The organism is Bradyrhizobium sp. 1, assembly GCF_023073315.1.
Lineage (GTDB): Bacteria > Pseudomonadota > Alphaproteobacteria > Rhizobiales > Xanthobacteraceae > Bradyrhizobium.
The window spans coordinates 480,891-653,124 of sequence record NZ_JADPJH010000033.1; the positions used below are offsets into that span (position 1 = coordinate 480,891).

Sequence of the window (172,234 nt, forward strand, 5' to 3'; positions counted from 1 at the left end):
ACCGGAGGCGAGCACGTTGCGGCGGAACACGTAGGAATAGCCCGCGAGCGCCGCCACGCCCTCCTGGATGCGCGCGCCGCCCGCGTCATAGAGGCCGATGATGGGCGCCCGCGCCTTCATCGCCATGTCCTGGAGTTTTGTAATTTTCAGCGCGTGCGTTTCCGAGAGCGAACCGCCGAACACCGTGAAGTCCTTGGCAAAGACAAAGGTCTTGCGGCCGTTGATGGTGCCCCAGCCGGTGACGACGCCGTCGCCGGGCACCTTGTTCTTCTCCATGCCGAACTCGGTGGAGCGGTGCTCGACGAACATGTCGAATTCCTCGAACGATCCCTTGTCGAGCAAGAGCTCGATGCGCTCGCGGGCGGTCAGCTTGCCGCGGGCGTGCTGCGCCTCGATGCGCTTCTCGCCGCCGCCGAGCTTTGCGCCGGCGCGACGGTCTTCAAGTTGGACGAGTACACCCAATATGATCTTGCCCCTTGCGACACCTGGTGCTGGAAGCGACCTTTGCAAACTCCCGGCCTCAGGGTAAACTTAGCTAACTGTCATTCAAAACTGCAGGGTCCAAATTGCTCATTTTCGCGTATGATTCCCCGACTTCTGCTAATTCTGCAAATGCCTCGCGGTAACATTTTTGCCGGCGATCGAGTTCGCAGACTCCGCGAGGCGCGCGGTTTAAGCCAGGTGAAACTGGCCAAAGCCGTCGGGATTTCGCCGGGCTACCTATGTCAAATTGAAGCCGATGTGCGCCCTCTCACGGGCGACGTTCTGCTTCGGCTCAGCCGACATTTCGCGCTAGATATCTCCTATTTCGGCAACAACGACGACATGCGGGTTGCGAGCGAGCTCCGCGAAACGGCCAGCGATCCTCTCTTTGGAGGCGGAGTGACAGGTGAGGAAGCCAGCGCTGCGGTTCGCTCCGCGCCCAGCATTGCCAACCGATTTCTTCATCTCTACAGAGCCTATCTGGCACTAGAGGAAGAACATCGAACCTTGCAAACGACCATCGCGCAGGATGATGCCGGCAGTGCGAGCCGGTTTCCTTACGATGAGGTCCGCGATTGGGTGCAGGCTAATCGCAATCATTTTGCACCGCTAGATCGAGCGGCCGAGCTCCTTGCATCAGATCAACAGTTTCGCTCGGGAAGTCACGGTGAAGACTTCCTACGATATCTCCGCGATGTTCGGGGCATTAGAGTTATTCACTCGCAACAGCCCCTCGATGCCGGCATGATTTGGCGGCTTGATCGTAATGCGAAGACTTTACACTTATCCGAGGGTGCACCGCTGGAAAGCCGCATCTTTTGGATTGCCCATGTGATCGGCTTGATTGAGCAAGGAGAAACAATCGAGCGCCTTGTCCGACGCGCCAAATTGAGCAACCCGGAGGCCTGCGCCCTCGCGCGCGTCGCTTTGGCAAACTATTTCGCCGGAGCCCTGGTGATGCCGTATGAGACGTTTCTGCAAGCTGCTCGAGATACCCAATACGACATTGAACGCCTTCAGCTGCGATTCAAGGCGAGCTTCGAGCAAGTTTGCCATCGACTAAGCACCCTGCAGCGACGTCAATCTCCCGGCATTCCATTCTACTTTTTGAAGATCGATATCGCCGGAAACGTCTTGAAACGTAGTAGCGCCACGCGCTTTCAATTTGCTCGCTTCGGCGGCCCCTGTCCACTATGGAATGTCCATCAATCGTTTTCGCAGCCAGGCCGAACACTCGTTCAACTTGCATCCACGCCGGACGGAACCACCTATCTTTGCATCGCGCGGACTGTCAGCCTCTCCAGCAATTCCTATCTCGATCGGCCGCGGGCCGTGGCGGTCGGACTTGGATGCGAGATCACTTATGCGGCTCAAACCGTCTACGCGAAGGGTATAAACCTAGACGACAAACAAGCCGTTGATCAAATAGGGCCAGGATGCCGCGCATGCGAGCGCGTCGACTGCCGCCATCGCGCGTTGCCACCCATTGGCCACGCACTCGACGTCGGCACGGCAGAGCGCGGCGTAGTTCCGTACAAGATTGACCTGCGTCGAGACTGACAAAGTTCATCAACCTGATCAATCTACCACTGAGGCCACCTCTTATACTTGACTAAACGCGCGAGCAGGCCTCCGCAGACGCCTCTTCCTTGGTTCCCCGTCAAACCACCACCAGCTGGCGATCACCGTCTCTGCGTCAACGCAGATCAGCTTGAGCGACGCTTCCAATATGCTTTCGTTCTCGAAGACTTGCTATCAAGCCAGTTCCAGCAAAGGCCAACGCTGAGATCACGATCAAGCCGAAGGTGTAAGCTCCCGTCCAGTCCTTCGTGTGCCCCATGATGGTTGGCGTCAGAAAGCCTGATAGGTTTCCAAATGCGTTCACGGCAGCAATGCCTCCCGCGGCCCCGGCGCCACTGAGAAGTCGTGACGGCAGCGTCCAGAAAACTGGAACGAATGCAAAGACCCCCAGGCCAGCCAAAGTGAACGCTGCGATGTTGAGGGCAGGATCCTGAACAAGAACTGACGCCAGCAATGATGTGGCGGACAGCGTCAACGGTGCAACGGCGAACCACACTCGCTCTCCAGCGAAATCTGACAGACGCGCCCAGCCAAGCTGCGCCACCATCCCGAAGAGATACGGCAGGGCCGAAAGAACTCCGGTTTGCACATTTGTCATCCCCATTCCTTTAATGATCGTCGGAACGAAGAACCCAACTGTGTAATTGATGCCGAGCGCTCCAAAGTAGATGAGACCAAACGCCCACACCCGCGGAGTTCGTAGCGCCGCTACCGTGCTTGGAATGTCATTCGACGGCTCTCGTGTTGCGTCGATCGACCCGAGCAACACTCGCTTCTCGTCTGCGGTCAGCCACCGAGCCTCCGACGGGCTGTCCGGCAAATAGAGATACATTACGACCGCAAGCACGAGTGCCGGGAACCCTTCAATCAGGAATAGCCACTGCCAGCCGGCTAAGCCGAACACACCATTTAGATCGAGCAGATAGCCAGACACGAGTCCGCCAACAGTTCCGGCGATTGATCCAGACACCAAGAAGTAGCTGAGGACGCGACCTCGCACGCTTTCTGGAAACCAGCCGGATAGATAGAACAATACCCCTGGAACCAACCCAGCCTCAGCTGCTCCCAGAAGGAGCCGAATTGCATAGAGCGAGGTTTCGTTCCAAACGAAGGCAGTCGCCATCGAGGCGAGCCCCCACGTCACCATGATCCGTGCGAACCACTTCCCAGCGCCGAACCTCTTCAGTGCAGCATTCGAAGGGACTTCGAAAAGAAAATAAGTCAGGAAGAACAAACCGGCAGCCAAACCATAACTCGAGGTGCTCAACCCGAGATCGTGGCTCATATTGGGTGCCGCATAACCGATATTTACTCGGTCGAGATATGCGACGACGAAGCTCGCCATCAGGATAGGCAACAGCCTGATCGTCGCCTTCCTAATAATCTGATCTTCCCTGATCATTATTCCGTCCCTTGGCCATTATTTATCTGATTGTCTGAATCTTACAAACGACCGTTTCTTATTGCAAGAGCGGCGACGGTGCACGGACGGTCTTGACTTCGTAAAATAACGGTTGTTTGTTAAATTGCCCTTGGTTCGAGGTGGCGCATGCCGCGGACCGGTCAACGTCGGAGTTTGTTATGAAATCGGGTGATCCGCTGTTCTCTCCGTTTCGGCTAGGAGATCGTGAACTAGCGAATCGAATTGTGCTCGCGCCGCTTACCCGTTCGCGAGCAGTCGGCGAAGGTCTTCCAGTTGACCTGCATGCGGAGTATTACGCTCAGCGGGCGAGCGCGGGCCTTCTTATCGCGGAGGCAACGCAAATCAGCTCGGAGGGCCAAGGCTACCCGAGCACGCCTGGAATCTATACCAACGAGCAAATCTCTGCCTGGCGAGTGGTTACGGATCGGGTCCACTCCACCGGCGGAACAATTTTTCTTCAACTGTGGCACGTCGGGCGAGCTGGCCATCCGGCAAATCGACCAGGCGCCGAGCGGTCGGTGGCACCATCCGCTCTGGCAGCGCCTGGCAACGTATACACGAAGGGCGGCCTACAGCCATTTCCCATTCCGCGGGAGCTCTCGACTAGCGACATTCCAAGGATCGTCGAAGACTACGTTTCCGCCGCGAACAAGGCGATGGCTGCGGGGTTCGACGGCGTCGAAATCCACGGGGCTAACGGCTATCTGGTAGACCAGTTCTTGCAGTCGAGCTCAAATCATCGCTCCGATCAATACGGCGGCTCCATTGAGAACCGGGTCCGATTTCTACATCTTGTAACAGAAGCCGTCAGCAGGGCCATCGGGCGTTCCAGGACGGGTGTCCGCTTGTCGCCCTTCGGCATATTCAACGGCGCCTCCGATCCAGATCCGTCCAAGCTTTTCGACGTGGCGATCCGAGGCCTGTCAGAGATCAAAATCGGCTATCTTCACGTCATCAACCCGGAAGTTTCCGGTGACAGCTCAGCTGCCGGGGTTGGCGTCGACGTCGCGGGTTTCGCGCGCCAGCGATTTGCTGGCCCGCTGATCGTCGCGGGCGGCTACGATCGTGACCGAGCGATTGAGGCCGTCTCGTCTGGAGCTGCAGATCTGGTGGCCTTTGGACGCTTGTTCATTTCGAACCCCGACCTTCCGAGGCGACTACGACTTGGCGCGCCTCTAGTCGAGCCGGACAGAAGCACATTCTATACGAGCGGCCCCAGGGGGTACGTCGATTATCCACCCATGGCCACAGATCAAGCCCGTTGATCAAGCGCTTGCTGGATCATTCGTTTGTCGGTTCAGAACGTTCGAGCAGATTATCTGAAATGATCCGCTGCCGGCTTCGAACAATTTCGTGAGTCGCGCATCGCGCCAAATGGCGCTCAACAGCATGTAGTTTCGTGTCTCCGGCACCGCCATGCATCTGTAGCGTTCCCGAGGTGACCTCTTCGGCCATATCTCCGGCCCACGAGCGCCGAATTAGCCCGTCTGCCAAACTTCTCACGAAGCTCAATCGGGATCAGCCCCTAAACGGGAGTCCAGCTGATTGGCGGCAGGAAACATCCCCTTCACGAATTCGCGCGCCCCTCCCCGATCAACCGTCGCTCTTCCGCTTCACGTTCTCCGGCGTGCCCATGCTCGAATCTCGCCCTGCCTGTACAGGCACCTGCCTCCTCAGCAGGACGTTCAAACTTCAGAGACTTGAGGTGACAGAGCGCTTGCGATTAACGTCCAGACCTGCGCAGCCAGGCACTCGAAGCAATAAATATGTGATGGTCCGGGACGGTCCAATTGTGGATCTCATGTTGACAGGGCCCGCTTTAACTTTCATACGTTAGTTAAGCGTCGGGCTCGCTTCCTATTGGACGACCGAGGCCGGCGTTTCCTCCCTCTTTGAACTTGGCGCCGCCGTCGCAAGACGGCGGCTTTTTCTTTGGTCACGCGGGTCAACGCAGTTTGATTGCCAGACAGTCGTCTGTTAGCAATCACTTATCTGTCCGCGATTTGCTTGACGCTTTACTCGCGGGAGAATGTTTGGGAGCCTTAGAAGGATCGTCTTATGGGACCACTATCTGGCGTCAAGATCCTTGAGATCGCTGCTATCGGGCCCGCGCCGATGGCGTCAATGCTGCTCGCGGAGCTCGGAGCGACCGTGCTGCGCCTCGATCGTCCGACAGCCTCGGATCTCGGCCTGGCTATCCCCGTGGAAAAGGAGCTTTTGCTGCGGAGCAGACCAGCTATCTCCGTGGATCTCAAATCGGATGCTGGCATTAAGTTCGCTCTCGATCTCGTCGCCAGCGCCGATATGCTTATCGAAGGATTTCGGCCCGGTGTGATGGAACGGCTTGGGCTTGGTCCTGAGATCTGTCTGAAGCGAAATTCAAAGCTCATATACGGCCGCATGACGGGATGGGGACAAACCGGGCCGTTGGCCCATACCGCCGGCCACGATCTCAACTACATCGCACTTTCGGGCGCGTTAGACAGCATCGGTCGCACTGGGGCGCCTCCGACCCCACCGCTAAATCTGGTCGGCGACTTTGGCGGAGGCGCGCTCTACTTAACTCTCGGACTGCTTGCGGCACTGACTTTCGCAAGATCGACTGGCCAAGGCCAAGTTGTGGACGCTGCGATGGTCGACGGTGCGGCATCTTTGATGACGCTCTTCTACGGATTGAGAGCTGCCAACCTATTCAACTTCCCTAGAGGGAAGAACATCCTCGATTCCGGCGCGCCCTACTATGACGTCTACCAATGTGCAGATGGTGGTTACATAGCGGTGGCAGCGATCGAGATGAAATTTCGACGGGAGTTACTTGAAAAACTAGGGCTCTACGGATCGGTTCCTGACGGCGAGGATCCTGACACGTGGCCGGCGTTGCGTGCTGCGATCGAGAAAGTCGTGCGATCGAAGAGCCGAGAGGAGTGGTCGACGATTTTCGACGGCAGCGACGCTTGTGTTTCGCCAGTTCTGTCAATGGCGGAGGTCCATCGCCACCCACACAATCTTCATCGTAAGACGTTCGTTGACGTTGAGGGAATCGTGCAACCTGCTCCCGCCCCAAGGTTCAGCGTTACCGCCCTGGGCCTGCCAACTCGACCGACCCCGGTCGACTCCGACGTGGCCGCGGCTTTGGCGCCCTGGGGTCTCTCTGACGCTGCGGTGGATAGGCTTATGGCAAGTCGCGTCATAGGGTTGACGACCCGATAGCTCAAGAGCGTGCGGCTACAACGATGCTTTCACATGTGTCCCGGTCAGGAGCAACGCTACTGGAACGGCGTTGAAATGGTAGAAATCGTTCGCCTTGAGATCGTTGGGTCGTCGCGCTGTCGCGCTATCCATGGTGATCCCAATCATGGCCGGGCATACGGCGGCCAAGCCCTCTGACATTCGCTAATGGCAGCGTCAAACATTGTTCCACTGAAGGCCGCCGTCTATGGTGCAGCTTCTTTTCCTGGGCGGAATTGATCCGGCACCACCGGCGACATTGACTTCCCCATGCTGCAGGAGGGCGGCGCTTTTCATCGCGGCCCATTCAGGTACCCAGCGAGCCGGACGCAATGTCTTTTCGGCCAAATCTCATTTGCCGTCCCACTGGTTTCGCGCCAGGACGCAGAGAAACACAAAATCGCGAAACACGCCGGCGGATGCGGCTTCTCTCCAGAAGACCCGTCAGGTGACGTATCGCGTAAACGCGACGGTCGTCGCACGGGCTCGCCAATCGGTGACGACGTTGACTAGAGCTGGCTTGCCCGCAGCGACCGCCGCCTTTGCGCGTTCGAGCGCCGGCCTGATCTCCTCGGGAGACTCAACCCACTCTCCGTGTCCACCTAGCGCCTCGGCCATACGATCGAACCTGGTATAACCCAACTCCCGTCCGGGCCTCTCTCGTTCAGGGTCACCGGTCCAGCCACCGTTCAAACTGACCACCACGATCAGGGGGAGCTTGTGTCGTACTGCCGTGTCGAACTCCATTGCGTTGAGTCCGAACGATCCATCGCCGTGAAGCACGACAACTTGAGCCTCGGGACGAGCCACTTTGGCACCCACCCCAAACGGCATTCCTACGCCCATCGTGCCGAAAGTGCCGGAGTTCAGACGATGCCCAGGTCGATACGAAGGGATCGCCTGCCGGCCAAAATTGAGGATCTCTTGTCCATCGACAACAAGGACGGCGTCCCTGTCTAGAAAATCACGCACTTCCCGGCACAGTCTGAGGGGATGTATGGGTGTATCTGGATTCGACAGCGCCTTTTCTTGTGCCGCGCTCTTCGTTTCGTTGACCGACCGCAGATGATCGTTCCACTCCTTGATGGCCGCGGCATTGGGCCGGTCTTTGATGACGCCGAGCAGTTGTTCTAGAGCAACCTTGAGATCCGCACAGGCACCGACCTCCAGATTTGGGCTATCAGCGATCTCCTGGGCATCGACGTCAATTCGCACGACGCGAACATCCGGCCTGAAACGCGGCGGCGACACATGGCCTGACATATAGTTCATGCGAGTGCCGAGGACCAACACCAGGTCGGCTTCGCGAAACGCGGTGGCGCGTGCAGACAGAAAGCAGAGTGGGTGGTCGTCGGGAACCAGTCCGCGTGCTTGCGGCGTCGTGAAAAAGGGGATCTCCGTCTTGTCAATGAACTTCGTCAAGACGTCGCCTGCGTCTGCCCAAAGCGCACCGCCCCCGAAAATGATGATTGGACGCTTGGCCGACGCAATCGCGGAGGAAATTCTCGACAGATCGTGGCTCGACACAGCTGGACGAGGCCGCTCGAACGCATTGAACGGACTGGGCCACACGATCTTGCTTTCATCGACCGGCGCCGTCAGCACATCCGCCGGAAAGTCCAGATAGACGGGTCCTGGCTTTCCCGAAACACAAATCCGCAGAGCGCGATCGACAAGCTCGGGAATCCTTGCAGCCTGATGAACCCGCTCGGCCCATTTGGTGCAGGGTTCCATCATGGTCACCTGATCGAGTTCTTGGAATACACCTTTGCCCGATTGATCGGTTGGGCTCGAGCCGCCAAGAACGAGAACCGGCACGCAGTCGGCCCACGCGTGCGCGACGCCCGTCACCATATTCGTTGTCCCAGGACCGGATGCAGCCATGCAAGCTGCAGGCTTACCACGAAGCCGCGCGTAGGCATGGGCAGCCATGACGCCGGCCTGTTCGTGCCGAACGTCGATTCCCCTCAGCCCCAGACGGATAGCTTCCGCCTCCGCCTGAAGCATTGGCGCCCCCATGATGAAGAAGAACGTATCGATGCCGGAGCGCTGCAGGGCTTTCGCAAGGATCGTCCCGCCGGTCGCCGTCGAATCTGTCATTTGAACACTCCCTAGATTGTTCCGGCCTTTTGCAAGGCATCGATCTTCGGCTCATCGAATCCCAGGAGACCGCCGAGGATTTCCCGCGTATGCGCGCTCAGAATTGGCGCAGCTTCAACCTGAACCGGCGACTCCGACATGTGCACGGGCCATCCCGGCATCTGATATTGCCCGCGGCTCGGATGCTCGACATTCACAAAAATCCCGCGCTCGTGCATGCTGGGATCGTCGGAGATTTCCATTGTGTCGAGCACTGCGCCCGCGGGCACGCCCGCTTCGGCAAGCAGCCGCATCGCTTCGTGCTTGTCGTGCTTCCGCATCCAAGGCGCGACGATCTCGTTTACGGCAGCCGCATGATCCGCCCGGAACTGCGGAGATGAAAATCGCTCGTCCCCGACGAGATCTTCACGGCCGACGACACGAAGCAAAGCTTCCCACTGATGATTGTTCGCGCGGCTGCTGTAGACGTAGCAATAGTCGTTCGGACCATCACCGGCGCACCGAAATGCCTCGCTTGGCGCCGTCGTTCCCAAAACGACCTGATTTCCCGCCCTGTTGCAGGCAAAGCCGTCGCGCTCCTGCGCGGCGTACGCGATGCGACAGAAGTTCACCATCGCGTCCTGCATGGCTACAGCCACGTGTTGACCGCGGCCCGTACGATGACGCTGCATTAGTGCGGCCAAAATGCCGATCGTGGCGTGTAAACCCGTTCCCGTGTCGCCTAGAGTCGGCCCCGGCTTGATGGGGCGCCCGTCGCGATCGCCGGTAATGCTCATGACGCCTCCGGTCGCCTGAGCAATCATGTCGAAACTTCGGTACTTCTCGTACGGGCTGCCTTTCCCAAAGCCCTTGATTTGGGCAAACACGATGCGCTCGTTGATGCGCTGCACCTCCGGCCAGCCAAAGCCCATGCTTTCGATGAGACCCGGCGTGAAGTTCTCGATCATGACATCGCAGCGGCGTATCAGTTCCCGCAAAATCTCCTTTCCAGCCTGGTCCTTCAAGTTCAGCGTTACGCTCTTCTTGTTGGCATTGAGGAAGAGGAAATAGTGGGAATCAAGCCCCTTGACGTTCGTGGACGCGTATCGTCCCTGCTCGCCGCCTTTCGGATTCTCGATCTTGATGACCTCGGCGCCCATCCACGCCAGCGATTGCGTCACGGAGGTGCCCGCCTCGAATTGAGTTAGATCGAGCACGCGGACGCCAGCCAGCGCCAAATCATTACCCATGGGTCTCCTCGCGCCTTCTGTCTTGAAACTAACAGTTGTCTGTTTTCGTATCACGGGCCACTGCTGAGTCAAGGCAATTATGTAATGATGCTCAGCTTGAAAACGGTCATTTGTTAGTCTTAACTTGTTTTAGAGGAGGAACCACAAGGTGGACTACGACGTCGTGATCGTCGGCGCTGGCGCCGCCGGCAGCGTGCTCGCTGCCAGATTGACTGAGAACCGGAGTGTCCGCGTTCTCCTTCTCGAGGCCGGAGGGTCAGATAACAATCCGCTGGTGCACATTCCGGCGGGGTTCATTCATCTACTTGGCAGCTCCCGCCTCGGATGGGATTACGAGACCGTCCCTGAGCCTGGCGCGGCTCTTCGCCGCATTCGGATGCCACGTGGAAAGCTGCTTGGGGGAAGCAGCTCCATCAACGGCATGTGGCAGGCGTGGGGCTTGCCTGGTGACTACGACGCATGGGAGCAAGTCGGCTGCAGCGGGTGGGGCTATGCGACCATGCGGCAATATCTGCGCCGACAGGAAACCTATGTACGCGATGAGTCCGGGCTCAGGGGGACGAATGGACCAATCATTGTCTCGGATTTCACCGGGCATCATCCCCTTACGGAGGCCTTCCTAAAGGCCGGGAGCGAACTCCAACTTCCCTTCGTCAAAGATCTGAATGCTCAGCCGCAGGAAGGCGTAAGCCTCGTTCAGCAGACCCGCCGAGGGCGGCGCCGCATGAGCGCCTACCGCGCATATTTGCATCCCGCGAAATCACGGCCCAATCTGCGGATCATAACCAACGCGCACGCGCTCCATCTCAACATGGAAGGAACTCGCGTAACAGGGGTTAGCTACCGGAAGAACGGCGAAATCCACTCCGTGCGCGCCGCCCGCGAGGTTATATTGGCCGCAGGCGCGCTAAATACGCCCCAACTGCTGATGTTGTCCGGCCTCGGACCGGCTGAACATCTTCAGCGCATGGGAATCCCGGTCCGCTGCGATATACCTGGTGTCGGCAGCAATCTTCACGATCACTATATCGCACGCGTTGTTGGTGCGGTTCACCGGGGCACCTCACTCAATGAAGAGACCCGAGGCTTCCGACTGCTTCGCGCCGGTATTGAGTATCTCATCCGAGGTCGTGGTATCCTCACCTTTTCGCCCGCGAACGGGACTGGATTTCTCCGTAGCAAGCCCGAGCTTGCGGAGCCGGATCTGCAGCTTGCATTCTCGCCAGCCAGCTACTCGCCGCTCAAACCAGGGCAGCTCGACACGGTGCCAGGCATAACCTGCGGCGTTTGGCAGATGCGACCGGCGAGCCGTGGGTCAGTCAGATTGCAGTCCGCCGATCCGCAGGCGAGGCCTGCAATAAGCATGGGCTATCTCAATTCAGTCGACGATCAAGCGGCAATCGTCGCCGGCTTACGGGCGTGCCGCCGCATTCTGCGCGCTCCAGCACTCGCTCACTTTGCGAACTCGGAGCGTCTACCTGGCGATGACATCGAGACGGACGACGAACTGCTGGACTATGCCAGAAACACCGGATCAACCGTCTTCCACCCGGTCGGCACTTGCCGAATGGGGTCTGACAAAGCTGCAGTCGTGTCACCCGAGCTGCGGGTTCACAATGTCGGTGGCCTTCGCGTGGCGGACGCTTCAGTCATGCCAAGTATCACATCCAGCAATACGCATGCTCCGACGGTGGCAATAGCTGAGCGGGCGGCCGAACTGATTGCAGGGTCCTTGTCCGTCGAAGCACAAAAGTGATACTAATTATCTAACGGTCGGCCGTTTTACCTGACTGATAGGGTGGAAGAAACGGAGCTCAAACAGAGTCTTCCGGGCTTTTAAAGGAGAGAACTTTGCATCTTAAGCATTTTTTCGTCACCGCCGCCGTTCTCAGCACCGTGTTGATCTCCCACACAGCGGGCGCTCAGGAACCCCTCAAGATCGGGGCCGTCTATGCACTGACCGGTCCGGTAGCTCCCTACGGCGTTGCACAGCAGAAAGCCCTGCAACTGCGTACCGACGCACTCAACGCAAAAGGCGGACTCAAGGGACGAAAACTCCAAGTCTTCTTCTACGACACGGAGGGCAATGGAAATAAAGCCGTGCAGTTCACTAGAAAGGCAATCGAATCGGACAAGGTAGACATAATCTTGGGTCCTTCGACCTCTGGAGAGGCGTTACTCGCTGCGCCAATCGCAAACGAAGCCAAGGTGCCGCTCATATCTCATTCGGCGGCGCAAACTGTCGTGGATCCCGCCAGGCCTTATGTCTTCCAAACGGCCCAGTATGACAGAATTGCAGTGCCGGTCGCTCTCCAGGAATTCAAGCGGCTTGGATATACCAAAGTGGCGCTGCTGAGTTCGACCGATGGATACGGCCAATCCGGGACCGCGGTTCTGCAAGAACTCGCTCCGAAATACGGCATCTCGATCATCCTCGAGCAATTCGATCGACAAGACACGGACATGACTGCGCAAGTCCTCAGAGCCCGCCAAAGCAGCGCCGATGTCATGCTGATTTGGAGTACATTCCCGGCGCCGGCCATCATTCTGCGAAACGCTAAAGCAGCTGGATTTGCGAAGCCGATCTACAATAGTTTCGCCATGGCGGCACCCGATTTCCTCAATCAGGCCGGACCAAACGCCGAGAACACATTTGTGATGTCCGCCGCTCTGTTGCTTCCGGAAGCGCTGTCCGACAGCCATCCATCCAAGAAGGCTGTTATGGAAGAGTATCAGGAATTCCTTGCTCGATACAAGGAAGCTCCGACCCCGTCGGCTCAGCACGCGCTCGATGCAATGAGCATCATCGAGGACTCAGTGAAACGAATCGATGGCGATGTGAACCGCCAGTCTCTACGCGACGCGATCGAGCGGACCGACATATTTGGCGCGAACGGCCATTTCAAATTCTCACCGACAGATCATGGCGTGAGCACTGAAAACGCTCCGATCGTCTTCCTTCTGGTGAAGGGCGGCAAATTCACGGCAGCCCGCTAGGTGGTCTGGCGCGACTAAGGAGCGGGCCATGAACAGCCTTAGCGTTGTTATCGAACTTGCCGTGTCGGGTCTCGTGATCGGTTGCGTATATGCGTTAGTCGCGTGGGGCTTCACGATCGTATTCAATGCTACCGGCCTAGTCAATTTTGCGGCGGGTGAGTTGGTGATGATGGGTGGCGTGATCTCGGCGACGCTTCACACGCGATTCGCGTTGCAGCCCATCGTTACCGTGCCATTGACCGTGATAGTCGTCGCCGCAGTGTCGGCAGCGACGGACCGCTATTTTCTTCAGAAGGCACGTCGCCAAGTTCACATGACGCTTGTGATGATTACTATCGGATTGGCAATCGGCCTGAGGGGGGCGATGCTCTTCCTGACGGGCAAAGACTTTCAATTTCCGCCTCCATTTTCGGAGTTCGAATTTCCTCCGATTCTCGGAATCAATTTGTCTACCCAGGGTGTCTGGGTCATTTGCGCCGTTGCGGTGATGACTGGCGTTCTTTGGTGGTTGTTCGCGAAAACTTGGCTAGGCTATTCGATGCGCGCCAGCGGCGAAAACCCGAGGGCCGCGCAGTTGATGGGGGTTTCGCCTCGATGGGTCTCAAACCTGTCCTTCGCGCTCGCCGGCGCGATGGGAGCGCTCGCCGGAACGCTTATCGCACCATTGGCTTCCGCGAACTACGCGAGTGGGCTCTACTTCGGCGTAAAAGGCTTCTCGGCTGCGGTGCTAGGGGGCCTGGGGAGCCCGGTGGGGGCAGTCGTCGGCGGTCTATTGCTTGGTTTGATTGAAAGCTTTGCTGCTGGCTATGTGTCTTCCGGTTGGAAGGACGCCATCGCTTTGGGATTGCTGATTCTCGTTCTCCTCCTCATGCCATCCGGCCTCTTCGGCCGTCGCGCAACCCGGGTATAACCATGTCGTCACTACGAAGGAGCTACCGCCAGAACCTCCTGGGGCTGGGTATCGCCGCACTGCTGCTGGTTGGCGTTGGTCTGATCGTCTCCAACTCATTCTATCTCACCACTCTGATCTTTGCCTTGATCTCCGCGATATCTGCCATCGGACTAACACTCGTTTTTGGTTTCGCTGGTTTGGCGTCGTTGGGCCAGGCAGCTTTCTTTGGTATAGGTGCCTACACGGCCGCCTGCCTGACGGAATTCTACCATCTGCCGCCGCTCTTATCGCTAATGTGTGCCGTCGCCTCGGCGTCACTGTCGGCGTGGGCGATTGGCCGTCCGTTGCTCCGGCTGTCCGGCGTCTATCTCACAATGGCATCTCTGGCTTTTGGCCTCATCGCGTACCTCACATTCAGCCAAATGAGACGCATCACCGGGGGCCTCGATCCAGGCTTTATGCTCACTCATGAGTTCTCGATCGGACCTTTTCGGTTGGGGGACACTCACTCGATGTACTGGGTCTGCAGCTGTTTCACGATCGCCACGCTCCTTGTCGCGCTCAATCTCATTCACTCAAAATTCGGACGAGCCCTACGTGCCCTAAAGAGCTCAGCCCCCGCATCGGAAGGCGTCGGAATTTCAACTGCGTCTTACAAGTCCACTGTGTTTGCAATTGCAGCGGGAATGACCGGCCTTTCCGGAGGGCTGTATGCCTTCTTTATGCGCTCGTTCAATGCCACCGCATTTAATTTCAATCTCTCTATCGAGCTGCTCGTCGTCGTGATGATCGGTTCACTTCGATCGGTGTGGGGCGCACTATTTGGGGCAGCTTTCGTCACGTTACTTCCGACACTTCTGGAGAACCTCGAAGACTTCAAACTGTTCGTCTACGGTGCCATAATCGTTGCAATCATGATGTTTATGCCTGACGGCCTGTTCGACGGGCTACTTCGACTGGTGATTCGCTCCCCGCGCAAGGCTGACGTCTGATGTTGGCCGTAAGCAATCTGACAAAGCGGTTCGCTGGCTTGTTGGCGGTTGACAATCTTTCTTTCACTGTGCCGGCCGGAAAAGTGACTGCACTCATCGGCCCGAACGGCGCAGGCAAAACCACCGTCCTGAGCATGGCCAGCGGACTTCTCCAGCCGAGCAACGGATCAGTGACCTTCGACGGCAGAAGTATCATCGGATCGCCCGGTCATACGATTGCTCGGCTCGGAATCAGCCGCACGTACCAAAACCTCCAAATGTTCGAAGACATGAGCGTCCTCGAGGTAGCAATGACGGGCGCACACCGCTGCGGAACGTCGAACATCTGGAGCACGCTATTTGGTCTTCCCTCCATCATCCGAGAGGAGCGTTTAATCGAGACAGCGGCACGCGATGCGCTTGCAGAGGCGGGTGTTCCATCAACGCTCTTCGGCCAAGATGCCGAGACCCTTCCCTACGGCCTCCAACGAAGAGTCGAGTTGGCGCGCGCCTTGGCCGCGAAACCTCGACTGCTCCTGCTTGATGAGCCAGCCGCAGGGCTCAATCCGGTCGAGACACGCGATCTCTCCGCTTTGCTCTCCACGCTCCGCGCCGGAGGCTTGACCGTTCTTTTGGTTGAGCACGACATGGATCTCGTGATGAAACTGAGTGACTACGTCGTCGTCATGAACTTCGGCCGAGCCATTGCCGCCGGAACGCCGCGGCAGGTCCAGTCCGATCCGCAAGTAGTCGAAGCCTATCTCGGCGCAGAGGATTGATCTCATGTTGCAGGTCACGGGGCTCCACGTAAGCTACGGAATGATCGCGGCCGTCCGCGATGTAGCGATCGAAGTCGGGGCGGGCGAGATCGTGTCGCTGATTGGCGCGAATGGAGCAGGGAAATCCACCCTGATCAACGCGATTTCGGGTCTCGTGCATGCAGACCGAGGCGAGCTGCGGTTTGACGGCCACTCTCTGGCTCACATGGACGCTGAACAGGTCGTCAAGTTAGGTGTGGTGCAGGTACCCGAGGGACGCCAGGTCTTTGCCCAAATGAGCGTGCTCGAAAATCTGCAGATGGGAAGTAACGTGCATCGACGCACCTATTCACCGAACGACCTACAGAGCGTGTTTGACCTATTTCCCCGCCTGGCCGAGCGGCGCGAGCAACAAGCGGGATTGCTTTCTGGCGGTGAGCAACAGATGCTGGCCATTGGCCGCGCATTGATGACGCGCCCAAAACTGTTGCTGTTGGATGAACCCTCGATGGGCCTCGCTCCGCTCGTCGTCAAGATGATCTTTGGCATTCTGGCGTTCCTCAATGAGCGAGGCATCGCGATTTTGCTCGTGGAACAGAACGCTCGCGCCGCCCTGAAGCTTTCTCGCCGAGCCTATGTTCTCACCAACGGCCGGGTCACTCATTCTGGCTTGTCGGCCGAGCTCCTCAATAGCCCAGACATCCAAGAGGCCTTTCTCGGGGGACATCAAGTTCACAATGAGCACCCCATGGGAAGCCAAGTCTAAGGCTTCGCCCGATCTCTTGTTTTCCGAAGCTCCGCTACGACATCAAAAACCGTCGATGCCGCCGCTACTACTCCTAATAGGAGCGCGGCAGGCCGAGCCAACGCTCGCTGACGAAGTTCAACACCATGTCGTTGTTCAAGGGAGCGAACACATGGAGCCGGCAGTCGCGATAGTAGCGTTGCATCGGAGACGCCTGATCGAAGCCGGCCGACGCCATCGCCTCCATGCCAATGTCTGCGGCTGAGACGGCTGCCTTCGAAGCCGCGTACTTTGCCATGCTGCTCAAGACCTCAGCGGAGCCGCCTGCGGCATGTCGCCTGGCCGCTTCCAATGTGAGGGACCACGCCGCCTCCAAGGCGATGCCAACGGCGGAGAGACGATGTTGCAGGGCTTGAAACTGACCAATCGGCCGCCCAAATGCCTGCCTCTCCTTCGCGTATGTCACTGCCGTCTCCAGAGCACCACGACCGATCCCGGTTACCGCCGCCGCAGCATTTAGACGCTCGTTGTTGAGCGCCGTCAGGACCTGCATAAATCCCATGTCGATCTGGCCAAGCACAGCGGACGCGGGCACACGCACGTTATCGAAATGAACCTCGCAAGTCGGATAGCCGTTGATCGCGAAAGTTGCCAGCCGGCTTGCTTCGATGCCCGGAGTCTCTCGCGGGAGCAAAAACATGGTGATTCCTCTGGCACGATTCTCACCTGTGCGCGCGAGAACGACCATGAAGTTGCAGAACGTCGCCCCGCTGATCCACATCTTCGATCCAGACAGGATCCAGTCGTTGCCATCCCGCCGCGCCTTCGTCTTCATCGCGGTAAGAATGTCTGTTCCCCCACCCGCCTCGGTGAGACAGAATGACCCGAAGCTCTCTCCTTTCATCAACGGCTCCAAGTACTGCTTACGCTGTGCGTCGGTCGCATAATCGCGAAGCAGGCCGGTTACCAGAAAGTGGACGACCATATAGACTGCCGACGACGTCGCCATGCGGCCGAGGATCTCCAAGACCAAGGCCTGAGCCTCGGCGCTTCCTCCGCTGCCTTCCATTTCTTCGGGAACACCGACACCAAGGACACCAATTTCGGCGAGCGCCTGGTGGAGCTCGCGATCGAAGGTCTTCTCGGCGTCCAGCTTCTGCACCTTCTGCAGCGGTGACACACGTTCGACGGTCTTCTCGACGGATTCGGCCAGCATCGCCAGTTCGTCCGACAGTGACAGCATGCGCTCAATCATGGCTTCTTTGCTCGCGTTCTTTGGTGTTCTATTTTCGAGATTTTAGGACAGGAGCTAGTGCACGCCCGGACGCTGCGGCTTTGCCCAGGAAGGCTTCGCGTACGTGCTCGTTCTTGGCTATTTCCGCGGCTGGCCCTTCTAGTTCGACTCGGCCGTGGGTCAGCACATAGGCCCTGTCCGAGAACCGTAGGGCCGCTCTCGCGTTCTGTTCGACCAGCAGGATTGAGATACCCTGCTCCCGCAGCTGGCGCAGCGTCGCGAAGATTTCCTCGACGATCAGTGGCGCCAGCCCCATGGACGGCTCATCTAAGAGCAAGACCCTTGGCCGCGCCATCAGCGCTCTTCCGATTGCCAGCATCTGCTGCTCACCGCCAGACAAAAGTCCGGCATATTGCGTCCGCCGCTCCAGAAGTCGCGGGAAAAGAGAGTAGACCCTGTCGATATCTTGGCCGAGCTCTTCGTTCCGTCGGACATACGCCCCTAGAAGCAAGTTCTCCTCGACCGACATCCGGACAAAGATTTGTCGACCTTCTGGGACCTGAACGATCCGACGGCGTACCACTCTCTCTGGCCGGAGACCGCCTATGGATTCGCCGTCGAACAGGATATGTCCGGACGCCACTGGGACGACCCCGGAGATCGCATTCAGGAGTGTGGATTTGCCGGCCCCGTTCGCACCGATAAGGCAGACGAGTTCACGATCGTTCAACCTGAGCGAACCATCCTCAAGCCCGACTACGGCGCCGTAGCAAACGCGAACGGCCTCAAGCAACAGCATCGGCTGCCTCCGCGCCTTTTCCGAGATAGGCCTCAACAACTGCGGGATCGTTCTGAACCTGATCTGGCGTCCCTTGCGATAGGAGCTGCCCGAAATTCATCACGATCACTTGGTCCGAAATGCCCATGACGAGATTCATGTCATGCTCCACGAGCAGAACCGTCGTGCCTCCTTCGCGCAGTTCGCAAATCAGCTGCGCCATCGTTTCGGACTCTTGATTATTTAGGCCTGCCGCCGGCTCATCCAAAAGAAGCATGTCAACGCCGGAAGCGATGGCGCGAGCAATTTCGACACGGCGTTGCCATCCGTAAGGAAGCTCCGCGGCCACGCGACCACTATACGATGCCGGCACGCCAGCGCGGTCGAGGGCCGCCATTGCTCTGTTCCGAAGATCTTTCTCTTCAGCCACCACCGATGGCGCCCGCAACAAAGCGGCAAGCCAAGTGCTCCGACCGACCCGATGCGCTCCTACCATCACCGTTTCAAGGACCGTCATGCCTTCGAACATCTGCAAATTCTGATAAGTCCGGGTCATGCCATTTGAGGCAATCGAATGAGGACTCCGACCGGTAATGTCTGCTCCCTTGAGCAAAACACGTCCAGCCGTCGGCCGCAAAACCCCGGTGATCAGGTTCAACGCAGTTGTCTTGCCCGCTCCATTTGGGCCGATTAGCGCGGTGATCGAATTCCGCCGGACCTGGATGGAGAGCGCATTGACCGCGACCAGGCCCGCGAAATTCTTTGTCAGTGCTTCCACTGAGAGAATCATGTCGGCTTCCGCCGCGAAATGAGCTTCTGAGATGCTTCGATCATTGCTTGAAACAGCCCCTCAGGCATGATCATCACGATGATCACCATGGCGACCCCATAAGCAAATAGTTTGTAGTCCTCGAACCTATCGAGGAGGCTCGGAAGCACGGTCACTAGGGTCGCGCCAAGGAGGGCTCCCCACACTGATCGAACAGACCCCACAATAACCATGACAAGAAGTTCGATCGAAAGATTGAACCCAAATGCGCTTGAATTGAATGAACGCAGGAAGAAGGCAAACAGCCCTCCTGCCACGCCTGTGATGCCAGCTGAAATAGCCAGCGCCATCGCCTTGTAGGCGACCACCGAAATTCCGAGCCCATCGGCCGCAATTTCGGAACTACCAAGAGCTTTAAGCGCTCGGCCAAAGCGAGAGTGGACGAGGTTGAGAACGAACAGGGCGACGATAGCGAGCGAAGTGGCACAGACCCAGTACATGGATCTGGTGTCACCAAGACGCCAGCCAAGCACGCTAAAGGGCGCCGACGAGAACCCGGGATCGAGACCGCCTGTAATGCCGCGCATCTGCCCGAAAAGAATGTAGGCAATGATCCCGAAGGCGAGCGATGCCATCGCAAAATAAAGATCTGAAAGACGTAGGAGAGGACGCGCAATCAACCAGCCAATCACGCCTGCGGCCATCGCTCCGATCATCAGCGCGAGGACAGGTTCGACGTTCAGGTTCGTCGCCAGATTGGCCGAGACATATGCGCCAATGCCAAAGAAGGCCGACTGACCGAGGGAGATGAGGCCGGCATAGCCCATCAAAACTGTCAATCCGACCGAGGCGATGCCAAAGATCATGCAAAGGTTGATGACGGTGAGGTAGTACGAGTTTTGGACAAGCGAGCCAATAGCGATCTCTAGTACGATCAGAATTCCGAGACCGATCAGATTGCAGTGATAGGAGTCCAAGCGCTGCAACATCTTTAGACTCTCTTTAGCTGGGGAGAGCCGAAGATGCCCGACGGCCGGAGCAACAACATGATGATGAGGAGAGCGAGCGCAATGGCGTCTTTGTACGCGGACGCAACGTAGCCCGCTGACAAAGATTCGATAGTGCCGATCAGTACTCCTCCAACGATGGCACCGATCGGATTTCCTAGCCCCCCGAGAATGGCAGCGGCAAATCCTTTGATCCCAAAGAACAAGCCGATGTCGTAACTCGCTGAAGCTAGGGGCGCGATCAATGCGCCCGCCATAGCCCCGAGGGCGCCAGCCATCAAAAACGCGACCATTGAGATCAGGCGAGGCGAAATTCCCATCAAAGTCGCGGCTCTAGGGTTCTCAGCGGTGGCACGCATTGCCCTGCCCAGCCAAGTTATATTCAATAGGTACCAGAGGCCGACTGACACCGTGATAAGAGCGAGCCCAATCCAGACGCCCTGCCCCGCCAGGTGCGCACCGAAGACGTTCACGGGAGAAATGCCCCCCAAGCCGTCGGGAAAGTACACATCTTTGCCTATCGTGAACTCGACAGCTCCACGGAGGACAATTCCCGCGCCGATGGTCAGCATAACCAGTGTGATGTGCGATCGGCGTCGAGCTCTTTGGAGGATGAGACTATCGACCAGCACCGCTACGCAACCCACGAGCATCATCGACGCGGGTAGCGCGAGGATCGGTGGGAAGCCGGACTTCAAAATCAGCGCCGCGGAAATGACGCCGCCCATCATAATGAACTCGCCATGAGCGAAGTTCACTATGCCGGCCGAATTGTAGACAATGGTAAAGCCAAGCGCCACGAGTGCGTAGATACATCCCGTGGTAAGGCCAGCTACTACAATCTGAACAGCCATTCACCGGGTCCTCTACAGCTTGTGCATCGTCGAACGTTTGCGTCGGTATAATTGCGTCTTCCTCGAAGCCTCCAACTCGGCGGCAGGGTACTTTCAATTGCGCGGCTTGCGCCCTGAGGTTGGACGGCGAAATCACCCCTGCAGAACCGGCGATCCAGCATGGCGGTCACGCATTGATTGCGCGGGAGCGAGCTTGGCGCTCCGGTAGTGCACGCCGACTACAAGCGCCGCTCGATCTGGATTAGCTCTTCTTTCCACGGCGAGCGGCCGCAGCCGCGATTTCCGAGAAGCCGGCGAGCGATTCATTCGGAACGTCCGGAAGATTGATGACGATGTTCTCTGGCGTCCGGGTCGTCAGCCACACAAGATCGTCATCGTGGCTCAGATTGACTTCCACGTGCGGCATGTGAGGCGGCACGAAGACAAAATCGCCCTCCTCCATGTCGACCCATTCCGAATAGTTCTCGCCGAAGTAAATTCGACCGCGACCATGAAGGACATAACCACCCGTCTCAGCCTCGCCGTGGTGATGGGGCAAAGATCGGAAGCCAGGCTCATTGCTAACTTTACCGAACCAGATCTTGGTAGCGGGCGTATGTTGCCGGCTCACACCGGACACGCGTACGGCTCCGCCGGACTGGCCCGTCTGCTCACTGAGCTCATTTTTGCGGGTAACAACCGGTACAGCGCTCATCCCAGCCTCGTCTGCAATAACTAACAAACAACCGTTTACACACCGCGCACGCGGGCTGTCAAGCATTCTTGGTTGCGCCCTCTGCGCGGAATAGCCGTCGGAGGTGCCGAAGGTTCTCAGATTATTCTGTATTTTAGAATACGGTCTCCACCACCAATGAAAGGCTTCGACCTGGGACTTCCCGAATAACGGCAAGGGGACTACGCGGCCGCCATTAGGTACCCGGCAATCTTAATTTGATTGAAGCGAATTGGCAGGGGCCCGAAGGGAGCTTTTTGACAAGACTTCCGAACGTCCGCGCCAGCCTGACTATAACGGAACGCTTGAAACGGCAGTGATCACAAGCCGCACCAAACCCGTCGGGAGGGATCTCAACAAAGCTCCCAATCTTGACGGTATGCTAGACGGCTTCGCTCTTGGCTCGCGCAGCTCTTGGAGGGCCGGGGTGCGGGCGATCTTGAGGCACCTCGTCAACACCGAGAAGCCGGAAAGTCATTCGCATATGGAGGTCAACGATGTTTGCCTGACTAAGCCGCCCGTCATCGTTGTACCAGCTAGCGACGCCGGACAACATCGACAATATGGCAAAAGTTGCGACTCGCGGATCCTCCGCTTTGAAAAGCTTCTTCTTGACCCCCTCTTTGATCAGATCGGTCAAGATGGAAGAATAGCGGTCGCGGAGATCCGTGATGATCTTGCGATGTTTGGCAGACAAGCTTCGCAGCTCGAGATTGCCAATAATCACTTCCTCTTTTTGTTCGGTATGAAAGCGGATGTGAAGCTCGATCAGCTTCTTCAGCCGTTCCACCACGCCGGAGGTCTTCGAACTCGCTCGTTCAAGATCTCCGAGCATGAGCTCAAGATGCTCTCTGAGCAGATTAAAAAGGAAGTCGTCCTTGCTCTTGATATAGTTGTAGAGCGATCCTGCCTGAATGCCCACCTCGTCTGCGACTTTGCGTAAGCTCGCGGCGCGAAAACCATGCTGAGCGATCATTTGAACCGCAGCGCGACGGATCAGCTTTTCCGTAGTCTCTCGCTTAAATCCAGCGCGACGCATTCGGCATTTCTCCTTAGACTGCCAGATATCCACCGTCGACGGGGAGAGTTACCCCAGTAATGTAGCTCGCAGCCGACGAGGCGAGAAAAACGACCGCTCCCTGCAGTTCCTCAGGACGTCCGATGCGTCGCATGGGAACGTGGGACAGAATACCTTTGAGAGCCTTCTCGCTCTTCTGGACGGCGTCGGTCATGGGCGTATTGATCAATCCAGGCGCGATTGCATTGACGCGGATACCGTAGATTGCGAGCTCAACCGCGAGCGCCTTGGTCAGCTGCAAGATCGCTCCCTTCGAGGTAACGTAACTTACAGCAGCTGATCCGCCGACAAACGACTGAATGGACCCGACGTTGACGATACACCCCTTCGAAGCTTTCAAAGCTTCCAGAAAGGCCGCAACGAGGTTGTAAGGTCCATCGATGTTGATCGACCTCGTCCGTTCCCAACGATCCCGCGCACCAGGCTCGTCCATCCGCCCCGCGAGCAGAACGCCCGCGTTATTGACCAAGATATCGATGTTGCCGACTTCCTTGGCAACTCGCGTCGCCAACAGCTCACAGGCCGACGGACTGGCAACGTCAAGTTGAAAGGACCAACTTCGTCCGCCAAGATCCTTGATGAGAGCGGTAGACTCCGAAGCGCTCCCCTCGTCTACGTCTGTCACGATCACTGCAGCGCCCGCAGACGCCAGTCCTACCGCGATAGCCCTACCATTCCCTCGGCCGGCCCCGGTAACCAGAGCTGTGCGTCCGTCAAGACTTACCAAGCTAACCAAGAGATGTTCCGATTTGATTTTCCCAGAGAATCTCAAGAGATACTTTAGGCAATATAGCCCTTCAGTTCCGGGCTGTAAAACGGCCGATCTCTGAGCTAGACGCGAATCTCAGTAGATTCAAGGGGAAAGCAGAGCAATGACGTACGAACGCCCGTTTGGAAGGGCGCCCAAGCTGGCCGGAGCAGTGCCGCCTCGAATCACCGTTTTCGGGATGCCAAAGCATCCTTGCCTGCACGCATCACCTTTCCAGGTAGGGGATGGCCGACTATCCGTTCCGCCATTCGAGCACATTCAACGAGCCGACCGAGGTCCACCCCAGTCTCAATGCCCATCTCATGACACATATAGACGAGGTCCTCGGTACAGATGTTGCCGGCGGCTCCCTTGTGACCGGCAAAAGGACACCCACCAAGACCGGCGCAAGAGCTATCAAATTGGTCCACGCCGAGCCGCAAAGCGGCATAAGCATTAGCAATTCCCGTTCCCCGGGTGTCATGGAGATGGAGGCCTATCCTCAGATCTGGCCATTTGTCGCGCAGGGCGCCAATCCGCTGCTCCATGGAAAGTGGCGTGCCGTGTCCCACCGTATCAGCCAGGTACACGCCCCTTAAGGTTACCCCGTTTTCCGCAGCGAGCGAAAGCAGCGTTTCCGTCATCTTGACGACCTGGTCGATCGGAACCTCGCCTTCGAAGTTGCAGCCGAAAGCAGTCATGACGTAACCCCACTCTACGGGTACATTGTGCTCCCGGTAGATGGCCAGCCAATCCCGCTGTTCCTCGATTGTCCGTTCGATGGTCATTCCCGTGTTTTTGACGCTGAATGTGTTCGACGCCGTGATCCGAATTGCTCCAACTACATCCAATGGCAACTGGAGGGCACGGAGCAGCCCTTTCTTGTTCAACCAAAGGCCCGTGTATCTGACGTTCGGAACCCGTTTGATTGACCGGGCGACTTCATCTGCGTCTTTCATCCCCGGCACACGTTCCGGATTGACATAAGAGACGCAATCGATTTGACGCAGCCCCGTTTCCGCAAGCGCTTCGATGAATTCGACCTTCAGACGCGTATCGATCTGCGCCTTCTCAATTTGAAATCCCTCTCGTGGGCCTTCTTCGTGAATGTGAATAACGCGAGGCAGATCGGACATTGAAGGTGCCTGTACTTTGAGCGGTAACGGTCTTTCGGCGTAGTGACGTTTCTAGCGGACCTAGGCCTTGGCCATTTCCGACGACGAAGTCGCCTGAGCGATCAACTCATCATGGTGCGCATCTAAGAACGACGTGCTTAGCTCTGCCGACTCAAACTTCGGGTGCGTGATGATCGCCCTCAGATAGTCTTTGTTCGTCGCAATTCCCCCGATCTCAATTTGACTCAGCGCCGAGGAAAGCAACCCGATCGCGTCCGATCGCGTCTGTCCTAATGCCATCACCTTCATCACCATCGGGTCATAAAACGGTGGAACGGTCGCTCCGGACACGAGTCCGGTATCGACACGGACCCCCGCCATGTGCGGGACACTGAGGTGCGTGATCTTGCCCGGCGAGGGAAAGAACTTGCGGGATGGATTCTCGGCGTAGATTCGTGCCTCGACCGCGTGTCCGCTCGCTTTGATCGCGGATTGTGACAAGGCAGATGCTACATCTCGTCCCAACGCGTGTTCAATTTGAGCGGCCACAAGGTCCACGCCGGTCACCAACTCGGTTACACCGTGCTCGACTTGAATACGCGTGTTCATTTCGAGGAAGTAGAACTCTTGCCGCTCCGCGTCATAGAGAAACTCGATCGTCCCGGCTCCATCATACCGGCATGAGGCCGCCAGATTGACGGAAACGCGAGCCATTTCCTCGCGAGTACATTCGCTCAGTCCAGGGGCCAGCGCCTCCTCGATGACTTTCTGATGCCTCCTCTGAACGGAGCAGTCTCGATCGAAGAGGTGGACAGCCTCTCCGTTTCCAAAGCCGAACACCTGGACTTCCACGTGGCGGGCGGTCCGCACGTACCGTTCACAATAGACAGCCCCATCGCCGAACGCCCGCACGGCGAGACCACTGGTTGCGGTGACGGCGGCAATCAAGTCTTCCGATCGTTCCACCAAGCGCATGCCAATACCACCGCCACCGGCAGTTGCCTTAACGAGCAGCGGAAAACCGATCTTCGCACCAGCGGCGATGATTTCCTCTTGGTCGTCTGACAGCTTGTCTGACCCAGGCAGCACGGGCACGCCAGCCGCAACGGCCATTTGTCTCGCGCGATGCTTGTCGCCCATGGCCAGGATCGTCTCCGGTTTGGGCCCGACAAAAACAATTCCAGCTCGAGCGCAACGGTCAGCGAATTCTGCATTCTCAGCCAAAAAGCCATAGCCAGGGTGTATTAGATTGGCTCCGACCTCGCGCGCTGCAAAAAGTACAGCCTCCTGATTGAGATAGGACTCCTTGGCCTGGGGACCACCAACAAATCTCGCCTCGTCAGCCAGCTTGACGTGCAACGCGTCCTCGTCCGCTTTAGAATAGACGGCGACGGTCGGAATTCCGATGGATTGCGCAGCGCGAATAATGCGGCAGGCGATTTCACCTCGATTGGCGATCAGCAGCTTGTTCATGGCGACTCTTCTACCTCCGAACGGCGTCTACACACTGCTTCGCGAACCGATCATAGTTCGCAGCTCGCGTTTCATGATCTTGCCCGAATAATTGATCGGCATCTCTTCATACGGAACGAAAACGACGCGCTTCGGCGCCTTGTAGCTTGCAAGGTTTGCCTTTGCGAACGAGATCAGCTCTTCTTCCGAAGCCAGCATTCCGTCACGAAGCACGACGACGGCGGTCACTTCCTCCCCCCATCGTTCGCTTGGTAAGCCGATGATACCGACTTCCCGAATCTTCTCGTGCCGTTGCATTACGCGCTCGACTTCCTGGGAGAAGACATTCAACCCCCCGGTCTTGACCATGTCCTTGATCCGATCACGGAAGTAGACAAACCCCGCCTCATCCATAGTTCCGGCATCGCCGGTCCGAAGCCATCCCTTGTGGAACGCCTCCTTCGTTGCGTCGGGCCTCTTGAAATAGCCTTCCATCACAGAAGGACCGCGAACCAATATCTCACCTTGCGTGCCAATAGCGGCATCGGACAGATCAGGATTGGCGATCTTGACCTCAAAGTTCAGAAATGGTCGCCCGATCGAGTCAGGGGCGCGCTCGTAATCCTCTTCCTTGAGCACGGTTACGATTACGCCGGCCTCCGTTAAGCCGTACTGATAATAGATCTTCATTTTGGGAATCAATCGGTGCATGTCGTCCCGATCTTTCCCGCTCAGTATGCCCCCGCCGACATACCAGTGACGAAACGACCTGATCTTGCTTGGCGAGGACGATGCCGCAAGGCACAGCTCACGCGCCATGGACGGCGGGGTGAAACCGTTGTCGCAGCTGTGACGATCGATCAGATCGACCATTCGATCGGCAGAATAGCTCTTCATGATGGTGGAAGTCGCTCCCAAGTAAAGGTGCGGAAGCAGCCAGCAATTCAATGCTGCCCCATGATGGAGAGGGGTCGCCAAAATGGTATGACCGAACTCCGACATCCCGGTGTCGAGCGCCTCATGGATCGTGTTCCAGAACACCTGCCGGTTCCGAAGAACGACGCCCTTGGATCGCCCCGTCGTTCCGCCGGTGAACATGATGAGTTGAACATCGTCGTCGCTATACTCGATGTCCGGCGCAACGGCTGACGACTTGGTCACGATCCAGTCGTACGAATTGTCTGCCTTTTCGGCATCTAGCGGCACGCATGGAAGATCGATGCCTCTGAGATGCTGCTCGATCAAGTCTTGGTCGGCGAAAACCAAGCGGCATTCTCCATCCTGGAGGTTAGCCAGGATCTCAGCCGTCGTCAGACGATAGTTGATAGGTACGCAGCACGCTCGAACAGCCGAGATCGCCGCCATCGCCACGACCCACCTCAAGCCGGATGAGCCCAGGATAGCGACCTTATCACCCGGCCCTATCCCAACACCAATGAGATAGTTTGCCACCCGATTCGTTGCGTCGTTTAGCGCGCCGTATGTCATCGACATCTGGCCGTCTCGCAACGCGATCCGATCCGGGAATTTGCGGGCGTTTCGGGCAATATGCTGGGAAACCACCGCCGTCATCGACCTACTTCCTTCCTGCCACACTCACTCGAAACAATCTCTCGCACTCAGGACAGCTCAATGAGCACAGTGTCCTGGTCGACGACGTCGCCTTCTTGCGCCACAACCTTGGTCACCACACCCTGGCTTGTCGCATCTACCGGGATCTCCATTTTCATCGATTCGAGGATCACCACGGCATCGCCATATTCGACTGGATCGCCGACAGACTTCAGAATCTTCCAGACTGTGCCCGCCATCGGGCTCACGATCTTCTTCATCGAACTCTCCTATACCGGATGGACGGCGTTTCGCCGCCGGATCGTCTGCGAGCTCTTCATGGAATAGATGGCGAAGCGCCGGATGAGTTCATCTCTGAGCTCGTTCGGATGGACGACCGCCTCCGCGGCGAACGGGTCTGCAGCAGCAGAATAGACATTGATGTCCTTTGCATACTCCTGCCGCTTCTCGTTGATGAAGGCTGCACGCTCTGCGGGAGGCAATTCGGCAATTTGATTGAAATACAACGCATTGATGGCAGCCTCCGGCCCTACCAGCGCCGGCTTCGCCGTCGGGAGCGCTAGCATCGCATCGGGCTTGGTCGGAGCCCCCGACATTGCGAGATAGCCGCCGCCGTAAGCCTTACGCACCATGACAGCAATGCGCGGCACGGTCGCTTCGCAGACCGCCGAAAGAAGTTTCGCTCCGTGCCTGATGATTCCGGCTTTCTCAACGGAGCTTCCGATCATGTAGCCGCTGATGTCCTGAAGGAAAAGCAGGGGTATGTTGAACGCATTGCACAGCCAGATGAAGCGGGCCGCCTTATCGCAGGAGTCGTTGAACAGAACACCTCCCTTGAACTTCGAGTTGTTTGCGATCACACCGACCCCGCGACCGCCAAGCCTGATGAACGCGGTCGTCATCTCCTTGGCGAAAAGCTCTTTGCTCTCGAGGAACGAGCCGTCGTCCGCCAAACCTTGAATAAGCGCCTTGATGTCGAACGGGACATTTTGGTCCGGCGGGATGACCTTCGTCAGATCCACAGATGCGCCGTTCGCGACCGCTTCAACGACCGACGGCTTCTGTTCGAAGGAGGCCGGGAAGTAGCCAAGATAAGTCTTTGCGACAGCGATCGCCTCTTCATCCGTTTTGACGAGAATGTCTCCGAGCCCGCTGAGCGTGCAGTGCATTCTTGCACCGCCCAGATCTTCCTCGCTGATATCCTCGCCGATGGCCATGCGCGCCATTCGCGGCGAGCCGACATAGGCGGTCGCCTTCTTGTCCACCATGATTACCGTATCACACAGGCCCGGAATGTACGCAGCACCCGCCGGCGACGGTCCGAAGAGAACGCAAAGCTGCGGCACAACGCCCGACAGTTGAACCAGATTGTGGAAGATATTTCCCCAAGCGGTTCTTCCGAGATAGGATTGCTTCTGTTCGTCAATTCGCGCGCCCGCCGAGTCGACGAAGTACACGAGCGGAATCTTTAGATTGAGCGCCAACTCCTGCATGCGCGTGATCTTAAGGAGGGTCTGATACCCCCAGGTGCCGGCTTTCACGGAAATGTCGTTGGCAATGACCGCAACCTTGCGGCCCCCGACCGAGCCTATGCCGGTTACGACCGCGTCCGCCGGCACCTTCTTCTCGGCCCCGGCCAGCAGACCATCCTCCATGTCCAAACCGCCGTCGAAAAAGAGGCTCAGACGATCGCGAACGAACAGCTTTCCTTCGAGCAACTGCGCGGATTTCGGATTATTCCTACCGCCGTCCATTGCCCACTTTATGCGCTGGTCAAGGTCGTCATACAGATCCATGTGAGCTCCAAGTAGCGTCAGCCTTATCTCGTATCGGCGGCTTGAGCCGCTCGGGCATCCGACGCCACGAGATCAGCAGAGCGAATTAATCGGACGGTTGTTAGTTAAATGCAGCGCCGTTGTCAACGCGAGACTTCGCCGGCGAGACGCATTAGCTGACCCAAGCCGGCTTTCGCTTTTCAAGAAAGCTCTTGATCCCCTCTTCCGCCTCGTCCCAGGCCCACATCTCGGCGACACGATCGACCGTGTAGACGAAATTGTCCGCTGAACCGTGGGTCGACACGTATTCGATGAGACGCTTGTTCGCAGCAAGGGATCCCGGCGCACATTTCAGCACCATATCGACTTCCTCTTGGACGGCAGCATCGAGACGGTCGGCCGGCACGCTGACTGACAGAAGCCCCATCGTCACCGCTTCTGCAGCCGTAATTCGGCGCCCCGTCAGGAATAACCGCCTGGCGAACGGTTCGCCGATCCGCCGAACAAGGTAAGGGGAGATCATGCCGGGCAGAAGCCCCAGCCGCGCCTCGGTGACCGCGAACTGCGCATCGTCACAACCAATCGCGATATCGCACACCGAAACCAGCCCAAGACCGCCTGCGTATGCCGGCCCATTGATCCTGCCAATTACAGGCTTGGAGAGGGTGTCCAATTCACGAAGCCAACAGGCGAGCTTACTCGCCTCCTTGATGCGCTCACTCTGGGGCCGCGACGCCTGCTCTTGTTGGTACTTGAGATCTCCTCCCGAGCAGAAACTCGCTCCAGCTGCAGTCAAAACCAGAACTCTGATTGAAGAATCGGATTCGCATCTGCTGACGACGCTGCGCGCCTCGTCGTACATGACGCCGTTCATTGCATTGTGCACCGCGGGTCGGTTGAGCCGCAGGGTGGCCACCCCCCGCGTGTCGACAGAAAATTCGATTGTCGTGAATGCGCCCATGATCTATCCTGCTCTTAACTAACAGATGTCCGTTTACCCTGAATTGCGGGCGGATTCAACTGGCCCGATCGGGTTCCATCAGGTGGCATTTGGCGTGCAGATCTGAGGCTACCGGCGCAGTACACGGATACGGTTCGAGAGAAGGAGCATTGATATGGGCATTTCGTTCTCCCTGACGGGAAGGCTCGCCGTGGTTACCGGAGCTGGCCAGGGAAATGGCCTTGCTATCGCTCGCGGCCTCGCTGATGCCGGCGCGAAGGTGCTTGTGGCCGATCGCAACGGAGACACCGCTGAAGCTGGCGCGCGTCTCATCAAAGATGGCGGAGGCGACGCAATGCCGGCTAAGCTTGATGTCACGGATCGAACTGCCTGCCAGGCATTTGCCCGGAACGTGGCAGGAGAGCACGGCGACGTTTCAATACTGGTCAACAATGCCGGTATTCTGCTGCGCGGATCGGTGGATCGAGACGCCGCGGATGACGAGTGGGACCGCACACTCCAAGTGAATGTCACCGGGACATATAACATGGTTCGCGCCTTCTTGCCGGCATTGAAGCAAACCAGGGGCGCGATCGTTAACTTGGGATCCATCCAGTCCTTCGTTTCGACGCCAAATTCCGCGGCATACACAGCCTCGAAGGGCGCCGTGCTTCAATTGACGAAAGCGTTGGCCGTGGAGCTTGCCGCGTTGGGCATCCGGGTGAATGCAATTGCTCCCGGTTTTATCGAAACTCCGATGACGGAAGCAACACGATCAGATCCCGATCGCCTCAAGGCGCTCCTCGCGCACACGCCCATGCGGCGGGTTGGACAACCAGACGAGCTCGCTGGCGCGGTCATATTCCTGGCTTCGCCTGCGTCAAGCTATGTCACGGGCGTTATGCTGCCAGTCGACGGCGGCTATCTGGCGTTGTAGCGGATGAGCACCCCCGAGCGGATTTTCATCGTAAGGTCGCTGCTGCTTCCCACGAGCGACGTAGCGGCCTGGCAGGTGATCGGACAATTCGGTCAACCCCAACTCTGGCTGCCCGGTATTACTGCGACGGACACAGTTCGTACGGTCAACGGCACCTATCAGCGGCGATGCGATACAGTCCTGGGTGAATTCCATGAATCGCTGATCGAAGCGGGCACCCACTGGCACGTCTACACCATCGATTCCGGACCATTGCCCGTTGAAGAGTACCGAGCACTGATCGGGGTAAAGAACCTTGCGGCACGTCGCTCGGGCCTGTTATGGGCTGTCAGCTTTAAACCCTTGGTCGATAGCACGCACGCTCAGAGACTTGTCGCTGCTGTCCTCGATGCCGGCATATCTCGACTTCAAACAATGTTCAACGCCGCTCCAGACCTAAAGACAGAGTGGTCTGGCTGGCAACTGCCCATTGACAAACTCGGCATCAAAGTCCCGCCGTTGCCGTAGTCAAGGAGCGCGACTGCAGAAAGCGAAACCCGCTACAGTTGTCTGTAGCGGGTTTTCTGGGACCTTCCTTGCTGGGGTCTACTGCGCCAGAACCCAATTACCATCCTTCGCCTGGAGCAGAACCATAGAGAGCGAGTTCCGATCCAAACCACCGTGATTCTCGGGCGTGAATTTGAATACTCCGTTCGCGCCGATCACAGACGTTTTCTCTATCGCATCCCTGAGCGTCTCGCGGTTTATATCGCCCTTAATCGACTCCGCGGCCGCTTTGATGATTAGCACGGCGTCGTAACTGTGTGCGGCAAATGTCGGCGGCGCCTCACCATACTTCTGCTTATAGTCGTCATAGACCTTCTGAACGACCGGCCGCACAGGATCGTCGTCCTTCAACGATCCGGGCGCTAAAAGCCGCATTGACGTTAGGAAGGTGCCATTTGCGGCCGGTCCAGCCTGAGTAAGGAGATCGCGGCTGGCTGCTGCATAGCTATTGTAAATGGGCTTGTCGAAGCCGAGATTGACGGCATTCTTCAAGATGATGCTAGGTCCAGGTAGCGCGCTCCAGATAATCACGGCGTCGGCAGACGACGCCTTAACCCGAAGCAACTGGGCAGTCATATCCGTATCTTGGCGGTTGAATTCCTCGTGATCTACCAGCACGACGTCAAAGTTCTTGCATATTTCCTTTAGCACGTTCGCGCCGGATTGCCCAAAGCCATCCGCCGAAGACATCACCGCAATTCGCTTGACCCCTTTTTTCTGCAAAACGGAGAGCAGATCCGTAGCGACGAGGCGGTCCGACGGCGGTGTGTTGAAACCGTATGGCGTCGGTGGGGTGAATACTTTTTCGGTGCCGGCATGCATAATAATGGGGATGCGCGCCTCGTTTGCGACAGGCAATGCGAGCAGACTTTCGCCGGACGTCGATGGTCCGACCACAACATCGACCTTATCATTCTCGATCAGGCGACGCAGCTGCTGGACCGCCTTGGTTCCGTTTCCTTCAGTATCGTACACCACAGCTTCGATCTTGCGGCCATTGATCCCGCCCGCTCGATTCAACTCATCTACCTTGAGGCGTAGTGCTCGCTCCTCGGGGATGCCAAGGAATGACGCGGATCCGGACGTCGCATAGATCGCGCCGATCTTGATTGTGTCCCCTGCCTGCGCGACACCCAAGCCGACTGGCGCGGTCACTACCAGCAAAGCGCATGCTGCCAGCAAGGACATTCTGCAGAAGCTCTTGGACAAATTTACCTCCCCGATGCAATTTGTTCTTTAATTAAACGGACGCCTGTTTGTTACTATAATAGGATTTGCCTTGCAAGAGAGGCGCCTGGCAAGCCCCATACCCGCGTGGCTGTCCAGCAATCCATCATGACGTCGCTGTGCTTTGTCGTTGAAGGTCGCCTCATTCGCAATCGCAAATGGAGGAAACATCGTTGATCTAGGCGTTCCTCCCGGGCAGCGAATATGACTTTTCTCTTTACTCATCGGGGAGACAGCACGTCGTATTAGCCGGGCCAGTGCTTTCGCAATCCGGGCCCTTCGTAAGATCGGAAACCGGGCCAACCAACCTGTTATGTTCCAACGGACGCAGTCTTTCGTCGGAATCCGTGCAATCAGACGACACGCCCGGATTGGGTCATCGAACGAGAACCTGATGGGCAGAAGAGGCGGCGCGACACCTTTCCATCAATGCTATCCGGCATAAAGCAACACGTGAACCAGGTGGACGACGGATGGACCGATATGGCCGCGCGGCCCAATCGCTCGGTCATGCAAAATCGAAGCGCGCTTGGGCCGCATGCTGAGGAGCCTTGTTGACTCTTCCTAGCCCATTCAGCGTTGGATCGAGATTCCCGAGTCGGTTATGATAGTCCGATATTTCGCCCGCTCCTTGTCAATGAACCGAGAGAATTCCTCGGCATCGAGGTAGAATGCCGGAACGCCCGCTCTGTCTAACTGTTCAGCAATCGCGGGGTCTGTCACAATCTCTCGCAGTTGCGATGCGAGCTTGTCGATCACCGATCGCGGCGTCTTGGCGGGAGCCATCAATCCGTTCCAGATCAGCTGGTCGAATGCCGCTGCCCCGCCCTCAGCAAGCGTCGGAATCGCCGTGAACCTCGGATCGGGCGTACGCGTCGTTATTCCAAGCGCACGAAGCTGCCCACTCTCGACCAGAGGCCATGCAGTAATCGGCGGGTCGATGAGAAAATCAATGTCCCCAGCAAGAAGAGACGGCAAGGACTGCGAGCTTCCTCTGAAGGGTACGTGAACGGCCTTCATCCCGGTGAGCTTGAGAAGCCACTCGACGCCCAGATGCATCGACGATCCAGGACCAGAACTTCCGTATGAGAGATCCTTCTGCTTGGCGGCTGCAATGAGATCCGAAAGGCTCTTGTAGGAGGTATTCGCGTTTACGACGAGCAGCATTGGAGCTGCCGACAGCATCGCGATTGGCATCAAATCTCTCGAGACGTCGTATTGAACGCTCGGGTTCAGCAGAGGCTGGGTGATCACGGTGCTCGGCCCGGCGATGACGATGGTGTAGCCATCTGCTGCCGCCTTTACGACGCTTTCGGTGCCGATCACTCCGCCTGCTCCGGCCCGGTTATCAACAACGACCGGCTGTCCAAGCCTGCGTTGCAGACCTTCGCCGACGATGCGGGCCAGACTATCGGTTTGGCCACCCGCGGCAAAGGGCACGACGAGCCTGATAGCGTGGTCCGGATAGTCGGCTGCACGAACCCGCGGCGCGACGATCAGCAGACACGCGATAGCGATCCCGATGCGGGCAAGCTTCACCTCATTCCTCCCATGGCAATCTTTAACTAACGTCAGTTAGCCTAAAGGTTTAGAATTGCCTGTCAATGGGCGGCAACGCTCCCGCTAATCGCGATTCTTCCAGCGCCGCTGGATTCCGACCGAAATCGTGTCAGGTCTCGCTCGGGCCACCAAGGTCCATTCCGGCGCATCGAACACGCCGCCGCAAGTCGGTCAGCAAACCTCGGAGCGCGGCTCTCGAGAAAGCTCGCAACTCCTTCACGCGCATCCGGTGAGTTTGCTCGACCTTTTAAATGTGCGCTCGACAATATGCGAAGTTATAGGATGATCCAGGCGAAGTAGGATGATCCAGACCAACATGTCTCCGCAGCATGCGACGGACCAGCGCCACCGAAACGGGAGACGTGTGCGCAACCAGCCGACGTGCATAAGCGATAGCAGCTGCCAGAACCCCGCCGGCCGGATGCAGCTGGCGCAAATAGTCCCGCCGCCGACGCCTCGTTGGCCGGGTCCATTTGGTCCGACAGATACCCGTCAGATGTCTTTTCCGACGATATGATTCATGTCAGGAACCAGGTCGATGCGACCTCTGGCACCGTACCACGACATGTGAATGGAAATGAGAACTTCGCCTTACCGGCGGCGAACCGTGCATCATCGCCAGACGCTTGGTAGCACCGAATCCGACCTGGTTCTCTGGACGCCCGCTGACCGGCTTCGGGATATTGAAACCGACTGCGTTGAGGCGATCCGGTCGGGTTCAGCGTAGCGACGGCAACACCTTGATCGACCCGACAGCCGATGTAGGGGGATGAAGCGCCTTCTGGGCCGGTCATGAATAGACGAAGATCACGTCGGCGATCATCGCGGGCTTCTCCGCCCCCTCGATTTCGATCGATATTGCGTTGGTAACTCGCCAACCGGACGCCCCCTTCTCAGCCGCTTTGATGGTTTGTCGCAAACGAATTCGCGATCCGACAGGGACTGCTGCCAGGAAACGAAGCTTGTCGAGGCCATAGTTGAGGATACGCATCGCCTCAACCTGAAAAATCATTGGCATCAGGGTCCCGAGCAATGATAGCAGCAGATATCCATGAGCTATCGTCTTGCCGCCCGGGGCCTCACGCGCCGCGCGCTCTGTGTCGACATGAATCCATTGTCGATCGCCCGTGGCCGCTGCAAACGCATCGACCATCGCCTGCGTCACCTCTACCCAATCGCTCGGTCCCAGCTTCTCGCCAACTGCGCCAGCCACTTCATCTGCTGAGCTAAATGCTCTCACGAGGTCCTCTCCATATTTCACTAGTTGACTTGGCGCGCTCTGCCATCCCAGTAGGGAGCGCGGATCAGCCGCTTCAGAAGCTTCCCACTCGAATTGCGCGGCAGCTCGTCCACGAAGTCGACACTCTTCGGTACTTTGTAGCCGGCCAACCGCGTTCGTGCGAAAGCTATAACGTCTGCCTGATCGGCCAGAATGCCCGTCCTGGTAACAACGACCGCCTTCACAGCTTCACCCCACTTCTCGTCCGGGACGCCTATGACGGCCACGTCCTTGACGGCAGGATGATCCGATAGAACATTCTCTATTTCCGCCGGATACACGTTTTCACCGCCCGAAATAATCATGTCTTTGATGCGATCATGGATATAGAGATACCCAGCTTCATCGGTATATCCCGCATCACCGGTATGAAACCATCCATCCCGAATTGCCTGCGCCGATGCTTCAGCGAGCTTCCAATAACCTGAAAACACGCATGGACCTTTGACCACGATCTCGCCTACCTCGCGCGGCGCAGTCTCAGATCCGTCTGGCTTGACGACTCTTACCTGCATTGATGCTGCGGCTCTTCCAATGGACCGTTGGCGCTCCTCGGGTCCCTGCTCATATTCCTGGGGCAGCAACACCGTGCCGATAGCGGTCGTTTCCGTCATCGCAAACATATGGATCAATTCGCAGCCGAGCGTCTGCTTTGCTCTCCGAAACAGGTTCTCGGAGATTGGTGATCCGCCGTAGGTCACGGTCTTCAGTGATGAAAAGTCCGTCGTTTTACAGAGTTCATGATCCAAGCAAAATTGCAGAACCGCTGGCACAAGTCCCGTTCGAGTGACAGGCCATTTGCCAAACGCCATGAGGATGCTCTCCGCGTTCGCGTCTCGGATTACAACCATATGGCCGCCCTGATGAAGGATATGAAGCCCGATCTGAGCCCCTCCGACATGGAAGAATGGTAACGCCACGAGCATGACATCGTCATACCCCCACGCCCCCAGCGCGCCCTGATCGCCGGCGTGCAGAGACGCGACAACGTTGGCATTCGACAGCAGTGCACCCTTTGGGCGCCCGGTCGTTCCTGACGTGTACATCTGCACCACGGCTATATCCGGGACGACGTCAAGCTTTGGGTCGACATCCGCGGGCTCGCCCAGCCATTTTTCGAGCCCCACTACGCCGCGCGCCCCCTCTATTCCGATGACGTCCACTACCCCGGGAATCTTCTCCTTCAACGCAAAGGCAGTGGCTTCAAATTCGTCCGAAACAAAAATGAGGCGGGCTTCACTATCCGCAAGGATGTATTCTACCTCGACCGAGGCCAGACGCCAGTTTATCGGCACCAGCGTGACGTGGGACTTTGCGCAAGCGAGGTATAGCTCGACAAATGTGTCGGAATTCTTTGCAAAATAGGCGATACGGTCTCCCGCCCCCAATCCCTTGCTTAGAAGCGCTTCGGCAATCAAATTCGCTCTCTTGTCGAGCTGTTCATATGTCTGCGTTCGTCCCTCGAAAGTGATTGCAGGAGCATCCGGCTTAATGCGGCGATACTGTCGCGTAATATCCGCCACTTCCTCAATCTTATACTCGGAAGGTCGGCCCATCTCGGTCATTGCGACACCTCAATCGGTTGAAAGCACGGTACGGGTCCGTCCTTGCCATCTCGAAACACGACCTCGACAGGCATTCCGATCTTAAGTTTGTCGAGCTCACAACCGACGATATTCGTGAGGATCCGCGGACCTTCTGAGAGTGCAACGTATGCGATCGCATATGGCTCGGGTACCCCGCGCCGCGTGACGCTGCAGGCATATATCTCGCCACGCCCCGACGCCTCACGCCATTTAAGCCTTTGCCCAAAGCAATCAGGACAATGGGGACGAGGATACCAAATGGACTTGTTGCAGTCTTCGCACGCCTGAATCAGCAGACGCCCGCCTTTAGATCGCCAAAACGGCGCCACGTCACGGTCAGGCAACGGACTGCTGCCTCCTGCTGCGTCGGTCATCTTAGGCTCTCTCCAGGATCAGGGTGGCGCTGCCGTGCCTCGTGCCCAGGTAACCTCCGGTCCCATGGGCGACGGCAAGATCGCAATTCTCAACTTGCACGTTTGGATGGGCCTCTCCGCGCAGCTGGCGAACTGCCTCCAGTATCTTGATCATGCCTCCGCGGTTAGCCGGGTGATTGTTACACAAACCACCGCCATCGGTATTGACGGGCAATTTGCCGATCCCCGAAATGAGACCGCCATCAGCGACAAACCTCCCGCCCTCGCCCTTTCTACAAAATCCAAGATCCTCTAGCGTCATGAGAACCGTAATCGTGAAACTGTCATAGATCGATGCGTACTTGATGTCTGACGGTCTCACTCCCGCTTGTTCAAACGCGGCTGGGCCGGACCACACTGCACCTGAATATGTCAGGTCAATGCGACCGTTGTCCGGATGCTTGATAGCTTCACCGCTGCCCTTGATGCGTACCATCGGGCGCGACAGGCTCTTGGCCACCTCCGAGGCGGCAATAATCACGGCTCCTCCGCCGTCGCTCACGACGCAGCAATCAAGCCGGTGCAACGGGTCAGCAATCATCGGGGAGTTCATCACTTCCTCGACAGTAACAACGTTGCGCAGCATGGCATGTGGATTGTGCTGAGCGTGGTGAGACGCTGCCACCTTGACCCAAGCCAATTGTTCACCGGTCGTACCGAATTCATGCATGTGCCGATTGGCGCACATTCCATACAAATTTACGATACTGGGACGGAAGGGCAGCTCATAGGGTACATCCGGCGTCTCCGGGTCGGTCGCAAATCGGCCCTCGGCTGCTGGCGCGCTACCGGTACGAGGCCGGCCGGCCTGCGTAATGAGTCCAATCGAGCAACGCCCCGCCACGATCGCTCGAGCCATGTGGGCGACACCGATGAGATAGGACGAACCGCCTGTTTCGGTCGTTTCGACGTATCTTGGCCTCAAGCCAAGGTACTCGACCATTGACATTGGACCCAATCCAGGTGCGTCGCCGGCGCAGAAGTACCCGTCTACGTCGCGCATGGAGAGCCCCGCGTCTGCGAGCGCGCCACGCGCCGCCTCCGCATGTAACTGAGCGACGGTCTTCCCTTCAGCCTTGCGGGTTGGATGCTCGTAGGCGCCGACCACGAACGCTGCGTTATCCCCAGTCAATTTCACTCTCCTTCAGCGCCATTTCTCGAAAACATGGCTTTCGCTTATCCTTGAATGCTGCGACGCCCTCCATAAACTCAGGAGCGCCCATCGCCTTTCGCTGGAACGTATTCTCGAGATCCAACTGATCTTCGAGACTGTTTACATCGCTCCGCCAATAGAGCGCTCGAGTGAGCGCCAGTGCATATGTCGGTCCGTCCGCGAGGCGTTGCGCGTACCTCGCCGCGGCCTCTCGCAAATCGCCATCTTCGACGACCTCGCTGACGAGTCCCCATTGCATCGCGGTGTCACTCGGCAGTTTCTCAGCCAGCAATGACAACCGCATCGCCCTTGGCCTCCCCACAATTCGCGGCAGCAGCCACGTCGCGCCTCCATCGGGGACTAGTCCCACATTCCGAAACGCTTGTAGAAAGTACGCCGACTTCGCGCAAAGAATGAAGTCGCCCATCAGGGCAAGCGACATTCCCACACCTGCGGCAAGCCCATTGACCACCGTCATGAACGGCACGGGCAAATCGCGCAACCTCCTAACCAGCGGATGGTAGAGCGATTCAAGGGGAGATATTGCACTAGTGGTATCGATGTGCCCGAGATCTGCGCCTGCACAAAATGCGCGGCCCTCGCCAGTGAGCACGACGCAACGGATTTGCCGGCTCCGCTCGGCCACCTTGGCCAGGGCTTCTTGCATCGCGACCAGCATTTCCGTAGACACCGCGTTGAGGACCGCTGGAGCATTCAACGTGATAGTCGCCACATTATCTCTCACATCGAAGAGAACTTGATCTGTCATTGTGCCACCTGGCCGAGCATGACGAAGCGCCTCTCATGAAAATCAGCGTTACCTAACGTCGCGTCGATGGCCATCAATCGCTTCAGATAATGGCCCACACAAAGCTCATCGGTCATTCCCATGCCGCCATGGAGTTGAATGGCTTGTTGGGCGACAAATCGCCCTGCTTTTCCGACCATTGCCTTCGCAGAGGTCGCTGCGATTAGATGGTTCGAATTGGCCTCTACCGCCCGGGCAGCCGCCGCTACCAACGACCGGCACAATTCAATTTCCACTCGCATGTCCACCACGCGATGACGCAGAACCTGGAAGTCGCTCAAGCGCTGAGAGAACTGTTTGCGTGTCTGCAAGTAGTCGACGGTCTGATCGTAAGTCGCCTGCATCGCGCCCACCGCCTGCGCGCACAGAAACACCAGAGCTCGAGCCAGCACATCATCTATGCTCGAGATTTTATCCGCAGCCGCACCAAGCCTAGCAAGAACCGGAGCTCCCTCAAGCACTACAGCCGAAATCTGACGTCCGTCGACAGATCCGACGGTATCAACGCGAACGCCCTCGCCCCAGCGGTCGACGATGAAGAGGCCCCTCGTGCCCTTCGGATCGCTCGCAAGTATGATGATGCGGTCGGCGATCGCCGCTCCCTCGACCGCGCTCTTGGTTCCGCTCAGGATCGTTCTCCCGGCAGCTTCTGATGCGATCACCGCCGGTTCCCCGTACCTGTATTGGGTGCCGGGTTCATAGAGGCCAAATGCCCACGTGCGATCGCCTGCCGCAATCTCGGCCAACCATGTCGTACGCTGCTCATCGCTACCGCAGGCTTCGATCAATCCTGCGCAGAGCACCGCTGTCGCCAAATACGGCTCATCTACCAGATAGCGCCCGAAAGCTTCGGCCAGCAATGCTAAATCGACCGCGCTTCCGCCGAGTCCGGAGCAACTTGACGGGATGGCGAGCGCAAGCCAGCCCAACTCGGCGAACTGCTTCCAATTAGCCGGGCCGTGCTGACGCGCAGCGGGAAGTGGATAGTTCGCTCTCAGCCAACTATCGATACTCGCAGACAGAATCCGCCGTTCTTCACTCAGTTCCTGAAACATTTATGTCCACCGCTCCGATCGCTAGCCGAAAATCGCTTTCGCGATAATATTGTGTTGAACCTCGCTGGAGCCGCCGTAGATTGTCGCCGCGCGTCGGTAGAGATACTCTTCCACTCTCCCCGCAGCATAGGTTGGGAATGCTGCATTTCCCTTCGGCAATACACGATGCTCGTATGCCAGTGCGTCCGGGCCCAGCACGTCGCATGTTAGCTCGAGGATACGCTGTAGAACTTCCGATCCCCGCAACTTGAGTATGCTCGGCTCGACGGCCAACGCCTCACCGCGCTCGTCCTTCAAGAGCGTATCTATAGTTAGACTCTCCAGTGCCATAACCTCAATCTCAAGTGCTGCTATGCGCTTGGCAACACACGGAGCCTCGGTCAGCAGCCAGCCTGTGGCAAAGGACGATGCGATTTCCTTGAGACGGGCCAGGCGGCGCTTGGATCGAGCTGCATCGGCTGTCAAAATCCGTTCGTAGGACAAGAGAAACTTTGCATAGGTCCATCCACGGTTTTCTTCACCTATGCGGTTTCCTTTGGGAACGCGGACATCCTCGAAAAACACTTGGTTGAGGCTGTGCCCGCCATCGATAGAGATGATCGGGCGCACACTGATTCCTGGGGTCCTGAGGTCGATCAGCAAGAACGTGATTCCGGACTGGGGCTTTGCTCCTTGGTCAGTACGCACGAGGCAGAAGATCCAATCGGAATAGTGGGCTTCGCTGGTCCATATCTTGGTCCCGTTGACAACGTAATCATCACCGTCCGACACCGCTCGCGTGCTGAGAGACGCAAGGTCGGAGCCCGAACCAGGCTCGGAAAAGCCCTGACACCAGACGTGATCCATGGACACGATCTTCGGAAGAAATGCCTGCTTCTGAGCCGGCGTTCCAAAGGTGTAGATGACCGGACCGACCATCGTGATTCCGAACGGCGACAGGACCGGCGCGTCCGCCGCCGCGCATTCCTCCTCAAAGATATATCGCTGGGCTCCGGACCAACCAGGACCGCCGAATTCCTTCGGCCAACTCGGCGCCGACCATCCCCGCCTATACAGAATCTTGTGCCAAGCAACGATGTCTTCTCTCGACAGATGAGCGTGGCAACTTGCCCGGTCGGACAATTCCGCGGGAAGGTTCTCGGAGAGAAACCCGCGCACTTCCGCTCGGAATTCGAGCAGCTCCGGCTTTGACAGAAGATTCATTCAGCACCTCGATGGCTCGCAGCACGCGGATCGACGTACCTCCTTCGACGAAGGTCGCTGAGGCCGCGGATCGTAAGGGTCACAATCAGTTCTGGACTACTTCTCGCTCGCATAACCGATTGGACCGCTAACCTTTTCGAACTTTCCGCCCTTTACCTCGCAAAGAAAGGATACGCGAGAACCTTGGTGTACGTCAGGCCCGTAATTCTGAATCGGCGTATCCCAAATGGTCGAATAGTTCTTGATACCTTCAAGGGCCTTGACGAATCTTTCGACCGTCAAGTCTGGACCCGCTCGCTCGAGCGCCAAAGCTGTGAGATCCAAGGCTACAAGCGCGTTGATCGCAGTGGCATTCAACTCGATGCCAAAGCGCGACTTGAATTTGTCCATCTCCGCCTTTGCTTCCGGGGGCGCCTTCTCCGGATCCGGCACAATCGTAGGTACTGCGGCATACAGACCGGACATACCGGGGGCCGCCGAGATTGTCGGGTCGTAACTCGCCGATCCGCCGACGATGGGTGCGTCGATCCCATTCTGCCGCGCTGCGGTGTAGATCAGAATTGTATCGCGAGCCAGTGACCCCAGCGCGATGACACCGCAGTTGGCTTCTTTGAGTTCGAGGATCTGCGTAGTGAAATCAGTATCGCGGGGCTTGTAGGTCAGCGATTTTGTAAGCTTGACGCCGTCGGCCTGCGCCTGGTCGATGATGCCCTCGACGAACTCCTTTCCAAATTCCGTGTTCTGCGTGAGAGCGCATACGGACGTCGCTTTCGAGTGCGTAATGACGTACTTCAGCCCGGATCGAATTTGATCGTAGTAGCTCGATGTCGCAGCGAACTTCAGCGGATGAAACGGCTCCCACATGGCCCGCGCCTGGCCGGTCGGAAACAGATTCGGAATGTTTTCCTTCAACTGAAGCGGCAACACGGCGTTGTTCATCGCCGTTCCCAATCCACCGATCATCGCGAAGATGCCGTCGTGGTTAATCAGCTTATTCGCCGCCTGCACGGCACGCGGCACTTGATATTGGGAATCTTCGATGATGACCTTGATCTTTCGCCCGTGAATGCCGCCCTTATTGTTGATTTCGTCCGCCTTCATACGGAAGGCGTCCGCCGCTGCCACACCGAAATTCGCTGCGGGACCGCTTAGGTCCAGATGCGAACCGAGGCGGATCTCGTCCTTCGTCACTCCATTAACTTCGGAAGCAAATCCGCCCGACATACCGAGCGCACCAATTCCCAACACCAACGTTGCTGTCTTCATTTCTACCCCTCCAAATCCTTTGAAATATTTGCGGCGGCGTCACTCAGCTGCTACGCAACAACTTCAGCCTATCTTCCAGCCGCCCCGCCGGCCCGGGCGTCGTCGGCGTCGCGGTCTTCAGATCAGAGATCTGCCCATACTTCTCGGCGAACATGTCCGCGCTGATTTGCTTGGAAGGATTGAACTGCACGCCCTCTGTTTCAAAGAAGTGGATGCGACCAAATCCTCCGGCCCCCGCGGTGATGATGTGACCACTGTCCTGACACAGCTCGCTCGAGAGATACGCTACGGCAGGAGATACCTGCTGCGGACCCATGTGCTCCACGATCGATTCCGCGACAAGCCCAACCGTCATTCGAGTGTTCGCGCCAGGAGATACGGCATTGATCAGGACATTCTTGCGTCTCCCCTCGATGGCGAGACAATTCATGAGGCCCAGCATGCCCATCTTTGCCGTCCCGTAGTTCGCTTGGCCGAAATTTCCGCTCGTGCCCGCTATCGACGTCGTTACGACGATCCTGCCGTACTCCTGCTCGAGCATGACCGGCCATGCAGCCTTCGTGCAGTAGGTCGTGCCCAGGAGATGCACCTGAAGGACAGCGTTGAAGTCCTCCATCGACATTTTCGCAAAGCTCTTGTCTCGGAGAATTCCCGCATTGTTGACCAGCACATGAAGACCTCCGAACCTTTCCTGGGCCGTCTTCACGATCCTTTCAGCGCCCTCGGCGCTCGCTACGCTGTCGTAGTTCGCGGCGGCCTCGCCTCCGGCTTCCTTGATTTCCTCCACGACCTTGTCGGCGGCTGCGTTGCCATTGCCCGTACCGTCCACGCCGCCGCCAAGATCGTTCACCACGACCTTTGCTCCGAGCCTGGCGAGTAGAAGTGCATGCTCGCGTCCAAGTCCCGCGCCCGCTCCCGTGACAATGGCCACACGTCCGTCCAATCGAACTGTCATCTCTGTTCTCCGTAGATCTGGGCGTTAACGCCCTTCGGCGTACATTTCTTCAATCGCGCTCTGATATCGTCGCTCGACCGCTTTGCGCTTCAGCTTCATGGTCGGCGTCAATTCCTCGTCTTCCGTGGTCAACAGTTCCTCGATCAGGTGGAACTTACGGATGGCCTCCACTCGCGAGAACCGTTGATTGACGATCTCGACCTGATCGCCCATCAACCGACGTATCTCTGGCGCTCGGCACAGCGATTGATAGTCGGTAAAGGGAATCGCTCGGTCCTGTGCGAACTGGGCGACGTTCTCGTGGTCGATCATTATGAGACAAGACAGAAACTTCCTCTTGTCGCCCAGAACGACGGCGTCAGCGATATAGGGAGAGAATTTGAGCTGGTTCTCGATTTCGGACGGAGTGATGTTCTTTCCTCCGGCCGTGATGAGGATATCCTTCAGCCTGTCTGTGACGTACACCCACCCGTCCGCATCGACACGCCCGACATCACCCGTCTTGAGCCAGCCATCGACAAACGTCTCCGCCATCTTCTCCGGCAGGTTGCGATAGCCCTCGAAAATGTTCGCTCCTTTGAGCTGGATTTCTTCGCCGTCCCCTAGGCGGAACTCCATCCCCGGAACAGGCTTGCCGACACTGCCAAGCCTGTATTCGTCACATGGGGGCGCAGTTGCGATACCTGACGTTTCGGTCATGCCATAGAGCTCGAGCATCGGGACGCCCAGCGCGAAGTACCATCGTATGAGCTCGGGAGCGATCGGAGCGGCCCCGGTAACGAGGAATCGGCTACGATTGATGCCGATCATGCGCTTGATGTTGCTGAGCACGAGATGGTTGGCGCAGAAGAACGCCGCTGTCAGTGGAAGTGGCGGCTGGCTTCCTCTCAGCTTCGCATCGGCGATCCGGTAGCCTATGCCGATGGCGCGCTCGTAGCACCACCTGTTGAAAGGTGTCGCTTCTTTTATCTTGACTTGCACGTTCGAATAGAACTTCTCCCAAAAGCGCGGCACCGCGAAGAGAGCCGTGGGCTGCACTTCCTGAATGTTGTCGGCGGTCGTTTCTACGCTCTCGACGAAATTGACAACCTGCCCAACCTTCAGCGGAAACAGTGAGGTCCAGGACCGCTCCGCTACGTGGCACAGCGGAAGAAAACTCACTTGCTCATCGTCTGCCCTGAACTTCAATGCCTGAGTGCCGTTCTCGATGAGCTTGGCGAGATTGCGGTTGGTCAGCATCACCCCCTTCGACATACCTGTCGTGCCGGAGGTATAGATGAGGACTGCCAGATCTTCGGGCCGCCCGTTGGCTACGGCCGTCTCCCACTCGTCCGGCTTTTCAGACTCCCTCTGCTGGCCGAGCTCCAGCAATCTGTCGAAACTGAAGACCATAGGGTCGTCCAGGCCCCGCAGCCCCTCCATGTCGCAAACGATGATCCACCTAAGCTTGGTACACAGATGCCGCACCTCAAGCACCTTATCCAATTGCTCTTGGTTCTCCACGACGCAAAGAACTGTGCCGCTGTCTTCGAGGATGTACTGAACTTGTCTCGGGCTGTCCGTGGTGTAGATGCCGTTCGAAACCGCGCCGAGTCCCAGCGCTCCATGGTCTGAATATACCCACTCCAGAACCGGGTCCGCGATGATCGAGATGGTATCCCCGCGACCGACACCCAAAGCTGCCATCCCGAGCCCGGCTTGGCGAGCGAAGCTGCCATACTGCGTCCACGTCACCTCGCGCCAAATCCCTCGCTCCTTTTTTCGAAGCGCGACAGCCTCTCCGCGCTCCCTACAAGCACGAGCGAATAATTGGGCGACTGTGGACGATCCCATATCCATGACCTGCCGCTGTTTCACCGCCACGTCTTCTTCTTCCAACGCCGGTTCGGTCCCGCGTCGTCGGCTCTCATTCCGAGATAGAATTCCTGGATATCGGCTTTGGTCCGAAGCTGATCGCACGTGTCTGCCATCACAACCCGGCCAAGTTCCATCACATAGCCGTAGTGCGCTATCTGCAGCGCTTGCGCTACGTTCTGCTCGACGAGTAGAACCGACAGTTTATCGTCTCGATTGATGCGGACGATGACGTCAAGCACCTCCTTCACCAGTCGCGGGGAAAGGCCGAGCGACGGCTCGTCCAGCAGCAGGACGCGAGGCCGGCTCATCAAGGCCCGGCCAATCGCTACCATCTGCTGCTCACCCCCCGAAAGTGTCCCTGCAGCCCTGGTCCTCAATTCGACAAGTCTCGGGAAATAGGACAGAACGCGGTCGAGGTCTGCGGCCATCGCCGACCTATCCGAGCGGGCGTACGCTCCCATCATCAGGTTTTGACCCACCGACAGAAACGGAAAGATCTCTCGCCCCTCGGGAACGTGAGCAATCCCCTTGCGGGCGATCGCATCAGGCGCCATTCCCTGGATCTCTTGGCCTTGCAGCCGCACTTGGCCACGGGTGGGATCGAGAGCACCGGCTATCGTCTTGAGCACAGTAGTCTTTCCCGCACCATTTGAGCCCAGGATGGTGGTGATCTTCCCCTCTTCGACCGCCAGGCTAATGCCGCGAAGCGCCGCAATAGGTCCGTAGTGCGTTTCAATGTTCGCCACATCGAGGATAGCGGACGTCATGAGGGAATTCCGAGATAGGCCGACAACACCTGCGGGTTTTGACGCACTTCGTCAGGTCGACCGACGGCTACCATTTGCCCTTGATCGATCGCCATCACGCGATCCGACACGCGACCGACAAGTCCCATGTCATGTTCCACCAACGCTATCGTAATCCCGAGATCGTCGCGGATATCCCGGATCCAGAAGCCAATATCGTGCGTCTCTTCCGGATTGAGCCCTGAAGACGGCTCGTCGAGCAGCAGCAGCTTTGGCTGCGTGCAGAGTGCGCGAGCGATTTCTACGATCTTCCGTACCCCGTAAGGAAGATTGGCAATCAGTTCATCGCGCGCGTGCTCCAGCCGAAGAAGCTCAATGACCCGCTCGGCAACATCGCGATGCTCCAACTCCCGCTTTCGAACCGAAGGGAGGAACAGCATCTCCTGCAACACATTCGTCTCGACATGTGCTTGCCGTCCCACGAGCAGGTTGTGCAGCACCGACGCATGCTCGAAGAGCTCGATATTCTGAAATGTCCGCGCAATGCCCAGTTTTGCGATCCGATGGGCGGCCACGTTCGTAATATTCATTCCATCGAACGTGATCTCGCCGCCGGTCGGTCGGTAGATCCGGCTCAGGAGATTGAACAGCGTTGTCTTGCCGGCACCGTTCGGTCCGATGATCGTAAAGATCTCCCCGGCCTGGATGTCAAAGCTAATCGCATTGACGGCCTTAACTCCACCGAAGCTAAGCGTCAGATCGCGCACGTTGAGGAGCGTCATCGGAACCGCTCCGATTTCGTAAAGTTCTTCTGCCGGCGGAATGTCGCCTTTCTGTGCATCGGGAAGTGCGCGAAATAGGCCTTCACCTTCTGCCAACGGCCATTGATCCCGGCCGGCTCGAACAGAACGAATGCGACCAGAATTGCGCCAAACAGGCCCGGCTCCAGGCCGGGCTGCTGCGCCAACGAATCTGGGAGGGTATCGCGAAACACCGCAATGATTTGTGGAAGCATCGATACGAAAATCGCTCCGAAAATCGCACCGTGGAGCGATCCGAGTCCGCCGACGACGACCATCAGAAGCAGCTGGATCGACAGAAGTACACCGAACGCGTCCGGCGCTAAGCTCCCTATCCGATGGGCCAGCAGGGCTCCCGAAAGCCCGGCGAAGCCGGCCGACAACGCAAATGCCGTCGTCTTCTTCGAAGCTAGGTTGACTCCCATCGATTGCGCGGCAACTTCGCTGTCGCGGATCGACACGAACGCCCTTCCCGTTGGCGATCGAAGAATATTGCGAGCCAGCAAAAGCGCCCCTACCGCGGACAACAAGCATAGATAGTAGAAGGAGACACCTTCCATTATCGAATAATTGAGAATGACCCCAGCAGGCACACTCATGCCGCCGAATCCACCGGTCATGCTCTCCCAATGAACGAACACGTGTTCGACGATGAAGGTAAAAGCGAGCGTCGCCATCGCAAGGTACAGACCGGACAGCCGTAGCGCCGGATAACCCAAAAGCGCTCCCACAAGGGTCGAGATCACTACCGCCCCGATGATCGACAGTGGAAGCGGCAAACCGGACGTCAGAAGAACCGCATTTGCGTAGGCCCCAATTCCGACGAACGCCCCATGCCCGATGGAGACTTGCCCGGCAAATCCCGTCAGCAACATCAGCCCGACGCTCGTGATGCTCAAAATAAGGGCGTACGAGATCTCGCCGAGCCAAAAACTGCCAACGCTGAGCGGCAAGAGAAGGAGAATTACGAGCAGGCCGCAGTAGATATTCCGATCAATCCCATCGCGGAAGAGATCGATGTCCTGATTGTAATGTGTTTTGAATATCCTCCGCATATCAGACCTTCTTTCGACCTACGCTGCCGAGGAGGCCTTGCGGTCGGACGAAGAGCACGGCCAGCAACGCGACATATGCGGCGATGTCCTTCATGTCGGCGGTCACGTACCAGCTCGACAACTGCTCAAGTAAGCCGATCAGAACCCCGCCTACCAACGCTCCCGGAACGGAGCCGAATCCGCCAAGAACCGCGGCGGCAAACGCCTTCAGGCCTAAAAACCCGAGATTGGAGTCAACCAAGGTCACCGGCGCAATCAGCACGCCGGCAATAGCTGCAATGCCGCCCGAGATCGCCCACACCAGTGAAAATAGAAGCTTTACCGGTACCCCCATGTAGTACGCGGCCAACTGGTTCTGAGAGGCCGCCTGCATGGCGACGCCGACGCGGGTCAACCCGAAGAACATGCCAACGGCCCCACACAGGAAAACCGCGCCGACCATCATCGACAAAGTCGTACTGGAGACGACAACACCACCGACATTGATCGCACCCGCAAATGGAGTCGGCAGAACCAAGGAGGATGTGCCCCAAATCATCGTTCCAACAGCCCGAAGAACGAATCCCAATCCGATCGTCAGCATCACCACCGAAAACTGGGGCTGCCCGATAATCCGCCGAAGGATCACGGCGTCGATCAAGAACCCGATGACGGCTACAACAATCATTGTTGCGGCGATCGCCGCCCAATACCCCCACCCCCAAAGCACGATGAACGAGTAAGCAACAAAGGCGCCGATCATCAGCAACTCGCCTTGCGCGAAGTTTACAACCTCGGTTGCCTTGTAGATGAGCGTGAAGCCCAGCGCGATCAACGCATAGACGCATCCAACCGCCACGCCGCTGACGATAACTGAGATCAGGCTGTGCAATTGCGATCCCCCACGGCAGGGAACAAAGAAGCCTCACCCCCCTGGCTTTGGAAGAACGTCAGGACGCGTAATCGCCCGCTCCCTGCGGGCTTATCGCTGCGTTCGCTTTCCACCCCAGCACTCCTTGCTTAAAAGCAACGGCCGCCTGTTAGTTTATGATCTTACCAAGCAGACCAGCGAGCTACTTGTCAAGAAGGAAGGGAGTTGAGGCAATTCGGCACAGTTGAGCGCGATCTAGTTGACTAGTGCAGTCCCCTCGCAGTTCACCCACGAATGACCAGCTTGCCTCGGCGGCGCTAGCCTGCGGCATGCCAGGTTGGAGTGTCGCCAAGCCTATCCAAGTGAAGCAGGCGAGATAACTACAGCTCTGTTCCGTAGAATCTGGCGTGTTCCGAAGTCCATCCGTGCAGGCCGGCGATATATTGACGTCTCTGCCGAATATATACTAACATCTGTTTGATTTGCCCCGATAGCATCGGTGGTCTCGTGCAGTAGCGACCGAAACGCGTGCGGATAAACAATAGTCGACATCAGGAAGGAACGGCTCGAAACGCTGTGCCTATCGCCGGCTTGCGTCCATTGCGGTTGAGCGATTCAAGCGGTCGCAACGCCGCGTCCTCATGCGCCGGATAAGGCGTCCGCTTCGTCAACATTGTTGAAGTTCTCACTCCCATGGTCTGAGGTAGAACAGCTTATGCTCGACATTCCCCAAAATGCGCTGCCCGATATCTGGTCCCGACATGCGCGGCTCGCGCCCAACAAGCCCGCGATCCGATGCGGAAACGAGTGCCTGACGTGGGGAGAATTTGGCAGTCGCATGAACCGCATTGCGAACGCTCTCCTGAACCTCGGTGTTCAGAAAGGTGATCGTCTGGCATTCGTGATGTCGAACTCGATCGAACATCTCGTGTTGCTATGCGGAGCCATGAAGTCAGGGGCGTGCGTCGTGCCCGTCAGCACGCTTCTTTCTTCAGAACAGATCGCCGGGCTGATCAATGATTCGGGCAGTTCGCTGCTATTTACAGATAGCAAACATCTGGACACCATTGCAGAAGTAAGGGGTGGATTGAAATCCCTCCGGCCGAACGGAATTTTCGCCGACGCGAACAAGTCTTGGTGCCGATCCATTCGCGAGTTGTGGGCTGGGGCGCCGGATGCCGAACCGAACGTCGCGCTCGAGCTCGATGACCTGGTGAATATTAGCTACAGCTCCGGCACGACCGGGCTGCCGAAAGGCGTCGCCTACTCTCATCGAGCCCGTCAGAATATGGGCATGACTTACGCCATTGGCATGAAGTACGGCGCCACGGCACGAACTCTTCTCACCACGCCAATCTACTCCAATGGCAGCTGGATCACGCTGTGGCCCGCCCTGATGACGGGCGGCGAGATCGTGATCATGCCATCTTTCTCAACGAAGGAGTGCCTCGACCTGATCCAGGAGCGTAGGATCACCCACGTTTTTATGGTACCCACCCAATACATTCGCTTGCTGGATGAACCTGCGCTGCCACGGACGGACCTCAGCAGTCTCGAAATGTGTCTAACGGCGGGGTCGACGATGACTGTAGATGTCAAGCGCAAGATAACAGCTGCCTTCGGACTCCGGCTTTATGAGCTATATGGTTTCTCGGAAGGCGGAGCGACGATTATTTCGCCGGAAGAAATGGTTGATCGGCCGTCATCGGTCGGGCGACCAAATCCAGGCTATGAAGTTCGAATCCTTGGCGACAACGATCGAGAAGTCGCGCGAGATCAGACTGGAGAGGTCGCGTTCTACGGCGGGTGGATGATGCGCGGATACTACAATAATGACGCGCAGACAGAGTCCATAGTCTGGCGCGATGAAAAGGGACGATCGTTCATTCGCTCCGGCGACGTGGGCAAGCTCGACGACGAGGGTTATCTCTATATCGTCGGACGCAAGAAGGATATGATCATCTCGGGCGGGTTCAATATATACCCGGCCGATATCGAAGCGGCGCTGAGCGCGCACCCCGATGTTCTGGAAGCGACCGTCATCGGAGTGTCCCACCCGGTCTGGGGAGAAACTCCCATTGGCTTCGCTATCGTAAAGCGCGAGAGCAAACTCGAGGTTGGCTCACTTAAAGAATGGGCGAACGAACGCCTGGCAAAAACGCAGAGGCTCTCGGCAGTCATATTTCTAGACGAGTTTCCGCGAAACGCGCTCGGTAAGGTGGTCAAGCGCGATCTCCAGAGCCATCCATCCCTGCCGGACTTCAAACGTTCATAGAGTCCGAGCTGAACCATGCCGAGGAGTCTTTACTCGTGCAAAGGCTCGCTGCAACGTGCTACGTGGCGCACGCGGCACGTTCTCGGCAGGCTGGGACGCGTGTCGTGCCCCGCGGCCTGCGACAGCGGCCCGTCTTGGCTCCAGCCGTTCATTCATCCGTAGATCAGTCGCGGGTTTCGGGTAGTGAGCGGCTCAGGACAAGCCCGAGCCGCTCCATGACCGCCTTGCCGGACCCTTCGATCAGGAGGTCGCAGGATGCCGCCAGCTCCCCGACCGCTTCGATGTCGCGCGCATTCTTTCGGTCGAGCTCGACAATGCGTCGCCTTCAATTAACGAAATCTCCCTCTTTGCGTTCACCTCGCCCTGGCCGGGCGACTGTCACCCCCTTTGGCCCCATATCCGACGGCAGCATGGCCGCAAACGGACCGGGACCGATGCCGGCGAATTCCAACGCTCGGATGTTCCTCAGCGGTGCCGTCTGCCAATCGGCGATAAATATTGCAGGCCGAATGACACTCTCGCCAAAAGCGGTGAAAGCGAGCCGCGATGCGTCCGTCCACTATAAGGTCTGAGCGAACCTGGCGAAGAAGTCGTCAGCCATCTTCTTGGCCGTCCCGTTGATGAGCCGCTGTCCCAACTGAGCCAGCTTACCCCCGATCTGTGCATCGACCTGGTAGCTCAAAAGAGTTCCCCCATCGCGTTCGGCGAGGTCTACCTTTGCGCCGCCTTTTGCAAAGCCTGCCACACCGCCTTCGCCTTGTCCGGAGATCCTATAGCCGTGCGGGGGGTCGAGATCGCTCAGGGAGACTTTGCCTCGGAATCGAGCGGATACAGGGCCAACTTTCATCTTAGCGACGGCGCGGAAGCCCTGATCGTCGGTCTTCTCCAATTCCTCGCAACCGGGAATGCACGCCTTCAGGACTTCCGGGTCGTTCAGCTTTTCCCAGACCCGTTCCTTCGGTGCGGCAAGTTGGATCTCGCCTGTCATGGTCATCGCCATAACGCTCTCCGGATTTGGTGAGAAGTTGTTTGGATGTCAATTGCGGATGGGTGCGAACACCCGAGCCATATACGTGGAGACATCATGGGAAATACGCTGGCGCGAAGTGTCGCCCACGCCAGCAAGAACCTTCGCCAGTTCCTTCTTGAAGTCGAGTTGCATCGAGCGGGCAATCTGGATCCGCTGCGCCTGGGGCGATCCCGCGCCATGCATAGATTCGGTCAGATAGCCGACTGCGTTCCGGCCAAGTGTCATGTTCTCTACCAGCCGCAGGATTCGAATCCTGTCCTCAGTCGAGACCTCGGGGCGCCCCTTCAGATATTTCTCGATCAGGGGCCCCACCGTTTCGTGGCGCAGTTCGCGCTCGGACGGCAGAGTAACCATCAGTCCACCCGCGATATCCTGCGCAAGCCGGCCGATTTCGTAAGGAAAGCGCGTGACGTGGTGCTTGCATACGTTGGCAAGCATTTCGTCTGGAACGTAGGCCCCGGATTTCATCGCCATGCCCTGATGGCTCGCCGCGATTCCCGTGCCGTAGATCGTCTCGTTCAGATGGGTCATCTCGACGAGCTTGTCACGAATATGCGAGGCACGTTCGACGCCGTTGTAGTCGGCGATCGTCGCCGCAGCGCCGATCAGTACATCGCCGACACCTGTCTTGCAGACGTAGCTTCGGCGATGGTAGCAGGTGAATCGTTCGACTAGCGTAGACGCGAATTCGAACTCGCCGTCGAGAAAGACGTGCTCGGTTGGAATGAACACATCCTCGAAGATGATCATCGCTTCCTGGCCGGAGAACTGTGCGTTGCCGGCATCGACGTCCCCGCCCTCCGCACTACGACTGTCGCAGGATTGCCTCCCGTAGATGTAAGTGATGCCCTCGGCGTCCACGGGAATGGCGCCGACGATCGCATAGTCCTTGTCGGCGGCCTCCAACCGCATTGTCGGCATGATGATCAGCCAGTGCGAATTCAGGCAACCCGTTTGATGGGCCTTGGCGCCGCTGACATAGACGCCCTCGGCCGTACGCCGCGTGACGTGAACGAACAGGTCTGGATCTGCCTGCTGAGACGGGGAGCGGCTCCGGTCTCCCTTCACGTCCGTCATGGCTCCGCCGACGACGAAATTCGCGCTCTGCATCCGCGCGAGAAAGGCCGTGAAGCGAGCGTGATAGCCGGTGCCGTACTTGCCATCCAGATCGTAGGTTATGGAGTGCAGCGAGTTGAGCGCGTCCATGCCGACACATCGTTGGAAGCAGGTGCCCGTCAGTTGGCCCAGGCGGCGCTGCATCTTGTTCTGCATCACAAGATCGCGCTGGCTCTTGGAGATGTGAAGAAACCGGTTAATCCGTTCGCCGGTGGAGGGAGAGACCTCGGACGCCAATTCCGGATCTTCGTTCGCGAGATCGTAGGTCTGCGCGACCGCGTTGATCGAGGGCCGTATGATCGGATGATCGACGGGCTCTGCGACAGGGTCGCCCATCAGGTAGACCTTCAGTCTACGCCCCCTCAGGCTTTCGATATATTGTGCCCCGGAGCTAATTTTCATTGGGGACCGTGCCGTATCCAGGGCGACGAGTTCCTGATCCATCTCGATACCTCCGTTGGAGCGGCCCGTCATGCTTGCGCGTACGGGCCGCGATAAAGGTCCGCGTCAACCCTTCTTGACCAGCGGACAGGCACTGTCTTTCAGCGGGCGAAACGCCTCGTCGCCGGGGATCACTTCACGTAGCTTGTAGAAGTCCCATTCGCCCTTCGACTCCCACGGCTTCTTGACTTCGTACACGTACATGTCGTGCACCATCCGACCGTCTTCGCGAATACGACCGTTCTTGGCAAAGAAGTCATTGATAGGTATTTCGCGCATCTTCTTCATCACTGCTTGCGCCTCGTCGGTACCGGCCGCTTCGACCGCCCGGAGGTAGTGCATGGTCGACGAATAGTCGCCGGCATCGCCCATGTGAGGCATCACTTTCATCTTTTCGAAGAACCTCTTCGACCAGGCGCGCGTCTCGTCATCACGGTCCCAGTAGAAGGCATTGGTCAACACCAAGCCTTGTCCGACCGAAAGACCGAGAGCCTTGATGTCCGTCTCCCAGACCAGAAGGCCGGCCAGCGTCTGCTTTGGTTGAATTCCGAACTCCTGCGCCGATTTGATCGAGTTGACCAGCACATTGCCGGACCCGGCCAACGCGACCACCTGGGCTTTCGAGGACTGGGCCTGCAAAAGGAAGGAGGATTGATCGAATGAGTCAGGTGGATATCTGGTCGATCCGACGACTTCGCCACCCATCGCCTTGACCACAGCCGAAGTGTCGGCTTCGAGAGCATGTCCGAAGGCGTAGTCCGCAGTTAGGAAGTACCAGGACTTTTTGCCTTCTTTCGCTAACGCGGCTCCGGTTCCACGTGCGAGCGCATAAGTGTCGTAGGCATAGTGAACACTGTTCGGCGTGCACGCGTCGCCCGTAAGACGGGACGAGCCGGAACCATTGATGATCGCTATCCGGTTCTTGTCCTTCGCAAGCCCGGAGACCGTGAGCGCGATCGACGAATTGATGAGATTGGCGATCATGTCGACTTTCTCAACGTCGAACCATTTACGCGCCAGCGCTGAAGCGGTGTCGGGCTTGTTTTGGTGATCGGCGACCACGACCTCGATCGGCCTCCCGAGGACCTTGCCGCCGAAATCGTCGACGGCCATCTTGATCGCAGTGACCGACCCTGGGCCGGATTCGTGCGAGAATTGTCCGGACATATCGGTCAAGACGCCGATCTTCACGACATCGTCCGACACTCCCTGCGCGCGAGCACCGGTGGCGATCATCAATGCCGCCGACGCGACCACCAAGCTTCCGATTTTCCGCCTCATGTTCGTCTCCCCAGACGCTGGAATTGCAGTCAAATGCTGATTTTTATTACTAGCATAACTAGACTTTCTATACATGCATAACTAGACTGATATTTTCTGTGAGTCAATGACAGCATGTGCTAAATGTGACCAGCTTTCGAAGGCCTTCCGCAAGACGGCCGCCCCCGACTGGACCGTCCGCAATGCCCGCCGCCGCCAAGATCTTCCCTCCGAAAACCAAAACCAGCGCGAAGCCTCCCGCGGCATCGAGCGGCGGAAAGGCGGTCAAGACCGAACGCAATTGCTCGGTCGCGCGTACGCTCGATATCGTCTCGGACGCTTGGGCCTTCCTCATCATCCGCGAAGCCTTCTTCGGCACACAGACCTTCGAGGCCTTCCGCTCGGCGCTCGGGATACCGCGGGCAACCCTGACCGACAGATTGAGGAAGCTCACGCAGCTTGCGATATTCCGTCAAGTCGCGACCCGATCGTCTCAACGCAAGGAATATCGTCTGACCAAGATGGGCTTCGACCTTTACCCGAGCTTCATCGCGTTGATGCAGTTCGGCGACCGCTGGCTCTCCAACGGAAAGCCGCCGCCGCTCACGCTGGTGCATACACTTTGCGGCTGCGACAGCCATCCGATCGTCAGCTGCTCGCGATGCGGAAAAAGCGTCGGCGCGCGCGACGCCGAATACCGAGATGGTCCCGGCGCAGGGAGAAGCGCCGCCAAAGAAGGTCGTAACACGCGGCGGGCGTCCGACAACAACCGGTTCCTGACGGGGCGACCGAGCTCGGTCTCCCGAGCGCTCGAGATCATCGGCGACAAATGGAGCTTCATGGTCGTCCGTGAAGGATTTTTCGGCAACCGCCGCTACGACAAGATCCTCAACGAACTCGCGATCGCGCCGAATATCCTCACGGATCGGCTGAATCGTCTGGTCGGCAGCGGAGTGTTCCGGCGCAGGCAATACCAGAGCTCGCCCGAGCGGTTCGAATACCTGCTCACCGACATGGGTCTGGAGCTCTACGGTCCTTTCATCGCCATGCTGCGATGGGGGGATCGTTGGCTTTCGAAGGGGAAGCCGCCGCTTATACTCACTCACATCAAGTGCGGCCAGGACTTCGAGCCCGTCGTCGACTGCAACCGGTGCAACAGCCCGATCACCGCCGCCGACATGCGGTATCGTCTCGCCTACGACCCCAAATCCTTCGGGGCGCTCGGCCCGCGATCCGTTGAGTGACCGCGCGGGCACCTCTCAGGCCTGATGTCCGAGCGCTTCGACGAGCTTGAACCGCATGATTTTGCCGGATCCCGTGCGCGGAATCTCGTCGACGAGATGCGTAGCTTCCGGGATTTTGTATGCGGAAAGATGCGACCTGCAATGGTCCAGAAGCGCGGCAATATCGAGGGCGCCGTCCTTCGCGACCACGAAGAGGCACGGTACTTCGCCGAGGGTCGCGTGCTTGAGACTCACAACAGCGCAGTCTTTGACTTGCGGATACTTAACGACGACTTCCTCGATCTCGGCTGGCGCAATGTTCTGACCGCCGCGGATGATGAGCTCCTTGATGCGGCCCGTGATCGTCAGGTAGCCCGAGGGATCGGATTTCGCGAGATCGCCCGTATGATACCAACCCTTGCGCAGTGCCGACGCCGTTTCCGCAGGCTTATTGTGGTAACCGTGCATGAGGTTCGGGCCGCGGACGATCAGTTCGCCCTCCTCGCCGATCGGGACGTCCTCCAGCGAGGACGGATCGACGATACGGACCGCGAGTCCCGGCACCGGGAGCCCGCAAGATCCCATCGGCCTGCCGCCGCGCAGCCAGTTCATGGTCACCATCGTTGACGTTTCGGTGATCCCGTATCCGTCGAGGAGTCGCGTCTTGAAACGATCCTCGAACGCCTTGTTCAGCGTCGCCGGCATGATGGCGCCTGCCGAGATGCAAAGGCGGACGGTCCCAAGCTGCTCGACACCGGCCTCCTGCGCGCGCAGCAAGAGATAGTGAAACATCGTGGGCACGCCCGGCATAACCGAATATTTGCCGGTTTGTAGCAGATCAATCGCTTGCTGCGGCGAGAACCGCTCCATGATGTGCTCGCTGGCGCCAACCGCAAGGACGCCCAGTACCGATAGGTTGAGACCGTAGGAATGGAAAAGTGGAAGCGGCGAGAGGATGACGTCTTCGCTCGTCAATTCGGCGATTGGTGCCCAGCATGCTGCCGAGATCCAAAGCATGCCGCGGATCGACAGCAACACGCCTTTCGCCCGTCCCGTAGTACCTGAAGTGTAGATGATGAACGAGGACCGATCGATGTCGTCCGGATCGAGCGCCGTCGCGCCGGAGGTCTCTGCCAGCTTGTCCAACGATAATCCGGTCGCTTCGCCCCCCTCGCCGGCGAAAATGACCCTTGGAGAGATGGAAGCCTCAAGGCTGATCCTCCCCAGGAGCTCCCTTCGTGCGCACGTGGTGAAGACGACGCCGCAGTCGGCGTCGGCAAGACGGTAACTGACCTCGCCCTCGGCGGCGTCGAAGCTGATCGGCACCACGATCGCGCCCGCGCGCAGCGCGCCGAAACAGGCTTCGATCCAATCAACCCCGTTCGGCAGATATATCGCAAGCCTATCACCTTCTTTCAGGCCGGCATCGGTCAGGTTCGCCGCGATCGACGCGGTGCGATCGGCGAGCTGCGCATAGGTGACTGATCGGGCCGCATCCCAATACGCCACCTGATCCGGTCGATTCTTCGCATGACGCTCGAGAAGCGCCGCTATCGGCGCGATCAGATCAACGTGCAGCATCTCCCCCTCCCATCAAACCATCGAATATCCGCCGTTTACGCTGATCACCTGGCCGGTGATCCAGCTGCCGGCTTCAGAGGCGAGCAACGCGACCAAGGGAGCGACGTCCGACGGCAGACCCAGCCGTCGGATGGCGTAGGCCTTTACCAGCTTGTCGCGATTGGCATCCACCCAGGTCTTGTCGTGCGCGGTTTCGATCAGGCCGAGCGAAATCGAATTCGCGGTGACGCCCGAACGGCCCCACTCGCGCGCGAGCGACTTCATGAGGGCGATGGTGCCGGCGCGCGCGGCAGCGGCGAGCGCGAGACCGGACTCACCGACCCGCGAGGAGTCACCCATGATCGAAATGATTCGACCGTGGCCCGAGACCTCCAATAGCGGCCCTGCGCTGTGGGAACAGTTGAGAGCGCCGTACAGGCAGGTGTCGATCTGCTTCTTCCATTCCTCCGGCGTGCTTTCGCTGAACTTCTTTCGGAACACTAGACCAGCGTTATTGACGAGAATATCGAGTCCGCCGAAATCGGTCTTGATGTCCGCGACCATCTTCTTGACTACGTCTGCGTTCGCGATATCGGCCTGGTAGGCTTTTGCCTTGCCAGCAGCCTTCTGTATCTCTGCGACGACGCCTTCGGCCTCGGCCTTCGAACTGTGATAGTTGACCGCGACCGCCGCGCCGCGCTCCGCCAGCATCCTGCAGATCGCGGCGCCGACGTCGCGGCCGCCTCCCGTCACCAGCGCAGTACGTCCTCTGAGATCGGTCATGATTTTTCCTTTGCTTTGAGCTTCGCGTTCTGAATGAGCCTGAAGATGCGTTCCGGCGTCATCGGAAGGATCGAGACGTCGATGTCGAAGGGCGATAGCGCGTCGGCGATGGCGTTGGCGATCGCCGCCGGTGCTCCGATGGTGCCGCCTTCGCCCATGCCACGAAATCCGCCGGCCACCGCTGATTCGCTTTCCACATGGACGACATCCATCAACGGCACTTCGGGTGCGGATGGAATCACGTAGTCGACGAGGCTGGCGCTGAGGAGTTGACCGTCGTCGTCGTAGATCAGTTCCTCGAAGAGTGCCGCCCCGATGCCTTGCGCCACGCCACCATGCACCTGGCCGTCGACGATCATGGGGTTGATGATACGGCCGCAGTCCTCGGCAACAACGAACTTGTGGATCTTCACGAAACACGTTGCGGGATCGATCTCGACTGCGGCGATATGTGTCGCCGCCGCCGTAGTTCCGTTGATCGGATCGTAAGTATAGGTCGCGGTCAATTCTTCCCGGGCGTCGACCGGCAGTGTCTTCATGTCTGAATAAACGGCCTTGGCGATCTGCTTGAAAGTCACCGATCTGTCGGTACCGAGTACGGCTACCTTTCCGTCAGTCACCTCGAGGTCTTCCGTGCTGGCTTCGAGGAGATGCGATGCGACCCGCCGAAGCTTCGCCTGCAGTATGGCGGATGCGTGCTTCGCAGCGCCACCGCCAAGCACCGCGCTGCGGCTCGCGTAGGTACCCGTGGACATCGGCACCTCGTCGCTGTCGCCCTGAACGACGCGGATGTCCTCGAAGCGTGCACCGAGATCGTCGGCGATGATCTGCCCCAAGGTCGTCTCAAGCCCTTGACCGTGGGAGGCGACGCCGAACGCCGCTGTAATGGCGCCCGTGGAATCTATCGTGATCTTCGCGGTTTCCGAGCCAGTGTTGATCGGCATACCGGGCGCTACCGCTATCCGCGACCCGATGCCGGTCAATTCCGCGTAGGAGGCGATACCGATCCCGAATAGCCGCCCGCTTTCACGGGCGTGGGCTTGGTGCTTGCGAAGCTGCACATAGCCCGCCGCTTCGGCGGCGGCATCGAGGCATTCGATGAACCCGGTCTTGTCCCAGATTATCCCGGAAGCGATGCGGTACGGAAATTCTTCAGCCCGCACCAAGTTGCGGCGTCTGATCTCGAGCGGATCGATGCCGAGCGCCTTCGCGCCCATATCCATCAATCGTTCGCAGACGAAGGTCGAAACGGGTCGACCGACGCCTCGATAAGGGCCGGTTGGTGGCTTGCACGTCGCGACTCCACGAACCGCACCGCGATAGGACTGTATCTTGTAGGGGCCAGGCAGGAAGCTGACGACCTGAACCGGCTCCAGCCCACATGTCCATGGATAGATCGAAAAGGCGCCTACGTCCCCGATCACGTCGGCCTGGAGCGTCGTGGCCGTGCCGTTCGCGTCGAACCCCATTTCGGCGTCGACGATCTCCGAAAAGGCCTGGCTGCTGCTGCTGATGTCCTCAAGCCGGTCGGCCGTCCATTTGATCGATCGGCGCAGCCTGCGCGCGGCAATGCAGATCAGGAGTTCTTCCGGGTACAGGGAGCCCTTGGAGCCGAAGCTGCCGCCGACGTCCGGCGCGACCACCCGCAGGCGGTGTCCTGGAAGGGAAAGCGATTCCGAAATTGCGTCGCGTATGATACCGGGAATGTTGGACGACGTGTAAAGAGTGAGTGCGTCCCTTCGCTTTTCGTATTCCGCGGTATAGCTGCGCGGCTCCATCGCAAGCGGCGCCTTGCGCGTCATTTCGAAGCGTCCGCCGACTCTCACCGCCGCGGCCGCCATGTCCTTTCCGACGTCCCCCTTCTTGAATTCGCGGGCAATCAGAACGTTGGTCCCCGCCTCTTCGTGAAGCAGCGGCGCGTCTTCGGCAACCGCTAGTTCAGCGCGCGCGATCGGCTTCAGTGGCTCGTAGTCTACTTCGATCAATTCGAGCGCGTCCTCCGCGAGGTAGCGGGAGGTGGCGACAATGGCGGCAATGGCCTCCCCGACATAGCGTACCTTCCCGGAGGCGAGAGGAAGAATGGGGGTCGCGTAGTAATTCGCCATCCGCGAAAACGGAATGACCGGCTTGAAGTCATCGACGATCTCTTCCGCGGTGAGCACCGCGACGACACCTGCAGCTTCCGAGGCGGCCGTCGTATCAATCCGGGTGATCTTGGCGTGCGGCTGTCCGCTGCGCAGAAATGCGAGATGCAGCGGCCGGTCTGGCATTCGGTCGGCGGTGTATTCGCCGCTACCGGTGAGCAGGCGCGGATCCTCGGTACGCCGGATCGGTGCACCGACGTTCTTCGGCCGCAGCACGTCGGATCGGTTCGCCGGGCGATCGCTATTCATAGCCATCTCCACCCTTGCGGAGTCTCTGCCATTGCTCGTCGTCGTGCCCGCATATGACGGTGGCGCCTGACTTCTCGATTCGGCGGACCTCAGCGAAGGTCTTCAACTGCTGCTCGACGTTCCAGGTATTGCGGGGCGCGGAATCCGCGTCGAGGTTCTGGCGCAGACTGACGGCATCGGATGCGAGGAGAAATTGGCCGTCCCGATCGAGACTGACGAGCGCGCCCATCGTCCCCGGCGTGTGACCAGGCAGCGGGACCAGCATCACGCGGCCGTCGCCGAACAGATCCTTTTCCCCGTTCACCGGCTCGATCGGATTTCCGCAATCCCAATCGGCCTTGAAGTATCCCGCGGTATCTGCGCCGGGCGCTTTGGCCGCTTCGATTTCCTTTGCGTGGGCCAAGATGGTGGCGTTGCGGAAGAACTGATTGCAGCCGCAATGGTCCGGATGGAAGTGCGAATTCACGACGATATCGACGTCGTCGGGCCCGAGCCCCGTGCACGCCAGATTCGGAAGCAACGTCTCTCCCGCGCCCATCATCGGCTTCATGACCTTTGCCAGCGGACCCCAGCGCCCTTCCGCGTCTTCGGCCACGGACGGATGACAGCCGGTGTCGAACAGCACATTTCCCTGCTTGTGGCGCATCAGCGCGCTGCTGACCGGAAGGTCGATGGTCTCCCCTCGCTCGGCCCCGGGGACGTAGATGCTCTTCTTCATGCGGAGCCGGCCGGCGGCAATAAAATTCAGCTTCATGACTTTCTCTCCGAGCGCAACGCAGCGGCGCTGCGGATCGCGGCTACGATGTTCTGGTAGCCGGTGCAGCGACAAAGGTTGCCCGACAGCCCCTCCCGGATGTCTTCATCGGTCGCCAGTGGGTACTTCCGCAGCATGTCCTCGCCCGTCATCAACATGCCTGGCGTGCAGTAGCCGCACTGGAGCCCGTGATGCTCACGAAATTGCGATTGGAGCACGTTGAGATCTTCGGGCGAGCCCAATCCTTCGACGGTCAATATATCGGCGCCATCGACTTGGACGGCCAGCATGAGACAGGACCGGACGCTATCGCCGTTGACGAGGATCGTGCAGGCGCCGCACACTCCGTGCTCGCATCCGACGTGCGTACCCGTCAGTCCGAGCCGGTCGCGTAGGAGATCGGAAAGAAGCATGCGTGGCTCGACATCCGGAACGTCGTGACGCTGTCCATTGACTTTCAACGATATGGCGATCATGCCGTTCTCTCCCCCGCTTCGAGGGCCGTGCGCAATGCGCGCTTGGACAACTGCTTGAGGAGATGCGTGCGATACTCTCCCGAGGCATGGAGATCGTCGTTCGGCGAGACCTTGGAGGCGACGATCTCGGAGAAGCGTTCGGGCAGCTGCGCGTCCAGCGGCAACGCGACGAGTTCCTGCTCCGCCTCCCGGAGACGCAGCGGAGTGTCCGCCACTCCCATGACCGCAATACGCGCGCCCTCCAATTTAGTTTCTGTTCGGCGGACGGACAGCGCGATGCTCGCGAGTGCGAAATCGCCGAAACGTCGCGCGACCTCCTCGAACGCCCAACCATCGTGGTCCAAGACCGGAAATTCGACCTCGACGACGATCTCGTCCGGCTCTAGGCAGTTCGTCAGGGCGTCGACGAAGAAGTCCTCTGCAGCAATCGTCCGGAGCCCTTTTGGGCCACGAACGGCGATGCTGGCGTCGTAGAACATCGCCAACATAGGCAATTCGGCGGCAGGGTCCGCGTGGGACAGGCTGCCGCCGATCGTGCCGCGGTTACGGATTGCCAGATGCGCAACATGGCGCATCGCTGCCGACATGACCGGCAGCCTCGCAGCGACGAGCGGGGAATGTTCGAGATCACGATGTCGCGTCAACGCTCCGATCGCGATCCGGTCCTCCCGGTCCTCGATGTAGGAAAGGCCCTCGATGCGGTTGAGGTCGACCAGAATTGACGGCCGAGCCATTCTGAAGTTCAGTAGCGGAAGCAGGCTCTGACCACCGGCGAGCACCTTTCCTTCCCCGTTCGAGGCGACCAGCGCCTCGATCGCGAGGTCCACCGTTGACGGCGCTATGTAGTCAAACTTGGCCGGCTTCATGGGCCTTCTCCAAATCCCGATTTTTCTCCATCCGGTCATTCGCCGCGAAAGCGCGGCGACCTCTTCTGCGCGAATGCATCACGACCCTCCCTGAAGTCCCGGCTGTCGGACGCTTCGTCGATGAGCCGCTGCGCCGTGGCCAGATCGAGTGCTCCCGTCCCCATGGTCATACCGTTCAACATGTACTTGGCACCGGAGATCGACAGCGGCGCGTTGGCGGAAAGGCGTTGCAGGAAACTATCGGCCGCGGCGACGGCGTCATCGTCGTAAAGCTCATCGATTAACCCCATCCGGAAAGCACGTTCTGCGTCAAAGCGGTCGGCCGAATAGAGAATCCGCTTGGCGTTAGACACCCCGGTAAGTGCAAGAAGGCGCTGCACGCTGTTCACGCCGTAGACGATTGAAAGCTTCGCCGCTGGGATCCCGATTTTCGCGCTGCGATCGGCGAATCGGAAATCGCATGCGAGTGCAAGGTGGCAGCCGCCTCCCAAACAGTAGCCGGCAATCGCCGCGACGACGGGCTTTCCCAACGACGCGATTGCTCCCGAACAGGCATCGACCGCGAGTTCGTACGCCGCGGCTTGATGGCGATCTTCTCTTATCCGCTCGAATTCAGATATGTCGGCACCGACAGAGAAATCCGCTCCCGAGCCGCGTAGAACGACGCCGCGAATATCATGATCGCCGCGGAATCCCGAGAAGATGTCGGCGAGTTCTCGCCACATCGCCAGGGTTACAGCATTTTTTACCGAGGGACGATTGAGGACGACGTGCACGACGCCCTCTCGCCGCTCGATTCGGATTTCCTCCACCATTTGCCTCTCTGGAGTCTAGCCTAAGGGGCTCGGACAATCGACCAGCAGCCGGGTCTCGTTACTTGCATAAGTAGACTGATCGTATTGACTGCGTCAAGCCCTAGATCCAACTGACGGAGGGGATCTGACTGAGGTGTTTGACATACTGCTGCCAAGTGGACGCACGCGTTCAACACCAACGCCGCACCATGGGGCCGCTGCGTAATGTCTCGTTCGAAATCGGCATGGATGCCAACACCGAAAAATAACTTCCTGGAACCCGCCAAGCGCGACGTGATCGCCGGCCTGCAGTCCGCCTTTGACCTGCCCTACAAGGGCTATGCCAACCTCGCCCCGCTGATGTCATGGGAATATTCCAGCCACAACGCGTTCACCCGGTGCGGCCCGTTCGGTGCTGGCATTGCCGGAACGATCTGCAACTCCGATGGTAATGTCTCGTACCGGCCGACATGGGCGGTCGAAGTCAATTGCCACATGGATCTCGGCTTCCTGCCGCCCTCGCTGCAGTTCTTTTCGATCAGCGGCCGCCCGGGCTGGTATGGACCGAAGGGCGATTCTAACGGATTGCCTGCACTCTCGGGCCGGCCGCTTCTCAACGGCCTCAAAGTCCGAGCTCAACAGCGAGCTGATCCGTCTGACATTCGATGCCAGCAAGGTCTTCAGGGGTCCGAACTATTCCCACTTCGTCGACCTATGGTCGCCTATCGCTATTGGCAGAACGAGTTCGGACTCGATCACAATGTGATGGCCGGCATCTGCACGCTCGCCGCCAACGGCCAAAGCACCAACTCCCGCCTCGAATCGACCGACTATGGCGCCGTGACCGTGAAGTTCTGACCGGCTGAGCGCTTCCAAGTGATAAGCGACGGCGCCGCGATGCCCCGCGACGCCGTCACCGCCAACCTAGGAGCCCATCACCGACAGTATCTCGCCATCCCAGTCTGCTCGACCAGGAATTGCTGTCGCGGCCGATCGAAATCGAGATTCTCAACTTTTTCCCGAACGACAAACGCATTACTCGATGCAGTTTCGTCGTTGTCGCACTTGAGGCGGAAGACGATAACCTGACACGCGCCAACGCCAGCGAGGAAGGACGACCGCCGATGCTGGCCTTCAATAGATTTATCTTAATCCCCCGATGCACACATCGTGCACACGCGGCCCCTCTAACCTCTCGAAGTCTTGAACTCCTGCTCCAATGCATCGTGGGGCACTTTGAGCTTGCTCCAGCCGGCTGGAGACAGTCAAATCCAAAACGATCGCTTGGCGCCTCAACAGCAGGCAGTCTATCAAAGTGGGCTTGTGGAGCTCGCCCCAGCGGATCAACACGATGCATTCAGCACACAGCTTGACCGAATTTGCGACTGTAATCGAGTTCACCTCTATTTCGTGCTGCCGCCAGGCGGGACGATCATAGGGCAGCCACCTTGATCGATAGGACGGAACGCCTGCTCTGCGGGAATGGTGCTGACGAGATCGTAGAGATCGTAAGGTCCCTTAGAATTTGCAGGTGCCTTTACCCTGAAGAGATACATCGGATGAACCGCTCGACCGTCTGCACGGATTTCAGTGCGACCGAACAGTGGGTCATCGATAGGTGCCGTTTTCATTTGGGCGACTATCGCCTTGCCGGAGAGGCCGCCGATTGACACCGCTGCGTGCAGGAAGGCGAGCGTCTCAGAATAGACGCCAGCATGGTTCATGGTGGGCATCCTGCCACCGTTTCGGTCGGCGAAGCGCCGGCTCCAGGCGCGAGTGTTGTCGTTGAGGTCCCAATAGAAAGCCTCGGTGAGCAGCAAACCCTGCGCGGCTTCCAGGCCTATCCCCTTCACGTCCGTCAGGAACACCAGTAGCCCGGCAAATCGCTGCTTCCCGTCTCGTGCCACCCCGAACTCTGATGCCTGCTTGACGGTGTTGATCAAGTCGTCACCACCGTTGGCGGTGCCGATGACGTCGGCACCGGAGGACTGGGCTTGAAGCAGATACGACGAGAGGTCAGGCGCGCCGAGGGGGGCACGGACATCGCCGAGTACCGTCCCTCCATTGGCTTTGATGACGGCCGTCGCATCGCGTACCAGAGCAGCACCGAGGGCATAATTTGCCCCGATGAAGAACCACCTCAGGCCGCCTTGCTGGACCACTGCTCGAGCGGTCCCGTTCGCCAGCGCCCAGGTGTCGAATGTCCACTGTACGGTCGTCGGCGCGCATTGAGAGCCGGTCAGATCGGATGTCGCGGTGCTCGATGCGAGGAATGCCCTGTCCTTCTCGCGCATGATTTGGTTGATGGCGAGTGCCACGGCTGAGTTCGGTACGTCCACAATGGCCGCAACTCCATCGCGATCGATCCAGGAGCGGGCAATCAGCGCCCCGATATCCGGCTTGTTCTGGTGGTCTCCAGAGAGGATTTCAACCTTTGGAGCGCGGTCCCCGGCCTCCTTCGCGAAGTCCTCGGCCGCCATCTGGGCGGCGATCACTGATCCTTTTCCCGACAGATCCGCGTACGGCCCGGAGAGGTCATTCAATACCCCGATCCGAATTGTGCTCTCGGCTTGAACCTGATGAAATCCACTCAGTGCAGTCGAGACAAGAACGACTGCTACGATACGCGCCCGCATGTTCATCTCGAGTCCTCCCTATTTGTGCAATTGCGGCCTGAGGCTCGCACTTTATTCTTAGGTTATCCCGGGTACTGCGACGCGTCGGCACTTCCGAGCGTACGCCGTACCAGCCATTCCACAACTCCACGGTTCGATGTGTGCTCCGGTGCCAGTGGATCGTGACCATAGAGCCAGTCGAAATAGCTATAGTCCTCGGGATCGCGCTGCCGGAACGCCGCATTGCGGAACATGGCGGATAACCCAGCCGCGTGTGCAACTTCACCGAAGAAGCGCGCAGTCAATTGCACCCGCGCGGTGTGGGCCAACCTCAACGACTGATACGCGTGCAGTCCTGCCTCGCGCTGTTTGGACCGCTCGAGCATCTCCGCCAAGCAAACCGCGTCTTCAAGAGCCTGACACGCGCCTTGGGCGAGGTATTGAAGCATCGGATGCGCCGCATCGCCTACCAGCACGATCGAACCTCGAACCCAACTTTCCAACGGCGGCCTATCATACATCGTCCAACGGCGCTCGCGACCGATCGTCTGCAACGAGGCGCGCACAAAACGATGCATCGGGGCAAACTTTGCGTCGAGCTCCTCGACTGTCCCCCAGTCGTCGCAGCCAGGCTTGTACTTCGTCGAGCGAAACACAGCGACCTGATTGAAGAGCTCGCTGCGTCGAACCGGATATTGGATTAAATGCATTTCCGGCCCAACCCAGCCGACCATGCTGTCCGTGCCTGCACTTTCAGTAATGCGATCAATGGATACCGTCCCGCGATAGGCTACGTACTCCTCACAAACCGGTGCGGCTGTGTCCCCCAGCGCCCGTCGAACCTCGGAGTGCAACCCATCTGCGCCTATCAGAATATCCGTGAGATAGATCGTGCCGTCCGCGCATCGGACCTTCACCGTCTCACCAAGATCGACTACCTCAACTACACGGCGACTTGTTTCCAATGTGACGAGGCTGCTCTGCCGGCAGGATTGCAGCAGATGCATGTGGAGATCGGACCGATGCATCACGGCGTAGGCGTAACCGTATCGGCTCTTAAATCGATCCCCCAACGGAACGGAGGTTATGCGCTCACCGCTGATGGCATCCATCATCAGCAACTGGCGAGGAAACACCGCATCACGGCTTACAGCTTCCAGCACTTGCAGCCGATCCAACGCCCGGAGAGCGTTAGGAGCGAGCTGAAGCCCAGCTCCGATCTCCGCGAACTCGGTGGCCTGTTCCAGCACGTGCACCCGGTGCCCTTTGAGCGATAGCGCGCGGGCAGCGGCCAACCCGCCAATACCGCCGCCAACAACAAGTATCGGAACGCGCCGTTCAGTCGTCATGGCTCCATCCTTACCCAAAATTGGAAACCGGGCGTCACCCTCAAGGCGAGCGAATCGTGACCTCAACCGTCGCAACGCGCTCTACGGACGCGCGCAGGACATCGCCAGCGTGTACAGGTCCGACCCCCTCTGGCGTCCCCGTCATCAGGATGTCTCCCGGCTCTAGCGTGTAGAAGCTGGACGCGAACGCAATCAGCTGAGGAACCGAAAGAATGAGGTCTTTGGTCCGCGCCTTCTGCCGGACCTCGCCGTTGACTGCGAGGGAGATGCCGATGTCGGAAGGATCACCGAACTCGTCGGCCGTAACTAGCCAAGGTCCAAGGACGGTATAACTGTCTATGGACTTTCGGAAGCTCCGTTCCTCCGGACCGCGCAACGTCATGTCGAGTCCGAGCGTGTAGCCGGCGACGTGCTCTAGGGCGCCGGCCTCCGTTATGTCCGAGCCAGACTTGCCTATGACGACGACCAGCTCGATCTCGTGATCATTGCGGCGGTCCGGAAAGCGAAGTGCCACGCCGTCCGAGACACCGACAATTGAGCTGGTCGCCTTCAGAAACAGACCGCTCTCCTGGATCCGAATGACATGCGCCCGCGAGAACGTCTTTGGATCGGCGATCGTCTCGTCCAAATGGGCGAGGTAGTTGACCGGCGCCGCGACGACTTTTCCGGGATTGGCTACGGGCGAAAGAAACTTGACGTCTTCAATCGCTCTGCCGGTGGCGGTGGCCGCCGCTTCGCGCATCGTCGTCAGCAGTTTCGGCAGCGCCGCGATCAGCGGGTCGAAGCGTGGCAACGGGGGCCGATAGGCAGGCATGCCATACAGGACGTCAGTAATGTCTTTGACGACCCCATTTTCAACCACCCCTAACCTGCTGTCGTCGAAATAGCAGATCTTCATGGTTTCTCCTTTGCCCGTGCTTTGCGATGCTCAATGGGCGCGCGAGCGGCTCGCTTTGGCGAGGACAGCTCTGCGGTCACGATCTTTGCTCGGCGCACCAAGCGGCGCAGCAAGTCGAGCAGCAATGAACGTTCGTCGTCCGACAGGTCGACCAGCAGCTCAGCCTCCCTGTCCGGGACGAACTCTTTCACGCGGGCAACCATCCGGCGACCAGCGCTGGTCAGATGTAAAGCGTAAGAACGCCTGTCGCCAACTCGTCGTATCCGCGATACAAGCCCTTTTTCCTCGAGCTTGGTGAGGGCTTCGATCAGCGTCGGCCCCTCGACATCCATAATCTGCGCTAGCGTAGTCTGCATTAAGCCTGGCTGGCTTTCGATCACCAACAGCATGCCACCTTGCATGGGCGTGACGCGGGCCTTCTGATCGCTGAAACTGAGATGCCAATGGAGCGCAAACAGAGTGTGCGCCCTTCGAAGTTGAAAGCCGAGAAGACTACGGATCAACTCTCCCGCCTCGTCCGGGCACGAATTTTTCCGCTCGACATCGTCTGGCTCGTTCGCTTCGCGCGTCATGCGTGCTCCTATCAGGCCGCCTTGCGCTCCTCGCGCCATAGGCCCAATTTCTCCTGAGCGGCTCGATCGGAGCAGCAGAATAGAAAGCAGTCCGTTTCGGCTTGAAACGCTCGCTCGGTCCAGTTTGGAATCGCGAGGATATCTCGCGGTCCAAATGCGATACGCGTGTCGCCGACGCGTGCGACGCCTCGTCCTTCGGCAATCGCGATGACGATCCCGTCGGTGGAGCGGATGGCTTGCGTTGCGGTTCCGGCCGGGAGGTGCGTCATCCAAGATGCGATAGTTGGCATCGCCCAACCGCCATCGACCGGATTGCTATACCGCAACGTGGCCGCCCAATGCGGATCAAGCTTGCCAGCCGCTGCCACAGCCGCAAGAGCCCTACTTGTCCGATCATACGGATAGTTGAAGATGGGCGATGTCTTGCCGAATGGCCCCTTACTCTCCAGCGGTAGCAAGCCGGCACCATAGCGCGCCAACGAGTCACCCTCCGGCCGAACAATGGTTTGGGATATATCGTTGTAGTTCTCGGAAAATCCACCCTCGAAAAAATTCACCATCGGAAGGTCGAGAACGTCCATCCAAATGATGGGATCCTGCGACTCGTTGCCGTGATCGTGCCAAGCCCAGGAAGGCGTGATCACGAAATCTCCGGCCCGCATTGTCGTTCGCTCTCCACCTACCGCGGTGAATCCGCCGCTGCTCTCGAGCACAAACCTTAGGGCCGAAGCCGTATGGCGATGAGCCGGCGCCACCTCTCCTGGAAGAACTATCTGGATGCCTGCATACAGAGTTGCGGTGGCGCGCGATTTTCCGGCGAAAGCCGGATTTTCGAGCACCAGCACTCGTCGCTCTGCCTCCTCGGCAGTCACCAGCGCTCCGGCCTCCAGGAGGAATGGCCGCAACGCGTCGTAGCACCAAATATGTGCTTTTGGGGTGGGGTTCGGCTCCAAAGGCACAAGCCCCCTCAGCACCTCCCAAAGGGGAGCCATATGGCCGCCGTTGATCCGGCGGTAAAACTCTTGGCGCGTTGCCAATATTTCCGGGCTCAATGCAATCGGTTCAGCTGCGGGCGCTTCACTCATTGTTTGTTCCTCCTGTCCCATCCGGCCAGCAGAATCGGCCTCAAGGCGCCGTCGACGCCGCGGGTTCGCGTTAGGCTGCCACGTCGATACATAGGCACCCTATCTAAATTAGTTAGGGACCCTATACATCATCCCGGCAGGTTCGGAAAGTGTCTCGATTAGGGCCCGACAGATTTTATCGGACTTCCAGTGAGCAGCTCGGCGGGAGTAGGATCGACAATCACCTCTCGACTTACGGGCGCAACTCCCCACGCGCACGGAGCGGATCTGCGCGGCGCCGACGCGAGTACGGTAACGTCGACGTACCCACGGCGAGGATCGAGAGCGAGAAGGGATCCGGCAATTGGGCGGTTGGGCCCAAACCCTCACTGACCAACAAGTACGTACTTTCGATCTTCGCTCGCCGTCGCGCGTCGATCGGTCCGACCAACGCAGCGCGGAATTCACGGTGAGCGCAAATGTCACTTGCGCGTATCAGTCGCGCGAGACTGCTGACTGGTCTGAATGATACAATCCGACGTGAGACCGCTCTGAACGTGCTCTACAACCGAGAGCTTGCGCTCCGCCTCGCGATCAATAAAGCACCTCATGCCCCTGCTCGCTTACGAGATTGACGACACCGTTCGGACTCTGATCGACCTCGGTCAGGCACTTGATGATTTCGGCCGTGATGAGCGCCGTCTGGTGTGCCGGCTTGATGACCGCAGGGCCAGGGTCATCGCACTGTATTGTCGGAGCGAGCGACATCGCGTGTCGTGGAGACGCTCACCGCTGGCGACAAGATCGGTTCCTCGAACAAGGTCATTAGCTGATCCTCGGTGATCGCTTCGTGAGCGAAAGCGGGCCGCACCAACGCTCGAGAAACAGTGGTTCGATGCCGCGACCGGCGACGCGAGAATTGATGCTAATCGTCATGGGGATTCCTTGGAGGCTTGCCTTGATAGTACGTTCGATCTCAGCGGGGCAGGCACGGACAGAGGTCTCGAGTGCCCCGTGCGGTTGGTCCCGACGGCAGTCCAGCGGGGCAATGCCCGCCAGCCCAAGAGCTCTGCACATAGCCGGCGAAAAGATAATGTGGACAAATCGTCTGAAATCAGACATACTGGTTCAATCGCGAACTCATTCTTCCCCTTTCGGTCAACATCGCGAAACCCATTTCGCCGGGCGGACGCTGTACGCATCTCGTCCAGCAGGCGTGGAGAGATCTTCGTCAGCATTTCAAGATCGAGTGGTTCAATCCGAGCGCTAAGTTCAAGGATCGGGGCTGCGCGGTGATGGTGCCTCCCAGGCAGATCGGCGTCGATGCCAACATGGTGGACACGGGGGATGGTCCATGGCCGATTTGGGGCCGGCGGGATGCGACTGAAATATCCTAGCTCCGGCGTCCACGTGCCGGCGGAGATCGCCCAGGTGCGCGCCTACGGAGCCGATATCCAACTCCCCGACAGCCCGCGTGAGGAGCCGGAGGCGAAAGACATCCGCCATTCAAACGAGAGACGCCAACGATAACTGGGAGCGACGCGATGAGCCGCAAGAAGTCCGCCACCACTCCTCCGCCGAAACCCGCAGACAGGGCGATCCTGTTCGATCAGCTGAAGCAGATCGCGCAAGGGCTCGGCGAGACCTTCGCTCCCTTCTGCGAAGTCGTGCTGCACGACCTTACGGATCCGAAGAAGGCGATCGTGGCGATCCACAATAACCTCTCGGGGCGCAAGATCGGCCAGCCAGCCACCGAGCTCGGCCTAGCCCGCATCGCGGATCCGGACTACGTGCAGGTGGTCTCCAACTACTCCAACTCGTTCGCGGACGGCAGGCAGGCCAAATCCACGTCCGTCGGCATCAAGGACGCGAGCGGAGAATACGTTGCCGCGCTCTGCCTTAATGTCGATCTGACGCTGTTTCAGGGTCTGCAGAGCGCCATCGGTCAGTTCGTCAGCGTCGACGCCAAGAACGCTCGGCGCGAGTCCCTGAATCCCGCCGGCGCGAACGCCATCCGCGCGCGCATCGATCAGTTCGCGGCTCGGCGGGCGACGACGCCGCGCGCATTAAGCGCCGAGAACCGCCGCGCGCTGCTGAAGGAACTGAAGGACGCAGGTTGCATGGAGGTCCGCCGATCCTCCGAAATCATCGCCGCCCATCTCGGCATCTCTCGCGCGACTGTTTATGCCGATGCAAAATAACCATCAGATGCTGGAGAAGCTGCAGACGCCTTGTCTGCTTCTTGACGAGTCTCGCCTTCGGGCCAACATCGCCCGAATGAAGGAACGCATTGCTGGTCTCGGCGTGGCCTTCCGTCCGCATCTTAAGACGGCGAAATCTCTCGACGTCGCCCACATCGCAATGGCGAGCCCGAAGGGACCGGCGATGGTCTCGACGCTGCGCGAAGCGGAATACTTCGCGGACGGCGGCGTGCGCGACATGATCTACGGCGTGGGCATCGCCCCGGCCAAGCTCGCCCGGATTTCCGCCATCCGAGCGCGCGGTGTCGATCTCGCCATCATCCTCGACAGCGCCGAACAGACGGAAGCCGTGGCGGCTCACATCCGCGCCACCGGCGACCCCATACCCGTCCTGATCGAGGTCGATGCCGACGGTCACCGGTCCGGCATCGCGCCTTCCGACGCCGCTACGCTCCTCGGCATCGGCCGGCGCCTGACGGATGGCGGAGCCACGCTGCGGGGCGTTCTGCTGCACGCCGGCGACAGTTATTCATTGAACGATCCTTCGGCTCTCGCGGCGGCCGCGGAAAACGAGCGCGCATCGGCGGTGATGGCTGCGGAGAACCTGCGTTCGGCCGGTCTGCCTTGCCCGGTCGTCAGCGTCGGATCGACCCCGACCGCGCGGTTCGCCCGCGACCTGACGGGCGTGACCGAAGTCCGCGCTGGCGTCTTCATGTTCGGCGACCTCTTCCAGGCGGGTGTCGGATCGGTCGCGATGGAGGATATCGCCCTGACGGTGCTGGCCACTGTCATCGGCCATCAGCGAGCCAAGCGCTGGATCATCGTGGACGCCGGTTGGATGGCGCTTTCGCGGGACCGCAGCACGGCGAAGCAGGCCGTCGACCAAGGATACGGCGTCGTCTGCGATCCATCGGGCCGGCCCTACCCGGACCTGATCGTCGCCGACGCAAACCAAGAACACGGCATCCTCGCAATAAGAGGAGGCTCGTCTGCGACGTTGCCGAATCTACCGGTTGGCTCACGCGTGCGGATTTTGCCAAACCATGCCTGCGCGACCGGCGCGCAGCACGACCGTTATCACATACTCGACGGCGGCGGCTCCGTCAGCGCGGTCTGGCCCCGCATCAACGGCTGGTAGGAGAAAGGAACTTTCGAGGAAATCGAGCGGATCACCTGCGACGGAGTATCGGCGCTCGCGGGATCTATTCGCGCCGACCGCTTGGAACGGCCTGGTCTTCGCTTCTGCCCAACTGGCCGGGCGCGGCGACGGTACTCAACTCACAAACGCCGACCAGCCGTTCGAGACCGGTGCGCCGGGCGCTCAAGAAATACCGACCATTGTCTACAGAGCGAGTTGCGGCGCGGGCGCGTTCGCCGCCGCAAACCAGCATGCGACCACTGTGGCGTCAATCACCGGCCGGCGAGCGACAGCGGCACGGATGACGCCCGTTCGGGGTTAGGCTGGCCCCTACTCCAGGAATCCATTTGCCTTCATCCAGCTCGCAGCGGGTTGTGGCCAGCTGGTGACCGGCAACTGGCGCGCATCGTGGATGCCAAAGCCATGGCAGCCCCCGCGAACGTGTGGAGCTCACTCGATACACCGAGTTTTTTCAGCGCCTCATGATATTGGATACTGTTCTCCGGCGGCACCGCGGGATCGTCCTTCGCCACCACGACGAATGTCATGGGTGAGTCCTTGGTGACCTGCTGATCCGCGGAATATTCCTTGATCAGTTCGGATGAGGGATCCTTGCCGAGCAGATTGGTGCGCGATTCCAGATGAGTGACTTTGTCTTCCATCGACACGACGGGATACAGCAGCAGCAGGAAATCCGGACGGGCTGACAGACTGTCGGCTGCATCCACCGGAGCATAGACCTTCTTGGCAAACTTGGCGCCGAGGCTTGCGCCCATGTGGCCCGCCGCGCAGGCGCCGAGGAAGCCGATCTTGTTCGGCTGCAAACCCCATTCCGTCGCGTTCTGGCGCACCACAAAGATGGTTTGCCTTCGCGCAGGAGCCGCCTTTCCTGCCGCATCGCATTTGCTTCAACGCGCAATTAGCAGCGATGAAAGGGTTCGAGCTGCAATTCAGTGCAACACGTCGGCTACGTTTCTCAGACCGAATATCATCGGCATCGGTTACGCGCTAGTGGGTCCAAACCCCCCGCCGCCAGGTGTTTCTAGCGTCAGCCGCGAACCCGGCGCCGCCACGAGCGTTTCCCGCGGGTCGATCGGTGCCCCGTTGAGCAACACACGGCCGGTGGCGCCTGGTCCGCCGCCAAGCATGCCCGGCGCGGCCGTGCGCAAGCGATCAGCCATGAACGACATCGCCACCGGCTCGTCGGCCAGCAAATCGAGCTCGAAGACCTGTCCATCACCGCCCCTCGTCTTGCCCGCTCCGCCGGTGCCGCGCCGCAACGCACGGCGCACGATCCGGATCGGCGCCTGGGATTCAATGACCTCGATCGGCGTGTTGGCAAGGTTGCTGGGAAAGCTCAGGGCGGACAAGCCATCCCCTTTCGCACCGGCCCCCTGGCCGCCATTGAGGAATAGCGTCGAGGCGAACCGCCGGCCCTCATGCGCGCCAGCAAGCTGCACGCACCACAAGGGCGATCCCGCCGCAGCACGAACGCGATCCGGGATCACTTTTGCAAGCGCGCCCATCACGGCGGTCGGCAGCAGATGGCCGGTCATGGCGCGCGCGCTCACGGCCGCAGGGAATTTCGGATTGAGGATCGAACCCAGTGGCGCCGTGGTGGTGATGGGCCGAAACGAACCGTCATTGTTCGGGACGGTCGGCGCCAGCACGCATTTGAGCGCATAGGCCGTATAGGCAAAGGTGTAGATCGGCACAACGTTGATGGCGCGCGGCAATTGCGGGGACGAGCCGGCGTAATCGACGGCCAGCGCATCGCCCTTGACCGTGATCCGGCATCGGATCGTGACAGGCTCGATGAAGCCGTCCACCCTGGCCTCATACTCGTAGTCACCCTCCGGCAGCGCCTGGATGGCGCTGCGCATCGCGAATTCGGATCGCGCATGCATCTCCTTGCCGACCGCCACGAGATCGCATTCGGTCTCGTCGAGCATCTCGAGCAAGCGCTGTCCCAGCATGCGGTTTGCGGACACCTGCGCCCACAAATCTCCCAGAACCTGATCGGGAATGCGCACGTTGCTCTGGATCATCTCGATCAGCGTTTCGTTAACGGTGCCGGCGGCGATCAGCTTCATCGGCGGGATACGCAATCCCTCCTCATAGAGATCGCGATTGCCCGGGGAACGAAGGCGGCCGCCGATATCGGGCGAATGCGCGACACTGCCGGCAAATCCCACCAGTATTCCGTCCCGAAACACCGGCATCGCGATGCTGATGTCGGGAAGGTGACCTGTGCCGAGCCACGGGTCGTTCGTGATCATGATGTCCCCGGGCTTCAGCGTGTCGCGCGGAAACTGCCTGAGAAAATGCCGGACTGTCTCGGGCAGCGTGCAGATGAACGAGGGAATGCTCTGGCTCGATTGCGCCAGCAACTGGGCGTCGCGGTCGAGCAGAACGACCGCGTAGTCGTTCGATTCGCGCACGATCGTCGAGAAAGACGTACGCACCAGTGTCGCGGCGGCCTCGTCGACGAGGCTGACCAGCCTGGTCCAGAGGATCTCGAGCGAAATGGGATCAATCATCATTCGCCTCCCAGATGGATCAGCACGCTGAGGTCGCCAAGCACTTCGACATCGGCCTCAACCGGCACGACGACGGTGGATTCCGACTCTTCGAGGATCAAGGGGCCGCGCAACCGCGTCCCGCTGCCAAGCGCATAGCGATCGTAAATCGGCACGTCACTCATGCTGTCTGCTTGCGTGCAGAAGATCGCGCGGTGGGCCTTTGGCCTCGCCGCAGAAGCCGCCTCCCCCGTGGGCCAGACGAAGCGCTTGATGTCCTGCCGCGTCGCACCGACGATCCGCCAGGTCACGACCTCCAGCGATCCCGCCGGCAGCACGCCGCCGTAATTGGCTTCATAGGCCTTGCGGAAAGCGGCATCGAGTTCGGCCGCAAAGGCCGGGCTGATGCTCCGCCAGGGGAAGGACACCGTGAGGTTCGCTCCCTGCCCGACATAGCGCATCTCGACCGAGATCTGCCAGACGACGTCGGCAGGACTGGTCAGCGCGGAGTTGATCTCTTGCTCGGCTTCACGCTTGAGGTCCGCCAGCGTCGTCGCGATCACCTGCCAGTCGACCGTTTCCAGACCTTGTGGTTTGGACCAGGAGCGGTCAACGCGGAACGGCGCTGCGAGAAATCCCAGGCACGAGCCGGCTCCGGCCGCGATCGGAAACAGGACGCGGGGGATGCGCAGCTTGTGTGCGATTTCGACCGCGTGAACCGGCCCTGCACCGCCTGTCGCAACCATGGTGAAGCGGCGGGGATCCTGCGCTTTTTCCGCGATATGCACGCGGGCCGCAGCGGCCATCGCCTCGTTGACGACATTGAAAATACCCTTGGCTACCTCCAGCGGAGTCAAAGACAGACGATCGCCAAGTCGCTGTAGCGCGGCCTCGCTGGCAGAGGTATCGAGCCTCATCCGGCCACCGAGGAAGAAATCCGCGTTGAGATAGCCGAGCATCAGGTCGGCGTCGGTCACCGTAGCGCCCTTGCCGCCTCGTCCATAGCAGGCAGGCCCGGGATCGGCGGCTGCGCTGTCGGGCCCGACTGTCAGCAGACCGAGATCGCTGATGCGCGCGATGCTGCCGCCGCCGGCTCCGATCTCGATGAGGTCGATGCTGGCGATCAGAAGCGGCAGCCCGCTGCCCTTCTTGAAGCGGCGGACCCTGGCGGCCTCGAACGTGTGCACGACCGAAGGCGCGCCGGCCACCACTGTGCAGATCTTCGCCGTGGTGCCGCCCATGTCGAAGGCAAGGACATCGTCGAACCCTGCGGCACGGCCAGCATTGGCCGCGCTCAAGACGCCGCCGGCCGGCCCCGACTCCAGTGTCGTGATGGGCACCTCGGCCGCGATGCCGGCCGAGGTCGAGCCGCCACTCGACACCATGATGCGCAACGGTGCATCGATATCCGCCTGCCGGAGCCGCGCCGACAGCTCGTTCAAATATTTTGCGACGATCGGCTGAACGAACGCATTGGCCGTAGCGGTCGTCGTCCGCTCGTACTCGCGGATCTCGCGGGCGATCCGGGACGACAGCGAGATTGCGATATCAGGCATAGCCACCTTGAGCGCTTCACCTACGCGGATCTCGTTCTCGGGATTAACGCAGGAATGCAGGAACGCGACCGCGACGGACTGGGCACCGGATCGCCTGATCTCCTCGACGACGGCATCGATCGCTGCCTGCCCCGGCGCAGCAATGACGGCGCCATTAGCGGCGATCCGTTCGGCGAGCTCGAAACGGTGCTCACGCGCGACCAGCGGCTTTGGCATCTGGATGTCGAGATCGTAAAGATCGTAGCGCACCTCGCGGCCGATATCGATGATGTCAGCGGTACCCGCGGTTGCGATCAGGGCGGTGCTCGCGCCCTTGCGCTCGATCAGCGCATTGGTCACGAGCGTGCTGCCGTGGACGACTTCGGTGACGGCGCCCGACGGGCTGCCGCTTCCGTTGACGTGACGCACCGCGGCCAGCAGGTCGTCGACCACATCGGCAAGCGCCTCCCCCGGATCGGCTTGGGTCGTCAGGCGCTTGGCCAGCCGTATTTCGCCTGTGGCCGCATTTTCAATGACGCCGTCGGTGAACGTGCCGCCAATATCGATCGCAATCCGGTAGCTCATGGCTGTCGCCCGCAAATTCCTTGGTTCGTCACAGGTCGCGCGATATGCATCAACGTCCCTCAAATTTCGGCTTGCGCTTGGCCGCGAAAGCGGCCCGGCCTTCGACGTAGTCATGGCTGGCATAGACGTCGTCCGCCAGCCTCTGGCAAAGCGCGAGGTCTGCGGGCGCGTCGCGTCGCATCGCCTCGTTGATGGTCATCTTCGCTGCGGCGAGGCTGAGCGGCGCCGCCATGGCAAGCTCACCTGCGAGCTCGGCGACGTCGCGGAGAAGCGCCTCACGCGAGGGCGCAAGCCGATGCACCAGCCCGATATCCACGGCTCCTGCGCCGTCGATCTGGCGTCCGCCCAGGACCATCTCGCGCGTGCGCGCCGGCCCGATCACGTCGAGCACCTTGACGACATCCTCGTAGCGATATGGCAGTCCCAACTTGACGGCCGGCACCGCGAACCGGGACGCCGGCGTGCAATAGCGGAAGTCGCACAGCAGCGCGAACTCCAGTCCGGCACCAAGGCAATAGCCGTCGATCATGGCGAGGGTCGGCTTCGACAGTTTCGCAAGGCGCTCGCAGACGCTTCGTTGCAGCTGGTTATAATGCTCGATCTGCGCCGGCGTATTGCGAACCCGATCGAACTCGGACACGTCATTGCCGGAGCAAAAGGCGCGCCCGCCGGCACCGGTCAGAATGAGAACGCGCGCGGCCTGATCCGCCGCAACCTTCTGCAACAGGTCTGGCAGCGCCTGCCACATCGCGAAATTCATCGCGTTGTGCTTCGCCGGATTGTTCAGGGTCAGCGTCGACACCCCGTCGTTTGTCGTGAGCTGCAAAGACTGCAAGGTCATTCTATCGGTCCAGGAAGCCTAGATGACATTTTGCGCGCGCAAGGCGGCGATCTGTTCGGATGCCACGCCGAACTCCTTCAACACGGCATCAGTGTGCTCTCCACGCTCCGGCGTCGGTTCGGCCCGTCGCGTCCCGCGGCTGAGCGAAAAGGGACTGCGAAGCAGATCGAGAGCGCCGAGCCGCTTGTGCTGCACCCGCAGACGCATATCGAGCGCTTCGACCTGGGGATCGGAGAACATCTCGTCGACCCCATAGACCGGACCACAGGGCACCCCGGCCTTGTTGAGGAGGTCGACCCAATGGCCGACCGGCGCCTTAATGAAGCGCTCCTGGAGAATCCCGTTCAACGCGTCACGATTTTTCGACCGCAACGCCTCCGACGAGAATTCCGGCCGGTTCACGACGTCGCCGAGTTCCAACGCGGCGCATATCCGGCGCCACATGGATTCGCCGCCACCTGCGAGGTTCAGAACGCCGTCGCGCGCCCGAAACAGGCCGGTTGGAATGCTGGTGGGATGGTTGTTGCCGGCCTGTCCCGGACGCTCCCTGTCGATCAGCCATCGCGTCGCCTGGAAGTCCATCATCGCGATCTGCGCCTCCAGGAGGGAGGTGTGCACCCATTGACCTTCGCCGGACGCCTCGCGTTCCAGCAGCGCGATCAGAATGCCGATGGCGGCGTAAAGCCCCGTCGACAGGTCCGCGACCGGAATGCCGGTCCGCACCGGCCCCTGCCCCGGCACCCCCGTCACGGACATCAGCCCGCCCATCCCTTGCGCGATCTGATCGAAGCCGGGTCGGCGCGCATAGGGTCCAAACTGACCGAAGCCCGATATGCTGGCGAGCACGATGCGCTTGTTCACGGCTCTGAGGCTCTCGTAATCGATGCCAAGACGCTCTTTCACGTCTGGGCGATAATTCTCGACCACCACGTCAGCCTGTGCGACGAGCGAATAGAACAGCTCACGCCCCTCCGGCCGCTTGAGATTGAGGGTGATGCTGCGCTTGTTCCGGTGCGTATTCTGGAAATCGGAGCCGTCGCGTTCGCCGCCCATCCCTTTCGAGCTGTCGACGGCTTCGGGTGCCTCGATCTTGATGACGTTGGCACCCCAGTCGGCGAGCTGACGGACGGCGAGCGGGCCTGAACGAACCCGCGTGAGATCGAGGACAGTAAAGCGCTGGAGAGGCATGGACACGGCGTTTTCCTGGTAGTGCGCGCTTAATCGATCCTGATCTGCGCGGCTTCGATGACGTTATTCCACTTCGCTGTCTCGCTAGCGACGAACTCTTTGGCATCCGCCACGCGGTTGCCGACGATAGCCGCGCCGAGCTTCTTGAAGCGCTCGATAACCTCGGGCTCGGCGAGGATCTTGCGAATATCAGCGTTGAGCTTCTCGATCGTCGCGGGCGGAACACCGCCGGCAACGGCGATGGTGAACCAGGCCGTTGCGTCGTATCCGGGAACGCCGGCTTCGGCGATCGTCGGCAGGGACGGCAGGCTCGGCGACCGGGTCGCACTGGTGACGCCGAGCGCCCTGACGGTGCCGCTCTCGATGAACGGCAGCGCCGTCGGCAGGTTCTCGACCATGAGCTGGATCTGACCGGCGACGAGGTCATTCAGCGCTGGAGCGCTTCCCCGGTACGGGACGTGGGTCAAATCCACCTTCGCCTTCAGCTTGAACAATTCCGCTATCATGTGGGTCGACGAGCCATTGCCGGCCGATCCGAAATTGAGCGCGCCGGGCTTCTCTCTGGCCAGCGCCAGGAACTCTTTGACATCCTTCGCCGCGACGGACGGATGCACGATGAGCACGTTCGGCACCTCGGCAAGGATCGTCACCGGCCGCAGATCTTTGTTCGGATCATACGGCAGGCTCTTGTAGATCTTGCTCGCGGCATGAATCCCAATCGTGCCGAGCAACAGGACCGACCCGTCGGCCGGTCCGCGCGCCACCGCATCCGCACCGATATTGCCGCCGCTGCCCGGGCGGTTTTCGACAATGATCTGGTTGCCGGTAAGCGTGCCGAGTTCCTGCGCGACGATCCGTCCGAGAACGTCGGCGGTGCCACCGGCTGCAAACGGGACGATCATGCGCATCTGATTGGCGTGAGCCAACGAGAGTGAGAGGGGACTGCACAGGACGAAGGATATGACGACCGAAATCAACCTCACCGTTGAGGCTCCTTTTTGAAAGAGTGGCATCTATCCCGGCAAAGCCCGCACACAGCTTGCGGGCCGGAAGCAATACTAGACAGAGCGTTGCTATCTCGGCCAATCGATTTGAAAGCCTGCGCTATGCAGAAATGATATACAGGCCCCCGGTGAACGTGGACATCGCAAGCCGGGCGGCACGGGGGCAACGCTCAGCGTTTTCCGCTTCGAGACGGCCGCGCGTCGTTCCTGAAATGATCGGTGACCTGCGCGATGAACTCGGAGGCAAGAGCCGACATCGAGACGTGCCGGGGAGAGGCTACGAATATCTTGACGCCGATCGTCGGCTTGACGGGAACCACGCGCAGCCGGTCCGCGAACACGGACGCGATGTATGGATTCACCACGCCGATGCCGGCGCCGACCTCGGCGAGACGGCAGATGGTGGCCGAGTAGGTCGTTTCGATCACCGAGCTCGGCACCACCTTGGCCTGTGCAAGCGCCCGGCGCCACTCGTCGCCCAGATCGTCCTGCCGGTCCAGCGTCAACAACGTCTCGGACTGGAAATGGCGTGGCCCGACATGCGCGTTCGCCGCAAGCCGATGCAAACGGCTCATCACGCAGACCGCGGCCACTTGATCGACGACCTTGGTCTGGAGCTGCGCGCCCTCGAGCTGGAGCGAGTTGGTCGTGACGCCGAGGTCGTACAGCCCGTTCAACAACCCCTCGCGGACGTCGTAGGAGCTGATCGTCCGGAGCGTAATGTGAACGTCAGGGTGGCGAACCTTGAACCTCGCCATGACGGCAGGCATGACGCTCATACCCAGCGCCGGCGTACAAGCCACGCGCAGGCGCCCGATACCCGAGCGTCGCAACAGCACCAGCGTTTCCTCGATGGCCTCCAGACCGAGGAAATTCCGCTGCACGGCCTCGAACAGCATGACCGCTTCCGGCGTCGGACGCAAACGGCCGCGGTCGAGTTCGAACAGCTTGAGTTTCGCCGCCGACTGAATCTGCGCCAGCGATCGGCTGATCGAGGGCTGCGTTGTATTGAGCATGTTGGCAGCCGCGATCGTCGTGCCGGTCAGCATGACCGCGCGGAAAGCCTCGATCTGACGAAAATTCAGGCGCGCCGACACACCCCGAGCCCCAGTTATGACGATGCGTCATATATCCACAGCACGGGACGGCATGGCAACCGGGCGTGGGAAGGCCGCCAGCCGGCCGTCGAGGTTCGCCTCTAGCGGGGAACGTCCGTCATGCGCTCCAGCTTCTGCAGGCAACGCGAGGTGAGGACCACGGCCGGCATGTCCTCGTCGGGAAAGTTTGTCTTCCAGTCGGTGACGCCGACCTCGCCGACATACATGTCGCCTCTGGAGTCCAGTGCGATCCCATGCGGCGCGAGGAACTTGCCGCTGGCAAGACCGGGGCCATCCTCGCCGCCGAGCCGCGCGATGCGCTTGCCCTTGGCGTCCACGATCGACAGCCGCGGGCCGAGATTGGGCACCTTGCGGTTGACCGGCATAGCGGGGCCGAGCTCGCCAATGACGAAGGTGGGATTCCTGCCACCGCCGCAACAGCACAATGCGCACGGCCGGTGCAGATTGTTCCACTGGGTCTCGTACTTGCCGTTGGGGTCGAACACCTGCACGCGATGGTTCTCGCGATCGGCGACATAGACCCAGCCATCGGCATCGGCGACGATATTGTGCACGATGTTGAATTGGCCAGGATCGGTGCCGGGCGCACCCCAGCTCTTGATCAGCTTGCCGTCCGGCGTGAATTTGTGGATGCGGGCGTTGCCATAGCCGTCGGAGACGTAGATCTCGCCCTGCGGCGACAAGGCCGTGTGGGTGCAGCGATGGAAGGGATCGCCACTCATGAACGGCGCGGGCTCTTGGGGGACGCCGATCGTCAGCAGCACCTTGCCGTCCGTCGTGCATTTTCGCACGGTGTGGTCGCCGTCGTCGGTGCAATAGAGATTGTCGTCGGTATCGATATGCAGGCCGTGGGCGCGGAAGAATACCCCCTCGCCCCAGCTGCGCAGGAAATTGCCGTGGCGGTCGAGCACCACCATCGGATGGGCGCCGCGATTGAAGACGTAGATTCGATCCTTGCTGTCGACCGCGACGGAGGCGACGTCGGTGAGCTGCCAGCCATCCGGTAGCTTCGCCCAATTGTCGACGACGCGGTAGCGGTGCTCGCCCGAGCCGAGAATGGCTGCCACCTGATCCCCATCATTGCAAGTGTGAGACGCAGGACGGCCTAGCCGAACGTGCAGCCCTTGGATTCCAGCACCTTGCCGATACCGGAGAGTTCGAGGATGTCACCGCCGGCCTTGAGCGCCTTCATCACGCCGGCTTCCTTGTCCTCACGCGCCGCCGACTTGACGCAGACGTCGGCGATGTTTTCCTTCGGCACAATCACGACGCCGTCGTCGTCGGCACTGACGATATCGCCGGGACGGACGGCAATGCCGCCGATGACGATCGGCTGATTGATATAGCCGAGAGTCTCCTTGACGGTGCCTTTCATGCAGAGGCCGTAGGAGAAGACGTTGAAGCCGGTGTCACGCACCGCAAGGCCGTCGCGAACACCGGCATCCGTGACGAGGCCAACGATGCCCTTGGCAACGCAGGCCGTCGCCAGCACCTCGCCGAAGCCGCCCTGCTCGGGATGATCGCCCGCGCTCACCACGAGCACGTCGCCGGGCTTGGCCAGCGAAATCGCCGTGATCAGCATCATGTTGTCGGCTGGATGGCAGCTCACCGTCAGCGCCGGTCCGCAGGCGCGCATCCCCGAATAGATCGGCTTGATGCGGGAGGTCAGCGCGCCCAATCGCCCCTGCGCCTCGTGAAGGGTGGACGGAGGAAACTTCTTGATGCGCTCGACAAGCTCGGCGGCGGGCCGATCGAATGTCCTGATCACATGCACCATGATAACCTCCTTGCGGTCGCGATTTCTGTTACACCTCCATAACCAACCGCCCTGGAACGGCAAATTCAGATTTTAGGATTGCCGCATCGTGTTTCGTTATGGCTCGTCCTTCGGCCCGTCCAGAGGCGACGCTAGGCCGTCCGTGACGATGGCACCCGAGCCGAGGGGAAGACCGAACGGCCCCCACGTCTTGACGATGATCTCGAGCAATATCTTGTAGACAGCGAATGCCGCATCGGACAACGCAGCGTTATCGGAAATGCAAAGCGACATCTGCTGCGAGGCCGACGGCGCGTTGATCCGTCGAATGCAGAGTTCGTCGAGGTTGGGCAACTCCCTTGCGATCGACATGGGCAGCACTGCCGCCCCCACGCCGGCTGCAATCGCCGCAGAGAGGGTCGATTGGGAATGGATCTCGGCGACGATGCGCGGACGGAGCCCCACCTCGGCGCAGACCCGCTCGACCGTCTGCCGCAGGAAGGACTCCCGATACGGAAGCAGCAGGTCGAATTGCGCGACCTCCGCCGCCGAAACTTCCTCCGGAGGCACCTGGTCCGGAAACGCGCTGCGCGGCGCGACGAGATAAAAGTACTCGCGCATCAGCGGCTTGTAATCGAGACCGGTCACTGGGCGATCGCCGTAGAGGACAGCCATGTCCATGCTGCCCTTCAGCATCATCTCGCTGAGCATGACCCCGGAGCTATCGTAAATGTGCGGCACGATGCCGGGATAGCGTTGGCGTACCTGCATCAGCAGCGGGGTCGCCAGCAATGCCGCCGAGCTGAGCGGCGCCAGACCGATCGTGACGTTGCCGGTCAGCTCCGGCTTGTTGTCCAGAATGGTGCGCCTGGCCTCTTCGATCTGCCGCTGGATCGACTTGGCATAGCGGTAGAGGATCCGTCCGGCCTCGGTGGGCTTGACCCCGCGGGCGCTGCGGTCGAGCAGCTTGCACTTGAAGTCCGCCTCCAGGCTCGCAATGTGCTGGCTCAGTGCCGGCTGGGCGACATTCAGCACCTTCGCCGCGCTCGTCATGCTGCCGAGATCCACGACCTTGATGAAGGCCTCCAAGCGTTTCGTATCCAATACGGCGTCTCCGGATATTCAGTCAGGAAGCAGTGCAGCAGCAATAGGCTGAAGCTATGGGATCAGAAGGAATTGTTCTTACCACTGGGAACTTGAGGGGCCTATAGCTAGTGCTGACCCGTCCGCCGCTCGCGTCGCAGCCGGTGCCACCAGCGGGTTGGACGGTAGCAGAGGAGCCCTCGCGGATGGGATTTTCGGACTATCGGACGGCCTTGGTGACGGGCGCATCCTCCGGAATAGGGGCTGCGACAGTTCGCCGCCTGCGTGCGGAAGGGCTCGAAGTCTACGCCGTGGCCCGCGACGCCACCCGCCTGAGCGCCCTGTCCGCGGAGACCGGATGCCGCCCCTGCGCCGTCGACATCAGCGACCTCGACGCGCTTGCGGCACTGGCGAAGTCGGTCGAGTTCGACGTCCTGGTCAACAACGCCGGCCAGTCCCGGCGCGGCAATATCCTGGATACGACAGCTGAAGACGTCGACGCGCTGATCGACGTCAACCTGCGCGCAGTCCTGCATCTGACGCGACTGATCGTGCCCGGCATGGCGCACCGTGATCGAGGCCACGTCGTCAACATCTCCTCCATCGCCGGCCACTACGCATTTGGCGGCGGAAACACCGTGTATCACGCCACCAAAGCGGGCATTCACTCGCTGTCGCAGCAGTTGCGCGTCGATCTCTACGGGACCAGGGTTCGCGTTACCGAGATATCGCCGGCCCGGGTCGAGACCGAGGTTTTCGGCCGGCTGCTCGGTGATCTGGCCGAAGCCAAGCGTCGCTTCTTCGACGACTATGATGCACTCCAGCCCGAGGACATCGCCAATTCAATCGCATTCGCGGTCGGATCGCCGGCGCGCATGAATGTCGCATTCATGGAAGTCCTGCCGACCCAGCAGGTCGTCGGCGGCCTCAATTTTGCACAGAAGAGCCGGCCGCCGGCCGAGTGACGAATGAACGCCCCGAACTCGACAGGTCGTCAACGCGGAGCGTGACTGTGGACCTCGCCAAAATCGAACAACTCGTCGATCTCGTGACGCGCTCCTCCATCGCGGAGCTGGACCTCACGCAGGACGGCACCCGCATTCGCATCCTCAAGCGCGCGTCTTCAGGGGCGCCTGCGGCCCCGGCACAGCCTGCAAACGGGATCACGATCGACGCCCCCGCTCTCGATCACCACGAAAGCCCTGCTGTCGAGGTGACTGCCGACATCGTCGTGCCAGCACCGATGCACGGCGTCTTCTACCGGGCTGCTGCGCCCAACGAGCCGCCGCTGATCGAGGTCGGCGCGCTGATCGAGACCGGGCAGAAGATCTGCATCATCGAAGCGATGAAGACCTTCATCGACATCGCCGCCGAGGCGCCCGGTGTCGTGCTTGCGATCCTCGCGGAGGACGGTGACGAGATCGAAGCGGGGCAAGCCCTGTTCCGGATCGGTCCTGCGGGTTCGTCCTGATGTTCGACAAGGTCCTGATCGCCAATCGCGGCGAGATCGCGCTTCGCATCCAGCGCGCCTGTCGGGCGATGGGTCTCAAGACGGTCGTCATTCACTCGGAGGCGGACCGCGCCGCACGCTATGTCGCACTCGCCGATGAGGCGCTCTGCATCGGGCCAGCGCCGGCGAGCAGCACCTATCTCAACGTTGCAGCAATCCTGCTCGCAGCCGAGGTCAGCGGCGCCCAGGCGATCCACCCGGGTTACGGCTTCCTCTCGGAGAGTGCGGAGTTCGCCGATCGGGTCGCGCGCGCCGGCCTCACCTTCATCGGCCCTCCGGCGGATTGTATCCGGACCATGGGCGACAAGGTCGCGGCCAAGCGCGCGATGCGACTGGCGGGCGTGCCTTGCGTGCCGGGGCCGGACAGCGCCCTGCCGGATGATCCGGCCGAGGTTCGTGCCATCGCACGGGACATCGGGTATCCCATCATCATCAAGGCCGCCGGTGGCGGCGGCGGGCGTGGCATGCGGATCGTGCGCAGCGAAGGCGCGCTGGACGAGGCGCTGGCGCTGACACGCGCGGAAGCCGGCAAGGCCTTCAAGAACGCTGCGGTGTACATCGAGAAATTCCTCGAAAAGCCCCGCCATATCGAGATTCAGGTGCTGTGCGACCAGCACGACAATCATCTCTGGCTCGGCGACCGCGACTGCTCGCTCCAGCGCAGGAACCAGAAGGTGGTCGAGGAAGCCCCCGCGCCCGGCATCGATCGCGCGCTGATCGAGCGGGTGGGCGCAAGCTGCGTCGAGGCCTGCCGGCGGATCGGCTATCGCGGCGCCGGCACGTTCGAATTCCTCTACGAGGACCAGCAATTCTTCTTCATCGAGATGAACACGCGTGTCCAGGTGGAGCATCCGGTCACGGAGATGACGACGGGAATCGACATCGTCAAGGCGCAGATTCGCATCGCGCAAGGCGAGTCGCTGGGCATTGCGCAAGGCGACATTGCCCGTGTCGGCCATGCCGTGGAATTCCGCATCAATGCCGAGGACCCTGCCACCTTCGCGCCCTCGCCCGGCACGGTGACGCGCTGGGACGTTCCCGGCGGCATCGGCATCCGCGTCGATTCTCATATCACCGCCGGCGCCATTGTTCCCCGTCACTATGATTCGCTGATCGGCAAACTGATCGCTCATGGCGGCACCCGTGAGGAAGCTCTGGCACGTGCCCGGGTCGCCTTATCCGAGCTGCGCACCGAAGGCATCCGAACCAACGTGCCGTTGCACCAGGCGATCCTCGCCGATCCGACGTTCTGTCGCGGCGGCTACGACATCCATCATCTCGAGCATTGGATGAATGCACGGGTCGCCGCGCCATGACGACGCCGGACCGGCCGCGCATCAGCCTGCTCGGGACATCGGCTCTGCTGTTCGAGGCCCCCGGCGCATTCGACCTGCCGCACCAGCGGCGCATCTGGGCGCTGGCGGCGACCGCGTCGAAATGGCCAGGAATCCGTGAGGCGATTCCCGGCATCACCAACTTGATGCTGACCTTCGAAATGCCTCCCCGCGAGCTCGACACCTTGATTGCCGCGCTCAACGACGCCTGGGACGCAGCGGAAGGCCTTGCGATCGGTGGCCGCGAGATCAGGCTGCCCGTGACCTATGGCGGCGAGATCGGATCGCAGCTTCGTTCCGTCGCCGACCATTGCGGCCTGTCCGTCGACGACGTGGTCGCGATCCATGCAGCGCCGCTCTACACGGTGTTCGCGCTCGGCAGCCATCCCGGCTATTGCTATCTCGGCGGCATGGACCCGCGTATCACCATGCCGCGCCGGCAGACACCACTGCAACGCTCCGCAGGTGGTTCGGTCTCGATCGGCGGATCGCAGACCGGTGTCTCCGCCTCGCCCGGCCCGAGCGGCTGGCACGCCATCGGGCATACGAACTGGACCTTCTTTGATCCGTCCTGGCCGACGCCGGCCGCCCTGGCACCGGGCGATACGATCCGTTTCGAGATCGAACGGGTGATCCGGTGATCGAGATCCTGTCAGTCACAGGGCCCGCCAGCGTCCAGGACCTCGGGCGCTTCGACCAGTATCGCTTCGGGGTCGGCACGTCGGGTGCGATGGACGATGTGGCCCTGCGCGCCGGCAACATCGTTCTCGGCAACGACGAGAACGCTGCCGGCATCGAAATCCCGATGCTGCCGTTCAAGCTTCGTTTCGACCGGGACATGGCCTTTGCGCTCACGGGGGCCGATGTCGAGGCAGAGATCGCAGGACGCGCGATCCCGCCATGGTGGCGGTCGCACGCCCGTACCGGCGATATTCTGACTGTTAAGGCGATGCCCCGCGGCGCACGACTCTATCTGACATTCGGCGGTGGCATCGATGTGCCCATGGTGCTGGGCTCGCGCAGCACGCAGTTTCGCGGCGAGTTCGGCGGCTGGCACGGACGGCCGCTCCAGCCCGGCGATATCCTCCCCTGCGCTGCGTCGATCGCGACCATTGGGGATCTCGGGGTCGAGCCGGCCGAGATCACGCTTGCAAGGCCGAACGCCGCCGCAGACGAGACCATCGTCAGGGTTGTGATTGCCGGTGAACATGACCGGTTCGACGCCACCACGCAGGCGCTGTTCTGGTCCAGCAGCTGGAAGATCACGCCGCAGAGCAACCGTTATGGCTACCGCCTGCAAGGCCCCGCCGTGAAGCCGAAAGCGCCGATCGAGAAGCGCTCGCACGGCATCGTCCCCGGCGTGATCCAGATCCCGCCGAACGGGCAACCGATCATCCAGATGCGCGACGCCCAGACGTCCGGCGGCTATCCGAAGATCGCAACCGTGATCCGGGCTGACCTGTGGCGCGTCGGTCAGGCGCGGCTCGGACGCAAGCTGCGGTTCGAGCAGACGGCCTATGCCGAAGCGCTGGCGGCCGAAGCCGAGATGTCAGCCTATCTCGACCGGCTCAGGACCAACGTGCGCCTTATCGCGGAGATCAGAACATGCCGATAGAGCTGACCGATATCGCGCGTCTGGCGCAAATCCTAGAAAGGTCCGGCGTCGACAAGATCGAAATCGAGGAGCCCGGCCTGTCCCTGAAGCTCGTCGTCGACACGGGCCCGCGAATGGCTGCGTCATCGACGCTTGCCGCCCCGGCTCCAGACCATTCCGTCATCGCCAAAACCGACGTCGCAGGGCAATTCCTCGCGGCCCATCCCTGGCGGGACAAGCCGTTCGTCGCACCGGGCCAGCGGATCGAGACCGGCGCGATCGTCGGTCTCGTCAGGATCGGCTTGTTGTATGCCCCCATCGTGGCACCAGCCGCCGGCACCGTCGATGCCGTGATCGCGGAGCCTGGCGCAACCGTCGGCTACGGCACACCGATCGTGCGGATCCGCCCGCTCGACGCGAGCAGCCCGATCAATTGAGCAGGACAGTTGCGGGCGTGACTTCGCCGCCCCCTTGCTCGATCACGCGGCGCACCGTGCCGGCGAGGTTGACGGATCCGGGCGTGTCGCTGTGGATCAGGATCGAGCGCGCCTCGACCTTGATCGACTTACCCTCGATCGTCTGCACGGTGCCACTATCGAGGAAGCGCTTGACCCGTTCGGCCACCGCATCAGTCGAGGTGATGACGGAGTTGGGAAGCTTGCGGGACACCAGATGGCCGTTCTCGTCGTAGGCGCGGTCAGCGAGGAACAGAGGGAGGATGCGTAAGCCTACCTTGCGCGCGGCGTGCACGATCGCGGCGTCAGGCTGCGAGAACACAATGAAGTCGCGATTGATGGTCGCAATCGCACGGGCAACCACGTCGGCCATATCAGGGTCGGCATTGACCATGTTGCCCATCGCGGCGTGGAAACTGACATGGGTCACGCGGTGGCCGGCATTGGCTGCGATCGCCTGCAAGGCGCCGATCTGATAGACCATGTGCTTCTCGAGCTCGGCGGCATCCATCTGGATGACGCGGCGGCCAAATCCGAGCAGATCGGGCAGGCCCGGATGGGCACCGACCTCGACCCCCTTCTGCTTCGCCAGGCGCACCATGCGATCCATGATGATGGGATCGCCGGCATGGAAGCCGCACGCCACGTTGGCGGACGAGACGATGCCCATCAGCGCCTCGTCGTCGCAGATGCGATAATTACCAAAACCTTCGCCCATGTCGGAATTGATGCCGATTTTCATGTTCGTACCCTGCTCTTGTTATTGTTGACGTCCACTTTTGCTTGACCATGATCTTTTCGGAAAACCGCTTCACGCTTTTTCGGATCATGCTCTAAAGCGCTCGATATAGATCCGCAGTTGCTCGCAGCTTCGCGAGATAGTCGTCGACCGGAGCCATGGCCGCGACCGCGTCCTGGTAGCTCACCTCGCTGAATGCGATGAACGATCCCGGTGCCGCCTGGCCGAGGCGCCAGAGATCGGCCTCGATCACGGCCGCGATCTTCGGATAGCCACCGGCCGTATTGGCGTCGCTCATCTGGATGATCGGCTCGCCGCCCGGCGGCACCTGCACGACGCCAGCCACCACGCCATGCGAGCGCATCTCGACGGGTGCGTCCAATGTCAGCTTGCCGCCAGTGAGGCGGTAGCCGCCCCGGTCGCTGCGGGCACTGATCTTCCATGTCGTGGACCAGAACGCCGCCTGCATCGCCTCCGAAAACAGGTCGTACTCGCCGGCTCGCATGACGCGAATCCGCAGCACACGGTCATCCGCTGGAGCAGCGCCCATGATCGCGACATCCGGCGGCGCGACGCCGAAGTCGAAGCGGCCGTCGCCCCTGTGCGGCGAACGCCCGATCGGCACGACGTCACCGGCCTCTAAGGTACGGCCCTCGAGCCCGCCGAAGCCTCCGCGCAAATGCGTGCTGCGCGAGCCCAGCACGCGCGGAACATCGATGCCACCGCCGAACGTCGCATAGACCCGCGCGCCACGCCGCGGCGCGGTGATCGCGAGAACGTCGGCCGCCTTGGCCTGCGTGCACCACCACGGCCGGACGGTTGATCCCGCCAGTGTCGAGTCGTGATCGGCGCCGGTGAGCGCAAACGTAGTATCCGTCTGAAAGCGCAGACGGAACGGAAAGGTCTGGATCTCGATGCCGGCCGCATTGTCATCATTGCCGAGCAACGCATTGCCGACGGCGAGTGCGACGGGATCCATGGCGCCCGACGTGCTCACGCCGAAACGACGCACGCCGCGGCGGCCGAGGTCCTGGATGGTGTTGAAGGCGGGGCTGTTCAATATCTCGATCACAGCTCGACCCGATCGATTCTGAATCGGACGCGGTCGCCCGGAAGCATCAGGGACGGTTGCTCACGCTCTGGATCGAACATGGCGACCGACGCCCATCCGATCGCATTCCATCCGTTCGGGCTCGTCAGCACCGCCACGCCGGTCTGCATTCCGCCGATCGTCACCGAGCCTGCGCGCATGTTGAGCGACGGCACGGACTTGCGCGGCATGTAGATACGCGGATCGAGGCCGTGGAGGTAGCCAAATCCCGGCGAGCTCGCGACGGCGCAGACCGTGTATACGCCTTCGCTGTGAATCCTGATGACGTCGCGCTCGGACAATCCGGCACGGCTCGCGACCGCCGACAAGTCGAAGCCGAGCTCCCCGCCATAGACGACAGGGATCTCGATGAGCTTGCCGTCGGCCTTGCGGCTCGGCACGCGATGCCACAGTTCGACGATCGAAGCGCCGAGCATATCGATATCCGCCGGCGGCTGTTCGAATACGAGCATCACATTGGTGACGCCAATGACGGCCTCCTGGACGTTGGGCCAGGTGGAAACCGCATCTGCAAGGGCCCATATGCGTCCCTGCTGCACCAGGTCGAAGTCGCCCGGCGCCTCGACCAGCATCGCAAGCGTGCCGATCAGGCTGATCTTCGGGCTTTTCTCGATCGTGCCGACAAAGGGAGCGTTGGGCTGATTAATCGACAAGAGGGCCTCGCTGGTCGAACGCCCGTGGCGCTGCCACAATCAAATCTAGCCAAGCGGCACAAGCCGATCCAAGACGATGTTCGTCTGCGGGTATAAGGGATGTCGATTGCCCGCAGGACGCCGCGCTCTTCTCCGGCTTCAGTGACGCGCGATGACGTGATTGCTGGGCGACTCCCACCGCGCCACGACCTCCTCGCCCACCGCGTACCGAAGTCCGGCCTGCTGTGACTGGTTCTGCTCGAATACGATGATCTGCCCGCCACTCGGTGTCTTGAGATAATAGTGACTGACGAATCCGCGATAGATGGCCTGATCGACACGCGCTGTCACGCTGTTGACGCGTTGTGCCGCCGGGCTCTGGCCAACGCGCTCGACCACGATTGCCTCGGGCCTGATCGAGACCATCACCTCGCTTGCCGATTGCGGGATCTGGTCGACCTGGAGGCTCAATTCGGGCGAGACACGAATGAGCGCCCCGCTCCCGTTGCGCTGCTCGATGGGCCCCTCGAACAGATTCGACGCGCCGATGAACTGCGCAACGAATTTCGAGGTCGGACGCTGGTAGATTTCTGTCGCCGAGCCGACCTGCTCGAGCTTACCATCGCGCATTACCACGATCTTATCGGCCATCGTCAGGGCTTCGTCCTGGTCGTGGGTCACCATGACGGTGGTCAGACCGAGTCTGCGCTGAAGGGCGCGCAGCTCGACCTGCATGCTCTCGCGAAGCCCCTTGTCGAGCGCCCCGAGCGGCTCGTCGAGCAGCAGCATGGCCGGCTCGATCACGAGGGCCCGCCCCAATGCGATGCGCTGCTGCTGGCCGCCCGAGAGTTGCGCCGGATAGCGCTTCCCGAAGCTGGACAACTGCACCAGATTGAGCGCTTCGCCCACCTTCCTTGCGGCATCGGCCTTGGATATCCCGCGCATCTCGAGGCCGAAGGCGATGTTCTCCTCGACGGTCAGATGAGGAAACAGCGCGTAGTTCTGGAACAGCATCCCGACATTGCGGCGATGCACGGGAACGCCGGTCATCTTCTTGTCGTTGACGAAGACGTCGCCGGAAGTCGGACGGATCAGCCCGGCGATCATGCGCAGACAGGTCGTCTTGCCGCATCCGCTCGGACCGAGTAGCGCGACCATATGGCCGGGCTCGATCGTGAGCGAGACGTCGTCGACCGCAACGGTGCGGTTATATTCCTTGACGAGGCGGTCAAGCCTGACTTCGGAAGACTTCATGGCAGCCTGTCCTAGCTCGTGAACACCTGATTATAGCGCTCCAGCCACGGACCGCGGCGCGGGACGATAAACTTCCAGTCCGGCGTGAACAGTCCGAGATCGGTCGCCTTGGTGTCGGGATAGGCCAGGAACTTGGCCGTCTCCGGCTTGAAGTCGATGCCGCCCACCGAGGGCGCGCTGAGCGTCTGCTCGGACAGCATCTTGGCGACCGAGGGCTCGAGAATGCGGTTGATCAGGGCACAGGCGAGCTCGGGCTCGGGTGCATTCTTGACCAGCGTCATGCTGTTGATGCCGGTGAAGGCGCCTTCCTTGGGGAACGTCATGTCGAGCGGCATGCCCTTGGCCGTGTGCGGATAGATTGCCTTCGAATATTCGATGCCGCCGATGGTCGCCTGGCCCTGGGCCACCTGGAGCACCTGCGCCTCGCTGTCGTAAATCGTCAGGACGTTGGGCTTGAGGGTCGCGAGCTTGTCCCAGCCGCTATCGACCAGGTATTGCGCTTCCTTCAGCGGCTTGCCCGTCGTCAGCGCCGTCGCCACGATCAGCATCAGCACGCTCTGGGTGTTCTTGGGCGTGTTCAGCAGGATCTGCTTGCGATATTTGGCGTCGAAGATCTGCTCGTAGCTCTCGAGCGGCTTTGTCACCTGCGGATTGATGAACATGGCCGCGCTCGAGATCGAGAAGCCGACACCATAATCCTCTTCGAAGAGATACCGCGGATAGACCTTGGCAAGATTCGGAATCTTGGCCGCATCGAGCTTGTCAATCAGCCCTTCCTGCTTGGCCTGGGGGATGCCGACATCGTCCATCATCATCATGCTAAAGCGCGGCGTATCACGGGTGGCGCGGAGAGCGGCGATGTTGGAGAGCGTCGCGCCTTCGATCGTGAAGACGCGGCACTTGAACTCGGCCTCGAATTTCGGAATGACTTCTTTCTGAATCAGCTTGCCCAGCGCGGAGTTGTAGACGCCGACATGCAGTTGCTTGGCGTCCTGCGCCCACGATCGGCTGATGATCGTCGGGAAGGCAACCGCGGATGCGCCGGCTTTAATGAGAGTCCTACGTGTCAGCTTCATGGGTCCAATCTCCATCTACCAATGCACATCAGGCAGCCAGCGCGCGGCGAAGGCCGACCAGTTTCTCCAGCAGCAACACCCCGACCATCGCCATCAGAATGATGATCGTCGACATCGCCGGCACGGAAGGATCAAAGACGTTGACCAGTTGCCGCATCAGGACGAGCGGCACGGGCGAGTATTCCGAGTTCGCCAGCCACATCGTGACCGGATAATTGTCAAAAGACACCATAAAGGCGAACAGCCCACCGGCGGCGACGCCCGAGGCAATCTGCGGCAGGGTCACGCGCCAGAAGGTCGTCAGCCGGTTTGCGCCGAGGGTGCGCGCGGCATCCTCCAGATTCTCATCCACGAGCTGGAGGCTGGTGACGACGGTACGGATGACGTAGGGCGAGGTCACCACCACGTGCCCGATCAGGAGGTTGAGCCGCGCATCCTGCGAGCCGAGCTTGGTCAGGATCTGAAGCAGCGCCAGGCCCGTGACCAGCGCCGGGAAAATCAGCGGCGACAGCAAGAACCCCTTGATCGCTGCCAGTCCAAAGAACTCGCCACGGACCAGCGCAAAGGCGGCGGGCACGCCGAACAGGAGCGAGCCCGCCGTCGTGCCGAGCGCGAGCAGAATGCTCAGCCGCATCGCCTCGAGGAAGTCTCGGTCCTGGAGAACCTTGGCATACCATTTCAGCGTGAAGCCCTGCGGCGGGAACGTCACGAAATAGGAATCGGAAACCGACACCGCCATGACGAGGAGCAGCGGCGCCAGGATGAACAGCATCATGCAGCCGGTAATGGTGTAGAGGATGAAGGCGCCGAAGCCGGAAAACCGCTCGTCCATCAGTCGGGCCTCCTGAGACGTCGTCCTTCCAGAAGCCACATCGAAACGCCGTTCACCGCGAGGACCAGGCCGACGAGAACGGCGGCAATCGCGGCGCCGAACGGCCAGTCGTAGACGACGAAGATCTGCTGCTCGATCAGATTGCCGAGCATGATCGCCGAAGCGCCGCCCAGGATCGCAGGAATGACGAAGGAGCCGGCGGTGAGCGAGAATACCAGGGTGAATCCGGCCACGAAACCGGGCATGCTCAACGGCAGCGTCACGCGGAGGAACACCTTCCACCATGGCGCGCCCAGCATCCGCGCTGCATCTTCGAGGTTGGGATCGATCTTGCCGAGCGCGGAGGCCAGCGGCAGAACCATCATGGGGAAGAACACGTGCAGCGACCCGATGACGACGGCGACCTCGGTGTAGAGGACCGATATCGGGGCACCGACGATGTGCAGCGTCATCAGGATCCAGTTCAGCATCCCCTTCGGCCCGTTCTGGAGCACGAGCTGCCAGCCGTATCCACGAACGACCACGCTGACGATCAGGGGCGCGATGACGATCAAGGTGATGATGCGCGTGACCATCGGTCGGCTCTTGACCATCACCAGCGCGACCGGATAGGCAAGCACTGTCGCAAGCACCGAGGTGATGATGCTGATCCGCAGCGTCGTCCAGAGCACGCGTGCGTAGAGCTCGACGTTGATCAGACGGGCGTAGTGCGCAAGCGTGAACGGACGGCCGATGATGCCGCGGCTGTCCTGTGTCTGGATGCTCGAGAACAGCAGCCCCAGTGCCGGATAGAAGAAGAAGTACGTCAGGAATGCCAGCATCGGGACGGCGAGAAGCCCGACCGGGAGGGCCAGACGCCACCGCGACGCCCGCAGGGTTGCCGGTGGAGCTTGAACACCTAAAACCGCCACCGCATCGTCGCTGGTGGTCATCGCTGGCCGTCCTCGACTGCGCGATACCAAGGCAATACCCCTCTTTGCACAAAGCTTATGCGCCGGCATCCTACAGGACCAAGAACATCTTCGTTTAGGGGCATTAGGAAGGATTATGACAATTGGTTCGGCATACTGCTCCGATCTTGGTCGACAAATGCCGCTGGCTGCATCTTTCGTTCTCCGCTGAGGGCCAAGCCCCCTGACATATCGACGCCGGTCAGCGCAGGGTTTCGCAGAAGCTCGCGATACGCCGGCAGCCTTCCTTCAGCGATTCGGTATCGGTCGCATAGGAAATGCGGAAATACGGGCTCATGCCATACGCGCCCCCGGGTACCGCGGCGACATGCTGCTCCTCCAGTAGCGCCGAGATGAAGTCGGCATCGGTTTCCAGCCGTCGCCCGCCCTTGGTGGTCTTGCCGATGCAGCCGGCGATGTTGGGGAACACGTAGAAGGCTCCTTCCGGCTTGTGGCAGGTAATCCCGGGAATCTGATTGAGGAGCTTGACCACCAGATCGCGCCGGTCGCGATAGATGTCAGCGCGCTCCTTCAGGTAGTCCTGCGCTCCGTCCAGGACCGCGACGGCCGCTGCCTGGCTCACTGTGCAGATTCCGCCGGTCGCCTGACCGTGGACATTGTTCATCGCCGCGATCAGGTCCTTGGGACCGCCGCAATAGCCAACCCGCCAGCCCGTCATGGCGTAGGCCTTGGACGCGCCGTTCACGGTCACGACGCGATTCTTCAGCTTCGGCTCGACCTCCGCGATGGTGCAGAACTCGAAACCGTCATAGGTGAGATGTTCATAGATGTCGTCGGTGAGAATCCAGACCTCGGGGTGCTTCAGCATGACGTCGGCGATCGCGCGCATCTCGTCGCGGGTGCATGCAGCGCCGGTCGGATTGTTGGGAAAATTCAGGATCAGCCACTTCGTCCTGGGCGTGATCGCCGCCTCCAGGTCTGCCGGGCGGAGCTTGAACCGGTTGTTCTCCGGGCACGGCACCGCGATGGGCGTCGCCTCCGCCAGAAGAACGATGTCCGCATAGGTAATCCAGCCTGGCGCCGGAATGACGACCTCGTCGCCGGGATTGCAGGTCGCAAACAGCGCGTTGAAGATGATCTGCTTGCCGCCATTGGCGATCAGGATCTCGTCGAGGGCGTAGTCGAGATTGTTCTCGCGCTTGAACTTGCGCTGGACAGCGGTCCGCAGCGCGACGGTCCCCGGCTGGGCCGGATATTTGGTATCGCCGGCAAGGGCGGCCCGATGTGCGGCTTCGATCGCATGCGGCGGCGTCGGAAAATCGGGCTCGCCGGACGACAGGCCCACGATCTTCACGCCCGCGTCGCGGAGCTCGCGCGCCTTGTCCGTCATCGCCGCCGAAGCCGACACCTTCACGGTCTTGAGGCGATTTGCGAGTTCAGGCATTGTCGGCTCCACTTCTCATGTCTTTCAAACGTGCGGCCTCGGATCGGCTCGCAAATCGTAGTTCGCCAACGACCTGGAACGTGGGTACGACCTCGATCGTCGCGACATTCATCCGTGCCGGCGATCCCACCGCGAACGCAACGGCATCCGCGATGTCTTCGGACTGCAGCGTCTCGAAGGCCCCGACGAAGCGGGCATCCGGGTCGTCGGCGGCGTTCTGGTTCTGGAAGATGCTCGTCGCCACCCGCCCGGGCGAGACTTCGGTGACGCGAACGCAGGTGCCGTAGAGATCGACGCGCAATTGCTGTGACAGCGAGTGAATGCCCGCCTTGGTCGCGTGATAAGCCACGGAGGAATTGAATGTCGTCGCGTTCTCGCCAAAGGCATAGTGCCCGGCGATCGACGAGACATTGACCACGTGGCCGCGGTTGCGCGTCGCCATACCCGGCACAATTAGCCTCGTCAGGTGCAGGACCGCGCGCAGATTGACGTCGACCAGGGTGTCGACATCATCGGGCGCTGTATCCTGGATATTACCGCGCCGCGACTGGCCGGCATTGTTAACGAGAACATCGAATTCGGCCGAGCTTGCAAGGCGCTTCAAGCCGTCGAGATCATTCAGATCAACCGCGCAGGCGTGGCATCCGGTCTCGGCCGACAGGCTGGCCAGCCGGCGAACGTCGCGCGCCAGTGCATGAACCTCGAGCCCCTCGGCACGAAGGCGCCGAACCGTCGCAGCCCCAATACCTGAGGACGCGCCCGTCACCAACGCCGTTCGGTAGTCCGAAAATCCCATCCGCAAGGCTCTCTTGCCGTCAGCCGGAGCGGCGAAAAGTTACGTGCGGAGGCCAACGCACGCATACAGCGGATTTGTTCTGCCCTCATAAGGACATCCAATATCCCGGCCGAAACTCGGGCACGCGAGCCATAAGCCCACCCGATACAGGCAGAGTGAATTTCTCTTACTCGTCGCCGCGCTTATCCCCATACATTTTGCCATGCTCTTCGCTCGCCCATGGGAGACGGACCAGGATGTTGGAAGTCGGCAATCGGATCGTCATGGTCTCGGGAGCTTCGCGCGGCATCGGACGCGCCGTCGTCGAACGGCTCTTGGCCTCGGGCTTCCGGGTATCGGCCGGGCTTCGCGACCCGAGCCGTCTCGCCGAGAGCGAAAGGCTCCTGACGCACCGCTATGATGCCGAAGACGCCCAGAGCCCAGTCTCCTGGGTCAACGCAACGGTCGCGCGGTGGGGCGGCGTCGACGCCATCGTCAACACGGCCGGTATCAATCCGAAGGTCCGTGTCTCCGACGACGGCGAGAACGAGCTGGATGAAATGTGGCGTGTAAACGTCAAGGGGCCCCTGCGCCTCGTCAGAGCCAGCCTGCCTCATCTGGCGGTCTGCGGTCATGGGCGGGTCATCAACCTCGGGTCCCTCGCCGGAAAGCGCGTAGGGAGCAACGTCGGCTACGCGATGACCAAGTTCGCCGTGGTTGCGCTCACCCACGGCATTCGCCGGGAAGGTCGCGCGGCCGGTATTCGGGCGACGGTGGTCTGCCCCGGCTACGTTGCCACTCACATGACGCTGAACGACGACGAGATCCCCCGCCACGAGATGAGCCAGCCGGACGACATCGCCCGACTGGCCGAAACCGCACTCATGCTGCCGAACAACGCCTCGATCTCCGAAATGCTCGTGCACTGCCAATTCGAGCCAATGCTTTAAGGCGCGGCCGGGACCGCTGCCTCACAGCAGAGATTGAAGCTATTTCCACGGTGATCCTCGTGACCAAACAGCTGCATTCGAGGTCGCGGATGAGAGCAAGCTCCAGACCGCCGCAGCAACGCTCGAATCCCTTGGTCACATCCTGCACGCTGGCACCGCCGCCGAGTGCGCGCAGCGGAAGGTGAAGGAATTCATCAGCTTCAATGATCCGATCGGCGACTGGATCAAGCTTATGGTGCGCCCCCAGCGGTTCGGAAAGCGCTACTTTGCCACCCGTGATGCCGGAATCACCGGCTTCAGCCACGTCGGCCTCTTCACGACGGATCCCGTCCGGGACGAGTTGTTTTGGACCGAGGTCTGCAATGCCAGCGTTAGCGATCGGATCGGCGACATCGCCTTGATGCGGTTCAATGCGATTCACCACACCATGGCCCTGGCGCCAGGCCGCGGCGTTCGCCACATCAACCATCAAGTCGAGAGTAACGACGATGTGCTTCGTTCCTGCTATCATCTGTCCGGCCAGAAAGCGCCCATCGTCTTCGGCCTCTGCCGCCATCCCACCTTCTGGCACGCGCTTCCTGCATTTTCAGGGTCCGAACGCGATGGTGTTCGAGTAGTCGGTAGGCGTCGACGAGATCGAGGACGAGGAAACGCACCGGCCCCCGGCAATTCGGCTTCGAGCCATCGAGTCTCTGTATGTGGGGTGCCAAGGCTGTACGCCCGCGATAGTTTAACTCCTCCCGGGCGCTGGGTGTCGCGTACCACGCGATATTGATTATTATCTGGCTGAAGCAAGGATTTGGCGAGAAGAGAATCGTCAGACGGAGACGCTCGATAGGTCTCGACCACTATCGGATCCTCGAAGTGGAGCTCCGACGGCCCGCGCCCGGTGAGGTAGTGATCAGGATCGCGGCGTGCGGTTAGGCTATGTCGATTCGTTGGTCGCCCTTGATCGTTACCAAGTGAAGCCCAAGCTACCTCATGTTCCCTGTCAGGAGGTTGCCAGTTGGATCGAAGCGGCAGGCGACGGAGTTAGTGGCCACCAAGTCGGAGATCGAGCGGCCCTTCCCGGCACCGTCCAGTCATCCGGCCAGACAAGTCGGGAGTTCGCCGTCAACAATTGGACCTAGGCCGAACTTCTCCGTCACCGGGGCCTGAAGCCTTCGACAAGAATATCGGATGAGGACTAACGCGGGAACTATACGCCGTCCGAGGTCCTGTTGAGCATTAGTGAGCCTTGCGACCGCCAGGTCCTCCTTACTCTTGAGGTCGGGTTGCGAGGTCCGACGTCCACGAGCGATAAAGTTGGCTGGATGACTAAGGGCGTGGCTAGGCCGCTCAATTATCAACACGTCAGCGCCCATCGGGCACCAACATGCAGGCGAACGGTACAGGTCCCCAAAATTCCAGAATACGCACACCCGTAAGCGGCCCGACGATTGGCTCATGTTGATGGCTTTGCGGCATCGCAACCTCGGCGGTGGAGCACCCACGGCAGCGTTTCGCTCGATCATGTCCTCGCGAAAAGACTGCAAAGCTCCGATGTTATGCCCACAAGTCACAGTAGCGGGAGGCCCTTGCGCAGTAACGCTGAACTATTTTTCCGGAATGAGCGGACATCCGCCCTGGTCGATTGGGCGTGTAGCCTTTTCCGCCGGGATAGTCGCGAGCAGCTTGTAATAGTCCCAGCGCGCTTTCGATTCTTGGGGTGACTTTACCTCAAAGAGATACAACTCTCGCTGGACTCTACCATCCGTACGCAAAACAGCATCATGGCTCATAAAGTCGTTGATCGGGATCGAGCGCATTTTTCCCATCACGAGCTCTGCCTCTTTAGAGCCCGCCGCCTTGACAGCCTTAAGATAGTGATTCACGGCGCTGTACGCTGCTGCCTGGACCTGCGTCGGCATACGCCCCAGGCGTTCGGAAAAGCGCTTCGCGAACGCACGTGTCTGATCGTCTTGATCCCAATAGAACGCTTCCGCGACCGTCAACCCCTGCGCTGCCTTGAGACCTATGGCATCGACAGCATCAAGCGTGGCCATCAGCGCCGCGAATTTTTGTCCTCGTGCGCGGACTCCGAACTCTTCTCCCTGCTTGACCGCCGTAGCAAGATCCGCCCCGGCCGTCGTCAAACCGATCACCTTCGCCTTCGATGCTTGCGCCTGCAGCAAGAAGGATGAGTAGTCCGCGGTAGCAACAGGAGCGCGGACGGCCCCAAACACCGTTCCGCCGGCCGCCTGAACGGCCTGGGTGGCCTCGTTTTGCAGTCCGACGCCAAATACATTGTCGGTACTAATGAAGAACCATGTGTCATCGCCACGGTCGACGAGTCCGAGGGTCGGACCATGGCCAAGCGAATAGTTGTCGTAAGTCCATTGAGCCGTGAAGGCGGTGCATTTTGTGCCTGTGATGTCTGAACTCGCAGGCGCTGTAAATAGGGCGAGCTTCTTTCGCTGGCTAGCCATGTCCGCGATCGCCAAGGCAAGGCCTGAAAAGGGCACATCGATAATGACATCCACATCCTCATTGTCATACCATTTACGTGCTATGTTTACGCCGACGTCGACTTTCAACTGAAAGTCAGCGGCCACTACCTCGGCCGGCTTTCCCAGCACAAGCCCGGCATCTTCCACGGCCATTCGAGCTGCTTCGATGCTGCCTCGGCCGCCAGCGTCGGCATAGACGGAGTTTTGATCGCCTAGAACACCAATCTTGACCGGAAGATCCGCAGCCGACGCATGTGTCGTATTGAATAGGAATGCTGCGATTCCAATTGCGGCGGCCTGCCTTAACATCTCTACCCTCCCAAGCTTTGTTCTTTCGGTTCTAGACTTACATTTTGTCTCGGATAACTACAGTGATGCGTCCGACGACATCTCGCGAAGTCACCGCCGTAAGTGCCTCCACCGCTCTCACCAAAGGATATCGCCGGGCCACAAGCGGCTTGATCTCGCCTTTGGCGGCCCATTGCATCATTTCCGCGAATCTGGAGCGATAGAGGGTCGGATTTCGTTCGATCAACACGGCGGTATTCACGCCAATGACAGACCATTCTTTGAGCAATAGGAGATTGGCCGGAATTGATGGAAACCGGCCGGCGGCAAAGCCGACGATCAGACATCTACCGCCAGGCGCCATCGTGCGCAGCGCATGCTCAGACATATCGCCGCCAACCGGGTCGAACACCGCATGCACACCGCGCCCATTGGTGATCTCGGCTACAGCTGGACGCAAGAGCTCTTCTTGATAGTTGATGGTCGCCTCTGCGCCAGCTAGTTTCGCCGCTTGTAGTTTCTGTGCAGAACTTGCAGCTGCAATGACGCGAGCTCCAGCCATTGTCGCAAGTTCAATGGTTGTGAGAGCCACGCCGGATCCGGCGCCAAGCACAAGAAGCCACTCTCCAGGTTTGATTGCCGCGCAATCCACCAAGGCGTGGCGGGCCGTGCCATAGCAAATGGGGAAGACAGCCGCCGTCGTAAATGAAACGCCATTCTCGACCGGAAACACGACGGACTGATCGACGCATATCTCCTCGGCGAAGCCGCCGTAGACACAGGTCGCCATGACCCGATCTCCCGGCTTGAATTTTTTGACATCAGCGCCGACGTCCACGACGATGCCGGCAGCCTCCATACCTGGACTGAACGGAAACGATGGCTTGATCTGATATTGACCAGCAGTAATCAGAGCGTCGCCAAAATTGACCCCAGCCTCCACAACCGCGATACGGACCTGCCGATCGGAGGGGATCGGGTCCGCAATATCGTCGATTGAGAGATCGTCGAACGATCCAAACTTTCTGCAGACGAGAGCCTTCATGTGTCTTGCTCTGGTGCAATCGTTATGGGCCAGAAACGCTCATCCACCCCTCTCGGTCTTTAGGAGACTTCGGAAGATGACGAGGCGCTGGATTTCGGAGGTTCCTTCCCAAATACGAGTATACCTAGCGTCCCGATACAGCCGCTCAACTGTGGAGCGATCTACCAGGCCCCAACCGCCGCGCACCTGCAGCGCGGTATCAGCGGCTCGGTTTGCCATTTCGGAAGAAAACAACTTGACCATGGCTGCTTCACGAGTGAACGATTGCCCGCCATCCGCCAATTGACAGGCGTCGTGTAGCATGACGCGCGACGCATGAATGGAAGTCGCCATATCGGCGATCATGAACTGGATGGCCTGATATTCGGATATCTGTTTTCCGAATGTCGAACGCTGCAAACTGTAAGAGAGCGCCTCCTCAAGTGCCCTCTGTGCAATTCCAATCGCCTCCGCAGCCAGCGTAAGTCGGGCCAGGTCGAGGGTCCCGAGGAGCAAGGATGCGCCTCGACCTTCCACCCCAACCAAGCCCAAGTTCGGCACATGTACGTTGTCTAAAGTGATCTCGCCCGTCGTTGTCCCGCGCATGCCCATCTTCTCGTAAACTTTGCTCACGCTGTAGCCGGGCGATCTTGCATCAACAATGAACACAGACACCCCAGCATCCGTCTTCGCCGCAAGGATGCACAAGTCCGCGTTCACGGCATTCCCTATGAGCGTCTTGACGCCGCTCAACCTCCAGCCGTCGCCCTCCCGCTTCGCAGTCGTCGAAATGGCAGAAACATCTGAACCGGTGTGCGCCTCCGTCACTGCAAAGCAAATGCTGCGTTTGGCGATTGCCAGGTCCGGCAGATACGTCCTCTTCTGTTCAGCAGTCCCAAACCGCACGATCGGCTGTATGCCGATCACGAAAGCCATCAGTACACCCGCCGTGGAAGGACATCCTCTGGCAAGTTCCTCAGTGACCAAGCAGATCGTGAGCGCGTCTCGGTTGAGTCCCCCATACTCTTCAGGAACGGAGAGCCCGGTAAAACCCAGATCCGCCATCGCGCGAACAGCATCGGACGGAAATTCCGCTTCGGTATCTACGCGCTGAGCTGCCGGCTTCAGGACATCCTCGGCGAATTTCCGGGCCGAGAGCTGGGCTTCCTTTTGGATCTGGCTCAATGCGGGGGCCATTGACGAATGCTTCCTCTAGTGAATAATTAATCGACCGCACGGTCGGTTGATTAATGCACACCGACGACGCATGTCAAGCAGGCTCCGGAGGAAGAATGGCCCACACAGTTTTCGAGGCATTTCGAGAAGGCGCGGCTATGTGGCCCGAGAATGTCCTTTTCTGCGTTCCTGTCGGCAGGGACTTTGCTCCCGAAGGCCTCGAGTTGACCTTCGCTCAAGTCGCTCGGAAGGTAGACGCGCTTGCCGAGGCATACCGGGATGCGGGTTACGGTTCCGGACATCGAATAGCTCTGCTATTGGACAATCGACCGGAACACTTCATCCACTTCCTGGCTCTTAATGCATTGGGTTGTAGTCAGACGCCATTGAATCCGGATCATCGCCCAGACGAGATGCGCTACCAGATCGAGCACTCCAAAGCTGAGCTTTTGGTGTGTTTGGAGCGGCACGCAGAGAAAGCCGCTGAAGCGATGGCAGGCCTTGAACTCGCCCGGCCGATCGTCACCGTCGAGCATTGGCCGGAGCGTTTGCCCGTGCCGCGAACCACAAAGACTGGGATACAGCCGAGCGCGATCAGCGAGGCCGGTGTACTCTATACGTCGGGTACGACTGCGCGACCGAAGGGCTGTGTCCTGTCCAATGAACACCTGCTATGTTTCGGCCAATGGTACATTGATTATTCGAAAACGAAGGAGAGCATTTTCCAGATCCGGGTCGGCCAAGAGCGCCTCATGAACCCCCTTCCCGTCTATCATGTAGCGGCGGGCGCACTTTCGTTCATCTCGATGATGCTGACTGGGAATTGCCTGGTTATGCCAGGCCGGTTCAGTCCCAGATTGTGGTGGCAAGAAGTCGTGCAGACATCAAGCACGATCGTTCATTATATTGGGCTCGTGCCTACCTTGTTACTAGGCCAAGATCCAATACCCGAAGAGAGATTGCATCGCGTTCGCTGGGGCTTGGGGGCAGGCATCGAGCCTGAGGTACACGCCGCATTTGAGAAGCGCTTCGGCTTTCCGAATGTAGAGGTCTGGGGAATGACCGAGATCGCTCGATGGACCGCCGATGACCAGGAGCCGCGGCGTATCGGGTCGCGTGCGTGCGGAAAACCCATTCGGGACCTCGAGGTCAGAGTTGTCGATGAGGAGGACAATGATGTGCCCATCGGACAATCGGGTGAGCTGCTGGTAAAAGCAAGCGGGCCCAATCCTCGAAGGGGTTTTTTCGATCGATATCTCCATGACCCCACCGCAACAGAATTAGCCTGGCGCGGCGGTTGGTTTCATACGGGGGATCACGTCCGCCAGGAAGCGGACGGCATGCTGTTCTTCGTCGATCGCAAGAAGAACATCATACGTCGCTCCGGGGAAAACATTGCGGCGGCAGAAATCGAAAACGTGCTGCTTTCGGACCCGGCGGTTGCGTATGCCGCTGTGATTGCTGTACCGGACCGTCTCCGACAGGAGGAGGTTTTTGCCTGCGTTGTCCCAAGGCATGGCCCCAACGGCCACGCAGCATTGGCAGAGCGTCTGTTTCGGCTTTGTCTGGACAAGTTGGCCTATTACAAGGCGCCAGCCTATGTCGCATTCTTTGAGTCGCTGCCGATGACGGCGACCCAGAAGGTTCAAAAGCAAAGAATTTTTCTAGATAAAGACCCGCTGGAGACCAGCGGCCTCTATAATTTCATTGCCTTGAAGAAACCCAATCGATAAGTCCGGACTCAAACCGAACAACCACAGACCAGGCTTCTTTTCACAAACCGATGGCCCGACCAACCGATCCCAACAGGCCCGAATTCGAATTGAAGATACTGCGGCGAGCCGCGAAGGTCTTCTCGGAAAAAGGGTATCGCGAAACAACAATAGAAGACATCGCGAGAAATGTCAGGCTTAAGAAAACCAGCATATATCACTACTTCCGCAGCAAAGAGAACATATTGTTTCGTGCCATATCTCTCAATCTCGAGAGCTCGCTGGAGCCGCTCGTTGCTGTCATGCAAGAGGACGTTCCAGCACCCGCAAAGCTCAAACGGGCCATCGCATGCCAGGTGCAGGCATTTCTAGACGCTCCCTACTTTGCGCTGCTATTTGTAACTGACAGGAAATTTCTGTCACGCAAGCATCTCGAGATTTGCCTGCAACTGCGCGACCGGCACGAGAACATTTTCCGTGAAATCGTGGATGATGGCATCCGCGATGGCTCGTTCCGAAAAACGGATCACGCTGTCGCGGTGAAGATCATTTTTGGGGTCCTCAATTGGCTACCCGTTTGGTGGCGACCATCTGGACGCTACGGCAAAGAAGAGATCATTGCTCAGATTAACGAAGCGCTGGTCGAGAGAATGCTTTGGCCGGACCGGTAATTGTTTCAGGTCAGCCGCCGAGGATCGCTGCGCATCAGTTATCGCATTTTTGGCAGCACCTTGAAGATGAGCAGATTCGGCCGGCAGATTGCGCTACAGGGTCTCGAGATTTCGGATGAAAGAAAGCGAGATTTCCCCATCGAGCATAATAGCAAAGGTCGCCACGAAGCGAGGGCTCCCTCGCAGCCGATGTCACGAAACGTAAATCGTCGTAGATGATGTGCTCGTAGATGTCGTCCACCATCAGCAGACGTGCGGGTGATCGATCAGCACGTCCAGGAGAGGCCGGTAGTCGGCTGCGAAGACGCTGCGCCGGATGAATTAGAGGGCGAGTTCAGCATCACCCAACGTGTTAGCGGCGTAATCGCCTGTACGAGATCGTTGGCAACCTGACGAAAGCCATTGGTCTCGCGGCAGGGGACGGGTACGGGTTTGCCACCCGCGATCAGCACGATATCGGCATAGGTCACCCAGAACGGCGTCGGTATGATGACCGCGTCGCCGGCATGGCTCGATCCATACCGACCCGGTCCACCTCGGGTATGCCGCCGGGCTCTCAGGCAAGGCGCTGAAGGCGGAGGCCAGTGCCGCCCGCAAGATCGCCAGCCGTTCGGCGCTCGGCCTCCATGTGGAGCTGGCCGGCCCTGACGGCGAGCGCAATCTCTATGCGCTGCATCCGCGCGCCGCATCCTGCTCGCGCCCCAGACTGAAGCCGGCCTCTATCAGCAGGTCGCAGCAGTGCTCGCGACGGGCAACGAGCTGGTCGTCTTCGCAGCCTCCGGGCTGAAGGACGCCCTGCCGACCTGCCGGCGGCTGCTCGCCGCTGGCTCCTGCGACGCTGCGCCAGAACGTGACGTCGCCGAGCGGCACCACAGCAGCGGCGCTGGACGTCCTCATGGCGGATGGCGGCATGCAGCCGCTGATGCGAAAGCCTTGCCCGGACGATCTCGACATCAGTCGCCGCCGTGATCGTCACTCCCGGAAATGACTTTGTCGATCGGCCCGGCGGGTCTGCTGAGCTGCGATTGCTTATCCTGAAAGCTCACCCCGCGCGCCGTTTCGCAGCAGCGCACGCGATGCGAAACCCGCCTACACGTTGCTTGGCGACTGAGCTATCGGTTCGCACAATTTAAGCAACTGTCCAGTGAGCTAGCATCCTGTTGCAGGAGGTACCCTGCTTGCCGCAACCCTTCTCGCCGATCGATAGGCTTTGCGAGTTAGTCTTATCAGTTGGCCAATAATCCTATTGCGGCACGGCGCTCAATCTTTTCAGAACAGCCAAGCATTCCGACTTCATGTCTTCCATAATATCGCGGATGGGTCTCTCGTCCTTGATCCTTCCGACTATTTGCCCCGACATATACCCCATATAATCGATCGCATTGGCCAATTCGAGACGCTTTAGCGCAGGCGCCACCAAGAGTTTCTGGGCGGCGAGCGGGAGAGGCTGCGGGGCACCAGGCGCGTCCCACGCATCCGTCCATTTGCTTCGCAGACCGCGAAGAGGCTTGCCGGTATCGTATTTGCGCTGAATCGCGTCCTGGGACCGCGCTGCGATGAACCTTTTCCGCATGCCTGGAGACAGTTCGCTCTCGGAGGCTCCCAACCAGATCGTCCCGCACCACACGCCCTCAGCCCCGAGAGCAAACGCGGCTGCAATATGACGTCCGCTCCCCACGCCACCGGCGGCAAGCACTGGAACAGGCGCAACGGCGTCCACGACTTCCGGCCACAATACCATGGAGGCGATGGTGCCAGTGTGTCCCCCGGCCTCACTTCCCTGAGCCACGATGACATCGACGCCGGATTGGACATGTTTGAGGGCATGCTCGGCAGTCCCTGCCATCGCGCCAACCACGATTCCCCGGCGGTGCAGCCTCTCGACCACGTAGGTCGGCGGAGCCCCCATCGCGCTCAGGACAAACTTCGCCTGCGGATGCCTGACTACGACTTCGAGGACTTCGAGAACGCCTTCCTCGGTGTGCCCGTGGCCGGGCGGCTTCTCGCGAAGCATCTCGGTCTCCACTTCGGGCGGCAGCGGTGGGATACCCGCTTCGTCCAGGACCTTCTCGACGAAATCGAGGTGCTCCTTCGGCAGTGCCGACAGGCGCTGCGACATCGGAACGACCTGCCCGACCTTGTTGGCGAACAGTACATCAATGCAGTACGGACGCCCGTTCGTCTTCTCGTCCATATCGGTGAGAATCCGCTCTAGCTCGTCCGGCTCATAGTAGCTCGCCGCGAGCGCGCCCATGCCGCCGGCATTGGTGACTTCGATCGCAACTTCGGGCTTGTGTGTGAAGCCGAAGATCGGGACTTCGATGTCGAACATCTCGGTAATGCGGTTGCGCATGGTTTCTCTCGATCTTCGCGCCGCGGATTGGGTCTGCTCCTGTCGAGCTCAGCTCCGGCCGAATTTCGGCTTGCGCTTTTCCTTGAATGACATCGTCGCTTCCTTGTGGTCGGCGGTCTCGAAAGTCACCTGCTCGAGCGCCATGGAAGCTTCGAGCAGCATGTTGACACGGTCCTTAACGATCTGATTGATCGACAGCTTGGTCCATCGGATCGCCCAGGTCGGGCCGTTGGCGAGCTCGAGCGCAATCTCGCGCGCCTTGGCCAGGACCTCGCCGCGCGGAGCAACATGATTGACCAGGCCAATCCGCTCGGCTTCCTTGCCCTTCAGCAGCGTGCCGCGGATCAAGAATTCCTTGGCCTTGTTGATGCCGATCAGGAGCGGCCAGATCACGGTGCCGCCGTCCCCGGCAACCAGGCCGACACGGGAGACGTGGGTGTCGCCGATCCGGGCGTCCTCGGCCATCACCGTGATGTCGCACAGGAGTGCATGCGTCGCCGCAAGCCCGATCGCGTCGCCGTTGATCGCGGCAATGATCGGCTTGTCGAGCTCCAGCTGCCGGGTCACGCCGCGCCGGCTGATCATTGGATCGTGGACCTCACCCTCCTCCAGCACATCGCCGCCGGGGCGCTCCGACATCGCCTTGACGTCGCCGCCGACGCTGAAGAACTCGCCGGCGCCGGTCAGCACCACGACATTGACGGCGTGATCGTCGGCGAGATCGTCCCAGATCGTCCGCAATTCGCGGATCAGTTTCTGGTTGATCGCGTTTCGCGCCTGCGGCCGGTTCAGCGTCACCGTGGCGACCTTGTCCACGACGTCGACCTTCAGGCACTCGTACCTAGCGTAAGGATTCATCGTCGTCTCCACAAAATGGCATTCGTTGATTGGCCGCGTTGACCGCTTCCGCCGCCCGCGCCCCATTGTCAGAGCGCGCGCGCAATGAGTTCTTTCATGACCTCGTTCGAGCCGCCCCAGATCTTCTGGATGCGGCCGTCGCTCCACATCCGCGCGATCGGATAGTCAAGCATGTAGCCGTAGCCGCCGTGCAGCTGCATGCAATCGTCGATGATCTCGCACTGCTTGTCGGTAGCCCACCATTTCGCCATCGCGGCGGTCTCCGGATCCAGCGCGCCGGCGATCAGGCGCTCGATGCAGGTTTCCACGAAGGTGCGGGTGACCGACACGGCGGTCTTGGCTTCGGCCAGCACCATCCGCGTGTTCTGGAACTCGATCAGGCGCTTGCCGAAGACCTCGCGCTCCTTGACGTAGGCGACGGTTTCCGTGAGCGCGGCCTCGCTCAGCGCCAATGCCTGCATGGCGATGTTGATCCGCTCCTTCGCCAGTTGCTCCATCAACTGATAGAAGCCGCGGCCCTCGACGCCGCCGAGCAAGTTCTCGACCGGTACGCGGGCATCTTCGAAGAACAGCTCCGCCGTGTCCTGGGCCTTGAGGCCGACCTTGTCGAGCCGGCGGCCGCGGCGAAATCCCGCGGTCTTTTCGGTCTCGATCACCAGAAGGCTGAAGCCGCGCACGCCGTTACCTTCGCTAGTATCGGTCTTGACGGCGAGGCAGATTAGGTCGGCGGTGTGTCCGTGCGTGATAAAGGTCTTCTGGCCGTTGACGACATAGTCGTTGGCGTCGCGGCGCGCATGGGTCCGGATCGCCCGGACGTCGGAGCCCGCGCCGGGCTCGCTCATCGCCAGAGCCGCAACGAGATCGCCGGTCGCCATCCGCGGCAGCCAGCGCTGCTTCTGCTCCTCCGTGGCATATTGGACGAAATACGGAGCTAGGATCACGTTCTGCAAGGGGATGCTGAAGTCGGGAAAGGCGATCCGCGCCAGCTCCTCGATCAGGACGGCCTCGTGCCAGAAATTGCCGCCGCCGCCGCCGTATTCCTCCGGCGCGCTGACGCAGAGCAACCCGAGCGCGCCGGCCTTGCGCCAGAGATCGCGATCGATGTAGCCCCGCGTCCGCCACGCGTCGACATGCGGCACGACCTCCTCCGCCAGGAAGCGGCGAACGCTCCTGCGGAAGAGATCGAGTTCGCTATCGTCCTTCGGTACCGTCATGCGCGACCCGCGATCATTGATTGACCAGGGGGCAGCCGCCCTGGTCGAGCGGACGCACCGCCCTGTCCGCCGGGATCACCGCGATCTGCTTGTAATAGTCCCACGGCGCCTTGGACTCCTTCGGCGACTTGACCTCAAACAGATAGAGGTCGCGCAGCACGCGGCCGTCGGCGCGAAGTTTTGCGTCATGCGACATGAAATCGTTGATCGGCATCTCCCGCATCTTGGCCATCACCTTGTCGGGATCCTTCGAGCCGGCCGCCTTGATCGCTTTCAGGTAGTGATTGACGACGCTGTAGGCACCGGCCTGCACCTGCGTCGGCATGGCCTTCATCCGCTCGTAGAAGCGCTTGGCGAAAACGCGTGTCTCGACGTTCTGATCCCAATAGAACGCCTCGGCGACGATGATCCCTTGCGAGTCCTTGAGGCCGACCCCGTGAATAGCGTCGATCGTGGCCATCAACGCCGCAAAGCGCTGACCCTGCGCCTTGAGGCCGAACTCCTCGCCCTGCTTGAGCACGGTCGCGAGATCCGCGCCGGCCTCGACGACGCCGATCACCTTCGCCTTGGATGTCTGCGCCTGCAGCAGGAACGACGAGAAGTCGGTCGCGCCGGTCGGCGTACGCACTGAGCCGATCACGGTGCCGCCGCCGGCCTTGACCGCCGCCGCGGCGTCACCTTCGAGGCTCGCGCCGAACACGGTGTCGTTGGTCAGGAAGAACCATGAATTGTCACCGCGGTCGACCAGCCCGCCAGTCGGTCCGTGTCCGAGCGAATAAGTGTCGTAGGTCCATTGCGCGACATAGGGCGAGCATTTCGCACCCGTCAGCTCGGAGCTCGCGGCCGCATTGAACAGCGCCAGCTTCTTCTTGGTCTTGGTCATGTCGGCGATCGCGAGGGCGAGGCCGGAGAACGGCACATCGATGATCGCGTCGACATTCTCGTCGTCATACCATTTCCTGGCAATCGCCACGCCGATGTCGACCTTAAGCTGGAAATCCGCGGAAACGATCTCGACATCCTTGCCGAGCACCAGCCCGGCGTCCTCGGCCGCAAGCTTGGCCGCCTCGACGCTGCCGCGCCCGCCGGCGGCGGAATAGACCGACGACTGGTCGCCGAGAACGCCGATCTTGACCGGCGTGTTCTCGCCAGCCCGCATCGGAGTCGATCCAACAACCAGGAGCGCCGCGACCGCGGCCCCCGTCCCTTTCCAAGACATCTGCACCTCCCCGCGCTCATTGTTGCTTGAGCTTCCGAAGGCATCATTGCATAATTTGTCGGACGTTCAACAAAAATATAATTTGCCTTCTTCCCAAGCGGCTTTAGGATTGGCGGCAGTTGGTGCGCGAACGCAGGCCGATCAGGACCGGCGAGCAACCTACGGAGAGACGACAGGTGGCGGAGACGGTTTTCGAGGTGTTTCAGGCGAGCGCGGCCGCGGCACCGCAAAGCGCTTTCATCTGCGTTCCCAAGGGCACGTCCTATGCGCCCGAGGGAATCGAATGGACCTACCGGGAGGTCCAGCAGCAGGTCGCAACTCTCGCCGCGCGCTATGCCGAAGCCGGCTACGGGCTCGGACATCGCGTCGCTCTATTGATCGAGAACCGACCCGACTATTTCGTACACCTGCTCGCGCTCAATGCAGTCGGCGCCAGCATCGTGCCGGTCAATCCCGATCATCGGCACGCCGAGCTGCTCTACCAGATGCAGCATAGCGGCGTGGTCCTCGCCATCGCGCTGCGCCATCACGTCGCGCGCCTGAAGGCGGTGGCCGACGAGCTCGCAGGCCAGTTCGTCGTTCTCGCGGCGGACGATCTGCCGGAGCGCCTGCCGGTGCCACCGCAGCCGGGACCATCCGGATCGCTCGACCGCAACACCGAAGCCGGTGTGTTCTATACGTCCGGCACCACCGGCCGCCCAAAGGGCTGCCTGGTGACGAATGACTACTGGCTTTCCGCCGGCGAATGGTTCTTCACGCTGGCGCGCAGTGGCGGCCGCTTCTCGATCGAGCCGGGGAAGGATCGCCTGTTCAACCCGATGCCGGTGTTCCACGTCCATGCCGGGGTCGTCGCGCTGATGCCGATGCTGCTGTCGCAAGGCTGTCTGATCCGGCCCGAGCACTTTTCGGCAAAGCGCTGGTGGAGCGAGGTGTCGAGCAGCAGGGCAACCATCGTGCATTACATCGGCGCAGTGCCGCAGGCCCTCGTCGCGCTGGACAGATCGGATGAAGAGCGCGCGCATTGCGTTCGCTTTGGCTTCGGCGCCGGACTGGAGCCGACGATCCATCGCGCGTTCGAGGAACGCTTCGGCATCCCGCATCTCGAGGTCTGGGGTATGACCGAGGTGGGGCGCTGGACGGCCAACGACCATGAGCCGCGCGCGATCGGCATGCGCGCGATCGGACGCGCGGTTCCGCCGCTGGAGGCAAAAGTTGTCGATGAGCACCAGCGCGATGTGCCCCCTGGCGCGGAGGGCGAGCTCGTCGTCCGGCTGGCCGGCGACGATCCGCGGCGAGGCTTCTTCGCGGGCTATCTCGGCGACGACGCCGCGACTGAAGAAGGCTGGCGCGGCGGCTGGTGGCATTCCGGCGATATCGTCCGTCGGGACGAAAGCGGTGTGATCTATTTCATCGACCGCCGCAAGAACATGATCCGGCGGTCGGGCGAGAACATCGCCGCCACCGAGGTGGAAACCGTGCTGTGCCGGCATCCTGCCGTCGGGCAGATCGCGATCATGCCCGTTCCCGACGAAAGATCGGGCGAGGAAATCTTTGCCTGCGTCGTTCCAGCCCCAGGCCACCCCGCCGGGCTGCGGCTTGCAATGGACATCGTCACCTACTGCAATGAGCAGTTGGCCTATTACAAGGCTCCGGGGTGGATGCTGTTCATGGAACGCATGCCTGTCACCGCGACACAGAAGATCAACAAGGCACAGATTTTTGCAGCCGGGGTCGATCCGAGAAACCTAGCCGGCGTGATCGATCTGCGCGCGATGAAGAAACGGCGATCCGTCGCCGAGGCTGGCTAGGACTTTCGCGGCGGAAAGAACGCCTCGAGGAGCTCGTGACAGGCTGCCTCTCCCTCCGCGGCCGAGATGGTTTTTGGGTCGGCGGCCCAGCCGGACCAGAGACCTTCGGTAAGCTGCATAAGCGTGATGGCAAGGCGATCCGGGTTGATTTTCACGCCCCGCGCATCCCCGGCGCGCTGCATCAGATGCGCAAGGCCGCGGCGATAGGGACGGTTGAGCTTGCGATAGATCTCGGCCAGATCGGGCGACCAATGCGACGTGCTGGCCAGCGCGACCCAGACCAGAACCCGTTCCGGCGTGAACACAGGAGCCCGAAAGCTGGCGCTGACGATGGCGTGCAGGCGGTCGAACGGATCCGTGCCGGCCGCTTCCGCCGCGGTCCGGGTCGCCAGCTCGAAATCCTTGGCGACTTCGCCCACGGCATGCAGCAGCAGAGCATCCTTGCCGGAAAAGTAGTGGCCGATCAGCCCGCGCGAAAATCCGGCGGCCTCGCAGATCGTAGTAACAGTGACGTCCTTGTAGCCGTGTTCGGCGATCGCCTTCATGACCGCGACCACGAATTCGTGCCGCTTGACCTCCTGATCGGACGACCCCACCGGGCGGCCGCGCGCCCGCTTCTCCGATTTCTGCAAGCGAACTGTCCTCTCGAAGGCGATGCCAGCACTATTCATCTATTTTGTTGGATGTCCATCCAATTTCGCTTCGGTGAGGATGCCGGTTGCAAAGCTTGCCCCCCGCGCCTGGGCAGTGCGAGCTCGGAATACCGGAGCGGAGGCTGAAAGAAATCTCTCTGCAGGGCTCATTCGCGTGGCGACGACACCCGCCACTGCAATAGAGAATAGGGTGGGCTGGACCCGGGATGATGCTCGAAGCAGCCTTCCACCGCCGTCCCGATCGTTACGGCCTGCAGCGGATCGCCCAGGAGATTGCCTACCATCCTGACCGATCCGGCATGCGGGATTTCCACCAGTACCGCGACATAGGGCAAGTGCTGACGCAGGGTGGCATGAGAAGAGTGCCACACACGCTCCCAGCTGAAGATGCGGCCGCACGGCTCGATTTCAGTCCATGCCGGATCGAATGCATGGCAAGCATTGCAGATCCATTCCGGGCCAAACTGCCATGCATCGCAATGGCTGCAGCGCTGCACCAAAAGACGGTTCTCCCGCAACCCGTTCCAGTAGGGCGCGGACAGACCGTCGAGCTCCGGCACGGGGATCGGCAAGCCCTCGGGAAGATGGTTTGGCATCTCGCGGCCGCTCACAGCGCCGCCTCCGAACCAAGAAGCAGATTGCTGGCCGGCGTCACCATGGGCCCGCCGATGACCATCGCCACATCGTTACGCCTGCCCTGGCTGGTCGAAGTTCCGCGCACCTGGCGCACAGCTTCAATCACGAGCTCAAAACCGTGCATGTAGCATTCGGCGAGATTGCCGCCACTGGTGTTCAGAGGAAGCCGTCCTGATGGCGCGATGAGATTTTCAAGTGTGAGGAAGTCATTGGCCTGCTCCGGCTCGAAGAAGCCGTGCTCGGCGAGCGCCATTACCACCCCGCCGGTGAAGTTCTCATAAGCTTGAACCGTCCCGACATCGCAAGGTCCAAGCCCGGCCATACGATAGAGATCGGGAGCGACTGTGTCGAAGCCGGCGCTGGCGTAGTGCGGCGCATTGTGAGGAATGGCTCCGCTGCGGTGCCCCGAGCCGATGGCGGCGCCGAGCAGAAAGACCGGCTTCTGCCTGAATTCCCGCGCGCGCTCCTCCGCAACAAGAACGAGAGCCGCGGCGCCGTCGTTCTCCATGCAGCAATCGTACAAATGAAAAGGCTCTACGATCCAGCGCGAGGCGTCGTATTTTTCGCGATCGAGAGGCTTGCCATGCATGACGGCGCGTGGATTCGCCTGGGCGTGGTGATACGACGCCAGCGCGATCGCGCGCTGTGCGTCCTGGCTAACGCCGTGCTCGTACATGTAGCGCTGCACCTTCATCGCGAAGCGCTGCGGCGGCGCAAGCACACCATACGGCATCAGATAGGCTTTCTCGCCAGAAATGGTCTCGACGCCGCTGACCTGTCCGAAGCGGCCATACTGCCCCTGCGCCAGGGCGCGGAACACGACCACGCAATCAGCCAGCCCGGCGACGATGGAGGCCGCGGCGTTGGCCACGGCGGCGCAGCAGCCGCCTCCCCCGCCACCCCATTGCATCGTTGCCGTGCGAAGCCGGTGCGTACCGAGTGCGGCGGCAAGTCGCGAGGCGTCGTTTCGATCGTCGCTGTAGGACGAGAATCCGTCGATGTCTCGCGGATCCAGTCCCGCGTCCTTGCAGGCGGCCAGAATGGCTTTCAACGCGAGCTTGAACTCCGGATCCGGCGAGGCGCCGTGGCGATAATAATCGGTTTCGCCGATGCCGACCACGGCAACGCGGCCCCGGAGCGTCCGCTGGTCGCCCGGCTTTGACATCAGGACTTGCTGTCTCGCGGCGCATTGGGACCGAACGCTCCGGCTTCCGCCAGGCCTGCCATTCGCCTGTCGTCATAACCAAGCAATTCGCGAAGCACGCTCTCCGTATGCTGTCCGACTGCGGGAGCCGCCACCGGATCGGCAATGGGCGTCTCTGAATAGCGGATCGGGAGCCTGACATTCGGCACCCATCCCACCCTGTCGTGCGGAATGCGCGTGACGATCCGGCGTTCCCTGGCCTCCGGGGATCGGATCGCGTCTCCCACGCTTCGCACCTGCCCGTGCGGAACGCCGGCCGCCCGCATCCGCGACTGCCAGTGCAGCCATGGGTGCTGCGCAAACGCGTCGCCGAGGATCGCAAATAGCTCGTCTCGCCGCCGGATCCGATCGGGCCCCGTCGCATAGATCTCGGCGGAAGCCAGATCCTCGCGGTCGAGAACCTGCGATAACAGCCGCTGAAATATACTGTCGTTCCCGCAATTGATGTAGAACGCGCAGTCCTTGGCATGGAAAACACCGGACGGGCACGTGTCCGGACTGGTATTTCCACCCCGCTGTGGATTCGCGCCGGTGAACAGATGTTGCATGGTGGCATAGCCGGTCATCAGGACGGCGTTGTCGAACAGCGAGAGCTCGACTGCCTGTCCCAGACCGGTGCGCTCGCGAGCGACCAGGGCCCCGAGGATCGCATTGCTCGCCATCATCGCCGTGCTGATATCCATGACCGGCGACAAGGCCCGTACGCCCTCGCGATCGGCGTAGCCGTTCATCGATACGAAGCCGCTTTCGACCTGGGCGATGGGATCGAAACCCAGCCGATCCGCAAACGGCCCATCGCGCCCATAAGCTGAAACCGAGCAATAAATGATCTGCGGCCTGATCTTGCGGCAGCTTTGGTAGTCCAGTCCGAAGCGCTCCATGACGCCCGTCGAGAAATTCTCGACGATCACGTCCGCCGTCGCAATCAACTCCCGCACGATCCCGACCGCGCTCTCCGATTTGAGATCGAGCGCGACACTGCGCTTGTTGCGGTTGGTCCAGAGAAACGGGGCGCCGAGCCCGAGTTCCTTGTCCACGGGTGGGTAGCGGCGAAGATCATCGCCGCGGCCCGGCACCTCGATCTTGATGACCTCCGCGCCCATATCGGCGAGTATCATCGTCGCGAACGGTCCGGCGATGAAGTGCGAGAAGTCGATCACCCTGATGCCATCCAGCGCTTTTGGCGCGCCGGAAGGACGGGGCGTATGCTCGGGGAATTCCGCTTCAAGCTGATTCAACATGGGGTCATCCGGTAAATTGCTGTCATTGGACATCGCGGCGCGATGTCGCGTCGGTCAATTCGCTTTTGCGCTCTCGACCAGCGTGCAGCCGCCCTGGTCGAGCGGCCGAAACGCCTCGGGTCCGGAGAGAACACCGATGTTTTCCAGCAGGTCCCATTTGCCTTTCGATGCCTTGGGGTCCTTGGCCTTGAGGATATACATATCGTGGATCGCGCGGCCGTCCGGACGGACCACGACGCGACCGTACAGCGCATCGTCAATCGGCTTTTCCTTCATCTTGCGGATGACGGCCTGCGCATCGTTCGTTCCGGCCTCGTGCGCCGCGTTCAGATAGGCCATGACCGACGAATAGACGCCGGCATGAAAGGCGGTGGGCGAGTGGCCGTGCCGGCGCTCGCTGAACTTCGCCGACCAGGCACGGCTGGCGTCATTGAGATCCCAGTAGAACGGCTGCGTGATGATCATGCCCTGCGCTGTCGCAAGCCCGCTCGATTCGATGTCGTTGGTCGTCGCCAGCAGCGCCGCAAATCGCCGTCCCTTCTCCTTCAGGCCGAATTCGGCCGATTGCTTGATGAGATTGACCGTATCGCCCCCCGCAGTTGCGAACGCGATCACGTCCGCGCCGGAGGCGTCGGCCTGGAGAATGAACGAGGCATAGTCCGGGCTGTTGATCGGCACGTTCACCGATCCGAACACGCTACCGCCGCCGGCGGTGATGACGGACGTTCCATCGCGGACCATCGACTTTCCGAGCGCGTTGTCGGTGGCGATGAAGTACCATGTCTTGCCGCCGCGACCGACGAGATACTCGCCGATCGTGTGCGACGACGCCCAGGTGTCGAACGTCCACTGGATGGTATTGGGCGAGCAGAATTTTCCGGTCAGATCCGACGACGCCGCGCTGGACGCGATCAGCGCGACCTTGCTGCCACGCACGACCTCGTTGACGGCGAGTCCGACCGCGGAATTGGGCACATCGGCGACGGCATCGACCCCGTCCTGGTCCATCCAGCGCCGGGCGATCGCGGCGCCGATATCAGCCTTGTTCTGGTGATCGGCCGAAATGATCTCCACCCTGAAACCGGGATTGGCCCTCATGAAATCTTCGGCCGCCATCTTCGCCGCCGTGACCGAGCCCTCGCCGGCATTGTCCGAATACGGACCGGAGGCATCGTTGAGAATGCCGATCTTCATGACGCGAGCAGAATCCGCCAGCGCCGGCGAACACATAGCGGCGATCATCAGGCCCCCGACAATTCGCGATACAAATCTCATGCGTTTCATCCCTTGATTATCGTTGCATTCCGCTAGAGGTCCAAAACGAGCGTGCGCGTCCTGGAGCCCGAGCAGCAGATCATGATCGTCTTGTTGGAGGCCTGCTCTTCCTCGCTCAGATACTGGTCGCGATGATCCGGTGTTCCTTCCAGCACGCGCGTCTCGCAGGTGCCGCAGACGCCTTCGCTGCAGGCGTAGTTGGGAGAGATGCCGGCCTCGAGGAGCGACTCCAAAATGGTTTTGCCCGCTTCCACTGCGACGGTGCGGTCGCTTCTGGCCAGCTTGACCTCGAAGCCCCCCTCGAGGGCCGGGGCCTCCCTAGCCTGGAAATACTCGACGTGCACGCAACCCTCGGGACGGTCGGCCGCGGCCGCCTCGAACGCCTCCAGCATCGGGGCGGGGCCACAGCAGTACAGATGAGCTTGCGCGGGCGCTTGTTTGACGATCGACGCCACGTCGAACATCCGTCCCGAGCGCTCGTCGTCGACGTCGACGTGCAGGTTGAGATGGACGTTGGGCCGCAGGCTTCCGATGTCATCGAGAAACGCCGCGGCAGCACGTGTCCTCACGGCATAGAACAAGTCCCAGGGGCGTCCCAGACATTCAAGCCGGCGGATCATCGACAGCAACGGCGTGATGCCGATGCCCCCGGCGATCAGGACGGATGTCGCCGCATCTTCGCGGAGCGGAAAATTGTTCTTGGGAGCCGAAACCGTCAAAACATCGCCGACCCCGACATGGTCGTGGAGGAAGCTCGACCCTCCCCGGCTGGCCGCGTCCTTGTTGACCGCGATGACGTAGCGATTCCGCTCGCGCTGGTCGTTCAACAGCGAATAGCTCCGGATCATCTTGTCCGGCAGGTGCAGATCGATGTGACTGCCGGCCGTGAATGGATCGAGCTCGCCGCCGCTCGGCGGCACCAACTCGTAGGAGTTGATGCGTTCGGCCTCGTAGGTGATCCGCTTGACGCGAACCGGGATGACACGCTCAGTCATGGCGCCATCCTCTTCGGTTGAGAGGAGGTCCTGTTCACATCTCGTATCCGAAATCGGCGCCGAGCTTGGCCTGCATGAACGGCGCGCCGACGTCGACCCAGGAATCTTCCGGCGGAAGCCGCAAGGATACGGCTCGCACCATGAACACGTCGGGGTCTGCCACGCCCTTTGGCCTGGTGCCATGATCGCGATAGGCGCCCAGCGCTTCGAGGATGAAGCGACGCGTCATCGCGATCCCGGTATCGCTCGAGCAAAGATTTTCTTTTGTCCGGTCGAAGATCGGTGAAACGCCGCTCTGGCAGGCACCGTCCTGTACCCACAGTCCGGGCAAGCCCGAGAACCAGGTCGTGCGCTGGGACTCGTAGTCAAATTGGAAGCCGTTCTGCGGATTGTACCTGGTCCAGTAGCCGGCATAGGGGACCGTCACGGGATGCTGAACGAGCGCGTTGCGACTGGCGTGCCCGCTTTCGCGGCCATTGTGCCCTTCCGCGAAGATCTGCCGTGTCTTGGGGCGGAGCGGCTCGGAAGGATGGTATGAGAACATGATGCAGAGCGTGTTCTCGTCGTCGATCGGCACCCAGGCGTGCCCGCTGAGATCCGGAAACGGAGACAATGGCGGGACCAGCGTGTAGAACGGCAGCATGAACTGGTTCACGCGCCAGTAGAGCGTGTTGGCGTCGTAGTTGCGCCGCGCAGCGATGCTCATCCCGAAATCCTGCTTGATGCATTCGAATGTCGGGCGAAGGTCCCGCTTCTGGATCCACGCACTCGTCGTCCCCTGGGCGTCCAGGCGGCCATGGAGCAACGGCGCGTGCGCCGAATCGATCTCGCCTTCCACGGCCTGCAGCCAGTTGCACTCCTGGACGCGGAGGCTGACATGCACCTGCTCCTGCGGCACGAGATTCCATTCGACGTTCGGAAGCGGCGGCGGATCGGCCTGGTCGGGGCCCATATAGGTCCAGATCATGCCGTTGCGCTCGCGGCATTGGTACGCCTTGATGCGCACCCGCTCCTTGAGACGGCTACGCGCCGGCTCTGCGGGCATGTCCGTGACGGCCCCCGTCACATCGAACTTCCAGCCGTGATAGACGCATCGCAGCCCGCAATCCTCATTGCGGCCGAAGATCAGGGGAGCGCCTCGGTGCGGGCAGGCCTGGTCGACCAGGCCCACGCGCCCTTCGGAGTCCCTGAAAGCGACCAGATCCTCGCCGAGCAACCGGATCCGCCGCGGCTGTCCGTCCGAGGTCAGATCGGCCGAAGGCAGAAACGGAATCCAGTATAGACGGAAGAGTTCGCCAAGCGGCGTGCCCTTCCCGACTCTCACCAACCGCTCATTGTCTTCATGTGAGAGCATGACAATTCTCCATTCGAATCGATGGCTTCAGGTCGTTATGGGTTTGCCGTGGTGAGCAGCGGAGCCACGCGCTCCGCCATACCGAGATCGCGTACCGTCCAGAGGGGATCGCTTGTTGCGAGCGGCTGGCGCGGTATCGGCGGCTGCCGGCCCTGCTCGACCAGGCCGACGATGATTTCGATCCGTCGCCGCTCGAGATCCCGGAGCGCGTGTTCGACCACCGCGCCTTCCGCCGCACAGCCCGGCAGTTCCGGATAAGCGAGCCGGATCAGCCATTGTCCGGGCTCCCGCTCCACAGCTTCCGCTTCGAGCAGATAAGGGATCGCCAGCAATTCGCGCAGATGCAAAGTGACCTCCCTGGTTGCCGCCACGAGCTTGTTAATTGATACGTATACGTACTATAATTCCAATCCTCTTGCAATGGTTCTAATTCGGCCAGTTACGCCGCATTGCGGTAGAGTTGAGCTCGCCGACCCAAGCTGTTACCCGCGAGGCGACCGTCAGGAATCGGAGCGAGGTTGAAGCACATGAGCGCAGGCAAACGCACGGAAACGGATTCGGCGGGGGAGCTTGCGCGCACCTGGCAACTCGAAGGCGGCATCGGATTTCTGTTGCGACTGCTCGAGGCCCGGTATGACGGCCTCTATCAGAGCCTGACCAGACAGAGCGACATCACGCCGCGGCAGTTCGGCGTGCTCATGGCGCTCTATCAGCAGGGTCCGATGACGTCGTCCGTTCTCGCCGACCGCATCAGTTGTGACCGGAACACTCTCAGCGAGATGCTCAAGCGCATGGCCGTGCGGCGGTTGGTCTCAAAGAAGAGCAATCCGGAAGATCGCCGTTCCATTCAGATCCAGATCACCGCCAAGGGCGAGGAAGCATTGCTTGCGGTCATTCCAGCGGCAGCCGAGCTGCAGAGCCTGATGCTGGCGCCCCTGCGCAAGGAAGATCGGGCTCATTTCCTGAAGTGCCTGCTCGCGATCGCAAAGGCCTCCCCCGTCGCCGGCGCGCCGGACGAGTGACGCCGGTCGCCTCGGCGATGTCGCCGCCTGGTCGCGCGGGCCATTGGCGCCCGGCGTCATGGAGATCTCGGTCCCGCTGCTCGAGCTCTTATGCCTCCGCGACGTCTCGTTGCGGACTGCCTCGCTCGCCGTCCACCTTCAGATATTGATGCCGGGTCCGGTCTGGCGGTTCAGCTGATTTTGCCGTTCTCGGATGTCGCCGGGTAGTGCGCGGCCGGAGGGGGGCCGGAGAAGACGCCGTGAGCCTTTCGGCAGCCGCCCTACTTGCCAGTCCGGCAGGTCAAAGATATATTGGTCCAACCATTGATCACGGAAGGCGTCCCCATCATGAGCTTCACCGAGGAGCAGGTCGCCTTTCGCGACAGCGTTCAGAAAGTTGTCGCCAAGCACGTGGCCCCGATCGCCGCCGAGATCGACGCGACGGATCGCTTCCCCGAGGAGATCGTCAAGATTTTCGGTGAAATGGGGCTAATGCAGCTTTGGGTGCCCGAGCAGTATGGCGGTCCGAACGGCAATCTCACCATGATGTGCATCGCACGCGAGGAGATCGCGAAAGTCTCGCCGGCCTGCGCGTCGATTGCCGGCCTCAACACGATGTTCATCATGCCGCTGCTGCACTTCGGCTCGGAAGAGCAGCGCAAGCGATTCCTCCCCATCATTGCCGAGGGCGGCGTCGTCACGGCCATCGCCATTTCCGAGCCCCAGGCGGGATCGGACGTCTCCGCCCTCAATACGCGGGCTCGCAAGGACGGCGACAGCTACATCATCAACGGCAGGAAACAGTGGTGCAGCTACGGCGTCGCCGCCGACTACATCGTCCTGATGGCGCGCACCAGCGACAGCCCCGGCTCGGACGGCATCAGCGCGTTCATTCTCGAGCCGAAGAAAATGCCGGGGATCAGCTTCGGTCGCCATGAGCGCAAGATGGGTTTCCGCGGGGCGCCAAATACGCCGATCTTCCTGGACAACGTCCGCGTACCCGCCGAGAACCTCGTCGGCGAGGAAGGCAAGGGCTTCAAGGCCTCGATGCGCGCGCTCGACCTCAATCGGCCGACGATCGGCGCCCAATGCGTCGGCCTCGCGCAAGGCGCGTTCGAAGCGAGCCTCGCCTACGCCAAGGAACGAAAGCAGTTCAAAAAGAGCATCTCCGAATTCCAGGGCGTCCAGTTCATCCTGGCCGACATGGCCATGCAGATCGAGGCGGCACGTGCGCTGGTCTACGAATGCGCCCGCGCCGGAGACGCCGGCGACTGGAAGCGCCTCAACCTGCTCGCAAGCATGGCCAAGTGCTTCAGCAGCGACATGGCGATGAAGGTGACGACCGACGCGGTGCAGGTCTTCGGCGGCTACGGCTACACCATGGATTATCCGGTCGAGCGGATGATGCGTGATGCCAAGCTGACCCAGATCTTCGAGGGAACGAACCAGATCCAGCGCCTCGTCATCGCGCGCGAACTGCTTCGATAGTCGCCAAATCAAGAAACAGACGTGGAGGAACGCCCTTGAGCCGTATATCGGTCCTGACATCGTGCTCTCTATTCGCAGCCACTCTGCTGTCCCTCTCGGCCGCGCATGCCCAGAAGACTTATGATCCAGGCGCCAGCGACACCGAGATCAAGCTCGGTCAATCGACGCCGCTCAGCGGCCCGGCCTCGGCGTTCGGCGCGGGGGCCGGACGGGCAGTGGTCGGCTACTTCGACATGGTCAACGAGGGGGGCGGGATCAACGGACGAAAGATCAGCTTCACTCAGCTCGACAACGCCTACAGTGCGCCGAAAGCCGTCGAGCAATCCCGAAAGCTCATCGAGGATATCGGCGTCCTTGCCGAGGTCGGCACGATTGGAACCGCGCCGAACGTCGCCATCCAGAGATATCTCAACTCTAGGAAGGTGCCGCAACTCTTTATCACGGCGGGAGGACGCCGCTTCAACGATCCCACTCAATTTCCCTGGACCGTTCCGCTCTATCCCGACTTCGAGACCGAAGGCCGCGTCATCGCCAAATACATCCTCAAGGCCAAGCCGGAGGCAAAGATCGGCGTTCTGTACCAGAACGACGATTTCGGGAAGGATTATCTCAAGGGTCTACGCGCGGGACTCGGCGCGAAGGCGGCTCTGATCGTCGCCCAAGCCTCCTATGAAGTTTCCGACCCGACCATCGACTCGCAAATCGTTCAGTTGAAATCCGCCGGGGTCGACACGCTGATCGAGCAATCGTCGGCCAAGGCCGCGGCGCAGTCGATCCGCAAGGTTCATGAACTGGACTGGCATCCGCTGCACATCATCGGCGGCTCGACCGCCTCCGTCGAGACGGTGCTGAAGCCGGCCGGCCTTGACGCCTCGCGCGGATTGGTCACCACGCAGTTTCTCAAGCAACCGGGCGATCCGGCCTGGGCCGACGACGATGAGGTCAAGGGCTACAAGACTTTTCTCAAGAAGTATGCGCCGTCGGTCAATCCAGACGATTACTCGGTGCTCGTCGCCTACATGAACGTCAACGCGCTGGGGGCCGTTCTGAAGGCCTGCGGCGACGAGTTGACCCGGGCGAACCTGATTCGAAGGGCGACATCCCTGCACGGCGAGCGAATGCCGATGATGCTGCCAGGTATCACCATCAGCACCACACCCGAAGACTACACGGCGTTCAAGACGCTGCGCATCGCCGTTTTCGATGGAACCAGCTGGAGCCTGTCCGGTGAGCCGATGACGGCGGATTAGGAGAAGAGATCCGGTGGGTCGCGTCTCGTGCGCGCCCACCGCAAGTTTCGCCTTCGCATTCGGCACCACCGATTGCAGAGTAGCGTCAAAGACTGATGTGGAAGCCGCCGTTGACTCCGATGTGCTGGCCCGTCGTGTACGAGGACGCATCGGAGAGCAGGAAGCAGACGGTCCGCACCACTTCGTCCGGTGTCGCCCAGCGTGCAAGCGGAATCTGCGCCAACATGCCATCGCGGAATTTCTCGCCCCGTACGACCTCGGTCATCGGCGTTTCGACCACGCCAAAGCAGATCGAATTGGTCCGGATATTGTATTTGCCCCACTCCCGGGCCGCAGTCATGGTCATGCCGAGCAGTCCGGCCTTGGCGGCGGCATAGTTGATCTGGCCTACAGATCCCTTTCGTCCCGCGTCAGACGAGATGTTGACGATGGCTCCTCCCGAGGCGTCGCCGTCCTTGGCGCGCTGCACCAGGTGGCGTCCCACCGCCTGCAGCCAGAGGAACGCGCCGGTGAGATGAACATCGATGACCTCGCGCCATTGATGCATGCTCATCTTTTCGATCATCGCTGGACGAATGATGCCGGCATTGTTGACCAGTCCGTTCACCGAACCGAACCGGCCGACGGCATCTGCGACGGTGCTCGCGGCCAACTCCGCGTCGGTGACGCTGCCGACGACTTTCATCACCCGCTCCGCAGGCAATGCCGCCAGGACGGCCCCAAGCGCCTCTCCGTTGAGATCGACGGCGACGACGTTCGCCCCGAGTTCGATCGCCAATTCGGCCGTTGCCTTGCCGATCCCCTGTGCGGCGCCGGTGACGACGATCGTCCGGCCTTGTAGGGACACCATGTTTTTCGTCATTCCCAATTCCTCAGTTTATGGTGAAGTCCAACATCTTGTGTGCGCACCGCTCGGGCGAATCAGGTCGTTGCCCAGCCGTGACTGAGAACCAGCGCATCGCGCTCGACGACACGCGCCTGAAATGCGATGCGGTCATCGAGGGGCCAGCATTCGAGCTGGATCGTGTCTCCAGGAAAGACCGGCGCGGACATCCGGGCGCGGATCGTCTTCAGCCCTGCGGGATCTCCGTCGCAGAAGGTCTCGACCAAGCCGCGACAGGCAATTCCGTAAGTCGCAAGCCCGTGCAGGATGGGCCTCGGGAAGCCGGCCTTGCTGGCAACCGCGGGGTCTATGTGCAGGGGATTGAGGTCTCCGGACAGACGATAAAGCACGGCCTGATCCGGGCGCGTAGGTAACGTGATGACGCGGTCCGGCCGACGATCGGGGACTGGCGTCGGAGCGGCGGCGGGTTCATCGGCGCCGGCGGCTTGTGAGAAGCCGCCATCGCCGCGAAGGAAGAGCACCTGCTCACTGACGGCCACCAATTTGTTGGCAGCCTCGTCCCACAATTCCTTCTCGACATGCATGACGGCGCCCTTGCCTTCGCCCTTGTCGACGAGCCGTGCGACGCGACTCTTGCCGATGAGAATTCCGCTTGGAGGAAGTGCGGCATTCATCTGCACGGACTGCTCGCCATGCACCATTTTCGCGAAATTGATGCCCAGCTCCGCATCGTCCCTCATCCAGGCCCCCGGCGAGGCCAGAACGGTCGCCATGGTCGGAAGTGGCACGAGATCCTTTTCGTATACGAGGCGCAGTTGCCGCTCGTCCGATGGATCGCTCGCGGCACCGACGCCGAGTGCGTAGAGAATGGTGTCTCTTGCCGTGTAGGCGTGGCGGACGTCGCCGGAGCGCCAGGCCCGCGTCTTTGCATAATCAACCATCGCCGACAGCTCTCCCCCGGGACTGATCCCGCCAAAAATAAAAGCAGCCTATTGGTCTTTGGTTGAACCAATGATATAGAAACGCCCCGTCGTGGTCAACAATGCACAGTGCAGATGGGCGGCCAGCGGCTGGACATGAGCTCGAGAGACCTGATGAGCATTCGACACAAAGCCTGCATCGCGGGCGCCTACGAGCACCCCACCCGAAAAGCACCGGACAAGACGGTCGCCCAGCTGCACGCCGAATGCGCGCGCGGGGCCCTGGAAGACGCTGGCCTGCGCCTTAAGGATGTCGACGGCTATTTCTGCGCGGGCGACGCGCCGGGCCTCGGCGCGAACAGCATGGCGGACTATCTGGGGCTCCGGCCGCGGCATGTGGACAGCACCGACACCGGCGGGTCCGCGTATTTGGTTCACGTCTCCCATGCCGCCCAGGCGATTGCCATGGGCAAGTGCAACGTAGCCCTGATCACGCTCGCGGGCCGGCCGAGAAGCGAGGGATCGAGCGGCGTGGCGCCAAGGCTCGTCGGCGCCGGAACGCCCGATGTACCCTGGGAGGCGCCTTATGCGCCCGTGACGGTCAACATGTATGCGCTGGCGGCGGCCCGTCACATGTACGAGTACGGCACGACGAGCGAACAGTTGGCGTGGATCAAGGTCGCGGCCGCCACCCACGCGCAGCACAATCCGAATGCGATGTTGCGCGAACAGGTCACGGTCGACGATGTCCTCGCCTCGCCCATGATCTCCGATCCCTTGCACCGCCTCGACTGTTGCGTCGTCAGCGATGGCGGCGGTGCCCTGCTCGTCGTTCGCCCCGAGATCGCGCGTTCGCTCAAGCGTCCCGTCGTCAACGTTCTCGGCGCCGGCGAAGCGATCAAAGGTCAGCTCAACGGGCAGGTCGACCTGACGTTCTCGGGCGCGGCGTGGTCCGGTCCTCGCGCGTTCGAGGAAGCCGGGGTCAAGCCGTCCGAGATCCAATATGCCTCGATCTACGACAGCTTCACCATCACGGTGCTGATGCAGATCGAAGATCTCGGGTTTTGCGAGAAGGGCAAGGGCGGACGTTTCGTCGCGGACGGCAATCTGATTTCCGGAGTCGGCAAGCTGCCGTTCAACACCGACGGCGGCGGACTTTGCAACAACCACCCTGCCAATCGCGGCGGCATCACCAAGGTCATCGAGGCTGTCCGCCAACTGCGCGGCGAGGCCCACCCCAAGGTGCAGGTTCCAAATTGCAGCCTTGCCCTGGCCCAGGGCACCGGCGGCCTGCTCGGCTCGCGCCATGGCAGTGCCACCCTGATCATGGAGCGCGCATGAGATGACGACGATGTATCAGGACCGCCCGCTCGGCTCAGCGGTGCATGACGCCGCAACCGAGCCGTTCTTTGCCGCAACCGCAAGCGGGTCGCTTCGCGTGAAAACCTGCGTTTCCTGCCGCAAGCCGCATTGGTATCCGCGGCCGCTTTGCCCCTATTGTCTCGGCGACACCGAATGGAGCGACGTCACCGGCAAGGGTGAAATCTACAGCGTCAGCGTCACCCGCCGTGCCGGTCCCACGCCATATGCAATCGCCTATGTGAGACTCGACGAAGGCGTCACGATGTTGAGCAATATCGTCGATTGCGACCTCGATTCGCTGCGGATCGGGCAACGAGTCCAGGTCGTGTTCAAGCCGGCCGAGGACGGGACGATGATCCCGATGTTCGCCCCGGATCCGGGCTGACGACGGCCCAGGAGCACCTTCATGTCGCTCGATCCAAAGCTTCGGCGATCGCTTTCGTTGCCTGCCGTCTGCGCACCGATGTTCCTTGTCAGCGGCCCTGATCTCGTTCGCGAGGCCTGCAAGGCGGGTGTGATTGGCGCCCTGCCACGCCAGAACGCCCGCTCGTTCGACGAGTTCGCCGACTGGCTGCGCACGATCTCCGCGGATCTGCGCGAACACGCAGGGCACGCGCCGGGACCGGTCGGTCCGCTTGCGGTGAATTTGTCTGCAAAGACGCCGGAAGACCAGGTCGGAAGCCACCTTGATCTGTGCGCCGAACAAAACGTTGAAATCGTCATCACCGTCGGTGGCAATCCCAGGATCATTGTTCAACAGGCGCATGATCGTGGAATAAAGGTCTTCCACGACGTCACCAGCATCCCGTTCGCCGAGCGCGCCATCGCAGCCGGCGTCGACGGCCTGATCTGCATCGGCGCTGGGGGTGGCGGCCACTCCGGTACGATCAGCCATCTCGCGTTGATCCGCAAGGTCCGCTCGATCTTCAACGGGACGATCGTCATGGCCGGTGCCATTTCCGACGGCGCCAGCATCCGTGCGGCGGAAGTGCTCGGCGCCGACCTGGCTTATCTCGGGACCAGGTTCATCGCCACCAGGGAGTCGCTGGCGCCCGACGAATACAAGCGCATGATCGTATCTCAGACGTCGGCAGATTTGATTTACACGGAGAAGGTTGCCGGCGTGGCCGCGAACTGGCTGGCCGTGTCGTTGCGCGCGGCTGGCCTCGATCCAGACGCCTTGCCCGAGCCGAAGGGCAAGGGCATGCGGCACGACCATCTGCCTGAGAGCGCGAAGCCCTGGAAGAACCTGTGGAGCGCCGGACAAGGGATCGATCTGATCGACGAAATCCCGACCGTAGCGGACCTGGTTCTGAAGCTGAAGCGGGAATATGCGGAAGCTTGCGAGATCCCCGCTATGGTCTGAGGCCACATTCGGATTCCGGCTTTCGACTCGCGTGAAGAACTGGCCGGGATCGCTCCCGGCCTTTGACGTCGACGCCTTGCCGGACCATCGCCGGCGCGGCCCCATCAAGCTCATTCGGTGATTTCCTCAAAGCCCGAGCACCTGCTTGGCAATGATGTCGCGCTGGATTTCCGAACTCCCGCCGAAGATCGTGTTGGCGCGGCCGTTGAGATGGCGGGGCACCACGCTTAGGACTTCTTCCGGGATGAGCGGCCGGTCCTTAAGGGCATGGAGAGGACGGCGCGTTTCCTCCACCAGCGCATTTTGCCCGACCATTTCAACTCCCACGCGCGAAATAGCCTGGTGGATCTCGCTCGCACGCAGCTTGAGGACGGACGACACCGGACCTGGATTTTCGCCTCTTTGTAGGGCTGACAACACTTGCAATTCGAGGAACTCGAGTGTCTGGACGTCGAGCTCGATTTCCGACAGTTTAGTTGCGATCTCCTGAAGCATTATCGCCTTGTAGGACAAGCCGGAGTTGGCCAATCCGCGCACCTTCTCGAGCGCATATCTCAATTTCGGCGAGTTGACTCCGCCGCCCCGCTCGAACTCCAGCAGATACTTGCCGCAGGTCCAGCCCCGCCCTTCCTCGCCGACGAGATTGGTGACGGGGACTTCCACCTCGTCGAAGAACACCTGATTGACGTCATGGTCCCCGCTGATCATCATGATCGGGCGAATGGTGATGCCTGGGGATGCCATGTCAATGAGCAGAAAGCTGATGCCGTCCTGTTGCCTCGGCTCGTCGCTGGTTCGGACCAGCGCGAACATGCGGTTTGCGAAGTGCGCATGCGTTGTCCAGATCTTTGTGCCGTTGACGACGTAGTGGTCACCCTGGCGAACGGCACGTGTGTTCAGCGAGGCAAGGTCCGATCCCGAGCCTGGTTCCGAATAGCCCTGGCACCACCGATCTTCGCCGCTGAGGATGCGGGGCAGGTAGAACTTCTTTTGCTCCGAGGTCCCGAAGCGCATCAAGACCGGCCCGATCATCTTGATACCCATGGGGGATAGCTGCGGCGTTCCTGCCGCCGCACACTCGGATTCGAAGATCCATCGCTGCGTCGCCGTCCAGCCCGGGCCACCATGCTCCCGGGGCCAACCGGGTGCGACCCAGCCTCGCTCATGCAAGGCCCTTTGCCATGGCGCGACGATATCGGGATCCGAGAAGAAGGACACGTTGAGAGAGCTGGCCCGCCGCAGCTCGGGAGAAAGACGCGCGGCGATAAATGCTCGCACCTCATCTCTGAACCGTAATTCCTCGGCCGTGAACGATAGCGACATGACTGATCTCACTCCGCTCGGGAGTTGCCAAATAGCTCGGCGTGACGCTGCAGATGATGATCCACGCTTCCGAAAAGTGCTTCGAAAACCAGCAGCCGTTTGAAATAAAGGCCGAGATCGAGTTCGTCCGTGACGCCCATCGCGCCGTGGAGTTGCACCGCCTGCTCCGCGACATTGCGCGCACAGCGGCCGATTTTCACCTTGGCGCCGGACGCGGCGAGCGACCGCTGCGTCGAATCGATATCGGCTGCCACGAGAAGAGCCGCACGCGCCGCCATCGCTCGGGCCTCCTCGCATTCAACATACATGTCGGCCAGCCTGTGACGGATCACCTGGTTGGCCGCGAGCGGCCGGCCGAATTGCTTGCGCACCTTTGTATAGTCGAGCGTGGCGTCGAACATGCTTCTCATCATGCCGGCGGCTTCTGCGCTGAGCGCCACAATCGCCCGATCGACGATGCTCTGGACGGTCGGCAGCACGTCCGCACCGGTTCCAAGCCGTGCATCGGGCACAAGCCGGGCGTGGTCGAATGTCAGTTCCGCGACGCGGCCCCCACCGAGACGTGGTGCATCGCGCAGCGTCACTCCTGCGGCATCCTTCGGCACCAGGAAGAGAGCAAGTCCGGCACCCTGCGCACCGGGCAAACGCGCCGATACAAGGTGGACGTCCGCAGCGACCGCGTCGAGCACGGCGATCTTGCGGCCGTAGAGCGTCCAGCCATGACTATCCCTCTGCGCGACAGTGTGGACCTCGGAAAGACCTGCCCTTGCGTCCGACTCGTAGTGAGCGAACGACAACAGACGCTCCCCGTTGATGATGGCCGGCAGCAGACCCTTCTGCTGCTCTTCCGTGCCGCATTCGGCAACCAGGGCCCCGGCGAGCAGCACCGTCGAGAGATAAGGCTCGGTCGCAAGCCCCCGGCCGAACTCCTCCATCAGGATCCCCACCTCGACGGGCCCTCCGCCGAAGCCGCCAACCTCCTCCGGAAACGGAAGCCCGAGCCAGCCCAGATCCGCAAACTTGCGCCAATTCTCGCGCTTGAATCCCATAGGATCCTGCATCGCATGGCGACGTGCGGTCGGCTCGCAACGTTCAGCGATAAACCGTTGCGCGCTATGGCGCAGCATCTGCTGCGCTTCGCTCGGCGTCAGATCCATCCCTCAGCTCCACGCATCATCCCTACCGGTCCCGCTTTCCGGGCGCTCAGATCGGCCATCTTCTACTGGAGTCGCGAGAAACGGATTGGAAGCCGCTTCAAGCCGCCGACGAAGGTTGTCTCGGTCCACGCCGGCTCGCCAGCAAGTTCGATTCCGTCGAGGGCGCGAGAGCAGCTCGCGCCTGAAGGCAATCATTTCGACCTTCTCGCTGGCTGCGCGTCAATCAGCCGCTCGGAGGCCAGCCCGCGCTCAACGACGATATTATCCGGGATTGAAAAATTCGCAGCGCTCAACCCTGGCTCCTCTTTCATATCGCGGTGCTCAAAAGGTTCAGGAAGGAAGCCAGCGCAGGCGATCAACGACTTCGCCATTCCTGATGACCCATAGCGGCTACTCGGCCGCCGCGATGGTCCTCTCTTCCGCGCCCCGAAGAACTTTGCTCTCGCGCAGCGCCGCAATCGCCTGCGGACTCAGCCCCAAGAGGCTCTGCAACAGCCTTGGTCCATCTTCGCCGAGCGCAGGCACCTTGTTCCGGACATTGGCCGCGCTGTACGCGAACCGGAACGCCGGATTGGGAATACGTAACGGCCCGGCCCCGTCATTGATCTCCTCAAATACGCCGCGCTCCTGGATGGGCGGCAGCGCCATGGTCTCGCGGATGGTCCGGTATTGAGAGCATGGCACACCGGCTTCGGTGAGGATCGCCTCGCATTCCGCGGCCGTTCGCGATGCCGCCCAATCGTCGAGCAGGTTCATCAATTCGGACCAGTGGTGCTCGCGGGCGCTACTGGTTGCGAAGCGCGCATCGCTAATCCATTCCGAATGGCCGACGCCGCGGGCCAAAGCCTCGAAATTGTTCTGACTCACGGGAGCGACGAGCAGAAAGCCGTCGCTGGCCTGCGTGGGTCGATAGAGCGGCCGGCGGCGCTCGGCCGGGAATTGCGCTTCCTGGCACTCATAGACCAGCATGCCCACCATGGCATCGAGCAAGGATACGTCGATATAGTCGCCCTGCCCGGTCTTGAGTGTCCGAAACAACGCGGCTTGAATGGCTCCGAATGCCGTCGAGCCACCGAGAACGTCGGCGATAAAGATTCCGTTCTTCAGCGGACGCTCGACATTGCCCTCCTGATAATCGAGGTTTGCCATGTCGTAGCCCGACGTTGCGTGCAGCACCGGCGCATACGCACTCCGTCCGGACCAGGCCCCCTCCTGGCCGAAACCCGAGATCGAGCAGTACACGAGCTTAGGATTGAGCTTCGCAAGGGTTTCGTAGTCCAGCGCGAGCCGCCGCATCACGCCCGGGCGGTAGTTCTCCACGAGGACGTCGCACTGAGGCACCAATTCGTAGATCAGCTTGCGAGCCGCAGGCTGCTTGAGATCCAGAGCGATGCTGCTCTTGCCGGCATTGAGCTGCGCGAAATAGGCGCTCCGACCATCCCGCAGCGGCGGACGCAACCGGATGTGGTCGCCCTCCGGCGGCTCGACCTTGATCACCTCGGCGCCGAGGTCCGCCATCAGCCGCGTGCAATAGGGGCCGGACATCATGGCAGTGAAGTCGAGGACACGGATTCCGTCGAGGATTCCCGGCCGGGCCAATCCGGTTGGCATATCGATCCTCATTTCAGATTGGTTTCGGAGACCGCAAGCGCCGCCAGCCGGCTGCCGCCAATCGCGTCGAGATAGGCGCTGGACGAGGCGTTCCGAACATACCGGTCCAGATAGAAGCTGAAGGCCTCTGCGCCGGCGCTGCTCTTCACATATTCCTTCAAATGCGCTTCGTCGGAGCGGTACAGCGAGGGTGAGGTCGTCGGATGCGCGCCGAAAGGCGCTTCCACGATCGCATCGACCATCGCGCTCGGCAGCTTGGTCAGATGATTGCTGCGCCTGATCGTGTCGGTCGACACGATGCGATCGACCGAGACGATCACCCGCCGGGACGCCTGGGCGATCATCGCGTCGAAGAAGGGCGGCCCCAAATGCTGGACGTTGCCATGCTCATCAGCCTGCTGGGCGTGCAGCAGGCAGACATCCGGCTTAACGGCGGCGACAGCGAGCATCTTGCGCTCGCCGGGCTTGGACGGCAGCGGCCAGTAATGCTCCGGCGCAAACTTCGGCAGATCGGTCCCAAGGTCGGGCACCGGCATGTAAGGCAGATCGCATATTCCCGCCCGCAGTCCGCCGGCAATACCCGGTCCATCCAGATCGTAGACCTTGAGCGCGCCGCTCTCCGCGTGACGACGGAAATTCGGCGCCAGACCGAACTGCTCGAAGCTGATGAAGACGCAGACGGTGGAGGCGACACACCCCGCACCGATCAGCATGTCCGGCGCGATCGAGCCGGGCGCAGGGATCAGGTGCAGGTCGCGCGCACCCTTGCGGATCAACGCGCGCACGAGCGCCATCGGCTGCGAATTGAATATCCACCCTCCGAGGGCGACTTTGGCTCCGTCCGGGATCTCGGCTACGGCCTCATCGACGGAAACGATCTTGCTCTTTGTCATGGGACTTCAGCTTGCCTGTCGGTCTGATTGGAGGAGATCCGTCGCGTAATCAGGGAAACTTGCGCCGGAGATCGCCACGCCGGTCGACATGTTTGCGCAGCAACTCGAGCTCATGATCGGTGGGCATGGTCGTCACCGGAGGCGTGCCCTCCACGACGATGTCGAACGCCGTGGCGTCGCGGATCTGCTCGAGCGACACGCCTGGACTGATCGACTTCACGCGCATGGCCTTGCTGTCGGGCGCGAAATCGAAGACCCCAAGCGGCGATAGCACCAGTCTGGGACCGCCAGGCGGCAGACCCATGCGCTCACGGGAGTCGCCGCCCTCCATGTGACCGGGTCCGCACAGGAAATCGACCCGCGGCACGAACGCGCTCCGGTCGTGACGGGTCAGGCACACGTAGAACCGCTTGGCCAGACCGCACAGTGCGCTGATGCCGACTGTTCCCGGCCCGCGCACGCGCGGCTTACGTTGATCACCGACCACCACAGTGTTGATGTTGCCGAAGCGGTCGACCTGCAGTGCCGACAGGATGGCAAAATCAAAGAAGTGGACCTTCCAATCGATGAAGTCGATCATGACCGGCAGATCCATCCAGGACTCCGCAGACTCGACGTTCTCGTAATCGGCCGTCGACAGCAGATGATCGCGCGTCGGATTGACCATTCCGCCGGGACCGGAAATCCACCACAAGCGCGGCGCCTGCAGGCGGCGCGCGAGATTGCAGGCCGCGAGCTGGATGTCGGAATTGGTTCCGATGATGACCTTCTCGCCATCGGCGATATCGCGCGCCAGCAACACCGCCAGCGTTTCTCCGAGAGACGGATGTGCAGCCATTTGCCTGCGACCTATTGGTTGAACCATTGCGACATTAACACGGTCGGGGGGCAGTGTCAACGATCCGCCGCCGACGGAGACGAGACCGCTCGGATTCGTATCGGGCAATTCGGACGTGAGTGGTCGTCGACCAGCCGTGTGCGCATTCCGTCCAGGGGATGCGTGCAGGCTATTCGAAAGACGACAGGCCGGTTCGCGCAGTGAGTGGATTTAACGCTGGGTAGCTGGGGGAGCCCGGCGGCCACGTGGAGCGGCTTTGGTGGCTGACACCCCTTCGGCAGCCTGAATGCGCGACATGTAGCTGCGCTGCAGCCGCTTCAAGCAGGCTTCCATCTCGGCCACGGCAGCTTCGGCGTCGCCTGCAGTGAAGTGTTCCATGAAGCGGCGGCGTGACGGCAGCACGAAGCTGTTGTCGTACTCGCCGATCCGCTGCACAAAATGAGTGAGCACGTCGAGCACCCCGTTCATGACGATGACCATGATCGGATTGTCGGTGAGGCGCGCCAGCATTCTGTGGAACTCGATGTGCCTCTCGGCGCGGCCTGCGAAGTCGCCCCGGCGGCGCGCGTCCTGCGCTTCGTCGATATTGCGGTTCAGCAGGTCGATGTCCGCGGCCGTTGCGCGCCGGCACGCTTCCCGGACCACGACGGATTCGAGCCAGATGCGGGCCTCGGTCAATTGCGCCGGCTGGATGGTACCGACGTGGTACATGTCCATCAGGCCGGTCGCGATAGCCTCGCCGCTATGCTGGCTGATGAAAGCGCCGCCGCGGGCGCCCTTCTGCAGGCGAATCAGACCGGCGTGCTCGAGCGAGCGCAAGGCCTCACGAAGGGTATTGCGAGAGACGCCAAACTGCTCCGACAGCGCCCGCTCGGATGGCAGACGGTTGCCGACCGCTAGTCTGCCGGTGGAGAGCTCCGTTCGGATCTGAGCGGCAATCTCGTCGAACGCGCGGGGCGATCTAATTCGTTGGAACTGCGCTATCGGCGCAGCCTCTACCTTGGATTTCGCCGGCAATTGTGAAGCGCTCATATCCACTCGGATGGTTCGAAGCTGCAGCAACATATAGGCGAAGCTGACGATTCCCGCCATAGCGCGTTGGCATTGACCGCGACTTCTCACAAAAGTAGAATGGTAGGACCAAACTGCAGAAGGTAGCCGCCAGAATGCTGCGGGAGTTGCCGTCGGACGAGGATCGTCAGATCCTGAAGGAAGCGGTCCGGGGATTTTTTGAGGACGCGTCGGATAAGTCCGCCCAGGCGACCCCATGGCTCTGGAAGCAACTGGCCGCTCAGGGCTTGACCCAGATTGCAGCCTCTCCCGCCGAAGGCGGCTTGCGCGAGATTGTGCTGGTCCAGGAAGAGGCCGGCCGCATTGCGAGCCGCGCACCGCTCGCGGATGCAGCCCTGATCAACCTCATGCAGCTTCGAGCCCGCGACGATGCCCGTGCCTTGACGTCGCTCCTAGATGAGCTCCATCGCGGTGACTCGGTGATCGCCGTGTCCTTTGCAGGCTTCGACCATGATGGAGCCGCAGGCTGGGCGAAAATGGACGCGGATCGCCTGGTTGCGGAGCTGGGATTCGTCGAATCCGCCGACATCGTGACCCATCTGGCCATATTCGTGCACGGCCCGGCGCTGGCTATCGTCAAGGCCGGCGAAGGCGTTGCCGCTGAACCGACCCCGGTGATGGGAAAGGCCGGCAGCTGGCGAGTTCGGATCGATGCAGTTCCGATCGTCCTGGTGCCGTTCACGAATGCCGAGGTCCGGGACCTTCTCACCGTCGCCGCCCTGAGCGAGACCGCGCGGGCGTTCGGCGCAGCCCGGCGCGCGTTCGAGCAGGCCGTTGCCTATGCCGGCGAACGTCGGCAGTTCGGACAACCGATCGGACGCTTCCAGGCCATCCAGCATAAGCTCGCGAACTGCCACATCGCCTTGCGCGCGGTTCAGCTGACAATTGCGAATGCCGCCGCTCAATATGACCTGGATGCTGCGCAATGGCGCTGGTTCGCAGCCGCAGCCCTGGCCACCGCCGCGGGTTCTCTTCGCCAGGTATCGCTCGAGACCCAGCACGCCTTCGGTGCGATCGGCTACAGCGAGGAACATGAGGCTCCGCGGCACTTCAGGCAGGTCCATGTCGGCATGCTTCGCCATGGCGGCCAACGCCCGTCGGTCGAGCAACTCGCCACCCATTTTCTCGATCACGGCAGCGGTGCATTTCCCGAATACGATCTGGGGGCGTCGGGAAATGCCTTCCGCAACGAGGTTCGCACTTGGCTCGACGGGTATTGGTCAGGCGAGCGTCGCGCGCGGCATGAGCAGCTCTCCTTCCATGAGCGGGAGTATGACCGCGAATTTGCTCGGGCGCTGGGCCAGACCGGCTGGATTGGCCTCAATTGGCCGAAGCGGTTCGGCGGTCAGGAGCGTGGCGCCTTCGAACAGCTCGCCTTCATGGAGGAGATGGAGCGGGCCGGCGCGCCGCGTGCCGGCGCACCCGTGCAGGCGGCCATGCTCCAGGTCTACGGCACGCCGGAGCAGCAGCGCCGTTATCTTCCGGAAATCCTGCGGGGGGAATCCATCTACGGCATGGGCTACAGCGAACCCCAGGCCGGCTCCGACCTGGCGTCGCTGAAGACCCGCGCGGTTCGCGACGGCGACCATTATGTCATCAATGGGCAGAAGATCTGGACCACGACCTATTGGGGCGAGTACATGCTGCTCGCGACCCGTACCGATCCGAACGCGACACCGCCTCATGCCGGCATCACCATGTTCATCGTTCCAATGACGACGCCCGGCATCACGATCCGTCCTTCCGAAACGATGTATGGCGGCACTTTCGCCAACATCTTCTATGACGACGTGCGCGTGCCGGCAGAAAACCGTGTTGGCGCCGAGGGCGAAGGCTGGAAGGTGCTGACCGGGGCGCTGGCGACCGAACGCGGCTTCATCGGCGGCGGGATCGTGCTCAAGGTGGCCAGCATGTTCGAACTGCTGTGCGGCCACATCCGTATCGCCGAACGCCAGGGTAAGCTGATGCGGCACGATCCTGTCGTGCGCGCCAAGGTTGGGACGCTCGCGGCTGAAATCGAGGCCGGACGGCGCATGATGGTCCATTGCGCCGAGCTGGTCGACAAGGGCGAGACGCCGCCCGACGAAGCGGCCGTCAGCAAGGTTTATTCCGGCGAGTTGATGGAGCGCTTCGGCGAGACCGCACTCGATCTGCTCGGGCTGGAGGCCTTGATCAGCGAGGGCGACCCCGGCGCCGTACTGCACGGGCGCATCGAACAAAATCTCCGACATTCGCTGATGTGGGTCATCAGCATCGGCACCAATGAAATCCAGCGCAGCTTGATTGCCCAGCGCGGACTTGGATTGCCGCGATAAGATGTCCGAGGTGAGATCTGGCAGAGAAAAATCGTCCAGAGCCTCCGCAGAGAGCCTGACGATCTAACTAGATGCGCCTGCCCGTATCGCTCCAGAAAGGATCCTTGAGCCGGCGCTTGAATATCTTGCCGCTTTCCTCGCGCGGAAGTGCTGCATGGAAGTCGATCCGCCGCGGCACCTTGTATTTGGCGATACGTGCGGCGAGATAGGCCCGCACCTGCTCGGTCGTGAGTCCACAGCCCGGCTCGAGCTCGATTGCGGCAGCCAGCGACTCGCCGAACTCATCGTCGGGAATGCCGAACACGGCGCAGTCGCGGACGCCGGGACATTGGATCAAAGCGGATTCAATCTCGGCGGGATAGATGTTGACCCCGGCCGAGATCACCATGTCCGACCTCCGATCGCACAGATACAGCCGCTCGTTCTTGAGATAGCCGACGTCGCCAACGCTGATCAGCCCGTCCCGCTCGACCGATTTTCGCTTGGCGGCGTCGTTGAGGTAGACGAAGTCCGCCAGCGAGTCCTGACGAACGTAGATCTCGCCTACCTCGCCCGGCGCAACCGGCTTGCCGTCGTCGCCGTAGAGCGCAATCCGGGCGCCCGGCGTGAGCCGCCCGACGCTGCCGGGATGGGCCAGCCAATCTTCCGGCGTGCTCAGCATGACGGCTCCAACCTCCGTGCCGCCGTAGGTCTCGTAGATGACCGGCCCCCACCAATCCATCAGCGCCTGCTTGATCTCTGGCGCACAGGGCGCGCCGGTGTGGATCACCCATCGCAGCGAGCTCACATCGTATCGGCGGCGGATCTCCTCCGGCAGTCGCATCAGGCGGACAAACATGGTGGGAACCATGACCGCATGCGTGATCCTTTCCCGCTCGATGAGCGCCAGCGTTTCTTCGGGCTCGAACTTGGATTGGAACGCGATGATATCCGCCTGTGCGATGGCCTGACGCAAACAGGCGTTCGGAGACGCATGATAGAGCGGGCCACCGATCAACACGCGCACGCCGGGTGCTATGCCGTAGACCGCCCGCATCAGCTCCCCATACGCCTTGGCCTGCTCGGCCGTCGCAGGTTCGCGCTTCACGCCTTTCGGGTGTCCCGTCGTGCCCGACGTGTAGATCAGCGTAGCGCGGCTGCGCGGCGGGGCGCTGCTCCAGGGCTGGAATTCCGCCAGCCAAACCGGCCAGCTGCGGTCCGATACTCTCGGCTTCTCGGCACCTGGCGGAACGCCGAACTGCCGAACGAGCTCGGGCGGCGTCGGTACGCTCAGCACGAGAATGCCGTCCAAGGCCTCCATGAGCTCGTCGCGGACGGCCGCGAGCAAATCGGCATGAGCCACCAGGACTTTGGGCTTTGCGTCCTTAAGGATGTAAGCGATTTCCTGCGCCCGACCGTGCCAATTGATCGGCACGCAATAGGCGCCGATCAGAGAGGCCGCCTGTGTCGCCTCGACGAAGGCGAAGTCGTTGCGCAGCAGAACCGCAACAGTATCCCCTTCGGAAACCCCAGAAGCATGCAGCCCGCTGGCTGCGCGAGCCGCGTTCGTGAGTACCTCTTCGCGCGCGCGTGCTGTTCCATCGAGAAGAATCAGTGGCGAAGTCATCATTCCTCTAACAATGTTCTGCGTGGGGCGTGAGAGCGCTTCTGGTGAAGCAAACGACTGTTCAGCCGCTTGTCTGGTGGTCATTCTGCAAAACGACCCGCTACTGCGTTGCAAGCTTGCAGTCCGGATTGGACGCCTCCGACATCAACTCTTCGGGTTTCATACGACGGACGATCTTGAAATAGTCCCACGGGGCTTTTGATTCCTCCGGCGATTTGACCTGGAGCAGGAACATGTCGCGCATCACGCGGCCATCTGCTCGGATCTTGGCCGAAGGTGTCGTGAGGTCTGAAATCGGCAGCTCGTGCATCTTCTTTGCGACCTCAGGTCCGGATGTCGAGCCCGCCGCCTTGACGGCCTTCAGATAGTGCGTGATCGAGCTATAGACTCCCGCCTGCAGAGCGGAAGGCGGTCGCCCCATCTTCTCCCTGAACCGACTTGCGAAACTGCGCGTGTTGTCGTCCGTATCCCAGTAGAATGCTGCCGTCGTATAGATGCCTTTCATGCGATCCAACCCGAGGCTGTGCACGTCGGACTCGAACAACATGAGGCTCGCGATGCGCATTCCCTTCTGCAGCAGGCCGAATTCGACGGCGTTTTCGATGAGAAGCACTCCGTCGTGGCCGGCAAAAGACGAGGCAATCGCGTCCGGCCGCGCTTCCTGCGCGGCCAAAAGAAGCGAGGCATAATCCGACGTCCCGATCGCCGCGCGCCGCGTGCCGACCAGTTGTCCACCGGTCTCCTTCACCACGTCCGCGACGGCTCGCTCCATTTGGTGTCCGAAGGAATAGTCGGGGCCGACCACAAACCACTTCTTCACGCCGGATTCCGCTGCGCTCAGAACGGGGGCGCGCGGAAGCACGCTGGTATCAAACGACCACACGAATCCCGTCGGTGAGCACGACTTGCCGTAGAGATCGAGAGTTCCGGCCCCCGAGATCAGTGCGATCTTTCCCTTTGTATGGGCGAGATTTTGGATTCCGAGCGCGATGGTGGACACGGGTATGTCGGCAATGGCCTCAACATGCTCCTCGTCAAACCACCGTCGGGCGATGGTCAGGCCCACGTCGGGCTTCAGTTGGTGGTCGGCCGATACGATCTCAATCGGTCGGCCAAGAACGGTGCTGCCGGCGTCGCTGACCGCCAGTTCAGCGGCAACGACCGAGCCGCGACCGACCGTATCGGCGATGACTCCGGACATGTCGGTCAAGACACCGATCTTCAGCGGCTCGCCAACCGCCAGACCGCTCCACAGGAATAAGCCCAATCCCGCGGCCACGACTCGCCTTGCCATGAGCAGCTGCCTCCCATTTTATTGGTTGTACCATTGATACATGCTGGCCCTAGTGGCCGCAAGCCCATTCGGCCGAACATTCGGCGAGACCTTTTGCCTGCGCCCGCCGGACGAGAAGGGCAGAAGACGTCGAGCGCAACCGGCATATTCCTGGCCTTTGGACGGGCCAGACCCAAAATTGTTTTGGCGCGAGGTTCTCCGCTGCGCCTCCGCTCGTCAGGCGCAGCATCGGCCGTCGCCGTCAGCCATCTGCATGCATGTGCGACGGAAGATGGTCTCTGCAACAGGTACAAGGAACGACAATAGCCGCGGTGGGATACGGCCTCTTTGGTGACTGGGTTAGTTCCTGGCGCGTCTTGGAAACTCTAGGCCGAGACGATGCATCGGTTCGCCGGCTTGAAGGAACCGAGCCAATGAGGCGAGGAGATGCGAGAATATTGGGACCGGCAGACCACCAAACCTGGCGGCGGGGCGCGCCCCAGGCTTTTTGATAACTTCACGCGAACTTTCGTGATTGCGGATCAGAGGAGCTTCGTAGTCCGGAAACACGCCGCCATATGCGAGCCGGCATCTCACCGATGTCGACCTCGCTAAAATGTCCTCAGCTCAGCGAATAGCAGTCGAGAAGATTCAAGATGCCGTTGAAAGCAACTCGAAGAGAAGAGTCATTAAGCCCTCGTTTAGTCGAAGGCGATCAAAGCTTTCGAGGTTCCACGAAGAGCTTACGGAATAGGGCCGGCCGCCTAGGGAAGGTTGACGCTGCTTGACGAGATCGGATCCTCAGCCACGGGGCAGGCTTCCCCAGCCCCAAGCGAGCATTCTTTGCGATCGGCGCGCTATTCTTCTTCCTGTTCCGCGAGTTGTTTTCGATCTTGACGTCGAACTGGCTGCTGTGGTTCGGACTCGTTTTCGTTACCTTTCTGCTGTGCTCGCCGGGCGGCCTCGTCGGCATCTGGGCGACACTGGCAAAACGCTGGTAGCCGCCGCCGGAAGAATCCGCAGCGATGAGCCGCCGGAAAATCTACGAAGGCCTGCCGCTGCCGCACTTCCTGCCGTCGAAAGGGCTCGGCGGCATTGTGCTAGACGTGCGCGGCGTCTCGAAGACGTTTGGCGGCATTCGCGCGGTAAGCGACGCGAGCCTGCAAGTGGGCACCGCGAAATCCACGCACTGATCGGGCTCAACGGCGCGGGAAAGACCACGCTGTTCAAGCGCCTGTATTCGGCAGTCTAGGACGCGTACTCATAAATCTTCGTCGATGTCCGGTTCGCCCTGACACCGACCGCATTTGTGCAGCCGCAGCAAATGTCGCGATGGGCGATGAAGTTGCGGCTCTCGCTTGGCACGAAGTCCGACGCATTCAGAGCCTTCTATTGGCGGCAACCCTCCGGGCCGCAGCCAACGCCAAACGCGCCCAGTCGATAAATTCGTCGGTCTCGTCGAACAGCCGATCTGGTACACGCCAGAAGGCAAGGTCTATAAGTCTTTCTCCTTTAAGGTAGTTCAATGGCGGCGATGTGCGGGCCTCCTCGAAGGCCTCTCGGTTCTCGTCGTCAACTCGAAGATAGAGGACGTTCTCGGTAACCATGCCGAGCATCGCTCCATCACAGAATATACCTGTCTTTTCGAACATCCGGCGCATCGTGATTTGGCCGAGCGGAGCAAGTTGCTCGCGTAGAAACTCGGCATACTCTGAGCTCGCGACCATGCGGAGACCAAGGAAGGTGAAACCATGACTAGTAAAATCGAAACCTTCTACGATTTTAGATCGCCTTACGCCTATTTTGCTAACTACCGCGTTCGCAGGGGTAAATTGGGCTTTGCCAAAAACGTTGAATGGGTTGGACGTCCAATTTTTATCGACGTAATCTTGAACCTGCAAGCTGGTCGTGAGCCGTGGGCACCCTATATCGACACGCTCATCCAGCCGAAGCGGACGTACCTCATGGCTGACATTCGCCGCATGGCTGAGTTTTATGGAGCGCAGAAGCGTTGCGTTTGGCCGGACTCCCGTGATTCAAGCTCCCAAACTGGGGGCTCGAATCATGCGCTACGAACTCGCCGACCATGAATGGACTGCCATAAGGCCGATGCTGCCGAACAAGCCGCGTGGCGTTCCTCGGGTGAACGACCGACGTGTCCTCAATGGCATCTTCTGGGTCCTTCGATCAGGAGCACCCTGGCGTGATCTGCCGGCGGCGTTTGGTCCGTATACTACTTGCTACAACCGCTTCGTCCGGTGGCGGCGCGCTGATGTCTGGGGTCGCATCATAGACGCGCTTGCTGCTGCCCCGATGCTGCTGTTCAAATGATCGACACCTCCATTGTCCGCGTGCATCAGCACGGGGCCTGCATCACAAAGAACCAGCGTCAATCGATGGGAAGGTCACGCGGCGGTTTGACGAGCAAAATCCATGCGGTAGTCGATGGCAATGGTCTGCCGGTACGGCTGGCGCTGAGCCCCGGTGAGGCCCATGATGTTCGACTTGCCGGCAAACTGCTGTCTCGTCTGAAATCCGGGGCAATGCTGCTTGCCGACCGTGGCTATGACGCGGACTGGATCAGGGAGCTTGCCATGAAGAAAGGCGCGTGGGCCAACATCCCGCCGAAAAGCAACCGCAGCGATCCGATCTGCTTCAGCCCGTATCTCTACCGCGCTCGCAACCGGATCGAACGGTTCTTCAACAGGATCAAACAAGTGGCGACGCGCTATGACAGGCTTGCTGCCAACTACCTTGCCTTCGTTCAACTCGCGTCAATCAGGCTATGGCTGCGCCTTAATGAGTCCGCGTCCTAGTACTGATCACGACAAGCTTGCCCAGAAGTCGCGATAGGCAGCGCCCTCACGTTCGCCTGGCTAGCGCGGCAAGAAGCGCCGCCCCGTTACTGGCACAATGCTCGCGTGCGACCTAGGGGCAGGCTTTCGTTCGCCGGACTCTCGCTTTCGATCAAGATTAGGGGATCTACAAACCCTGCTTCTCAAGTGCGATCCCGCCATCAACGCAGGCAGCCGCTCGCACGTGCCATCTCGAACGCTAGTGTTAAGCCGAACCTCACTTCCGCTTTTTACGATCTCAACGAAATATGATCGTTAGCCTCTCCTTTGATCTCTCTTCTTAACTTCGAGTCTAGAACGCTTCTGATGCCTCACCGCGCACCAAGCTTCTTCTACTTTCAGTGGAATGACCACTTGGGTCATGATTGAATGAACTACCAACCGCGCCTTCGCTTCCGTACCCACCGGCTTGGATGTCGAGAGTCCGATTTACTGAAGCAGACATCAAGCGCGCTGTTAGAGGTGTTCTCGACAGTGGTGGCAAAGTCGCGCGTGTCGAGATCTGGCCGGACGGACGCATTTCTGTGTTGATAAGGGAAGAAAGATCGATTCCAATAGCTCCTGAGGACGATCCGGAGGTGTCCAGGAGTTTGTTGTGATGAGGGTGGGACGTTCGGCACTGCCTTTGCCTCGCTACACAAGGCGCAAACGCCTTCAGAAGGGGAGGCTTGCGTATTTTTTCGACGTGCCAACATGGGCACGTAAAAAAGGTTGTCCAGTCAAAAACGAACCGCTCGGCGCCGATTACGAACTCGCCGTGCAGCGCGCCGAGAGGATCTTGCTGCCTGCGTTCGACAGCTGGCTGACGGGTGGCGACGATGCGAATCCCGTGGGCATTGGAGTGGTGATCGGAACGCTGGATTGGATGTTTCACGAGTATCGTCGAACGTGGAAACAGAAGACGGCAAAGCGTTTGCAGCCTTTGAGCCCCGGTCAATGTCGCGTGCATGAGACCGGCATCAAGATGATATGCGAATATCTGTTGAAGGACGGAAGGCGCCTTGGCACGCTGCGCGTTTCAAGCATCGATACGGCGTTTGCGGACGATCTATTCGAGAAAATGCTCTACAAGGATGTCAACGGCGAGAAGGTCGAACGCCGCACGACCGTGAACCACGCGATGAAGACCGCTCGCGGCGCATGGAACACGATCTCACGGGCGCACCCTCACCTGCTTCCGGCGAAGAACCCTTTTGAGAAGATGGGCCTGCAATCCACCTCGCGCGAAACGCCGCATGCCAATTTCGACGAGTTGGCGGCGTTCCGTGCGAAAGCGATCGAGATGGGCTATCCGTCATTGGCAACGGGTGTCCTGATCGGTTGGGAATGGTTGCAGCGCAAGGCCCATATCTTCATCCGGTTTATGGCGGAGCACTACCGGCCGGAAAGCCGCCCACACCACGTCTATGTCATCAACTACAAGACGAGCACGGGCTCGTGGGAGCCGCTCTTCGATAGGAAGGGTAAGCCGCTCTATCCCCTGCTGATGGCCGAGCTCGACGCCATGAAGGCATTGCGGCCGACCGGCGGCCTGATGTTGCGACGAGATGGAAGCAGTCTGCCCTGGAGCGGCAAAGGCGAGATGCTGACTCAAGTCGAGCGCATTTCGAAGAAGATCATTCTGGCCGCGGGTTTGCGTCCTGAGCTAACCTTCACATCGTTTGGCCGACATGGCGGGACGACCGAGGCGAGCACGTCCGGCCTCACCGAAACGCAGCTGATGAAGAAGGGCCAATGGTCGTCGACCAAGGCGATGGCACACTACCTCCATCACGACGACGAGGCCAAGCAGGACGCACAGATAAAGCGCATCAAGCGGCGCAAGCAAGCGGCCAGAAAGTGAACATTTGTCGGAATGGATTCCGCGGTCTTGTCGGAATGGAAATTAACAAGCCCGATAAGTACTTGAAAACATTGGAGCGGGTGAAGGGAATCGAACCCTCGTATTCAGCTTGGAAGGCTGCTGCTCTACCATTGAGCTACACCCGCGTCTGGGGCTCCCTAACACGGCCGGGCGGCGGTCTCAACTGCCCCCAGGGCGGCATCTTGCGGCTTTCAGCGGCTTTCCGGCCCTTGCGCACAGGCCGGGTTCCGCTTCTGACCGCCTCCCCTTAACAGCGGCGTCGTCCCGTCCTATATTGAAGTCTTCCGCAACCAACGAAAGGAGGTGATCCAGTGTCTCTTACCAAGCGCTGTCACCTCGCTGGGATCGCCCGCTAAGCTTTGAAACGGGCTTGGCATTTGGGGCGCTCTCAGCCCTGGACCAGCGAGCAAGAAATCGGGCGCGACGGGGCCTCCCCGCCGCGCCTTTTTCGTGGGTCGGGCGCCTGCCGCAAACGGGCGCCGCTCACGCGGGCGGCTCGCCCGTGAGCACCTCGCGAATTTTCTCCGACAACTCCGCCTTCCGGTACGGCTTGCACAGCAGCGCCACGCCGGGGTCGAGATGCCCTTCGTGAACGATGGTGTCGTCGGTATAGCCTGACGTGTAGAGCACCCTCACTCCTGGCCGGCGCAGCCGGACGGCTTCGGCCAATTCCCGCCCGTTCATGCCGCCGGGCATGATGATGTCGGTGAACAGCAGATCGAACCGGGCGCCCTGGTCGACCAGCGCGAGCGCGGCTGCGCCGTCGCCGGCCACGAGCGTGCGATAGCCAAGGCTGCCGAGCTGGGCGACGACATAGCCCTGCACCAGCGGATCGTCCTCGACCACCAGGATAGTCTCGTGCCCGCGCACCGTGGCGGGCGCCTGGACCGCCGCCGGCCTGGCCGGCACCTCGCCCTTCGACCGCGGCAGGAACAATCGCATCACCGTGCCGCGTCCCTCCTCGCTCTCGATCGCGACGGTGCCGCCGGTCTGGCGGGCAAAGCCATAGACCATGCTGAGCCCGAGCCCGGTGCCGCGTCCTACCCCCTTGGTGGTGAAGAACGGCTCGAACACGCGCTCGCAGATCTCGGCGGGAATGCCGTGACCGGTGTCGGTGACCGCGACCATCACGAAGGCGCCGCGCAGGACATCGCCGTCGCCGACGCTGCGCAGGCCTTCGAGCTCCCGGTTCGCGGTCTCGAGCGTCAGCCTGCCTCCGCCCGGCATCGCATCGCGCGCATTGACGGCGAGATTGACGATCGCGGAGGAGAGCTGCGAGGGGTCCGCCATCGCGGACCAGGCGTCGTCCGCAAGCCGGGTCACGATCTCGATATGCTCGCCCAGGATCGGCCTCAGCAGCTTCGCCGTCTCGACCACGAGCGCATTGACGTCGATCTCGCGCGGCTCAAGCGGCTGGCGGCGCGCGAAGGTCAGGAGCTGCGAGGTGATCTCGGCGCCGCGCGCGGCCGCATCGTCGATCAGCTGCGCGATCGCCGCGAATTGAGGCCTGTCCGCGAGCCCTTCCTGGATGATCTCGATGGTCCCGGTGATGACGGTGAGCACGTTGTTGAAGTCGTGCGCGACGCCGCCGGTCAGATGGCCGATCGCGTCCATCTTCTGGGATTGACGAAGCCGCTCCGCGGTCTCGTGCTGCTCGGTGAGGTCGGTGGCGGAGCCGCGATAGCCCATGAAGCGGCCATCGGCCGCGAACACCGGCTGGCCGTTGACGCTGAAATAACGCACGCGGCCGCTCACGTCGCGGCCGCGATACTCGAACTTCCGGAACGGCTCGTGGCGATCCAGCACCGCAATATGCTCGCGCCATTTCTCCGGTTCGGACGCGCGATCGAGTGCAGCGTCGAAGCGCCGCCGGCCGATGGTGCTCTCCCGATTCATGCCGAAGGCGTCAAACCGTTCCGAAACATAGGTGAACACGTGATCCGGCCCGGTTTCCCAGAACCAGTCGGACGCGGTCTCGGCATAATCGCGAAAGCGCTGCTCGCTCGCGCGTGCGTCGTCCTCGGCGCGCTGCCGGATCTTGAGGTCGCGTTCGAGATTGGCGTTGGCCTCGCGCAGCTCGCCATAGGCGCATTCGAGATTGCCGCACATGGCGTTGAAGGCGACGATCACCTTGTCCAGCTCGTCGGGATCGTAGGGCGGCCGGCGCTCCAGGTGCAAAGGCGGCGGCGGCCGCGCCAGGCTGTATTTGCCAACGAAGTCGGCGATGGCGACGAGGTGCCGCGTCACCAGCAGATGGAACATGTAGATGATGAAGAGCGAGACGAGGAAGGTCTTGGCCGCCTGGCTTGCCAGAATGACCAGGGCGCGGTTCAGCAATTGCTGATAGACCTCGCTCAGCGTCGCTTCGACGCGGAGCACGCCGATCGCGCGTGCGGTCCCCTGCACGGTGGTGTTCAGCGGATAGTCGCGCGTCACGATCGATCGGGCACCGGGCTCGCCGACCGCGACGCGGATCGGATTGGGACGATCGGCGATCTCGCGCACTTCGGCGGCGCGGATCCCGGGCAGCCGCAGGATGCCGTCGAGCTGGAGCTTGAGCTGGTTCTGATCGAGATTCCACAGGCTCTCGCCGAGGCTGCCGGTGGTGCTGCGGCCGATCTCGTCGAGCCGGGTCTCGATGACGCCGACCTCGCGGTCGTAATCGAGATAGAGCTGAAGCCCGGTCAGCACCAGCGTGACGACCGATGAGAACAACAGCACCGCGGCCAGGAGGCGCGGCCCGACGCCGCTGCGTGACCAATTGAAAATCCGCGACAACAGCGCCCCTAACATCGCCGGCGCAAGCGCCGCGCCGATCCCGCTCACATCCTGCTTCGCGACCGCCGGGGCAACGGCGCGGCTGCGCTTGGAATCCTGATCGCCTGAGTTGTCCATGCACCACCTCCCCGGAATGGCGGCACCCTGCTCCGGCCGGCCGCAGCCGCGAGCATTCGATAGGTCAGATTCTCCCTTCACGCGGCGTGCGCGGCGATCCTGTCGGCCCATGGGCGGCTTGAGGTCGGCGGGGTCATATCTTGCGCCCAGCAGCAGGATTCTCGCATAAACTATCACTTCGCGTGCTAGAATGACATCGGTTAAAGCTCGGAGTCGCCTGCATCGCGGGCGAGCGATGGCAGTTGCAGCCGTCGCGCCGGCACCACCCTCGGTAGATCGCGCGGGCATTTCGACTCCAGTGGTAGCAATGCACGATCAAGGAGACCCGTGATGTGGCGGATAGCCGTCGCCTGCCTGTCGTTGCTGCTAGCTGCTCCGTCGCAGGCGCAGCAGCTGATCAGGCTGGCGCGCATCGCCGACATCCCCGACCAATATGTCGGCGGCGAGATGCTGCGGGCGGTCTACGCCAAGCTCGACATCAAGCTCGAATTCGAGGACGTCCCCGGCAAGCGGGCGCTGGCGCTGTCGAGCGCCGGCGAGGTCGACGGCGAGATCCAGCGGATCGGAACGTTGTCCCGCGACTACCCGACGCTGGTCCAGATCACGCCGGCGATCAACTACATCGAGCCCACGGTGTTCACGACGAAGCTGCATTTTGACGTCGCCGGATGGAATTCGATTCGCGACTACAGCATCGGCATCGTCCGCGGCGTCGGCTCCTCGGAAGCGGGCACGCGCGGCATGGCTGAAGTCACGGCGAGCACGAGCCTCGAGAGCATGGTCAAGATGCTCGACGCCGACCGCTTCGAATTGATGGTCACCGACCTCTTCAGCGGGCTGGTCGCGGTGCGGAAGCTCAATCTCCAGGCCAGGATCTACCCGCTCGCACCGCCGCTCGAGCGCATTCACATCTACCACTATCTGCACGAGCGTCATCGCGATCTGGTGCCGAAGGTCGGCAAGGTGATCGCGCAGATGGAGGCGAGCGGCGAATTGGCGACGCTGCGCGAGTCCCTCATCAAACAGATCCTGAGCACGCCGTGACGGCGCCGGGCTTAGATCGTGCGAAGCCGTTCACGTAACGCCACGGCGGCGATCAACACGCCGACGCACCAGGCGATAACCGCCCGGTGAGGCTCCTCGCCGAGCAGCACGGTGAAGATGCTCGTGAGCAGGCACGGCGCGATCGCCTTGCCGCTCCGGCTCACAAGCGACAGCAGGAACGGCAGCGCGGCGATCGATATTTGCAGGACGTCCATGGTGAAAGACGGTCTCGCCGGACGCTTCAGAAGCCGCAGACATTGAGCACGCGCGGCTGCTTGCCGCGGCGGCTTTCGACGATGCGCTCGCCGCCGTTCTCGGCAGAGCTGCCATAATAGCGGTGATGACCGCCCTGGTCGTGCAAATCGGCAGGCGCCGATTGTGCCGCCCGTCCCGCGTCGCAGATGATCTTGATGGTGTGACCCGACATCGCAGCCTCCGAATTCCTCAGCCTTCTCAGTGGTCATCAGTCGCCTCGGCTTCAGGCGGCGTTCACCCCGGCGGGCCGCAATCGGGTTTCAGGACGGTTTCGCCGGAGGCCGGACGACGCAATATTTTGTGGAGGGGGATTGTCGGCTGCGACCGCGGTGATACGTCCTTGAGACGCGCGCAGCGAAAACAATCGAGGTGACGATGCTTTACGCCATCCTGGCCTATCACGTGGAAGACGAGATCCTGTCATGGACGCCGGAGCAGGACGCCGCGGTCGTGGCGAAAGTCATCGAGGTTCAGGCGCCCTTGAGAGCGAGCGGACATCTTGGGCCGGCCGCCCGTCTGGATGGGACCCGCAAGGCGCACACCCTGCGTGGCCCCGGCGCGGGCATCGTGCTGGACGGCCCGTTTGCCGAGACCAAGGAGCAGCTTCTCGGCTTTCATCTCGTGGAATACGACACGGATGAAGAGGCGATCGCGGCGGCGCGGACGCTGCGTCAGGTCAATCCGTCGGCGGTCTACGAAATCCGCCCGGTCATGCTTTACGTGCCGGCCGACGGGTTCGGCACGACAAAAGCGTGAGCCGCCGCTTTACGCGTCCGCTCCGTTCGGTGCGGCATAGAAGCGCCGGATCAAGAGCCCGCCGAAGGCGATGAACCACAGGAAGGGCGCGATGTGCGGCGCGAAGGCCGCAACGATCGTGCCCGGGATGAACACGCCAAGCGGAAACAGCGAGGCCATGATCTCGTGGCCCCAGCCGCCAAGGATTCTCCACCACAGCCATGCATTGAGGCCGGCGATCGCGCTCAGATGCAGGCCGTAGAGCACAGCGACCGCGCTGCTCATGGGGTAATTGGTGTAAAGGCCGTTGGTGACCGGCAGCAGCACGATCGAGAGCAGAAAGAACAAATTGAGCATCACCGCGCCGCGGCTGCCCACAGGCTGGCGCGCCAGCCGGCGGTGATGGCTGATCCAGAACACGCCGGCGATGATGAAGCTGAGCGCGAAGCCAATGAGCTTGCCGGAATAGACACGGGCGAGATCGTCCCAGTCGGGCACGCCGGTGAAAACTGCCGCCTTGGGCAGGTCATAGGCGAGCAGCGTCATGGCGACGCCAAAAATGGTGTTGCTGAGCGATTCCAGCCGCCGCATCTCGAACTGTTCGGGCTTGAGCTCGGTCATCGGGACAGCACGCCCTTCGGGTTGGAACTTCGGGACGCCTTTTCCCTAGGTCTTAACCCCGGTTCCGTCCAGCCGCATTGCGATTCGCAAGGAGATCGCCGATTCTCGCCGTTTCACCGGGGCGATTCGTGGCGACATATCTGGACACGCTCAATGCGGAGCAGCGCCGCGCCGTGGAGCATGGCGTCGCCGATGGCGCGACCGTGGGCGCGCCCCTGCTCGTCATCGCCGGCGCCGGCTCCGGCAAGACCAACACGCTCGCCCATCGCGTCGCGCACCTGATCGTCGCCGGCGCCGATCCGCGCCGCATCCTCTTGATGACGTTCTCGCGCCGCGCGGCGGCCGAGATGGCCGGCCGGGTCGAGCGCATCTCCCGCAAGGTATTGGGCGAGAACAACGCCGCGATCATGCGCGACGCGCTGACCTGGGCTGGCACCTTCCACGGCATCGGCGCGCGGCTGCTGCGCGAATATGCCGAGCGGATCGGCGTCGATGTCGCCTTCACCATCCACGACCGCGAGGATTCCGCCGACCTGATGAATCTGGTCCGGCACGAGCGTGGATTGTCGAAGACCGAAAGCCGCTTCCCCGCCAAGGGCACGTGTCTCTCGATCTACTCGCGCTGCGTCAACGCCGAGATGGAGATCGAGAAGGTCCTCGGCCAGCACTATCCCTGGTGCGCGGGCTGGGCGGCCGAGCTGAAGGGCCTGTTCGCGGCTTACGTCGAGGCCAAGCAGGCCCAGCACGTGCTCGATTACGACGATTTGCTGCTCTACTGGTCGCAGATGATGAGCGATGCGCTGATCGCCGAAGAAATCGGCGGCCGCTTCGATCACGTGCTGGTCGACGAATATCAGGACACCAACCGCCTGCAATCCTCGATCCTGCTCGCGTTGAAGCCGGATGGGCGCGGCCTCACCGTCGTCGGCGACGACGCGCAATCGATCTATTCCTTCCGGGCCGCCACCGTACGCAACATCCTGGACTTCCCGCAAAGTTTTTCGCCGCGCGCGGAAATGATCACGCTCGACCGCAATTACCGCTCGACGCAGCCGGTGCTGGCGGCGGCTAACGGCGTCATCGGGCTTGCCCGCGAGCGCTTCACCAAAAACCTCTGGACCGACCGCACCGCCACGCAAAAACCGCAGCTCGTGACCGTGCACAACGAGGCCGACCAGGCCCGCTATATCGTCGAGGAGGTGCTGGCGAACCGCGAGCAAGGCGCGCTGCTCAAGCATCAGGCCGTGCTGTTCCGCACGTCCTCGCATTCGGGCCCGCTGGAGATCGAGCTGACCCGCCGCAACATCCCGTTCGTAAAGTTCGGCGGGCTGAAGTTCCTCGACGCCGCGCATGTCAAGGACGTGCTGGCGCTGCTGCGCTTTGCCGAAAATCCGCGCGACCGCGTCGCAGGCTTTCGCATCCTGCATCTGTTGCCGGGCGTCGGCCCCGCAACCGCGCAGCGCGTGCTCGACCAGATGGCGGAGAGCCCCGATCCGCTTGCCGCGCTCGGCCAGCTGCCGGTGCCGGCGCGTACCGGCGACGACTGGACCGACTTCGTCCGCACGGTCGCGAACCTGCGCTATTCGGAATGGCCGGCCGATCTCGAGCGCGTGCGGCTCTGGTACGCGCCGCATCTCGACCGCATCCACGAGGATTCCGAGACGCGCCGCGCCGATCTGATGCAGCTCGAGCAGATCGCGAGCGGCTATGCCTCGCGCGAAAAATTCCTGACCGAGCTCACGCTCGATCCGCCGGATGCGACCAGCGACAAATCCGGGCCTCCCTTGCGCGACGAGGATTATCTGATCCTCTCCACCATCCACTCCGCCAAGGGCCAGGAGTGGAAGTCGGTGTTCGTGCTCAACGTCGTCGACGGCTGCATGCCCTCCGATCTCGGCGCGGGCACCTCTGCCGAACTCGAGGAGGAGCGCCGGCTGCTCTATGTCGCGATGACGCGCGCCAAGGACGATCTGCACCTCGTCGTTCCCCAGCGCTTCTTCGTCCACGGCCAGGCCGCCAAAGGCGACCGCCACGTCTACGCCTCGCGCACCCGCTTCATCCCGGAATCCCTCGTCCATCTGTTCGAGCGCACCGCCTGGCCGAAGGCAGGCGCGGCCGGAGCCCGCACCGCGGCGCAGGGGCCAAAGGTCGACATCGGCGCGCGGATGCGCGGGATGTGGCGGTAGACACAAGAGGCTGGTGTCGAGACCTGTCAGGATGTCAGGAACAACAGAGGTCCGACATGAAAGCCGTCGTCGTCGAGCAATACGCATCCATCGATCAAATCGAGCTAAAGGACATTCCGTCTCCGCGCATGGAGCCGGGACAGCTGCGCATCCGGGTGGAAGCTGCGGGAATCGGCTTTGTCGACGGTTTGAAGATTCAAGGGCTCTATCAGACCAAAGATCCCCTGCCCTTCATTCCCGGCACGGAATTCGCCGGGATCGTGGAGGAGGCTCCGGGCGAGCCGGGAGGCTATCGACCCGGCATGCGTGTGATGGGCATGACGCGGTCGGGCGCGCTTGCCGAGGAGATCGTCGTCAAGCCTGAAGCACTCCACCTGCTGCCGGACGGCGTCGCGGCCGAAGTCGCCGCCTCGTTTCGCGCCAATTATCTCACCGCGCTCTATGCGCTGAGTGCACGCGCCATGATCGTCGCAGGCGAGCAGCTTCTGGTGCTGGGCGCGGCCGGCGGCACCGGGACTGCGGCTGTCCAGGTCGGCAAGCTGCTCGGCGCCCGCGTCATCGCGGCGGCGGCGACACCGGAGAAGCGCGAGTTCGCCAAACAACACGGCGCCGACGCCGTCATCGACTACACGCAGGCCGGCTGGCGCGACACGCTCAAGGCACTGACCGACGGACACGGCGCCGACGTGATCTTCGATCCCGTCGGCGGCGAGATCTCGGTGCAGGCTTTTCGGTCGATCGCCTGGCGCGGACGCCATCTCGTGGTCGGCTTCGCCGCGGGCGCCATTCCCGCGCTGCCGTTCAATCTGCCGCTGCTGAAAGGCGGCGCCCTGCTCGGCGTCGACCTCGCACAAATTCCGACACGCGAGCCCGACGTGCAAAAGCGGCTGATGTCGGAGCTGACCGGCTGGCTCGCCGAAGGCAAGCTGAAACCCGCGGTCGGCCGCGTCTTCGCGCTGGACAGTTTCCGCGAGGCGTTCCGGACAATGCAGACGCGCGCTGCGCTCGGCAAGATGGTGGTGCGGATCTCGTCTTAGCGCCCTTCATGGCCGGCGCTGCGCAGCCAAACTTAGAAATTGTAGTTCAGCCCGGCCCGGACAAGATCAATCGCCGTGCTGGAACGCGCATTGAGAAAGCTCGGCGCGGACGGCGCGCCGGCATAGAGGCTGCCGACGACGGGATAGCTGCCGCTGCCGAGGTCGACGTGGAGATATTCGACCTTCAGGCTGAGGTTTTGCGTGAAGCGTTTTTCGCCGCCGATGCCGGCGGTCCAGCCGGTCGCGATCCGGGACGAGCTGCCGGAGAAGCACGCCCCCAATCCATAGAACGGACCGCACGCGAAAGCATAGCCGAAATTGCCGATCGAGTTCGACACGCCCGGGGGCAGCGACACACTGGCCGATTCACTCACGCGTCCATACGCGAAGCCGCCGGTGGCGAAGATCAGGAGATCGGGCGCCGCCAGAAATCCGATCCGGCCGCGGACCGTGCCGAACCAGTCGATGTTGCGGCTGACGTCGAATGTCGCGGGCTGCGTCCCGAAAAGCGTGACCGGTGTCGAGGCGCTGGCTTTGAGGCTGGCCGCAGCGATATCGGCCTCGACACCGACGACACCGCGACCGGCAAACTGCCAGTCGTAGCCGATCTGCCCGCCGCCGAGCCCGCCATTGGCATTGCGAGAGGCCGCGACCGTCGGAACGACGGGCTGACCGAATGACAGACTCTGCGTGAGCGGATCACCGGGATTTGCGGTGACGCCGCCGCTTGCCCAGCCATAGCCTCCGTTCAGCCCGACGTGGAATCCCGTCCAGTTGATCTCTCCGGCCTCCGCGGAAACGCATCCGCCTAAAACCAACAGGGCCGCCGCCAAGACCTTCTTCATACCGCTTCCTTGCCGATGTCGTGTCAGCCCGCATACTGGCGCACGCGGACAGTCACAGGATTCGAGGGCAATCCTAGAAGATGCTGCTCAGAGGTCTCGGCGCTCCCTGCAGCCGGCACTGCAATTGGCGCAACGACGCGAAATCGTTGCGTCTGTTGCGGACGCGTCACACCGACAATGGCGACAGCTCTTGCTCCCCTGATGCCGGTTCGAACCGGGCTGGCAAAACGCGCGACAAAGCCTCGGACCTGGCGAGGCACGATCAGTTTGACGATCAAGCGCATGACGCGTTTCCTGTTCAGCACCGAGGCCCTGCCGTCCGAGGACAGGCTCGCGATCTGGCTACAGGACCTCGGACGGCATCATGTCCGGCTCGATATCAATCCGCGCGAGGTCCGCACGAACGAAAGCGATGGCAACGACGGACCCGCACTCAACTGGGTCAGACAATCCGACTATCGCATCCTTGACGAAGACGAGACGCTGCCACGCGACGCAGACGACAGCATTCTGCTGTTTCAAGGCGCCACGGGCTCGCTCGCGATCGAGGGCCGCGTCCAACTCACCAACGTCCGGCTGGACGGCGCGCGGTTTCGCAGCAGGATACCCGACATCGACGAGCAGCTGCTTCGTCGATTGCCTTCGAACGGTACCGCGCTGCGCCTGCTGCAAGCCTATGTCGATGCACTCGCGGCGGGCGGCGTTCCCGCCGATCCCGTTTTGGCCCACATCGTCAACGAACATATCGTCGATCTGATCGCGGCCTCCTTGCGGTCAGGCGACGACAATTCCGGGCCGGCCGCGCAAAGCGCGATCCCGGCGGCGCGTCTCGCCGCGGCGACGACCGACATCCGCGCCCACCTTTGCGATCCGGCCCTGTCGGCGAAACATGTCGCACAGCGATTGGGCCTGTCCGAACGATCCATCTATCTGCTATTCGAACGCAGCGGCCTGAACTTTGCGCCCTTTGTCACCAACGAACGGCTCAAGCTCGCCGCCGCCATGCTGCTCGATCCCGCGCGACAGCGGGATCGGATCGGCGACATCGCTCTCGCCGCCGGGTTCAGCGACCTCTCGACGTTCAACCGGTGCTTTCGCCGCCGCTACGGGCGAACGCCGTCCAGTCTGCGCCGCTCCGGGCCGGGGTGACGAATGCTGGCCGTCGGTTACGCGCCCAGCCGGTCGAACTGGACCTGGCCTGCCTTCATCACCAGCGGAATGTGCTCGCCCTGGCCGAGCAGGCAGGCGACATCGCGCAGCGGATTGCCGTCGACCACCAGCAGGTCCGCGATTGCGTCGGGCGCGATGCGGCCGAGCTTGCCCTCCATGCCGAGCACCTCGGCGCCGATCACTGTCGCGCTGGCGATGACGGCGCGGGGCCCGAGAATTTCGGCGCGGATGCGGAATTCGTCGCTCTGCAGGCGCTGCGACGGCCCGAGCAGATCGCTGCCGAACCCCATCTTCACCCCGGCATCGCGATAGATCGTGAGCGATCGCAGGCCGGCGTCGCGGACGTCGGCGATCTTGGCCACGCTCTCCGGCGGCAGGCCGTATTGCGCGCCCTCGTTGGCGAGCGCCTCGTAAGTCACCAGCGTCGGCACCACATAAGCGCCCTTCTCGGCCATCAGCCGCGCGGTCGGCGCATCCACGAGATTGCCATGCTCGATCGTGCGCACGCCGCAGCGGACCGCGCGTTCGATCGCGGCGGCGGTGTAGGCGTGGGCCAGCACATAGGTCTGGCGCCCGCGCGCCTCCTCGACGATGGCGCGGATCTCGTCCTCGGAGTAGCCGAAGGCGCCGACCGGATCGGTCGGCGACGCGACACCGCCGGACGCCATGATCTTGATCTGGTCGGCTCCCATCTGGAGTTCTTCGCGCGCGGCTTTGCGCACGCCGTCGACGCCGTCGGCAACACGCGCCAGCGCGCCGACACGCACGCAGCACGGACACGGTGCGTCGCTCGCGAGGTAATCCGATCGCGCCCGCATGTCGCCATGGCCGCCGGTCTGGCTGAGCGCACGGCCGGAGACGAACAGCCGCGGACCGTCGGTCAGGCCGGTCTCGATGGCGTGCTTCAGCGCATGGCCGGCACCGCCGGCGTCGCGGACCGTGGTGAAGCCGCGCCGCAGCATGCCGCGCAACAGCAGCGTCGAGCGCAGCGTCACCAGCACGTTCGGCATGTGCACCTGCTGCGCCAGATTGAGCTCGACGGCGATCGCATGCACATGCAGGTCGATCAGGCCGGGCATCAGCGTCTTGCCCTTGAGATCGATGGTGCGATCGGCGGTGACCTGGAGCGGCCGGTCCGAGACCTCCTTGATCAGGCTGTCTTCGACCAGCACGTCATGGCCCGCCAGCAAGTCCGGCTGGAGCGGATCGAGCAGCGCGGCGTTCTTGAAGAGGATGCTGGGCATCGCGGAATCCTGTCAGAAGTGGCTTGGCGCAAGCAGCGCCGGCAATGTAAGCTGGGCGAAGGGCAGACATGCAGCGACGTCGTCCTCGCCATACCAGCCCGCCTCGTGAAGCAGATTGAGCGAGCCGAACGTTCGCCCGCGCCAGCGCACGGGCATGTTGAGCACGCTCTCGCAGCCGAGCGATGCAATCAGCGCGTGGTCGGAGAAGACGTCGCGCAGATCATCCCGCGTGCGGCCGATATAGGCCTCGCCGCGGTCGAGCACGGCCTCGGTCCACGGCCCCGGCGCCAGGCGCTTGCGTCCGCCGGCCGGGTACGGCCCGGGGAGGTTGGAATAGACCCGCGCCGCTTCGCCGCTGTCGCCATCGTAAGTCAGGATCGTGAACAGCTTGTGCCCGATCGTCGACTTCATGGCTTCATCGAGTGCCGCGAACAGCGCATCCGGCTGATCCGCCCTGCTCTGCGCCGCCGCGACGGCGCAGAGCCAGGGATCCCCCTTGTAAGGATCGGCCTTCGGCTTGGTCCGCGTCATGCAGCTTCACCCGCCGCGATCTCTTCCAGCGACCGGCCGCGCGTCGGCACGCCCATCAGCACGACGGTGATCGCCCCGAACAGCAGCACGGTGGTGGTGACACCGAACACGCCGGCGAAGCCGAAATTGGGATAGAGGTAGCCTACCAGGATCGGCGAGACGATCGCACCGATGCGGCCGATCGCGGAAGCGAGCCCCGCGCCGGTGGTTCTGACCGGCGTCGGAAACACTTCGGCGGTATAGGCATAGACGCCCGCATAGGTGCCGTTCATGAAGAAAGACAGGAAGATTCCCGCCGCCATGATCTGCTGGTCGCTCTGCGCGAAGGCGAGCCCGAGTGCGCTGGCGCCGCCGAGCACCATGTAGGTCGCGATCGTCCCCTGCCGGCCGATGCGCTCGTTGAAATACGCGGCGCTGAAATAGCCGGGGATCTGCGCGCAATAGATCGCGATCGAATAGGCGAAGCTCTTGGTGATGCTCATGCCGTTCTGGACCAGCAGGCCTGGGATCCAGACGAAGAAGGAATAGTAGCTGAAGGTGATCGCCAGCCACATGATCCAGGTCATGACGGTGATGCGCGCCTGCCGGCCCGCCAGAAGCGCCGCGAAATTGGCGCGCAGCGTCCCGCCGGTCCCGGCCGGCGCTGTTGCTTCGACGACCGGCTGCGGCAGGACATGGCCCGCGCGCGCAAAGCTGGCTTCGATCCTGTCGAGGACGGTTTCGGCTTCCTTCTCCCGTCCACGGCTTTCGAGCCAGCGCGGCGATTCCGGCAGCGACTTGCGCCACCACAACAGCATCACGACCGGGACCGCTGTGATGACCAGCACGATGCGCCAGCCATTGTCATAGGCGGGAACGATGAAGTAGCCGAGCAAGGCCGCGGCGACGAAGCCGAAGGAGAAGAAGCCCGCCAGTGCGCCGGTGAAACTGCCGCGGTAGCGCCGCGCGACGAATTCCGCGAGATAGGGTGCGATGATCGCGCTCTCCGCGCCGGTGCCCATGCCGGCGACGATCCGCGCGGCGAAGAAGGACGGCCATGCGTCCACCATCGCGCTGACGATCGATGCCACACAATAGAGGGCAAGCGCGGACATCATCACCGCACGGCGGCCGATCAGGTCGCCCAGCGTGCCGGCCAGCAATGCGCCGAACAGGAAGCCGATATAGGTGCTGCTGCCGAGCACGCCGATCTGCACGCTCGTCAGATTCCAGGCGGTGCGCAGCACCGGCAGGATGAAGGCCAGCACGGCTGCGTCCATCGCGTCGAAGGTGTAGCCAAGGCCACCCATCAACAGCAGATGCTTGTGGAAGCGTGCGAACGGAAGGCGCTCGATGCGCGCCGATATCATCGACATGAAAGTCCCCTCAGTCTGGCGGCCCGGCGCTCCGCGTGTCCCTGGGGGAACCATAGACAAAGTGACATTATCGTCATAATTTATAATCATGATCTAATATATCACTGTGGTGAATGTCCGTGTCGTTCCGCGCGCTTGACCTCAACCTCCTGAAAGTCTTCGAGGCGCTGATGACCGAGGGCAGCGTCACGCGCGCCGCGAGCGCACTGACGATGACCCAGCCCGCGGTCAGCAACGCGCTGGCGCGGCTGCGCGCCGCGCTCGGCGATCCCCTGTTCGTGCGATCCGGCACCGGGATCCGTCCGACCCAACGCGCCGTGGTGCTGTGGGAGCCGATCGGCGAGGCACTGGAAAGCGTGCGTGGCGCGCTCGACGAGCAGGTGTTCGATCCCGCCCGCGCGCAGACCGAGTTCGCCCTGTCGATGTCGGACTATGTCTCCTCGCTGGTGATGCCGAACCTCCTGCAGCATCTCGGCCAGGTCGCGCCCAAGGCGCGCGTCCACACCGTCCCCAATACCGTCGTCGAGATTGCCGACCAGCTCGAGGACAACAGGGTCGATTGCGTGCTCAGCGTCTATGTCAACGAGGCGCAGCAGCCGGCCGCCATTCGCTCGCGCTCGCTATGGACCGTCGACTACGCCTGCTTCATGCGGCGCGGCCATCCCCTAGCCGCCCGGAAGCGGCTGAGCACCCGTACCTTCCTGAACGCAGGCCACGTCGATGTGAGCCTGGCGGGCAAGACCATGCCGTCCTACGACCTCTTCCTCGCCTCGCGCGGGCTGTCGCGCAATCTGGTCGCGACCGTCAATCACTACAGCGCCGCCTACGAAGTCGCGCGGCAGTCCGACCTGATCGCCGTGCTGCCGAGCGACTTGCGTTCGCAGTCCCGCCATGCCCCGCTGCTGCACGCCATGCCGCTTCCGCTCAAGGCGCCGCCGCGCATCGTCAGCCTGTTCTGGCACCAGCGCAACGACACCGTGCCGGCGCAGCGCTGGCTGCGCGAGACCCTGGTCGGGATGTTCGCCCGGTCCGATTGAGCGCGCGGCGCCGGCCGGCCTTTCCGCCCGCCATTAACCAGCACCCGCCGGCCCAATGCGGCACCGCAACAAAACGCCGAGCTTGACGGCTCATTCACCAGTTGCTTCAATCCGATCATATTACTTTGAGCTGTTGGGATAATTGTTTTGCGTACCCGTGGCGTCTCCCCTGCCAGCGCAGGACGAACACACGTCAGCAGATTTTTGCGGGCCGCGCTGTTGCGTCCGCCCGGCAGAACAACCCGCCTCCACAAAGCCCCCCACGCATTCCTCAATCTGCCGCACCCTCGGTGCGTGCAACGTAGAGAGGCATAGCCATGGCCGCAACAATCCCTCCCTGGTTGGCAACGATGCGGCAGATCACGGGGACACGGGCGCTCGATAGCGGCGACAACCCCGTCATCATGAGCTGGCCGCAGAAGATCGGCGAGCTGTTCCCGGACACCCGGGACTATTGCAAGCAATACACACACGACTCCATTGCATGGTGCGGGCTCACGGTCGGCTATTGCATGGCGGTAAACGGCATCAAGCCTGTGTTTGGCGGCGACGCGGACTCGCGCTTCCTGTGGGCACTCGCCTGGCGGCAGTTCGGAACCGACGCCGGCGGCTCGCCACAACCCGGCGACGTGCTGGTGTTCGAATGGTCCGACGGCGGCCATCACGTCACGCTCTACGAGGAGACCAACGGCAACAGCTATGTCTGTCGTGGCGGCAATCAGGGCCATGAGGTCAAGCTGTCGAATTTCCCGAAGGCCCGCTGCATCGCCATCCGCAGGCCGCCGGCCGCCGCCATCGCAGCCACGGCAGACACCGTCCACGCACCGGCACAGATGCAGAGCCGCATCATCGCGACCGTATTCGGCGGCGCGTCCGATCCGAAGACCAGCGCCTATGACGGGCACATGATCGACGACACCGAACTCGGTGTGGCGCTGCCCGCTCACATTTCCGATCCGCGCCCCAATGTGAGCGTGTCGAAGAACGGCAAGACGGTGATCTGCAAGGTCGTGCATATCGGCCCCTGGAGCACCGACGATGCATACTGGAAGACCGGCACAAGACCCCAAGCCGAGTCCGGCGTCGACAGCCAGGGACACAGGACGAACGGCGCGGGCATCGATCTTACGCCGGCCGCGGCGAAGGCGATCGGTCTCATCGACAAGGGCGAGGTCGACTGGGAGTTCGTAAGCGCCCCGCTGACCAGCCCGTTCATTCCGTTCCCATTCCACAGAGACTCAACTTCCCCCGACCTGGTGCAACAGCTGCTAGCTCAATTGGAGGCCGCCAAGATGCCCACCAATCCAACCACGCCGCCAGCCGGCGGACAACCTGATATTGCAACGCTGGTCGCGGAGGCGCTCAAGGTCTTCCAGACCTTGGGACCAGGCGGTCAGCAGCAGCTGCCCACGGGCGGGACTGCGGCGACGCCGGACCATCTCCAGCAATTCATCAAGGTGTTGGGCGCACTGACCGGCGATTTCGGCGGCCCCAAGGGACTGGGCCAGGTCAATGGCGCGCTGGGCGACACCATCGGCAATCTGCTCGACGGAAAGAAGAGTGCGATCGGCATCATCGGCTCGGTGCTGACCGCGGTGCTCCATGTCGTCGGTCCGAGCCTGCCCGCGGCAGTGACAACCGCGATCGGCGGCCCGCTCGCGCCGGCAATATTGCCGATTTTCCTCGGCCTCACGGCCTGGGGCGTGCTTGGCAAGTTTGAGAAGTGGATGCCGCCGACCACGCCGCCTAAGCAATGAGGCGGCGGCCAAACCACGAAGACTGAAATGAAGTTCGCCCGCGTCGAAACACGACCAGGATGGCAGGCATGTCCGAGCAGGATGCAATTCGATGGTTTAAGACCCAGTTCGGCGGGGCGATCACCGCAGCCTGCCGCGGCACGCCCTACACGCTCGACATGGCCACCGCGATCGCGATGCAGGAAACCTATTCCGATTGCTGGGGCCCGATTTACAGGACCAAGCCGGCCAGCGAGGTGCTCAAGCTTTGCGTCGGTGACACGCTCGATGCGCCGAAGCGCAGCGCGTTTCCGACGAGCAAGGCAGATCTTCTCGCCGTGCCATCGGGTTCGAGCATGTTCGACGTCGCCCGCCAGGCGCTGATCGACGTCGCGCAAGTCAGCCGGCCTTATGCGAAAGTGGCGCAGAATCCCGACAAGTTCTGCCACGGCTACGGAATCTTCCAGTACGACATCCAGTTCTTCAAGACCGATCCGAGCTTCTTCCTGAGTCGTGGCTGGTATGACATGGCCGAATGCATCAAGCGCCTCATCAAGGAGCTGGATGCCGCGTGCGGACGCGCCTACGGGACACGGAAGTCGTCGCTCACCGACGATGAGATGATGTACGTTGCGATCGCGTATAATCATGGAAGCGTGCGGGTCGGCGGCGGTCCGCAACAGGGATTCAGGGCCGATGACGGCCGCTTCTATGGCGAGAACTTCCAGCAATATCTGGCGCTCGCCCACGCCACGCCGGTGGACATTCACGTCCCGACCGATCTCGGCCCGATCGCAGGCACCGGCACCATTCCGCCGATCCCGGCCGGCCGGCAGGATCTCCCGACGCTGGTGCAATCGGCGATGGCCATCTTGCAGGCGATCGCCGCGCGGCAACAGCTGCAACAACCCGGAACGGGCCAGGCGCCGGCATCCACCGGGCAAGTCGACGATTTCATCAAGCTCCTGACGGTCCTGACCGGCAAGACCGCCGACGGCCGCTTGGGACAGGTCAACGGTGCGCTTGGACAGACCATCGGCAATCTGCTCGACGGCAAGAAAAGCGCCATCGGCATCATCGGCGCCGTCCTCACGACGGTGCTCCAACAGGTCGGCCCGCATCTGGACACGGCCGTGCCGCTGTTCGGTAATTTCGCTGAGCTCGGTCAAGCCGCGTTGCCGGTGTTCTTGGGCACGAGCGCCTGGGGAATCCTTGGCAAGCTCGAGAAGTGGCTGGCGCCGACCCGCTGAGCGGTCCAAAACGGAAACCGAGCATTTCCTGAAGCGGCCTTGCCGCGGCATGGCCGCCCCTTAAGTGTCGTCGATCCTCCCCTCAGAGACCCGATCGATGACCGCACCGCTTGAATTCGGACTGGATACTTTTGGCGACGTGACGAAGGACGCGAGCGGCGCCACGCTTCCCCATGCCCAGGTGATCCGCAACGTCGTCGCGGAAGCCGTGCTGGCCGACGAGATCGGCATCGACTTCATTGGGCTGGGCGAACACCACCGTTCAGATTTTGCGATCTCCTCGCCCGAGACCGTGCTGGCCGCCATCGCGGCGCGGACCAAACGCATCCATCTCGGCTCGGCCGTGACGGTGCTGAGCTCGGACGATCCGATCCGGGTGTTTCAGCGCTTCGCCACGCTCGATGCGCTCTCCAACGGACGTGCCGAGGTGATCCTCGGCCGGGGCTCGTTCACAGAATCCTTTCCGCTGTTCGGCCTCGACCTGCGCAAATACGAAGAGCTGTTCGAGGAGAAGCTCGACCTGTTCGCGGCACTGCTGTCGCAAAAACCGGTGACGTGGGAGGGCAAGCTGCGTCCCCCGCTGAAGGACCAACTCGTCTATCCCCCGGTGGAGAACGGCACGCTAAAAACCTGGATCGGCGTCGGCGGCAGCCCGCAATCGGTGGTGCGCGCCGCGCATTACGACCTGCCTTTGATGCTCGCCATCATCGGCGGCGATCCCGCGCGCTTTGCGCCTTTCGTCGATCTCTATCACCGTGCCTTCAAGGAGTTCGGCCGGCCGGCGCAGCCGATCGGTGTGCACTCGCCAGGCTACGTCGCCGAGACCGACGCGCAGGCGCGCGAAGAGCTATGGCCCGACTACAAGGCCATGCGCGACCGCATCGGCAAGGAACGCGGCTGGCCGCCGATGGGCCGCGACGAATTCGTCAACGAAGCCGAGCACGGCTCGCTCTATGTCGGCTCACCCGAAACGGTGGCGCAAGATCGCGGCGACGGCCAAGGCGCTCGGCATTTCGCGCTTCCAGCTGAAATACTCGGCCGGCCTTCTGCCGCACGAGAAGCTGATGCGCAGCATCGAGCTCTATGGACGGAAGGTCGTGCCGATGGTGCGGGAGATGATGGGGTAACGTCAGCCGTCGTCCGAGCGCCGGGGATTCTTGCGCTGACTGTGAGCGGGATCACAGAGCTTGAGCCGACACGGTGTTTTATGCCGTAATTTGCGATTATGCTGGAAGGCATGATGCGTGTCGTCTCGGCGATCCTCTGTGTCGTTTGCGCGATCGGCCTGTTCTGCGAACCCGCTTTCGCCGAGCGGCGGATTGCGCTGGTGATTGGCAACTCGGCCTATGAGCGGGTTCCGCAACTCCCCAATCCCGTCAACGACGCCACCGCGATGGCGGAGATGTTTCGGAAGGCGGGCTTCGAGGCGGTGACGCTCAAGCTCGACCTCAAGGCCGCCGAGATGCGCCGCGCACTGCGCGATTTCGTCGACGCGGTGCGCGATGCGGATCTCGCCATCATCTATTACGCCGGCCACGGTCTCGAGATCGACGGCAGCAATTATCTGGTTCCGGTCGACGCCGTCCTCGAGCGCGACATCGACGCCTATGATGAAGCGATCCCGCTGGATCGGCTGCTGGCCGTGGTCGAGCCGGCGAAACGGCTGCGCATGGTCATCCTGGATGCCTGCCGTGACAACCCGTTCGCCAAACGCCTGAAGCGCCCGGTCGCCTCGCGCTCGCTCCAGCGCGGGCTGGTGATGGTCGAGCCGAACAGTCCGAACACGCTGGTCGCCTTCGCGGCCAAGGCCGGCTCGACCGCCGACGACGGCGACGCCAGGAACAGCCCGTTCACCACGGCGCTGGTCAAGCATCTGCCGGTCCCCGGCCTCGATGTCCGCAAGGCCTTCGGCTTTGTGCGCGACGACGTCCTGAAGGTGACGAATTACAAGCAGGAGCCGTTCATCTACGGCTCGCTCGGCGGCGATGACGTGGCCCTGGTGCCGGTGCCGCCCGCCCCGAAGGTCGACCCGGCGCTGGCTGCGCGCGACGATTACCAGCTCACCTCGCAGATCAACGTTGTCGCGGCCTGGGATTCCTTCCTCGCCAAATATCCGACCGGTTTCTACAGCGACCTCGCCCGCGCCCAGCGCGACAAGCTGATCGCTGTAAAGGACGCCGAGCAGGCCCGCTTTGCCGCGGAGAAGAAGGCGCTCGACGACGCCAAAGCGGCAGAGGATTCGCGGATCGCGGCGTCGAAAATGAAGGCTGCCGAAGACGCCAGGGCTGCGAAAGCCGCTGAAGACGCGAGGGCGGCGAAGGCGGCCGAACAGGCCAAGGTTGCGAGGGCAGCCGAAGAAACCAGAGCCGCGAGGGCCGCGGAAGAGGCCAGAATCGCGAAAGCGGCTGAAGAGGCAAAAGCTGCGGAAGCCGCGCGGGCGAAAGCGGCGCAGCCGGCCCCGGGCCAGCAATTGGCGGCGATACTGCCGCACGAGATCAGGCCCGCTCCCGAAACCAGCAAGGCTCAGCCGCGCGCGCAGGGCGGCTGCGCCGGCACGGAGCCGCAGGCTGCCGCATTGTCGCTTGACGCGGCGAGGGCCCTGTCGCTGCCGGAAGAATGCAGCCTGAAACCGAAGCAGAGCTTTCGGGAGTGCCAGAACTGTCCCGAGATGGTGGTCGTTCCCGCGGGCGAATTCATGATGGGCTCGTCTGCCGGCGAGATCGGCAACGGACTTGCGGCCGCGAATGAATCGCCGCAGCACAAGGTCATGGTCAGGGACGCCCTCGCGCTCGGCCGCTTCGAGGTGACGCGCGATCAGTTCGCAGCTTTCGTCGCCGCCTCGGGCTACAAGGCCGGCGACCGCTGCTTCACCTTCGAACAGAATGTGCCGAAGGAGCGCGAGAACCGCTCTTTTCTGATGCCGGGTTATGCGCAGGACGGCAACCATCCGGCCGTCTGCGTCAGCTGGACCGATGCGCAGGCCTATGTCGACTGGCTGTCGAAAACCACTGGCAAGCCCTACCGCCTGCTGTCGGAGGCCGAGTTCGAATATGCGGCGCGCGCCGGCAGCGCCCTGCCCTACGCCTTCACCGACAATCCCGCCGATCTCTGCCGCTACGTCAACGGCGCCGACCAGGCCGCGAGAAACGCGGGCCTGCCGCAGGATGCGCCATACATGGCGTGCAGCGACGGCTATCCCTTCACTGCGCCAGTCGGCTCGCTCAAGGCCAATGCCTTCGGCCTCGCTGACATGATCGGAAACGTCTGGGAATGGACCGCCGATTGTTTTGCCGACGACTATCGCGGTGTGAGCTCGGACAGTGCCGCGCGTTCGCAAGCAGATTGCGGGTCACGCGTGGTGCGCGGCGGCGACTGGTTTTCCGCCGCAGCCTCACTGCGGCCGGCGATACGCGCCAAGGCCGGTCCCAACGCACATCACGACGACATCGGCTTCCGCGTCGCGCGCACGCTCGTGCATTGAAACGAAAAATCCCGGCTCGCGATGGAGCCGGGATCTCTGACGTCCGATGTTCGGATCAGGTCGAGCGGCCTCCGGGCGCGCCGCCGCAGGGCGAGACCTTGAACTCGACGCGCCGATCGAGCGCATCGCTGGCATCGTCCCTGCCGGTGCCCACGATCATCTCGCGCGAGCCCTTGCCACTGGCAATGAGCCGGCTGCGCAGCGACTTCTCATTGTCCTCGAGCCGGTCCTTGACGTAGTCGGCACGCAGCGCCGAAAGGCGATCGTTCACCGCCGGCAGGCCGGTGGCGCTGGTATGGCCGACCACTTCGAGGCATCCTTGCCTGGCCGCAGTGCGCTCTGCGATCTTCTCGAGCCACGCATCGTAGGGCGCGCGCATGTTGCGATCGTTGATGAACAGCGTCGAGCCCGGCTTGAACAGGAATTTCACCGCGAGCTTGTCGCTCGAAAGGCCGTAGTCGACCACCTTGCCGAAAGCGTCCATTGCGGCACGGGTGCGACGGAGCTTGGCGTTGGCGAGATAGATGCCGTTGTACACGCGCAACTGCTGGCCGCCCGGTGTCTTGAGCGCGCTCTGATACACGTCGAGCGCATCGCGGTAGCGGCCTGAATCGTAGGCCTCGATGCCGTCATTGACCAGCGAGGCCACCACGATGCGGTCGGCATAGGCCTGATCGACATTGTCACCGACCTTGGTGCCCTGGCAGGTCTTGATGTAGCTGTCGGTCGAGGCATCCTTGGCGAAGACCGGGCTGTCGTTGAAGAACGCCGCCGGTGTCGGGTCGATGCCTTCGGGCAGCGCGCGCGCGACGCCCTTGGAAATGATGGTCTTGGTCTTCATGTCGGCAAGCGCGAGGCAGATGCGGTAGGCATCCTTCGCCCCGCCCGCGACGCCGGCATTGTTGACCGCGGTGAAGGTGCCGATCAGGACGACCGGCGCCTTGGCGACGCTGTCGGAGGAGAAACGCGCGACCTGGAAGCGCGGGTAGCTGCTCTTGACGAGATCGGTGATGCGCTTCTCTTCCAGATGCGTCGCCTTGGACTGCGCGCCGGTGACGCCGTCGATCAAGGGATCGATCACCAGCGTCACCTTGTCAGGTGCGTCCTTGAGATTGGCCTTGGAGAAGAGATCGTTGGCAGCCTTCAGCAGCGCGGCCTCGAAGGGGACAGGGGTCGGTGGCGGCGGCGGACTTGCGGCGGCGGGAGGCGCCTGGGCCGCCGGCGGTGTCTGCGCCTGGGCGAGGCCGCCGGCCAGAGAGCTGCAAATGAAGCAGAAGACAAATCCGAGAAAACCGCCGCGAATTTTCATCGCTGTCACTCCCTGTGAAACTGCATGCTTGTAGCAACGGTATTGGAAGAATGATGGTGATCTATTTCACTGTTCCCGGACGTAATACGTCCAAAGCTCAGCAATACATCGCGCCGGCGAGAGCGGTTAGCATTCTGCGCAATCAAATTCATGCGCGTGCAAAGCGATGACGATGTGAAGACGCGAGGATCGTTCGCTGCGAGGATCGTTGGCTGAAAGTGTCCGCCTAGGCCCTGCGGGCCAGTGACAGCCTTCGCTAGCTTCGCATGACAGTCATCTTGGCCGGCTTGCCCAGCCGAAGCTCGCGAAGCGAGCGAAGGATGGTGGGGGAAGAAGGACTCGAACCTTCGAAGTCATAAGACGGCTGATTTACAGTCAGCTCCCTTTGCCACTCGGGACACTCCCCCGCTCGACGGCAGCACAATCGGGCCGGACCTTGCCGGCGACCGAAGACGGCCATGGAACATGAGGCCGCGACAGCCCGGATGGGGACGCGACCGGCCGCGTTTATGGGCGATGGGGTGGGGCAAAGTCAACCGAGGCGAACAGCTAAAATAGCCCTCGAAGGCACCCAAATTGCCATATTCCGGGACCCGTGACACAAGCGAGCCCATGAAGGACAAAAAATTCGCCCCGAGGGGCCCCCGCGGCGGGGCTAAGCCCTTCAACAGAACAGGGAAATCGGCCGGTCGGCCGGCCTGGCGCGACCGCGATTCGCAAGCCGACGGGCCCGTCATCCTCTATGGCTGGCACACCGTGACCATGGCGCTCGCCAACCCACAGCGCCAGATCCGCAAGCTGACGCTGACCGAGAACGCCGCAAAGCGGCTTGCGGACGACAACATCGATACCCGCGTCACCCCCGAGATCGTCCGGCCGCAGGACATCGACCGGCTGCTCGCGCCCGACGCCGTGCACCAGGGCCTGCTCGCAGAGGCCGATCCCCTGCCCTCGCCCGACATCGAGGACTTGCAGCTGGACGGCATGGTGCTGGTGCTCGACCAGATCACCGACCCGCACAATGTCGGCGCCATCCTGCGCTCCGCAGCCGCGTTCGCGGTGAAGGCGATCGTCACCACCGCGCGCCACAGTCCGGAAGCGACCGGCGTGCTGGCCAAGGCCGCCTCCGGCGCGCTGGAGCTCGTGCCAATGGTGACCGTGCCAAACCTCGCCCGCGCGCTGACGACCCTGAACGACCTCGGCTTCCAGACCGTTGGCCTCGACAGCGACGGCAGCGAGGATCTCTCGGATATCGTGCTGCGCGAGCCGCTCGCGCTGGTGCTGGGCGCGGAAGGCACGGGGCTGCGGCGTTTGACGCGCGAGACCTGCAGCGTCGTGGCGCGGCTCGACATGCCCGGCGAGATCAAGAGCCTCAACGTCTCCAACGCCGCCGTGCTGTCGCTCTATGTCGGCGCGAGCCGGCTGGGTTTGATGAAGCGCTAGTTCGCGGCCGCATCGTAGGTGCGCTCCCTCGCCCCGTTCTTACGGGGAGAGGGTTGGGGTGA

Annotated in this window: 153 protein-coding genes, 2 tRNA genes and 5 pseudogenes; 49 read left to right on the plus strand and 111 right to left on the minus strand. The window is 61.1% G+C overall.

The features are described from left to right. Positions 1–462 (minus strand): carboxyl transferase domain-containing protein (locus tag IVB29_RS27275; protein ID WP_276576868.1); only part of this gene is annotated, 462 nt, incomplete at its 3' end. 150 nt (positions 463–612) lie between these two features. Between IVB29_RS27275 and IVB29_RS27280 the strand changes: the two genes are divergently transcribed. Continuing rightward, positions 613–2,043, plus strand: coding sequence for a helix-turn-helix transcriptional regulator (locus tag IVB29_RS27280; RefSeq protein ID WP_256466913.1), 1,431 nt, complete (start codon positions 613–615; stop codon positions 2,041–2,043). A gap of 136 nt (positions 2,044–2,179) precedes the next feature. On the opposite strand, the gene IVB29_RS27285 is transcribed toward IVB29_RS27280, so the two are convergent. Continuing rightward, entirely contained in the window at positions 2,180–3,466 is a 1,287-nt protein-coding gene (locus IVB29_RS27285; RefSeq protein ID WP_247506499.1) for an MFS transporter, read from the minus strand. 179 nt (positions 3,467–3,645) lie between these two features. On the opposite strand from IVB29_RS27285, the gene IVB29_RS27290 reads away from it, so the two are divergent. Beyond that, a complete protein-coding gene (locus IVB29_RS27290) occupies positions 3,646–4,752 on the plus strand; it encodes an alkene reductase (RefSeq protein WP_247506500.1) in 1,107 nt (368 codons plus the stop codon). A gap of 793 nt (positions 4,753–5,545) precedes the next feature. Beyond that, positions 5,546–6,697 carry a CaiB/BaiF CoA-transferase family protein gene (locus IVB29_RS27295; RefSeq protein WP_247506501.1) on the plus strand — a complete coding sequence of 384 codons (1,152 nt, stop codon included), beginning with the start codon at positions 5,546–5,548 and terminating at the stop codon, positions 6,695–6,697. A 462-nt stretch (positions 6,698–7,159) separates the two neighbouring features. Here IVB29_RS27295 and IVB29_RS27300 read toward each other — a convergent pair whose 3' ends face one another. Together IVB29_RS27300 and IVB29_RS27305 are read right to left on the minus strand one after the other, a co-directional pair. After that, on the minus strand, positions 7,160–8,815 hold the full coding sequence (locus IVB29_RS27300) for a thiamine pyrophosphate-binding protein (RefSeq protein ID WP_247506502.1): 1,656 nt from the start codon (positions 8,813–8,815) through the stop codon (positions 7,160–7,162). A gap of 11 nt (positions 8,816–8,826) precedes the next feature. After that, entirely contained in the window at positions 8,827–10,044 is a 1,218-nt protein-coding gene (locus tag IVB29_RS27305; protein ID WP_247506503.1) for a CoA transferase, read from the minus strand. A gap of 148 nt (positions 10,045–10,192) precedes the next feature. Between IVB29_RS27305 and IVB29_RS38555 the strand changes: the two genes are divergently transcribed. The 6 genes from IVB29_RS38555 (at position 10,193) to IVB29_RS27335 (ending at position 16,428) form a co-directional block, all read left to right on the plus strand. Continuing rightward, on the plus strand, positions 10,193–11,800 hold the full coding sequence (locus tag IVB29_RS38555) for a GMC family oxidoreductase N-terminal domain-containing protein (protein WP_247506504.1): 1,608 nt from the start codon (positions 10,193–10,195) through the stop codon (positions 11,798–11,800). Positions 11,801–11,895: 95 nt separating this feature from the next. Next, complete coding sequence (locus tag IVB29_RS27315) at positions 11,896–13,041, plus strand: ABC transporter substrate-binding protein (protein ID WP_247506505.1); 1,146 nt, start codon at positions 11,896–11,898, stop codon at positions 13,039–13,041. Between the two features lie 28 nt (positions 13,042–13,069). Next, a complete protein-coding gene (locus IVB29_RS27320; RefSeq protein WP_247506506.1) occupies positions 13,070–13,951 on the plus strand; it encodes a branched-chain amino acid ABC transporter permease in 882 nt (293 codons plus the stop codon). A gap of 2 nt (positions 13,952–13,953) precedes the next feature. Continuing rightward, complete coding sequence (locus tag IVB29_RS27325) at positions 13,954–14,925, plus strand: branched-chain amino acid ABC transporter permease (protein ID WP_247506507.1); 972 nt, start codon at positions 13,954–13,956, stop codon at positions 14,923–14,925. Continuing rightward, complete coding sequence (locus IVB29_RS27330) at positions 14,925–15,683, plus strand: ABC transporter ATP-binding protein (RefSeq protein WP_247506508.1); 759 nt, start codon at positions 14,925–14,927, stop codon at positions 15,681–15,683. Before IVB29_RS27325 ends, IVB29_RS27330 begins: the two co-directional genes overlap by 1 nt. Positions 15,684–15,687: 4 nt before the next feature. Next, positions 15,688–16,428 (plus strand): ABC transporter ATP-binding protein, encoded by a 741-nt coding sequence (locus tag IVB29_RS27335; protein ID WP_247506509.1) that lies wholly within the window; start codon positions 15,688–15,690, stop codon positions 16,426–16,428. 73 nt (positions 16,429–16,501) lie between these two features. Here IVB29_RS27335 and IVB29_RS27340 read toward each other — a convergent pair whose 3' ends face one another. The 14 genes from IVB29_RS27340 to IVB29_RS27405 all read right to left on the minus strand — a co-directional run bounded on the left by IVB29_RS27340 (position 16,502) and on the right by IVB29_RS27405 (position 30,462). After that, positions 16,502–17,662 carry an acyl-CoA dehydrogenase family protein gene (locus IVB29_RS27340; protein ID WP_247506510.1) on the minus strand — a complete coding sequence of 387 codons (1,161 nt, stop codon included), beginning with the start codon at positions 17,660–17,662 and terminating at the stop codon, positions 16,502–16,504. A gap of 28 nt (positions 17,663–17,690) precedes the next feature. Beyond that, on the minus strand, positions 17,691–18,440 hold the full coding sequence (locus IVB29_RS27345) for an ABC transporter ATP-binding protein (RefSeq protein WP_247506511.1): 750 nt from the start codon (positions 18,438–18,440) through the stop codon (positions 17,691–17,693). Next, positions 18,427–19,209 (minus strand): ABC transporter ATP-binding protein, encoded by a 783-nt coding sequence (locus IVB29_RS27350; protein ID WP_247506512.1) that lies wholly within the window; start codon positions 19,207–19,209, stop codon positions 18,427–18,429. Before IVB29_RS27350 ends, IVB29_RS27345 begins: the two co-directional genes overlap by 14 nt. Further along, positions 19,206–20,177, minus strand: coding sequence for a branched-chain amino acid ABC transporter permease (locus IVB29_RS27355; RefSeq protein ID WP_247506513.1), 972 nt, complete (start codon positions 20,175–20,177; stop codon positions 19,206–19,208). Before IVB29_RS27355 ends, IVB29_RS27350 begins: the two co-directional genes overlap by 4 nt. A 2-nt stretch (positions 20,178–20,179) precedes the next feature. Further along, positions 20,180–21,049 (minus strand): branched-chain amino acid ABC transporter permease, encoded by an 870-nt coding sequence (locus tag IVB29_RS27360; RefSeq protein ID WP_247506514.1) that lies wholly within the window; start codon positions 21,047–21,049, stop codon positions 20,180–20,182. 241 nt (positions 21,050–21,290) lie between these two features. After that, complete coding sequence (locus IVB29_RS27365; RefSeq protein ID WP_247506515.1) at positions 21,291–21,743, minus strand: cupin domain-containing protein; 453 nt, start codon at positions 21,741–21,743, stop codon at positions 21,291–21,293. Positions 21,744–22,143: 400 nt separating this feature from the next. Then, positions 22,144–22,800 carry a TetR/AcrR family transcriptional regulator gene (locus IVB29_RS27370; protein ID WP_247506516.1) on the minus strand — a complete coding sequence of 219 codons (657 nt, stop codon included), beginning with the start codon at positions 22,798–22,800 and terminating at the stop codon, positions 22,144–22,146. A 13-nt stretch (positions 22,801–22,813) separates the two neighbouring features. Continuing rightward, positions 22,814–23,611: a glucose 1-dehydrogenase gene (locus tag IVB29_RS27375; protein WP_346731305.1), complete on the minus strand. Its 798-nt coding sequence runs from the start codon at positions 23,609–23,611 to the stop codon at positions 22,814–22,816. Between the two features lie 161 nt (positions 23,612–23,772). Continuing rightward, positions 23,773–24,723, minus strand: coding sequence for a hydroxymethylglutaryl-CoA lyase (locus IVB29_RS27380; protein WP_247506517.1), 951 nt, complete (start codon positions 24,721–24,723; stop codon positions 23,773–23,775). A gap of 60 nt (positions 24,724–24,783) precedes the next feature. Next, positions 24,784–26,175, minus strand: coding sequence for a biotin carboxylase N-terminal domain-containing protein (locus tag IVB29_RS27385; RefSeq protein ID WP_247506518.1), 1,392 nt, complete (start codon positions 26,173–26,175; stop codon positions 24,784–24,786). Between the two features lie 27 nt (positions 26,176–26,202). Further along, the gene (locus tag IVB29_RS27390; protein ID WP_247506519.1) at positions 26,203–27,726 is read right to left on the minus strand and encodes an AMP-binding protein; all 1,524 of its coding nucleotides are present in this window, start codon (positions 27,724–27,726) and stop codon (positions 26,203–26,205) included. A 47-nt stretch (positions 27,727–27,773) separates the two neighbouring features. Beyond that, the gene (locus tag IVB29_RS27395) at positions 27,774–27,986 is read right to left on the minus strand and encodes a biotin/lipoyl-containing protein (protein ID WP_247506520.1); all 213 of its coding nucleotides are present in this window, start codon (positions 27,984–27,986) and stop codon (positions 27,774–27,776) included. Between the two features lie 9 nt (positions 27,987–27,995). Further along, positions 27,996–29,522 (minus strand): carboxyl transferase domain-containing protein, encoded by a 1,527-nt coding sequence (locus IVB29_RS27400; RefSeq protein ID WP_247506521.1) that lies wholly within the window; start codon positions 29,520–29,522, stop codon positions 27,996–27,998. Between the two features lie 151 nt (positions 29,523–29,673). After that, positions 29,674–30,462, minus strand: coding sequence for an enoyl-CoA hydratase-related protein (locus IVB29_RS27405; protein WP_247506522.1), 789 nt, complete (start codon positions 30,460–30,462; stop codon positions 29,674–29,676). A 154-nt stretch (positions 30,463–30,616) separates the two neighbouring features. Between IVB29_RS27405 and IVB29_RS27410 the strand changes: the two genes are divergently transcribed. Both IVB29_RS27410 and IVB29_RS27415 read left to right on the plus strand, forming a co-directional pair. Continuing rightward, positions 30,617–31,378, plus strand: a complete 762-nt coding sequence (locus tag IVB29_RS27410; RefSeq protein ID WP_247506523.1) for a glucose 1-dehydrogenase — start codon at positions 30,617–30,619, stop codon at positions 31,376–31,378. Between the two features lie 3 nt (positions 31,379–31,381). Continuing rightward, the gene (locus IVB29_RS27415) at positions 31,382–31,885 is read left to right on the plus strand and encodes an SRPBCC family protein (protein WP_247506524.1); all 504 of its coding nucleotides are present in this window, start codon (positions 31,382–31,384) and stop codon (positions 31,883–31,885) included. A 78-nt stretch (positions 31,886–31,963) separates the two neighbouring features. On the opposite strand, the gene IVB29_RS27420 is transcribed toward IVB29_RS27415, so the two are convergent. From IVB29_RS27420 to IVB29_RS27495, 16 genes are all read right to left on the minus strand, one after another. Then, entirely contained in the window at positions 31,964–33,133 is a 1,170-nt protein-coding gene (locus IVB29_RS27420; RefSeq protein ID WP_247506525.1) for an ABC transporter substrate-binding protein, read from the minus strand. 591 nt (positions 33,134–33,724) lie between these two features. After that, a complete protein-coding gene (locus tag IVB29_RS27425) occupies positions 33,725–34,690 on the minus strand; it encodes a tripartite tricarboxylate transporter substrate binding protein (RefSeq protein ID WP_247506526.1) in 966 nt (321 codons plus the stop codon). A gap of 811 nt (positions 34,691–35,501) precedes the next feature. Further along, positions 35,502–35,951 carry a MaoC family dehydratase gene (locus IVB29_RS27430; RefSeq protein ID WP_247506527.1) on the minus strand — a complete coding sequence of 150 codons (450 nt, stop codon included), beginning with the start codon at positions 35,949–35,951 and terminating at the stop codon, positions 35,502–35,504. A 20-nt stretch (positions 35,952–35,971) separates the two neighbouring features. Then, positions 35,972–37,555: a long-chain-fatty-acid--CoA ligase gene (locus IVB29_RS27435; protein ID WP_247506528.1), complete on the minus strand. Its 1,584-nt coding sequence runs from the start codon at positions 37,553–37,555 to the stop codon at positions 35,972–35,974. Beyond that, complete coding sequence (locus tag IVB29_RS27440; protein WP_247506529.1) at positions 37,552–37,950, minus strand: OB-fold domain-containing protein; 399 nt, start codon at positions 37,948–37,950, stop codon at positions 37,552–37,554. The genes IVB29_RS27435 and IVB29_RS27440 overlap by 4 nt, the downstream gene beginning before the upstream one ends. A gap of 1 nt (position 37,951) precedes the next feature. Continuing rightward, positions 37,952–39,121: a thiolase domain-containing protein gene (locus tag IVB29_RS27445; RefSeq protein ID WP_247506530.1), complete on the minus strand. Its 1,170-nt coding sequence runs from the start codon at positions 39,119–39,121 to the stop codon at positions 37,952–37,954. Continuing rightward, on the minus strand, positions 39,108–39,911 hold the full coding sequence (locus IVB29_RS27450; protein WP_247506531.1) for an enoyl-CoA hydratase-related protein: 804 nt from the start codon (positions 39,909–39,911) through the stop codon (positions 39,108–39,110). The genes IVB29_RS27445 and IVB29_RS27450 overlap by 14 nt, the downstream gene beginning before the upstream one ends. Then, complete coding sequence (locus tag IVB29_RS27455) at positions 39,908–41,005, minus strand: acyl-CoA dehydrogenase family protein (RefSeq protein WP_247506532.1); 1,098 nt, start codon at positions 41,003–41,005, stop codon at positions 39,908–39,910. Before IVB29_RS27455 ends, IVB29_RS27450 begins: the two co-directional genes overlap by 4 nt. 21 nt (positions 41,006–41,026) lie before the next feature. Continuing rightward, positions 41,027–42,208 (minus strand): acyl-CoA dehydrogenase family protein, encoded by a 1,182-nt coding sequence (locus IVB29_RS27460; RefSeq protein ID WP_247506533.1) that lies wholly within the window; start codon positions 42,206–42,208, stop codon positions 41,027–41,029. 96 nt (positions 42,209–42,304) lie between these two features. Then, complete coding sequence (locus tag IVB29_RS27465) at positions 42,305–43,474, minus strand: ABC transporter substrate-binding protein (RefSeq protein WP_247506534.1); 1,170 nt, start codon at positions 43,472–43,474, stop codon at positions 42,305–42,307. 43 nt (positions 43,475–43,517) lie between these two features. After that, positions 43,518–44,429: an SDR family NAD(P)-dependent oxidoreductase gene (locus IVB29_RS27470; RefSeq protein ID WP_247506535.1), complete on the minus strand. Its 912-nt coding sequence runs from the start codon at positions 44,427–44,429 to the stop codon at positions 43,518–43,520. Between the two features lie 24 nt (positions 44,430–44,453). Continuing rightward, positions 44,454–46,307: a long-chain fatty acid--CoA ligase gene (locus IVB29_RS27475; RefSeq protein WP_346731306.1), complete on the minus strand. Its 1,854-nt coding sequence runs from the start codon at positions 46,305–46,307 to the stop codon at positions 44,454–44,456. Further along, positions 46,283–47,053, minus strand: a complete 771-nt coding sequence (locus IVB29_RS27480; RefSeq protein ID WP_247506536.1) for an ABC transporter ATP-binding protein — start codon at positions 47,051–47,053, stop codon at positions 46,283–46,285. The genes IVB29_RS27475 and IVB29_RS27480 overlap by 25 nt, the downstream gene beginning before the upstream one ends. Then, positions 47,050–47,814, minus strand: coding sequence for an ABC transporter ATP-binding protein (locus IVB29_RS27485; protein WP_247506537.1), 765 nt, complete (start codon positions 47,812–47,814; stop codon positions 47,050–47,052). Before IVB29_RS27485 ends, IVB29_RS27480 begins: the two co-directional genes overlap by 4 nt. After that, on the minus strand, positions 47,811–48,887 hold the full coding sequence (locus IVB29_RS27490) for a branched-chain amino acid ABC transporter permease (RefSeq protein ID WP_247506538.1): 1,077 nt from the start codon (positions 48,885–48,887) through the stop codon (positions 47,811–47,813). The genes IVB29_RS27485 and IVB29_RS27490 overlap by 4 nt, the downstream gene beginning before the upstream one ends. Position 48,888: 1 nt before the next feature. Continuing rightward, positions 48,889–49,758: a branched-chain amino acid ABC transporter permease gene (locus tag IVB29_RS27495; RefSeq protein ID WP_247506539.1), complete on the minus strand. Its 870-nt coding sequence runs from the start codon at positions 49,756–49,758 to the stop codon at positions 48,889–48,891. A 694-nt stretch (positions 49,759–50,452) separates the two neighbouring features. Between IVB29_RS27495 and IVB29_RS27500 the strand changes: the two genes are divergently transcribed. Next, positions 50,453–52,012, plus strand: a complete 1,560-nt coding sequence (locus tag IVB29_RS27500) for an AMP-binding protein (RefSeq protein ID WP_247506540.1) — start codon at positions 50,453–50,455, stop codon at positions 52,010–52,012. A gap of 559 nt (positions 52,013–52,571) precedes the next feature. Here IVB29_RS27500 and IVB29_RS27505 read toward each other — a convergent pair. From IVB29_RS27505 to IVB29_RS38560, 4 genes are all read right to left on the minus strand, one after another. Then, on the minus strand, positions 52,572–53,012 hold the full coding sequence (locus IVB29_RS27505; protein ID WP_247506541.1) for a carbon monoxide dehydrogenase subunit G: 441 nt from the start codon (positions 53,010–53,012) through the stop codon (positions 52,572–52,574). Between the two features lie 36 nt (positions 53,013–53,048). Beyond that, positions 53,049–54,602, minus strand: coding sequence for a 4-hydroxyphenylacetate 3-hydroxylase N-terminal domain-containing protein (locus IVB29_RS27510; protein ID WP_276576869.1), 1,554 nt, complete (start codon positions 54,600–54,602; stop codon positions 53,049–53,051). Between the two features lie 63 nt (positions 54,603–54,665). Next, positions 54,666–55,835 carry an ABC transporter substrate-binding protein gene (locus IVB29_RS27515; protein ID WP_247506995.1) on the minus strand — a complete coding sequence of 390 codons (1,170 nt, stop codon included), beginning with the start codon at positions 55,833–55,835 and terminating at the stop codon, positions 54,666–54,668. Between the two features lie 148 nt (positions 55,836–55,983). Next, entirely contained in the window at positions 55,984–56,313 is a 330-nt protein-coding gene (locus IVB29_RS38560; protein ID WP_247507013.1) for a hypothetical protein, read from the minus strand. Between IVB29_RS38560 and IVB29_RS27525 the strand changes: the two genes are divergently transcribed. Then, positions 56,216–57,103, plus strand: a complete 888-nt coding sequence (locus IVB29_RS27525; protein ID WP_247506996.1) for a winged helix-turn-helix transcriptional regulator — start codon at positions 56,216–56,218, stop codon at positions 57,101–57,103. The genes IVB29_RS38560 and IVB29_RS27525 overlap by 98 nt on opposite strands. A gap of 15 nt (positions 57,104–57,118) precedes the next feature. Here the strand turns inward: IVB29_RS27525 and IVB29_RS27530 are convergent, their stop codons facing one another. Genes IVB29_RS27530 through IVB29_RS27560 form a run of 7 tightly spaced genes read right to left on the minus strand, consistent with a single transcriptional unit; the run spans position 57,119 to position 64,729 of the window. Next, positions 57,119–58,663, minus strand: a complete 1,545-nt coding sequence (locus IVB29_RS27530; RefSeq protein ID WP_247506542.1) for a class I adenylate-forming enzyme family protein — start codon at positions 58,661–58,663, stop codon at positions 57,119–57,121. 12 nt (positions 58,664–58,675) lie between these two features. After that, positions 58,676–59,425, minus strand: a complete 750-nt coding sequence (locus IVB29_RS27535; RefSeq protein ID WP_247506543.1) for an SDR family oxidoreductase — start codon at positions 59,423–59,425, stop codon at positions 58,676–58,678. Then, positions 59,422–61,818 (minus strand): xanthine dehydrogenase family protein molybdopterin-binding subunit, encoded by a 2,397-nt coding sequence (locus IVB29_RS27540; protein ID WP_346731307.1) that lies wholly within the window; start codon positions 61,816–61,818, stop codon positions 59,422–59,424. The genes IVB29_RS27535 and IVB29_RS27540 overlap by 4 nt, the downstream gene beginning before the upstream one ends. Continuing rightward, positions 61,811–62,572 carry an N-acyl homoserine lactonase family protein gene (locus tag IVB29_RS27545; RefSeq protein ID WP_247506997.1) on the minus strand — a complete coding sequence of 254 codons (762 nt, stop codon included), beginning with the start codon at positions 62,570–62,572 and terminating at the stop codon, positions 61,811–61,813. Before IVB29_RS27545 ends, IVB29_RS27540 begins: the two co-directional genes overlap by 8 nt. Beyond that, a complete protein-coding gene (locus IVB29_RS27550; RefSeq protein WP_247506545.1) occupies positions 62,569–63,048 on the minus strand; it encodes a (2Fe-2S)-binding protein in 480 nt (159 codons plus the stop codon). Before IVB29_RS27550 ends, IVB29_RS27545 begins: the two co-directional genes overlap by 4 nt. Continuing rightward, entirely contained in the window at positions 63,045–63,914 is an 870-nt protein-coding gene (locus tag IVB29_RS27555; RefSeq protein WP_247506546.1) for a xanthine dehydrogenase family protein subunit M, read from the minus strand. The genes IVB29_RS27550 and IVB29_RS27555 overlap by 4 nt, the downstream gene beginning before the upstream one ends. Before the next feature lie 35 nt (positions 63,915–63,949). After that, positions 63,950–64,729 carry an enoyl-CoA hydratase-related protein gene (locus IVB29_RS27560; protein ID WP_249806700.1) on the minus strand — a complete coding sequence of 260 codons (780 nt, stop codon included), beginning with the start codon at positions 64,727–64,729 and terminating at the stop codon, positions 63,950–63,952. A gap of 168 nt (positions 64,730–64,897) precedes the next feature. On the opposite strand from IVB29_RS27560, the pseudogene IVB29_RS27565 reads away from it, so the two are divergent. Beyond that, positions 64,898–65,566: pseudogene (locus IVB29_RS27565) on the plus strand (hypothetical protein); the annotation flags it as partial. 545 nt (positions 65,567–66,111) lie between these two features. Here the strand turns inward: IVB29_RS27565 and IVB29_RS27570 are convergent. From IVB29_RS27570 to IVB29_RS27595, 6 genes are all read right to left on the minus strand, one after another. Beyond that, on the minus strand, positions 66,112–67,350 hold the full coding sequence (locus tag IVB29_RS27570) for an ABC transporter substrate-binding protein (protein WP_247506547.1): 1,239 nt from the start codon (positions 67,348–67,350) through the stop codon (positions 66,112–66,114). Between the two features lie 56 nt (positions 67,351–67,406). After that, entirely contained in the window at positions 67,407–68,672 is a 1,266-nt protein-coding gene (locus IVB29_RS27575; RefSeq protein ID WP_247506548.1) for an FAD-dependent monooxygenase, read from the minus strand. Between the two features lie 40 nt (positions 68,673–68,712). After that, a complete protein-coding gene (locus IVB29_RS27580; protein WP_247506549.1) occupies positions 68,713–69,570 on the minus strand; it encodes a fumarylacetoacetate hydrolase family protein in 858 nt (285 codons plus the stop codon). Beyond that, positions 69,567–70,142 carry a MarR family transcriptional regulator gene (locus IVB29_RS27585; RefSeq protein ID WP_247506550.1) on the minus strand — a complete coding sequence of 192 codons (576 nt, stop codon included), beginning with the start codon at positions 70,140–70,142 and terminating at the stop codon, positions 69,567–69,569. Before IVB29_RS27585 ends, IVB29_RS27580 begins: the two co-directional genes overlap by 4 nt. Before the next feature lie 11 nt (positions 70,143–70,153). Continuing rightward, the gene (gene gtdA / locus IVB29_RS27590) at positions 70,154–71,227 is read right to left on the minus strand and encodes a gentisate 1,2-dioxygenase (RefSeq protein WP_247506551.1); all 1,074 of its coding nucleotides are present in this window, start codon (positions 71,225–71,227) and stop codon (positions 70,154–70,156) included. Between the two features lie 573 nt (positions 71,228–71,800). Then, positions 71,801–71,974, minus strand: a complete 174-nt coding sequence (locus IVB29_RS27595; RefSeq protein ID WP_247506552.1) for an aldehyde dehydrogenase family protein — start codon at positions 71,972–71,974, stop codon at positions 71,801–71,803. A gap of 776 nt (positions 71,975–72,750) precedes the next feature. Here IVB29_RS27595 and IVB29_RS27600 point away from each other — a divergent pair. Further along, positions 72,751–73,407: a PAS domain-containing protein gene (locus tag IVB29_RS27600; protein ID WP_247506553.1), complete on the plus strand. Its 657-nt coding sequence runs from the start codon at positions 72,751–72,753 to the stop codon at positions 73,405–73,407. Next, entirely contained in the window at positions 73,391–74,545 is a 1,155-nt protein-coding gene (locus IVB29_RS27605) for a DSD1 family PLP-dependent enzyme (RefSeq protein WP_247506554.1), read from the plus strand. Before IVB29_RS27600 ends, IVB29_RS27605 begins: the two co-directional genes overlap by 17 nt. A 353-nt stretch (positions 74,546–74,898) precedes the next feature. Here IVB29_RS27605 and IVB29_RS27610 read toward each other — a convergent pair whose 3' ends face one another. The 10 genes from IVB29_RS27610 to IVB29_RS27655 all read right to left on the minus strand — a co-directional run bounded on the left by IVB29_RS27610 (position 74,899) and on the right by IVB29_RS27655 (position 86,195). After that, positions 74,899–75,399 (minus strand): alpha/beta hydrolase fold domain-containing protein, encoded by a 501-nt coding sequence (locus IVB29_RS27610; RefSeq protein ID WP_247506555.1) that lies wholly within the window; start codon positions 75,397–75,399, stop codon positions 74,899–74,901. Positions 75,400–75,546: 147 nt separating this feature from the next. Next, complete coding sequence (locus IVB29_RS27615) at positions 75,547–77,088, minus strand: hydantoinase B/oxoprolinase family protein (protein ID WP_247506556.1); 1,542 nt, start codon at positions 77,086–77,088, stop codon at positions 75,547–75,549. Continuing rightward, a complete protein-coding gene (locus tag IVB29_RS27620; protein WP_247506557.1) occupies positions 77,085–79,184 on the minus strand; it encodes a hydantoinase/oxoprolinase family protein in 2,100 nt (699 codons plus the stop codon). Before IVB29_RS27620 ends, IVB29_RS27615 begins: the two co-directional genes overlap by 4 nt. A gap of 49 nt (positions 79,185–79,233) precedes the next feature. Further along, complete coding sequence (locus IVB29_RS27625) at positions 79,234–80,025, minus strand: enoyl-CoA hydratase (RefSeq protein ID WP_247506558.1); 792 nt, start codon at positions 80,023–80,025, stop codon at positions 79,234–79,236. Between the two features lie 18 nt (positions 80,026–80,043). Further along, entirely contained in the window at positions 80,044–81,213 is a 1,170-nt protein-coding gene (locus tag IVB29_RS27630; protein ID WP_247506999.1) for a CaiB/BaiF CoA-transferase family protein, read from the minus strand. Between the two features lie 29 nt (positions 81,214–81,242). Beyond that, entirely contained in the window at positions 81,243–82,115 is an 873-nt protein-coding gene (locus tag IVB29_RS27635; protein ID WP_247506559.1) for a tripartite tricarboxylate transporter substrate binding protein, read from the minus strand. Between the two features lie 272 nt (positions 82,116–82,387). Further along, entirely contained in the window at positions 82,388–83,314 is a 927-nt protein-coding gene (locus tag IVB29_RS27640) for a LysR substrate-binding domain-containing protein (RefSeq protein ID WP_247506560.1), read from the minus strand. A gap of 101 nt (positions 83,315–83,415) precedes the next feature. Next, positions 83,416–84,402: a peptidyl-alpha-hydroxyglycine alpha-amidating lyase family protein gene (locus IVB29_RS27645; protein ID WP_247506561.1), complete on the minus strand. Its 987-nt coding sequence runs from the start codon at positions 84,400–84,402 to the stop codon at positions 83,416–83,418. Positions 84,403–84,440: 38 nt separating this feature from the next. Beyond that, positions 84,441–85,112, minus strand: coding sequence for a 4-carboxy-4-hydroxy-2-oxoadipate aldolase/oxaloacetate decarboxylase (locus tag IVB29_RS27650; protein ID WP_247506562.1), 672 nt, complete (start codon positions 85,110–85,112; stop codon positions 84,441–84,443). 96 nt (positions 85,113–85,208) lie between these two features. Then, positions 85,209–86,195, minus strand: coding sequence for a LysR substrate-binding domain-containing protein (locus IVB29_RS27655; protein WP_346731308.1), 987 nt, complete (start codon positions 86,193–86,195; stop codon positions 85,209–85,211). Between the two features lie 185 nt (positions 86,196–86,380). On the opposite strand from IVB29_RS27655, the gene IVB29_RS27660 reads away from it, so the two are divergent. The 6 genes from IVB29_RS27660 to IVB29_RS27685 are packed head-to-tail and all read left to right on the plus strand — an operon-like array spanning position 86,381 to position 91,049. Further along, positions 86,381–87,139: an SDR family oxidoreductase gene (locus IVB29_RS27660; protein WP_247506565.1), complete on the plus strand. Its 759-nt coding sequence runs from the start codon at positions 86,381–86,383 to the stop codon at positions 87,137–87,139. Between the two features lie 47 nt (positions 87,140–87,186). Then, the gene (locus IVB29_RS38565; protein ID WP_247506566.1) at positions 87,187–87,645 is read left to right on the plus strand and encodes a biotin/lipoyl-containing protein; all 459 of its coding nucleotides are present in this window, start codon (positions 87,187–87,189) and stop codon (positions 87,643–87,645) included. Next, positions 87,645–89,000 carry an acetyl-CoA carboxylase biotin carboxylase subunit gene (accC, locus tag IVB29_RS27670; protein ID WP_247506567.1) on the plus strand — a complete coding sequence of 452 codons (1,356 nt, stop codon included), beginning with the start codon at positions 87,645–87,647 and terminating at the stop codon, positions 88,998–89,000. The genes IVB29_RS38565 and accC overlap by 1 nt, the downstream gene beginning before the upstream one ends. Continuing rightward, positions 88,997–89,659 carry a 5-oxoprolinase subunit PxpB gene (gene pxpB, locus IVB29_RS27675; protein WP_247506568.1) on the plus strand — a complete coding sequence of 221 codons (663 nt, stop codon included), beginning with the start codon at positions 88,997–88,999 and terminating at the stop codon, positions 89,657–89,659. The genes accC and pxpB (IVB29_RS27675) overlap by 4 nt, the downstream gene beginning before the upstream one ends. Continuing rightward, entirely contained in the window at positions 89,656–90,633 is a 978-nt protein-coding gene (locus tag IVB29_RS27680; RefSeq protein ID WP_247506569.1) for a biotin-dependent carboxyltransferase family protein, read from the plus strand. The genes pxpB (IVB29_RS27675) and IVB29_RS27680 overlap by 4 nt, the downstream gene beginning before the upstream one ends. Beyond that, complete coding sequence (locus IVB29_RS27685) at positions 90,624–91,049, plus strand: biotin/lipoyl-containing protein (protein WP_247506570.1); 426 nt, start codon at positions 90,624–90,626, stop codon at positions 91,047–91,049. Before IVB29_RS27680 ends, IVB29_RS27685 begins: the two co-directional genes overlap by 10 nt. Here the strand turns inward: IVB29_RS27685 and IVB29_RS27690 are convergent. From IVB29_RS27690 to IVB29_RS27730, 9 genes are all read right to left on the minus strand, one after another. Continuing rightward, positions 91,042–91,809 (minus strand): 5-oxoprolinase subunit PxpA, encoded by a 768-nt coding sequence (locus IVB29_RS27690; RefSeq protein WP_247506571.1) that lies wholly within the window; start codon positions 91,807–91,809, stop codon positions 91,042–91,044. The two genes, IVB29_RS27685 and IVB29_RS27690, sit on opposite strands and share 8 nt — an antisense overlap. 91 nt (positions 91,810–91,900) lie before the next feature. Beyond that, positions 91,901–92,878, minus strand: coding sequence for a biotin-dependent carboxyltransferase family protein (locus IVB29_RS27695; protein WP_247506572.1), 978 nt, complete (start codon positions 92,876–92,878; stop codon positions 91,901–91,903). Further along, positions 92,875–93,570 carry a 5-oxoprolinase subunit PxpB gene (gene pxpB / locus IVB29_RS27700; RefSeq protein WP_247506573.1) on the minus strand — a complete coding sequence of 232 codons (696 nt, stop codon included), beginning with the start codon at positions 93,568–93,570 and terminating at the stop codon, positions 92,875–92,877. Before pxpB (IVB29_RS27700) ends, IVB29_RS27695 begins: the two co-directional genes overlap by 4 nt. 138 nt (positions 93,571–93,708) lie before the next feature. Next, positions 93,709–94,803 carry an ABC transporter ATP-binding protein gene (locus IVB29_RS27705; RefSeq protein ID WP_247506574.1) on the minus strand — a complete coding sequence of 365 codons (1,095 nt, stop codon included), beginning with the start codon at positions 94,801–94,803 and terminating at the stop codon, positions 93,709–93,711. An 11-nt stretch (positions 94,804–94,814) separates the two neighbouring features. Further along, on the minus strand, positions 94,815–95,879 hold the full coding sequence (locus tag IVB29_RS27710; protein WP_247506575.1) for an extracellular solute-binding protein: 1,065 nt from the start codon (positions 95,877–95,879) through the stop codon (positions 94,815–94,817). 28 nt (positions 95,880–95,907) lie between these two features. Continuing rightward, positions 95,908–96,711: an ABC transporter permease gene (locus IVB29_RS27715; RefSeq protein ID WP_247506576.1), complete on the minus strand. Its 804-nt coding sequence runs from the start codon at positions 96,709–96,711 to the stop codon at positions 95,908–95,910. Beyond that, positions 96,711–97,643: an ABC transporter permease gene (locus tag IVB29_RS27720; protein ID WP_247506578.1), complete on the minus strand. Its 933-nt coding sequence runs from the start codon at positions 97,641–97,643 to the stop codon at positions 96,711–96,713. Before IVB29_RS27720 ends, IVB29_RS27715 begins: the two co-directional genes overlap by 1 nt. Positions 97,644–97,863: 220 nt before the next feature. Then, the gene (locus IVB29_RS27725) at positions 97,864–99,066 is read right to left on the minus strand and encodes a pyridoxal phosphate-dependent aminotransferase (RefSeq protein ID WP_247506579.1); all 1,203 of its coding nucleotides are present in this window, start codon (positions 99,064–99,066) and stop codon (positions 97,864–97,866) included. Next, a complete protein-coding gene (locus IVB29_RS27730) occupies positions 99,059–99,862 on the minus strand; it encodes an SDR family oxidoreductase (RefSeq protein WP_247506580.1) in 804 nt (267 codons plus the stop codon). Before IVB29_RS27730 ends, IVB29_RS27725 begins: the two co-directional genes overlap by 8 nt. Before the next feature lie 236 nt (positions 99,863–100,098). On the opposite strand from IVB29_RS27730, the gene IVB29_RS27735 reads away from it, so the two are divergent. Next, positions 100,099–100,791: an SDR family NAD(P)-dependent oxidoreductase gene (locus IVB29_RS27735; protein WP_247506581.1), complete on the plus strand. Its 693-nt coding sequence runs from the start codon at positions 100,099–100,101 to the stop codon at positions 100,789–100,791. On the opposite strand, the gene IVB29_RS38570 is transcribed toward IVB29_RS27735, so the two are convergent. From IVB29_RS38570 to IVB29_RS27755, 4 genes are all read right to left on the minus strand, one after another. Next, positions 100,724–101,347 (minus strand): hypothetical protein, encoded by a 624-nt coding sequence (locus IVB29_RS38570; RefSeq protein WP_346731309.1) that lies wholly within the window; start codon positions 101,345–101,347, stop codon positions 100,724–100,726. The genes IVB29_RS27735 and IVB29_RS38570 overlap by 68 nt on opposite strands. A 1,039-nt stretch (positions 101,348–102,386) precedes the next feature. Next, the gene (locus IVB29_RS27745; protein WP_247506582.1) at positions 102,387–103,589 is read right to left on the minus strand and encodes an ABC transporter substrate-binding protein; all 1,203 of its coding nucleotides are present in this window, start codon (positions 103,587–103,589) and stop codon (positions 102,387–102,389) included. 37 nt (positions 103,590–103,626) lie between these two features. Next, positions 103,627–104,613 carry an NADPH:quinone oxidoreductase family protein gene (locus IVB29_RS27750; protein ID WP_247506583.1) on the minus strand — a complete coding sequence of 329 codons (987 nt, stop codon included), beginning with the start codon at positions 104,611–104,613 and terminating at the stop codon, positions 103,627–103,629. A gap of 39 nt (positions 104,614–104,652) precedes the next feature. Then, positions 104,653–105,789: an acyl-CoA dehydrogenase family protein gene (locus IVB29_RS27755; RefSeq protein ID WP_247506584.1), complete on the minus strand. Its 1,137-nt coding sequence runs from the start codon at positions 105,787–105,789 to the stop codon at positions 104,653–104,655. Positions 105,790–105,884: 95 nt separating this feature from the next. Between IVB29_RS27755 and IVB29_RS27760 the strand changes: the two genes are divergently transcribed. Both IVB29_RS27760 and IVB29_RS27765 read left to right on the plus strand, forming a co-directional pair. Continuing rightward, positions 105,885–107,501, plus strand: a complete 1,617-nt coding sequence (locus tag IVB29_RS27760) for an AMP-binding protein (RefSeq protein WP_247506585.1) — start codon at positions 105,885–105,887, stop codon at positions 107,499–107,501. Between the two features lie 50 nt (positions 107,502–107,551). Further along, positions 107,552–108,151 carry a TetR/AcrR family transcriptional regulator gene (locus IVB29_RS27765; protein ID WP_247506586.1) on the plus strand — a complete coding sequence of 200 codons (600 nt, stop codon included), beginning with the start codon at positions 107,552–107,554 and terminating at the stop codon, positions 108,149–108,151. Positions 108,152–108,314: 163 nt separating this feature from the next. Here the strand turns inward: IVB29_RS27765 and IVB29_RS27770 are convergent. Beyond that, positions 108,315–108,654 (minus strand): annotated as a pseudogene (locus tag IVB29_RS27770) (aminotransferase class I/II-fold pyridoxal phosphate-dependent enzyme); the annotation flags it as partial. Between the two features lie 77 nt (positions 108,655–108,731). On the opposite strand from IVB29_RS27770, the pseudogene IVB29_RS27775 reads away from it, so the two are divergent. Both IVB29_RS27775 and IVB29_RS27780 read left to right on the plus strand, forming a co-directional pair. Continuing rightward, positions 108,732–108,940: pseudogene (locus IVB29_RS27775) on the plus strand (hypothetical protein); the annotation flags it as partial. Positions 108,941–108,983: 43 nt separating this feature from the next. Next, positions 108,984–109,139 (plus strand): annotated as a pseudogene (locus IVB29_RS27780) (pyrroline-5-carboxylate reductase dimerization domain-containing protein); the annotation flags it as partial. Between the two features lie 255 nt (positions 109,140–109,394). Here the strand turns inward: IVB29_RS27780 and IVB29_RS27785 are convergent. The 4 genes from IVB29_RS27785 to IVB29_RS27800 all read right to left on the minus strand — a co-directional run bounded on the left by IVB29_RS27785 (position 109,395) and on the right by IVB29_RS27800 (position 113,795). Beyond that, positions 109,395–110,504: a nitronate monooxygenase family protein gene (locus IVB29_RS27785; protein ID WP_247506587.1), complete on the minus strand. Its 1,110-nt coding sequence runs from the start codon at positions 110,502–110,504 to the stop codon at positions 109,395–109,397. Positions 110,505–110,552: 48 nt separating this feature from the next. Beyond that, positions 110,553–111,362, minus strand: coding sequence for an enoyl-CoA hydratase-related protein (locus IVB29_RS27790; RefSeq protein WP_247506588.1), 810 nt, complete (start codon positions 111,360–111,362; stop codon positions 110,553–110,555). Positions 111,363–111,430: 68 nt separating this feature from the next. Next, entirely contained in the window at positions 111,431–112,576 is a 1,146-nt protein-coding gene (locus IVB29_RS27795; RefSeq protein ID WP_247506589.1) for an acyl-CoA dehydrogenase family protein, read from the minus strand. Between the two features lie 13 nt (positions 112,577–112,589). After that, positions 112,590–113,795, minus strand: a complete 1,206-nt coding sequence (locus IVB29_RS27800; RefSeq protein WP_247506590.1) for an ABC transporter substrate-binding protein — start codon at positions 113,793–113,795, stop codon at positions 112,590–112,592. A gap of 176 nt (positions 113,796–113,971) precedes the next feature. Between IVB29_RS27800 and IVB29_RS27805 the strand changes: the two genes are divergently transcribed. Next, entirely contained in the window at positions 113,972–115,603 is a 1,632-nt protein-coding gene (locus tag IVB29_RS27805; protein WP_247506591.1) for an AMP-binding protein, read from the plus strand. On the opposite strand, the gene IVB29_RS27810 is transcribed toward IVB29_RS27805, so the two are convergent. From IVB29_RS27810 to IVB29_RS27845, 8 genes are all read right to left on the minus strand, one after another. Further along, the gene (locus tag IVB29_RS27810) at positions 115,600–116,235 is read right to left on the minus strand and encodes a TetR family transcriptional regulator C-terminal domain-containing protein (RefSeq protein ID WP_247506592.1); all 636 of its coding nucleotides are present in this window, start codon (positions 116,233–116,235) and stop codon (positions 115,600–115,602) included. The genes IVB29_RS27805 and IVB29_RS27810 overlap by 4 nt on opposite strands. 167 nt (positions 116,236–116,402) lie before the next feature. Beyond that, the gene (locus IVB29_RS27815; protein WP_247506593.1) at positions 116,403–116,867 is read right to left on the minus strand and encodes a zinc ribbon domain-containing protein; all 465 of its coding nucleotides are present in this window, start codon (positions 116,865–116,867) and stop codon (positions 116,403–116,405) included. Continuing rightward, entirely contained in the window at positions 116,864–118,012 is a 1,149-nt protein-coding gene (locus IVB29_RS27820; RefSeq protein ID WP_247506594.1) for an acetyl-CoA acetyltransferase, read from the minus strand. The genes IVB29_RS27815 and IVB29_RS27820 overlap by 4 nt, the downstream gene beginning before the upstream one ends. Positions 118,013–118,056: 44 nt before the next feature. After that, complete coding sequence (locus tag IVB29_RS27825; RefSeq protein WP_247506595.1) at positions 118,057–119,337, minus strand: CoA transferase; 1,281 nt, start codon at positions 119,335–119,337, stop codon at positions 118,057–118,059. A gap of 54 nt (positions 119,338–119,391) precedes the next feature. Next, positions 119,392–120,612, minus strand: coding sequence for an ABC transporter substrate-binding protein (locus IVB29_RS27830; RefSeq protein ID WP_247506596.1), 1,221 nt, complete (start codon positions 120,610–120,612; stop codon positions 119,392–119,394). A 32-nt stretch (positions 120,613–120,644) separates the two neighbouring features. Beyond that, positions 120,645–121,607, minus strand: coding sequence for a PDR/VanB family oxidoreductase (locus IVB29_RS27835; protein ID WP_247506597.1), 963 nt, complete (start codon positions 121,605–121,607; stop codon positions 120,645–120,647). Between the two features lie 34 nt (positions 121,608–121,641). Next, entirely contained in the window at positions 121,642–122,961 is a 1,320-nt protein-coding gene (locus IVB29_RS27840) for a Rieske 2Fe-2S domain-containing protein (protein WP_247506598.1), read from the minus strand. Positions 122,962–122,996: 35 nt separating this feature from the next. Then, positions 122,997–123,308, minus strand: coding sequence for a hypothetical protein (locus IVB29_RS27845; protein WP_085384141.1), 312 nt, complete (start codon positions 123,306–123,308; stop codon positions 122,997–122,999). Positions 123,309–123,488: 180 nt separating this feature from the next. Between IVB29_RS27845 and IVB29_RS27850 the strand changes: the two genes are divergently transcribed. From IVB29_RS27850 to IVB29_RS27860, 3 genes are all read left to right on the plus strand, one after another. After that, positions 123,489–123,983, plus strand: coding sequence for a MarR family transcriptional regulator (locus IVB29_RS27850; protein ID WP_247506599.1), 495 nt, complete (start codon positions 123,489–123,491; stop codon positions 123,981–123,983). A 327-nt stretch (positions 123,984–124,310) separates the two neighbouring features. Further along, positions 124,311–125,450, plus strand: a complete 1,140-nt coding sequence (locus IVB29_RS27855) for an acyl-CoA dehydrogenase family protein (protein ID WP_247506600.1) — start codon at positions 124,311–124,313, stop codon at positions 125,448–125,450. A gap of 35 nt (positions 125,451–125,485) precedes the next feature. Then, entirely contained in the window at positions 125,486–126,700 is a 1,215-nt protein-coding gene (locus IVB29_RS27860; protein WP_247506601.1) for an ABC transporter substrate-binding protein, read from the plus strand. 85 nt (positions 126,701–126,785) lie between these two features. Here IVB29_RS27860 and IVB29_RS27865 read toward each other — a convergent pair whose 3' ends face one another. Further along, positions 126,786–127,562 (minus strand): SDR family NAD(P)-dependent oxidoreductase, encoded by a 777-nt coding sequence (locus IVB29_RS27865; RefSeq protein ID WP_247506602.1) that lies wholly within the window; start codon positions 127,560–127,562, stop codon positions 126,786–126,788. A gap of 59 nt (positions 127,563–127,621) precedes the next feature. Beyond that, complete coding sequence (locus tag IVB29_RS27870; protein ID WP_247506603.1) at positions 127,622–128,485, minus strand: MaoC/PaaZ C-terminal domain-containing protein; 864 nt, start codon at positions 128,483–128,485, stop codon at positions 127,622–127,624. A gap of 153 nt (positions 128,486–128,638) precedes the next feature. On the opposite strand from IVB29_RS27870, the gene IVB29_RS27875 reads away from it, so the two are divergent. Genes IVB29_RS27875 through IVB29_RS27885 form a run of 3 tightly spaced genes read left to right on the plus strand, consistent with a single transcriptional unit; the run spans position 128,639 to position 131,192 of the window. Continuing rightward, on the plus strand, positions 128,639–129,805 hold the full coding sequence (locus IVB29_RS27875; protein WP_247507001.1) for a thiolase domain-containing protein: 1,167 nt from the start codon (positions 128,639–128,641) through the stop codon (positions 129,803–129,805). A 1-nt stretch (position 129,806) separates the two neighbouring features. After that, positions 129,807–130,211 carry an OB-fold domain-containing protein gene (locus tag IVB29_RS27880; RefSeq protein ID WP_247506604.1) on the plus strand — a complete coding sequence of 135 codons (405 nt, stop codon included), beginning with the start codon at positions 129,807–129,809 and terminating at the stop codon, positions 130,209–130,211. Positions 130,212–130,232: 21 nt separating this feature from the next. Continuing rightward, the gene (locus tag IVB29_RS27885; protein ID WP_247506605.1) at positions 130,233–131,192 is read left to right on the plus strand and encodes a nitronate monooxygenase; all 960 of its coding nucleotides are present in this window, start codon (positions 130,233–130,235) and stop codon (positions 131,190–131,192) included. Positions 131,193–131,318: 126 nt separating this feature from the next. Here the strand turns inward: IVB29_RS27885 and IVB29_RS27890 are convergent, their stop codons facing one another. The 7 genes from IVB29_RS27890 to IVB29_RS27920 form a co-directional block, all read right to left on the minus strand. After that, positions 131,319–132,515 carry an acyl-CoA dehydrogenase family protein gene (locus IVB29_RS27890; RefSeq protein WP_247506606.1) on the minus strand — a complete coding sequence of 399 codons (1,197 nt, stop codon included), beginning with the start codon at positions 132,513–132,515 and terminating at the stop codon, positions 131,319–131,321. Positions 132,516–132,523: 8 nt separating this feature from the next. Then, positions 132,524–133,672 carry an acyl-CoA dehydrogenase gene (locus tag IVB29_RS27895; RefSeq protein WP_247506607.1) on the minus strand — a complete coding sequence of 383 codons (1,149 nt, stop codon included), beginning with the start codon at positions 133,670–133,672 and terminating at the stop codon, positions 132,524–132,526. A gap of 191 nt (positions 133,673–133,863) precedes the next feature. Next, positions 133,864–134,043: a hypothetical protein gene (locus IVB29_RS27900; protein WP_247506608.1), complete on the minus strand. Its 180-nt coding sequence runs from the start codon at positions 134,041–134,043 to the stop codon at positions 133,864–133,866. Positions 134,044–134,062: 19 nt separating this feature from the next. Continuing rightward, positions 134,063–135,295 carry a CoA transferase gene (locus IVB29_RS27905; RefSeq protein WP_247506609.1) on the minus strand — a complete coding sequence of 411 codons (1,233 nt, stop codon included), beginning with the start codon at positions 135,293–135,295 and terminating at the stop codon, positions 134,063–134,065. After that, positions 135,292–136,176 (minus strand): CoA-transferase, encoded by an 885-nt coding sequence (locus tag IVB29_RS27910; RefSeq protein WP_247506610.1) that lies wholly within the window; start codon positions 136,174–136,176, stop codon positions 135,292–135,294. Before IVB29_RS27910 ends, IVB29_RS27905 begins: the two co-directional genes overlap by 4 nt. A 49-nt stretch (positions 136,177–136,225) precedes the next feature. Next, a complete protein-coding gene (locus tag IVB29_RS27915) occupies positions 136,226–136,978 on the minus strand; it encodes a CoA-transferase (RefSeq protein WP_247506611.1) in 753 nt (250 codons plus the stop codon). 246 nt (positions 136,979–137,224) lie between these two features. Next, positions 137,225–138,106, minus strand: coding sequence for a GntR family transcriptional regulator (locus tag IVB29_RS27920; protein ID WP_247506612.1), 882 nt, complete (start codon positions 138,104–138,106; stop codon positions 137,225–137,227). 74 nt (positions 138,107–138,180) lie between these two features. Between IVB29_RS27920 and IVB29_RS27925 the strand changes: the two genes are divergently transcribed. Beyond that, the gene (locus IVB29_RS27925; protein ID WP_247506613.1) at positions 138,181–140,400 is read left to right on the plus strand and encodes an acyl-CoA dehydrogenase family protein; all 2,220 of its coding nucleotides are present in this window, start codon (positions 138,181–138,183) and stop codon (positions 140,398–140,400) included. Between the two features lie 67 nt (positions 140,401–140,467). On the opposite strand, the gene IVB29_RS27930 is transcribed toward IVB29_RS27925, so the two are convergent. Together IVB29_RS27930 and IVB29_RS27935 are read right to left on the minus strand one after the other, a co-directional pair. Next, positions 140,468–142,120: an acyl-CoA synthetase gene (locus IVB29_RS27930; protein ID WP_247506614.1), complete on the minus strand. Its 1,653-nt coding sequence runs from the start codon at positions 142,118–142,120 to the stop codon at positions 140,468–140,470. After that, entirely contained in the window at positions 142,107–143,300 is a 1,194-nt protein-coding gene (locus IVB29_RS27935; RefSeq protein WP_247506615.1) for an ABC transporter substrate-binding protein, read from the minus strand. Before IVB29_RS27935 ends, IVB29_RS27930 begins: the two co-directional genes overlap by 14 nt. A gap of 1,004 nt (positions 143,301–144,304) precedes the next feature. Between IVB29_RS27935 and IVB29_RS27940 the strand changes: the two genes are divergently transcribed. Then, positions 144,305–144,472, plus strand: a complete 168-nt coding sequence (locus IVB29_RS27940) for a hypothetical protein (RefSeq protein ID WP_247506616.1) — start codon at positions 144,305–144,307, stop codon at positions 144,470–144,472. A gap of 186 nt (positions 144,473–144,658) precedes the next feature. Here IVB29_RS27940 and IVB29_RS27945 read toward each other — a convergent pair whose 3' ends face one another. Next, on the minus strand, positions 144,659–145,180 hold the full coding sequence (locus IVB29_RS27945) for a TfoX/Sxy family protein (protein ID WP_247506617.1): 522 nt from the start codon (positions 145,178–145,180) through the stop codon (positions 144,659–144,661). 163 nt (positions 145,181–145,343) lie between these two features. On the opposite strand from IVB29_RS27945, the gene IVB29_RS27950 reads away from it, so the two are divergent. After that, positions 145,344–146,095 (plus strand): IS5 family transposase gene (locus tag IVB29_RS27950; RefSeq protein ID WP_247506618.1). Its coding sequence is split into 2 segments (ribosomal slippage): positions 145,344–145,590 and positions 145,590–146,095, totalling 753 coding nucleotides; the frame shifts between segments, so codons are not numbered across the junction. Between the two features lie 637 nt (positions 146,096–146,732). Next, positions 146,733–147,977 (plus strand): hypothetical protein, encoded by a 1,245-nt coding sequence (locus tag IVB29_RS27955; protein ID WP_247506619.1) that lies wholly within the window; start codon positions 146,733–146,735, stop codon positions 147,975–147,977. Between the two features lie 72 nt (positions 147,978–148,049). Here IVB29_RS27955 and IVB29_RS27960 read toward each other — a convergent pair. Together IVB29_RS27960 and IVB29_RS27965 are read right to left on the minus strand one after the other, a co-directional pair. Next, positions 148,050–148,123 (minus strand) — tRNA-Gly (locus tag IVB29_RS27960). A gap of 358 nt (positions 148,124–148,481) precedes the next feature. Next, positions 148,482–150,893, minus strand: a complete 2,412-nt coding sequence (locus tag IVB29_RS27965; RefSeq protein ID WP_247506620.1) for an ATP-binding protein — start codon at positions 150,891–150,893, stop codon at positions 148,482–148,484. 330 nt (positions 150,894–151,223) lie between these two features. Between IVB29_RS27965 and IVB29_RS27970 the strand changes: the two genes are divergently transcribed. Next, on the plus strand, positions 151,224–151,937 hold the full coding sequence (locus IVB29_RS27970) for a transporter substrate-binding domain-containing protein (protein ID WP_247506621.1): 714 nt from the start codon (positions 151,224–151,226) through the stop codon (positions 151,935–151,937). Between the two features lie 11 nt (positions 151,938–151,948). Here IVB29_RS27970 and IVB29_RS27975 read toward each other — a convergent pair whose 3' ends face one another. After that, positions 151,949–152,152, minus strand: coding sequence for a hypothetical protein (locus IVB29_RS27975; protein WP_247506622.1), 204 nt, complete (start codon positions 152,150–152,152; stop codon positions 151,949–151,951). Positions 152,153–152,178: 26 nt separating this feature from the next. Beyond that, positions 152,179–152,364, minus strand: a complete 186-nt coding sequence (locus IVB29_RS27980; protein WP_247506623.1) for a hypothetical protein — start codon at positions 152,362–152,364, stop codon at positions 152,179–152,181. Positions 152,365–152,567: 203 nt separating this feature from the next. On the opposite strand from IVB29_RS27980, the gene IVB29_RS27985 reads away from it, so the two are divergent. Then, on the plus strand, positions 152,568–152,948 hold the full coding sequence (locus IVB29_RS27985; RefSeq protein WP_129268017.1) for a YciI family protein: 381 nt from the start codon (positions 152,568–152,570) through the stop codon (positions 152,946–152,948). A 9-nt stretch (positions 152,949–152,957) separates the two neighbouring features. Here the strand turns inward: IVB29_RS27985 and IVB29_RS27990 are convergent, their stop codons facing one another. Next, positions 152,958–153,548: a TMEM175 family protein gene (locus IVB29_RS27990; RefSeq protein ID WP_247506624.1), complete on the minus strand. Its 591-nt coding sequence runs from the start codon at positions 153,546–153,548 to the stop codon at positions 152,958–152,960. Between the two features lie 128 nt (positions 153,549–153,676). On the opposite strand from IVB29_RS27990, the gene IVB29_RS27995 reads away from it, so the two are divergent. Then, on the plus strand, positions 153,677–155,734 hold the full coding sequence (locus IVB29_RS27995) for an ATP-dependent helicase (RefSeq protein WP_247506625.1): 2,058 nt from the start codon (positions 153,677–153,679) through the stop codon (positions 155,732–155,734). A gap of 56 nt (positions 155,735–155,790) precedes the next feature. Continuing rightward, positions 155,791–156,771 carry an NADPH:quinone oxidoreductase family protein gene (locus tag IVB29_RS28000; RefSeq protein ID WP_247506626.1) on the plus strand — a complete coding sequence of 327 codons (981 nt, stop codon included), beginning with the start codon at positions 155,791–155,793 and terminating at the stop codon, positions 156,769–156,771. 32 nt (positions 156,772–156,803) lie between these two features. On the opposite strand, the gene IVB29_RS28005 is transcribed toward IVB29_RS28000, so the two are convergent. Together IVB29_RS28005 and IVB29_RS28010 are read right to left on the minus strand one after the other, a co-directional pair. Then, the gene (locus tag IVB29_RS28005; RefSeq protein WP_247506627.1) at positions 156,804–157,616 is read right to left on the minus strand and encodes an outer membrane beta-barrel protein; all 813 of its coding nucleotides are present in this window, start codon (positions 157,614–157,616) and stop codon (positions 156,804–156,806) included. 23 nt (positions 157,617–157,639) lie between these two features. Beyond that, positions 157,640–157,900, minus strand: coding sequence for a hypothetical protein (locus IVB29_RS28010; RefSeq protein ID WP_247506628.1), 261 nt, complete (start codon positions 157,898–157,900; stop codon positions 157,640–157,642). On the opposite strand from IVB29_RS28010, the gene IVB29_RS28015 reads away from it, so the two are divergent. After that, on the plus strand, positions 157,899–158,765 hold the full coding sequence (locus IVB29_RS28015) for a helix-turn-helix domain-containing protein (RefSeq protein WP_247506629.1): 867 nt from the start codon (positions 157,899–157,901) through the stop codon (positions 158,763–158,765). The two genes, IVB29_RS28010 and IVB29_RS28015, sit on opposite strands and share 2 nt — an antisense overlap. A 17-nt stretch (positions 158,766–158,782) precedes the next feature. Here IVB29_RS28015 and IVB29_RS28020 read toward each other — a convergent pair whose 3' ends face one another. Genes IVB29_RS28020 through IVB29_RS28030 form a run of 3 tightly spaced genes read right to left on the minus strand, consistent with a single transcriptional unit; the run spans position 158,783 to position 161,916 of the window. Beyond that, complete coding sequence (locus IVB29_RS28020; protein ID WP_247506630.1) at positions 158,783–160,030, minus strand: amidohydrolase family protein; 1,248 nt, start codon at positions 160,028–160,030, stop codon at positions 158,783–158,785. 12 nt (positions 160,031–160,042) lie between these two features. After that, positions 160,043–160,561 carry a GAF domain-containing protein gene (locus tag IVB29_RS28025; protein WP_247506631.1) on the minus strand — a complete coding sequence of 173 codons (519 nt, stop codon included), beginning with the start codon at positions 160,559–160,561 and terminating at the stop codon, positions 160,043–160,045. After that, positions 160,558–161,916 carry an MFS transporter gene (locus IVB29_RS28030; RefSeq protein ID WP_247506632.1) on the minus strand — a complete coding sequence of 453 codons (1,359 nt, stop codon included), beginning with the start codon at positions 161,914–161,916 and terminating at the stop codon, positions 160,558–160,560. The genes IVB29_RS28025 and IVB29_RS28030 overlap by 4 nt, the downstream gene beginning before the upstream one ends. 113 nt (positions 161,917–162,029) lie before the next feature. Here IVB29_RS28030 and IVB29_RS28035 point away from each other — a divergent pair, with 113 nt between their 5' ends. From IVB29_RS28035 to IVB29_RS28055, 5 genes and pseudogenes are all read left to right on the plus strand, one after another. Then, positions 162,030–162,953 carry a LysR family transcriptional regulator gene (locus IVB29_RS28035; protein ID WP_247506633.1) on the plus strand — a complete coding sequence of 308 codons (924 nt, stop codon included), beginning with the start codon at positions 162,030–162,032 and terminating at the stop codon, positions 162,951–162,953. 317 nt (positions 162,954–163,270) lie between these two features. Continuing rightward, positions 163,271–164,710, plus strand: coding sequence for a hypothetical protein (locus tag IVB29_RS28040; RefSeq protein WP_247506634.1), 1,440 nt, complete (start codon positions 163,271–163,273; stop codon positions 164,708–164,710). A 68-nt stretch (positions 164,711–164,778) separates the two neighbouring features. Next, a complete protein-coding gene (locus IVB29_RS28045; RefSeq protein WP_247506635.1) occupies positions 164,779–165,939 on the plus strand; it encodes a hypothetical protein in 1,161 nt (386 codons plus the stop codon). A 97-nt stretch (positions 165,940–166,036) separates the two neighbouring features. Continuing rightward, positions 166,037–167,066: pseudogene (locus tag IVB29_RS28050) on the plus strand (LLM class flavin-dependent oxidoreductase). 110 nt (positions 167,067–167,176) lie between these two features. Next, the gene (locus IVB29_RS28055; RefSeq protein WP_247506636.1) at positions 167,177–169,420 is read left to right on the plus strand and encodes an SUMF1/EgtB/PvdO family nonheme iron enzyme; all 2,244 of its coding nucleotides are present in this window, start codon (positions 167,177–167,179) and stop codon (positions 169,418–169,420) included. Positions 169,421–169,475: 55 nt separating this feature from the next. Here the strand turns inward: IVB29_RS28055 and IVB29_RS28060 are convergent, their stop codons facing one another. Together IVB29_RS28060 and IVB29_RS28065 are read right to left on the minus strand one after the other, a co-directional pair. Further along, positions 169,476–170,729, minus strand: coding sequence for an OmpA family protein (locus tag IVB29_RS28060; RefSeq protein WP_247506637.1), 1,254 nt, complete (start codon positions 170,727–170,729; stop codon positions 169,476–169,478). 321 nt (positions 170,730–171,050) lie between these two features. Continuing rightward, positions 171,051–171,136, minus strand: a tRNA-Tyr gene (locus tag IVB29_RS28065). A 205-nt stretch (positions 171,137–171,341) separates the two neighbouring features. On the opposite strand from IVB29_RS28065, the gene rlmB reads away from it, so the two are divergent. Beyond that, positions 171,342–172,172 (plus strand): 23S rRNA (guanosine(2251)-2'-O)-methyltransferase RlmB, encoded by an 831-nt coding sequence (rlmB, locus tag IVB29_RS28070; RefSeq protein ID WP_247506638.1) that lies wholly within the window; start codon positions 171,342–171,344, stop codon positions 172,170–172,172. Positions 172,173–172,234 lie beyond the last annotated feature (62 nt).

Bases quoted from the DNA above. Each gene is read 5' to 3' on its own strand.
- IVB29_RS27280 (WP_256466913.1), top strand. From the start codon at position 613: ATGCCTCGCGGTAACATTTTTGCCGGCGATCGAGTTCGCAGACTCCGC.
- IVB29_RS27285 (WP_247506499.1), bottom strand. From the start codon at position 3,466: ATGATCAGGGAAGATCAGATTATTAGGAAGGCGACGATCAGGCTGTTG.
- IVB29_RS27290 (WP_247506500.1), top strand. From the start codon at position 3,646: ATGAAATCGGGTGATCCGCTGTTCTCTCCGTTTCGGCTAGGAGATCGT.
- IVB29_RS27295 (WP_247506501.1), top strand. From the start codon at position 5,546: ATGGGACCACTATCTGGCGTCAAGATCCTTGAGATCGCTGCTATCGGG.
- IVB29_RS27300 (WP_247506502.1), bottom strand. From the start codon at position 8,815: ATGACAGATTCGACGGCGACCGGCGGGACGATCCTTGCGAAAGCCCTG.
- IVB29_RS27305 (WP_247506503.1), bottom strand. From the start codon at position 10,044: ATGGGTAATGATTTGGCGCTGGCTGGCGTCCGCGTGCTCGATCTAACT.
- IVB29_RS27320 (WP_247506506.1), top strand. From the start codon at position 13,070: ATGAACAGCCTTAGCGTTGTTATCGAACTTGCCGTGTCGGGTCTCGTG.
- IVB29_RS27325 (WP_247506507.1), top strand. From the start codon at position 13,954: ATGTCGTCACTACGAAGGAGCTACCGCCAGAACCTCCTGGGGCTGGGT.
- IVB29_RS27330 (WP_247506508.1), top strand. From the start codon at position 14,925: ATGTTGGCCGTAAGCAATCTGACAAAGCGGTTCGCTGGCTTGTTGGCG.
- IVB29_RS27335 (WP_247506509.1), top strand. From the start codon at position 15,688: ATGTTGCAGGTCACGGGGCTCCACGTAAGCTACGGAATGATCGCGGCC.
- IVB29_RS27340 (WP_247506510.1), bottom strand. From the start codon at position 17,662: ATGATTGAGCGCATGCTGTCACTGTCGGACGAACTGGCGATGCTGGCC.
- IVB29_RS27345 (WP_247506511.1), bottom strand. From the start codon at position 18,440: ATGCTGTTGCTTGAGGCCGTTCGCGTTTGCTACGGCGCCGTAGTCGGG.
- IVB29_RS27350 (WP_247506512.1), bottom strand. From the start codon at position 19,209: ATGATTCTCTCAGTGGAAGCACTGACAAAGAATTTCGCGGGCCTGGTC.
- IVB29_RS27355 (WP_247506513.1), bottom strand. From the start codon at position 20,177: ATGTTGCAGCGCTTGGACTCCTATCACTGCAATCTGATCGGTCTCGGA.
- IVB29_RS27360 (WP_247506514.1), bottom strand. From the start codon at position 21,049: ATGGCTGTTCAGATTGTAGTAGCTGGCCTTACCACGGGATGTATCTAC.
- IVB29_RS27365 (WP_247506515.1), bottom strand. From the start codon at position 21,743: ATGAGCGCTGTACCGGTTGTTACCCGCAAAAATGAGCTCAGTGAGCAG.
- IVB29_RS27370 (WP_247506516.1), bottom strand. From the start codon at position 22,800: ATGCGTCGCGCTGGATTTAAGCGAGAGACTACGGAAAAGCTGATCCGT.
- IVB29_RS27380 (WP_247506517.1), bottom strand. From the start codon at position 24,723: ATGTCCGATCTGCCTCGCGTTATTCACATTCACGAAGAAGGCCCACGA.
- IVB29_RS27385 (WP_247506518.1), bottom strand. From the start codon at position 26,175: ATGAACAAGCTGCTGATCGCCAATCGAGGTGAAATCGCCTGCCGCATT.
- IVB29_RS27390 (WP_247506519.1), bottom strand. From the start codon at position 27,726: ATGACGGCGGTGGTTTCCCAGCATATTGCCCGAAACGCCCGCAAATTC.
- IVB29_RS27395 (WP_247506520.1), bottom strand. From the start codon at position 27,986: ATGAAGAAGATCGTGAGCCCGATGGCGGGCACAGTCTGGAAGATTCTG.
- IVB29_RS27400 (WP_247506521.1), bottom strand. From the start codon at position 29,522: ATGGATCTGTATGACGACCTTGACCAGCGCATAAAGTGGGCAATGGAC.
- IVB29_RS27405 (WP_247506522.1), bottom strand. From the start codon at position 30,462: ATGGGCGCATTCACGACAATCGAATTTTCTGTCGACACGCGGGGGGTG.
- IVB29_RS27410 (WP_247506523.1), top strand. From the start codon at position 30,617: ATGGGCATTTCGTTCTCCCTGACGGGAAGGCTCGCCGTGGTTACCGGA.
- IVB29_RS27415 (WP_247506524.1), top strand. From the start codon at position 31,382: ATGAGCACCCCCGAGCGGATTTTCATCGTAAGGTCGCTGCTGCTTCCC.
- IVB29_RS27435 (WP_247506528.1), bottom strand. From the start codon at position 37,555: ATGACCGAGATGGGCCGACCTTCCGAGTATAAGATTGAGGAAGTGGCG.
- IVB29_RS27440 (WP_247506529.1), bottom strand. From the start codon at position 37,950: ATGACCGACGCAGCAGGAGGCAGCAGTCCGTTGCCTGACCGTGACGTG.
- IVB29_RS27450 (WP_247506531.1), bottom strand. From the start codon at position 39,911: ATGACAGATCAAGTTCTCTTCGATGTGAGAGATAATGTGGCGACTATC.
- IVB29_RS27455 (WP_247506532.1), bottom strand. From the start codon at position 41,005: ATGTTTCAGGAACTGAGTGAAGAACGGCGGATTCTGTCTGCGAGTATC.
- IVB29_RS27460 (WP_247506533.1), bottom strand. From the start codon at position 42,208: ATGAATCTTCTGTCAAAGCCGGAGCTGCTCGAATTCCGAGCGGAAGTG.
- IVB29_RS27465 (WP_247506534.1), bottom strand. From the start codon at position 43,474: ATGAAGACAGCAACGTTGGTGTTGGGAATTGGTGCGCTCGGTATGTCG.
- IVB29_RS27470 (WP_247506535.1), bottom strand. From the start codon at position 44,429: ATGACAGTTCGATTGGACGGACGTGTGGCCATTGTCACGGGAGCGGGC.
- IVB29_RS27480 (WP_247506536.1), bottom strand. From the start codon at position 47,053: ATGACGTCCGCTATCCTCGATGTGGCGAACATTGAAACGCACTACGGA.
- IVB29_RS27485 (WP_247506537.1), bottom strand. From the start codon at position 47,814: ATGACGCTCCTCAACGTGCGCGATCTGACGCTTAGCTTCGGTGGAGTT.
- IVB29_RS27490 (WP_247506538.1), bottom strand. From the start codon at position 48,887: ATGCGGAGGATATTCAAAACACATTACAATCAGGACATCGATCTCTTC.
- IVB29_RS27500 (WP_247506540.1), top strand. From the start codon at position 50,453: ATGCTCGACATTCCCCAAAATGCGCTGCCCGATATCTGGTCCCGACAT.
- IVB29_RS27505 (WP_247506541.1), bottom strand. From the start codon at position 53,012: ATGGCGATGACCATGACAGGCGAGATCCAACTTGCCGCACCGAAGGAA.
- IVB29_RS27510 (WP_276576869.1), bottom strand. From the start codon at position 54,602: ATGGATCAGGAACTCGTCGCCCTGGATACGGCACGGTCCCCAATGAAA.
- IVB29_RS27515 (WP_247506995.1), bottom strand. From the start codon at position 55,835: ATGATCGCCACCGGTGCTCGCGCGCAGGGAGTGTCGGACGATGTCGTG.
- IVB29_RS27530 (WP_247506542.1), bottom strand. From the start codon at position 58,663: ATGCTGCACGTTGATCTGATCGCGCCGATAGCGGCGCTTCTCGAGCGT.
- IVB29_RS27535 (WP_247506543.1), bottom strand. From the start codon at position 59,425: ATGACCGATCTCAGAGGACGTACTGCGCTGGTGACGGGAGGCGGCCGC.
- IVB29_RS27540 (WP_346731307.1), bottom strand. From the start codon at position 61,818: ATGAATAGCGATCGCCCGGCGAACCGATCCGACGTGCTGCGGCCGAAG.
- IVB29_RS27545 (WP_247506997.1), bottom strand. From the start codon at position 62,572: ATGAAGCTGAATTTTATTGCCGCCGGCCGGCTCCGCATGAAGAAGAGC.
- IVB29_RS27550 (WP_247506545.1), bottom strand. From the start codon at position 63,048: ATGATCGCCATATCGTTGAAAGTCAATGGACAGCGTCACGACGTTCCG.
- IVB29_RS27555 (WP_247506546.1), bottom strand. From the start codon at position 63,914: ATGAAGCCGGCCAAGTTTGACTACATAGCGCCGTCAACGGTGGACCTC.
- IVB29_RS27560 (WP_249806700.1), bottom strand. From the start codon at position 64,729: ATGGTGGAGGAAATCCGAATCGAGCGGCGAGAGGGCGTCGTGCACGTC.
- IVB29_RS27570 (WP_247506547.1), bottom strand. From the start codon at position 67,350: ATGAACATGCGGGCGCGTATCGTAGCAGTCGTTCTTGTCTCGACTGCA.
- IVB29_RS27575 (WP_247506548.1), bottom strand. From the start codon at position 68,672: ATGACGACTGAACGGCGCGTTCCGATACTTGTTGTTGGCGGCGGTATT.
- IVB29_RS27580 (WP_247506549.1), bottom strand. From the start codon at position 69,570: ATGAAGATCTGCTATTTCGACGACAGCAGGTTAGGGGTGGTTGAAAAT.
- IVB29_RS27585 (WP_247506550.1), bottom strand. From the start codon at position 70,142: ATGACGCGCGAAGCGAACGAGCCAGACGATGTCGAGCGGAAAAATTCG.
- gtdA (WP_247506551.1), bottom strand. From the start codon at position 71,227: ATGAGTGAAGCGCCCGCAGCTGAACCGATTGCATTGAGCCCGGAAATA.
- IVB29_RS27595 (WP_247506552.1), bottom strand. From the start codon at position 71,974: ATGTCGCTCGCTCCGACAATACAGTGCGATGACCCTGGCCCTGCGGTC.
- IVB29_RS27600 (WP_247506553.1), top strand. From the start codon at position 72,751: ATGAGCCGCAAGAAGTCCGCCACCACTCCTCCGCCGAAACCCGCAGAC.
- IVB29_RS27605 (WP_247506554.1), top strand. From the start codon at position 73,391: ATGCCGATGCAAAATAACCATCAGATGCTGGAGAAGCTGCAGACGCCT.
- IVB29_RS27615 (WP_247506556.1), bottom strand. From the start codon at position 77,088: ATGATGATTGATCCCATTTCGCTCGAGATCCTCTGGACCAGGCTGGTC.
- IVB29_RS27620 (WP_247506557.1), bottom strand. From the start codon at position 79,184: ATGAGCTACCGGATTGCGATCGATATTGGCGGCACGTTCACCGACGGC.
- IVB29_RS27625 (WP_247506558.1), bottom strand. From the start codon at position 80,025: ATGACCTTGCAGTCTTTGCAGCTCACGACAAACGACGGGGTGTCGACG.
- IVB29_RS27630 (WP_247506999.1), bottom strand. From the start codon at position 81,213: ATGCCTCTCCAGCGCTTTACTGTCCTCGATCTCACGCGGGTTCGTTCA.
- IVB29_RS27635 (WP_247506559.1), bottom strand. From the start codon at position 82,115: ATGATCGTCCCGTTTGCAGCCGGTGGCACCGCCGACGTTCTCGGACGG.
- IVB29_RS27650 (WP_247506562.1), bottom strand. From the start codon at position 85,112: ATGGTGCATGTGATCAGGACATTCGATCGGCCCGCCGCCGAGCTTGTC.
- IVB29_RS27660 (WP_247506565.1), top strand. From the start codon at position 86,381: ATGGGATTTTCGGACTATCGGACGGCCTTGGTGACGGGCGCATCCTCC.
- accC (WP_247506567.1), top strand. From the start codon at position 87,645: ATGTTCGACAAGGTCCTGATCGCCAATCGCGGCGAGATCGCGCTTCGC.
- pxpB (WP_247506568.1), top strand. From the start codon at position 88,997: ATGACGACGCCGGACCGGCCGCGCATCAGCCTGCTCGGGACATCGGCT.
- IVB29_RS27685 (WP_247506570.1), top strand. From the start codon at position 90,624: ATGCCGATAGAGCTGACCGATATCGCGCGTCTGGCGCAAATCCTAGAA.
- IVB29_RS27690 (WP_247506571.1), bottom strand. From the start codon at position 91,809: ATGAAAATCGGCATCAATTCCGACATGGGCGAAGGTTTTGGTAATTAT.
- IVB29_RS27705 (WP_247506574.1), bottom strand. From the start codon at position 94,803: ATGAAGTCTTCCGAAGTCAGGCTTGACCGCCTCGTCAAGGAATATAAC.
- IVB29_RS27710 (WP_247506575.1), bottom strand. From the start codon at position 95,879: ATGAAGCTGACACGTAGGACTCTCATTAAAGCCGGCGCATCCGCGGTT.
- IVB29_RS27715 (WP_247506576.1), bottom strand. From the start codon at position 96,711: ATGGACGAGCGGTTTTCCGGCTTCGGCGCCTTCATCCTCTACACCATT.
- IVB29_RS27720 (WP_247506578.1), bottom strand. From the start codon at position 97,643: ATGACCACCAGCGACGATGCGGTGGCGGTTTTAGGTGTTCAAGCTCCA.
- IVB29_RS27725 (WP_247506579.1), bottom strand. From the start codon at position 99,066: ATGCCTGAACTCGCAAATCGCCTCAAGACCGTGAAGGTGTCGGCTTCG.
- IVB29_RS27730 (WP_247506580.1), bottom strand. From the start codon at position 99,862: ATGGGATTTTCGGACTACCGAACGGCGTTGGTGACGGGCGCGTCCTCA.
- IVB29_RS27735 (WP_247506581.1), top strand. From the start codon at position 100,099: ATGTTGGAAGTCGGCAATCGGATCGTCATGGTCTCGGGAGCTTCGCGC.
- IVB29_RS38570 (WP_346731309.1), bottom strand. From the start codon at position 101,347: ATGGCGGCAGAGGCCGAAGACGATGGGCGCTTTCTGGCCGGACAGATG.
- IVB29_RS27745 (WP_247506582.1), bottom strand. From the start codon at position 103,589: ATGTTAAGGCAGGCCGCCGCAATTGGAATCGCAGCATTCCTATTCAAT.
- IVB29_RS27750 (WP_247506583.1), bottom strand. From the start codon at position 104,613: ATGAAGGCTCTCGTCTGCAGAAAGTTTGGATCGTTCGACGATCTCTCA.
- IVB29_RS27755 (WP_247506584.1), bottom strand. From the start codon at position 105,789: ATGGCCCCCGCATTGAGCCAGATCCAAAAGGAAGCCCAGCTCTCGGCC.
- IVB29_RS27760 (WP_247506585.1), top strand. From the start codon at position 105,885: ATGGCCCACACAGTTTTCGAGGCATTTCGAGAAGGCGCGGCTATGTGG.
- IVB29_RS27765 (WP_247506586.1), top strand. From the start codon at position 107,552: ATGGCCCGACCAACCGATCCCAACAGGCCCGAATTCGAATTGAAGATA.
- IVB29_RS27785 (WP_247506587.1), bottom strand. From the start codon at position 110,504: ATGCGCAACCGCATTACCGAGATGTTCGACATCGAAGTCCCGATCTTC.
- IVB29_RS27790 (WP_247506588.1), bottom strand. From the start codon at position 111,362: ATGAATCCTTACGCTAGGTACGAGTGCCTGAAGGTCGACGTCGTGGAC.
- IVB29_RS27795 (WP_247506589.1), bottom strand. From the start codon at position 112,576: ATGACGGTACCGAAGGACGATAGCGAACTCGATCTCTTCCGCAGGAGC.
- IVB29_RS27800 (WP_247506590.1), bottom strand. From the start codon at position 113,795: ATGTCTTGGAAAGGGACGGGGGCCGCGGTCGCGGCGCTCCTGGTTGTT.
- IVB29_RS27825 (WP_247506595.1), bottom strand. From the start codon at position 119,337: ATGTTGAATCAGCTTGAAGCGGAATTCCCCGAGCATACGCCCCGTCCT.
- IVB29_RS27830 (WP_247506596.1), bottom strand. From the start codon at position 120,612: ATGAGATTTGTATCGCGAATTGTCGGGGGCCTGATGATCGCCGCTATG.
- IVB29_RS27835 (WP_247506597.1), bottom strand. From the start codon at position 121,607: ATGACTGAGCGTGTCATCCCGGTTCGCGTCAAGCGGATCACCTACGAG.
- IVB29_RS27840 (WP_247506598.1), bottom strand. From the start codon at position 122,961: ATGCTCTCACATGAAGACAATGAGCGGTTGGTGAGAGTCGGGAAGGGC.
- IVB29_RS27850 (WP_247506599.1), top strand. From the start codon at position 123,489: ATGAGCGCAGGCAAACGCACGGAAACGGATTCGGCGGGGGAGCTTGCG.
- IVB29_RS27855 (WP_247506600.1), top strand. From the start codon at position 124,311: ATGAGCTTCACCGAGGAGCAGGTCGCCTTTCGCGACAGCGTTCAGAAA.
- IVB29_RS27865 (WP_247506602.1), bottom strand. From the start codon at position 127,562: ATGACGAAAAACATGGTGTCCCTACAAGGCCGGACGATCGTCGTCACC.
- IVB29_RS27870 (WP_247506603.1), bottom strand. From the start codon at position 128,485: ATGGTTGATTATGCAAAGACGCGGGCCTGGCGCTCCGGCGACGTCCGC.
- IVB29_RS27875 (WP_247507001.1), top strand. From the start codon at position 128,639: ATGAGCATTCGACACAAAGCCTGCATCGCGGGCGCCTACGAGCACCCC.
- IVB29_RS27880 (WP_247506604.1), top strand. From the start codon at position 129,807: ATGACGACGATGTATCAGGACCGCCCGCTCGGCTCAGCGGTGCATGAC.
- IVB29_RS27885 (WP_247506605.1), top strand. From the start codon at position 130,233: ATGTCGCTCGATCCAAAGCTTCGGCGATCGCTTTCGTTGCCTGCCGTC.
- IVB29_RS27890 (WP_247506606.1), bottom strand. From the start codon at position 132,515: ATGTCGCTATCGTTCACGGCCGAGGAATTACGGTTCAGAGATGAGGTG.
- IVB29_RS27895 (WP_247506607.1), bottom strand. From the start codon at position 133,672: ATGGATCTGACGCCGAGCGAAGCGCAGCAGATGCTGCGCCATAGCGCG.
- IVB29_RS27900 (WP_247506608.1), bottom strand. From the start codon at position 134,043: ATGGCGAAGTCGTTGATCGCCTGCGCTGGCTTCCTTCCTGAACCTTTT.
- IVB29_RS27905 (WP_247506609.1), bottom strand. From the start codon at position 135,295: ATGAGGATCGATATGCCAACCGGATTGGCCCGGCCGGGAATCCTCGAC.
- IVB29_RS27910 (WP_247506610.1), bottom strand. From the start codon at position 136,176: ATGACAAAGAGCAAGATCGTTTCCGTCGATGAGGCCGTAGCCGAGATC.
- IVB29_RS27920 (WP_247506612.1), bottom strand. From the start codon at position 138,106: ATGGCGGGAATCGTCAGCTTCGCCTATATGTTGCTGCAGCTTCGAACC.
- IVB29_RS27925 (WP_247506613.1), top strand. From the start codon at position 138,181: ATGCTGCGGGAGTTGCCGTCGGACGAGGATCGTCAGATCCTGAAGGAA.
- IVB29_RS27935 (WP_247506615.1), bottom strand. From the start codon at position 143,300: ATGGCAAGGCGAGTCGTGGCCGCGGGATTGGGCTTATTCCTGTGGAGC.
- IVB29_RS27940 (WP_247506616.1), top strand. From the start codon at position 144,305: ATGAGCCGCCGGAAAATCTACGAAGGCCTGCCGCTGCCGCACTTCCTG.
- IVB29_RS27955 (WP_247506619.1), top strand. From the start codon at position 146,733: ATGAGGGTGGGACGTTCGGCACTGCCTTTGCCTCGCTACACAAGGCGC.
- IVB29_RS27965 (WP_247506620.1), bottom strand. From the start codon at position 150,893: ATGGACAACTCAGGCGATCAGGATTCCAAGCGCAGCCGCGCCGTTGCC.
- IVB29_RS27970 (WP_247506621.1), top strand. From the start codon at position 151,224: ATGTGGCGGATAGCCGTCGCCTGCCTGTCGTTGCTGCTAGCTGCTCCG.
- IVB29_RS27975 (WP_247506622.1), bottom strand. From the start codon at position 152,152: ATGGACGTCCTGCAAATATCGATCGCCGCGCTGCCGTTCCTGCTGTCG.
- IVB29_RS27980 (WP_247506623.1), bottom strand. From the start codon at position 152,364: ATGTCGGGTCACACCATCAAGATCATCTGCGACGCGGGACGGGCGGCA.
- IVB29_RS27985 (WP_129268017.1), top strand. From the start codon at position 152,568: ATGCTTTACGCCATCCTGGCCTATCACGTGGAAGACGAGATCCTGTCA.
- IVB29_RS27990 (WP_247506624.1), bottom strand. From the start codon at position 153,548: ATGACCGAGCTCAAGCCCGAACAGTTCGAGATGCGGCGGCTGGAATCG.
- IVB29_RS28000 (WP_247506626.1), top strand. From the start codon at position 155,791: ATGAAAGCCGTCGTCGTCGAGCAATACGCATCCATCGATCAAATCGAG.
- IVB29_RS28005 (WP_247506627.1), bottom strand. From the start codon at position 157,616: ATGAAGAAGGTCTTGGCGGCGGCCCTGTTGGTTTTAGGCGGATGCGTT.
- IVB29_RS28015 (WP_247506629.1), top strand. From the start codon at position 157,899: ATGACGCGTTTCCTGTTCAGCACCGAGGCCCTGCCGTCCGAGGACAGG.
- IVB29_RS28010 (WP_247506628.1), bottom strand. From the start codon at position 157,900: ATGCGCTTGATCGTCAAACTGATCGTGCCTCGCCAGGTCCGAGGCTTT.
- IVB29_RS28020 (WP_247506630.1), bottom strand. From the start codon at position 160,030: ATGCCCAGCATCCTCTTCAAGAACGCCGCGCTGCTCGATCCGCTCCAG.
- IVB29_RS28025 (WP_247506631.1), bottom strand. From the start codon at position 160,561: ATGACGCGGACCAAGCCGAAGGCCGATCCTTACAAGGGGGATCCCTGG.
- IVB29_RS28030 (WP_247506632.1), bottom strand. From the start codon at position 161,916: ATGTCGATGATATCGGCGCGCATCGAGCGCCTTCCGTTCGCACGCTTC.
- IVB29_RS28035 (WP_247506633.1), top strand. From the start codon at position 162,030: ATGTCCGTGTCGTTCCGCGCGCTTGACCTCAACCTCCTGAAAGTCTTC.
- IVB29_RS28040 (WP_247506634.1), top strand. From the start codon at position 163,271: ATGGCCGCAACAATCCCTCCCTGGTTGGCAACGATGCGGCAGATCACG.
- IVB29_RS28045 (WP_247506635.1), top strand. From the start codon at position 164,779: ATGTCCGAGCAGGATGCAATTCGATGGTTTAAGACCCAGTTCGGCGGG.
- IVB29_RS28055 (WP_247506636.1), top strand. From the start codon at position 167,177: ATGATGCGTGTCGTCTCGGCGATCCTCTGTGTCGTTTGCGCGATCGGC.
- IVB29_RS28060 (WP_247506637.1), bottom strand. From the start codon at position 170,729: ATGAAAATTCGCGGCGGTTTTCTCGGATTTGTCTTCTGCTTCATTTGC.
- rlmB (WP_247506638.1), top strand. From the start codon at position 171,342: ATGAAGGACAAAAAATTCGCCCCGAGGGGCCCCCGCGGCGGGGCTAAG.